The organism is Acinetobacter haemolyticus CIP 64.3 = MTCC 9819, from assembly GCF_000369065.1.
GTDB classification, from domain to species: Bacteria; Pseudomonadota; Gammaproteobacteria; order Pseudomonadales; family Moraxellaceae; genus Acinetobacter; species Acinetobacter haemolyticus.
In genome coordinates this window covers 388,044-611,672 of the sequence record NZ_KB849800.1, presented here as the reverse complement: position 1 = coordinate 611,672, position 223,629 = coordinate 388,044, and the positions used below count along the sequence as shown (strand labels likewise).

At 39.2% G+C, this 223,629-nt stretch carries 197 protein-coding genes, 4 tRNA genes, 1 other RNA gene, 3 pseudogenes and 1 CRISPR repeat array; of the genes and pseudogenes, 110 read left to right on the top strand and 95 right to left on the bottom strand.

Annotation, left to right across the window (positions count from 1 at the left end; translation table 11 throughout):
- Both F927_RS05575 and F927_RS05570 read left to right on the top strand, forming a co-directional pair.
- On the top strand, nt 1-288 hold a 288-nt coding region (locus F927_RS05575; protein ID WP_171066095.1), incomplete at its 5' end, for an FAD-dependent oxidoreductase.
- Nucleotides 289-445: 157 nt separating this feature from the next.
- Nucleotides 446-757, top strand: a complete 312-nt coding sequence (locus F927_RS05570; protein ID WP_005082153.1) for a hypothetical protein — start codon at nt 446-448, stop codon at nt 755-757.
- Nucleotides 758-821: 64 nt separating this feature from the next.
- Here the strand turns inward: F927_RS05570 and F927_RS05565 are convergent, their stop codons facing one another.
- A complete protein-coding gene (locus F927_RS05565; protein WP_005082151.1) occupies nt 822-1,433 on the bottom strand; it encodes a glutathione binding-like protein in 612 nt (203 codons plus the stop codon).
- A gap of 239 nt (nt 1,434-1,672) precedes the next feature.
- Nucleotides 1,673-4,138, bottom strand: a complete 2,466-nt coding sequence (locus F927_RS05560) for an ExeM/NucH family extracellular endonuclease (RefSeq protein WP_026057313.1) — start codon at nt 4,136-4,138, stop codon at nt 1,673-1,675.
- Between the two features lie 183 nt (nt 4,139-4,321).
- Here F927_RS05560 and trmB point away from each other — a divergent pair, with 183 nt between their 5' ends.
- Both trmB and F927_RS05550 read left to right on the top strand, forming a co-directional pair.
- The gene (gene trmB, locus F927_RS05555; protein WP_005082143.1) at nt 4,322-5,038 is read left to right on the top strand and encodes a tRNA (guanosine(46)-N7)-methyltransferase TrmB; all 717 of its coding nucleotides are present in this window, start codon (nt 4,322-4,324) and stop codon (nt 5,036-5,038) included.
- Nucleotides 5,039-5,399: 361 nt separating this feature from the next.
- Nucleotides 5,400-5,759, top strand: a complete 360-nt coding sequence (locus F927_RS05550) for a hypothetical protein (RefSeq protein WP_005082140.1) — start codon at nt 5,400-5,402, stop codon at nt 5,757-5,759.
- Between the two features lie 64 nt (nt 5,760-5,823).
- Here F927_RS05550 and F927_RS05545 read toward each other — a convergent pair whose 3' ends face one another.
- Both F927_RS05545 and F927_RS05540 read right to left on the bottom strand, forming a co-directional pair.
- The gene (locus F927_RS05545; RefSeq protein WP_005082138.1) at nt 5,824-6,186 is read right to left on the bottom strand and encodes a 5-carboxymethyl-2-hydroxymuconate Delta-isomerase; all 363 of its coding nucleotides are present in this window, start codon (nt 6,184-6,186) and stop codon (nt 5,824-5,826) included.
- Nucleotides 6,187-6,196: 10 nt separating this feature from the next.
- Nucleotides 6,197-7,912, bottom strand: a complete 1,716-nt coding sequence (locus tag F927_RS05540) for an AAA family ATPase (protein ID WP_005082137.1) — start codon at nt 7,910-7,912, stop codon at nt 6,197-6,199.
- A gap of 228 nt (nt 7,913-8,140) precedes the next feature.
- Here F927_RS05540 and F927_RS05535 point away from each other — a divergent pair, with 228 nt between their 5' ends.
- From F927_RS05535 to F927_RS05515, 5 genes are all read left to right on the top strand, one after another.
- Nucleotides 8,141-9,106 carry an alpha/beta hydrolase gene (locus tag F927_RS05535; RefSeq protein ID WP_005090955.1) on the top strand — a complete coding sequence of 322 codons (966 nt, stop codon included), beginning with the start codon at nt 8,141-8,143 and terminating at the stop codon, nt 9,104-9,106.
- 276 nt (nt 9,107-9,382) lie between these two features.
- Complete coding sequence (eat, locus tag F927_RS05530; protein WP_005082133.1) at nt 9,383-10,819, top strand: ethanolamine permease; 1,437 nt, start codon at nt 9,383-9,385, stop codon at nt 10,817-10,819.
- A gap of 17 nt (nt 10,820-10,836) precedes the next feature.
- Nucleotides 10,837-12,222: an ethanolamine ammonia-lyase subunit EutB gene (locus F927_RS05525; RefSeq protein WP_005082130.1), complete on the top strand. Its 1,386-nt coding sequence runs from the start codon at nt 10,837-10,839 to the stop codon at nt 12,220-12,222.
- 10 nt (nt 12,223-12,232) lie between these two features.
- Entirely contained in the window at nt 12,233-13,045 is an 813-nt protein-coding gene (gene eutC, locus F927_RS05520) for an ethanolamine ammonia-lyase subunit EutC (protein WP_005082128.1), read from the top strand.
- Between the two features lie 167 nt (nt 13,046-13,212).
- The gene (locus F927_RS05515; RefSeq protein ID WP_005082126.1) at nt 13,213-13,929 is read left to right on the top strand and encodes a glutamine amidotransferase; all 717 of its coding nucleotides are present in this window, start codon (nt 13,213-13,215) and stop codon (nt 13,927-13,929) included.
- Nucleotides 13,930-14,356: 427 nt separating this feature from the next.
- Here the strand turns inward: F927_RS05515 and F927_RS05510 are convergent, their stop codons facing one another.
- Nucleotides 14,357-16,084: a glutamine--tRNA ligase/YqeY domain fusion protein gene (locus F927_RS05510; protein WP_005082125.1), complete on the bottom strand. Its 1,728-nt coding sequence runs from the start codon at nt 16,082-16,084 to the stop codon at nt 14,357-14,359.
- 167 nt (nt 16,085-16,251) lie between these two features.
- On the opposite strand from F927_RS05510, the gene F927_RS05505 reads away from it, so the two are divergent.
- The 3 genes from F927_RS05505 to nfsB all read left to right on the top strand — a co-directional run bounded on the left by F927_RS05505 (nt 16,252) and on the right by nfsB (nt 18,359).
- Complete coding sequence (locus F927_RS05505; protein ID WP_004638567.1) at nt 16,252-16,761, top strand: peptidylprolyl isomerase; 510 nt, start codon at nt 16,252-16,254, stop codon at nt 16,759-16,761.
- Nucleotides 16,762-16,782: 21 nt separating this feature from the next.
- A complete protein-coding gene (locus F927_RS05500; protein WP_005082123.1) occupies nt 16,783-17,499 on the top strand; it encodes a UDP-2,3-diacylglucosamine diphosphatase in 717 nt (238 codons plus the stop codon).
- Between the two features lie 206 nt (nt 17,500-17,705).
- Complete coding sequence (nfsB, locus tag F927_RS05495) at nt 17,706-18,359, top strand: oxygen-insensitive NAD(P)H nitroreductase (RefSeq protein ID WP_005082121.1); 654 nt, start codon at nt 17,706-17,708, stop codon at nt 18,357-18,359.
- Between the two features lie 58 nt (nt 18,360-18,417).
- On the opposite strand, the gene F927_RS05490 is transcribed toward nfsB, so the two are convergent.
- The 7 genes from F927_RS05490 to tsaE all read right to left on the bottom strand — a co-directional run bounded on the left by F927_RS05490 (nt 18,418) and on the right by tsaE (nt 24,686).
- Nucleotides 18,418-19,041, bottom strand: coding sequence for an NAD(P)H-dependent oxidoreductase (locus F927_RS05490; RefSeq protein WP_005082119.1), 624 nt, complete (start codon nt 19,039-19,041; stop codon nt 18,418-18,420).
- Between the two features lie 69 nt (nt 19,042-19,110).
- Complete coding sequence (locus F927_RS05485) at nt 19,111-19,707, bottom strand: TetR/AcrR family transcriptional regulator (protein WP_005082117.1); 597 nt, start codon at nt 19,705-19,707, stop codon at nt 19,111-19,113.
- Between the two features lie 34 nt (nt 19,708-19,741).
- On the bottom strand, nt 19,742-20,599 hold the full coding sequence (locus F927_RS05480; protein ID WP_005082115.1) for a DMT family transporter: 858 nt from the start codon (nt 20,597-20,599) through the stop codon (nt 19,742-19,744).
- Nucleotides 20,600-20,677: 78 nt separating this feature from the next.
- Nucleotides 20,678-21,208 carry an RNA chaperone Hfq gene (gene hfq / locus F927_RS05475; protein WP_005082114.1) on the bottom strand — a complete coding sequence of 177 codons (531 nt, stop codon included), beginning with the start codon at nt 21,206-21,208 and terminating at the stop codon, nt 20,678-20,680.
- A gap of 90 nt (nt 21,209-21,298) precedes the next feature.
- Nucleotides 21,299-22,243, bottom strand: a complete 945-nt coding sequence (gene miaA / locus F927_RS05470) for a tRNA (adenosine(37)-N6)-dimethylallyltransferase MiaA (protein ID WP_005082112.1) — start codon at nt 22,241-22,243, stop codon at nt 21,299-21,301.
- A 6-nt stretch (nt 22,244-22,249) separates the two neighbouring features.
- On the bottom strand, nt 22,250-24,220 hold the full coding sequence (gene mutL / locus F927_RS05465; protein ID WP_005082109.1) for a DNA mismatch repair endonuclease MutL: 1,971 nt from the start codon (nt 24,218-24,220) through the stop codon (nt 22,250-22,252).
- Nucleotides 24,210-24,686 carry a tRNA (adenosine(37)-N6)-threonylcarbamoyltransferase complex ATPase subunit type 1 TsaE gene (tsaE, locus tag F927_RS05460; protein WP_005082107.1) on the bottom strand — a complete coding sequence of 159 codons (477 nt, stop codon included), beginning with the start codon at nt 24,684-24,686 and terminating at the stop codon, nt 24,210-24,212. Before tsaE ends, mutL begins: the two co-directional genes overlap by 11 nt.
- 126 nt (nt 24,687-24,812) lie before the next feature.
- Here tsaE and F927_RS05455 point away from each other — a divergent pair, with 126 nt between their 5' ends.
- From F927_RS05455 to F927_RS05445, 3 genes are all read left to right on the top strand, one after another.
- Nucleotides 24,813-25,712, top strand: a complete 900-nt coding sequence (locus tag F927_RS05455; protein ID WP_005082106.1) for a pseudouridine synthase — start codon at nt 24,813-24,815, stop codon at nt 25,710-25,712.
- 109 nt (nt 25,713-25,821) lie between these two features.
- Complete coding sequence (locus F927_RS05450) at nt 25,822-26,130, top strand: type II toxin-antitoxin system RelB/DinJ family antitoxin (RefSeq protein ID WP_004638556.1); 309 nt, start codon at nt 25,822-25,824, stop codon at nt 26,128-26,130.
- Nucleotides 26,131-26,228: 98 nt separating this feature from the next.
- The gene (locus F927_RS05445; RefSeq protein WP_005082104.1) at nt 26,229-26,672 is read left to right on the top strand and encodes a GNAT family N-acetyltransferase; all 444 of its coding nucleotides are present in this window, start codon (nt 26,229-26,231) and stop codon (nt 26,670-26,672) included.
- Nucleotides 26,673-26,709: 37 nt separating this feature from the next.
- Here F927_RS05445 and F927_RS05440 read toward each other — a convergent pair whose 3' ends face one another.
- The gene (locus tag F927_RS05440) at nt 26,710-27,426 is read right to left on the bottom strand and encodes a pseudouridine synthase (RefSeq protein ID WP_005082103.1); all 717 of its coding nucleotides are present in this window, start codon (nt 27,424-27,426) and stop codon (nt 26,710-26,712) included.
- Nucleotides 27,427-27,663: 237 nt separating this feature from the next.
- Between F927_RS05440 and F927_RS05435 the strand changes: the two genes are divergently transcribed.
- Nucleotides 27,664-28,161, top strand: a complete 498-nt coding sequence (locus tag F927_RS05435) for a glycine zipper 2TM domain-containing protein (protein ID WP_005082101.1) — start codon at nt 27,664-27,666, stop codon at nt 28,159-28,161.
- Between the two features lie 139 nt (nt 28,162-28,300).
- Nucleotides 28,301-29,302 carry an LLM class flavin-dependent oxidoreductase gene (locus tag F927_RS05430; RefSeq protein WP_005082099.1) on the top strand — a complete coding sequence of 334 codons (1,002 nt, stop codon included), beginning with the start codon at nt 28,301-28,303 and terminating at the stop codon, nt 29,300-29,302.
- 143 nt (nt 29,303-29,445) lie between these two features.
- On the opposite strand, the gene F927_RS05425 is transcribed toward F927_RS05430, so the two are convergent.
- On the bottom strand, nt 29,446-31,533 hold the full coding sequence (locus F927_RS05425) for a sensor domain-containing protein (protein ID WP_017394690.1): 2,088 nt from the start codon (nt 31,531-31,533) through the stop codon (nt 29,446-29,448).
- A 298-nt stretch (nt 31,534-31,831) separates the two neighbouring features.
- Nucleotides 31,832-32,668, bottom strand: coding sequence for a posphoenolpyruvate synthetase regulatory kinase/phosphorylase PpsR (ppsR, locus tag F927_RS05420; RefSeq protein ID WP_004638549.1), 837 nt, complete (start codon nt 32,666-32,668; stop codon nt 31,832-31,834).
- 158 nt (nt 32,669-32,826) lie between these two features.
- On the opposite strand from ppsR, the gene ppsA reads away from it, so the two are divergent.
- The 10 genes from ppsA (at nt 32,827) to rplI (ending at nt 42,517) form a co-directional block, all read left to right on the top strand.
- A complete protein-coding gene (gene ppsA / locus F927_RS05415; RefSeq protein WP_004638548.1) occupies nt 32,827-35,205 on the top strand; it encodes a phosphoenolpyruvate synthase in 2,379 nt (792 codons plus the stop codon).
- Between the two features lie 66 nt (nt 35,206-35,271).
- Complete coding sequence (locus F927_RS05410) at nt 35,272-36,051, top strand: RDD family protein (RefSeq protein ID WP_005082095.1); 780 nt, start codon at nt 35,272-35,274, stop codon at nt 36,049-36,051.
- Nucleotides 36,052-36,348: 297 nt separating this feature from the next.
- Nucleotides 36,349-37,419 (top strand): ubiquinol oxidase subunit II, encoded by a 1,071-nt coding sequence (cyoA, locus tag F927_RS05405; RefSeq protein ID WP_004638545.1) that lies wholly within the window; start codon nt 36,349-36,351, stop codon nt 37,417-37,419.
- Between the two features lie 3 nt (nt 37,420-37,422).
- Complete coding sequence (gene cyoB, locus F927_RS05400; RefSeq protein ID WP_004638544.1) at nt 37,423-39,405, top strand: cytochrome o ubiquinol oxidase subunit I; 1,983 nt, start codon at nt 37,423-37,425, stop codon at nt 39,403-39,405.
- 4 nt (nt 39,406-39,409) lie between these two features.
- A complete protein-coding gene (gene cyoC, locus F927_RS05395) occupies nt 39,410-40,030 on the top strand; it encodes a cytochrome o ubiquinol oxidase subunit III (RefSeq protein ID WP_004638543.1) in 621 nt (206 codons plus the stop codon).
- Nucleotides 40,030-40,359: a cytochrome o ubiquinol oxidase subunit IV gene (locus F927_RS05390; RefSeq protein WP_004638542.1), complete on the top strand. Its 330-nt coding sequence runs from the start codon at nt 40,030-40,032 to the stop codon at nt 40,357-40,359. Before cyoC ends, F927_RS05390 begins: the two co-directional genes overlap by 1 nt.
- 10 nt (nt 40,360-40,369) lie before the next feature.
- Entirely contained in the window at nt 40,370-41,248 is an 879-nt protein-coding gene (cyoE, locus tag F927_RS05385) for a heme o synthase (RefSeq protein ID WP_004638541.1), read from the top strand.
- Between the two features lie 187 nt (nt 41,249-41,435).
- Complete coding sequence (gene rpsF / locus F927_RS05380) at nt 41,436-41,819, top strand: 30S ribosomal protein S6 (RefSeq protein ID WP_004638540.1); 384 nt, start codon at nt 41,436-41,438, stop codon at nt 41,817-41,819.
- 11 nt (nt 41,820-41,830) lie between these two features.
- Entirely contained in the window at nt 41,831-42,058 is a 228-nt protein-coding gene (gene rpsR, locus F927_RS05375; protein WP_000090661.1) for a 30S ribosomal protein S18, read from the top strand.
- Nucleotides 42,059-42,070: 12 nt separating this feature from the next.
- On the top strand, nt 42,071-42,517 hold the full coding sequence (gene rplI / locus F927_RS05370; RefSeq protein WP_004638539.1) for a 50S ribosomal protein L9: 447 nt from the start codon (nt 42,071-42,073) through the stop codon (nt 42,515-42,517).
- 85 nt (nt 42,518-42,602) lie between these two features.
- Here rplI and F927_RS05365 read toward each other — a convergent pair whose 3' ends face one another.
- Nucleotides 42,603-43,157 carry an NAD(P)H-dependent oxidoreductase gene (locus F927_RS05365; RefSeq protein ID WP_004682496.1) on the bottom strand — a complete coding sequence of 185 codons (555 nt, stop codon included), beginning with the start codon at nt 43,155-43,157 and terminating at the stop codon, nt 42,603-42,605.
- A 134-nt stretch (nt 43,158-43,291) separates the two neighbouring features.
- On the opposite strand from F927_RS05365, the gene F927_RS05360 reads away from it, so the two are divergent.
- The 3 genes from F927_RS05360 to alr all read left to right on the top strand — a co-directional run bounded on the left by F927_RS05360 (nt 43,292) and on the right by alr (nt 46,327).
- Nucleotides 43,292-43,627, top strand: coding sequence for a winged helix-turn-helix transcriptional regulator (locus F927_RS05360; RefSeq protein WP_005082092.1), 336 nt, complete (start codon nt 43,292-43,294; stop codon nt 43,625-43,627).
- A gap of 119 nt (nt 43,628-43,746) precedes the next feature.
- The gene (gene dnaB / locus F927_RS05355; RefSeq protein ID WP_004638536.1) at nt 43,747-45,192 is read left to right on the top strand and encodes a replicative DNA helicase; all 1,446 of its coding nucleotides are present in this window, start codon (nt 43,747-43,749) and stop codon (nt 45,190-45,192) included.
- Between the two features lie 64 nt (nt 45,193-45,256).
- Nucleotides 45,257-46,327, top strand: coding sequence for an alanine racemase (gene alr, locus F927_RS05350; protein WP_005082089.1), 1,071 nt, complete (start codon nt 45,257-45,259; stop codon nt 46,325-46,327).
- Nucleotides 46,328-46,364: 37 nt separating this feature from the next.
- Here alr and F927_RS05345 read toward each other — a convergent pair whose 3' ends face one another.
- The 5 genes from F927_RS05345 to F927_RS05325 all read right to left on the bottom strand — a co-directional run bounded on the left by F927_RS05345 (nt 46,365) and on the right by F927_RS05325 (nt 50,589).
- On the bottom strand, nt 46,365-46,790 hold the full coding sequence (locus F927_RS05345; RefSeq protein ID WP_005082086.1) for a BLUF domain-containing protein: 426 nt from the start codon (nt 46,788-46,790) through the stop codon (nt 46,365-46,367).
- A gap of 46 nt (nt 46,791-46,836) precedes the next feature.
- Entirely contained in the window at nt 46,837-47,571 is a 735-nt protein-coding gene (locus F927_RS05340) for a proteasome-type protease (protein WP_004638533.1), read from the bottom strand.
- Nucleotides 47,572-47,587: 16 nt separating this feature from the next.
- Nucleotides 47,588-48,367: a transglutaminase family protein gene (locus F927_RS05335; protein WP_005082084.1), complete on the bottom strand. Its 780-nt coding sequence runs from the start codon at nt 48,365-48,367 to the stop codon at nt 47,588-47,590.
- Nucleotides 48,364-48,966 carry an alpha-E domain-containing protein gene (locus F927_RS05330; RefSeq protein ID WP_005082082.1) on the bottom strand — a complete coding sequence of 201 codons (603 nt, stop codon included), beginning with the start codon at nt 48,964-48,966 and terminating at the stop codon, nt 48,364-48,366. The genes F927_RS05335 and F927_RS05330 overlap by 4 nt, the downstream gene beginning before the upstream one ends.
- Nucleotides 48,967-49,038: 72 nt before the next feature.
- Complete coding sequence (locus tag F927_RS05325) at nt 49,039-50,589, bottom strand: circularly permuted type 2 ATP-grasp protein (protein ID WP_005082080.1); 1,551 nt, start codon at nt 50,587-50,589, stop codon at nt 49,039-49,041.
- A gap of 210 nt (nt 50,590-50,799) precedes the next feature.
- Between F927_RS05325 and F927_RS17280 the strand changes: the two genes are divergently transcribed.
- Both F927_RS17280 and F927_RS05315 read left to right on the top strand, forming a co-directional pair.
- Entirely contained in the window at nt 50,800-51,807 is a 1,008-nt protein-coding gene (locus F927_RS17280) for a helix-turn-helix transcriptional regulator (RefSeq protein WP_005082078.1), read from the top strand.
- Between the two features lie 104 nt (nt 51,808-51,911).
- On the top strand, nt 51,912-52,889 hold the full coding sequence (locus F927_RS05315; RefSeq protein ID WP_005082076.1) for a hypothetical protein: 978 nt from the start codon (nt 51,912-51,914) through the stop codon (nt 52,887-52,889).
- A gap of 376 nt (nt 52,890-53,265) precedes the next feature.
- Here the strand turns inward: F927_RS05315 and F927_RS05310 are convergent, their stop codons facing one another.
- The 5 genes from F927_RS05310 to F927_RS05290 all read right to left on the bottom strand — a co-directional run bounded on the left by F927_RS05310 (nt 53,266) and on the right by F927_RS05290 (nt 57,990).
- Nucleotides 53,266-54,585, bottom strand: a complete 1,320-nt coding sequence (locus tag F927_RS05310) for an adenylosuccinate synthase (protein ID WP_005082071.1) — start codon at nt 54,583-54,585, stop codon at nt 53,266-53,268.
- 60 nt (nt 54,586-54,645) lie between these two features.
- Complete coding sequence (locus F927_RS05305; RefSeq protein ID WP_005082069.1) at nt 54,646-55,812, bottom strand: ATP phosphoribosyltransferase regulatory subunit; 1,167 nt, start codon at nt 55,810-55,812, stop codon at nt 54,646-54,648.
- A 355-nt stretch (nt 55,813-56,167) separates the two neighbouring features.
- Nucleotides 56,168-56,536: a hypothetical protein gene (locus F927_RS05300; protein WP_005082067.1), complete on the bottom strand. Its 369-nt coding sequence runs from the start codon at nt 56,534-56,536 to the stop codon at nt 56,168-56,170.
- An 80-nt stretch (nt 56,537-56,616) separates the two neighbouring features.
- Complete coding sequence (locus F927_RS05295; RefSeq protein ID WP_005082064.1) at nt 56,617-56,931, bottom strand: hypothetical protein; 315 nt, start codon at nt 56,929-56,931, stop codon at nt 56,617-56,619.
- A 33-nt stretch (nt 56,932-56,964) separates the two neighbouring features.
- Nucleotides 56,965-57,990 (bottom strand): type I glyceraldehyde-3-phosphate dehydrogenase, encoded by a 1,026-nt coding sequence (locus F927_RS05290; protein ID WP_005082062.1) that lies wholly within the window; start codon nt 57,988-57,990, stop codon nt 56,965-56,967.
- A gap of 255 nt (nt 57,991-58,245) precedes the next feature.
- Between F927_RS05290 and alaS the strand changes: the two genes are divergently transcribed.
- From alaS to csrA, 3 genes are all read left to right on the top strand, one after another.
- Nucleotides 58,246-60,894, top strand: a complete 2,649-nt coding sequence (alaS, locus tag F927_RS05285; protein WP_171057157.1) for an alanine--tRNA ligase — start codon at nt 58,246-58,248, stop codon at nt 60,892-60,894.
- A 63-nt stretch (nt 60,895-60,957) separates the two neighbouring features.
- Nucleotides 60,958-62,238 (top strand): aspartate kinase, encoded by a 1,281-nt coding sequence (locus F927_RS05280; RefSeq protein WP_004638520.1) that lies wholly within the window; start codon nt 60,958-60,960, stop codon nt 62,236-62,238.
- 232 nt (nt 62,239-62,470) lie between these two features.
- Nucleotides 62,471-62,734, top strand: a complete 264-nt coding sequence (gene csrA, locus F927_RS05275) for a carbon storage regulator CsrA (protein ID WP_005082058.1) — start codon at nt 62,471-62,473, stop codon at nt 62,732-62,734.
- 51 nt (nt 62,735-62,785) lie between these two features.
- Here the strand turns inward: csrA and rnhB are convergent, their stop codons facing one another.
- Nucleotides 62,786-63,352 carry a ribonuclease HII gene (gene rnhB / locus F927_RS05270; protein ID WP_005082056.1) on the bottom strand — a complete coding sequence of 189 codons (567 nt, stop codon included), beginning with the start codon at nt 63,350-63,352 and terminating at the stop codon, nt 62,786-62,788.
- Nucleotides 63,353-63,391: 39 nt separating this feature from the next.
- Entirely contained in the window at nt 63,392-63,772 is a 381-nt protein-coding gene (locus F927_RS05265; protein WP_004642122.1) for a hypothetical protein, read from the bottom strand.
- A 216-nt stretch (nt 63,773-63,988) separates the two neighbouring features.
- On the opposite strand from F927_RS05265, the gene F927_RS05260 reads away from it, so the two are divergent.
- A complete protein-coding gene (locus F927_RS05260) occupies nt 63,989-64,543 on the top strand; it encodes a cytochrome b (protein ID WP_004638518.1) in 555 nt (184 codons plus the stop codon).
- A 43-nt stretch (nt 64,544-64,586) separates the two neighbouring features.
- On the opposite strand, the gene F927_RS05255 is transcribed toward F927_RS05260, so the two are convergent.
- The 4 genes from F927_RS05255 to F927_RS05240 all read right to left on the bottom strand — a co-directional run bounded on the left by F927_RS05255 (nt 64,587) and on the right by F927_RS05240 (nt 69,862).
- Complete coding sequence (locus F927_RS05255; protein WP_005082053.1) at nt 64,587-65,585, bottom strand: adenosine deaminase; 999 nt, start codon at nt 65,583-65,585, stop codon at nt 64,587-64,589.
- Between the two features lie 78 nt (nt 65,586-65,663).
- The gene (locus tag F927_RS05250; protein WP_004638516.1) at nt 65,664-66,983 is read right to left on the bottom strand and encodes an NCS2 family permease; all 1,320 of its coding nucleotides are present in this window, start codon (nt 66,981-66,983) and stop codon (nt 65,664-65,666) included.
- Between the two features lie 325 nt (nt 66,984-67,308).
- Nucleotides 67,309-67,494, bottom strand: a complete 186-nt coding sequence (locus tag F927_RS05245; RefSeq protein WP_005082051.1) for a hypothetical protein — start codon at nt 67,492-67,494, stop codon at nt 67,309-67,311.
- A gap of 187 nt (nt 67,495-67,681) precedes the next feature.
- Entirely contained in the window at nt 67,682-69,862 is a 2,181-nt protein-coding gene (locus F927_RS05240) for a TonB-dependent receptor (RefSeq protein ID WP_005082048.1), read from the bottom strand.
- Nucleotides 69,863-70,253: 391 nt separating this feature from the next.
- On the opposite strand from F927_RS05240, the gene F927_RS05230 reads away from it, so the two are divergent.
- The 5 genes from F927_RS05230 to F927_RS05210 all read left to right on the top strand — a co-directional run bounded on the left by F927_RS05230 (nt 70,254) and on the right by F927_RS05210 (nt 75,880).
- Nucleotides 70,254-71,419, top strand: a protein-coding gene (locus tag F927_RS05230) for an IS3 family transposase (protein ID WP_100223926.1) whose coding sequence is annotated in 2 segments (ribosomal slippage) — nt 70,254-70,512 and nt 70,512-71,419 — 1,167 coding nt in all. Because the reading frame shifts where the segments join, the coding sequence is not laid out codon by codon here.
- A gap of 174 nt (nt 71,420-71,593) precedes the next feature.
- Nucleotides 71,594-71,728, top strand: coding sequence for a hypothetical protein (locus F927_RS17400; protein WP_017394624.1), 135 nt, complete (start codon nt 71,594-71,596; stop codon nt 71,726-71,728).
- A gap of 233 nt (nt 71,729-71,961) precedes the next feature.
- Nucleotides 71,962-73,962: a TonB-dependent receptor plug domain-containing protein gene (locus F927_RS05220; RefSeq protein ID WP_008940963.1), complete on the top strand. Its 2,001-nt coding sequence runs from the start codon at nt 71,962-71,964 to the stop codon at nt 73,960-73,962.
- 197 nt (nt 73,963-74,159) lie between these two features.
- Nucleotides 74,160-75,161 carry an AraC family transcriptional regulator gene (locus F927_RS05215; protein ID WP_005082043.1) on the top strand — a complete coding sequence of 334 codons (1,002 nt, stop codon included), beginning with the start codon at nt 74,160-74,162 and terminating at the stop codon, nt 75,159-75,161.
- A gap of 95 nt (nt 75,162-75,256) precedes the next feature.
- On the top strand, nt 75,257-75,880 hold the full coding sequence (locus F927_RS05210; RefSeq protein ID WP_005082042.1) for a sterol desaturase family protein: 624 nt from the start codon (nt 75,257-75,259) through the stop codon (nt 75,878-75,880).
- Nucleotides 75,881-76,638: 758 nt separating this feature from the next.
- Here the strand turns inward: F927_RS05210 and F927_RS05200 are convergent.
- Nucleotides 76,639-76,971: a DMT family transporter gene (locus F927_RS05200; RefSeq protein ID WP_005082041.1), complete on the bottom strand. Its 333-nt coding sequence runs from the start codon at nt 76,969-76,971 to the stop codon at nt 76,639-76,641.
- Between the two features lie 101 nt (nt 76,972-77,072).
- A complete protein-coding gene (mnmG, locus tag F927_RS05195) occupies nt 77,073-78,953 on the bottom strand; it encodes a tRNA uridine-5-carboxymethylaminomethyl(34) synthesis enzyme MnmG (RefSeq protein WP_017394626.1) in 1,881 nt (626 codons plus the stop codon).
- A gap of 251 nt (nt 78,954-79,204) precedes the next feature.
- Between mnmG and F927_RS05190 the strand changes: the two genes are divergently transcribed.
- The 3 genes and pseudogenes from F927_RS05190 to F927_RS05180 all read left to right on the top strand — a co-directional run.
- Nucleotides 79,205-79,612, top strand: coding sequence for a hypothetical protein (locus F927_RS05190; RefSeq protein WP_005082038.1), 408 nt, complete (start codon nt 79,205-79,207; stop codon nt 79,610-79,612).
- A gap of 198 nt (nt 79,613-79,810) precedes the next feature.
- A complete protein-coding gene (gene prmA / locus F927_RS05185; RefSeq protein ID WP_005082037.1) occupies nt 79,811-80,713 on the top strand; it encodes a 50S ribosomal protein L11 methyltransferase in 903 nt (300 codons plus the stop codon).
- Between the two features lie 14 nt (nt 80,714-80,727).
- Nucleotides 80,728-81,081, top strand: a pseudogene (locus F927_RS05180) (MJ0042-type zinc finger domain-containing protein); the annotation flags it as partial.
- A gap of 59 nt (nt 81,082-81,140) precedes the next feature.
- Here F927_RS05180 and F927_RS05175 read toward each other — a convergent pair.
- Nucleotides 81,141-82,073, bottom strand: a complete 933-nt coding sequence (locus tag F927_RS05175) for an IS5-like element IS17 family transposase (RefSeq protein WP_020846310.1) — start codon at nt 82,071-82,073, stop codon at nt 81,141-81,143.
- Between the two features lie 50 nt (nt 82,074-82,123).
- On the opposite strand from F927_RS05175, the pseudogene F927_RS05170 reads away from it, so the two are divergent.
- The 7 genes and pseudogenes from F927_RS05170 to F927_RS05140 form a co-directional block, all read left to right on the top strand.
- Nucleotides 82,124-82,639 (top strand): annotated as a pseudogene (locus F927_RS05170) (DUF3426 domain-containing protein); the annotation flags it as partial.
- A 376-nt stretch (nt 82,640-83,015) separates the two neighbouring features.
- Entirely contained in the window at nt 83,016-83,285 is a 270-nt protein-coding gene (fis, locus tag F927_RS05165) for a DNA-binding transcriptional regulator Fis (protein WP_001086304.1), read from the top strand.
- A gap of 82 nt (nt 83,286-83,367) precedes the next feature.
- A complete protein-coding gene (gene purH / locus F927_RS05160) occupies nt 83,368-84,942 on the top strand; it encodes a bifunctional phosphoribosylaminoimidazolecarboxamide formyltransferase/IMP cyclohydrolase (protein WP_005082034.1) in 1,575 nt (524 codons plus the stop codon).
- Between the two features lie 105 nt (nt 84,943-85,047).
- A complete protein-coding gene (purD, locus tag F927_RS05155) occupies nt 85,048-86,334 on the top strand; it encodes a phosphoribosylamine--glycine ligase (RefSeq protein ID WP_004638502.1) in 1,287 nt (428 codons plus the stop codon).
- 603 nt (nt 86,335-86,937) lie between these two features.
- Complete coding sequence (locus F927_RS05150) at nt 86,938-87,810, top strand: MetQ/NlpA family ABC transporter substrate-binding protein (protein ID WP_005082033.1); 873 nt, start codon at nt 86,938-86,940, stop codon at nt 87,808-87,810.
- 68 nt (nt 87,811-87,878) lie between these two features.
- Nucleotides 87,879-88,904 (top strand): methionine ABC transporter ATP-binding protein, encoded by a 1,026-nt coding sequence (locus F927_RS05145; protein WP_005082032.1) that lies wholly within the window; start codon nt 87,879-87,881, stop codon nt 88,902-88,904.
- Nucleotides 88,901-89,596 (top strand): methionine ABC transporter permease, encoded by a 696-nt coding sequence (locus F927_RS05140; protein ID WP_004638497.1) that lies wholly within the window; start codon nt 88,901-88,903, stop codon nt 89,594-89,596. The genes F927_RS05145 and F927_RS05140 overlap by 4 nt, the downstream gene beginning before the upstream one ends.
- Before the next feature lie 49 nt (nt 89,597-89,645).
- Here F927_RS05140 and F927_RS05135 read toward each other — a convergent pair.
- Nucleotides 89,646-90,516: pseudogene (locus F927_RS05135) on the bottom strand (histone deacetylase).
- Nucleotides 90,510-91,496, bottom strand: coding sequence for a hypothetical protein (locus tag F927_RS05130; protein ID WP_005082029.1), 987 nt, complete (start codon nt 91,494-91,496; stop codon nt 90,510-90,512). Before F927_RS05130 ends, F927_RS05135 begins: the two are co-directional and overlap by 7 nt.
- Before the next feature lie 369 nt (nt 91,497-91,865).
- Here F927_RS05130 and gloB point away from each other — a divergent pair, with 369 nt between their 5' ends.
- The 8 genes from gloB (at nt 91,866) to F927_RS05090 (ending at nt 103,227) form a co-directional block, all read left to right on the top strand.
- Complete coding sequence (gloB, locus tag F927_RS05125) at nt 91,866-92,597, top strand: hydroxyacylglutathione hydrolase (protein WP_004638494.1); 732 nt, start codon at nt 91,866-91,868, stop codon at nt 92,595-92,597.
- Between the two features lie 298 nt (nt 92,598-92,895).
- Nucleotides 92,896-93,102 (top strand): hypothetical protein, encoded by a 207-nt coding sequence (locus tag F927_RS05120; protein ID WP_004638493.1) that lies wholly within the window; start codon nt 92,896-92,898, stop codon nt 93,100-93,102.
- 315 nt (nt 93,103-93,417) lie between these two features.
- Nucleotides 93,418-94,800, top strand: a complete 1,383-nt coding sequence (gene ahcY / locus F927_RS05115) for an adenosylhomocysteinase (RefSeq protein ID WP_004638491.1) — start codon at nt 93,418-93,420, stop codon at nt 94,798-94,800.
- Between the two features lie 74 nt (nt 94,801-94,874).
- The gene (gene metF / locus F927_RS05110) at nt 94,875-95,711 is read left to right on the top strand and encodes a methylenetetrahydrofolate reductase [NAD(P)H] (RefSeq protein WP_005082028.1); all 837 of its coding nucleotides are present in this window, start codon (nt 94,875-94,877) and stop codon (nt 95,709-95,711) included.
- A 22-nt stretch (nt 95,712-95,733) separates the two neighbouring features.
- The gene (locus F927_RS05105; protein ID WP_005082027.1) at nt 95,734-96,453 is read left to right on the top strand and encodes a 16S rRNA (uracil(1498)-N(3))-methyltransferase; all 720 of its coding nucleotides are present in this window, start codon (nt 95,734-95,736) and stop codon (nt 96,451-96,453) included.
- Nucleotides 96,454-96,565: 112 nt separating this feature from the next.
- A complete protein-coding gene (locus F927_RS05100; protein ID WP_005082026.1) occupies nt 96,566-99,415 on the top strand; it encodes a bifunctional diguanylate cyclase/phosphodiesterase in 2,850 nt (949 codons plus the stop codon).
- A gap of 218 nt (nt 99,416-99,633) precedes the next feature.
- On the top strand, nt 99,634-101,904 hold the full coding sequence (locus F927_RS05095) for an NADP-dependent malic enzyme (RefSeq protein WP_005082025.1): 2,271 nt from the start codon (nt 99,634-99,636) through the stop codon (nt 101,902-101,904).
- A 93-nt stretch (nt 101,905-101,997) separates the two neighbouring features.
- Nucleotides 101,998-103,227, top strand: coding sequence for a multifunctional CCA addition/repair protein (locus tag F927_RS05090; RefSeq protein WP_005082023.1), 1,230 nt, complete (start codon nt 101,998-102,000; stop codon nt 103,225-103,227).
- A 55-nt stretch (nt 103,228-103,282) separates the two neighbouring features.
- Here the strand turns inward: F927_RS05090 and tsf are convergent, their stop codons facing one another.
- Nucleotides 103,283-104,158 carry a translation elongation factor Ts gene (gene tsf, locus F927_RS05085; RefSeq protein ID WP_005082022.1) on the bottom strand — a complete coding sequence of 292 codons (876 nt, stop codon included), beginning with the start codon at nt 104,156-104,158 and terminating at the stop codon, nt 103,283-103,285.
- Between the two features lie 139 nt (nt 104,159-104,297).
- On the bottom strand, nt 104,298-105,050 hold the full coding sequence (gene rpsB / locus F927_RS05080) for a 30S ribosomal protein S2 (protein WP_005082020.1): 753 nt from the start codon (nt 105,048-105,050) through the stop codon (nt 104,298-104,300).
- Between the two features lie 500 nt (nt 105,051-105,550).
- Between rpsB and map the strand changes: the two genes are divergently transcribed.
- The 4 genes from map to F927_RS05060 all read left to right on the top strand — a co-directional run bounded on the left by map (nt 105,551) and on the right by F927_RS05060 (nt 110,657).
- Nucleotides 105,551-106,375 (top strand): type I methionyl aminopeptidase, encoded by an 825-nt coding sequence (gene map, locus F927_RS05075; protein WP_005082019.1) that lies wholly within the window; start codon nt 105,551-105,553, stop codon nt 106,373-106,375.
- A 192-nt stretch (nt 106,376-106,567) separates the two neighbouring features.
- Entirely contained in the window at nt 106,568-107,626 is a 1,059-nt protein-coding gene (locus F927_RS05070) for an OmpW/AlkL family protein (protein ID WP_004638481.1), read from the top strand.
- 390 nt (nt 107,627-108,016) lie between these two features.
- Nucleotides 108,017-109,363 (top strand): MFS transporter, encoded by a 1,347-nt coding sequence (locus F927_RS05065; RefSeq protein ID WP_005082017.1) that lies wholly within the window; start codon nt 108,017-108,019, stop codon nt 109,361-109,363.
- Nucleotides 109,364-109,445: 82 nt separating this feature from the next.
- Complete coding sequence (locus F927_RS05060; protein ID WP_017394374.1) at nt 109,446-110,657, top strand: alginate export family protein; 1,212 nt, start codon at nt 109,446-109,448, stop codon at nt 110,655-110,657.
- 194 nt (nt 110,658-110,851) lie between these two features.
- Here F927_RS05060 and F927_RS05055 read toward each other — a convergent pair whose 3' ends face one another.
- Nucleotides 110,852-112,033, bottom strand: a complete 1,182-nt coding sequence (locus tag F927_RS05055; protein ID WP_005082015.1) for a trypsin-like peptidase domain-containing protein — start codon at nt 112,031-112,033, stop codon at nt 110,852-110,854.
- A 194-nt stretch (nt 112,034-112,227) separates the two neighbouring features.
- Here F927_RS05055 and F927_RS05050 point away from each other — a divergent pair, with 194 nt between their 5' ends.
- The 7 genes from F927_RS05050 (at nt 112,228) to F927_RS05020 (ending at nt 115,734) form a co-directional block, all read left to right on the top strand.
- Nucleotides 112,228-112,986, top strand: coding sequence for a Nif3-like dinuclear metal center hexameric protein (locus F927_RS05050; RefSeq protein ID WP_005082014.1), 759 nt, complete (start codon nt 112,228-112,230; stop codon nt 112,984-112,986).
- Nucleotides 112,987-113,322: 336 nt separating this feature from the next.
- Nucleotides 113,323-113,946, top strand: coding sequence for a superoxide dismutase (locus F927_RS05045; RefSeq protein WP_005082013.1), 624 nt, complete (start codon nt 113,323-113,325; stop codon nt 113,944-113,946).
- A gap of 225 nt (nt 113,947-114,171) precedes the next feature.
- A complete protein-coding gene (locus F927_RS05040) occupies nt 114,172-114,798 on the top strand; it encodes a superoxide dismutase (protein ID WP_004638474.1) in 627 nt (208 codons plus the stop codon).
- A gap of 147 nt (nt 114,799-114,945) precedes the next feature.
- A tRNA-Asn gene (locus tag F927_RS05035) sits at nt 114,946-115,021 on the top strand.
- A gap of 6 nt (nt 115,022-115,027) precedes the next feature.
- A tRNA-Asn gene (locus tag F927_RS05030) sits at nt 115,028-115,103 on the top strand.
- Between the two features lie 59 nt (nt 115,104-115,162).
- Nucleotides 115,163-115,238, top strand: a tRNA-Asn gene (locus F927_RS05025).
- Between the two features lie 55 nt (nt 115,239-115,293).
- Nucleotides 115,294-115,734, top strand: coding sequence for a DUF2726 domain-containing protein (locus F927_RS05020; RefSeq protein WP_005082012.1), 441 nt, complete (start codon nt 115,294-115,296; stop codon nt 115,732-115,734).
- Nucleotides 115,735-115,751: 17 nt separating this feature from the next.
- Here the strand turns inward: F927_RS05020 and F927_RS05015 are convergent, their stop codons facing one another.
- The 5 genes from F927_RS05015 to glnA all read right to left on the bottom strand — a co-directional run bounded on the left by F927_RS05015 (nt 115,752) and on the right by glnA (nt 120,349).
- Entirely contained in the window at nt 115,752-115,964 is a 213-nt protein-coding gene (locus F927_RS05015) for a hypothetical protein (protein WP_005082011.1), read from the bottom strand.
- Between the two features lie 88 nt (nt 115,965-116,052).
- Nucleotides 116,053-117,312 (bottom strand): alpha/beta hydrolase family protein, encoded by a 1,260-nt coding sequence (locus F927_RS05010; RefSeq protein WP_005082010.1) that lies wholly within the window; start codon nt 117,310-117,312, stop codon nt 116,053-116,055.
- A 110-nt stretch (nt 117,313-117,422) separates the two neighbouring features.
- Nucleotides 117,423-118,304, bottom strand: coding sequence for a 4-hydroxybenzoate octaprenyltransferase (gene ubiA, locus F927_RS05005; protein WP_004638462.1), 882 nt, complete (start codon nt 118,302-118,304; stop codon nt 117,423-117,425).
- A gap of 14 nt (nt 118,305-118,318) precedes the next feature.
- The gene (locus tag F927_RS05000) at nt 118,319-118,810 is read right to left on the bottom strand and encodes a chorismate--pyruvate lyase family protein (protein WP_005082009.1); all 492 of its coding nucleotides are present in this window, start codon (nt 118,808-118,810) and stop codon (nt 118,319-118,321) included.
- Between the two features lie 123 nt (nt 118,811-118,933).
- Nucleotides 118,934-120,349: a type I glutamate--ammonia ligase gene (glnA, locus tag F927_RS04995; protein WP_171055742.1), complete on the bottom strand. Its 1,416-nt coding sequence runs from the start codon at nt 120,347-120,349 to the stop codon at nt 118,934-118,936.
- 619 nt (nt 120,350-120,968) lie between these two features.
- Between glnA and F927_RS04990 the strand changes: the two genes are divergently transcribed.
- A complete protein-coding gene (locus tag F927_RS04990; protein WP_005082008.1) occupies nt 120,969-121,553 on the top strand; it encodes an anthranilate synthase component II in 585 nt (194 codons plus the stop codon).
- 361 nt (nt 121,554-121,914) lie between these two features.
- Complete coding sequence (locus tag F927_RS04985) at nt 121,915-123,276, top strand: L-cystine transporter (protein WP_005082007.1); 1,362 nt, start codon at nt 121,915-121,917, stop codon at nt 123,274-123,276.
- A gap of 92 nt (nt 123,277-123,368) precedes the next feature.
- Here the strand turns inward: F927_RS04985 and F927_RS04980 are convergent, their stop codons facing one another.
- Nucleotides 123,369-124,163, bottom strand: a complete 795-nt coding sequence (locus tag F927_RS04980; protein ID WP_005082006.1) for an MOSC domain-containing protein — start codon at nt 124,161-124,163, stop codon at nt 123,369-123,371.
- Between the two features lie 281 nt (nt 124,164-124,444).
- Here F927_RS04980 and trpD point away from each other — a divergent pair, with 281 nt between their 5' ends.
- The 6 genes from trpD (at nt 124,445) to F927_RS04950 (ending at nt 128,845) form a co-directional block, all read left to right on the top strand.
- Nucleotides 124,445-125,494 carry an anthranilate phosphoribosyltransferase gene (trpD, locus tag F927_RS04975; protein WP_005082005.1) on the top strand — a complete coding sequence of 350 codons (1,050 nt, stop codon included), beginning with the start codon at nt 124,445-124,447 and terminating at the stop codon, nt 125,492-125,494.
- Nucleotides 125,495-125,503: 9 nt separating this feature from the next.
- On the top strand, nt 125,504-126,310 hold the full coding sequence (gene trpC, locus F927_RS04970; RefSeq protein ID WP_005082004.1) for an indole-3-glycerol phosphate synthase TrpC: 807 nt from the start codon (nt 125,504-125,506) through the stop codon (nt 126,308-126,310).
- A gap of 195 nt (nt 126,311-126,505) precedes the next feature.
- Nucleotides 126,506-126,979, top strand: a complete 474-nt coding sequence (locus F927_RS04965) for a GNAT family N-acetyltransferase (protein ID WP_005082003.1) — start codon at nt 126,506-126,508, stop codon at nt 126,977-126,979.
- Nucleotides 126,980-127,139: 160 nt separating this feature from the next.
- A complete protein-coding gene (locus F927_RS04960) occupies nt 127,140-127,829 on the top strand; it encodes a Smr/MutS family protein (protein WP_020846283.1) in 690 nt (229 codons plus the stop codon).
- A 90-nt stretch (nt 127,830-127,919) separates the two neighbouring features.
- Nucleotides 127,920-128,468, top strand: coding sequence for a GTP cyclohydrolase I FolE (folE, locus tag F927_RS04955; protein ID WP_017394508.1), 549 nt, complete (start codon nt 127,920-127,922; stop codon nt 128,466-128,468).
- Nucleotides 128,469-128,482: 14 nt separating this feature from the next.
- Nucleotides 128,483-128,845, top strand: a complete 363-nt coding sequence (locus F927_RS04950) for a cupin domain-containing protein (protein WP_004638451.1) — start codon at nt 128,483-128,485, stop codon at nt 128,843-128,845.
- A 35-nt stretch (nt 128,846-128,880) separates the two neighbouring features.
- Here the strand turns inward: F927_RS04950 and F927_RS04945 are convergent, their stop codons facing one another.
- From F927_RS04945 to hemE, 4 genes are all read right to left on the bottom strand, one after another.
- Nucleotides 128,881-130,761: an Lnb N-terminal periplasmic domain-containing protein gene (locus tag F927_RS04945; RefSeq protein ID WP_005082000.1), complete on the bottom strand. Its 1,881-nt coding sequence runs from the start codon at nt 130,759-130,761 to the stop codon at nt 128,881-128,883.
- 82 nt (nt 130,762-130,843) lie between these two features.
- A complete protein-coding gene (locus F927_RS04940) occupies nt 130,844-131,314 on the bottom strand; it encodes a DUF3015 family protein (protein WP_005081998.1) in 471 nt (156 codons plus the stop codon).
- A gap of 189 nt (nt 131,315-131,503) precedes the next feature.
- Nucleotides 131,504-132,268 (bottom strand): DUF817 family protein, encoded by a 765-nt coding sequence (locus tag F927_RS04935; RefSeq protein ID WP_017394509.1) that lies wholly within the window; start codon nt 132,266-132,268, stop codon nt 131,504-131,506.
- A gap of 85 nt (nt 132,269-132,353) precedes the next feature.
- A complete protein-coding gene (gene hemE / locus F927_RS04930; protein WP_004638447.1) occupies nt 132,354-133,427 on the bottom strand; it encodes a uroporphyrinogen decarboxylase in 1,074 nt (357 codons plus the stop codon).
- 197 nt (nt 133,428-133,624) lie between these two features.
- Between hemE and F927_RS04925 the strand changes: the two genes are divergently transcribed.
- Complete coding sequence (locus tag F927_RS04925; protein WP_004638446.1) at nt 133,625-134,863, top strand: L,D-transpeptidase family protein; 1,239 nt, start codon at nt 133,625-133,627, stop codon at nt 134,861-134,863.
- 55 nt (nt 134,864-134,918) lie between these two features.
- Here F927_RS04925 and F927_RS04920 read toward each other — a convergent pair whose 3' ends face one another.
- Entirely contained in the window at nt 134,919-136,196 is a 1,278-nt protein-coding gene (locus F927_RS04920; RefSeq protein ID WP_005081993.1) for a GGDEF domain-containing protein, read from the bottom strand.
- Nucleotides 136,197-136,358: 162 nt separating this feature from the next.
- Between F927_RS04920 and pyrC the strand changes: the two genes are divergently transcribed.
- The 3 genes from pyrC to F927_RS04905 all read left to right on the top strand — a co-directional run bounded on the left by pyrC (nt 136,359) and on the right by F927_RS04905 (nt 138,135).
- Nucleotides 136,359-137,393 carry a dihydroorotase gene (gene pyrC, locus F927_RS04915; protein WP_004638444.1) on the top strand — a complete coding sequence of 345 codons (1,035 nt, stop codon included), beginning with the start codon at nt 136,359-136,361 and terminating at the stop codon, nt 137,391-137,393.
- On the top strand, nt 137,378-138,040 hold the full coding sequence (rnt, locus tag F927_RS04910; protein ID WP_004638443.1) for a ribonuclease T: 663 nt from the start codon (nt 137,378-137,380) through the stop codon (nt 138,038-138,040). The genes pyrC and rnt overlap by 16 nt, the downstream gene beginning before the upstream one ends.
- Before the next feature lie 19 nt (nt 138,041-138,059).
- A tRNA-Glu gene (locus F927_RS04905) sits at nt 138,060-138,135 on the top strand.
- A gap of 83 nt (nt 138,136-138,218) precedes the next feature.
- Here the strand turns inward: F927_RS04905 and F927_RS04900 are convergent.
- From F927_RS04900 to F927_RS04875, 6 genes are all read right to left on the bottom strand, one after another.
- Nucleotides 138,219-139,463 carry an NADH:flavin oxidoreductase/NADH oxidase family protein gene (locus tag F927_RS04900; RefSeq protein ID WP_005081990.1) on the bottom strand — a complete coding sequence of 415 codons (1,245 nt, stop codon included), beginning with the start codon at nt 139,461-139,463 and terminating at the stop codon, nt 138,219-138,221.
- 114 nt (nt 139,464-139,577) lie between these two features.
- The gene (locus F927_RS04895) at nt 139,578-141,170 is read right to left on the bottom strand and encodes an ABC transporter ATP-binding protein (RefSeq protein ID WP_005081987.1); all 1,593 of its coding nucleotides are present in this window, start codon (nt 141,168-141,170) and stop codon (nt 139,578-139,580) included.
- Entirely contained in the window at nt 141,148-142,158 is a 1,011-nt protein-coding gene (locus F927_RS04890; RefSeq protein WP_005081984.1) for an ABC transporter permease, read from the bottom strand. The genes F927_RS04895 and F927_RS04890 overlap by 23 nt, the downstream gene beginning before the upstream one ends.
- Complete coding sequence (locus tag F927_RS04885) at nt 142,158-143,228, bottom strand: microcin C ABC transporter permease YejB (protein WP_005081982.1); 1,071 nt, start codon at nt 143,226-143,228, stop codon at nt 142,158-142,160. The genes F927_RS04890 and F927_RS04885 overlap by 1 nt, the downstream gene beginning before the upstream one ends.
- 27 nt (nt 143,229-143,255) lie before the next feature.
- Entirely contained in the window at nt 143,256-145,100 is a 1,845-nt protein-coding gene (locus tag F927_RS04880; protein WP_005081981.1) for an extracellular solute-binding protein, read from the bottom strand.
- A gap of 8 nt (nt 145,101-145,108) precedes the next feature.
- Entirely contained in the window at nt 145,109-148,171 is a 3,063-nt protein-coding gene (locus F927_RS04875) for a lytic transglycosylase (protein WP_005081979.1), read from the bottom strand.
- Between the two features lie 267 nt (nt 148,172-148,438).
- On the opposite strand from F927_RS04875, the gene dnaQ reads away from it, so the two are divergent.
- The 3 genes from dnaQ to nudC all read left to right on the top strand — a co-directional run bounded on the left by dnaQ (nt 148,439) and on the right by nudC (nt 152,322).
- Entirely contained in the window at nt 148,439-149,797 is a 1,359-nt protein-coding gene (dnaQ, locus tag F927_RS04870) for a DNA polymerase III subunit epsilon (protein ID WP_005081976.1), read from the top strand.
- Between the two features lie 126 nt (nt 149,798-149,923).
- Nucleotides 149,924-151,570 (top strand): hypothetical protein, encoded by a 1,647-nt coding sequence (locus F927_RS04865; protein WP_005081973.1) that lies wholly within the window; start codon nt 149,924-149,926, stop codon nt 151,568-151,570.
- Nucleotides 151,570-152,322 carry an NAD(+) diphosphatase gene (nudC, locus tag F927_RS04860; RefSeq protein WP_005081970.1) on the top strand — a complete coding sequence of 251 codons (753 nt, stop codon included), beginning with the start codon at nt 151,570-151,572 and terminating at the stop codon, nt 152,320-152,322. Before F927_RS04865 ends, nudC begins: the two co-directional genes overlap by 1 nt.
- Before the next feature lie 20 nt (nt 152,323-152,342).
- On the opposite strand, the gene F927_RS04855 is transcribed toward nudC, so the two are convergent.
- The 4 genes from F927_RS04855 to F927_RS04840 form a co-directional block, all read right to left on the bottom strand.
- Nucleotides 152,343-153,215, bottom strand: coding sequence for an alpha/beta hydrolase (locus F927_RS04855; RefSeq protein WP_004638432.1), 873 nt, complete (start codon nt 153,213-153,215; stop codon nt 152,343-152,345).
- 3 nt (nt 153,216-153,218) lie between these two features.
- Nucleotides 153,219-153,911 (bottom strand): BON domain-containing protein, encoded by a 693-nt coding sequence (locus tag F927_RS04850; RefSeq protein ID WP_004638431.1) that lies wholly within the window; start codon nt 153,909-153,911, stop codon nt 153,219-153,221.
- A 68-nt stretch (nt 153,912-153,979) separates the two neighbouring features.
- Nucleotides 153,980-154,384, bottom strand: a complete 405-nt coding sequence (locus F927_RS04845; protein WP_005081968.1) for a YraN family protein — start codon at nt 154,382-154,384, stop codon at nt 153,980-153,982.
- A gap of 12 nt (nt 154,385-154,396) precedes the next feature.
- A complete protein-coding gene (locus F927_RS04840) occupies nt 154,397-155,332 on the bottom strand; it encodes a penicillin-binding protein activator (protein ID WP_005081965.1) in 936 nt (311 codons plus the stop codon).
- Between the two features lie 16 nt (nt 155,333-155,348).
- Here F927_RS04840 and rsmI point away from each other — a divergent pair, with 16 nt between their 5' ends.
- The gene (gene rsmI / locus F927_RS04835; RefSeq protein WP_005081962.1) at nt 155,349-156,185 is read left to right on the top strand and encodes a 16S rRNA (cytidine(1402)-2'-O)-methyltransferase; all 837 of its coding nucleotides are present in this window, start codon (nt 155,349-155,351) and stop codon (nt 156,183-156,185) included.
- Nucleotides 156,186-156,252: 67 nt separating this feature from the next.
- Here the strand turns inward: rsmI and F927_RS04830 are convergent, their stop codons facing one another.
- The gene (locus F927_RS04830) at nt 156,253-157,143 is read right to left on the bottom strand and encodes a LysR family transcriptional regulator ArgP (protein WP_005081959.1); all 891 of its coding nucleotides are present in this window, start codon (nt 157,141-157,143) and stop codon (nt 156,253-156,255) included.
- Nucleotides 157,144-157,250: 107 nt separating this feature from the next.
- Between F927_RS04830 and F927_RS04825 the strand changes: the two genes are divergently transcribed.
- Complete coding sequence (locus F927_RS04825; protein WP_005081957.1) at nt 157,251-157,853, top strand: LysE/ArgO family amino acid transporter; 603 nt, start codon at nt 157,251-157,253, stop codon at nt 157,851-157,853.
- 58 nt (nt 157,854-157,911) lie between these two features.
- On the opposite strand, the gene F927_RS04820 is transcribed toward F927_RS04825, so the two are convergent.
- The 5 genes from F927_RS04820 to F927_RS04800 form a co-directional block, all read right to left on the bottom strand.
- Nucleotides 157,912-158,163, bottom strand: a complete 252-nt coding sequence (locus F927_RS04820; protein WP_004638425.1) for a hypothetical protein — start codon at nt 158,161-158,163, stop codon at nt 157,912-157,914.
- A gap of 173 nt (nt 158,164-158,336) precedes the next feature.
- Nucleotides 158,337-159,569 carry an FAD-dependent monooxygenase gene (locus F927_RS04815; protein ID WP_005081955.1) on the bottom strand — a complete coding sequence of 411 codons (1,233 nt, stop codon included), beginning with the start codon at nt 159,567-159,569 and terminating at the stop codon, nt 158,337-158,339.
- Nucleotides 159,566-160,777, bottom strand: coding sequence for a 2-octaprenyl-6-methoxyphenyl hydroxylase (gene ubiH, locus F927_RS04810; RefSeq protein WP_005081953.1), 1,212 nt, complete (start codon nt 160,775-160,777; stop codon nt 159,566-159,568). Before ubiH ends, F927_RS04815 begins: the two co-directional genes overlap by 4 nt.
- Before the next feature lie 455 nt (nt 160,778-161,232).
- The gene (gene pepP / locus F927_RS04805) at nt 161,233-162,552 is read right to left on the bottom strand and encodes a Xaa-Pro aminopeptidase (protein ID WP_005081952.1); all 1,320 of its coding nucleotides are present in this window, start codon (nt 162,550-162,552) and stop codon (nt 161,233-161,235) included.
- Between the two features lie 54 nt (nt 162,553-162,606).
- The gene (locus tag F927_RS04800) at nt 162,607-163,242 is read right to left on the bottom strand and encodes a UPF0149 family protein (RefSeq protein ID WP_005081949.1); all 636 of its coding nucleotides are present in this window, start codon (nt 163,240-163,242) and stop codon (nt 162,607-162,609) included.
- A gap of 66 nt (nt 163,243-163,308) precedes the next feature.
- Here F927_RS04800 and F927_RS04795 point away from each other — a divergent pair, with 66 nt between their 5' ends.
- From F927_RS04795 to ssrS, 3 genes are all read left to right on the top strand, one after another.
- Nucleotides 163,309-163,869: a hypothetical protein gene (locus tag F927_RS04795; protein ID WP_004638419.1), complete on the top strand. Its 561-nt coding sequence runs from the start codon at nt 163,309-163,311 to the stop codon at nt 163,867-163,869.
- Entirely contained in the window at nt 163,866-164,153 is a 288-nt protein-coding gene (locus F927_RS04790; protein WP_004638418.1) for a cell division protein ZapA, read from the top strand. Before F927_RS04795 ends, F927_RS04790 begins: the two co-directional genes overlap by 4 nt.
- Nucleotides 164,154-164,244: 91 nt before the next feature.
- A non-coding RNA gene (gene ssrS, locus F927_RS16775) (6S RNA) lies at nt 164,245-164,427 on the top strand.
- A 20-nt stretch (nt 164,428-164,447) separates the two neighbouring features.
- Here ssrS and F927_RS04785 read toward each other — a convergent pair.
- On the bottom strand, nt 164,448-165,698 hold the full coding sequence (locus F927_RS04785) for a putative solute-binding protein (protein ID WP_005081947.1): 1,251 nt from the start codon (nt 165,696-165,698) through the stop codon (nt 164,448-164,450).
- Nucleotides 165,699-165,876: 178 nt separating this feature from the next.
- Nucleotides 165,877-168,585: a heavy metal translocating P-type ATPase gene (locus F927_RS04780; RefSeq protein WP_005081944.1), complete on the bottom strand. Its 2,709-nt coding sequence runs from the start codon at nt 168,583-168,585 to the stop codon at nt 165,877-165,879.
- A gap of 96 nt (nt 168,586-168,681) precedes the next feature.
- On the opposite strand from F927_RS04780, the gene F927_RS04775 reads away from it, so the two are divergent.
- Entirely contained in the window at nt 168,682-169,068 is a 387-nt protein-coding gene (locus tag F927_RS04775) for a MerR family transcriptional regulator (protein WP_004638414.1), read from the top strand.
- Nucleotides 169,069-169,147: 79 nt separating this feature from the next.
- On the opposite strand, the gene F927_RS04770 is transcribed toward F927_RS04775, so the two are convergent.
- Nucleotides 169,148-169,348: a hypothetical protein gene (locus tag F927_RS04770; RefSeq protein ID WP_005081942.1), complete on the bottom strand. Its 201-nt coding sequence runs from the start codon at nt 169,346-169,348 to the stop codon at nt 169,148-169,150.
- A 527-nt stretch (nt 169,349-169,875) separates the two neighbouring features.
- On the opposite strand from F927_RS04770, the gene F927_RS04765 reads away from it, so the two are divergent.
- The 7 genes from F927_RS04765 to F927_RS04735 all read left to right on the top strand — a co-directional run bounded on the left by F927_RS04765 (nt 169,876) and on the right by F927_RS04735 (nt 178,100).
- Entirely contained in the window at nt 169,876-170,463 is a 588-nt protein-coding gene (locus tag F927_RS04765; protein ID WP_005081940.1) for a 5-formyltetrahydrofolate cyclo-ligase, read from the top strand.
- Nucleotides 170,464-170,607: 144 nt separating this feature from the next.
- Nucleotides 170,608-173,037 (top strand): endopeptidase La, encoded by a 2,430-nt coding sequence (gene lon / locus F927_RS04760; RefSeq protein WP_005081938.1) that lies wholly within the window; start codon nt 170,608-170,610, stop codon nt 173,035-173,037.
- A gap of 322 nt (nt 173,038-173,359) precedes the next feature.
- Nucleotides 173,360-173,839 (top strand): 23S rRNA (pseudouridine(1915)-N(3))-methyltransferase RlmH, encoded by a 480-nt coding sequence (gene rlmH, locus F927_RS04755; protein ID WP_005081935.1) that lies wholly within the window; start codon nt 173,360-173,362, stop codon nt 173,837-173,839.
- Between the two features lie 107 nt (nt 173,840-173,946).
- Nucleotides 173,947-174,720 (top strand): DODA-type extradiol aromatic ring-opening family dioxygenase, encoded by a 774-nt coding sequence (locus tag F927_RS04750; protein ID WP_005081933.1) that lies wholly within the window; start codon nt 173,947-173,949, stop codon nt 174,718-174,720.
- A gap of 261 nt (nt 174,721-174,981) precedes the next feature.
- Nucleotides 174,982-175,914, top strand: coding sequence for an IS5 family transposase (locus tag F927_RS04745; RefSeq protein ID WP_005081931.1), 933 nt, complete (start codon nt 174,982-174,984; stop codon nt 175,912-175,914).
- A gap of 22 nt (nt 175,915-175,936) precedes the next feature.
- Entirely contained in the window at nt 175,937-176,893 is a 957-nt protein-coding gene (locus tag F927_RS04740) for a formylglycine-generating enzyme family protein (protein ID WP_005081928.1), read from the top strand.
- Nucleotides 176,894-177,119: 226 nt separating this feature from the next.
- Nucleotides 177,120-178,100 (top strand): formylglycine-generating enzyme family protein, encoded by a 981-nt coding sequence (locus F927_RS04735; RefSeq protein WP_005081925.1) that lies wholly within the window; start codon nt 177,120-177,122, stop codon nt 178,098-178,100.
- Between the two features lie 27 nt (nt 178,101-178,127).
- Here F927_RS04735 and F927_RS04730 read toward each other — a convergent pair whose 3' ends face one another.
- A complete protein-coding gene (locus F927_RS04730) occupies nt 178,128-181,076 on the bottom strand; it encodes a DUF4200 domain-containing protein (RefSeq protein WP_005081923.1) in 2,949 nt (982 codons plus the stop codon).
- Nucleotides 181,077-181,091: 15 nt separating this feature from the next.
- The gene (locus tag F927_RS04725) at nt 181,092-183,857 is read right to left on the bottom strand and encodes a type VI secretion system Vgr family protein (RefSeq protein WP_005081921.1); all 2,766 of its coding nucleotides are present in this window, start codon (nt 183,855-183,857) and stop codon (nt 181,092-181,094) included.
- Nucleotides 183,858-184,029: 172 nt separating this feature from the next.
- Here F927_RS04725 and F927_RS04720 point away from each other — a divergent pair, with 172 nt between their 5' ends.
- Together F927_RS04720 and nth are read left to right on the top strand one after the other, a co-directional pair.
- Nucleotides 184,030-184,827 (top strand): RnfABCDGE type electron transport complex subunit B, encoded by a 798-nt coding sequence (locus F927_RS04720; RefSeq protein WP_005081919.1) that lies wholly within the window; start codon nt 184,030-184,032, stop codon nt 184,825-184,827.
- Between the two features lies 1 nt (nt 184,828).
- The gene (gene nth, locus F927_RS04715) at nt 184,829-185,515 is read left to right on the top strand and encodes an endonuclease III (RefSeq protein ID WP_005081917.1); all 687 of its coding nucleotides are present in this window, start codon (nt 184,829-184,831) and stop codon (nt 185,513-185,515) included.
- On the opposite strand, the gene F927_RS04710 is transcribed toward nth, so the two are convergent.
- From F927_RS04710 to F927_RS04695, 4 genes are all read right to left on the bottom strand, one after another.
- The gene (locus F927_RS04710) at nt 185,512-185,694 is read right to left on the bottom strand and encodes a hypothetical protein (protein ID WP_005081916.1); all 183 of its coding nucleotides are present in this window, start codon (nt 185,692-185,694) and stop codon (nt 185,512-185,514) included. The two genes, nth and F927_RS04710, sit on opposite strands and share 4 nt — an antisense overlap.
- 61 nt (nt 185,695-185,755) lie before the next feature.
- On the bottom strand, nt 185,756-186,409 hold the full coding sequence (gene adk / locus F927_RS04705) for an adenylate kinase (protein WP_005081914.1): 654 nt from the start codon (nt 186,407-186,409) through the stop codon (nt 185,756-185,758).
- Between the two features lie 82 nt (nt 186,410-186,491).
- Complete coding sequence (locus F927_RS04700) at nt 186,492-187,805, bottom strand: DUF445 domain-containing protein (RefSeq protein ID WP_004638396.1); 1,314 nt, start codon at nt 187,803-187,805, stop codon at nt 186,492-186,494.
- A 61-nt stretch (nt 187,806-187,866) separates the two neighbouring features.
- A complete protein-coding gene (locus F927_RS04695; RefSeq protein WP_005081912.1) occupies nt 187,867-188,385 on the bottom strand; it encodes a hypothetical protein in 519 nt (172 codons plus the stop codon).
- Between the two features lie 241 nt (nt 188,386-188,626).
- Here F927_RS04695 and mrdA point away from each other — a divergent pair, with 241 nt between their 5' ends.
- Both mrdA and rsmD read left to right on the top strand, forming a co-directional pair.
- Nucleotides 188,627-190,612 carry a penicillin-binding protein 2 gene (gene mrdA / locus F927_RS04690; RefSeq protein ID WP_004638394.1) on the top strand — a complete coding sequence of 662 codons (1,986 nt, stop codon included), beginning with the start codon at nt 188,627-188,629 and terminating at the stop codon, nt 190,610-190,612.
- Nucleotides 190,612-191,160, top strand: a complete 549-nt coding sequence (gene rsmD / locus F927_RS04685) for a 16S rRNA (guanine(966)-N(2))-methyltransferase RsmD (protein WP_005081910.1) — start codon at nt 190,612-190,614, stop codon at nt 191,158-191,160. Before mrdA ends, rsmD begins: the two co-directional genes overlap by 1 nt.
- Here rsmD and F927_RS04680 read toward each other — a convergent pair.
- Nucleotides 191,157-191,555 carry a hypothetical protein gene (locus tag F927_RS04680; RefSeq protein ID WP_005081908.1) on the bottom strand — a complete coding sequence of 133 codons (399 nt, stop codon included), beginning with the start codon at nt 191,553-191,555 and terminating at the stop codon, nt 191,157-191,159. The genes rsmD and F927_RS04680 overlap by 4 nt on opposite strands.
- A gap of 142 nt (nt 191,556-191,697) precedes the next feature.
- Between F927_RS04680 and F927_RS04675 the strand changes: the two genes are divergently transcribed.
- Together F927_RS04675 and F927_RS04670 are read left to right on the top strand one after the other, a co-directional pair.
- Nucleotides 191,698-192,048 carry a hypothetical protein gene (locus F927_RS04675; protein WP_004638391.1) on the top strand — a complete coding sequence of 117 codons (351 nt, stop codon included), beginning with the start codon at nt 191,698-191,700 and terminating at the stop codon, nt 192,046-192,048.
- Nucleotides 192,049-192,086: 38 nt separating this feature from the next.
- Entirely contained in the window at nt 192,087-192,734 is a 648-nt protein-coding gene (locus tag F927_RS04670; protein WP_004638390.1) for a DUF2238 domain-containing protein, read from the top strand.
- Nucleotides 192,735-192,763: 29 nt separating this feature from the next.
- Here the strand turns inward: F927_RS04670 and blp2 are convergent, their stop codons facing one another.
- The 6 genes from blp2 to F927_RS04640 form a co-directional block, all read right to left on the bottom strand.
- On the bottom strand, nt 192,764-194,950 hold the full coding sequence (blp2, locus tag F927_RS04665) for an Ig-like repeat protein Blp2 (RefSeq protein WP_005081903.1): 2,187 nt from the start codon (nt 194,948-194,950) through the stop codon (nt 192,764-192,766).
- Nucleotides 194,951-195,194: 244 nt separating this feature from the next.
- Nucleotides 195,195-196,157 carry a protease SohB gene (sohB, locus tag F927_RS04660; RefSeq protein WP_004638388.1) on the bottom strand — a complete coding sequence of 321 codons (963 nt, stop codon included), beginning with the start codon at nt 196,155-196,157 and terminating at the stop codon, nt 195,195-195,197.
- A 269-nt stretch (nt 196,158-196,426) separates the two neighbouring features.
- Nucleotides 196,427-197,338, bottom strand: a complete 912-nt coding sequence (pstB, locus tag F927_RS04655) for a phosphate ABC transporter ATP-binding protein PstB (protein WP_017394722.1) — start codon at nt 197,336-197,338, stop codon at nt 196,427-196,429.
- Nucleotides 197,339-197,352: 14 nt separating this feature from the next.
- Nucleotides 197,353-198,750: a phosphate ABC transporter permease PstA gene (pstA, locus tag F927_RS04650; protein ID WP_004638386.1), complete on the bottom strand. Its 1,398-nt coding sequence runs from the start codon at nt 198,748-198,750 to the stop codon at nt 197,353-197,355.
- Complete coding sequence (gene pstC, locus F927_RS04645) at nt 198,747-200,126, bottom strand: phosphate ABC transporter permease subunit PstC (protein ID WP_005081899.1); 1,380 nt, start codon at nt 200,124-200,126, stop codon at nt 198,747-198,749. Before pstC ends, pstA begins: the two co-directional genes overlap by 4 nt.
- A gap of 98 nt (nt 200,127-200,224) precedes the next feature.
- Nucleotides 200,225-201,256: a PstS family phosphate ABC transporter substrate-binding protein gene (locus tag F927_RS04640; protein WP_005081897.1), complete on the bottom strand. Its 1,032-nt coding sequence runs from the start codon at nt 201,254-201,256 to the stop codon at nt 200,225-200,227.
- Between the two features lie 551 nt (nt 201,257-201,807).
- Between F927_RS04640 and F927_RS04635 the strand changes: the two genes are divergently transcribed.
- Nucleotides 201,808-202,860: an aromatic ring-hydroxylating oxygenase subunit alpha gene (locus F927_RS04635; protein ID WP_005081894.1), complete on the top strand. Its 1,053-nt coding sequence runs from the start codon at nt 201,808-201,810 to the stop codon at nt 202,858-202,860.
- Nucleotides 202,861-202,934: 74 nt separating this feature from the next.
- Here F927_RS04635 and F927_RS04630 read toward each other — a convergent pair whose 3' ends face one another.
- Complete coding sequence (locus F927_RS04630) at nt 202,935-204,467, bottom strand: pyridoxal phosphate-dependent decarboxylase family protein (protein WP_005081893.1); 1,533 nt, start codon at nt 204,465-204,467, stop codon at nt 202,935-202,937.
- 3 nt (nt 204,468-204,470) lie between these two features.
- Nucleotides 204,471-205,841, bottom strand: coding sequence for a diaminobutyrate--2-oxoglutarate transaminase (locus tag F927_RS04625; protein ID WP_004638380.1), 1,371 nt, complete (start codon nt 205,839-205,841; stop codon nt 204,471-204,473).
- A gap of 467 nt (nt 205,842-206,308) precedes the next feature.
- Between F927_RS04625 and F927_RS04620 the strand changes: the two genes are divergently transcribed.
- Together F927_RS04620 and F927_RS04615 are read left to right on the top strand one after the other, a co-directional pair.
- Nucleotides 206,309-207,010, top strand: coding sequence for an SIMPL domain-containing protein (locus F927_RS04620; RefSeq protein ID WP_005081889.1), 702 nt, complete (start codon nt 206,309-206,311; stop codon nt 207,008-207,010).
- Between the two features lie 165 nt (nt 207,011-207,175).
- Entirely contained in the window at nt 207,176-209,386 is a 2,211-nt protein-coding gene (locus F927_RS04615; protein WP_005081887.1) for a TonB-dependent receptor family protein, read from the top strand.
- Nucleotides 209,387-209,432: 46 nt separating this feature from the next.
- Here F927_RS04615 and F927_RS04610 read toward each other — a convergent pair whose 3' ends face one another.
- Together F927_RS04610 and F927_RS04605 are read right to left on the bottom strand one after the other, a co-directional pair.
- A complete protein-coding gene (locus F927_RS04610) occupies nt 209,433-209,894 on the bottom strand; it encodes a GFA family protein (protein WP_005081885.1) in 462 nt (153 codons plus the stop codon).
- 102 nt (nt 209,895-209,996) lie between these two features.
- Nucleotides 209,997-210,629, bottom strand: a complete 633-nt coding sequence (locus F927_RS04605) for a TetR/AcrR family transcriptional regulator (RefSeq protein WP_005081883.1) — start codon at nt 210,627-210,629, stop codon at nt 209,997-209,999.
- Between the two features lie 114 nt (nt 210,630-210,743).
- Here F927_RS04605 and F927_RS04600 point away from each other — a divergent pair, with 114 nt between their 5' ends.
- Nucleotides 210,744-211,211, top strand: a complete 468-nt coding sequence (locus F927_RS04600) for a hotdog fold domain-containing protein (RefSeq protein WP_005081881.1) — start codon at nt 210,744-210,746, stop codon at nt 211,209-211,211.
- Nucleotides 211,212-211,257: 46 nt separating this feature from the next.
- On the opposite strand, the gene F927_RS04595 is transcribed toward F927_RS04600, so the two are convergent.
- Both F927_RS04595 and F927_RS04590 read right to left on the bottom strand, forming a co-directional pair.
- Complete coding sequence (locus tag F927_RS04595; protein ID WP_005081879.1) at nt 211,258-212,352, bottom strand: fatty acid desaturase family protein; 1,095 nt, start codon at nt 212,350-212,352, stop codon at nt 211,258-211,260.
- 14 nt (nt 212,353-212,366) lie between these two features.
- Nucleotides 212,367-213,434: a ferredoxin reductase gene (locus tag F927_RS04590; RefSeq protein WP_005081877.1), complete on the bottom strand. Its 1,068-nt coding sequence runs from the start codon at nt 213,432-213,434 to the stop codon at nt 212,367-212,369.
- 140 nt (nt 213,435-213,574) lie between these two features.
- Between F927_RS04590 and fabR the strand changes: the two genes are divergently transcribed.
- Nucleotides 213,575-214,270: an HTH-type transcriptional repressor FabR gene (gene fabR / locus F927_RS04585; protein WP_004638372.1), complete on the top strand. Its 696-nt coding sequence runs from the start codon at nt 213,575-213,577 to the stop codon at nt 214,268-214,270.
- Nucleotides 214,271-214,292: 22 nt separating this feature from the next.
- On the opposite strand, the gene F927_RS04580 is transcribed toward fabR, so the two are convergent.
- On the bottom strand, nt 214,293-215,381 hold the full coding sequence (locus tag F927_RS04580; protein ID WP_005081876.1) for a DUF389 domain-containing protein: 1,089 nt from the start codon (nt 215,379-215,381) through the stop codon (nt 214,293-214,295).
- A gap of 247 nt (nt 215,382-215,628) precedes the next feature.
- Between F927_RS04580 and dps the strand changes: the two genes are divergently transcribed.
- Nucleotides 215,629-216,123 carry a DNA starvation/stationary phase protection protein Dps gene (gene dps, locus F927_RS04575; RefSeq protein WP_004638370.1) on the top strand — a complete coding sequence of 165 codons (495 nt, stop codon included), beginning with the start codon at nt 215,629-215,631 and terminating at the stop codon, nt 216,121-216,123.
- Between the two features lie 55 nt (nt 216,124-216,178).
- Here dps and rapA read toward each other — a convergent pair whose 3' ends face one another.
- The 5 genes from rapA to thiE all read right to left on the bottom strand — a co-directional run bounded on the left by rapA (nt 216,179) and on the right by thiE (nt 222,741).
- Nucleotides 216,179-219,007 (bottom strand): RNA polymerase-associated protein RapA, encoded by a 2,829-nt coding sequence (rapA, locus tag F927_RS04570; RefSeq protein ID WP_005081874.1) that lies wholly within the window; start codon nt 219,005-219,007, stop codon nt 216,179-216,181.
- 186 nt (nt 219,008-219,193) lie between these two features.
- Nucleotides 219,194-219,838, bottom strand: coding sequence for an RluA family pseudouridine synthase (locus F927_RS04565; protein ID WP_020846352.1), 645 nt, complete (start codon nt 219,836-219,838; stop codon nt 219,194-219,196).
- A gap of 142 nt (nt 219,839-219,980) precedes the next feature.
- Nucleotides 219,981-220,397 carry a GlcG/HbpS family heme-binding protein gene (locus F927_RS04560; RefSeq protein WP_005081869.1) on the bottom strand — a complete coding sequence of 139 codons (417 nt, stop codon included), beginning with the start codon at nt 220,395-220,397 and terminating at the stop codon, nt 219,981-219,983.
- 349 nt (nt 220,398-220,746) lie between these two features.
- Entirely contained in the window at nt 220,747-222,045 is a 1,299-nt protein-coding gene (gene hemL / locus F927_RS04555) for a glutamate-1-semialdehyde 2,1-aminomutase (RefSeq protein WP_005081868.1), read from the bottom strand.
- 84 nt (nt 222,046-222,129) lie between these two features.
- Complete coding sequence (thiE, locus tag F927_RS04550; protein WP_005081866.1) at nt 222,130-222,741, bottom strand: thiamine phosphate synthase; 612 nt, start codon at nt 222,739-222,741, stop codon at nt 222,130-222,132.
- A gap of 91 nt (nt 222,742-222,832) precedes the next feature.
- A CRISPR array of direct repeats spans nt 222,833-223,580; the repeat unit is 28 nt; unit sequence TTTCTAAATGGCGTATGCCGCCATGAAC.
- Nucleotides 223,581-223,629 lie beyond the last annotated feature (49 nt).

Genomic DNA, 223,629 nt, shown 5'->3' with positions numbered 1-223,629 from the left:
TTGAAGTATAAAGATCGTGCTACAGATCAAGAACATGTGGTTGAGCTTGCAGGGATCTTTGTTCAAATTGGTTTATTACCGAATACAGATTTCTTGAAAGACAGCGCTGTTGAATTAAGTAATCGTGGTGAGATCATGGTGAATGATCGCAACGAAACCAATGTGAAAGGTGTCTTTGCTGCAGGTGACTGTACTACAGTGCCTTATAAGCAAATTATCATTGCCACAGGTGAAGGCGCGAAAGCTTCGCTCTCTGCTTTTGATTATATGATTCGTTCTGGCGTTTAAACTGCTTTAAAGAACATGTGCACGCATTTACATTTTCCAGTGTAAGTGCGTGTTTTTACAAGTTATCAACAAATTTTAAACTTTCTTATTCCTAAACTTTGTGTTTATATTTTTGTTATCCACTTTTTGGATGCCACAAAGAAAAGGAAATATGAAAATGAATAAATTACTTGTTGCTTTAGGTCTTGCTGCGACTGTTGCCCTTGTTGGATGTAGTAAAGAAAAAGCACCTGAAACAGGTGCAACAACTGGTGAACACTTAGAGCATGCTGCTGAACAAGCAGGTCATGATGTTGCAACTGCTGTCGATTCTGCTGCTGATCAAATCGATGCTGCTGCTGATCACACTGCAACTGCAACGGCTGAAGCTGCTGCAGAAACTGAAGCTGCTGCACGTGATGCTGCTGCAAATGTTGCAGGTGCGGTTGAATCTACTGCTGCTGATGTAAAAGAAAAAGCTCAGCAATAATCTGTTGAGACTAAAAAGCCTCTGTCATTTACTGATCAGAGGCTTTTTAATGCCATATGGATAATTAACCCAATAAACCTTCATCTCGCATTGCAATCTGAACGGATTGTCGCTCTGCAACTTTATTACGTAGCGCGATGATATTGATATAAGGTGTTAGATCATGCTCAATATGATTTGACCAATTTGTTAATACAAATAAATATGCATCTGCTGGGCCAAAATTATCATCAACTAAATAATCATACTCAGATTCAGCTAAATAATTATCAATATATTTGAGTAGACGATCAACCTCTGCATACGCTTTAGTTTTTTCATCATTGGTTAATTGACCACCAAAGAAAACAGCATAAGCGTCATGCAATTCTGAATTTAAATATCCTAGCCACTCAAGGACTTTCGCACGTCCCATACCTGATGGAGGAATTAAATCTTGCTTAGGATCATGCTGAGCCAAAAACGGTAAAATTGCCACATTTTCAGTTAACATTAAACCCGGATTAATTTCTAAAGCAGGTACATAACCTTTCGGGTTGATTTCATAATAATCCACACCTTTTTCGGTTTTATGTGTTTTTAAATCAACGCGTTCTAAATCAAAATCTACATTTATTTCATTTAAAATAATATGTGCTGCCAATGAGCAAGCACCAGGTGAATAATACAACTTCATGTTTGATCCTTGTTATCTAACTCTTATGTTCTAAAACGCTTGATCGAAATTTGCAAAGTATGTTTTCACAAATTTGTCAATAAACGTAAAATGCCTGTTCATCTGACTATTGGCGAATTTATGCGATTTTGCAAGTAGTCTTATGTCAACTTTTTATAGTGATCGTATACATCCTGTTCAAATAAACTTAATTGCTTAGAAGAGCAGATCATTTTCTACTCTTCTTAGTATTGAACCAATTAAACTTTCACTTTTCGAGAACGTAACGAATAACCCGTAAGCCCCAATAATCCTAATATCGACAACCATCCAAAACTTCCTGAAGAACTTTTTTGGGTAGATGGCTTATTCTCAGGATCTTGTAAATCAATATCCACAATCACAGGGTCATGATCGGAAGAGCGATAAGGGTCTTCTGCGAAGAATAAGGCCTTTTGCTCATCGGTTTTATATTCTTCGTTATAATCCAAAACTGTTGGCTCGTCCGCATTGATATGCCAAGCAAAAGCTTTTTTGACTTTACTGTAAAGATTAGAATCCGCAATAGCATGGTCTAAATTACCAGCACCACCATAACCTTCAGCATTACTGGATACACCAAACACATAGCTATAGGCCTGTTCACCTTGCCCAATCGTTTTGTCATTCAATAGCACTTTATAATTTGCTTTTTCTAGAGCCAAGATTGGGTCTTCTTTGGCATAACTATTCATATCACCTAATAACAAAATATTTGGCGTTTCAACTTGAGTTGGATTTTTTGCTGCCCATTGAATTAATTGCTCCACCGCCTTAACACGTGTTGGATTCCAACATCCCTGCCCATCTTTCTGATCTGCATCTAGTGATGCTGCATTTACTCCAGAACAGCTTTTAGATTTAAGATGATTCGGTATCACCGTCAACATTTGCTTTCCTGAAATAGGCTGGAAGGTTTGCGCAATTGTGGTTCTGTTTTTATCTCCCAAATCCAAAACCACAGGTTTATTTACAGGTTTGACACGCTTACTGTTATAAATAATTGCGACTGCAATCGCATCTGTACCCAAACGATCCATGTTTTCTGGTACCACATAACGCCAATCCGTACCTAAAGCACGTGTGAGATAAGCAATCGCACTGTCTTCGCCAAAACCATTGTTGGCAATCTCCATCAGACCATAAATATCAGCATCAATTGCTCGCATCGCACTGACAATCTTACGATGTTGTTTATCAAACTCAGCTTGTGAATTTGCGCCACGCTCAGTTGGAAAACCATTTTTACCGTTATCGTAATTCAGGACATTGAATGCTGCCGCACGAATTAATTTATCTTCTTTGGCAATTACAGTTGGCCGTTCTGGTGTAGGTTTAATAATCGTCGGAAGATTACCACCTTGAATTGGTTGAATACGCCAACCATTGAATCGGTATTCTAAGATACCTTCAACATTTTGTAGTTGATGCCCAACCCTGAGCGTATTGGTGGCACTAAAATTCTGAGGTAACCACGGCGTTCTGTTTTGATTGTTATAACCGTCATCTAGAATAATTTTTGATAATAAATTTTTCTGTGCTAACTCTTTTGCTTCGTTAGATAATGGTGCATGTAAGTTAGTTGGAATATACAAGCGCCCTAAGCTTAAAGATAATTCGCCAAAACGACCATAATTATAGTTTTCACTGATGGTTAAGCTTTGTGGAAGTTTAACCAACATGCCCTGATAACGTTGTGGAGAGTTTTCAGTCAATTCTGTCAAACTTTTAAATGGTAAATTCAAACTGATTGGTTGAATTTGGCCTAACATATTTGAATTACAAGTTTCAATGTCTTGCTGAATTTGATCGATTTGCAATTGATTTTGATAGGCGGTTAAGCGTCCTCGTAAGATCACTTCATCACCAACTTTCCCACCTTTAATCGTACTACTAGCTGGTATATAGACGAAAATGGCGTTACTGACATTCGCCTTGGCTTTGCTATCGGGTGTTTGTACATAAAAACCCGAGAAGCCATTGTTATAACGATAATCTGCGGTAATCACACCACGTACCGTATAATTCTGCCCCTGTGTTGCTTGCTGATTTAGATCAGCAATCGCAGTGTCTGAAGAACGTGAACAACTAATCGTCTCATCGGTAGGCGGCGGCGTTGTAGATCCTGTGAGATTGGAAAAATCATTTCGATCTGTCCAAGCTTTCCATGCGCTGTCCAAATCAAAACTTGTTGTTGGATCAATCTCAGTCACAGGGTTTGTGTTTTGCAGGCGGATAAAACTATTGCCTTTGCTAAACACGGTATTTCCCCAACCATTCACAGGCTGCTCACCGACTCGCCCAAAACGATCAACAACTTTGCCCTTATGTACCAGTACAATTGCATCATCCCCATTGAATGATAATGCTGCAACCTGATTGACCTGAGAGCCTAGTACTGCTTGTAATTCAGCACGACCAACTAGAAATTTGGCTTTACTCGCCAACGTACCTTGTAGCTGAAAAGCCCCAGTTTTTGTCAATTCACCATTATTAAACTGCTGAATTTCATATTCAGCCAAATTTGCAACTGTCGCATCTGGGTTATAAATTTCCAAGCCTTTTTTATTACTACTACCATCCACATATTGGCTAAACATCAGTTGAGCATATGCTTGTGAAAAAGCTGAACAAGCGCCAAGAAGACCAAGGCAAACAGTGACTGTACGCAATTTAAATGTTTTCATCATATTTTACTTTATGTTCAAATCGCCATTAGCCTATTCAATCTTTATGACATCTGGATGAAGAATTGCTTGCATGTCTTCAGTAATTTTAAAAATGATTGAGCAAATAAAATCATTTAAAGATTTGACTTGACCCCGTGAACACTTAAAATACGCCTTTTCTATCTTTATATCTCCAGAATCATGTCAACCGATCAGTTAGAAACGCAAATTACCGAACTCGACAATTTGCCAGAGCACCGTGAAATTGTGACATTTATGCGTCGTTCAGCACCGCTCAACACTTCACAACGCACTGCTTTAGAAAATTATCGTGATTTAATTTTGGAATATCCTGTTGGCGATCTACGTCAGCATTTTGAACATCCTGAACGCCCTCTAACCGTCGAAATTGGTTTTGGTATGGGACGTTCTTTGGTTTTGATGGCAAAAGCGAATCCTGAGCGTAACTTTGTCGGGATCGAAGTCCATGTCCCTGGTATCGCACAATGTGTTTATGAAGCGGGCATGGCCGAGCTAAAAAACTTACGTGTACTGGATGCTGATGCGATTCAAGTACTTCGTGAGATGCCTGATAATAGTATCGACTGTGTACAACTATATTTCCCTGATCCATGGCAAAAGAAGCGTCATTTTAAACGTCGTTTTGTGATCCATGAACGCATGCAATTGGTTGAACAGAAACTCGCGTTAGGTGGAACATTCCACGCTGCGACCGATTGGGAACCATATGCAGAGTGGATGCTTGATGTTTTAGACAATCGCCCAAATTTGGAGAACTTGGCAGGTAAAGGCAATAGCTACCCTCGCCCAGACTGGCGTCCTGTGACAAAATTCGAGCGTCGTGGTATCGAATCTGGTCACAAAATCAATGATTTTATTTTTAAGAAAATAAACTAAAAATCTAAGCTATTTCTGCCCTATTACAAATTTATAGCATTAAATATCAAATATTTAATGCTATTTTTATATCTAATTTGAAATATTTACTCTCAGTATAGTTTCTATACTTATTCTTTTTTACATTAGCCTCTCGATGGATAGATAAAGAGTGACCATTTTTGCTGATAAGAGACTCATTTAAATACAAGTGTTTACACGATCTATAAATATCTATGTCAATGTTCAGCTAAAATCAAAGTTGACAAGTTGTATGGCTCACGGATCAATTAGGCAAAAACATGGAATAGGATGTTTTACCTATCACCCTCGTAAATACGTACAACCACGTCAATTAATGATGAAAGATAGGATAACTTTTATGGAAAAAACACTGCAATGTCCAAAATGTGGCTCTACAGAAATTGAAACACGTGATCATGACAAATTACTGAAAACCACTGGCAGTGTTTTAATGACTGCTGCTGGCACAACAGCAGGTACTGTAGGCGGAGCAGCGACGGGAGCATCCGTAGGTGCAGCGATTGGTACCGTAGCGGGTCCATTAGGAATCATTGTCGGTGGTACAGTAGGAACATTTGTTGGTGCAATCAGTGTGGGAATCACTGGCGGTGTGGTGGGTAATATTTTTGGAAAAAAAGCAGGTGTCATAATCGACAAAAATATTTTTCAGGACTATCGCTGCTTAAAATGTAACTACCGCTTTAAATTAAAAAATTAATATGACAGGAAAAACAAAAAATCTGGCATCTAAGCCAGATTTTTTTATAACCTGTTTTGCTCAGCTAAGCAATTGCCTTAAAGTAGTTTTCTTTTGGCACATCAATCACTTCAATGCAAAGCTGTATCGGAAACTCAAACTCGGATTTCAAATATATTTTATGCTCAAGCGTCCTTAGCAAACTCTGTCCTAAAATTTGCTTTTGTGCTGCAGACCGTCCACTGAGCAGATAAAGTTTCAGATGAATATAAGCATCTTGTACATCACCCAGACCAATCAAAAACATTTCATCTTTGAAAATACGAGATTTAATATCATTTGCATCAAATAGCGCTGTTGCAATTAATGATGTGTTAATTTCTTGAAGCAACTTCTGTTGATCTAAATCAATCAGTTGTGCTGAGTAATTCACCGTGATATGTGGCAATGTATTCCCCTTACTCAACAAATAACAAAGCTAATCGAACTTGGTCATAAGACATTCTAGGACTCGTTGCCTCTACAATTGGGCGTAACTTGATCGCACCATCATCGGTAAAATGCTCGGGATTCTTACGTTTATGCAAACGTTTATAAATCTTGCGCACTTCTTCCACCACTTCATCGCCGGGATGTGCAACAGAAATATCCAAAGCTTGTTCTTTATGCAAACGCGCCAAATGATTAATAATCGTCGCAGGGGTTAATCCACGCTCATGTGCAATGTCTTCGATCTCATAGCCACCCTCAAACAAAGCTCTCGTTTCATCTAAAGTCGCGGTTGCATAATTTTGCTTCGTACCACTTTTGGACAATTTCTTTTCATTGCGTGCAATTTCGGTTGTATTTAAGGTACCGCCACAATGACGAATAAATGCATTATGCTGCGTTGTTAAATCGACATTTTCAAAATTTGCTTCGGCTTCCGTGGATAACTCCTGAAAACGGCGGTCTGCTTTTATCGCCAAACTATCCAACTCTAACGCCTGCTGATTAAATCCAAGTAATCTAAGTCCACTTAGCGATTTTAATCGAGACAGTGCCACATAGCCCTGACCTTTCTCAAAAGTATGCGTTAAATTGATTTCAGCAGCTTCAAGCGTCATACCTTGACTTTTATGAATGGTAATCGCCCAAGCCAAACGCAAAGGAATTTGTTGAAAGCTTGCGATTGCTTTACCTGCTTCGTTTTCAATAGACCACGTTTCAGGTTCCACCAACAAAGTTGTCCCATCCGTTAACTTGACTTTAGGGAGCAACCCTTGTTGATCATCTTCCTCAAAACCAATGACCTCACCTAAACTGCCATTGATATATCCCATATCAAAATTGTTTTTAACAAACATAACTTTGGCGTTTTTTTTCAAGCTCAGCTCTTCAGGTGCACGCACAGAGGATTTTAAGGTTTCGATGAGCTTCTCATTGCCATCTAGCACAGCATTGAATTGATGGCTTTCAGTGTCTATCTCATTTAAATGTTGATAATTGATATTATCTACATCCATATTATGGGTATATAACCGAGTAAAGGTATCCCCGATATCTTGATCACGAGATTGTTGTAAAGCCTGAATATGATCCGCCTGAATATTTTGAGCGCGAATCGCATTTAAGATCTGATTCAGTATTTCATCGTCTTGACGATGCTGTTCAGTGAGATAACAAACTCTAAATTTCGCCTCAACCCAAGCATCAGACATAAAACAAAACTTATCGCGGTTGGCTTCACCATTACGCCCTACAGGCGGCAACTGAAAGAAATCGCCAGCCACAATAACCTGAATTCCACCAAAAGCCTCATCGCTTTCTTTGAAATATTTCAATACTTGATTGACCAGATTAAGCTGCTTGGCATGCAGCATGGAAATTTCATCAATAATCAGAACTTGGGCATTTTCTAAATGCTCTTTTAAATATTTACGTTCTTTCATTCGCTTGAGATCATCATCACTCAAACTATCTTTAATTCCAATCCCCGCCCATGTATGAATCGTCATTCCATTCATATGAGTTGCTGCAATCCCTGTAGATGCCGTAATTGCAACGGGAACTTTTCGCACTTTTAGATAATGAATATATTGATTAAGCGTATAGGTTTTTCCTGCACCTGCTGAACCTGTCAAAAAAACATTTTCCCCAGCTTTTAAAAGTTTCAGTGCAGTCTCTTGTTTCATAATTTCATCAGTCAAAAACAACAGCACATAGCTTAACGATTTTTTTCCAAAAATAAAAACTCAAACAAGAAAACTTGGCTTGGGTATTTTAAAATTTTTGATCGACTAATACTTTCTGTCATCTAAGTGTCAACTGATGGCTATGAACCCTTTGGATCTTATATTTTCATTGACATATTGGTCTTTTCATTTATGGTGGTTATAAATAAATTCGGGCTGAATATAAAAATGAATAGCTTAAATCTACATACTTATCAACCAGATATACTCGGTGATGATTACCAACAACTGACTTTAAATTTTGCTGATGATTATGATGGAAAAGTAGTTGCAACATTGGTACGTAAAAAAGCCAATCAAGCTACAAAAAAAGCAGTGTTATATATTCATGGTTTCGCCGATTATTTTTTTCAAACTGAAATGGCTGAACAGTTTAACCAACAAGGTTATGACTTCTATGCGCTTGATCTAAGAAAATACGGACGTTCAAAACTTCCACATCAAAAACTGTATTACGTTTTAGATCTGCGTGAATATGATGCAGAAATCAGCAAAGCACTCGAAATCATTGGTCAAGAAAATCACAATCAGGTACTACTTGCAGGTCACTCGACAGGTGGACTAATTACAACGCTCTACGCAGCGCATTACCCTGATCATCGTCTAATCAAAGCAGTCTGGGCAAACAGTCCATTTTATGATTTTTATAAAAGTACTATTGAAAAAAAGGTTGGTATACCTTTACTCAGTAAAGTTGGAAAACGCTTACCCAATGCCAAGTTCCCAAGTGGTCTAAATCAGTGGTATACACCGAGCCTCCACAAAGCATTTTATGGTGAATGGGACTTTAATTTAAACTGGAAACCAAAATCTGTTCCGTTTGTCCGATTATGCTTCGTTCATGCGATTCATGAAGCGCAAAAAGAAATTCACCATGGTATCCACCTCAACGTTCCAACCCTGATTATGCACTCGCACCAATCTAAATACCCAAAAAAATGGGGTGTAGATGCGCAACAAAGTGATGTCATTCTGGATATAAAAGATATGACACATAATGCAAAAAAAATGAAAGGTGACGTACAAACTCTCGCTATTCAAAATGGTTTGCATGATTTGGTACTGTCTGCACCAACAGTCCGAACAGAGGTTTATCAACAACTCTTCCAATGGTTGGATCAAAAGATCAACTGATACCATCAATCATCAAGGAACTTCATATGTGTCTTGAAGTTCCTTTTTTCCAGCTGTTCCGCACCATTTTAGAACAACATAAAATATAATTTATTTAGTGCATCTATTTTTAAGCAAATTCCACGATTCATAACGATTATAAACTCAGCTATAAAAAGTCAAAAACATCTGTTTTTACCATTTGGAATAAAAATATTTTAAAAAAATCTGCATTTCTAAATTTAGGCATTACTTTTGCACTGTTAGATACATGTTCACTCTGAGGAGTAAGATTGTATGGACCATGCAAACACTGTATCAACCACATCAACAAGTGCAGATATTTCATCGACTGAGTATTTTTCTCAGCGTCAACTCAAACAAGGTACAGTTGGTTGGCTTCTCCTCATTGGTTTAGGTGTTGCCTATGTTATTTCGGGTGATTTTGCGGGCTGGAATTTTGGCATAGCCCAAGGTGGCTGGGGTGGCCTATTTGTTGCGACAATTCTAGTCGCAATCATGTATCTGTGTTTATGTCTATCTATGTCGGAAATGTCGACCATGATGCCGACTGCAGGTGGAGGTTACAGTTTTGCACGAGCAGCTTTCGGTCCATTCGGTGGTTATCTGACAGGTACAGCTATTTTAATTGAATATTCGATTGCTCCAGCTGCGATTGCTGTTTTTATTGGTGGTTACTGTGAGTCACTGTTTGGTCTGAATGGTTGGATGGTGTATTTGAGCTGTTATTTGATCTTTATGGGCATTCATTTAAAAGGCGCAGGTGAAGCGCTAAAAATCATGTTTGTTATTACCTCAGTAGCAGTCATCGCCCTTTTGGTTTTTGTTGCTGCAATGGCGCCACACTTTAAAGCACAAAATTTATTTGATATTCCAGCTGGCGTGGCGACAGGTGCAAGTGCTTTTCTCCCACACGGCTATTTAGGTATTTGGGCAGCTGTTCCTTTTGCAATTTGGTTTTTTCTTGCTGTTGAGGGGGTTCCACTCGCAGCAGAAGAAGCAAAAGATCCAGCAAAATCATTACCTCGAGGACTCATTGGCGCGATGTTAATTTTAACAACCTTCGCAATCTTGATCTTAGTCTTAGGTGCTGGAGCTGCTGGTGCAAGCACATTACAAAACTCAGATGCACCTTTAGTTGATGCACTAACGAAAGTATATGGAACAGGAACATGGCTTGCGACTTTTGTAAACTTCGTTGGCTTGGCGGGATTAATAGCAAGCTTTTTCTCGATTATCTATGCTTATTCGCGTCAAATTTTTGCGCTCTCCCGTGCTGGATATTTGCCAACCTCACTATCCCTTACGAATAAAAATAAAGCACCTTATTTGGCTATTATTATTCCGGGCATTATTGGCTTTTTTCTTTCACTTAGCCGTGAAGGTGACTCACTCATTTTAATTGCGGTGTTTGGTGCGACCATTTCCTATGTACTGATGCTTTTGGCACATATCAAATTACGTTTATCAAAACCTCATATGCCGCGCCCCTACAAAACACCTGGTGGTATTTTTACTTCAAGCATCGCCTTACTTCTAGCAATTGGGGCAGTAGTTGCTGGTTTCCTTGTTAATCCTAAAATTTGGTTTATCGCTGCGGCAATCTATGCCTGCTTTGTTGCTTACTTTTTATTCTACAGCCGTTATCATTTAATTAAAGGTACGCCAGAAGAAGAGTTTGCCAATATCAAAGCAGCAGAAGAACAAACCTAATAAAATAAGGAATCACAATGAGCTATCGAATTATGGTTGCCAATCAGCAATACCACTTTGCTGATTTGAAGACGCTCATGGCAAAAGCAACACCTTTACGCTCTGGCGATGAGTTAGCAGGAATTGCTGCACTGGATGCAACTGAACGCGTTGCTGCACAAATGGCTTTGGCTGATGTACCACTTAAAACATTTCTCAATGAAACTGTGGTCGATTACGACATAGACGAGATTACACGATTAATCATTGATGAACACAATCAGAATGCTTTTGCTCCAATTTCACATTTCACAGTCGGTGACTTTAGAAATTGGTTACTTGGCGAACACGCGACCACTGAAACATTATCCAATCTTTCTTCTGGACTTACACCAGAAATGGTGGCTGCTGTAAGCAAAATCATGCGCAATCAAGATTTGATTTATGTAGCCAGCAAATGTGAAGTCATCACCCAGTTCCGCAATACCATTGGACTCAAAGGACACCTCTCTACCCGCTTACAACCCAACCATCCCACTGATGATGTACTGGGCATTTCAGCCAGTATTCTAGATGGTTTAATGTACGGTAATGGTGATGCAGTAATTGGAATTAATCCTGCTACAGACAATTTGCATAATCTAGCAGAGTTATTAAAACTCATCGATCATGTTATTCAAGAATATCAAATTCCAACCCAATCCTGCGTACTTACACATATCAGCTCAGGTATTCAACTGGCTGAGAAAAATGTGCCGATTGATTTGATGTTTCAATCAATTGCAGGAACACAACGTGCCAACGAAGGGTTTGGTATTTCACTGGAACTATTACAAGAAGGTTATGAAGCAACATTAGCACTAAATCGAGGTACTTTAGGACAAAATGTCATGTACTTTGAAACAGGACAAGGCAGTGCTTTATCTAGTAATGCTCATCATGGTGTCGATCAACAAACACTCGAAACACGTGCTTATGCCGTTGCACGAAAATATAACCCCCTTCTTGTAAATACCGTCGTTGGTTTTATTGGTCCTGAATATCTCTACAACGGCAAACAAATTATCCGAGCAGGCTTAGAAGATCATTTTTGTGGAAAATTACTCGGCTTACCGATGGGTTGTGATATTTGCTACACCAACCATGCTGATGCAGATCAAAATGATATGGATGTATTACTCACTTTGTTTGGAGCAGCAGGACTTAATTTCATAATGGGGATCCCCGGCTCTGATGATGTCATGCTGAATTATCAAACTACTTCATTTCACGATGCTTTGTATTTAAGGCAATTATTAGGTTTAAAACCTGCCCCTGAGTTTGCTGCATGGTTAGAACAACAAGGTATTTTTAAACAACAACATGCAAAAATTCACTGGTCTGATCATATGCCAGAGAAATTTTCACGTTTACTCATGCATTAGGAGAATATCGATGAAACTTAATCGTGACGTACATTATCCTACGCATTTACACCAAGATCAGTGGGAAAAACTTAAACAATTTACGGATGCGCGAATCGCACTTGGTCGTGCAGGTTGTAGCATACCGACACAAGCATTACTGGAATTTCAGCTATCACATGCTCAAGCACAAGATGCAGTCTATCAGAGCTTAGATACAACCTATTTATCTGAACAATTACAAAACAACTCACTTCAAAGCATTCATGTAAGTAGCAATGCTCAAAATAAAGAAATTTATCTAAAACGACCGGATCTCGGTCGACAACTGTGTGAGCGTTCCAAACAACAGCTCATGGCACAATTCAAAGATGCACAACCTTATGATGTATGCATCGTTGTAGGTGATGGACTTTCTGCACGTGCAATTGAAGCAAATGCGGTCCCTTTTATTTTGTCTCTAAACAAATATATTCAGCAACAAGATTGGCGACTTGCGCCAATTATTCTAGCAACAGGTAGCCGAGTTGCCTTGGGCGATGATGTTGCTCAAATCTTTAAAGCTTCGATGTTGGTCATGCTAATTGGAGAACGTCCAGGTCTTAGTTCACCTGATAGCATGGGGATTTACTACACATGGCATGCTCATACAGGATGCCTCGATTCACAACGTAATTGTATTTCGAATGTTCGCCCAGCAGGTTTGAGTATTCCAGTTGCCACACAACGTCTGATGAACTTAATGAAAGAATCAAAACGACTTGGTTTATCAGGCGTTGACTTAAAAGATGAACATCAAGTACCAGAAGTTCAAACAATGAGTCCAACGAGACTTCTTTTTTAATAACATTTAATCAAACGCGCTATTTATTATTGAAAGGTAGTTTTTTGGTCAAATCAATTTCATGATTTGCTACACTATGGCTTACTTCAGTCTGACTGGAAAGATAACTCAGACTGATTGCCTTGAAAAATAGCCCCAAAACCTATCTATCCGAAGAAATAATATCCATGAGCTTTGAGACAACACTGCCTAAAACAATTTATGCCATTCAACATCTCGCTTTTGAAGATTTAGGTTCACTAGAAGATCTGTTTTACCGACTCGGTTTTCGTGTCCGTTATTTTGAAGCGGGTGTTGATGACCTTACACCCGCACTTAATTATGAAGGTTTAACCATTGTTTTAGGTGGACCAATTGGGGTTTATGAAACTGAAGACTACCCTTTTCTTATTGATGAAATAGCAGGTTTAAAACAACGCTTAAAAGCCAACAAACCAACGCTCGGTATCTGCTTAGGCGCACAACTGATTGCACATGCGCTGGGTGCAAAAGTTTATGCAGGCCATCAAAAAGAAATTGGTTGGAGTCCGTTAGAAATCAAACCAAGTGCAGACAATCCCTTAGCTACACTTGAAAAGATTGAAGTTTTACACTGGCACGGCGATACTTTTGATTTACCTGACAATAGCACCCTGCTTGCCAGTTCTGCTATCTATCCAAATCAAGCCTTTTCAATTGGAAATAATATTTTAGCACTTCAGTTTCATATAGAAATTACAGAAGAAAGTTTTGAAAAGTGGTTGATTGGCCATACCTGTGAAATTCGCCAAGCAGGTTTATCAATTCCTAAACTTAGAGCAGAAAATCTCAATTACGCTTTGCAATTAGAACATAAGGCACAACACGTCATTCAAAAATTTCTTAGTCAGATCACTGTGATGTAATATTCTCGGCTTGAGCAAGTTAACTTTGATGAACTTGCTCAATTTTAAATAAAATCTATAAAACCAATCATAAAAATTAATACTGTTGGAAAAAACCTTAAAATATTACATTTGTTAAGCTTAGATTACATAACATACACATGAAACACATCAAGCACCCACAAGATAATTTGAAAAAATTTTATAATAAACAATAGAATATAAACATTATATGTTTTTGCATTTTGTTTATTTGCGTAGGTGGGTGATAGTTATGCTGAAGTTTCTCAAGAGTTTTCATACGATTAATACATATTTAATCGCATCAACAGTGCTACTTATTTTTCTTGTGATCTACTTTTATCTAAATCCCTAAAATGCAAAAAGCCCAATTACAAATTGGGCTTTTTATTAGATAACGAAGTCTCGCTCCAAAATAAATTTAAGCTTATTTTTTCTCAACTTTAAAACTATCTTTTAAATCAAGAATACGGTTAAAGACTGGCTTCTCAGCCTGATGATCATATTGATCTGCAACAAAGTAACCCTCACGTTCAAACTGGAAACGATCTTCAGGTTTTGCTTGTGCCAAAGCTGGTTCAATCACCGCTTGTACCACTTTCAATGATTCAGGATTTAGATTTGCCAGGAAATCATCGTCTGCATCTGGCGCAGCTTCAGTAAATAAACGATCATAAATACGAACCTCAGCAGGAACGCCTTTTGTCGCAGATACCCAATGGATCACACCTTTTACTTTACGACCTTCAGGATTTTTACCCAATGTATCAGGATCAATTGAACATTTCAGTTCAATGACTTCACCATTTGCATCTTTGATGACTTCATCGCATTTGATCACATAAGCATGACGTAAACGAACCTCACCCTCAGGAATCAAACGTTTAAATCCTTTTGGTGGAACTTCTTCAAAATCTTTACGATCAATATAAAGCTCACGAGTTAAAGGAATCACACGCTCACCCATATCGACATTCGGATGACGTTTATGTGTTAAATCTAATTCTTCAGGTAAATTGGTTAACGTCACTTTCAATGGATCAAGTACCGCCATACCACGCGCAGCAGTATTTTCTAGAGACTGACGTATGCAGAATTCAAGCATTGCCACATCGACAATCCCATCAGTTTTAGAAACACCAACACGCTTACAGAAATCACGTAAACCTTCTGCTGTAAAACCACGGCGACGCATACCCACAACAGTAGGCATACGTGGGTCATCCCAGCCATTTACATAACCACCTTCGACCAATTTACGTAATTTACGTTTTGAGGTAATAGTATAATCAATATTTAAACGCGAAGATTCATACTGACGTGGAACAGCTTTTGAGTGAACTTTCTCAACAATCCAGTCATAAAATGGGCGATGATCTTGGAACTCCAAAGTACAGAGTGAATGGGTAATTCCTTCAATTGCATCAGACAATGGATGAGCATAGTCATACATTGGGTATATTTTCCACTTATCACCTGTTTGGTGATGTTCGGAATGCAATACACGATACAAAATTGGATCACGCATATGGACATTTGGACTTGCCATATCGATTTTGGCACGCAATACAGCACCGCCCTCTTGGATTTCACCATTACGCATTTGTTCAAAACGCGCTAAGTTCTCCTCAACGGTTGCATCACGATACGGCGAATTTTTTCCAGGCTCAACGAAATTACCACGATTCAGCTTAATTTCTTCAGGAGATTGCAAATCCACATAAGCATCACCTTGTTCAATTAGTTGAACAGCCCATGCATAAAGTTGATCAAAATATCCTGAAGCGTAGCGAGGTTCACCATTCCAGTTAAAACCTAACCATTTCACATCATTGGCAATACCATCAACGTATTCTTGTTCTTCGGCATCAGGATTTGTATCATCAAAACGTAGATTACATAAACCGTCAAATTCTTCAGCGACGCCAAAGTTAAGACAAATTGCTTTCACATGACCAATATGCAAATAACCATTTGGCTCAGGGGGGAAACGCGTCACAACTTTTTGAGTACGTCCTTCTTTTAGGTCATCGGTGATTACCTGACGTACAAAATCTAAGCCTGCCTGTTGTTCTTGCTGCGCGTTATCGACAGAGGCATGCGTATTCGGTGTCGGGTTCTTTGGCAGTTCTGAAACAACATCATTTGGCTTCATAGGGTGTAAATCACTTCTTACAGTTAAAAATAGGGAATAAAAACGCAATCTTTACTTTTTCTGAAAGATTTTAACGTTTTTTACTTGCCTTGTAGTTTACAGTTTGCTTATGCTTCTCTCAACCAAAAACCCATGGTCAATTTGCCCATGTTTAGGAGATTAATGTAATGAGTTTTCCTCAAGTCGAATTAAATACCAACAAAGGTCGTATTGTTCTTGAGCTTAACGCTGAAAAAGCACCAAAAACGGTTGCAAATTTCTTAGAATATGTACGTGACGGTTTCTATGACGGCGTAATTTTCCACCGTGTGATTGATGGTTTTATGATCCAAGGCGGTGGCATGGACGAAAACTTCAAAGAAAAAGCAACACGTGACTCGATCGAAAACGAAGCTGATAATGGCTTAAGCAACGATGAAGGCACAATTGCAATGGCGCGTACTCAAGCTCCGCACTCTGCATCTGCTCAATTCTTCATCAATGTAAAAAACAACTCTTTCTTAAACCACACAGGTAAAACAGCACAAGGTTGGGGTTATGCTGTATTTGGTAAAGTGGTTGAAGGTATGGACGTTGTAGCTGCAATTAAAGGTGTGCGTACTGGTAACCGTGGTTATCATGCTGATGTTCCTTTAGAGAATGTAGTTATCGAATCTGCTAAAATTATCTCTGAATAATTTTATCCAACAGGATTCTTTGTGACTTATCTGTTTATTTCAGATTTACATTTGTCACCTGATCACCCTCGACTTGTTCGAGGGTTTTTAGCTTTACTCAAAGAATATCAAACTAAAAACACCCAGCTCTATATCCTCGGTGATTGGTTTAATGCTTGGATTGGTGATGATTACACCGCCCCATGGTTAGATGAAATTATCAATGCATTACAGAAATTTTCATCTGCTGGCAATCAAGTTTACTTCCAAGTGGGCAATCGTGATTTCGCTTTAGGTCAAAAATTCTTAGATCAATTCGACGGAATTTTGCTACCTGATGTCTATAACCTCGAAATCAACCACATGAAAATTCGTCTCGAACATGGCGATGCCCTGTGTACTGACGATATTGCATACCAACGTTTCCGCAAAGTGATTCGTAATCCTGTGCTATTGGGTTTAATAAAAAGAACGCCACTCAGTTTTAGACAAAAACTGGCCAATGGTTTCCGTAAAAAAAGTAGTGAAACCAAACAACTGAAAAGCTATGACATCATGGATGTGAATGCTCAAGCAGTACAATCTGCGATCGAACAAGTTGATTATTTAATTCATGGTCATACCCATCGTCCTGAAATTCATCAAATACAAAATAAACAAAGAATTGTATTGGGCGATTGGCGCACTGATTCCGCTTGGATTCTTGAATTGAATGAACAAAAAAATTATAAAATTGATTTTAAGAAATGGTCATATTGACCCTTTACAATGTGTGATATCAACCTTGCAAAATTAAAATGTGAGGGCATTTGATTAAAAAAAACTCTTATAAAAAGTTATAAGCTTGGCTATTTCAAATCACTGACATACGATTTTAATCTATATGAAAATTCACATTTAGCTACTTTCAGAAAAATAGATATCAAGTAGAATAAATTAAATTTTTAATAGAGTAGATATGGCGAATGGATACACTCGTTACAGCAAAAACACGATATGCAACAAAAGCTTATGATGCTGAAAAGAAAATACCAAAACAACAATTTGAAAAACTTTTAGAAGTATTACGCTTTAGTCCTTCTTCTGTAAATATCCAACCATGGCATTTTATTGTCGCTGAAACAGATGCTGCAAAACAAAGAATCGCAGCAGGTTTAACAGGCAACTATATCTATAACGCGGCAAAAGTATTGAACTCTTCTCACACCATCATTTTTTGCACTCGTACTGATATTTCAACTGAATATTTGGAACAACTCCTTCAACAAGATGAGTTGAGTGGTCGCTTTAAAGATGAAACAGCAAAACAAGGTCAGCGTGACACACGCCAAGGCTATGTTGAGTTTTATCGCAATGAATTGAAAAACCTTCCAGCTTGGATGGAAAATCAAACCTATCTCGCATTAGGACAGCTACTTTTTGCAGCTGGGCTTGAGGGGATTGATGCAACCCCAATGGAAGGCTTTGACCGTAATACAATTAATCAAGAATTTGGGTTAGCCGAAAAAGGACTCAAAGCATCCGTGATTGTATCGCTAGGTTATCGCAGTGAAGCGGACTTTAATGCAAAACTTCCTAAATCACGCTTAGCAGATGAGGTTATCTTTACACGTTTATAAATTTTAGACCAATGGCTGTGATCTAAGCAAAATATTAGAAGATCATAGCCATATTCCATCAACACGAACTGGGCTGTTTTATAGCTAAAATATCTTGATCTAATTGATTGAAAAAATCCTGTAAACCATCTGCTTGTATAAAATCGGCTCCATAAAGTATAGATGTTTGCACATCGTGAAGCCCGCAAAAACCAAATATACCTTCCACGATTTGTGTTTGTATCGCTTGAGTATAACCATGTTTATCGTAGCCAGCCTTATCCCCTGTTCCCGTTGCTATCAGTTTGACTGGGATATTTTTCAATTCACCTGTTAAGCGGCCTTGATCATCTATTTTATATGCCCAACCAAGTGTAAATACACGATCAAACCAACCTTTTAACATCGCAGGTACTGACCACCAATAAATCGGAAAAACAAAATAAACGATATCTGCCCGATCAAAGCGTGCCTGTTCAGACACGATATCAGGACCTACGACTTGCTGACCACGATAGGCCCCAAGATCAGCAATGGTAATCGCTGATTTAAAGTCTTCTTTATGTAAATCAGCAACTTCAACACTCATTCCTTGATGGGTTAAATGTTTGGCAATATGGTTCGCAATTTGATGTGATAAAGATGTAGAGTCAGGATGTGTAATGACAATCAAAGCATTTTTATATTGTTTAGAAATTGGCATGAGATTTTTTCCAAGCGTTATTACAACCCATAAGTTACCATTAGTAACTTATGTAAGCAATACACTTGGTCATTTTTGTCTGGTATTTAAATAATCATTTAATATTAGTAAAGTTGATTTCCCCATAACACGCTGGGCTATTTCTGCATCAATCACGCCATTACTTGCAGCAACACAAATTGTTTCCATCAATCCTGTTATCGCAATGATGATGGCTTCACCTTCTTGACCTTCAAGAAAAACAAAAGGAAGAATACCCTGCTTAAAAATTCCGATAAACTCCTGCTGACATTGCACCAAATAGTTTTGCAATATATCCGTACCAGAGAGAGCAGCAACCACCAAACCAACTTCAGGACCTGTTGCAATATGAAATTTCAAACACGCGCTACAAAAAAAATGAATTGTCTGATCTAGGCTCTTTGCATGTTGCGCTAATGCATCAGATAAATCCTGTTTCTGCTTGTCACTAAACTCCTTATAAATCGCAATTAATAAACCTTCTTTATCAATAAAATGCCGATAAGCGATTGGTTTGGTTATCCCCGCTTGTTGCGCCAAATATCCGAGTGTAAGCGCTTCCACGCCTTCTGTACGGATAATCAAACGTGCGACTTGTAACAACTGCTGCCTACGCTGTTCTTTGGTCAGCCTTTTTTCAACCATATTTCATCTCATTAAAGAACAATTCATACTGAAGTTACATCATTGCTCTGGCTAAACAAAGAACCGCCACGATACCAGAGACCAATCCAAGCCATGTATATCCTTTTAAACGTTCTTTGAATAAAACCACGCCACTCAATACACCTAGAATAACCACTAGAATATTCATGCCAGCAAAGACAATGGCAGGTGTTTCTTTAAATACCATGTGCGCTTTCACATACAAAGCAATGTTGGCAAAGTTAAGCCCACCTAAAATCAGACCCATAAAGATATTTTTAGGCTGCCAATGTGGTTGGGTTACTGCAAGATAGATAATTGATAAAACAAAAGCAGCTATAAAAGTTAAATTGAGTGTGACTGCAAACTGTAAGCCTAAGCTACTGCTGTATTTAAGTAATACATCAATAATCGCATAACCTGCCCAAACACTAAATAAGAACAAAGCAGATTTTAAGTTGATTGATTTATTAGAATGTTCCGTTGCTTGTCCAAAAATGATTGCTAAAATTGCAACAATACCTAGAACCACACCAATTAATTTCAAATGGCTAAATTGTTCGCCAAAAATAAAATAAGCTGCTAACAAAGATAGGATTACAGCCAACCGTTGTGCGATTTCTGTTTTTAGAATTCCCGCATATTGCAATGATTTAGCCAAACACAAAAAGATACTCGGCAATAGAACAGCTAAAATAAAAATTAACCACCAAGGTGTCTGGCTGAGTGATACATGGGTAATATCAGTTTTAAACCAATAGAAACATAAAATGCTTGCACTTAAATAGTTCCATGCAATCATTTGAAAAACATCAAATCCTTTAGTTTTGAAATATTTCAATAAAATCGAAACAATGACACTACAACAGGCTGCGGCAGCAATAAGTTCCATAATATCTATTCTAGCTTTTCAATAAACAAAAAAATGCCAGTCTACGTAGAGACTGGCATCTTAAAGATCATCAATCTATTAACGATTGTTTTCGTCGTCTTGACCATCTTCAAATTTAGTTTCGCTGTCAAAACCACCTTGACTGCCAAAACCGCCTTGACCACCAAAACCGCCTTGTTGACCACCGAAGCCACCTTGACCACCGAAGCCACCTTGACCACCGAAGCCACCTTGACCACCGAAGCCACCTTGACCACCGAAGCCGCCGCCTTGACCACCGAAGCCACCTTGACCACCGAAGCCGCCGCCTTGACCACCGAAGCCACCAGCAGCACCTTGACCACCGAAGCCACCTGTAGCGCCTTGTGCTGGGAATCCACCAGCACCTTGAGCACCAGCTGGACGTGGATTACGTGCAGGAACGACAGTAGAAATAGCATGTTTGTAAACCATTTGGCTTACAGTGTTTTTAAGCAATACAACATATTGGTCAAAAGACTCAATATGACCTTGTAGCTTGATACCGTTCACAAGGAAAATAGAAACTGGAATACGTTCTTTACGGAGAGAATTTAAGAACGGATCTTGTAAAGTTTGACCTTTAGACATTTTTAACTCCAAAAATTTTTAAATCAGCGCAAAAAAACTATCTTTATTTTTCAACTAAAAATTATAAAAAGACAGCCTGCGAATTTTGCTTTATCCCAAGAAGTTTCGCAAGTCTTCTTTCGCCTGCTTTATCGTCACGTAAGTTTTAAAATCGTGTATTTCTTGCAAAGAACGTAACCAAGTGTATTGACGTTTGGCAAGTTGCCGTGTCGCAAATAACGCTTTGTTCTCCATTTCTACTTTATTTTTGAGACTTAAGTCACTTTTTAATAAAAAATCTAAAGCTTGGCGATAACCCACAGAACGCATGGAGGGTAAACTATCATTTAAATCGTATTTTTTAATCAATTCCTCAACTTCATTTAAAAAACCAATGCTCCACATTTTGCTCAATCTTTGCTCAATGCGTTGATGTAATTCTACCCGATCAGGCATCAGTGCGTAGTTATGAAATGTGTAACGATACGGTTGATTTTTAGGCTGTTCAGCTTGTAGTTTTGTTATTGGCTCACCTGTGATTCGATAAACCTCAAGCGCACGAATAATCCGCTGTTTATCTGAAACTTTAAATTTCTCACCAGCAACTGGATCCACTTCAACCAATTCGTCATAAACAGATTGCCAACCTTCTGCTTCTGCTTTTGCCACAATTGCATCACGAATCACTTGATCCGCATTCGGTAAATTATCAGCAAGTCCCTCAAGCAAAGCTTTAAAATACAGCATCGTTCCACCGACTAAAATCGGTGTTTTACCACGGGCATGCATATCGTCAATGAGGGGGCAAACATCTTCAACAAATTGAGCAGCTGAATACACCTCCAATGGTGTAATAATATCAATCAGATGATGAGGATATTGCGCTTGTTCTTCTTGAGTCGGCTTTGCAGTACCAATATCCATATCTTTATAAACTAAAGCTGAGTCAACAGAAATAAGTTCATAATGACCACGCTCATAGAGTTCACATGCCAATGCAGTTTTACCACTTGCGGTAGGCCCCATTAAATTGATGACGGGCAATTGATTCGACATGTAAAACTACTCTCCTCGAGCAAATAATTTATCTAATTGGTGAAGTGGAAATGCGCGCCAAGTCGGACGGCCATGATTACATTGACTTGCAAATTCAGTTTGCTCCATTTGACGTAATAGAGCATTCATTTCAGACAAACTTAATTGACGATGAGCACGTACCGCCCCATGACATGCCATACCTGCCAAGAGCTCATCCCGTTTTTGTAATAAGCCACGTGCTTCATCATTTGGATCCAAATCATTAAGCAATTCTGGAATCAAATTTGAAAAATCAGCTTTATGCAAAATCGCAGGAACACCTCGTACAATCACTTGCTCATCGCCATACTGATCTATTTCAAGCCCCAAACGTTGTAACTGTGGCTGTAACTCTTCTATGCGTGTTGCTTGCATACGAGTAATTGATACCACTTTAGGAATCAGCAATTGCTGAGACACCCAAAATTCGGGTTTATCCCATGCGGCTTTCATTTGTTGCAATAAGATCCTTTCATGCGCGGCATGCATATCAACAATAATCAAACCTTCTGTATTTTGCGCCAAGATATAAATGCCATGTAATTGTGCAATTGCAATACCGAGCGGAAACTCATCTACTCGTGACTGTGCTACATCACGATCAACTGTATCATTGCCACTATCAAAAGCTATCGGAACGTCCGACTCTCTTAAAGGCGCTAAATAAGTTTTAAGTGCGTTATTGAGTTGACCTGAACCATTATATCGAGGCTGCTGTGATTGACCTGAATTGTAATGAACCGCTTGAGGGCGACTTTGATTAAATTCAGTGAACAGCTCAGTTGATATATCTGTTTGTTGATCTGATAACGGCTCGGTTACAACAGCTTTGTGTAAATTAAATTGTTCTTGGTATTTCGGCTGCGGTTGGTATTGTGCCGCTTGATGATCAGTTTCATCAACTTTCATCGCTTGAGCTAAATCAGCACTAGCCGTTTGAAATTGTGATAACGTCGCTTTGGCGTAATGACGTACGAACTCATGTACTTCACGTTGATTCAAAAAGCGAATCTCGTGCTTCGTTGGATGTACATTCACATCAATATTTTCAGGATCAACTTCTAAAAACAACAAATAAGAAGAATGCTGATGTCCATGCAAGATACCCTCATAGGCCATACGCAAGGCATGTGAAATGGTTTTATCTTTGACAATACGACCATTGACATAAACATATTGCAAATCTGCTTGAGCACGTGCATCAGATGGATGACCCAACCATCCAGACAAGCGCATATTGATACTTTCAGCATCAATCCAATACGCATTTTGAATAAACTGTTGGCCTAATAACTGCTGAACACGTTGATAACGTAACTCACCACTATCAGCAACTGGCAGATTTAACCGAATGTTGTCGTTATGCTCGAGTACGAAACGAATCTCAAAATGAGTCAAAGCCAAACGGCGTACAATTTCTTCTATATGACCAAACTCAGTACTCGGCTTTTTTAAGAATTTACGTCGAGCAGGTACATTAAAAAATAAATCCTGTACGCGGATGTGAGTGCCTTTTTGTGCGGCCACAGCTTGAATTTGTTGATGATCAAATGCTGTACCATTCACCTCGACTTGATAACCAACACCTTGTTCATCTTGGCTACTGGTTAAAGTCAGACGAGAAACGGCAGCAATAGAAGCGAGAGCTTCCCCACGGAATCCCAAACTGACAATTGCATGCAAATCATCTGCGGTTTGAATTTTACTCGTTGCATGACGCATTACCGCCAAAGGTAAATCTTCAGGATGAATACCATTCCCATTGTCGATAATCTCAATCAATGTGGCACCACCTTGCGCAACACGAATAATCAGCTCTGTTGCACCAGCATCAATTGAGTTTTCCAATAACTCTTTCACCACAGATGAAGGGCGTTCGATCACCTCACCTGCGGCAATTTGGTTAGCTAAAGCAGCATCAAGGGTATGAATACGACGAGTTGCATCATGCGCCATGCAATTGTTCCTGCAGCGTTTGGTATAAAGATTCAGAGTTCACAGTAATCGTCACAAATCGAGTCAGTTCATCATCTGATTTTTGGATATCAATCACAACATCCGGCTTAGGAATTTCATTGCCACCTTTTGATGGCCATTCAAATAAAAATAACGCATCTAGTGTTTCCAAATAGTCACGAATTCCCATTAACTCGAGTTCATAAGGATTATCTAAGCGATATAGATCAAAGTGAAAAATTTCTTTGCCTTGTATGGTATAAGGCTCTACCAAAGTATACGTTGGACTCTTTACCGAGCCTTGGTGTCCAAGACTTTGTAAGAAATAACGGGTGAACGTGGTTTTACCTGCTCCCAAATCACCAATTAAATAAATAATGCCTGAATGCACCAGCTGAGAAAGTATCTGTGCAAAACGTTGAGTGTCTTGTTCATGATTTAAAGTAAATTTCACTGAATACAACATGGCAATCAAAACAAAATTGGAATGACGGCTATGATAACATTGCCATGAATTAAAGCCTAATCAACTATATTGAAACTGGCTTATTTTACTCCGCTTAGATTAGGTTAATTTTGTTGTATGAAGTCCATGTTTGAATTTACTCCTCCTTTAATTGACGGTGTCAGTGCGAGTAAAGTCTTTTTACCGCACGGTATCACCATAAGCACAATTTTCGAATATCTATGCCAACATTTTGAGCACATTAAAATCGAAGAATGGCAACAACGCTTTGATGATGGATTAATATATTCAGCCGATGGTAAAAAATTAAAATCAGATAGCCCCTATACCGCCAATACACATATTTTTTACTACCGCTTTCTTGCTCACGAAGTACATGTGCCATTTCAATATGAAATCTTATTTGAAAATGAAGATTTACTCGTTGTCGATAAACCACACTTTCTCACCATGAGTCCTACAGGACAATACGTACAAGAAACACTACTCGTGCGCTTAAAAAAACAGACAGGTTATAAAGAGCTGACCCCAATCCACCGACTTGATCGTGAAACAGCAGGTGTAGTTTTATTCTGTAAAAAAGCAAGTGCAAGAGGAATTTATCAGCAGCTTTTTGCTGAAAGAAAAGTGCAAAAAATCTACCATGCAATTGCAGTGTATCGCCCTGAATTACATTTCCCACAAACGGTAAAGCTACATTTAGAAAAAGGCTTGCCTTTTTACACCATGCAAGTCAATTTAGAAAAACCAAGTAATACTGAAACTTTGATTGAGCTGTTAGAGCACAATAAATCCCACGCAAAATACTTACTTAAGCCCCAAACAGGTAAGCAACATCAATTACGAGTCCACCTGAACTATTTAGGTATCCCCATTCTAAATGATGAGTTTTATCCAGTTATCGCGCACAAATCGAGTGATGATTTCTCTAACCCTTTACAGCTACTTGCAAAGGAAATCTTTTTCAATGATCCAGTCTCAAAACAAGAAATGCACTTCAACTCCAAGCTTGAATTGACATTGTAGATACATCGTAATGACAAAAATTCTATATTTTCACTTCAAAAATATTGAAATTACATTGTGATCGTTTAAAATACATGACGATAACTAAAAATATTTGGTCTTATTCTTCATGCGAAAAACAGAAGTTTATCAGGTTCGACTTGATTCACAGGAAAAGAAGCAAGCTTTTGCTGTCTTTAAACAACTTGGCATATCCCCTGCCCAAGCAGTGCGTCTTTTTTTCAAACAGGTTGTTCTTACAAAATCGATTCCCTTTGCAATCGAAAACCAAAATATAAACATGGAACAACTACTTAAATTGCGTAAATCGAAGGCTGCAGCCTCAAATGAGAATCAACCAAGCATAGATGTTGAAGATGATCACGAGGATTTATTTGAAGAGTTGAATGCGCTTTTAGGGGAAAGTGACAAAACTTAACAATGTTGCATTTATACACAAGTTTTTATTTTTTAAGCTGATTCTTTTTCGCTATTCTGTCATTCCGAATAAAACTATAAACTCAAGGATGGATAGGAATGATCGTAAAGAGAGCGGCGAAAGAAGATCTTCATCAACTTGCAGTTTTATTTGATGAATATCGCCAATTCTACGGTGCCTCATCAAATGTTGCGCAATCTTATCAATTTTTAAATCATCGCTTTGAAAACAAAGACAGCGTTATTTTCATTCATGTAAAAGATGAAATTTTTACAGGATTTGTTCTTCTTTACCAAGCTTTCTCATCAGTATCTTGCGAAACCTACTATATATTAGATGATGTCTATGTCACGCCAAGCTTTAGAAAGCAAGGCTCTGCCAAACAACTGATTGACACTGCAATTTTATTTGCACGGCATGAAAATGCTCAACGTATTAGTTTGGAAACCCAACGTAATAACTACCAGTCGCATCAACTTTATGAAAAAATGGGTTTTATTCATGACGATGAGTTTAAGACTTTCCATTGTTTTTTGAAATAAAAATGCTCTAAACGAAACGTTACTGTTAATACAAAATTCATTCTGTCTCAAGCGGAATATTTTGACTTAGTTGCTTTTGTTGTGGCGTTAAATAATCCCAATGCCCTTCCTCTAAATTTGGTAACTCAAGCAAGCCAATCTGTTGCCGATGTAAACGTTCAACTTTATTTCCTACTGCTGCAATCATCCTCTTGACTTGATGATAAACACCTTGATGAATCGTCATTGCAAGTTGGCGCTCTGAAATCAGCTTAATATCTGTAGCTGCGTAAATACCCTTTTCATTGCGTAATTCTACCCCCAGCTCTAATTGTTGCTTTTGTTCAGTTGTCACTGGGTCAGCCGTGGAAACACAATAGACCTTCGGAACGTGTTTCTTTGGATGAGTCAATGCCTGTAAATATTGACCATCATCAGTCAAAAGTAGAAGTCCTGTCGTATCCTGATCCAATCGCCCTACACACTGCACACCACGATGAATGAAAATCTCAGGGAGTAAACTAAATACGCTTCTATGATGGGTTGCTTGATGCGAACATTCATAACCTTGGGGTTTATGAAGAACGATATAAATATGTTCTCGATATTGATATCGTTCACCAAAAACTTGGAAACTCAAATCCTCTGTACTAAAGTTCTGTTTAGGATGATCACAAGTCTGATTATCTATGCTAACAGCCCCATTTTTTATCAGCTGCTGACAATACTTACGCGAACCAAAGCCTTGTGATTGCAGAATTTTTTCCAGCAACATAATAGAATCCAAATCAAACTTGTAGTTATTGTACTTGATTCTTTTTCCTTCCGTTGCTTAGTTTCTGTTCATCAACATTTATTCATAATTGATCCATTTGTAAAACAACGCATACAAAACCCTCAACAAACGCCATCAATCTAATGAAACTGCTCCATACTTTCTGACAAGAGTCTTGTTAAATTTATCTCAAGTTAAAAGAATATTGTCCATGCAATGAGGACAAGGAGCTTCAGAATGAAATCAAATATTTGGTTATGTAGTATTTTTTTTGCAGCAACATCGATGGTGACTGTTGCGCATGCAGATAATACAACGCGTGTCGCGGCCACATCTGCTCTAGGAAGCGTTGTTGGTACAGCAGTCGGCAAAGAGCTCGGTGGTCATACAGGCGCAATGATTGGTTCAGCGATTGGTGGTGCTGGTGGTGCTGCTGCTTCTAGCAATAAACGTAATCGGACTGAGGCAGCCATCGGTGGGGGCTTAGGTGGAGTTGGCGGCTACACTGTGGGTAATAACATGGGTGGTACTAACGGTGGATATATTGGTGCAGCTGTTGGTGCGGCAGGTGGTGCTGCGTTAGGTAATAAAGTTGCTCAAGATCGAGATGCCGATCGTCGCTATGACCGCCGCTACGACAATCGCCGTTCATATGATAATCGTCGCCATTATAAATCGAACAAAAAATATCGTCACGATAATGGATTACATCGTGGTTGGTATAAAAATCGATAAATCTATTTTTAATACCTCCTTAGCACCTTCGGGTGCTTTTTTTGATTTTAACAATAGATACAAATAAATCGATAAAATCCGATATACAAACCCCATCTATATATCGTATTATCTCGATATATAAGATTGAGTATCTAAAATGAAATCATTAAAAGAGATCAAATTCTCTATTTTAGAATTAGCTCCCGTACGAGATAATCAAAGTATTGAATTTTCCTTACGTCATGCAATGGAATTGGCACAGCATGCTGAAAAGCTGGGCTATGAACGTTTTTGGCTTGCTGAGCATCATAATATGGATGGGATTGCCAGTTCCGCAACTGCTGTCTTATTGGGTTTCATTGCAGCACACACTCAGAAAATCCGACTAGGATCAGGTGGCATCATGCTCCCAAATCATGCCCCACTAGTCGTCGCAGAACAATTTGGCACTTTAGCAACACTCTACCCAAATCGCTTTGAACTTGGCTTAGGTCGTGCTCCTGGTACCGACCCTGTTACGATGCGTGCATTGCGCCGCGGCCGTCAAGAAACTGAAGATCAGTTCCCTCAAGACGTCCTTGAAATTCTACAATATTTTAAACAACCCACACCCAATCAGAAAATTGTTGCGACCCCAGGACAAAATACACACGTCCCAGTATGGTTATTGGGTTCAAGCTTATTTAGTGCACAACTTGCTGCAAAACTCGGTCTTCCCTATTCTTTTGCCTCACATTTCGCACCTAGAATGCTCGCTCAAGCAATCGACATCTATCGTGAGAATTTCCAAGCCTCAGAATATTTGGATCGACCTTATGTGTCTATGGGAATACCAACTGTTGTGGCGAGAACAGATGATGAGGCAAAATTTTTAGCCACCAGCTCATATCAAAGAATATTAAATCTAATTCGAGGTCACAGCCTTAAACTTAAAGCTCCAGTTGAATCTACGGATGGCCTTGCGAGTAGTGCTGAGCAATTAGCAATTCAGAACTTTTATGCAATGGCCCAAATTGGTTCTCAAGACACTGTCAAAGCTGGGCTCAATGAAATTGCCACTCAATATGACGTAGATGAATTTATTTTTACATGTGACATTTACGACACACAAAAACGCTTAGATAATTTTAGTTTATTGATGGATCTAAAAAATCAGTAATACTCAAGATAAAACCATTAAGGCTTATTTTATATAAGTCTTAATGATCCATAAGCCCAAGAGCACCAAAGGTCTATGAATATTTCAATCATGGCTTGCATATAGACAGAAATGGCTTAAGGAAATGTAGTTAATCGCAATCCTTAATAAAGACGCACCCCACGTTTCATCATATGGGTTGCCTGTTGAGCATTCACAGCACGACTAAATAAATAACCTTGTCCTATTGAACATCCAAACTGCTTTAGTAGTTCTAATTGGTCTGAGTTCTCAATACCTTCTGCAACGATATCCAACGCTAACTTTGGTCCCAACGCAATAATGGCTTGAACAATAGCTAAAATCGCCTCATCCCCATTCATTTGACGAATAAATTCACAATCAATTTTTAAACAATCAACTGGATAGTCTCTCAATCGCGTTAGTGAAGAATGCCCTGTTCCAAAGTCATCCAGTGCAATCTTAACACCTTGTTGTTTGAGCAAGTTTAAAGCCCTGATTACATAGTCTGAACCACGGTCATCCAGAATATGTTCTGTGATTTCTATTTCAACCAAATGATGCGGGATCTTGTAGAGGTTCAAACGTTGCAATAGACGTTCAGCATAATTATCCTTGAGAAATTCAACAGGTGCGGCATTAATCGAAATTGGAACTACCGCCAATCCTTGCTCAAGCCACATAGCAATATTTTTAAAAACTTTATTTTGGATTGCATCGCTAATTCTTGTCGCTAATACATAATCTTGAAAAGCTTGTTCAATATGACAAGGCGAATGGATGTGCTTGTCATCTGTTTGCCAACGCAATAGGGCTTCAAATCCGACAACTTTTCCGTCTGATAAACGTACCTTAGGTTGATAGAATGGAACCATCAAATCATCACGAATGATATGACGCGCTTGGTTGAGTTGTACTGCAATGTTTTGCGCTGCAATCTCCATCTGTTGATTAAACATACGGAAACCGCCTCTTCCTGTCGCTTTTAAATCATTCAAGGCAGTATCCGCACATTTCATTAAGTTTGAGGAGTCTTTTGCATCTCTCGGATATATCGCGCAACCAATGCTCATACTGCCATTGATTAAGTTTCCAGCATAAGTAATCGGCGCATCGAGTTGCCGACTGACATCTATTGCTATTTTTTCAAGCTCTTGTTCATGCTCTATTCCATTCACTAGAATTGCAAACTCATCACCACCTAAACGCGCTACAAAGGTATTTTCTGGCAAAGTGTTTTCTATTCTCTTTGATAAAATACGCAGTAAATGATCCCCAGCTGCATGTCCAAGTGTATCGTTGACATGCTTAAAATAATCTAAGTCTAATAAGATCAAGCCCAGAAATTTTTCACTCTTTTTATGTCTTTGCAATGCGCGTTTAAGTTGTAGCTTAAAGAAACGACGATTATAAAGTCCTGTTAACTCATCAAGCTCACTGGAGATACGCAATTGAATTTCAGTTTGTCTTTGCGCTGTCACATCACGTGACATACACAAGATCTGCACGATTTGACCTTTATCATTTAATATCGGCGTAAGTAAATTATCCCAGTATTGCTTATTTTCCCCTTCACCACTCATGCCTCGAAAACGTGCTGTTTTACCTTTAAGTACCATTTTCAAAGCATAATTAGCTTTAGAGCGGATTTCAGGTGCTAATAGCTCAGTCCATTTCATACCAAAGCGATGATTGTTCTCAGGAATATTAAGCGCGATACATCCCGTTCTATTGACATGTAATAGATAGCCATCTAAATCTAATAACTTGATACAGTCCACACTATTATCAAGCATATTGGTCTGTGCATTTATACACTGCACTAAATTATGTTGGTATTGTTTTGTTTCATGAATATCGACACTATTGATGAACCAATGCGCTTGCCCACTCTGATCAGCCTCTACAAATTTTGCTGATAATAAAAACCAGCGATAAGCACCAGACTGATGTCGCAAGCGACACTCAACCTGAAAAGGCGCTTTAGTAGCAAATGCCTGTCGCCATTCTTTTTGAAAGACAGCAATATCTTCAAAATGAAGCAAGTCCATCCAATTATTTTGGAATTTTTGAAATTCATTTATCCCGATATACTCTTGACTGACCTTATTAAAAAAATAAGCATCACCTTGGTCTGAGAGCAACCAAACTAGACTCGGTATATGATTAAAAACGTTTTGCTGGACTTCGTTCATTTGATGGTTTGATTGAAAAGTTAAAGCCGAATTCACATGCTTCTTAAGTAACTTTACTGGTTTTGCATCTAAACAGGATTCTTTACTTAAAGATGCTCAGTTGCAACAAAAACCATATACCACCAATAGCAAAAGTGAGATTTGTATCACAATATTTTAACACAAATGTGCATAAACTTACATAGCAAAGCGTATTTTATGTTAACTGGGTTTTGTTATTCAACATCAATTATTTAATTTTAATTCGCTATCTATTTCAAATTTAACTGCATAAATCACAACAAAAAAAATATAAAAGGCTACTTCCTTTAGATCAGTCAGTAGCCATAATCAACTAACCAATACGACGTTTCAGACCTGTCATCTGTAAAACTCGTGTAGAGATCTCTTCAATTGACATCTCAGTAACATTTAAATATTTGATCCCTTCAGAAATATAAATCCCTTCTATCGCACGTAACTCCATTTGACACTGGCTAAAACTTGCATAGCGACTATTCGCTTTCCGTTCATTGCGGATGGCCACTAAACGCTCCGCATCAATCATCAGTCCAAACAACTTATTCTTGTGTTCTCTTAGAATTTTCGGCAAGCGGTTGTCATCCAAATCCTCTTCAGTGAGTGGATAGTTTGCTACTCGTATCCCAAATTGTAATGATAGATAAATTGATGTTGGCGTTTTTCCTGAACGAGAAACACCAATTAAAATAATATCTGCTTTGTCATAATGGCGTGTACGCGCCCCATCATCATTGTCTAATGCGAAATGTACTGCATCAATGCGTGCTTTATAATACTCTGAATCTGTTACCGCATGCGTTTGTCCAACCAATGTTGTTGGTGGTGTACCTAACTCCTGTTCAAGCTTGCTAATTAGCCCTTCAAAAACATCCAAATTTACGGCTTTGGCAGTATTAATAATTTCACGAACATGAGGATCAACCAAAGTATCAAAAACCAGAGGTAATGAACCATCACGACTTTGACAAGCGTTGATCTCCACAGCAACATTCATTGCAGCTTCTTCAGTCGTGATATACGGCATAATATGAATATCAAAATCGACATTTGGAAATTGTGCAAGTAGTGAATGTCCAAGGGTTTCTGCAGTAATCGCGGTGCCATCTGAAATAAAAAATACGCTCCGTTTAATTTGTTTACTTTCGGGCATCAAAATTCTCCTTAAACATTTGTCTTAGTGCTCTATAATCTTTATAGTAAACTCATCTAACATGACTGTCGCTTAGTAAAACGCTAAATCTAAGCACATTCGTATAATTTCATACCAATGATGGTCATTCATACTGCAAAAAAAGTGGAGTAAATACTTTGGAAGCGCGCGTAATCGGTCTGGAAAAATTAGGAAAACACGATGTCGAACTCGTAGGTGGGAAAAACTCATCTTTGGGTGAAATGATCAGCCATTTATCCAATGCTGGTGTATCGGTACCTGGTGGTTTTGCTACAACTGCAGCTGCCTATCGTGAGTTCTTGGATCAAAGCGGCTTAAATGCTCGAATTCAGGCTGAACTTGCACAACTTAATGTTGATGATGTTATCGCGCTTGCTGAAACAGGTGCAAAAATCCGCAAATGGATTGTTGATACACCACTTACAGAAACATTAGAACAAGAAATTCGTGAAGCATTTACAGCACTTTCAAACGGTAATCCAGACATCGCTGTTGCTGTACGTTCTTCTGCAACCGCAGAAGATTTACCTGACGCGTCTTTTGCAGGCCAACAAGAAACTTTCTTAAACATTCGCGGTATTGATAATATTCTGATTGCAATTAAAGAGGTTTTTGCTTCTTTATACAATGACCGTGCAATCGCTTATCGTGTACACCAAGGTTTTGAACATAGTGTTGTAGCCCTTTCTGCTGGCGTCCAACGTATGGTTCGTTCTGAAACTGGCGCTGCGGGTGTTATGTTCACACTTGATACAGAATCAGGTTTCCGTGATGTGGTATTCATTACCGCATCTTACGGTTTGGGTGAAATGGTTGTACAAGGTGCAGTAAACCCTGACGAATTCTATTTATCAAAACCGCTTTTAAATGCTGGTAAGCACTCTGTTCTACGCCGTAATCTTGGTTCAAAACACCAGAAAATGATTTACGGTGAAGAAGGTTCTGCTGGTAAATCAGTTGTTGTTGTCGATGTTGAAAAACCTGAGCGCCAACAATTTGCATTAAATGATCATGAATTACACGAGCTTGCAAAACAAGCCTTAATCATCGAACAACATTACGGTGCTCCAATGGACATCGAATGGGCAAAAGATGGTGATGATGGTCAAATCTATATCGTTCAAGCACGTCCTGAGACTGTAAAAAGCCGTCAGAATGTGGGCACAATGGAACGTTACCTATTAAAACAACGTGGTACAGTAGTTTGTGAAGGTCGTTCAATTGGACAACGTATTGGTTCGGGTAAAGTACGTGTTGTAACCTCAATCAAAGAAATGGATAAGGTACAAGACGGTGACGTACTTGTGTCGGACATGACTGACCCAGATTGGGAACCAGTAATGAAACGTGCAGCAGCCATTGTGACTAACCGTGGTGGTCGTACATGCCACGCAGCAATTATTGCACGTGAGCTTGGTGTGCCTGCGATTGTCGGTTGTGGCAACGCAACAGAAGTACTCACTGACGGACAAGAGGTGACTGTATCTTGTGCTGAAGGAGATACAGGTTTTATTTATGAAGGTTCGTTAGACTTTGAAGTGCAACGCAATTCAATTCACTCTATGCCATCATTACCGTTCAAAATTATGATGAACGTGGGTAACCCTGACCGTGCATTTGACTTTGCTCAAATTCCAAATGAAGGGATCGGACTTGCACGTCTTGAGTTCATTATTAACCGTATGATTGGTGTACACCCGAAAGCATTGTTAAACATCGAGAGCCTTCCTCGTGAAACACGTGCAGCGGTTATGACACGCACTGCTGGCTATTCATCTCCTATCGAATTTTATGTAGAAAAGTTAGTTGAAGGTATTTCAACTCTCGCTGCGGCATTTGCAGAAAAGCCTGTGATTGTTCGTATGTCTGACTTCAAATCGAATGAATATGCCAATTTAATTGGTGGTAAATTATACGAACCAGAAGAAGAAAACCCAATGTTGGGTTTCCGTGGTGCAAGCCGTTACGTATCTGACAATTTCCGTGACTGTTTTGAACTTGAATGCCGTGCGTTGAAAAAAGTTCGTGATGAAATGGGCTTAACCAACGTTCAAATTATGATCCCTTTTGTTCGTACCGTTTCTGAAGCAAAACGTGTTATCGAACTCCTTGCTCAAAACGGTTTAAAACGTGGTGAGAACGGCTTAAAAGTGATCATGATGTGTGAGTTGCCAACCAATGCGTTATTGGCAGAACAATTCCTTGAACACTTCGATGGCTTCTCAATTGGTTCAAACGATTTAACACAGCTTACACTTGGTTTAGACCGCGATTCTGGTATCGTTTCTCACTTATTTGACGAACGTGATCCTGCTGTGAAAGCTTTGTTATCGATGGCAATTCATGCTTGTCGTAAAGCAGGAAAATATGTAGGTATCTGTGGTCAAGGCCCTTCTGATCACCCTGATCTTGCAAAATGGCTCATGGAACAAGGTATTGAGTCTGTGTCACTTAACCCTGACTCAGTTCTAGATACTTGGTTCTTCTTGGCTGAAGAAAAAATCAAGCAAGCTTAACTATTATTTTAAAAGACCCCCTAGGTGGGGTCTTTTTTCATCATTTGTGATAGAGATTTAGAACATATGCAAATTTACTTGGCACGTAATAATCAACAAGCTGGTCCATACACACTAGAACAAGTCAATCAAATGCTTGCAAGCCAACAAGTTCTACTTACTGATCTTGCTTGGCATGAAGGTATGAGTGAATGGAAAACGCTCGGTGAGTTAACCCAAGGAAAACTTGTGTATGAACCAATCGGTCATACATCAACTCCATTTCCATCACCACAGCCTACCGAGACTGTATCTGCTACACAACAATACCAAGCAAAAACCTCAGCAGAGGAAACAAAAACTGTCGAGCTTGCATCAATTGGCTCACGAGCTTTTGCTAAAGCAATTGACTTTATGTTGTGGCTTCCAATTGCAATAATTCCATCATTTTATTTTACTGAAGAACAGCACGGACAGCTTGCTGATATTCAAAAACAAATGCAGGCGGCTGAATTTGCTTCTGCCAAAGCGGCTGAATTACAACAACAAATCTTTCAGCTTATCCCTCCTGAAGCATGGCAAAGCATGATGATTTACATAGTCGTTATGCTCATGGTTCAAGCATATTTCATTGCTAAATCTGGTCAGAGTATCGGCAAAAAATTAACTCGTATCAAAATTGTGGATGTAGAAAATAATAATCAAGTTAGCCTCATTCGTGCTTTTTGGCTTCGTAGTGTTGTTTTTATTATCCTAAATTTGCTGCTAGTTCCAATCATTACCATCATTGATTATGCATTTGCAATCAGCTCAAACCGACAAACTTTGCACGATAAGTTCGCAAAAACCAAAGTGATTAAGCAATAATTACAAATCGATAAAGAAAAGAGGATTTATTCCTCTTTTCTTTATATTAAGCTGATATTTATAGAAAAAGCATATAGCCAAATAACAATCCTTACAAAATAAATCGGGTTTTAAAACAAGCATTTCAGACCACTTTATCAGTAGCTTAGTTTTTCAATATGAGGCATAATGCCCAACAACGTAGCGGTGTCGCATGATTGCTAAGCATTTCACAAAAAATTCTTATCATTCATGCGACACTTTAATCGCTATCCCATAATTTAATTAGGGAATGGGACTCTTCACCGAGGTTGTAAAATGAGACAAACGATTTTAGCTGTATTGTCTTTATCAACGCTTGCTGTGCTCTTAACCGGGTGCGGTGGTGATATGGTACTTCTAAACAATAAAGGTCCAGTTGGTCAAGGTCAAAGTAGCCTAATGATGACTGCGATCTATCTCATGCTATTGGTGGTTATTCCATCAATTGTTATGGCATTGTGGTTTGGTTGGAAATATCGCGCGTCGAATAAAGATGCAGACTATAAACCTACATGGGCACACTCTACAGCAATTGAAATTGTTGTTTGGGGTATTCCTGTCATTATTATTGGTATTTTAGCTTGGTTAACTTGGTGGGGTTCCCACAAGTACGACCCTTACCGTCCGTTAGAGTCTGATAAAGCTCCATTAACGATTCAAGTTATTGCTGAACAGTTTAAATGGATCTTTATCTATCCTGAGCAAAACATTGCAACGGTAAATGAAGTACGCTTCCCAGAACAAACGCCTGTAAGCTTTAAGATTACATCTAACTTCACAATGAATTCATTCTTCATTCCACAGTTAGGTGGTCAAATCTATGCCATGGCAGGTATGCAAACTCACCTCCATCTATTGGCAGATGAACCTGGTGTATTCCGTGGTATCTCAGCAAACTATTCAGGCTACGGTTTCTCTCAAATGCGCTTTAAAGCACATAGTGTAACTGATGCTGAATTTGCACAATGGGTAGAAGCTGTTAAATCGGGTCAAGGTAATACCGTTGTAGTTGACGAAAATGGCACTACAGCTATTCAAAAAGGTACGCTTGATCAAGCTGAATTAGCAACGCTTAAAGATGGCAATCGTTCTAAACATCAGATCGACGCACTTGTAGCAAGAGCAAAGACTCCAGAAGAAAAGAAAGCGGCTGAAGAAATGAAGCCTTATCCAACTGAGCCACATGCTGTGACTTATTATTCTTCAGTTGAGCCTAAATTGTTCGAATCTGTTATCAATCATTATATGAGCAACTATCATGGTGCAGACCACTCAGCGTCAACTGAGCATGCAACTGAAGCGACTCATACTAATGATGAACATGCCACAGCTTCTGCAGAGGAATAAGACATGTTTGGAAAGTTAGGACTTGATGCAATTCCGCACGATCCAATCGTGTTGGTTACTGTTGCAATGATGATTCTAGGTGGTATCGCTCTTGTTGGTGGTATTACTTATTTCAAAAAATGGGGCTACCTGTGGAACGAATGGTTCACATCAGTAGACCATAAAAAAATTGGTATCATGTATATCATCGTTTCTGTCATCATGCTTTTGCGTGGTTTCGCAGATGCGATCATGATGCGTTTGCAACTTTTCCTTGCGAAAGGTGGCGGCGAAGGCTATTTACACCCTGAACACTACGACCAGATTTTCACCGCACACGGTGTAATCATGATCTTCTTCGTAGCAATGGGTCTAGTCGTAGGTATGATGAACATCTCGGTGCCATTGCAAATTGGTGCGCGTGACGTTGCATTCCCATTATTGAACTCACTTAGCTTCTGGTTATTTGCCGGTGCTGCGGGTCTCATGATGGTTTCTCTCGCACTAGGTGAGTTCGCTGCAACAGGTTGGATGGCATATCCTCCTCTGTCAGGAATCGAATATTCTCCTGGTGTTGGTGTAGATTACTATATTTGGGCACTACAGGTTTCTGGTCTAGGTACGCTTTTAACAGGTGTTAACTTCTTCGTTACCATCATCAAAATGCGTGCGCCTGGCATGAAACTTATGGACATGCCAATCTTCACTTGGACTTCACTTTGTACGGCTGTCTTGATCATTGCATCGTTCCCTGTTTTAACAGGTACACTTGCGATGTTAACGTTAGACCGTTATTTCGGTTTCCATTTCTTCACAAATGAGCTTGGCGGTAGTCCAATGCTTTATGTGAACTTGATTTGGACATGGGGCCACCCTGAAGTATATATCTTGGTATTACCAGCATTTGGTCTATACTCAGAAATCGTTTCAACCTTCTCTCGCAAGACGTTGTTCGGTTACAAATCAATGGTGTATGCAACAATCGCAATTACTGTACTTGCATTCGTTGTATGGCTTCACCACTTCTTTACCATGGGTGCTGGTGCGAACGTAAATGCGTTCTTCGGTATCATGACCATGGTTATTGCGATTCCGACTGGTGTAAAAATCTTCTCTTGGTTGTTCACCATGTACAAAGGTCGCATTACCTATACGACTCCAATGTTATGGACGCTTGGCTTCCTTGTAACATTCGGTATCGGTGGTTTGACTGGTGTACTTATGGCTGTTCCACCTGCGGACTTCCTAGTACATAACTCACTCTTCTTGATTGCTCACTTCCATAACGTAATTATCGGTGGTGTGGTGTTTGGTATGTTTGCCGGCATCATTTTCTACTGGCCGAAAATGTTTGGTTGGAAGCTCAATGAAGCATGGGGTAAAGCTGCGTTCTGGTTCTGGTTCATTGGTTTCTATTTTGCATTCATGCCGCTTTATATCCTTGGTTTCATGGGTATGACTCGTCGTTTGAATACATATGACAACCCTGAATGGGATCCGTACTTAGCGATCGCGTTATTTGGTGCTGTTCTTATTGCAATCGGTATTGCATGTTTCTTAATGCAAATCATCGTTGGCTTCTTACAACGTAAGGACAATATGGACTACACAGGTGACCCATGGGATGGCCGTACGCTTGAATGGGCAACATCTTCTCCTGCTCCGTTCTATAACTTTGCGCATGTTCCTGCTGCTGATGGTATTGATCGCTTCTGGACTGACAAAGAAAATGGTGTTGCCTACGCTCGCAATACAAAGTATGAAGATATCCACATGCCGACAAATCGTGCTGCTGGTTTCGTCATTGCGATGTTCATTACCATTCTTGGTTTCGCGCTCATCTGGCATATTTGGTGGCTTGTAGCGGTTTCTTTCGTTGCTGCGATCATCAGCTTCATCGTAAGCTCATTCACTAAGAATGTTGACTACTATGTTCCAGCTGCTGAAGTTGAACGTATTGAAAATGAACGCTATGCGTTACTTGAAAAACACTTGAAGAAGGACTAAGGATATGGCTGAAGTACTTCATCACGATAACCACGGACACGACGGTCATCACGAACATGATGATACAGACTTAACGGTCTTTGGTTTCTGGACATATTTGATGAGTGACTTGATCCTTTTCGGATCACTCTTCATCGCATTTGCTGTATTAAGCAGTCATATTCCACCGGGTACACCTAGTGCTTACGACTTATTCCATGATTCTTTGGGATTCGTTTTAGCTGAAACCTTTGCACTCCTAATTTCCTCTGTGACATTTGGTTTTGCAGTACTTGCATCATACAAAAAGAATGTTAACCAAGTTCTTTTATGGTTAATCGTTACTTTTATTTTTGGTGCAACGTTCATTGGGATGGAAATCTATGAGTTCCATCACCTTGTTCATGAAGGTTATGGACCAACGAAGAGTGCGTTCTTATCTGCGTTCTTTACTTTGGTTGGTACGCACGGTATCCACGTAACTTCTGGTCTAGTGTGGATGGCTGTTTTGATGTATCAAATCAAACAGAACGGTTTGACACTACCGAATACACGTCGTCTTGCTTGCTTAAGCTTGTTCTGGCACTTCCTTGACATCGTTTGGATCTGTGTATTCAGCGTCGTTTACTTACTGGGAGTTCTCTAATGAGTAGTCATGACCATAATGCTGCAGGTGCATCGCACGGTAATGTAAAACAATACACAGTAGGCTTTATTCTTTCTGTCATTCTTACCATCATCCCTTTTGGGATGGTGATGGCAGGTGGTTTTAGTCGTGGCATTTTAGTTACTGTCATTGCAATTACTGCAGTTGCTCAGGTACTTGTACAGCTTGTGTACTTCCTACACATGAATACATCATCTGATCAGCGTTGGAATCTTATTGCATTTATCTACACGATTTTATGTATTGCCGTACTTTTAGTTGGCTCTGTGTGGATTATGAATTACCTACACTACAACATGATGATCTAAACTGATTGTCATGTGGAAAAAGTACTTATTCCTGACTAAGCCAGGAATTCTCTTCGGTAATTTTATTACCACCTTGGGCGGCTTCTTTTTAGCCGCCCAAGGCTCTATTGACTACCTCTTATTATTACTTACACTTATCGGAACAACGCTCGTCGTTGCATCAGGATGTGTTGTAAATAATGTAATTGACCAAGACATCGATCAAAAAATGCAACGTACTATGAATCGTGCGCTTGTCAAGAAAACCATTTCCCCTACTGTCGCAATGTGTTATGCCCTTGTGTTAGGTGTAATGGGGTTCAGCATCCTTTGGTTCTTTATCAACGCGTATGCTTTTTTATTTGCTGTAATTGGTTTTGTGGTTTATGTCGGTTTTTATAGTTTGTGGACAAAACGCACCACAATCCATCAAACCGTTATTGGTAGTATTTCTGGAGCGAGTCCACCTGTCATAGGTTATACGGCTGTGAGTCATCAATTTGATATGGCGGCTTTATTGCTCTTTGTTGCATACGCTTTATGGCAAATGCCACATTCATGGGCAATTGCCATCTATCGTTTTGATGATTACAAAAATGCAGGAGTTCCAATTTTACCAGTCGCTCGTTCAATCATACGAACCAAAATTGAATCACTGATCTATGTGGTTTTATTTACATTGGCGATGAACGCATTGTTTATTTATGGATACACCAATATTTTGTTTTTGGTGATCTGTAATGTACTTTGTGTTTACTGGCTTTATATTGGTATCTTAGGATTTAAAGCAGAAAATGATCAGCTTTGGGCAAAGCGCTTTTTCTTATTCTCTGTGATTTTAATTACAGTAATTAGTTTAAGTTTTAGCTTTACCTTTAAAACCCCTGCACCACTCTTTCCAATTTTTTAAAAAAGATAGAGAACCTCTCTATCTTTTTCTCATCGCAAACATCTTGCATTTCTTCGAAGTTTTCCTTGTTATTTGATTGAAAACCACCTAAAATTCACGCTTCGCAATTTGCGACATAACTTTTTAGTTATGACTCCTTGCTTCTAATTTATACATTAGGGGCTGTTTAAACCGTAAGGAGCTGACAATGCGTCACTACGAAATCGTACTTTTGGTACATCCAGACCAAAGCGATCAAGTTGTAGGTATGGTTGAACGCTATATCTCTCAGATCAAAGAAGCTGAAGGTCAAATTCACCGTTTAGAAGATTGGGGCCGCCGCCAATTGGCTTACCCGATTAACAAGATTCACAAAGCACACTACATTCTTATGAATGTTGAATGTGGTCAAACGACTCTTGATGAATTAGAAGAATTGTTCCGTTATAACGACGCAATTATTCGTAACATCATCATCCGTCGTGAACACGCAATTACTGAAGAATCTTTACTTGCTAAGAGTGCTGAAGAAAAACGTGCGCGTAAAGCTCAACGTGAAGAAGCACAACAAGCAGTACAAGAAGCTGAATAAGGAGAACATCAATGGCACGTTTTTACCGTCGTCGCAAGTTCTGCCGCTTTACAGCTGAGAATGTTGCGTACATCGACTACAAAGATATCGACACTTTAAAACAGTACATCACTGAAAACGGCAAGATTGTTCCTAGCCGTATTACAGGTACTAAAGCTCGTTATCAACGTCAATTAGCGTTAGCTATTAAACAAGCTCGCTATTTGTCTTTGATTCCGTACACTGACAACCATAAGTAAGTGAGGTGAGCTGTGGACGTTATCTTATTACAACGCATTAAGAACCTTGGTAAATTAGGCGACAAAGTATCAGTTAAAGCTGGTTACGGTCGTAACTTCTTGATCCCTCAAGGTAAAGCTGTAGCTGCAACTGAAGCAAACACTGCTGCTTTTGAAGCTCGTCGTGCTGAACTTGAAAAACAAGAAGCTGATATTTTAGCTGCTGCAAATGCACGTGCTGAACAATTGAACGAAGTAAATATCGTAATCACAGCTAAAGCTGGTGATGAAGGTAAATTGTTCGGTTCTATCGGTACTCGTGATATTGCTGACGCTTTAACGAACGCTGGTCTTGTTGTTGACCGTGCAGAAGTTCGTTTACCAAATGGTGCGCTTCGTCACACTGGTGAATTCAACATCGCAATCCAATTGCATCATGATGTTGTTGCTGAAGTTCTCGTTACTATCGTATCTGAGTAATTTCTGCAAAGAAAAAGAGCATGTTTTACATGCTCTTTTTTTATGTCTGCTGATTTGTAAATTATCCTATTTATTGAACATACAGCTAACCTATCTGCAATAAATATTTCACATAATCCACCGCACTCTGATTGATTTCATTCCTCGTAGGTTGAGTCTCTCCTTCTTCAGGATTTGTATCCATTCCATAAAAAACATACATTGGTTGATAATCGGCTTTTACATATCGCGCAGTTAATTCAAAAGGTAAACACAACTCTTTTAGAGAAAATTGATAGCGACCATCTGCTGCATAATCTTTTTCTTTAATGCCAGCAGAAACTGCTAGCGTTATTTTCTTATCTTTTAACTGATTTCCTGCTGAACCATAGGCCCAACCATAAGTCAGTACATCATCAAGCCACTGTTTCAATAATGGCGGACAGTTAAACCAATAAATCGGAAACTGAAGAACCAAATTTTGGTGTGATTCAACCAATGCTTGTTCTTTTGCCACATCAATATGCCCATCAGGATACTGTTGATAAAGTTGATGCACAGTAAATTCATCTGAATATTGACTTAACTCCTCAATCCATCGTTTATTTATGACAGAGTTTTCAATATCTGGATGAGCAACAATCACGAGTGTTTTCTTCATTTCAAACCATCACAACAGACATTTAAGTCTTTCACTAACAAGTATGAAATTAATTATAAAAGCATGCTACAAATTATATAAGTACGGTCATTATGGTTATATACTAAACCAAAAGTTAGTGTCAGAAGATAACAATGGAAACCTGCGCACCACCACATATTGACTTAGGACAAACTGATTTTGGATATACGCTTTCCTTAATCAATGGTAAGTACAAAATGATTATTATATATTGGCTTTATCAACATAAATCTATTATGCGATTCAATGAGTTAAAACGCTCAATTCGTAATATTTCATTCAAAACCTTAAGTCTAACCTTGAAAGAAATGGAAAAAGATCAACTGATTATTCGTAAGGAATATCCACAAATCCCCCCTAAAGTTGAATATTGCTTATCAGAACGAGGACTATCCTTGATTCCTCTATTAGATATGATGTGCCAATGGGGGGCAGCCAATCGGCTCTGAACTCACCCACACTTTTTCACCACTTACACAATTTTCAATGAATTAAATTGTCGCGTTGACCTCCATTTGGATTAAGATAGTCACTCGGTTATGTTTCATCTTTTTTATTAGGTCTTGTTATGTCACAGGCGAATGCCAATTTTACAAAAAATTCTCCAAACACAGAGAGTAAAGTGAGTGACTCAGGTCAGCTAAAGGAGTTTCGTACCCCTCCCCACAATCTTGCGATTGAACAAGCAGTTCTTGCTGCGCTGATGACAGTTGCTGAGTCTTTTGAACAAGTAAGTGATCTACTCAAAGAAAATGATTTTTATGCGACACGTCATAAATATATTTATCGCGCCATCGAAAAACTGGCACAGGAAAACTCACCGTATGATGCCGTTTTGGTCAATGACTGGTTACTCAAACAAAACCTGTTAGATGCAATTGGTGGTGAAGAATACTTGATGCAATTGATGGCTGACTCACCTTCAAGCTTCTATAATCTTGAAACTTATGCCAATAAAATCAAAGAGTTCTCAACACTACGTACCATGATCAAAGTCAGCAGTGATATTTTACAAAATGCGTATGACACCAAAGGTCGACCTGTCAGTGAAATTCTAGATTTAGCAGAAACTCAAATTTTCTCTTTAGCAGAACAACACAATAATAATAAGAAAGATTCGGGCCCCAAATCGATTAGTTCAGTTACCGCGGATGTCATCACTAAATTAGATGAATTATCAAAACTTGATGGAAACATTACAGGTTTAACTACAGGGTTTGTGGAACTTGATAATAAAACCTCAGGGATGCAAGCCGGTGACTTGATTATTGTTGCGGCTCGTCCATCTATGGGAAAAACCACTTTTGCCATGAATTTGGTTGAAAGTGTATTGCAATACAACAGATTACCAGCGTTAGTGTTTTCTATGGAAATGCCAGCAGACTCTATCGCCATGCGTTTGATTTCTGCAATGGGTAAAGTTCATCAGGGACATTTGCGCTCAGGTAATCTTGATGCCGATGAGTGGACCAAGGTTACAGGTACGATTTTGCAGCTGCAAGAGATGCACCTATATATTGATGATTCTTCTGCTCTACCTCCAACAGAACTTCGTGCCCGTGCACGACGAATTGCCAAAATGCATGATGGCAAAATCGGTTGTATTATGGTCGATTACTTACAATTGATGAAAGTCCCTGGTATGGGTGATAACCGTGTTGGCGAGATTTCAGAAATCTCTCGTAGCTTAAAAGCCTTAGCCAAAGAAATGAACTGTCCAGTGATTGCACTTTCACAGCTTAACCGTAGTTTGGAGAACCGACCAAACAAACGTCCTGTAATGTCTGACTTACGTGAATCCGGTGCTATCGAACAGGATGCTGACTTAATCATGTTCATTTATCGTGATGAAGTCTATAACAAAGAATCAAAAGAAGCAGGTACAGCCGAAATCATTATTGGTAAACAGCGTAATGGTCCGATCGGTAGTGTTCGCCTTGCCTTTGAAGGTCAATACACTCGTTTTAGTAATCTCTCACCTGAGTTCTACGCTCAATATGATGATGAAGAATAATTCCTATATTATTGATTAAAATTGCTTTTTATATTATCCGAGTCGTCCCAAAGGAGAAATCAGGGTGCGCCAAGCAACAGTTTATATTGATAGTACAGCACTGCAATATAATTTAAACCGTGTTAAACAACTTGCACCAAATTCAAAAATTGTCAGTATGGTCAAAGCCAATGCCTACGGACATGGAATTAAAGACTGTTTAACAGCCTTAGCGGCCACGGATGCTTTTGGTGTCGCCTGTTTAGAAGAAGCCCTAGAAATCAGGCGGCTTGGATATTTACAGCCAATCACCCTAATTGAAGGTGTATTTTCAGCAGATGAGATGATTCATGTTATTGAACAGAAACTAGAATGTGTCGTTCATCATGCTCAACAACTTGAATGGCTGCTTGCTCATAAAGATCAATATCAAGCTTTGGATTTAAAAGTTTGGGTAAAACTTAATAGTGGGATGAATCGTTTAGGTTTCAAAGTTTCTGAAATCATTACTGTGATCCAACGTTTAAAAGCAGAAGGTTTTAACTGCGTTTTAACAATGCATTTTGCCAATGCTGATACGGATCATCCACTAAATGAACAACAAAAAATGCAGTTTTTACAAGTGAAACAAGCATGTGAACCTATTCTTGCTTCATGTTGTAATTCTGCTGCCATTTATAGATATCCAGAATTGCATTTCGATTTTGTACGGCCAGGAATCATGCTCTACGGCGCATCACCGTTTGCAGACAAGAATGTTGAAGCCCTTGATCTAAAGCCAGTTATGACCTTCAGCGCAGAAATCATTGCCCTAAATCAAATTCAGCAAGGTGAATATGTTGGTTATGGTTCAACCTATGTCGCTACACAAGATATGACGATCGCTATCGTTTCGATCGGCTATGGAGATGGCTATCCTCGTGCATATATAAAACCTAACTTTGTGGCAATTTATGATCAACTTATACCCGTCATAGGACGTGTAAGCATGGATATGATTGCGATTGATATCAGTAATTTAAATGCAGAAATCGGAACTAAAGTCGAGCTTTGGGGTAATACTCGACTGGTCGATGACGTTGCAGAGGCAAATGGAACCATTGGCTATGAACTACTCTGTAGGCTGAGCCAACGACCTCAACGCAGACTTAACTAAAAAGATAATGCTAAGTTCAAAACTGTTTTGAACTTAGTTAACTTACTTGATCCATTTCAATTTCAGCCAACAAGGGAATAAATGCACAAATTGAATCCTTATTTAAAAGATAAGGATTAAAACTTTCCTGTCCAAGTTGTTGAAAGAAAATCGAAATAGCGCTATTTTTCCGTACAAACTTCATAGACCAATCTTGGAATAGCCCCTGCTCCACATTTCGTGCAGGAAATGCATAAACTTGTTCATGCCGCCTATCTTTTTTAATTTTTTCAAATAATTGCATAATGGTGGTTTGATCCCCTTCCAAGCATTGGAAAAAATAACCATCCGCGAAATAAAGCACACCGTAAATATGATTTAAATAATTAAAATGATGTGCTTCATTTAAAATATCTCTCAAATCAGACAATAGGCTCTGTGGATCTGATAAAGCTTTACTGGCATAACAAAATTGAAAAAGCATTCTTATAACTCTTATAGGTTCAACTTGATTATGCCCAAGTTTTTGATTAAACCCAATAATCTTCAGTCGGTTTCGGTAATTCTTGTAACCCGCGCCTTAACGTTTCAGACCATTGTTTACTTATTTGGGTAAAATAAGGATCTTCTTCCCCGATTCTCTTTCCTTTAGGAATAATAAAACTATCTTTATAATAAACCAAAGCGTCTAAAGGTAAGCCAACAGAAACATTGGAGCGTAAAGTTGAATCAAAAGAAATTAATGTACAACGTAAAGCATCATCCAAAGGCATATCATAATGTAAAGCACGATCAAGAATGGGCTTACCGTACTTACTTTCACCAATTTGAAAATAAGGAGTATCTGTAGTGGCCGAAATAAAGTTTCCTTGAGGATAAACATTATATAATTGCATTTCCTCCCCTTTAATTTGACCAGCCACCAAAATACTTCCAGAATAATTCATCTGTTCTTGAGTATTCGAAGTAATATCTTCCAATACAGTTTTTAATGTTTTGCCAACCAGTTCCGCCACTTCAAACATATTATTTGCACTGTACAAGTTTGGCTCGTGATTAAAATTCAGCGCGTTTTGCAAATGACTAATCACAGCTTGCGTTGTTGCCAAATTCCCTGCTGTTTGAATTGCGATAAAACGTTCACCAACCACACCAAAAGTATGCAATTTACGAAATACAGAAATATGATCGACCCCTGCATTGGTGCGCGTATCACTAATCAACACCAAACCCTGTTCTAATCTCAATGCACAACAATAGGTCATCTTTTTCTCTTTACACTTAACACGCCAAAACCTGAACACTAGACATCATGCTTTCAACTCCTCCTTGCTCACGCACACCACGAACAGGTGCGACATCGAGATAATCACGTCCGATTGCAACATAAATATGATTTTGTGGAGCAAATATCTGATTACTAATATCGAAACAATACCACTGATTCTCTACAAATGCTTCCGCCCATGCGTGACTGGCAAGGTGCGGTTGGTTTTGATCATACAAATAACCAGAAACATATCGTGCAGGTATCTGCAAAGCACGGCACATAGCGACAAAGACATGTGCATGATCTTGACATACTCCTTGTCCCGCATAAAATGCATCTATGGCGGACGTTGTCACTGACGTACTTTGCGGTTGATAAGGCATACGTTCTAGGATTGCTTCTGACAAATCAATCAAATGCTGACGATTTAAACGTAGAACAATAGATTTCGCAAAGTCTAGCATCATTGAATCATAACAAGACATCGTCGTGCGCTGTAAAAACAACATCGGAGAATTATGACTTTCAAAATGGCCTAACTCAGTCTCATGTAAATCAATAACTCCCTGCGCCATAATCGTTAAATAGCGATAATCATGCCTTTGTGTTGCTGTCATCCAAAGATTATTAAATGCATCTCTTTTACAGTTTGACTCTCCTGGCACACTAATATGCCAAGTTTCAACGGTTTGATGTTGAGAACTTTGAGGCATCATTTTTATCGACTGCACGCTATTACGTGCAGTCTGCGTATAACGATAATGTGTTTGATGATTCACCATAAGTTTCATGCATACACCTCAAATTGATTCTCCAACCGATAAGTAAATGCATAAAACTGGTTAATATAAGGTTCAGATTTAAAAATCTCCCAACTAGGTTGTAATTCATCCCAGCCTAAATCAAACAACTGATGAATCGTTAATTCTGTTACATCCATAACCTTATGAATATTTTGATAAAACCTAAAATAAGTATCTATCTGCTCTATACATTGACCTATTCTAAAAAATAAAGAAATATCCTCTTGCTCTGCTGTTAAAAGCTCACAACATCTATTCACTATGCGTTGAATATCTAAAGCATTTGCTTCCACATTTTTGATCAAGAAATTCAGCTCAGCGTAAGCCTGTGCGCTCAATAATCCTCTTAGTTCATGAATATTGTCACGAGCAATCTCTAACTGATTTAACAGCGAAAATGGCTGTTGTTTGTCTAACATAAATTGATTTAAGTTATCGGCACTATCTATCTGCAAACAAAGAGCGTATGCAAAATCCGCAGCCTGCCGGTCATCCGTAAAGGGTAACTGATTAGTAACATATTGTATTCTATATAAATAACGACCTAACCAATATACATGTTGTGCACTAGAGCGAAGTAAAATCATCCAATTTCTCCTTAAATTCATTTCTAAAATCACAATAGTTTTATAAAAATCCCTCACGATTTAAGAATGATTTTAAGAACGTAATGTTTCTACAACCCAAGTATCTTTGATCCCTCCGCCTTGAGATGAATTGACAACTAAAGATCCAGCTTGCATCGCAACACGAGTCAAACCACCAGGAACAATCTCTGTACGATATGGTGAACTTAATATAAATGGACGCAAATCGATATGTCTTTCAGCCACACCTTGATCTGTAAGTGTTGGTGCAACTGATAATGCCAAAGTGGGTTGTGCTATATACAAATGTGGGTTTGCCATGAGCTTTTGTCTAAAGCATTCGATTTGATGTTGATCTGATTGCGGGCCTATTAACATCCCATAGCCACCAGAGCCTTGAGCCTCTTTAACAACTAACTTTTCTAAATTACTTAATACATAATCTAATTGATCAACATCTCTACATTGATAGGTTGGCACATTATTTAAAATCGGTGCTTCACCCAAATAGAATTGAATCATCTGATCCACATAAGGATAAATTGACTTGTCATCAGCCACACCAGTTCCTGGCGCATTTGCAATTACAACATTGTTTTGAAGATAAGCAGACATTAGTCCTGCAACACCCAATGTACTATCAGGTCTAAAGATTAAAGGATCTAAGAAATCATCATCTAAACGACGGTAAATCACATCCACTTGCTGACGACCACGAATCGTTTTGACAAAAACTTTATCATCATCTACAAAAAGATCACGACTCGTAACAAGGGGAACATCCATTTCTCTAGCTAAAAATGCATGTTCATAGTAAGCACTATTAAACCGACCTGGTGTCAGCACTACAATCAATGGATTATCGACATACGCATTCTCCTCAAGAATCGCTCGAAGTAAAGTTGGATACTGTTCAATGCTTTGTAAATTATTACTCGTACATAAATCAGGCATTAACTTTTGACTAATCTTTCGACTCTCAAGCATATAAGAAACACCAGAAGGTGTTCTTAAATTATCCTCCAGTACATAAAATTCACCATTGCCATCTCGAATAATATCAATACCACTAATCTGCGAATAAATTTTCCCTTTTAAATGATGCTTTAGCATATGAGGCTGAAATGCTTCATGTGTCATGACTTGATGCTCTGGAATTAAGCCCTCTTTGAGAATGTGTTGCCCATGATAAATATCATCTAAAAAATAATTGAGTGCTTTTACTCGTTGTGTACAACCGGCAGCTATTTTTTCCCATTGCTTTTTTTCTATCACTCGAGGGATCAGATCAAAAGGGATCGTTCGCTCTAATCCCTCTTCTTCGCCATACACATTAAATGTAATGCCCTGATACAAGAAATGCTGTTTTGCTTGTGACTCTAAATGATTCAATTCATCCAAACTACGCAGACTCAACCATTGTTCAATCTTCTTAGATGCCTCACCATTAAAGCTATGATCATCTAACATTTCATTAAAGAATTGGGATTTTAGTTGTTCAAATAGATTTACCTTTGCTTGAAGCTGCTGGATAAATGTAGACGACTGCAATGAAACCGCCGCTGTTTGATCTGCGGTGTAATATTCTGAAGTGATATTTAGGTTGTGTTCTTGTTCTGACATAGAAACCTCGTCTCATCATTTATACATAAATCAAATAAGCAATTTCAGTGCCACTAATAACTCGTTTATTTTTTAATCAGACTTAAGATATTCGAGCAAATCCCAATGCTTTTCAGTCGTAAAAGCGTAATCTAAATGTGATGGACTTGATAAATAGAGATAGATTTTTTATTGTGTCTGCTTTAGACCACTTAATTACGTATTACGCTTATGTCTTCCACACAAGAAAAAGAAACATCGAACAGCTTATATCGCCAATGGCAAATCCTATCACGCCTATCAACTGGAAAATGGATGGGTACACGTGAATTACAAGAAATATTAGAACGTGAAGGTATTGAGATCAGTCTACGTACCATTCAACGTGATTTAAATCAAATCGCGCAACGCTTTCCGATTGAAAGTAATAAAACCGTACCCCAAGGCTGGCGTTGGCGCTCAGATGCACCGATTCAAAGTTTGCCTCATATGACTAGCTCCCAAGCAGTCACTTTTATGATGGTTGAAGAACACCTAAGACATTTACTTCCACCAAGCTTGCTAGAAGAAATGACACCTTGGTTTGACCTCGCTAAACGAAGTCTTTCAACTCAGAATAATGTAAGACAGTGGATTAACCGTGTTCGGATTGTACCTGCTAACCAACCTCTCATCCCTCCTGTTGTCGATAAACAAGCTCAACAAGCCATTTATGAAGGCTTATTACAAGACAAACAAATTGAATGTGTTTATCGTGCTAGAACCAATCAAGGTGAAGATAAAACCTATATCCTCAATCCGCTTGCTTTGGTTCAAAAAGGTGCTGTAATTTATTTAATTTGTACTCGAAATGACAAAACTGAAGTACAAACCTTTGCCTTGCACCGTTTTAAAGCAGCCACGGTACTTGATAATCGTGCTTTACACCCCGTTAATTTCGATATCGATGGTTATATTGACTCTGGTGCACTTGGTTTTAGAGTTGATTATAGTAAGCCAACAGAACAAATTTTGTTGAAGCTTACCATGACTGAAAATACGGCCCAAAGCTTCTATGAAAGTCAATTAAGTAAAGACCAGACGATTATCTCTATCGAAGAGAATATTGTTGAGGTATCTGCGACAGTTCCCTTCACCTCACAATTGGTATGGTGGCTCAGAAGTTTTGGCAAGAAACTGCTCAATATCGAACCTGCTGCTGTATATAATGCGGTGAAGGAAATTAATGAAGAATCATAAATAGTTGCTCATCTAGACATAACATTCTATATAATACTGTTGGGAAAATTATCAATAATCAAACACAGATAATTTATTAAAATATTTCAATTGGAAGAATTCAAATGCATAACCCCAATAAATGTATAACTTTTCTGGGTCTCCTCACTACGATTTCATTGTTATCTGCCTGTGGTGGCAGCTCTACAAGTTCGGATAGTAGTTACACCTCATCTAAAGTAATGAGTGAAGTTAAAACTGATTTAAAGTTCTTAAATACATCTCTACCTTCTGCTCAATCAACAAATGTAGATACTCCTGTCTATCGCTATACTCAAATCTTTAACAAAGAAAATGATCAATTCAAAACAAGCTATCGATTAGAGTTTGATTTTGACATGGATGCAAATACGTTTTATCGCTTAGAAGCGGATTATGATACGTTAATTAATGCCACGCCAAACTCAGTCAAATTAAAGGAATTTGAAAAAAGTGGTCAGAGCATATCTTTAAAAAAAGAATTTCAATGCTCACAAAATAACAATCCGTGCGCTAACATTATAAATTCAATCAATATGAAAACAGGCCAAGCTAAGCTTGATTTTAATAATCAATTGTTAACTAAATCATCTTGGGCAGATGGTCAGATCAATACCATTACGCTTGCAGGCTCTGTTGAAGGGTTTCTAGCTGAAGCACCTAGTAAAGTTCAATTACCAACGAGTCAACCTCATGAGCTCCATTGGACACTTACGCCATCAAGTGTATCAGAGTCAACCTCCTCTTCTTTACCAACTCAATATGAACAGCTTATTTTCACTAATCACAATAATGTTTCTATTTATACAAGTTATAATAAAGGCCCTCTGGAAAACCTTGTGATAGGATCAACATCAATTTACATTCTCAATAATAAAGTAAATAGTGTTTATATTAACTTTCCTAACACCCCTATTTACTATTATGCTGCTTGCGGTATAGCAACTTTATCTTGCGAAGGCACTACTTATAACCCTGTGAACTATCAAGTCACTTTTAGGAATACTAAAATAGTTCACACTCTACTTGGTATAGGTTACCTTAACGGATCAACTGGTTTATAAATAAAAAAGAGAACCATCTGGCTCTCTTAGATTTATTATAAATTTTCGATCAAATTTTAATAGGTTGTTTTTATTTTATTTAAAATAATCAAACCAATTCTTTCCCCCACGTGATCAGAATTGGTTTGTGCCATTTCCATTACTGAAACATGAATTAACATCGGCATGCTAGCTCATATCCATTGTAGCGAATCGTTTTTTTCGTCATGATTAAACCCTCTTTGTTTGAACGTAAAACAAATATAACGAGAATTTTTCAGTCTGTGAAATAACAAAGATCGCAATAAAAATCTAATTATCAGCTAGAGATTTTAAATATATAAATCTATAAAAATAAAAAGCCCCCATATGGGAGCTTTTCAATCATCACATCAGCTTATGCTGAAAATGGATGACGTAATACAATTGTTTCTGCACGATCAGGACCAGTTGAAATAATATCAATTGGACATTCAATCAACTGCTCAAGACGTTTAACATATGCCAAAGCATTCGCAGGAAGTTGATCAACTTGAGTTAAACCTACTGTTGACTCGCTCCAACCAGGCATTGTTTCATAGATCGGCTTTAAGCTTTCAAATGAAATCGCGTCAGAAGAACCTGCACAGCCTGAATCTACATCTTCATAACCTACACAGATTTTGATTTCTTCTAAACCATCTAATACATCGAGCTTAGTTAAGCAAATACCCGATAAAGAGTTCACTTCAACTGAACGACGTAAGATTTCAGCATCAAACCAACCACAACGACGTTGACGACCAGTAGAAGCACCAAATTCATGACCTACTGTGCCTAAATGACGACCAATCGCATCACCTGTATCCGTCGAAGCATCATAATGCAATTCTGTTGGGAATGGGCCTGCGCCTACGCGTGTCGTATATGCTTTGGTAATACCGAGTACATAGTCTAAATGTAATGGTCCCATACCAGAACCAGAGCTTACGCCACCAGCAGTTGTATTTGAACTTGTTACGTAAGGATAAGTACCGTGATCGATGTCAAGTAATGAACCTTGTGCGCCTTCGAACATGATTGCCTTACCTTCTTTACGGTAATCATGTAACACTTTAGTTACATCAATCACGAGTGGTGCAAGCACTTCACGCCATTCATTACAAAGCGCAAGAACGTCTTCAAACTTCACTTCTTCAACGCCATAGAATTGAGAAAGTTGGAAGTTATGAAGCTCAAGCATTTCCTGAAGTTTTTCTTCAAGCAATGCACCACCACGAATCAAATCAGCTACGCGGACCGCACGACGAGCAACTTTATCTTCATAAGCTGGACCAATACCACGACCTGTTGTACCAATTTTGGCATTACCACGTTTTTTTTCACGTGCTTGGTCAAGCGCAATATGGTTTGGCAAAATCAATGGACAGTTTGGAGAAATACGCAAACGTTCTTTAACAGGTACGCCTTCCTCTTCCAAAATCGCCATTTCTTTGATTAATGCTTCAGGAGAAAGCACTACACCATTGCCAATTAAGCACAATACGTTTTCACGTAAAATACCTGATGGAATGAGGTGTAAGACAGTCTTCTTACCACCGACCACAAGAGTATGACCTGCGTTGTGTCCACCTTGATAGCGAACTACCGCAGCCGCTTGATCTGTGAGCAGGTCGACGATTTTACCTTTTCCTTCGTCGCCCCATTGGGTACCAAGTACCACAACATTTTTGCCCATAATAGCCTCATTACATCATGCTGTTAAAATTGGAAACTAAGTTTTCAAACAACTTAGCGATTAAATTTTTTCAATAACCCACTGTCCATTTTGAGACACCATTTGATGGGTCGCATATGGGACAGAGCTTAAATCATCATTACCTAACAATTGCACCACACGTAAACCTTGACTACGAGCAGCTACAATTGCATTCAATAAATCTTGATCATTACCTTTTGGAGCAACAACAGTCTCAATATCTACAAACTGTGTTGCACCTAAAGCATATAAATCACAACTAAATCCTGTCGCTGGACGCGCGCGTCCAAAATGTTCACCGATACCATCATATCGACCACCTTGTGCAAGTGGTGCCGCACGGTTTGGTGCATAAATGGCATACATCAGACCAGTATGATAGTGGTAGCTACGTAATTCGATGACATCAATGCCAATGTTTAAATTCGGCCAGCGTGATTGAATTTGTGCGAATGTTGATTTCAATGCATCAAAAGCATTTTTAAAATCTTCATCCTTTAGAATATCTTGGCTTAAGTGACTTTCTAACGCATCTAGATCACTTGCATAACGACCTAATGCATAAAAATCAGCGCCCATAGCTAAATCTTTAGTAAATTCTTCAAGCTCAGGTAATGCTTTACGCTGATATAAATCAGAGAGTTCACTTTCAGTATTTTTATTTAATCCAGCACGTTTTACTAAACTACGGAATAAACCAACGTGTCCCAAATCTAGATGAACACCCTCTAAACGACCCGTATGTTTAAGTAGGGCCAACATCACATCAATCATTTCAACATCAGCTTCAATGCTGTCATGACCATATAACTCAGCACCCAACTGTAAGGGCGCACGAGTTGAATTAAAGTTCTGAGGTTTAGTATGTAATACTGTGCCCGCATAACAATAACGAGCTACACCTTCAATTGGTCGAACATGAGCATCAATACGTGCAACTTGTGGTGTCATATCCGCACGAACACCAAGCAAACGACCAGATAGTTGATCAATCACTTTGAAAGTAACTAAATCTAAATCTTGATTGGATTCTGAAAGTGAAGACAACGATTCGATGTATTCAATAAATGGCGTATAAACCAACTGATAACCTCGAACGGCGAGGAAATCTAAAGCTTCTCGGCGCAATGTTTCAACGACTTGCGCTTGTTCGGGCAATACATCTGCTACCCCGTCAGGGAGCAACCATGTCTGTGAAATGGTCATGTTCCAAACCTAAAATCTGTTCAACGTGGAGGCATCCACATAAAAAGCAACCACATAAAAAAATCGGGTGAATGCCCGATTCAGCGTAGTGTAGCATGAAGATTTACATGATGCACCTGAGAATTTGCATAAAAACTGCTTATTCCACCCAATAAAAAACAAACAGTTTTTATTTAATTAATCATTACTTTCAATAAATTACCATTATTGATTAGGTTCAAAAACCCAAGTTCGCTGTCCAAAGAACTGCCCAATAGCTGTGCGACCAATTCACAAAAAGACGAGCCAAAGAAAATAAATAAGACTTATATTTAAATACGTTCAATGATTATTTTGGAAAAAACAGCTCATAAACTTAGCTAATCAAAGATTTAGGTCCACCAAGATAGCCCGCAGCATCATACCCATCTCGAATTTGGTTTAATACATTTTGTATTTGACACTCAAGGTCATCTTGATTGCAGTAATACTCATTTATTTTCCCAAACTCAGTAAAAGATGAACGATTAAAACCATCTTCAACATCATTAAACCAGATAACTGTATTACCAATAATAGCGACCACCCAAAAACCATGACCAATATCACCATACGGTTCTTGACTCCACTTTTGGGGATATAGTTTTATTGCTTCCCAAAGCCTTCGCTGCTCTAGAGTCATTCGACAATAAGATTCATTAATAGTCTCTAGCATTTCGGCTTCTTCGATAGATGTCCAATTCATCACTATGCTCTTTTCTAACATTTTGGTGATAACTTAATCTCTTTTATATTCAAATTATTCGATTAATAAGTAAATTAATATCAAGAATTCTTATTCCCTGTTTTAATCATCATTTCTAAAACACTAACTAACTCAGCATTCTGTTTTTCCAAAGCAGCAACATTCGCAATGGTTTTATCTAAAACTTCTTGTTGCACATGCATTTTTTTGGCCATATCTTGCATAATTTCTAAGCCTTTTTTTAAATGTAATTCCAAATGCAAAACTTTTTCTTCAACTTGTAATACCTGAGCATCATACGTTGCTTCTGACTTCGTTTTAAATTGAAACCAAAATAAAAATACAACCGCCAATAATAAAATAGCAATAAATCCCCACATCAACATGAATGTCATTTAAATCTCCAAATTATTTTTTAGTTATAAAATTTATGAGTCAAACGACTCACACAAATCGAGTAAACGATTTGCGTATCCCCATTCATTATCATACCACGCAAAAACTTTGGCTTGATGACCGACAACCATGGTCTGAGTCAAATCCACAATTAAGGAATATGGCGAATGATTAAAATCGCTAGAGACCAGATCTTCATCGGTCACTTGCATAATCTGTGCATAATCAGACTGTGCAGCCTTGACTAATATTTCATTTACTTTATGCACCGTAATTGGTGAATGCGATACAAAGGTTAAATCAATTGCTGCAACATTAATCGTTGGCACTCGGATGGAATAACCATCTATTCGATTTTCCATTTTCGGCATAACACGTTTCAATGCGCCTAAAGCACTTGACGTCGTTGGAATAATATTCTGACCTGAAGCCCGTGCTCGGCGTAAATCACGATGCGCATGATCCAAAACAGATTGATCAGCAGTCACTGCATGAATTTCTGTCATTAAAGCAGTATCAATACCAAAAGCATCATCAATAATCTTTACTAAAGGGACTAAAGCTTGCGTGGTACATGAAACGCCAGAGATGATTTGATCAGTTGCTTTTACATCGGCATGGTTTACACCATAAACAATTGCAGCATCCACACTATCAAATGGTGCCGCACCAATAATAACGCGTTTCGCCCCTGCCTCAATATGACGAGTTGCATCCGCTCGCGAACGGAATAACCCCGTACACTCCAGCACCACATCGATCTCTAAATCTTTCCAAGGAAGCAACTCAGGCTGCTCTTGTTTAAATACCTGCAGTTTAAGCTGACGCTGATGGGACTGAATATTTAAAAAAATATGTTGGTTTTCAATCTGAATTTCAACTTGTCCAGCAAAGCGCCCATGTGTTGTGTCGTATTTAAATAGATGTACCAATGTTTGTACGTCAGCTACGTCATTAATTGCAACAATCTCAAATTGGAACTGTTTAGGATTTTCAAACCATGCACGTAATACATTCCGGCCAATTCGACCAAATCCATTGATAGCGATACGTTGCATGCAGAGCCCTTGTTCATCAAAACATCATCATTTATATGCTATATGGTAAAACATGAAGCGCGCTGTTGAATATAGATTTTTAGCTTAAACACAGTTTTATATGATATTGCTTGTAAAATCGTTGGTCGGATAGGTATTTTCCGTTATAATTTAGCACTTTTAAAATCCATGCCATGCGATAGGCTCGATTGTAGAACCTTTAACAATCACCTTAATTGCATATAGCCAAATTCAAAATTATGGAGTGTCTTGGTTGTGAGTACTCGTTTTATGACATCAGCTGAAATTCGTGAAGCATTTTTGCGTTACTTTGAATCGCAAGGGCATACACGTGTCGCTTCGAGCTCACTCGTTCCCGCCAACGACCCAACTTTGCTGTTTACCAATGCTGGTATGAACCAGTTTAAAGATTGTTTCTTAGGTTTAGAAAAGCGCGACTATGTCCGTGCTGTTTCATCACAAAAATGTGTCCGTGCTGGCGGTAAGCACAACGACCTCGACAACGTAGGTTATACAGCACGCCATCACACTTTCTTTGAAATGTTGGGCAACTTCTCTTTTGGTGATTATTTCAAACAAAATGCCTTGAAATTTGCTTGGGAATTTTTAACTAGCGAACAGTGGTTAGGCTTACCGAAAGATCGTTTATATGTCACGGTTTATCATACTGATGACGAAGCATTTGATATCTGGAATAAAGAAATCGGTGTAGATGCTGAACGTATCATCCGTATTGGCGACAATAAAGGTGGTCAATATGCTTCGGATAACTTCTGGGCAATGGGTGATACAGGTCCTTGTGGTCCTTGCTCAGAAATTTTCTACGATCATGGCGACCACATTTGGGGTGGTTTACCGGGTACGCCAGAAGAAGATGGCGATCGTTTCATTGAAATCTGGAATAACGTTTTCATGCAGTTCAACCGTACTGCGGATGGCGTGATGCACCCTCTTCCAGCACCTTCTGTTGATACAGGGATGGGCTTAGAACGTATTTCTGCTGTACTTCAACATGTCAACTCAAACTATGAAATTGACCTATTCCAACACTTATTAAAAGCGGCAGCCAACATCATCGGTATCGAGGATGAAGGTCAACCATCACTCCGTGTAGTTGCTGATCATGCACGTTCTTGCTGCTTCTTAATTGCCGATGGCGTAAACCCTTCAAATGAAGGTCGTGGTTATGTATTACGTCGTATTATTCGTCGTGCAGTACGCCATGGTAACAAGCTTGGGGCTACTGGTACATTCTTCTACAAAATGTTGCAACCTTTAATTGAGGTTATGGGCGAAGCATATCCTGAACTTGCTGCTCGCAAAGATGTCATCGAAGCAACGTTAATCCGTGAAGAAGAACAGTTTGCTAAAACACTTGAACAAGGTTTGAAATTACTTGAGGGTGAACTCGCACAACTCAAAGGTAATGTGATTGCAGGTGAAACGGTATTTAAACTTTATGATACTTATGGTTTCCCAACAGATTTAACCGCAGATATTGCACGTGAACGTGATCTAACAATTGATGAAGCTGGTTTTGAAGTTGAAATGGCTGCTCAACGTCAACGTGCACGTGATGCAGGAAAATTCGCAGTAGACTACAACAGCATTGTTAAAGTTGAAGGTGAAACTCAATTTGATGGTTATGACGCAACTCACGGTCAAGGACAAATTGTTGCGATCTATAAAGATGGTATTCAGGTTGACGAGATCAATGAAGGTGATGAAGCCCTAATTGTGTTGAATCAAACACCTTTCTACGCAGAAAGCGGTGGTCAAATCGGTGACACAGGTATCTTCAAAAACGATACAGGTATCTTCGAAGTACAAGATACCAAGAAATCTGGTGGCGCTTTTGTTCACCAAGGTATCGTAACCGTGGGTAGCCTAAAAGCGACTCAAAGTGTTGAAGCAACCGTCAAAGCAGACATTCGTGCAGCAACTGCACGTAATCACTCTGCAACACACCTATTACATGCAGCTTTACGTCAAATTTTAGGTGATCATGTTCAGCAAAAAGGTTCTCTCGTTGCTAGCGACATTTTACGTTTTGACTTTGCAAATGACCAACCTGTGACATTTGATCAGCTGCAACAAATCGAACGTTTGGTTAACGCTGAAGTTCTTGCAAATACACCAGTTACCACTGAACTACTTGATATCGAAACAGCCAAAGCCAAAGGTGCAATGATGTTGTTCGGTGAAAAGTACGGTGACGAAGTACGTGTGTTATCTATGGGTTCAGTGATTGAAGACAAGAACTTCTCTATTGAGCTATGTGGTGGTATTCACGTGAAGCGTACTGGTGATATTGGTTTATTCAAAATCACTTCTGAAGGTGGTGTTGCTGCTGGCGTACGCCGTATTGAAGCAGTTACTGGTACTCAAGCACTTGAAGTCGTTCAAAAAGCAGATACTGACATTCAAACGATCAACGGTTTGTTGAAAGCTCAAAAAGATCAAACGGTTGAAAAAGTTGAAGCGGTTGTTGAAACAGCTTCTAGTTTGCAAAAGCAAATCGAACAACTGAATCAGAAATTGGCAAGTTTCCAAGCGGCTGAATTACTGGATCAAGTGAAAGAAATTGCGGGACGTCAAACACTCATTACCACAGTCAAAGGTTTAGATGCCAAATCATTACGCAATTTACATGACAGCGTAAAATCAAAATTGGAAGATGCAGTCATTATTTTAGCTGGCGTTGAAGGCGATAAAGTGAGTTTAATCGCATCTGTCGCTAAACAATATACTGCAAATCTAAAGGCAGGTGACATCATCAAACACTTAGCTCAAGAACTCGGTGGTAAAGGTGGTGGTAAACCTGACTTAGCACAAGGTGGCGCGCCACTAAACGAGAAGTTCGATCAAGTCTTTGCAGCACTCCCTGCTTGGCTTGAGCAATAAGAACTTCACTTTTGTGTAACTGACCCTGATGCCTCTCAGGGTCATGGCTTATATGGAACAACTATGGCATTAATCGTTCAAAAATATGGCGGTACCTCTATGGGTACTCCTGAGCGCATTTTAAATGTTGCTCGTCGTGTCAAGCGTTGGCATGATCATGGTCACAAGGTGGTCGTGGTCGTGTCTGCTATGAGTGGTGAAACCAACCGCTTACTTGCGCTTGCTAAAGCCATTACCAGCACCCCTGACCCACGGGAACTTGATCAAATGGTGTCAACGGGTGAACAAGTAACGATTTCCATGTTAGCTATGGCACTTAATTCTATTGGTGTAGAAGCTAAATCATATACTGGTCGTCAAGTTGGTATCAAAACTGACAGTGCTTTTACCAAAGCACGTATAGAGTCTATTGATACCGATGTGATGACCAAAGATTTAGATGCAGGTCGTGTTCTCGTGGTTGCTGGTTTCCAAGGCTTTGATGCTGATGGCAATACAACAACTTTAGGTCGTGGTGGTTCTGATACATCTGGTGTAGCCATCGCAGCTGCATTGAAAGCAGATGAATGTCAGATTTACACTGATGTTGATGGCGTTTACACCACTGACCCTCGTGTTGCTCCCAAAGCAAAGAAAGTTGATCGTATTTCTTTCGAAGAGATGCTAGAAATGGCATCTTTGGGTTCAAAAGTTTTACAAATTCGCTCTGTTGAGTTCGCTGGTAAATACCAAGTCCCATTACGCGTATTATCTAGTTTCGATAATGACAATGACGGCGCATTTGACGAAGAATTTAAACAAAATGTAGGCACACTAATTACCACTGAGGCGGAAGACGATATGGAACAACCAATCATCGCAGGTATTGCATTTAACCGTGACGAAGCAAAATTAACGATTCTAGGCGTGCCTGATGAGCCTGGTATTGCATCAAAAATCTTGTCGCCGATTAGTAATGCCAACATCGAAGTGGATATGATTATCCAAAATGTAGAAGAAGATGGTACAACTGATTTTACTTTTACAGTAAATCGTACTGATCTTGCTAAAGCAAAAGCAATTTTAGAGCAAACAGCGAGTAGCATTGAAGGATGTGAAGTTGTTACGCGTGATGATATTGTAAAAGTCTCTATCGTTGGTGTAGGCATGCGCTCACACGCTGGCGTTGCTAGTAAAATGTTCACAGCTTTAGCTGAAGAAAGCATTAATATTCTCATGATTTCTACATCAGAAATTAAAATTTCTGTGTTAATCGAAGAAAACTATTTAGAATTAGCAGTTCGTTGTTTACACACAGCTTTTGGTCTAGACCGCGAGCATGGTGAAAGCAGCGCGCGTGCTTAATTTGTAGCTAGTTAAATATTTACTTTCAAGTAAATAATAAAAAAAACAGAGCCACTATAGTTTTTTTAATAGTGGCTCTGTTATATTAGCGCAGAGGTTTTAAGAAAGTTCTCACAAAATTTACGAAAAAAAATTTTTTACATAATTTTGTTAGAATTTTCTGTATATTAGGCTGTGCTTTCGAACAATGAATTCCCTGTCGCAAGTTTGAGCGTTTAGCAAGGAGATAAACATGCTGATTCTGACCCGTCGTGTCGGAGAAACATTAATGATTGGGGATCAAGTCAGTGTTACTGTGCTTGGCGTAAAAGGCAATCAGGTGCGTATTGGTGTAAATGCTCCAAAAGAAGTTTCTGTGCATCGTGAGGAAATTTACCAACGTATCCAACATGAACGTGCCATGCATGAGCATTTACAACATCTTGATCAAGATTATCAACATACGTATGAAGAAGAGAGTAATGATTTCTCTCAACATAATAACTTTAATCGTTAATATACCAAATTCTTCAATAATTAAAGCGACTACAATAGTCGCTTTAATTGCTTATAAGCCTAGTGCTTTCTTGACTGGTCCATAACTACGTCGATGCTCATCAATTACCCCATGTATTGCTATCGCCTCAAAATGAGCCTTAGTAGGATAACCTTTGTGCTTAGCAAAACCATAATTCGGATATTCCAAATCTAAAGCTTTCATTTGGCGATCACGGGTGACTTTCGCTAAAATACTCGCGGCACTGATTTCAGCATGACTCGCATCTCCACCCACGATGGCCTCACATGGAATCGTGATTCCTTTCGGAATTTGGTTACCATCCACAATCACTTTTGCTGGTTGAGTTGCTAATGCTTCAACTGCTCGACGCATCGCAAGGAAAGTAGCTTGTAATATATTAAATTCATCGATTTCCACGTGGCTTGCTTCAGCAATAGACCAAGCGAGTGCTTTTTCTTGAATCTCTGCAAATAATTTTTCACGTTTCTTTTCGGTCAACTTTTTTGAGTCATTTAGGCCTTCAATTGGATTATTTGGGTCCAAAATTACTGCCGCAGCAACCACAGAACCTACTAAAGGCCCTCTCCCTGCCTCATCGACACCAGCAATCGTCATATTACATCTCTCAACAAGAGGCTGATACAGCCTCATTTACTACTTCGCTTTGTTTAACGCTTCATTCACACAGGTATTTACAGTTTCCGTAACTACCTTGTTTACAATCATAGCGCGTGCAGCTGGATCAACTGCTGCCGTTGCAAGATCAAAGGCAGTCACACTTTCAGGTGCTTTATCACTGACACAACCACACACATTGGTTTGAATCTCGTTTCTTTGCTCTGTGCTCATAAGACGTGTAGCAGTTTTCCATGCTGGAATATTATTGATTTCATTTAAGCACTTTGCATTTACGGCAACTTTTAAAGCAGCCATACCCAATTGCTGTGAGGTTGCTGTAGGGTTATTTGTATCTGTCGCAGCACATCCTGCAACCGCTAAAACCAATGGAGCAACAGTCAATACTAATTTTTTCATATTTTTTTACCTACCTAAATTTTGGCAGGCGTATTGTGCCTAAACGCGAGCATTTATGATATGACCTAAATTCAATTTTACAGAATATAACAATTTGAATTATTACATTCTAATTAAACGTCCTAAGGATAAAACGCTCTGTTACATATACATAGTATGAGACGTTTATTTCCATATTTAGAATCAAATGACTCATATCACAGCTAGGATGTTGCGATGTCAACCTCAGCACAATACTACACCCGTACAGCACAAGTATTGCATTGGCTCATGGCAGCGATTTTTATTGTTGCATGGCTTATTGGTTTTTATAGTGGAAATTTTCTAAGCTACGAAGTTGATGGTAGCTTCAAAGGCAGTGTCATTACCTTACATAAGAATATTGCAACGACGATTATTTTCTTGGTCCTTATTCGAATATTTTGGCGTTATACCCATCCCGCTCCCAAACTTCCCGACACAATGTCACCAATGATGAAAACCTTGGCGCATGTTGGACATTTCCTACTTTATTTAATGCTCTTGGCATTACCAATCACTGGTTGTTTATTTAGTTGGAGTGCTGGTCATCCTGCGCCTGTGTTATATCTTTTCGAAATTCCAAGATTAGTTCAAGATAATCCAGAGCTTCTAGCAATTGTAAAACCACTTCATATTTATTTGTCATGGTTTGCAGGGTTACTGATCGTTGGACATGCTTTAGCGGCAGTTAAACATCATTTTATCGATAAAGATAATGTCTTACGAAGCATGTTAAAACAACCTAAATAAACCCTTGAATATAAAAAAACCGCATCATGCGGTTTTTTTTCGTTTAAATTTTCTTTACTTCATCAATCCACTTTTGTTTTTCTTCATCTGATATAAATGACGCTTCAAATGAATTAATCGCAAGTTGTTTTAGCTCATCATTGGATAAATCTAAGGCCTGCTGAATCGCAGCAAAATTATCATTCATATAACCACCGAAATATGAAGGATCATCAGAGTTTACTGTGACATGGACACCTTTTTGCAGTAAACGACGGATATTATGCTCAGCCATATCATTTACTACACATAACTTTAGATTACTTAAAGGACACACAGTTAATGGCATCTTTTCTGCAATCAAGCGCGCCATAAGTTGTTCATCTTCTTCTGAACGAACACCATGATCAATACGATTGACTTTGAGTAAGTCCAGAGCTTCCCAAATATATGCTGGAGGGCCTTCTTCACCTGCATGTGCAACGATTAAGAAACCTGCTTCACGCGCTTTGGCAAAAACACGTTCAAATTTCGATGGTGGATGCCCCACCTCACTTGAATCTAAACCAACAGCAATAATATCATCTTTAAATGGTAAAGCTTGCTCAAGTGTTTCAAATGCTTTCTCTTCACTCAAATGACGTAAGAAACACATAATCAGCTGAGAACTGATGCCCAACTTTTCTTTTGCATCTGCACACGCACGTTTTAAACCGTTTAAGACCGTAACAAATTCAACCCCACGCTCAGTATGCGTTTGCGGGTCAAAAAACATTTCTGTATGCACGACACGATCTTCTGCACATTTTTCAAAATATGCCCAAGCAAGATCATAAAAATCTTGTTCATGCACCAGCACATTTGCGCCTGCATAGTAAATATCTAAAAAAGATTGAAGATTATGGAAGTTATACGCTTGCTTCACTTCTTCGACAGATTGGTAAGGAATCTGAATCTGATTACGCTGTGCAATTGCAAACATCAGTTCTGGTTCAAAAGTACCCTCAATATGCACATGCAACTCGGCTTTGGGTAAAGCACGAATCAGCTCGACTTGATTCATATTAACTCCGCGTCTAAATAAAAAAGGGTGTTGCCTAATCAGGTACACCCTTTAAAAGGTTTCTAATTTTTAAGCGACTTAACCGCCAAATGCAACAAACTTAAATACCCACAGTGCTGCAATGATCCAGACCATATAAGGTACTGTCTTTGCTTTGCCCGTAAGTAGTTTAACCAATGCATAGCTAATAAAGCCCATTGCGATACCATCCGCAATCGAATAGGTAAATGGCATGAATACGATCGTTAAAAAGGCAGGTACTGCTTCAGTGATATCATCCCAATCAATATGGGTGATTCCTTGAATCATCAATACTCCAATAAACAACAATGCAGGTGCTGTAGCAAAACCTGGTACAGATTGAGCAAGTGGTGCTAAAAATAAACAGCCAACAAATAACACAGCAACTACTACCGCCGTTAAACCTGTACGTCCACCTGCAGCAACCCCAGAAGCCGATTCAATGTACGGAGTTGTTGATGATGTACCTAATGCAGCACCTGCAACGATTGCTGATGAATCAGCAAACAATGCCTTTTTCAGGCGCGGTAATTTACCATCTTTCAACAAACCCGCACGGTGTGAAACACCAACCAAGGTTCCTGTACTGTCAAATAAATCAACAATGAAGAATACGAAGATAACGCCGATCATGCTGGCAGTGAATAGACCCTCAAAGTCCATTTTCATAAATGTTGGAGCAATTGATGGAATATGACCAACTACACCCTTAAACTCATTTAAACCTAAAGCTGTTGCAATTGCGGTAATCACTAAAATACTAATAATGATTGCACCACGTATTTTGAACTGATGCAAAACCACGATCATTAAAAAGCCAAATAAAGCGAGTAACACTGTTGGTTGTTTGATATCCCCTAAACCGACTAAAGTTGCTGGATTATCAACAATAATCCCAGCATTTTTTAATGCAATCAAAGCAAGAAATAATCCAATACCACCACCAATCGCCAGTTTCAACGACATCGGAATAGCATTGACAATCGCTTCACGAATCTTCATAAAGCTAATCGCAAGGAAAACCAAACCAGAAATAAATACTGCTGCTAAAGCGGTTTCCCAAGGCACTCCCATACCCAAGCATACTGAGTATGTAAAGTAAGCATTCAAGCCCATACCTGGGGCTAAAGCAATTGGATAATTCGCAATTAACCCCATCACCAAACAGCCAATCGCCGCAGCTAAGCAGGTTGCTACAAATACAGCACCATGATCCATTCCTGTTTCTGAAAGAATCAATGGATTTACAATAATGATGTAACACATGGTCAAAAATGTAGTTACACCTGCAAGAACTTCTGTTCTAAAACTCGTTTTGTTATCGCTTAATTTAAATAAGCGTTCTAACAAACCTGCCGAAGCATTAGGCGTTGCCATAATAGCACCTGTCAAAATCTAAGATCGTAGGAGATAAAATCTATACCTTTGTGTTTCAAACTTTTTTGAATTTTTCACCAAAAGGTATACAAAGCTGAAAGCAATCTATATGCCAGCTCGATACGCGTCACATCAAAACATGTATAAATCTAATTCCGCTATCAAAATATAAAAAGCCGCATAACAATATGCAGCTTTTTATTTAATGGTAAATATTTTAGCAGATTCTAATAGGAACTTGCGTACCTTCAATCAAAAAAAGATGACTTACTGATCGCGACAAATGCATCAAATTAGCTCAAAATCTTATAGCAGATGTTGTTACCTATTTAGTTTGTTTTAGACTGCTCAAATGTGTATGTGGGTTATGTTGAATTTCATTCAAACTATGCTCAGCGTCATGAACAACTTTCATAAGTTCTTGACGTTTTTTCGTCTGTGCATCTTCATAACTGGTATAACCCAAAACGAGAATAGAAAATAAGAATAGGAGTACAAGTGCGATCTTCATTATTATTATCTCTTTGTTAGTGTTTTCTCTGATTCTAACAAATTTTGTGACTTTGTAGTTATTTTTCTAAATTAATTCCTTTCTGACAGCATTTTATAGTTTGCGTATGGCGTCCTACGTTTATAAGAAAGAAAAAAGCACTTTTGTTGATCAAAAGTGCTTTTTTATATGTGACTTGTTCAAGCCATTAGAATTGATAGTTTAAACGTACCAAGAAATTACGTGGTGTGCCTGGCATCGAGTCTGAACGCCAATATTCTTTATTGGTCAAGTTATTGACAGCAATCGTCAGGTTCCAAGGGGCAGCGCTATAACCAATCGCAGCATCGAGACGTGTAAACCCCTTAAAATCGGTCGGTTCTCTATCTAAATTACCATTTAGATATACCTTCGCATCTCCTACATAAGTTGCACCAATTTCTCCATAGATTTTATCTGTAGGTAGATAACGAACAAATAAATTACCGATATGTTTTGGTACATTATTCAGTTCTTTTCCAACATTTTTTGGTTTTTCTTTATCTTTAGTAACTTCTGCATCTATATAGCTGTATCCACCTCGTACAAAAACATTATCGAGTGCACGACCAATAAAGCTAAACTCCATTCCTCGAGAACGATGCTGTCCGCCAACTGCCCATTCTTCTGGTTTATTCTCAGGATCTGGTTTATAGCGGATATTATTCTTACGAATATCGAAAACAGAAAATTGAGTATTCAAACGATCATTTAACCAATCACTTTTTACACCAACTTCGTATTGCTCGTTGTATTGAGGATCGGCATCAAACGCATTAACATTTGTATCCGCAGATACGACACTCACTCCCACTCGACCACCAAATGGAGCAAAACTTTTACTATAAGAAGCATAGAAACTTTGACTTTCTACAGGCTGCCAAATAAAACCGATGTTTGGACTAAAGCTTTCTCCATCAATACTACGTTGGTAATCCTTCTCTTCACTTGTCTTCAAACGATTAGTTGTTTGCGAGTGGAAGTAATCATAGCGCCCACCCAACATCATTTTGAAATAGTCATTAAAACTAATCAGGTCTTGAATGAATACACCATAGCCTTCCCCTTGGTTATAGTTATGTGTTCGTATTTTTAGAGCACCTGTACCTCTTGAATGACTACGTTCCCCAGTTAACGGATTTACATAACCATAAATAGCCGTACCATTTTCATTTTGATTTGCAAGCAAAGGTTCGCGTTGTTCATAGGTCCAATCAGCACCCAGCAATAAATTATGTTTTATGCTTCCAGTATTGAACTCACCCTGAATATCAAAGGTATTACTTGTAGTTTTGTTACTTGTTTGCTGCCAATAGTAGAGCTGTGAAATATCACCGACATGTCCATTACAAGCTCCTACATCTGTTAAACAAAGACTACCCAAGTAAAAATGATCAAAATTCTGCTCAGTTTCTCGATAGCTAACAGCCCAATGAAAGTTCCAATTTGGTGCAAACTCATAATTCAGGTCAGATCGTGCAACTTGTAAAATATCATTTACATAGTCACCCTCTTGTGCAAAACCTGTTTTGATTGATGTACCTTTAGGTAGAGCAGTAAATGAAGGGCCACGATCTGGAACACGATGTAATTTATCGTAGGTATACTGCATTGTCCAAGTTAAGCCATCATCATTTTTATATGTAAAACTTGGGGAAAGCATCTCGATTTTGTTTTCGATACCTGAACGGAAACTGTTCGACTCGCCATATTCTCCTGTCAAACGGACAGCAAAGTTATCATTTAGAACTTGGTTGAAGTCCACCGTTGTTCCATAGTTATCATATGATCCACCATAAATCCCTACCGAACTTTTAGAGTCAAAATTGGCAAATTTACTCACCATATTGATCACACCGCCACCTGAACTACGACCATAAAGTACAGATGCTGGACCTTTTAAAATTTCGATACGTTCAACATTTGCTGTACTCCGACGTATTTGACCACTTTCACGAATACCATCTCGATAAATATCACCAGTATCAGCATTAAAACCCCGTATGCTGATACCATCACCACGCATATCATAACTCGTTGATACGCCTGGCGTACCTTGCAACATCACACTTAAATCATTTGAGCCATAAATTTTATATTTCTGCACATCAATCGTATCAATGGTTTGGGGAATGTCTTTTTTCTTTAAACCATTACGCGTCACACTCGCCTGATCATAATCAATATAACTTTTGATCGGATCAAGCTCACTCATCGCCTCAATTTTAATTGTAGGCATGACAGCGGTTTGTTCATTTGCGATTGCATACTGAGCTTGCAACAACATCAAACTCAATACACTAAATTTAAAAATAGGCTGTTCGAACAACCCTAACGCAGCAGACTTCATAAAAATTCCAAAAAAACTCAGACTAAATTTCAAAAAATAAAATAATAAAATGCGTTACAATTTTAATAAAAATAATTCTCATTTTCACCAACTTTCGTATTAATTTTCAATCTTCGGGTTGTTTTTCATCCATTAAAGATTAAAAATCTCATGAACACTAATAAGGCTAAACTTTGTATTTTTATGTTTATTGATGTTTTCTAGTTCAAAAAATTTGCTAAAGTATTTTGGTATATTCACTCCATTACTTATTTTAATAAAAGACATGTGATAAGACTTTAATAACATAAAACATCTATTTTTAAGGAATTATAAAATGACCAATTGATGTGTGCTTAAAAAACAGGAGGGTTTAACTTGGTAAACTATACATACTCATTAGGAGTTTACCATGAGCAAGAAACAGAAGACTTACACCGCAGAATTTAAAGCTGAAGCCATAAAAGCCATTGAAGAGAACCAAGGTAATGTATCGGAATCCGCTAGACAACTTGGCATTTCAATGCAAACCCTTTCGAACTGGAATAACAAAGCAAAGGCTGGAACTTTAGCAGGCACAAAACAGTATTCGCCCGATCTAAACGCCTTACTCGAAGAAAATAAGAAGCTTAAACAACAGCTCAAAACAGCTGAAATGGAACGTGAATTTTTAAAAAAGGCAGCAGCGTACTTTGCCAAAGAAAGTCAGTGAGGTACGCCTATATGAAATCGCAAAGCCACTTATTTCCGATTATTTTAATGGCTCGATTACTTCGTGTATCCGTTTCTCGCTTTTATGATTGGCTAAAGCGAGGCATGAGTAAAAGATCAATTCAGCGAAATCAGCAGACAATTTTGGTCAAAATAGCCCATGAAGAAACCAAACAAAGCTATGGCTATGTTCGATTAACCAAGCATTTACAAGCGCAAAGTATCAAAATAAGTATGTATGCTGTGCGCCAAATAAAAAAATCAAATCAGTTGTATTGTAAGCGCCATAAGCGTTTCAAAAGAACCACGGACAGTGATCACAACCGTTCTATTTATGACAATTTACTCAAGCAACAGTTTTCAATGACGAAGCCTAATCTTGCGTGGTCGAGTGACATTACCTACATTTGGACGGCTGAGGGCTGGTTGTACTTGGCAGCTGTCAAAGATCTTTACACGAAACAGGTTGTTGGCTATAGCTTAAATGAGCGCATGACAGCCAAGCTTGTTTGTGATGCATTGAATATGGCTATTCGCAATCAGAAACCTGCTAAAGATCTCATTGTACATTCAGACAGAGGCAGCCAATATTGCAGTAATGAATATCGAAACTTACTTGAGAAATTTGATTTTCAGGGTTCAATGAGCAAAAAAGGCGACTGCTTCGATAATGCACCGATAGAGAGTTTCTGGGGCATACTCAAAAATGAACTAGTCCATCATCGCAACTACAAAACAAGGGAAGAAGCCAAAGCGGATATTACAAAATATATAGAGTTATTTTATAATCAGCGAAGAATTCAAAAAGGCTTGGATTTTAAGACACCAAATCAAATGGCAGAAGACTTTTATCGGTTAGCTGCCTAGAATCTCCCAAGTGAAAGTCTCCTGCTAATTCAGCACACATCAAATAATCAAAATGATCAATCCGAATCAAATGAAGATCTACAAGCCTCAGATCAGGCTGAAGCCTTTGAAGGCAACATCCATTTCGGTAGATGGGGTGAGTTTAATCCCCCTCCAAAACTTAGTGAAGAAGAATTGAAAAATATTAAAGAAAAGCATTTATTAGAAGAACATACACCCACACCTCCACCACAAACTCCACTCGAACAACTTGGACACTTAGGAAAAGAGATTTTATCTGGAGGACGTGATCTTACAGATGATGATTAAAACTTAACTATTTATTTCTAATTAAGCTTAGTTGGGGCACATTTAGATGTACTCCAACTTTTTTATGCATGTAAAATGATGAATTCAAATGTTTATCCATCCAATATTCCATTTTTCTACACAATTTTACATTAGGCTACACACAAAATAATTTGATATTTTTTGGGGTAACTATAATGAAACCATCACTCTATCATGGGAAGTTGAGTCTGCTCAGCTCTGCCCTATTCACAATGAGTAGCTTCGTTTTTGCTGAAGATTATAATTCTTACTCCCCGCAAGTAGACACTGCCACTCAAGTGCTTCCTACATTGACATTTAATGCGTCCGCTGAACCCCAAAAGCAACAAGATGATGATATCAGCGCGGTACCCAAGACGATTATTAGCCGTGAAGAAATGCTTGAATATGGCGATCAATCTGTAATGGATGCTTTACGCCGCGCAGCAGGTTTTCAATTACCTAGCTTTGGTCAAGGACCACGCGGAGGTGCTTCAGGTATGCGTTTTCGCGGTGGTGGTGCGCCGACTTTTTTGATTAATGGTGAACCAATACAAGGTGGTCCGCGTGGTGGTATGTCAATTATTGACACCATCACTCCAGAGATGATTGAACGTATAGAAGTCATTAAACAACCGAGTGTGGCACAATCTTCAGTTGCTTCATCAGCGGTCATTAATATTATTTTAAAAGAACCAATCAACACCCGCATAAATGGCACAGTTAAGTTAGGTTATGGCTTACGTGAAAGCGGGCAACAAGAAATGGAAAGAAAGCAGATCAATGTCCAAGCAGATGGTCGTGAAAATCAATGGTCTTATAGTCTATCCGCCAATCAAATGTGGATCGATACTACCTCAGTTTCAAAAACTGAATCTGAGACAGGTACACGTGAAAATGTTCGTACTGTAAATCGAAACATGCAAATGTTTTCTCCACGTCTACAATACGATCTGGATGATCAGCAAAAACTCATTGCAGAGTTGTTTTACCGCAACATAAAAATGGAGGGTCACTCAGCCAATCAAATACAAGATGATAAAAATGACAGTATCCGATTAAACACACGCTATGAACGAAAAGACAAAAATCTCAGTGATAAAATTCGTTTTTTAATTGAACGACAGACTGAAAGCCAACTAACTCGCTCACCAGAGCAACGGATCTACACAGATGAAACCATCAATGAATATGGTTTGGCTTATGATGGAACGAGAAAGTTGGATTCAAATCGTCAACTTAAATTTGGTCTAGACAGTCGTTTTAATAAGCTCGATAGTAATGTTAGCAAAAGCCTAAATGAACAACGCTATGCAATGTACGGAGAAGGAAGTTGGCGTTTTACCGATCGCCAAACAATGACATTAGGTGCACGTCAAGAGTGGATCAATCGTTCTGGCTTGGTTGACTACCAAGATCAACATCTCAGTCCAGTACTTGCTTACCGTTTTAACATCACTGATCAATGGTCATTGCAAACTAATTTAAGCCAAGCCTTTCGTAGCCCTAAATCAGATCGTTTAATTCCTACCGTCACCGTTTCAACAGATAATGATGCTGGCTCATTAAACAATCCAGATCGTGGTGGCAATCCAAATCTGAAAGCTGAAAAAATTCATGCAATTGAGTCAACGCTTGCTTATGACTCAGCGAGTGGAGGTATCAACTTGACTGCCTATCATCGAGAAATTAAAGATTACATCGAAAAAGTCGTCAGTTTGGAAGGAAATCGTTATGTTGAACGTCCACAAAACCAAGATGAGGCAACCACTTATGGAGTCGAAATTTCTGGTCGTTATGCTTTAAAACAAACTGAAGCAGGTCATGCCTTTATGCTTAATGGACAAATATCTACTGTGCGTGCAACCATTAAAAATCAGCAACAACATGAACGTCTTGTCAGCGATGTTGCACCATACAATATCAGTACAGGTCTATCTTATAGTTATAAGCCGTGGCAGCTTTCCAACAGCATAAACATGAGCTATACCCCAGAATTTAAACGTGCGTTGGATGGTCAACCTTATGACCGTACAACCAATGAACGTTTTAGCTTAAATTTAAGTACAACCAAACGTTTTGCAGATGGTTGGGCTGCAAGCTTGAACTTAAACAATATCCTCAGCACCGATTATAAAGAGCGCCTGACTTATCAATCTGATGGTCGTTTGTATCAAGCACGAAGCAATGAAAGTATTCCTAACTTTCAATTTACACTCGAAAAGAAGTTTTAATCTTCAAAAAAGCCAGTTATGACAACTGGCTTTTTATTCCTGTTGATGGCTATTTCTTTGATTGTATGACAGAGAAATTTTCTAAATGAGGTATAAATATTATTTAATGAAGTCTGTAATAAGCTTCTAACAAACATTTCATTTCTATGATAAAAAAACATAGTATATTGTTTTAAAAGTTTATTTAACCTTCAAACATGGTCACAAATAAAGCAAGCGATGCTGGCATTTTTTTATGGATGGTGTATCAAACCATGCACAAGATGAACCTTGATGCGGCCGCTATCTTTGCAAGTGTTCATTTACCGGATCAACCTCCTGACAAGTCTGTGCGAAGAAATAATTCTACACAAAGACGTTTCTGGGATGCGGCTGAGAAAATTAGTGTAGATTCAGATGTCGGACTTCATGTTGGAGGAAATGTACCTCCATTTCGTGGACAAGTGATTGAATATCTTTTTCTCAGTAGTCCAACCTTTGGTGAAGGATTACAACGCACTATTCGTTATCAAGCATTACTCACAGATGCCATGTCTTTTAAACTCGAACATCATGATAATAAGGTTGCGATCATTTCTGGTCTCAATCATCCCGTAAGACATTACTTAGAATGTGCGATAGGAATTTTGCTTAATTTCTTCAAATATATAAGTGAAGATGCTTTTACACCCTCTGAAATTTGGCTTCCTTACGATAAAGGCACCAAGCAGGATGAATATAAAAAGATATGGGGGTGTCATGTCAGACTTGGACAAACTGAAGGTCGTCTTTTCTTTGATGCGAAATTATTAGACCATCCTTCGCCTGCTTATGAACCTGAGTTATTAAAAGTCCATGAACACCATGCCGCCTCACAACTTGAGCTTTTACATAAACATCAACTTATTCATGAGATAGAAAAGATCTTGGCGAGCGGATTATTGGAATCGAGTGAGTTTGATCAGAATATTGTTGCTAGTCGATTAGATCGTAGTGCCCGCAGTTTAAGAGCGGATTTGCAACTTCTGAATACCAGCTATGAAAAAGTAATTGCACAATATCGTGAACGGCTTGCTCGGCGCTTACTCTCTCAAACCCAAGAATCAATTGATCAAATCGTCTATCTTACTGGTTTCTCTGAACCATCTGCATTCTCAAGGGCTTTTAAACGTTGGACAGGTGAAACACCAACAGCCTATCGACAACGAAAACAACAATAATTTGATTTGATCGGCAAATCAAACCTGCCAGTTCAGTCAAAAACTTTCACCATTAAGTTTCTACAATCTGATCATATTTTATGAGGTTAACGAATATGATCGGTTTTCCAGTAGGTATCTTTGTCGCAAATGGGATGGAATGGTATTTTCATAAGATATGGTTACATGAATTTCCAAGTAAAAATAGAAATAGCCCCTTCTTTACTCATATCGCCCATCATAAACGTGCTCGTTTAAATGATTTTCATGATGAAGGTTATGCAGAGTCAATGTTTAAAAACTCTGAAATGTACAATGAAAAAACAGCATTAATTGGTTTAGCCGCTGTCTCTACAGTTTTTCTACCCGTTGCACCATTTTTTACAGCAGGTTTATATTATGGGATTTGGAACTACTGGAAAGTTCATGCCAAATCTCATCTAGATCCCGAATATGCAAAAAAACGTATTCCTTGGCACTATGATCACCACATGACCAGTAATCAAAATGCCAACTGGTGTGTCACGCGACCTTGGTTTGATTACATCATGGGAACTCGCGTGATGACCGATGCTTCGACCACTGAAACCAACCCTCTCGCCATGAAAATGCCTATTTGGTTAGAGAAAAGGGTGAATAAAGCAGCTCGTCGTTTACTGCCTAAAGCTTTTGCAAAAATTGATGAAAATTCTAAACTTGACCAATTAAATTTACGTCAGGGAATTGAGGTGGTTTTATAGAGATTTTTTGTTTTAAGTCTAAAATAATTAGGTAATTTTCGTTAGTGCTAAAAGGGAATAGATATACTATTCCCTTTTTCAATACTGTAAAAAACTAATACTATTGTGAAATGAAAAAATTATAGCCGTTTTACTTACCCTTGCTCCCACATACCTATTCGTCTCGATAAGGACTACTATCAATTAAACGACGTGGTGTGTTTGGAGGAAGTAAAAACCAATTACTGACGAGCGAATAATTGGCACAAACTATATTTTAAAATTTTTACACGTTATTTTGACTTTTCGGCTCCCCGCAACAGACACAAGTCTTCCTAATTAAAAAATCAAGACCATTAAAATTCTTTCCAATAAAAAAACTTTGACCACACCATGGGCATATATCTTTTGCTAGAAAATAAAATATAGAAATATATCCAATTGGAATTAAAGCTATTGGTAGTGAAATCAAAATGTAATGTTCTTCAACCCTAAGCAACATACTAATTAAAATTACAACAGATGGAAATACAAAAATAATCCCTATGAGTCTTCTGCGTAATTTCAGTAGTTCTAGATATTTCGATTGCTGATTATTTTCCATAATTATTAACTTTTTTATAAAGTCACAACTAGTTACTGATCTAGTATAATCTAACTAAGAAGTAAAAGGAGCTTTTGTACTGCACATATACACTTTAAATAATTGTTCAACGAACATTTGCAGCAATCATGAAAACAACATTTTATCTAAAACATAGAGAACTTTTTAAAATGAATTAATGCCCACTCGTTTTGGACAATAAGTTTAAAATCAATACACCACTCATAATCAGTGCAATTCCCACAATTCCCCACAAATCTAGTTTTTGACCAAACATGAACCAAGCAACAGTGGTAATTAAAACAATACCAACGCCAGACCATATCGCATAAGCAATCCCTACAGGAATTGCTTTTAAAGTTAAAGATAAAAAATAAAATGCAATGACATAACCCACAACCACCACAAATGAAGCGATTGGCTTAGTAAAACCCTCACTACTTTTTAAAGCAGAGGTAGCAATCACTTCAGCAACTATAGCTATGAATAAAAACATCCAATTTTTCATTAAGTTTTATACCTTATCGAATGCATTTAAAAGTACATACAAAACAAACAGAAAAAAACACCCTTTAAAAGAGTGTTTTTATCATTTTCTGTTAATCAGACTTATGCTGATTTTTTTGCCATATGACTTTTACGAATCGTAATCATAAGCAATTGTACTGCCGCTGGAGTTACTCCCGGAATACGACTAGCTTGAGCCAATGTTTCTGGTCGAACTGTTTTCAACTTCAATGTAATTTCACGAGATAAACCAGAAATACCATCAAACTCAAAATCGGCAGGAATCTTAGTTTCTTCAAGACGCTTTAACTGAGCAACGTCTTCATGCTGACGGTTAATATAACCTTCGTATTTCACTGCAATTTCGATTTGCTCACCGACTTGTTGCGAAACTTCTGAACCTGTTAATTCAGCAATTTGAGCAAAATTAATATTTGGACGTTTCAACAAATCAATTGCGCTACACTCTTTGCTTAGATCTGCACCTGTCATTTCAACGAACTTTTTGCCCATTGGGTTATTCGGCGCAGCCCATAAATGTTGCAAACGAGAAGTTTCACGCTCAACTGCTTCCATTTTCTCACTATAAGCCGCCCAACGTTCATCATCAACCAAACCAAGTTCACGACCAATCTCTGTCAAACGTTGATCCGCATTATCTTCACGCAACATCAAACGATATTCCGCACGAGAGGTAAACATTCGATATGGTTCTTTAGTTCCCAATGTAATCAAGTCGTCTACAAGTACACCCATATAGGCTTGATCACGTTTTGGTGTCCATTCTTCTTGTTCCCATGCACGGCGTGCAGCATTCAAACCAGCAAGTAAACCTTGAGCACCTGCTTCTTCATAACCAGTGGTACCATTAATCTGGCCAGCAAAATACAAGTTCTGAATCGCTTTGGTTTCAAGGGTAAATTTCAATGCTTGCGGATTGAAATAGTCATATTCGATTGCGTAACCTGGACGCAGAATATGAGCATTTTCCATACCGCGAATCGAACGAACTAGATTGAACTGGACATCAAATGGCAAAGAGGTTGAGATACCATTCGGATAAAGTTCATGTGTATCTAAGCCTTCAGGCTCAAGGAATACTTGGTGCGAATCTTTATCCGCAAAACGATGAATTTTGTCTTCAATCGAAGGACAGTAACGAGGTCCCACCCCTTCAATCACACCGGTATACATTGGTGAACGATCTAAACCACCACGAATAATCTCATGGGTTTTTTCACTGGTATGAGTAATGTAGCAATTCACCTGTTCAGGGTGCATCGATGCATCGCCCATAAATGACATCACTGGAGATGGGAAATCACCCGGCTGAGGTGTCATCACAGAGAAATCAACGGTACGCGCATCAATACGCGGTGGCGTACCTGTTTTTAAACGTCCGACAGGGAGTTTTAACTCACGTAAACGATGCGCCAAAGCAATTGAAGGAGGATCACCGGCACGACCACCGCTTGAATTTTGTAAACCAATATGGATAACTCCACCTAAAAAGGTACCTGTCGTCAATACCACTGTTTTAGTATCAAAACGAATACCCATTTGGGTAACAACACCCTTTACAGTATCCCCTTCAACAATTAAATCATCAGCAGCTTGTTGGAAAATATCCAAGTTTGCTTGGTTTTCTAGGGTATGACGAATCGCGGCTTTAAAACGCACACGATCAGCTTGCGCGCGCGTTGCACGTACAGCAGCGCCTTTACGGGAATTGAGGATACGGAATTGAATACCGCCTTTATCCGCAGCAAGTGCCATTGCACCGCCGAGCGCATCAATCTCACGAACTAAATGTGATTTACCAATACCACCAATCGCTGGGTTACAGCTCATCTGGCCCAAAGTCTCAATATTATGCGTCAACAATAATGTTTGTCTTCCCATACGTGCAGCTGCAAGTGCCGCTTCCGTACCAGCGTGACCGCCACCAATTACGATAACGTCGTAAACTTTAGGATAGTGCATAGTGGTAAATGTGTATTCAAAAAATGACAGAGCATTATACAGGAATTTTGCCATAGTATGAAAAAAACCAATCAAAATCTCACACTGAGCAAAAGACTGATTCAATTAGAAATGACACAAAAAGAAACTTTATGTTGCACTTTTCATGTATTTTTAACAAAGTGCCCTAGAATCGTTAACTTGAACAACACTGTTTTTCTGAAAAAATTTCCTATCCTAATACATGCATAACAAATACTTAGGAAAATGATATGAACTCGAAGCTTTTATTATCATCACTGATCTGTGGATTATGTTTTACTGTGACAGCTCAAGCAAATGCAAAAACTGCCGCAGATCAACTCACTCAGAAATATCAACAGGTCTGTAAAGGTAAAAAACAAGGCGATGCAGTTTCATTTGCCTATAAAGGTGTTGTTTATAATGGCGCTTGTCAAAATGATGAAAATGATAAACTCATTTTCCAACCGCCAATGCCTACATCTGACACACCGCCAGAGACTCAAAGCAGAATTTCTGAAACTCAATCAGAACCTCGTCCAGTTAGTGGTGCTCCAGTTGAATCTGCACCACCCCAAATTCAATCACCTAATGAATTAGCGGCGCCAATTGAAAATACTGAACAACCAATGATGCAAAATGAACAAGCAGCACCTTAAGTTGTCCAAGTATTTTTAATTCCTTATAAATAACCTATAAAGGATATAGTTATGAACTATATCCTTTATTTATTTCAGCATATTGAAAGTAAACCGCGAAATAATTCATCTTAAAATTGTAAACTACTCATTATAGACTCCCTTTATACAACACGAATCCTTTACAATAACCACAAATTTATTTACTTAGGTTGTCCTGTGAACTGGCTACAAATTCATATTACTGTTGATCAAAATCAAGTTGAACTGTGTGAAACCCTACTTTTATCTCTGGGTGCAGTCAGCGTAACTTTAGATGATGCTGAAGATCAGGCCTTACTCGAACCACTTCCTGGTGAAACACCACTTTGGAATAAAGTTATCGTTACAGGTATTTACCAACAAGAAGAAGATGATCCAATTGATGTTGATCGCTTAGAAGCTTTTTTAAAGGCTCAACTCCCTGATGTACCTATGCGCCATGAAACTTTAGAAAACCAAGTTTGGGAACGTGCATGGATGGATTATTATGAACCCATTCAAATTGGTGAAAAATATTGGATCGTTCCAGAATGGTTGGAACCGCCTGAAGCAGATGCAACCAATATTAAACTAGATCCTGGTCTTGCTTTTGGCACAGGTAATCATGCTAGTACTTTTTTGTGCTTACAATGGTTAGGTAAAACCGACGTAAAAGATAAAATTGTGATTGATTATGGTTGTGGTTCAGGCATTTTAGGTGTTGCTGCATTGTTATTGGGTGCAAAAAAAGTCTATGCCACTGATATTGACCCACAAGCTGTATTAGCAACCAAGCAAAACGCTGAATTAAATGGCGTACTTGATCGTCTGTTTGTTGGCTTACCTGAAGAGTTCGATCAAGAATTCAATTCACAACAAGCTGACGTGTTGGTTGCAAATATTTTAGCTGGCCCGTTAATGGCACTCGCGCCCGAATTCTCAACTTTAATCAAAAATGAGGGCGAGTTCGCACTTGCAGGTGTAATTGAAGAGCAAGTTGCTGATGTTTCTAGTGTTTACGCTGAGTTTTTTGATATATTAGAGATCGAAAAGCGTGAAGAAAACTGGTGCCGCATTTCAGGAAAACGAAAAACAATTTGAGATCGCTATAACTTATGAGTGAAAAACAAACCCGCTGCCCCAAATGCTCAACCGTGTATAAAGTGACCCTTTCACAACTCAGTGTTGCACAGGGCATGGTTTGTTGTCCAAAATGTGTCATTAACTTTAATGCATTGACCAATTTATTGGAGTCTCAGACAAGCGAAACCATTCCGACGTCCACAAATCGCTCTTTATTTTCTTCAATCCAACCCGATAGCACGTTTGCTGAAAAGCAAATGCAAATATTAAGCATTTTTGATCAAAAAATTGAAAATTCAAATATTGATCTACTCACCTATCTCAATAACTTAAATTATTTTAATACTGAACCTGTTACGGCATTGCCCAATCTAAATCTTTCAGAAGATACACGGTTTTGTTGCACAAAGATTTGAAATGCAAAGCGCCCCTAATTGAGCCAAATTTAAGGCGTAACTTGGGTAAGTGGTCGACCTAATTCCGTAAACCTGTTGAGGACTGCTACACGTGCATGAATTTCATTCACCTGACTAGGAAAGCTTCTTGCCATTAATTTATCGCCTAATAATTTAATGCAATGCATCTTGGTTTCCACCAAACTTCGTCGATGATAGCCTGACCATTTTTTCCATAGTCTCCTGCCTAAACGTTTAACTGTTCGAAGTAATTCATTTCGTTCTAGCGAGCTGATCTTTGTATCTTTCCATGGTTTCGCATTTTTTCTAGGTGGAATCACCGCATGCGCTTGCCGATCTGCAATGACCTGACGGCATTGCTTGGTGTCATAAGCTCCATCGGTATAAACAGAGTCAATCTGCTCATCTTGTGGAATCTGATCGAGTAAATCACCAAGCACTTGTGAATCACTGACATTATTTGTAGTGAGTTGAATAGCGCGTATTTGAAGGGTTTCAGCATCTATACCAATATGTAGTTTACGCCATTGGCGACGATATTCAGGTCCATGTTTCTTGCGTTTCCATTCGCCCTCACCTAGAAACTTCATGCCTGTAGAGTCTATGAGTAGATGCAGCCCATCGCTACTTTTTTGGTAGCTGATTGCAATATCAATATGCTTTTGTCTTCTACAAAGCGTACTGTAATCTGGTGCGGTCCAATTTAATCCACAAAGTTTAATCAGACTTTGCACAAAGCCAGTGACCATACGTAAAGATAGACGGAATAAGGATTTAATCATTAAGCAGCATTGGATAGCTGCGTCGGAGTAGGTTTGATTTCGCCCTTGTTTGCCTTTTGATGGAGCATACCATTGCGTAGCAGGATCAAACCAAATGGCAATATTTCCGCGACTCATGAGTGCTCGGTTATATGCGGGCCAATTGGTTGTGCGGTAGATTTTGTGTGTAGGCTTCTTCATTTGAAAATTATATCGCTGAAAAAGCTTTTACAGATAGGTTTGTGCAACAAAGCCAAGATACACTATTAATAGATGAAGAGACTGCAGATAAACAGCATGGTTGGCTCTATTACACCCTTTGGGGTATCGGCAATATCACCTTAATTTTGGTATTTGCCTTCCAAATTTTGTGGTTCAATCCGAAGCTGATGCATGACAGCCCCGCATTAAACAGAACTTTTAATACAGCCTGTTCTGTGATTACTTGTAAAGCAAGAGATGGTCAGTATAAATATTTAAACTTTGAAAAAGTCAATCTGAGACGTGCCGAACAGGATAGTACGCGTTTTTCAGGTATTATTACTAATCATAATAAGCATAGTATCTTGCTCCCCTCTATACAGGTTGTGCTAAAGGATAATGATGTTGTGATTTCAAGCATCACACTAAAACCAGAAGACTACCTCGTGGATAGCTTAAAAACCATTCAACGCATTCCCTCAAATAGCCCATTTAAATTCGATTTTACGGTCCCAAAAAGCAGAAATAGTTTTACAAATTATAGTTTAGAAATTGTACAACCCTAAAAATTAAAAAAAATGACAAAAAAATATAAAAAAAGTGCAGTTAATTTGCTCACTTTTTCGCAGACAGTGGTATGATACGCGCCACGAAAGCTTTAACCCACTTACTCCTCGTATTTCACAGACAAAAAATCGTTAAACGAACTGTGCTTCTACCTTATAAGCGCATAGTTGGTTTTTTTGTTTTTGAAAGTAGGTCGTAACAAATATTTAACTATTGTTACGCTTATTTTTTACACAATTCGAGGATTTGTGGCAAGCTAATAGTTCCTTTGTTTTAGAGTCACTGTTTTAGGATCTAAAACAGGGCTCAATAATTTTAGACCACATTTATATATCACTTTACCCAAGTGATATTTGATTTTTCGGATTAACACGCATGAATAGCAAATCTCCTATTTTTACGGCTCAATCTGATGTCGCTCTTCGCATCCACGTTGATCGCGCAGTTCGTCATTATTTTGCACAATTGCAAGGTGAGCAACCATCTCAAGTGTATGACATGGTTCTAGCAGAAATGGAGAAACCTCTTTTGTCTGTGGTCTTAGAATATACTCGTGGCAACCAAACGCGTGCTGCTGAGATTCTAGGTCTTAACCGTGGAACTTTACGTAAAAAGTTAAAAGCTCACGGTTTAATGAGTGAATAATTGATAAAATGCTCACGTTCTCGTGGGCATTTTTTATGCCTATTTGTTTTAATCTGTAGACTTCAAACTGTTGACTTAAATCATGACTATCAAACGTGCGTTAATCTCTGTTTCAGACAAAACTGGAATCGTTGAATTTGCTCAAAATCTTGCAGCTCTCGGGGTAGAAATTTTATCTACAGGCGGTACTTATAAGTTGCTTAAAGACAACAATATCGCTGTCGTAGAAGTTTCTGAACATACAGGTTTTCCTGAAATGATGGATGGTCGTGTAAAAACACTTCATCCAAAAATTCATGGTGGCATCTTAGCTCGTCGTGGTCTGGACGAAGCTGTTATGCAAGAACACAATATTGATCCAATTGATCTGGTGATTGTGAACCTTTATCCATTTGCTGAAACTGTAGCGAAGCCAAATTGCTCTCTTGCTGATGCGATTGAAAATATCGATATCGGTGGCCCAACCATGGTTCGTGCAGCAGCAAAAAACCATGCTTCTGTGGGTATTATTGTCAATGCATCTGACTATGACACTGTTGTTGCTGAATTAAAGCAAAATGGTTCACTCTCTTACGAGACTCGTTTCGATTTAGCAGTAAAAGCATTTGAACACACTGCTCAGTATGATGGCATGATCGCTTCTTATTTAGGTGCACGTGTAGGTAAAACTGAGGGCGAAGCAGATTTATTCCCTCGTACATTCAATACGCAGTTAAATAAAGCACAAGATTTACGTTACGGTGAAAACCCACACCAAAATGCTGCATTTTATGTAGAAGCAAATGCTAAAGAAGCGTCAGTTTCTACTGCGAAACAATTACAAGGTAAAGAGCTTTCTTATAACAATATCGCCGATACTGATGCTGCACTTGAGTGTGTTAAATCATTTGCAAAACCTGCATGCGTTATCGTTAAACATGCGAACCCTTGTGGTGTTGCCGTTTCTTTAGATGGTATCAAAGTGGCTTATGATCTTGCTTATGCAACTGATCCAGAGTCTGCATTTGGTGGCATCATTGCATTTAACCGTGAGTTAGATGTAGAAACTGCTCAAGCAATTGTCGATCGTCAATTCGTTGAAGTAATCATTGCACCAAGCATTGCTAATGGTGTACTTGAAGTTACAGGCGCAAAGAAAAATGTACGCGTCATGGTGTGCGGTGAATTACCTGCAATTGATGCACGTGCTCCACAACTTGACTATAAACGCGTTAACGGCGGCCTACTTGTTCAAGATCAAGATTTGGGCATGATCACTAAAGATGACCTAAAGGTTGTGACCAAGCGTGCACCAACTGAACAAGAAATTGATGACATGATCTTTGCTTGGAAAGTTGCAAAATACGTAAAATCAAATGCGATTGTGTATGCAAAAAACCGTCAAACCATTGGTGTAGGCGCAGGTCAGATGAGTCGTGTAAACTCTGCTCGTATTGCGGCGATCAAAGCTGAACATGCTGGTTTAGTCGTTGAAGGTGCAGTGATGGCATCTGATGCGTTCTTCCCATTCCGTGATGGTATTGATAACGCTGCTAAAGCTGGTATCAAATGTATCATTCAACCGGGTGGTTCTATGCGCGACGAAGAAACAATTGCAGCAGCGGATGAAGCTGGTATTGCAATGGTCTTCACGGGTATGCGTCATTTCCGTCACTAATAGATTTTAAAAATCCCTCTTGCGATGTTTTAGTTGCATCTCAAGGGGGAATTTTCTATTTTTAGTGGATGTACTAGAGATACTTAAAAAGGAAATAACTTAATAATGAATATTTTAGTATTAGGTAGCGGTGGCCGTGAACATGCACTTGCATGGAAAATCGCACAAGATGAAAAAGTTGCTAAAGTCTTTGTCGCACCAGGCAATGCGGGTACAGCAACTGAAGACAAATGTGAAAATATTGACCTCGATATTTTAGACAACCCTGCAATTATTGCATTTGCAAAAGCAAATGATGTTGCGCTTGTTATCGTTGGGCCAGAAGCACCATTGGTCAATGGTGTCGTTGATGCTGCACGTGAAGCAGGTCTAAAAATCTGGGGACCAACTCAATATGCGGCTCAACTTGAAGGCTCAAAAGCATTCGCTAAGCATTTCTTAAAACGCCATAACATTCCTACAGCTTTCTATGACGTATTTACTGAAGTTGATGCTGCAAAAGCTTATGTTGAGAAAAATGGCGCTCCGATTGTAATTAAAGCTGACGGCTTAGCAGCGGGTAAAGGCGTTATCGTTGCGATGACCAACCAAGAAGCTTTTGATGCGATTGATGACATGTTGGCGGGCAACAAGTTCGGTGACGCTGGGTCTCGTGTTGTGATTGAGCAATTCTTAGCTGGCGAAGAAGCAAGCTTTATTTGCATGATTGATGGTAAAAATATTTTACCAATGGCAACTTCTCAAGACCACAAACGCATCTTTGAGGGCGACCAAGGACCGAATACTGGCGGTATGGGTGCTTACTCTCCTGCTCCCGTCGTTACAGCAGAAGTTTTTGAACGTGTCATGAATGAAGTGATGCGCCCGACAGTTGATGGTATGGCAGCAGATGGTCATGTCTACACGGGCTTCTTATATGCTGGTTTGATGATTGATGATCAAGGTCAACCACGTGTGATCGAATTCAACTGTCGTTTTGGTGATCCAGAAACACAGCCTATTATGATGCGTTTGAAATCATCTCTAGTTGATCTGGTTGAGGCTGGTATTGAAGGTAACTTACCAAGCGAAGCTGAATGGGATGACCGCAAATCTATTGGTATCGTTCTTGCTGCCGAAGGCTATCCTGAAACTGTTCGTAAAGGTGATGTCATTTCGGGTATCGGTCAATCGCCTGAAGACACCAAAATCTTTCATGCTGGCACAGCTATGACTGATGATGGTCATATTGTTACTGCTGGTGGCCGCGTCCTTTGCGTAACAGCCTTAGGTGACACTGTACTGGAAGCTCAGATCAATGCATTAGAAGTATGTGGCCAAGTGACATTTACAGGTATGCAATATCGTAGTGATATTGGTTATCGTGCAATTGCTCGCGAAAAAGCTGAATAATTTTATTGTGAATAAGGCCTTCTTCGGAAGGCTTTTTTATTCCTGAAACGCTATCAATTTACATTCTTTATTCAATTTGCATATATAGAGTTCAGAAAAATATATATTATTTATTTCACCAAAATCACCAATCAAACATTTGCAAAAATCTATAAAACTATCATTAATTTACATTTACTATGCACATAATTCCTTTAGATAATCAGATGCTTATACTCTTGAGTATCATGCAGACCACTATAACCCTTACCAAAATATTGCTATGATTGGCACAATTTTAGATGTTGTTTTTATGTTAAAGGAATATGCTTTTTCATGATTATCAAATGATTAAGCTATTTTATCCAATCAACAGAAAACCAACAGCTAGACCAATATTTGGTTTGAAAAGATGTGAATGGATGTCTGCATTATTTATTGGTTCCAAATAAGCACATGAATGTTCACTTATTTTTCTTAAAATCATGGAATCATAATGGCAAATACCCAAGAAATAATTCATGTGATTATTTTTTGTATAAAGCCAATTTGCATCCTCAAAGCGATTACATCAATGCGAGAATAACATTACTTTCTCAGCATTATTTTGGTTAGGATTTCCACATGAAAAAGCTGATTAGCCTTTTTTTAAGTGTATCAGTGTTGTTGCTTGCGGCATGCAGCAAACAGCCAGATAACACTGCTGAACAGAACAAAGATGCAGGTGCATTACAAACTGTCGTTATTGCTTCTACAGGTTCTGATGCTGATATTTGGCGTCACATTGCAAGCTTGCCTGAAACCCAAGCTGCTGGACTAAAACTTCAAATTAAAAATTTTACTGACTATGTTGCAATGAATACTGCTGTTGCAAATAAAGAAGTCGATTTGAATGCATTTCAATCCTATGCATATCTCGTTGCATTCAATGCAGCAAATAAAGACAAAATTGCGCCAGTCTCTACAACTTATTTAGAACCAATGGGAATCTACTCAAGCAAGGTAAAAAAAGTTGAAGAGTTTGCCAATGGTGCAACGATTGCAATCCCTAACGATGGGGCAAATGAATCTCGTGCTTTATTACTTTTACAAAGCGCGGGTTTAATTAAATTAAAAGCTGACTTTGATCCTGTAAAAGGAACACCAGCTGATGTGATTGAAAATCCGAAGAACATTGTGATCAAACCAATTCAAATGGCAACAGCTGTACGTGTTAAAGATGAGGTTGATGCGATTTTATTGGGTAATACCCTTGCAATGGAAGGTGGTCTAAACGTTCTTAAAGATGCAATCTTCTATGAACCAATTGATCAAAGCACCAAGTTAAACGTCAATGTTCTAGCAACGGCTGAATCTCGCAAAGATGATCCTGTTTTACAAAAAGTCGGTGCGCTTTATCACACTGATGCAGTAAAACAATATGTACAAGATCATTTTGCTGGTACAAAAGTTGATGTAAATAAGCCAATCAGCTATCTCACTGAAGAGAATCCGTAATATACTTTTCTCAACAAAACAGGCAAAGTGATTTTGCCTGTTTTTCTTTTCTGCTTAGTATTGACGATATGATCCAATTTAAAAATATTTCCAAACACTATCAGCTCAAAGGTCAAACGATCACTGCGCTGGATCAAATCAACTTAGAGATCCCTGATGGCAGCATTTTTGGCATTATCGGTTATAGTGGTGCAGGTAAAAGTACCTTAATCCGTTTGATTAATTTACTGGAGCGTCCGACCCACGGACAAGTGATGATTAATCAAAAAGACTTTACTGCAATGGATGCGCGTACACTTCGTCGAGAACGTGCAAATATTGGCATGATTTTTCAGCACTTTAACTTATTGCAAACCAAAACAGTGGCTGAAAATATTGAAATGCCACTTAAACTGTTAGGTCATAGCAAAGTCGAACGTGAAAAACGTCTTGCAGAGTTGCTAGATTTTATTGACCTTAAACATAAAAAAGATGCTTATCCAGATGAGCTTTCAGGCGGTCAAAAGCAACGTGTAGGTATTGCGCGTGCGCTTGCGAATCATCCTAAGATTTTGCTATGTGATGAGGCAACGTCTGCACTGGACCCTCAAACCACACAATCCGTTTTAGCATTATTAAAGAAAATTAATCAAGAACAGAACATCACCATTGTGATGGTTACTCATGAAATGGATGTGATTGAATCTATCTGTGACTATGTCGCAGTCATGGAAGCTGGCAAAGTCATTGAGACAGGTCGCACCTTAGATATATTCAGTCAACCACAACACCCAACAACCAAGACATTTATCCAAACAGTATTGCAGCAACAATTGCCGATCAATATCTTGAATAATCTTGAACACAAACATCATAACAGTATCTATAATCTGCAATTCTTAGGAACATCAGCCCAAGAAACCGTTATTCAATCCGTGATTAAGCAATTTGATATTAGTTTAAATATTTTATTTGCCAACATGACTGAGATTAATGGCACTGTGATCGGTCAAATGTTTATCCAACTTTTAGGCGACCCAACGATTATTCAGGAAGCGATTCAATTCTTAGAAAGTCAGGGTGTCAAAGTTGAACAGTCAGGAGTAAGCCAATGAGAGATTTAATTGTACAATGGCTGACTGAAATCACAGCTCCATTTTGGCAAAGTTCATTATCCATTGATCAATTTGTAACGGCACTGGAAGAAACCTTACAGATGGTATTCTTTGCATTGCTATTTGGATGCATTTGGGGATTTATTCAAGGTATTACTTTGGTAGTCACACGTAATGGCGGGATTTTACAAAACCGTGCGATTTACTATGCACTCAATCCAATCGTGAATGCCCTACGTTCAATCCCATTTATCATTTTATTAATCGCCGTCATTCCATTTACAAAGTTTTTGGTTGGTACATCAATCGGAACATGGGCTGCTATCGTACCATTAACCATTTATGTCGGTCCTTATCTTGGTCGACTCATCGAAACTTCTTTACTTGAAGTAAATGAAGGCATTATTGAGTCTGCACAAGCGATGGGTGCTAGTCCTTGGCAAATTGTATTCAAATTTATCGTGCCCGAAGCACGTAGCTCTCTCATTCTCAATCTCACCACAGGTACCATTTCATTGATTGGTGCAACAGCGATGGCAGGTGCTGTGGGTGCAGGTGGAATCGGTGATCTTGCTATTTCCTATGGCTATCAGCGTTTCGATAGTAGTGTGGTCATCCTGACCGTTATCGTACTTTTATTATTGGTTCAGTTTGTACAGTCATTTGGAGAATGGTTAGCAAAATTACGCTAAACGCCCAATTCAATGCTCTCCTCGCGAGAGCATTTTTTCTATAGCTAGGCTAAACCTCAGCAAAATAAATTTGATGCGCTGCTTTGAATGTATTGACATGCAAAGGAACCAAATCCTCCAAAGGTTGATAGCCACCAGCCAAAACGAAAAGCAAAGGAATTTTCATTTTCTTCGCCATCTCAAACACAATCCGATCACGCTCAAACAAGAGTGCTGTAGTAAACCATTTTGATCCATATTTATCATGTTGATGACAATCCATGCCCGCTTGATAAACGATAAGATCAGCGTCCCAACGTGATGCATATTGAAAAGCTTCTAAAATCGCTTCTCGATACAAATCAAAATTACCTTGCTTTGGATGAATAACGAGTCAAACTACGCTCTCCCGCCTTACAACCAAAGCGGATACCAAAAATGCCAAAATTAATCAAATTCGGCATACGATTGGTGAAAATCGCAGTACCATCCCCACCATGCTGATCACAATCTAAAATAAAAATTCGTTTGTCCGGAAATTGTTTTGCAATTAATGCCAAACCATTAAAGGTACAGTAAGCGGCCCCAGAATCATAACTCGCATGGTGAAAACCTTGTGCAATATTGGCAGCAATTCCTTCTTTCAATGCGATCTCAGCACCGACCAATTGCCCAGCCTGTACCGACAAAATGGCATCACGTAGTTGTGGATTCCAAGGTTTAAATCCTTGTACAGTCGCGAAACTTGAATCACCTGCAAAAAAGGCATCTACATATTGCGGGTTATGTAGTTTTTTCAAGATATCAATGTCTATAAGTCCAGGATCTATCAATTCAACCCACTGTTGCTGCTGTAGCACTTCAGCAACTGCAGTCAGTTTCTCCATACTATTGGTATGCGTTTGCGCATAATAGCGTGGCGAGTAGCAAGCTTTTAGCATGGATTTCCTACATAGATTTGATCTTGAGCAATTTCCATCAATTGACTCAATTCAGTCGTATCGGGTCGAAATAATCCATTATCAACTTGTTGTTTAAAATGATATCCGAATGCACGCGCTCGATTTTCAGGAGAAACCGCCAGTGTCGTCAGTCGTAGAAACCAAAAACCTTTCATTGAAGAAATGGGGATCACATAACCTTTATATTGTTTGTTTTTATTCTTTTCTAGCGGCTCAATCTCATAGTTTGTAGAGAAAAGGCTCCCCGCTGGTAAGCGCACACCATTCATAAGTAAAGGAACCAGACTAATACAAGAGTGATTATCCCCCATATTCATCTTTTCCATCATGACTGGCTGATCATGCTCATCGACGAAAATATTAATTTCACCTTGTCTCAATAGACGATGATGTGCAATTCTCAAGAAGAATTTTTCTGCCATCGGACACGAGCCAACCTTAGGTTTTTCCTCTAAAGCTTGGCATTCAATTATTTCAATATGTTGAACATCTTGAGGAAGGATAATATCTGCAAGTAACTGACAAATGAGTCTACTTTCTTCTCGCTCAGCATATTGATAAAGTGTTCTAAGTTTGGCTTGAAAATCAACTTCCTGCTGTAAGTTCTGCGTATAGCCATCATCTGGATTTAAACGTTTTAGGCTTTGCTGAACATCAACATGAATATCAAGATTCCGCCATGTTGTTAACTCAAGCCCGTATGAGGCTGCTTGACTTAAAATATTTCTTAATCCTTTCGTATCGTAATCATCAAAAATACGTAAATCCTGAAACCCCAACGCATCACGCGGCTGTGATACAAACTCAGCGATTACCCGTGTTGCCTGCGTATATCCACAACCTCGACGTTCAGTTTGATGGCTAAAATGTTCATTCAACATTTCGGTGAGTTTGGCAGATAGCGGATATAAATATTGCTTAAAAATACTGACCACTTCATGGTCTTTTAAATCCGACATAGCACCCCCTCGCTTGTTCTTTATGATTTATAAACTCATCGTCCTTTAATCAATCCTATGTATTTATATTGTTAAATCTAATCACGAAAATCATTTAGCATTTTTAAATAAAATATAAATCTAAAGATGAATATAAATCATTAACTTATAAAACTTTTATTTCATATTTATCGAAAACCGCCCCCTTGTCAATCATAAAGATTTTCACTTATTCTTGTCGTCACTATCTGTCCAAAACAGTCATCATCCATACCCTCTTCGATGCTCACTTTGCATGATAAGAAATTTACACTTACACTAGCAAAAGTTGATGACGCTCTATCATCTTACTGGCAATAACCACATGAAACAATGATTTAGGAATTGGCTATGCATTATAAAATCCATGCGATTGACGTACAAAATGCCTTAAAAAACTATATATGGTTATTGGAAGATACAACGACAAAACAAGTTGTGGCGATTGATCCAACAGAAGCAAGTTTAGTCAAAGATTTTTGTGAACAACATCATTTGCAGCTACAACAAATTTGGCTCACGCATTGGCACCCCGATCATACGGGTGGAGTAGAGGATTTATCCGCTAATGAAAATATTGCAGTGTATGGCCCTAGAGATGAGCTGAGCAAAATTTCTTTTATCTCCAACCCACTGCAACAAGATGATCATTTTCACTTTAATGATTTAAAAGTTGAAATCATTGCAACGCCTGGCCATACATTGGGGCATATCGTTTACTTCATTGAAGCCATTGATGCACTTTTTTGTGGTGATACATTGTTTGCAATGGGATGTGGACGTCTGTTTGAAGGTACGGCTGAACAAATGTACCATTCATTAAATAGGTTAGCAGCCCTGCCTATCCAAACTAAAGTATACTGTACACATGAATACACGCTTGCCAATGCTGAATTTGCGATCACTATAGAACCGCATAACGTCGCATTACAAGAAAGGATGAAACAAGTTAGGGCATTACGAGAAACCAATCAAATTACGCTCCCGAGTACCATAGAATTAGAACTCGCAACGAATCCCTTCTTGAGGACAGAAAGCGCTGAAGAGTTTGCACGAATCCGTCATCTAAAAGACCAGTTCTAAAGATCTCACCAAATCACATAGATTTCACTTTTTACGATATAACCAAAGTGGAAAGTGAAATCTTTTTTTACATTTAAAGATAAAATTTTTATTAATTTAATATTCAAAAAATCTAAAAAAAATATTTATTTTTCTCTAAATTTACAGTAACTTATAAAAATTATAGATGAATTCCTGCAGGTGGAAATTACTCTATTTTTACATTACTTACACGCGGAAAAATAAATCTATCTAATGCCCCTTTAAAAATTTTTAACCTACCCTTATTAATAATTACAGGTTCACAAGGAGTTCTCGTATGAAAAACAGAGTTGTTAAAGCAAAAAATTTATTGGCGTTTCGTATTTGGTTAGAAAAATTAGGATATTCAGTTAAAAATCTGACAGATAATCGTGGTTTTACCTTTAGCTTTAAAAAAGAATATGGCTTAGTCACTGGCGATCTATCTGGCAATGCTTTAGCAATGCAACTCGGTGAAGAATTTGAAGACCACCTAAAAGCATAATGACTTATTTACAGCTTTATAACGATCTTAGGATTTCAAAGGGATTTGGAATCCTTGATTGATGTATATAAAAATAATTTACAACTTCAATAAGACCCAAGATCAAAGCTTCATTTTCTAGCCATCTCCTAAAAAATATCATTGGAACAAAACTATTTTCCAAGTATTATAATGTCCTAGTCGAGGGATGCTGCGACATTTGATTTGTATTATAAATCAACTTGCCAGGCTCGACGATCGGTTGAACATTCGTTTTAACCAACAACGGCATCCGCGAACAGAACGATCCATACTATTTTTTTCTAGGAGATCCTGATGAACGCGGTGAATGCTTCATTTACAGATTATAAAGTTGCTGATATTTCCCTTGCTGACTACGGTCGTAAAGAAATCAAACTCGCTGAAGCAGAAATGCCAGCTTTGATGGGTTTACGTAAGCGTTATGCAGCAGCTAAACCTCTTGCTGGCGCAAAAATTTTGGGTTGTATTCACATGACAATCCAAACAGCTGTTCTTATTGAGACGTTGATTGAACTCGGTGCTGAAGTTCGTTGGACTTCATGCAATATTTTCTCTACACAAGATCATGCTGCAGCGGCAATTGCTGCTCGTGGTATTCCAGTATTCGCTTGGAAAGGCGAAACTGAAGAAGAATACGTATGGTGCTTAGAACAACAAATCAATGTAAATGGCAAGCCTTGGGATGCCAACATGATTTTGGACGATGGTGGTGACTTAACAGCACTTGTTCATGACAAATACCCTGCTCTTTTAGAACGTATTCACGGCATTACTGAAGAGACCACAACAGGCGTACAACGCCTATTAGAAATGTGGAAAGACGGTTCACTTAAAGTTCCTGCAATTAACGTGAACGATTCAATTACCAAATCGAAGAATGATAACAAATACGGTTGCCGTCACTCATTAAATGATGCAATCAAACGTGCAACTGACATGCTACTTTCTGGTCGTCGTGCACTTGTGATTGGTTACGGTGATGTCGGTAAAGGTTCTGCACAATCTTTACGTCAAGAAGGCATGATCGTTCGTGTAACTGAAGTTGATCCAATTTGTGCAATGCAAGCTTGTATGGATGGTTACGAAGTTGTTTCTCCATACAAAAATGGCGTACAAACTGGTAAGAAAGAAGACATCAACCATGATCTACTAGGTAATACTGATCTTGTTGTGACAACAACTGGTAACTACCATGTATGTGATGCTGCAATGTTAGATAGCTTAAAAGCTGGTGCAGTAGTTTGTAACATCGGTCACTTTGATACTGAAATCGACACAGCTTATTTACGTGGTTACAAATGGGTTGAAGTGAAGCCACAAGTACACCAAGTTTATCGTTCAGAAGATGAAAGCAATTACTTAATTCTTCTTTCAGAAGGTCGTTTAGTCAATCTTGGTAATGCAACTGGTCACCCTTCACGTGTGATGGATGGTTCTTTCGCTAACCAAGTATTGGGTCAAATGCATTTATTTGCTGAAAAATTTGCTGATCTTCCTGCTGATCAAAAGCAAGCTGCAATCCGTGTAGAAGTACTTCCTAAGAAACTAGACGAAGAAGTTGCTGCGGCAATGGTTGTTGGCTTTGGTGGTGTGTTGACACAATTAACTCAAGTACAAGCTGATTACCTCGGTGTGCCTGTTGAAGGTCCATTCAAATCTGACGCTTACAAATACTAAGAATCTTAGGGCAGACGTTATACGGACTGCCCTTTTTTCTAAAAATTTCCAAGCGATTTTAAAAAGGATTTGAAATGACGAAACGTGTTCCTATTTCTTTTGAGTTTTTCCCACCAAAAACTGATGCTGGTGCAGAAAAATTAAAAGTTGTTCATCAAGAACTTCAACTGCTAAATCCAGAGTTCTTTTCCATTACTTATGGTGCTGGTGGTTCTACCCGTGAACGTACTTTAGCTGCGATTGATGATTTTAATGGCAAAGGTACGCCTGTTGCACCTCACCTTTCGTGTATCGGTGATGACAAAGTGCGTATTGCTGAACTATTAGATTTATACAAATCTCAAGGTATTGATCGCATCGTAGCACTACGTGGTGACTTACCTTCAGGTCAGGTGGGTTTAGGCGAGTTGCCTTATGCACAGGACTTGGTTCGCTTTATTCGTGAACATTCAGGTGATCACTTCCATATTGAAGTTGCAGCTTATCCCGAAATGCATCCACAAGCGGACAGCTTCGACGCTGATATCAAGCGTTTTATAGAGAAAGTTCAAGCTGGTGCAAATGCAGGAATCACTCAATTCTTCTTTAATCCAGATGCTTATTTCTATTTCATTGAACGTCTTGAGAAAGCTGGGGTAAATATCCCAATTGCACCAGGGATCATGCCCATTACCAATGCAAGTAACTTAATTCGTTTTGCTGATGGTACAGGCGCTGAAATCCCGCGCTGGATTCGTAAACAGCTTTCTGCTTACGGCGATGACAGTGCAAGCATTAAAGCTTTTGGTCATGAAGTGATTTTGAAACTTTGTGAACGTTTAATTGCTGGCGGCGCACCAACTCTTCACTTCTATTCAATGAACCAAACCGAACCAACCCGACAACTCGTTGTCGATCTTGGTCTCAACTAATTTGTAAGAGCTCTACCCAAGCATGAATCGTTTTTATATCGAAACTGAATTAAATACTGGCAACACCATCGAACTAACAGAATCAGTGTTTCATCATTGGGTACGTGTGCTTCGCGCAAAAGAACAAGAACAAGCCATCTTCTTCAACGGGAAAGGTGGCGAGTATCTTGTCACTCTGACAGTAATCAACAAAAAAAATGCTTTGGTGTCGATTGATCAATTTAATAAATTAGATCGTACTGCGCCTTTTAATGTTGTTTTGGGTCAAGTGATGAGTAAAGGTGATCGTATGGATTATGCGATTCAAAAAGCCACCGAACTGGGCGTGACCACAATTCAATTATTAACCAGCGATCGCTGTGAAATGCGATTAAAGTACGATCGTGACCAAAAAAAACTGGATCATTGGCGATCTGTTGCAATCGCTGCCTGTGAACAATGCGGAATGAACCGTGTGCCTGAAATTCTAGCGCCTATTTCTCTTAATGACTGGGTTAAATCTGAATTACCGACATCTCGTTTTGTACTTGCCCCCAATAAAGATCAAACAAATATACTACTGAATAGTACGCCTGATATTGCATTATTAATTGGTCCAGAAGGTGGACTTAGTGAAACAGAAATCGAAACAGCAAACCAATACCAATTTAAAAACTGGTGTATCGGTGATCGCGTTTTGAGAACGGAAACAGCCCCCGTTGTTGCTCTATCTATTTTAAACTATCACTTTTCAAGCAAATGATGCATTTACATTGCTTTTCAATGGGTTTAACGTTAATTTAAATAAACTCAACGCTATAGTTTACAAAGAATAAAGACTGTAGGTACTGATAAAAGAAAAGGATTATTCTTGTATGTCTGGGGTTCAGAAACAAGGTTTAGCGCCATTTATCTATACGGATCAAATTAATTACTCTAGCCATATCAGATCCTTTGTTCTTAGCGTATTGGGTATATGTGTTTTAGACTATGCATTATTTGGTCTTTTCTATTCTTTTACTCCAAATATCTTTACCGCTTGGATTAGCATCACTGCCGTTTTTCTTCTAATTTTCTTTTTTTTGTGCCGTTTTTCCTTGAAGTGTTATTCATCTCCAGCCTTTATTAAAAGAAGTCATGTTTTATTCCAAATTGTTTGTTTTAGCACTGGTTTGTTGCTCGGTATCAACTCCATCATTATTACGTATTACCTGATACATGAGGTTCCACAACTAACTGGATCACATATTCTGACATTAACTGCGCTATTATTAACAACCTCACATATCATCGCGCTAACATTTCTTACTCAGCATATTCGTTATTTCTTTCTGTTTTTTCTTCCAAGCGTTCTGCCCTTGATTATTTCACATTTGTTATCTCGGGATCATCAACACACCTTGTTTTACCTCGCATATTACTTCACCTTTTTTGCAACTTTATTATGCGCACATGCCACTTTCAAGATTCATAAGCATCTATCTCAAGTGCTTGAGAAAAATAAGCAATTAGTCGATGTTGCAGAGCAGCACAATCAATGGACTGAGGAGCTGTGTCAACAGTTACAACATGAAGTAAATAAATCCAAGGACATCGAAGCTCAACTACAATTCAATAACCATTTGTTAGAACAAAAAGTACGTGATCGTACTTATGATCTCACTCAAATGAATGAAAGTTTAGAAGAACATCGTCAAAACTTAGCTTTTGCACATGAGACAGCCGGTATCCGCCCTTGGGAATGGAACTTAGAAAACCAAACTGTTGGTGTCACCAATACCCATAGCCAAGCAGTCAAAAGAGATTCTGAAAATCACTACACGCTACTGCATAAGATTGTTCATCCTGATGATATCGAACGCGTAAAAAATGCCTTATACCATCATATATGTGGTGAAACCTTACGCTATGAAGAAACTTACCGTATTAAACGTCCAAATGGTGAATGGTCTTGGATTCACGATGTAGGACAAGTGATCCAACGTCATCCTGAAGATCAAACACCTTTACGAATGGTTGGCATTCATCGAGATATTAACCAAGAGCGTAAAGACCAAGAACGACTTAAACTTTCTGCAAGCGTATTTGAACAAGCTTCTGAAGGAATTTTCATACTCGATGAAAATTTTAATTACATTGAGGTGAACCCTAAATATGAACAAATTACCGAACTTGATAAACAAGTCATTTTAGGCAAGCAACTTTTTGAAATTACAAAGCAAAATAAGCTGCACCACCAAAACTTCCAACTTTCGATTTTAGACACTTTAGCTCATGAACACGAATATGAGGGAGAGTTCCAAGAAACCTATCATTCAGAAAAATCATGTTTCTTGTGGATGCATATTAATGCAGTTAAAGATGAACAAGATCGAGTAATCAATTATATCGGTATCGTTTCTGATCAAACTGAACGAAAGCATCAGGAACAAAGATTATCTTATCTTACCAACTACGACACACTAACGGACTTGCCAAATCGGTTCTATTATCAGCAGCAACTGCATCAATATCTAGTGAATGAAGCAGCCATACAACATCTCGCTGTCATTCGTTTGAACATAGATCGCTTTCGGACACTCAATGAACTGGTCAGTAATCAAGCTGGCAATGAATTGCTTAAACAAGTCGCGCAGCGATTACGTATTAGCAATATCGATGCATTATTGGTTGCGCATTTAAGTGCTGATGATTTTGCGATTATTTATGAAATGTCCCCTTTACACCCACCTATTCATCAATTGTGTAACAATATTGTCGAGAACTTCAGCCAACCATTTTATATTGCTGACCAAGAGTACTTTGTGAGTGTTTCCATCGGTGTAGCGATGTTTCCTGAGCATGGTCGTCAAGTCGATAATTTAAATACTCATGCAGAACAGGCATTGAATGAGGCTAAGCGTTTAGGCGGCAACACTATTCGTTACTATTCAAATGAAAGAGCTAACTTAGCGGCACAGTATTCTGATTTAGAACTTGATCTAAGAAAAGCAATCCAAAACAATGAGCTTGTCGTTTACTATCAACCCAAAATGACTACACACGATAATCTGGTGAATGGTTTCGAAGCACTTATACGCTGGGAGCACCCAAGTAAAGGGCTGATCATGCCTGATATCTTTATTCCATTGGCAGAAAGCACCAGCTTAATTTCTGATATCGGACAATTTGTATTACATCAGGCAGCAAAACAATTACAGAGATGGATTGAGCTGGGTTATCCCCAAGTCCATATTGCAGTCAACATCGTTGTACAACAAGTTCTCCGTGGGCAATTATTACATGATGTGGATACGATTTTATCGCAATATAAAATCTCTGGTCATAATCTAGAATTAGAAATCACAGAGTCTGCATTCTTAGAGAATACTGAAACGGTGAAAACGGTATTAGAAGCATTAAAAGATCGCCATATCTCAATCGCATTAGATGATTTTGGAACTGGATATTCATCCCTCGCCTATTTAACTGAATATCCTATTGATACATTAAAAATTGACCGAGCTTTTATTTCTAAGATTGGTAACTCTAAACAAGATGCGATCGTAAATGCCATGATCGCCATGGGCAAAACCATTGGCTTAAAAGTTGTAGCGGAAGGTGTGGAAACTGAAGCGCAAAGAGACTACTTGCAAAAACAAAATTGTGACATCTTGCAGGGTTATCTATTTGCCAAGCCATTGACCGCTTTAGACGCAACCAAATTTCTACAGCAGCATAGCTAACTGTCAACCGCAAGATCTTACATTTACAGCGATAATTTACGACTTTAACCCTTCATTTTTAGTTGAAAATAATTTGTCAATAAGTCGTATCATTCAGTGAAAATAAGCTATTTTGACTGGGCGAAAGCATGAACTAGTGCTATATTCTTGTGCACTTATCTTAATATAATAATCAGTCATATATATGCATGATTATTATCGGAACAATCGAGACTCAGATGGACGATCAATCTTTAAAACAAGCCGCTTTGTATTACCATGAATTTCCTACTCCTGGAAAAATCAGTGTGACACCTAGCAAGCAGCTCGTTAACCAACGAGATTTAGCGCTTGCATATTCCCCTGGTGTTGCAGCTCCATGTTTAGAAATCGAACGTGACCCTTCTGCCGCTGCGAAATATACAGCGCGTGGTAACTTGGTTGCCGTCGTGAGTAATGGTACAGCAGTTCTTGGTTTAGGGAACATTGGTCCTTTAGCATCCAAGCCTGTTATGGAAGGTAAAGGCGTACTTTTCAAAAAATTTGCAGGCGTTGATGTCTTTGATATTGAAATCGCGGAAAATGATCCAGATAAAATCGTTGATATCGTTGCTGCATTAGAACCAACTTTTGGTGGTATTAACCTTGAAGATATTAAGGCACCAGAATGTTTCTATATCGAGAAAAAACTACGCGAACGCATGAAAATTCCTGTGTTCCATGATGATCAACATGGCACAAGTATTATCGTAGGTTCAGCATTACTCAACGCGCTCCAAATCGTAAATAAGAAAATCGATGAAATCAAAATCGTCGCTTCAGGTGCAGGTGCTGCTGCACTGTCATGCCTAGATTTGTTGTGTGCTCTAGGTGTAAACAAAGAAAATATCATTGTTGCTGACTCTCGCGGCCTCCTTACCACTTCACGTGATGGATTGGATGATTCGAAAAAGCGCTATGTTCAAGACATTAAAGCAACGCAATTAAATGAAGTAATTGCTGGCGCAGACATGTTCTTAGGTCTTTCTGCGGCAGGCATTTTAACCAAAGAAATGGTTAAAGAAATGGCTGAGAATCCGATCATTTTTGCGCTTGCGAACCCTGATCCTGAGATTCTACCTGAACATGCACATGAAGTACGTCCAGATGTCATTATGGCAACAGGTCGTTCAGATTATCCAAACCAAGTAAATAATGCACTTTGCTTCCCATATATTTTCCGTGGCGCGTTAGATGTGGGTGCAACCACCATTAACGAAGAAATGAAAATTGCCTGTGTACATGCTATCGCGCGTATGGCACATGTAGAAGCAGATGCGGCTACCTATGGTGAAAAGTCAGCCTCATTTGGTCGTGATTACTTAATCCCACGCCCGCTTGATCAACGTTTAATTTTAGAAATTGCACCAGCAGTTGCAAAAGCGGCAATGGATTCTGGTGTTGCTACTCGCCCGATCGAAGATTTCTCCGCATACCGTCAACGACTTTCTGAGTTTGTTTATAACTCAGCATTCTTGATGAAACCAATTTTTGCTCAAGCAAAAACTGATCCTAAACGTATTGCATATGCTGAAGGCGAAGATGAACGTGTATTACGTGCAGTTCAAATCGCAGTAGATGAAGGCTTGGCAAAACCAATTTTAGTTGGTCGTACAACTGTAATCGAGGCAAATATCAAAAAATTAGGCTTACGCTTACAGCATGGCTTAAATATTGAAATCGTTGATCAAGAACAAAATCCGTTGTACGAAGAGTTTTGGAAAGATTACTACCAAACGATGCAACGTAAAGGTGTAACGGTTGAATATGCGCAACGTGAAACTCGTCGTCGCTCAACATTGATTGCAGCGTTACTTGTGAAATTTGGTAAAGCAGACGGTATGCTTTGTGGTACTTATAGTAGCTATGATATCCATTTAGATTTTGTCCGTAATGTGATTGGTCTAAAAGAAGGTCGCAGTACATTCTTTACCCTGAATGCATTGATGCTTGAAGATCGCAATCTTTTCATCGCAGATACTTACGTCAATACCAATCCAACAGCCGCTCAATTGGCAGAGATGACCATTTTGGCTGCAGAAGAAGTGCGCCGCTTTGGTATTACACCACGTGTAGCTCTACTCTCTCACTCAAGTTTTGGTAGTGATCAACAAGACGCAAGCGCCCAGAAAATGCGTGAAGTCTATCGTTTACTTACAGAACAAGCGCCTGATTTAGAGGTTGAAGGTGAGATGCACGGTGATGCAGCACTTGACGAAAATATCCGTCATTTTGCATTTCCAAATTCGCGCTACAAAGGCTCAGCAAACTTGTTAATTATGCCGAATCTAGATGCAGCAAACATTTCATTTAATTTGTTAAAAGCAACTTCTGGCAATAATGTAACTATTGGGCCAATTTTGTTAGGTGCTGCTAAACCAGTTCATATTTTGACACCAACGGCAACAACACGTCGTTTGATCAATATGACAGCGTTAACTGTTGCAGAGATCCAACAAAGTCAAAACTAAAGTTTAGAACGAGCTTGCCTAGAAAAGCTCCTCATGAGACTTGAGAAAACCTCTGTTCTGTAGCATGATTGTGTGAAGAATAGAGGTTTTTTCATGCAAGTTTATTTAGTAGGCGGTGCTGTTCGAGATCAGTTACTTGGGCATCCCTATCACGAAAAAGATTATGTTGTGGTCGGTGCAACACCCGATCAATTGCTCGCTGAGGGTTATCAGCCCGTTGGCAAAGACTTCCCTGTATTTCTACATCCTAAAACAAAAGAAGAATATGCGCTTGCCCGTACAGAAAGAAAATCAGGCGTTGGTTATCATGGCTTTCAATTTTTCACAGATGCAGATGTGAGCTTAGAAGAGGATCTCATCCGAAGAGATCTAACCATTAATGCCATGGCAATGGATGCCAACGGTCAAGTCTATGACCCATATGGTGGTCAAAAAGACTTAGAGCAAAAAATCCTTCGCCATGTCTCTCATGCATTTACCGAAGATCCATTGCGTGTACTACGTGTTGCCCGATTTGCTGCACGGTATGAATCTTACGGATTCAAAATTGCAGATGAAACATTACACTTGATGCGGGAAATTGCTGAGTCTGGTGAGTTAAATGAATTAACACCTGAGCGTGTGTGGAAAGAAACAGCACGAGCATTGATGGAAGATCATGCTGATGTATATTTCAAAATTCTTAGAGAATGTCATGCTCTAAAAATTTTATTTCCAGAAGTTGATGCACTTTTTGGCGTTCCGCAACGACCTGAATACCACCCAGAAATCGATTGTGGTATCCATACATTAATGGCGCTTCAGCAAGCCTGTAAAGCAGACTATGCCTTAGATGTAAGATTTGCGGTCTTAGTACATGACTTAGGTAAAGCACTCACACCTATCGAGGAACTCCCAAGACATGTGATGCATGAAGAACGCGGTATACAACCTGTCACAGTATTATGCGATCGCTTAAAAGTTCCCACACACCTCAAAAATCTAGCTTTGACAGTATGTAAAGAACATTTAAAGTGCCATCAAGTACAAATCTTAAAGCCAGGCACGCTTTGGCGTTTTCTACAACGTTTAGATGTATTACGTCGCCCTGAAAAAGTTAGAGCATTTGTGCAAGCGTGTGAATGTGATGCACGAGGGCGTTTAGGTATGGAAGACCGACCATATCCTCAAGCACAATTTATACTCAATGCCATGGATATAGTGAGAAATATCCGTGCTCAAGACCTACCAGAACACGTTAAAGGTCCTGAAATCGGTGAAATGTTAATTCAATATAGAATTGAAGCTTTAGCAGATTTCAAAGCACAACTTGAGAAACAATAAACTTAAGCTATAAAAAAACCCAGTCATAATGACTGGGTTTTTTAGAAGATACGAATTACTTCGCAGCAGCTTGTGCAGCAGCAACTTCTTCAGCAAAGCTCATTTCAGCTTTCTTCTCAATACCTTCACCTACTTCAAAGCGAGTGAATTGAGCAACAACTGTACCAGTCGCTTTTAATACATCAGCAACTTTCTTATCGTTGTCGATAACATACATTTGACGATCAAGCGCAACTTCGTTCAAGTATTTCTCAACTGAACCAGTAACCATTTTCTCAACGATGTTTGCAGGCTTACCAGATTCTAAAGCTTTTGCTTCAGCAATTTCTTTCTCTTTAGCGATCAAGTCAGCTGGAACAGCTTCAGCATTTACTGCAACTGGGTTGAACGCAGCAACGTGCATTGCAATACCTTTACCAGTATCAGCATCACCAGTGTAAGAAACAACAACACCGATTTTTAAACCGTGCTTGTAAATAGCCAAGTTTTCGCCTTCAACGATTTGAGCACGACGTACTTGGATGTTTTCACCGATTTTTTGAACAAGTGCAACACGCGCTTCTTCAACAGTAGAACCATCTTCAAGTTTAAGTTCAGCAATTTTCGCAGCATCAGTTTCATTTGCAGCAAGTGCAGCTGTCGCTACTTTATCAGAGAAGTTTTTGAAGTTTTCGTCTTTAGCAACGAAGTCAGTTTGACAGTTAACTTCAACAAGAATCGCTTTATTACCGTTTTGAACGATCGTGATCGCACCATCAGCAGCAATGTTGCCTGCTTTTTTAGCAGCTTTTGCTTGACCTGATTTACGAAGGTTATCAATCGCAAGTTCGATGTCACCGCCTGCTTCTGTTAATGCTTTTTTGCATTCCATCATTGCAAGACCAGTACGGTCACGTAATTCTTTTACCATGCTTGCAGTAATTGCAGTCATGTTGATCTCCTAAAATCGGTAGAATATAAATCTGTTCAACAAAAACGGCCCAAAGGTTTCTCTGGGCCGTTTTGCTTTCTCGACGCTCAATTTGTCATCATTTTAAATCACAAAAATGACAAGCTTGCGTCAAAACGCATTAAGCCTCAGGAGCTTCTTTAGCAGCTTCTTCGCCTTTCGCTTGTGCATTCGCTTGTGATTGAGCGTATTCTTTACCAGCAAGAATCGCATCAGCCATAGCTGAAGCATACAAAGTAACTGCACGGATCGCATCGTCGTTACCAGGAATAACGTAATCTACGTTATCTGGGTTAGAGTTTGTATCAACGATACCGATTACAGGAATACCTAAGTTTTTAGCTTCTTTAATTGCAATCGCTTCGTGATCAACGTCGATTACAAATAATGCGTCAGGTAAACCACCCATGTTTTTAACGCCGCCTAAAGCACGTTCAAGTTTTTCCATCTCACGAGTACGCTCTAAAGCTTCACGTTTAGTAAGCTTAGCAAAAGTACCGTCTTGAGATTGAGTTTGAAGATCTTTTAAACGGTTGATAGATTGGCGAAGTGTTTTCCAGTTCGTCAACATACCACCTAACCAACGGTGATCTACATATGGTTGACCAGCACGTTGAGCTTGTTCACGGATGATGTTAGAAGCAGCTCGTTTTGTACCAACGAATAATACTTTGTTCTTTTTGCTCGCCAAGTTGTTAACAAAGTTCAAAGCATCATTTAACGCAGGAACAGTGTGCTCAAGGTTGATGATGTGAATTTTGTTACGCGCGCCAAAAATGTATTGACGCATTTTTGGGTTCCAGAAACGAGTTTGGTGACCAAAGTGTGCGCCTGCTTGAAGAAGGTCGCGCATGCTTACGTTGTAATCTGCCATTTTCTTTACCTTAAAGTTTGGGTTAGGCCTCCATATATCCGCATTCTCCACCCAAGGGATTGCTGTTACTTTATCAGTGGTTGCGACAGAGGACGCTTTTTAGACAATACAAGGCATGAATAGTGAAATTTAGCACTCTAAATGAACTATTCATAACGCCGTAGTGTCAAAAAACGACCCTGTCCCATAGGGTTGTGGCTAAAATCCCCTCATACTTCGTTATGAAACTTGATAAGGGAATACCATTACCAGCGTTTCATGCCTCGCATGCAGAAATTTTAGCCTACAACGCAACTCACATATAAAGTGACAACAATCCCTAGAAGCACCCAGAGTAATGTGACGATATATGTGCGGATTTTTTACGACTATTTATTATCAAACAATTCCGCAAAAGCCTCCAATAAAAATAAAGAAGATTTGTCACGAAAAGCATTTGATAAAATAGGCGGCTATTTATACCATAGACACTTGCAAATTACCAAAAGTTTTTAGAGATCATGAATACAACTTATACAGCTCCTCGTCGATTAATTAAAACACCTGAAGAAATTGAAAAGATGCGTGTTGCAGGGAAATTGGCTGCTGAAGTTTTAGACATGATTAAACCGCATATTAAAGCGGGTGTGAGTACACTAGAACTCGATACAATCTGTCGCAATCATATTGAAAATGTACAAGATGCTATTCCCGCTTGTGTTGGGTACGGTGCAGCACCAGGTCGACCTGCTTTCCAACACTCGATTTGTACTTCTGTTAACCATGTTGTTTGTCATGGTATTCCATCTGAGAATAAAATTTTAAAACCCGGCGACATTCTAAATATTGATGTCACTGTCATTAAAGATGGTTATCACGGCGATACCAATATGATGTACATCGTTGGTGGCGAGACTTCTATTTTAGCAAATCGCCTGTGCTCAGTCGCACAAGAAGCAATGTATCGTGGAATGGCGACCGTGAAAGATGGTTCATATCTTGGTGATGTTGGGCACGCCATTCAACAATATGTTGAGTCTGAACGCTTCAGTGTAGTACGTGAATACTGCGGTCATGGAATTGGTAATGTTTTCCATGATGAGCCTCAAGTTTTACACTATGGGCAAAAAGGCACAGGAATGCGTCTTGAAGCAGGAATGACCTTTACTATTGAACCAATGGTCAATGCAGGTGTATGGCAAACTAAACTTTTGGGTGACAAATGGACAGTTGTCACCAAAGACCATAAGTTGTCAGCTCAATATGAACACACGATCTTAGTGACAAAAACAGGAATTGAGGTATTAACCGCCCGTCCAGAAGAAGATCTTTCACGTTTTCAATAATTCGTTTTTGAGGGTGAGTACTTATGTACTCGCCCTTTTTTAGATTGAAAATCACCCAATTTTAATTCAATTACTACATTTTTTTTCATAGTTATAACAATTATAAATTCTATCTAAACAAAGTCTGCATAAAAAAGCGTTATGGTGAGCGCTAGAAAAATCCTTACAAACTTTAGGACATGGAGTCCCAAGATGATGAAGAAATCATTTGCATGCATGATTGCGACAGGTTTATGTGCCCTTCCTACACTTTCTTTTGCAGATTCACCATATTTTAGCCTCAAAGATGGAGATGGATTTAAGCGCTTCTCTGTTTCAGCAGGTTGGTTACATGCTATGCCGCAAGGGTCGGCAAATCCAATTAATATCAATACCAGTGTTACTGAAGGGACTAAATCCAAAGTTGGATCAGTGTCTAAAGAAGCTGTACTCGCTGCTGCAGATCGTGATTCGAATAAAACACTGTATGATACAATCAAAATACAACCACTTGATCCTGTGCCAGGTGCATTAACTGGCACTGCTACCATACAAGGTTTATCTAATTGGCAAAGCCAAGGAACAGGTTTAGAAGCAGATAATGTAGATACTGTTGGCTTGATGATAAATTATAATTTCACCGATAACTTTTCATTAGAAGTGAAAGCAGGTATTCCTCCCAAAGTAGATATCAAAGGCAAGGGTGATATTTATGCACCTTTAACAGGTAAAGCTGAGACAATTTTAGGAACAATTGGTCTAAAGCAAGACATTCATATTACCGACCTCTCCCAAGGCGATAAAGCTGCATCTGCGCGTGCCTGGCTACCAGCTGTAGAACTTCATTACCAATTTGGCAAGTCAGGTGTCAATAAATTTCGCCCCTATGTCGGGGCTGGTGTTATGTATGCATACTTTAACTCATTAAAAATCAATCCTGCGATTGAATCAGATCTTATTGCAGCAGGTCATATGATCCAGAATATCCATGATGATAAAGCTGGCGCTGCCTTAGATGGTAAAACTTCATCAGCAGATCCCGTTGTTAAACTGAAAGCGACGGATACCTTTGCCCCGATTGTAACTGTAGGTGCAACTTATGATTTCAAACCGAATTGGTTTGCTGTTGGCTCCGTTTCTTATTCAAAAATGAATAATGAGGCAAAAATTTATGTTACTGACCGAAATACAGGTAAAGAGTTGATTCGTGCAAATACTAAAATCGACATTGATCCACTCATCACTTATGTTGGTATCGGCTACCGCTTCTAGTCTTTGCTTTTTATCAAAGCAGCTTCGGCTGCTTTTTTTGTGATCGCTATGTTTTTAATTAAACCGTATAAAAATGATGCACCATTTAAAAACAACTCATTCAATATTGCCTTACAGTTGCTATCACATTTCCTGTTTTTAAATTTAAGAAACTACCCACTCGGAATCTATAACAATAGAATAATTAATTTTCGCGATTTAAATTAGAATTTTAAATTGTTCTTTTGGTTAAATATTTTTATTGGCACAACCCTTGCATACTTCATAACATACAGAATCAATGTCGATTCAAAAAAATTTGTTGGCGGCCAATGATGTCCGTTCTGTTCGGTTTGTAAGCATAAACGTTTGGCTTACAGAGTAATATTTCGTTCAGTTCAGGGGAAGGCTATGTCTTCAAAAACGAGTCTAGATGCAAAGAAAGCAACTGAAATAAAATTATTTAGCTTCGCAACACCTGCAATGCGTGCATTCCATATGACATGGTTGGCATTCTTTGTTTGTTTTTTCGCATGGTTTGCCTGCGCTCCGCTAATGCCTGTAATTGCGGGTGAATTTAATTTAACCAAAGCCCAAATTGCAAACATCAATATTGCAGCTGTTGCAATCACCATCGTTATCCGCCTCATTGTCGGTCCGCTCTGTGACAAATATGGACCACGCAAGACCTATACCGCCCTATTGATTCTCGGCAGTATTCCTGTGTTTGGTGTTGCTGCTGCCAATACCTATGAATCCTTTTTATTTTTCCGTCTTTTAATTGGGGCGATTGGGGCAAGTTTCGTAATTACCCAATACCATACCAGCGTCATGTTCGCACCAAATGTTGTTGGTACTGCCAATGCCGCTGCGGCAGGTTGGGGAAATGCTGGTGGCGGTGCAACGCAAGCGATCATGCCACTCATTCTAGGTGCCATCATCATGTTTGGTGTTGAGCAAGCAATGGGCTGGCGTATCGCACTACTTGTTCCAGGAATCATGATGGTAGTCGTGGGTATACTTTACTGGAAACTGACACAAGATAGTCCTCAAGGCAACTTCAAAGAATTAAGAGAACAAGGTATAGAAGCTGGCAATATTAAAAAAGGTGGTACAGCTATTTTAATGCAGGCCGCTCGTAATTACCGTGTTTGGGTTTTATTTACCGCTTATGCAGCATGTTTTGGCATCGAGATCTTCATTCATAATATTGCCGCAATGTACTATGTTGACCATTTTAATATGGGCTTGAAAGAAGCTGGACTTACTGCTGGAATTTTCGGCCTACTCGCACTATTTGCTCGCGCATTGGGTGGTATCGTTTCTGATAAAGTAGCTGCCAATAAAGGGTTGGATGGACGTACGCGGATATTATTCTTACTGATCTTGGGTGAAGGGTTATTCCTCATCATTTTCTCCCAAATGAATACTGTCATACTTGCTGTACTTGCCATGACCGTTTTTGCACTATTTACTCATATGGCATGTGGTGCGACTTATGCACTCGTACCATTTATTGATCGTGACGCGCTTGGAGGTGTGGCTGGCATTATTGGTGCAGGCGGTAATGTTGGTGCTGTCGCCGCAGGATTCCTTCTCAAAGGTTTACTTGACATCCAAACTTGTCTCATGATCTTAGGCTGTCTCGTCACTGTTGCCGCATTCAGTGTCATTCTGATTCGCTTCTCAGTCGAACATAAAGAAAAAGAACAACAACTGTTTGAGCAAGCTTTGCTTGAACGTAACTCAACTGCTTAATTTAACGCTGCTCTAAGGGATGTGCTTATTCACACATCCCTCCTAGCCACTTATATCTAATTTTAACTCTAGGGGAAATATGATGAAAATCATTTCAATTTCTTTGATCGCACTCGGCTGTATTTCTACAACACATCTACTTGCTAATAGCGATTTTTTGACAAACACCAAGCTTTCACTCGATAGCCGCTTACGTTTCGAAATGGTTGATCAAGACAACCCATTAAAGAAAGCTGAAGCTGCTACTTTGCGGATACGCCCTGCACTGCAAACGGGTACATGGCAAGGCTTGAGTATATATGCACAGGGCGAGGCAAACATCGAACTCAATGATCGCTTTAATAGCACTCGAAACAATGAAACCACCTATAGCACCGTTCCTGATCCCAAAAACTTAGATCTTAATCAGTTATATTTAAATTATAACAGTTCCAAGTTTGATGCTCGATTAGGTCGGCAAGTTATCAATCTAGATAATCAACGTTTTATTGGCTCCGTTGGTTGGCGTCAAAATGAACAAAGTTACGATGCAATTAGCTTCAATTTTAAAGCTGATCCAAAACTCCAGCTCTACTATGCTTATATTGAACAGGTAAACACAATTTTTGGTAGTGAAACAGCTAAACCCATTGCATTAAAAGCCCAAGACGGCAAACAGGATAGTCAAATCCATTTAGCACAAATTAAATACAGTTATAGCCCTCAGCTTAATGCTGTAGTTTATGGCTATTTTCTTGACTTTGAAGACCTCAATGCTTGGTCAAATCAAAGCTATGGTCTTCGTTTAACAGGGAAGCACAAAAACTTTCGTTATAGTGCTGAATATGCAAAACAACAGGACTATGCAGATCAACCATTAACTTACGATACGGATTATTATGCATTAGAACTTGGCTACCAAGTTTCTGGACAAGCACCTCTTGGTGAAGTTGCAATTGGTTACGAAGTTCTAGGTAGTGATAACGGTAAAATTGCTTTTCAAACTCCACTTGCAACTAAACATCGCTTCAATGGTTGGAGTGATCTGTTTTTAAATACACCAGCCAATGGTCTACGTGATCTTTATATAAGCTCAAGTTTTAATATATTCAGTAAAGGTAAATTAACAACAGAGCTACATCATTACCAAAGTGATATAAAAGGATTAAACTATGGCCAAGAATTTTCTCTTTCCTATGGTCAAGCATTACCAATCAAGGGCTTGTCTGGATTAGCAAAATTTTCAAGTTATCAGGCTGAAGATTTTGGTGTCGATACCGAAAAGCTTTGGTTACAGTTGGATTATAAATTTTAAAAAAATTTTTATTCCTGATTCAATGGATTGAATTGGATTACATCAAAACTTTGACAGTTGTCATCAAATTATCAAATTTGGATGATTTAATAAAAAATAAAAAGCCTATAAAAGCGCAAAAAGCCTGTTGATCGATAAGATCAACAGGCTTTTTTCTTAAGGATGAATTAATCAACCAGTCCTAATTTAAAGCGCTACTGCCCTTTCGGTAGCGGAATATATTGAGATTGAGTATTTTGTTGAACTTTTCGTTCCCCAACCTTCACTTCTAACTTCTGTTGCTTGCCGTCGCGCTCAACAACAACATCAATCATGCTCTCAGGTGCTTGCAATGCAACATAATTAATTAAATGAGAAGCTGACGAAATCTGCTCATCATTGACTTGAACAATGGTATCACCACGTTTGACACCGGCTTGATCAGCTGGACCACCACGTAAGACATCTGCAACCAAAACACCAATCGGTTTTGCAGTGAGTACATTTTCATCTAAATTGTTTGGAATTAGACTAATTCCCAACCAACCACGGACAACACGCCCATCTTTTAGGATAGAGTTTAAAACTTGCTGACAAACCTTCGCAGGGATAGCAAAACCAATTCCAAGTGAACCGCCAGACTGTGAGAAAATCGCAGTATTTACGCCAATTAAATTACCTGCAACATCAATCAACGCCCCACCCGAATTACCTGGATTTATGGCAGCATCCGTTTGAATAAAATCTTCATAGGTGTTAATACCTAAATCTGATCGTCCTGTTGCAGAAATAATCCCTTGCGTAACAGTTTGCCCTACACCAAATGGATTACCAATCGCTAATACAACATCACCAACCTCATTACCACTAAGTTTAAACGGTAATACAGGAAGTTTATCCAACTCAATTTTGATCACAGCTAAATCTGTATCTGGATCTGTACCAATGACTTTCGCTTCTGCGCGACGGCCATCATATAACGCGACAACAATTTGCTCTGCTTGTGCAATCACATGGTTATTTGTCAAAATATAACCATCTGCACGCACGATTACACCTGAACCTAAACTGTTTTCATTTTTGGGTTGCTGCGGAATCTGATTACCAAAAAATTCACGGAATACGGGATCATTTAAAAGCGGATGATTTGGTTGTTTGATTTTTTGAGTGGTAAAAATATTGACCACGGCAGGTGCTGCCACTTTAACCGCGGCATTGTAAGAAACTACCCCACCCATGCGATTTGTATCGACTAAGGGCTCGACCTTTTCTGCTGGCATTTTCACACCATCAGACGCTATTGTTGGTTTCGGCTGATGTGATTTTTGCCAAGCGAGAAAGCTGAATATAACGACAATGAGTAATACCCAAGGTAACCATGTAAATGCACGGCGCACGTTTATTATCCTCTAGGCGAAATTATGTTATGAACAAATTATTAAATCTGTTTTAAGAACAGGAAATTTCCATCATTGTAATGTAAATTACTTAAAAACAATGCAAAAGTTAAAAAAGTTTTGTCTAGCTTTAGTTACATTAAAAAGTATGTTTTTATTGACAGCTATAAAATGTAAATCATTTGAGGAATTCTATGGCAAATTTGCATGACATAGTGCAATGGTGTAATCAAACTTTAAAGTCGAATGAATTTAAAGACTACGCACCAAATGGCTTACAAATCGAAGGCAAGCCCGAAGTCAATAAAATTGTATGTGCTGTGACTGCATCCGAAGATGCTATTGATGCTGCAATTGCACTACAAGCCGATGCTTTATTGGTTCATCATGGCTATTTTTGGAAAGGTGAGCCCTATCCAATCACAGGAATGCGTGGTAATCGTATCAAAAAACTCATTCAAAACAATATTTCACTGATTGCCTATCATCTACCTTTAGACGCTCACCCGACCTTAGGGAATAATGCAGCAATTGCCGATTTAATTGGTTTACAAAACATAGAAGCTTTAGATCCAACAGAAAGACATCCAATCGGAAATATTGGTTATTTAGAACATGCGATAAGTCCTGAACAGTTCAAAGAAAAGCTACAAACAATTTTTGACTTTTCTATTCTTCATCTGCCTTGTAGTAAATCTGCTATCCAAAAAGTAGGTTTCTGTACAGGCGGGGCTCAAGACTTTATCGAAAAAGCTGCTTTGGAAAATTGTGATGCTTATATCTCAGGCGAAGTAAGTGAGCGTACTTTTTATCAAGCTAAAGAGTTAGGTGTGCATTATTTTGCATGCGGACACCATGCAACCGAGCGTTATGGTGTGCAGCGTTTAGCTGAAGCGATTGCAAATCAATTTTCGATTAAAACTGAGTATTTTGAACTCAACAACCCGATTTAACCCAATCCATCTTCTGAGTGGAGTGAAACGCGTTTCACTCCTTTCCCTCGTCTTCTTATAACCGTATCTATTCATGTTGAGTTATTGAAGTCATAAGGACTTCTATTGGCAACCCTTCTAGCTCTTTCATATACGCTAAGAATCGAATACGTCTTCACTTTGCTACACCAACTTAATCCTCAATATAACCAATCATAAATAAAATTTATTTTTTATCTCTTCATCTATAGATAAAAGCAAATTAAAAGATATTGATTCTCATTTGCTTTTAAATGAATAATGAAAGCGCTTCACTTTATACCAATAAAATCATTTTGATTAAAAGGAATCAAACATATGGCTTATTCTCTACCAGCACTACCTTATGCTTACGATGCACTTGAACCCAATATTGATACCAAAACAATGGAAATTCACCACAGTAAACATCATCAGACCTACATCAATAATATTAATGGTGCAATTGAAGGTACAGAATGGGAACAACTCCCAGTAGAAGAATTGGTTGCAAAAGTGAATGATGTCCCTGCCAATCTTAAAAACATGGTAATCAACAATGCAGGAGGCCATGCCAATCACTCACTATTTTGGACTGTCATGAGTCCAGAAGGTGGCGGCAAACCCACTGGGCCTGTTGCAGACGCAATTGATCAACAACTTAGAGGTTTTGATGCTTTTAAAGATGCTTTTACCAAGGCTGCAATTAGTCGTTTTGGTAGTGGTTGGGCATGGCTCAGCGTTACCCCTGAGCATAAACTGATTGTAGAAAGTAGCGCGAATCAAGACTCACCATTGATGTATGGCAATACGCCTATTCTGGGCTTAGATGTATGGGAACATGCATATTATTTAAAATACCAAAACCGCCGTCCTGAATATATTGCTGCGTTTTACAATGTTGTAGATTGGGATGAAGTGAATCGTCGTTATCATGATGCATTACAAACTAAAGCTCAGTAATTTTCTTGGTCAATTAACTGAAATCTACACCTCTAAAAAACGGGTTAGAGCCTTTTAGAACGTTCACTAAACGAACTAAAGACTCTAATCATTGTTGTATCGTATATGTCTCATAAAGAAATTTTTTGCATATTTTGTGTATTAAAAGACTGCCCTATTGTCCATAGAATCATTTACAATAAAGGCACTTGATGTAAAACCCAGCAAATTTGCAAGGAATGAAACATGACAACCATTACTTTACCTGCACTTCCATATGGCTATGATGATTTAGCGCCACACATCACTCGCGAAACTTTAGAATATCATCACGATAAGCATCATAATACATATGTTGTTAACTTGAACAACTTAATCAAAGGTACTGACCTTGAAGGTAAAACTTTAGAGGAAATCATCAAAGCGTCTGCTGGTGATGCTTCTAAAGCTGGTATCTTCAATAACGCGGCTCAAGTATGGAACCACACGTTCTACTGGAACAGCATGAAGCCAAATGGTGGTGGTAAACCAACTGGCGCGATTGCAGCTAAAATCGATGAAGCTTTTGGTAGCTACGAAAAATTTGCAGAAGAATTTACTGCTGCTGCAACAACTCAATTTGGTTCAGGTTGGGCTTGGTTAGTAGCTGATGAAGTAAATGGTAAATTATCAATTACTAAAACTGCCAATGCAGACACACCACTTGCTCATGGTCAAATTGCAGTATTGACGATTGATGTTTGGGAACATGCTTACTACATCGATTTCCGTAACTTACGTCCTAAATACATCGCAACTTTCTTAGAAAGCTTAGTGAACTGGGACTATGCAAATGCAAAACTTGCAGGTCAACCAGCAGGCGTTGAGAAATAATCTTTTATTTCTTGCATAAAAACTGCCCACCTCGGGCAGTTTTTTTATAAATAAAATCCTAAAAGAATATTTATCAAGCAAACGATTCATTTTATTTACTATTCTTGTTGACGCATGAATATTTCATGCCTAAAATGCGCATCAGATTCTCCAATAGCTCAGTCGGTAGAGCGACGGACTGTTAATCCGCAGGTCCCTGGTTCGAGCCCAGGTTGGAGAGCCAAGCTAATCTCCCATAGCTCAGTCGGTAGAGCGACGGACTGTTAATCCGCAGGTCCCTGGTTCGAGCCCAGGTGGGAGAGCCAAATTCTTAAATGAATAGCTTGACCGTTAAAAGTGACATGCATAAAATGCATATCCAGATTCTCCCATAGCTCAGTCGGTAGAGCGACGGACTGTTAATCCGCAGGTCCCTGGTTCGAGCCCAGGTGGGAGAGCCAAGATTCTAAAAACCCACTCCTTTCGAGTGGGTTTTTTATTGACACCTAATCTAAAATGTTTGAATCCAGTCAGCTCATATTTTTAATTATTGGAAGTATTAGTGCCCTACTATTATTGGTCAGTTGCTTACGCCCATACTTTTTTAAACAACAGTTTTTTGCTCGCCCTGTCATCACCAACTTTGAATCACAAATGTTTTTAAGGTTGCAGCAGGCTTTTCCACAACATCATATTTTGGCGCAGGTTGCATTTAGTGCATTAATTACTAGTGATCATTACAAGATTCGAAGCCGCTTTAATCGTAAAGTCACAGACTTTGTAATTTTAGACAAAGATATGCAAGTGATTGCAATTATAGAGTTAGATGATCCTAGCCATATAGGTAAAGAATTAGAAGACAAAAAGCGTGATCACATGTTGCAACAAGCAGGTTATTTAGTACAACGTTATACGCAAATTCCATCTATAAAGCAGTTACAGATGGATATTCGCTAAACTAAACTGATTGAGAATTATTTTTCCAAAATCGCAGCTTCTTGCTCTGCATTTTTTTGTTGCTCAAATCTTTTTGCTATTTCAGCACGTTGCTGCTCATATTCTCTTTTAGTTTTAGCATCACTTTTCGCCGCTAGAAAAGCCATGCCAACGATAAAAATTGGAATCAACAACCCCAACCCCATCAAAACCCATGGTACAGATCTTTTTTCAACAGCATTTTGACTCATAGCCGATTCCAAAAAGTAATATTTCAAACGAGGCGACACTATAACAAAAAAGAGCCTCAATAAAGAGGCCCTTTTACTAATCAATGAGCTATTGGGCTGGCATATTTTGCTTAATAAACTGTACTAGCTCCCCACTCTCGTTTGCTGCAAGAATTGCTCCAGTATGTGATCCATTCACAACAGGATTAGCAGGACTTGGTACAATATCAACAGCCTTTAAAGCCACATCTGTTCCAGAATTATACATTGCTTTGTATAGTGCTTCTGTAATTACATATGGAACGTTGGTATCGTATACACCTTGGATAATATAAATAGGCTTATCCAATTTCTTGGTTGTTGGCTGACTATAGTCAGTTAAAAATTTTTGAATCGTAGCATCTTTCTGAAATGCTTCAGCATTTATACCCGGATACTCCGTTACCTTAGCTGTTGGATTTTCTTCAATATAAGCTTGAATATCTTCTTTATAAACCCCCACCAGTTCAGATAAACATTCTTGCTTTGCTAAACCAGCGATTTCTTTAGCCTTATCACTACCAAACATTGTTTGATAATTGAATGAAGGCTCGTAAGCCGTAATCCCCACGCCAGCCAAAGCAGCATAAGACAACAAAGTTGCATACGTCTCAATCGCAGCAGACTGCGGCAATAAGTTAATTGCTGTTGGAGCCACTTCCAAAATTATTTTACCCAAACTTGATGCTGGTGCTCCTGCAATTGCCCCTTTATAAGTCACATCATTATTTGCATATTCAGCTATTCCCAAGGATGCTTGCCCGCCTTGTGATTGCCCTACAGACATCCATGAGCCTTGTAATTGATTACCATAGTGCTCTTTAGCTGCTTTAACCGCATATAATGCTGAACGTGCTTGGCTTGGAATGTTCAGATAAGGATGCTCACCCTCTCCGCCTAAACCTTCATAATCTGGCGCAACAATTACATATCCCTGCTCTAACAAATTCTTTGCTGTATAGTTTTTAAAATTAGCATTTAATGGTGTATTGGTTGGTGCACATTTATCTGCAACCCCCAAAGTTCCATGAGCCCACACTACAACTCGATAACCATCTTTAGGTTTTGCGATTTTTGGAAACAATACCAAAGCAGAAGTTTCAACCGTCTTCCCCAATACATTTGGCATCTTATAGTTCATTACTTTGATTGAACTAGCCGCACTTAAATCAACCAAGCCTTCCGACTCATAGGTGTAAGATGCTTCAGAAACAAATGATTTACTATTCTGATCAACTTTTGAGTTTGAATCTTTATCATCATTACATGCTGATAAAAATAATGCTGAAATAGAGAATGTTACCGCCAAAGCAATATTAGACCGTTTCATAAAATATCCTTTTAGTCTTTGTCATTTTTTTGTGCATGAAACTACATGCGGTTCTATTAAGGCATAAAAAAAGTGCCCTGCATAGGACACTTTTCAACTAATAAGTCATTTTAAAATATGAAGCTTAAAAAAATTCCAATAAAAATTATCATTCCAACCCAACGATTGTGACGGAATGCCCAAAAACAAATCTGAGGGTCACGATCTTTAGTTTTTAATGCTTGATACACAAAATCTATTGCGACAACAAACAATGCAAGCAGACCAAAAGGTATAAGTAGGTTTTCTAAATATAGCGCTGCGCCTATCAAAACCAAGCTTAGGGCCTGAAGTAAACCAATGATTTGGATATCATAACGACCGAATAAAATTGCGGTAGATTTCACACCAATTTTCAAATCATATTCACGATCAGTTATGGCATATTGCGTGTCATATGCAACCGTCCATGCCAAATTACCAAAATATAATAACCAACATATTAAATCCGGTGTTTGTCCGACAGCCGTATAAGCCATGGGAATAGACCACGAGAAAGCAGCACCTAAAAACACTTGAGGCAAGTGAGTATAGCGTTTCATAAAAGGATAGATGAAAGCGAGAAATAACGCTCCAAATGACCAATAAAACGTTTCAATTGGTAAGAAAAATAACAAACAGGCGCTAGCGGCAACTAAAGCTAAAAAAACAAATACAGCCTCTCTCGCTCGAATCACACCTGTCGCTAGCGGTCGAGTTTTTGTACGCTCAACATGAGCATCCACTTTACGGTCTGCAAAGTCATTAATCGCACAACCTGCAGCCCGCATAAACAAAACCCCTAGCGACATCACGAGCAGTATTTTTAAATCAGGAATTCCTTTGGATGCAACCCACAAGGCCCACATCGTTGGCCAAAACACTAATTCTGTACCAATGGGTTTATCAAAACGACATAAATAATAATAGGCTTCTAAACGCTGTCGCCATGTAGTTTGTTGCACCGTATCCATGCGAATCCTTAGAGTCAATGCTGTTCAATAAACTGTTCAAATCTAGGCAGGAAAGTTTCCTGTACAATAAATTTACATCCATGCCAAGTATAACAACTTTGCCGCGCCCAACCCTCTTCAGTATAAATAATTCGTCTTTCACAGGCAGGATTCGTACGTTGAAATAGAAACCAACCAATTGGCTTATTTCGGATGTATTTAAATATTCTGGCTTTTTTTTGTAGGCTGAGAATCGGAAAAATACTCTTTGCTTTCACCCAAGCTTGTGACTCAGAGCCATAAAGATATGTTTCTCTCACCCATGCAATATGATGTGCAGGCATATTCATCCATTTACTATCAGCAAATGCTAAACGCTGATAATGCTCTCTAATACGCTCAACATGAAACTCACCACCACCGAGATCTGTAAGTTGCTGAGTAAGGGAGCCTGATGCGTACAACCATTTTTTTAATGCAGTAGGAATATCTTTTCCTTTTATTCTACTAGGTTGTAAATTTCGCATGCTTAACTCACTAAAAACATCGCGACTAGTTTACATGAATTTTTTCGTAATAATGTATGAAATTCAACTTCTATCAACAGCATAAAAAAACTCGCCGAAGCGAGTTTTTTTATTTGGGATGTATTACAAGCTGTAGTACATATCAAATTCAACTGGGTGAGTAGTCGTGTTAAGACGACGTACATCTTCAGTTTTAAGTTCGATATATGCATCAAGCATTTCTTTAGTGAACACACCGCCTTTCAACAAGAACTCGTGATCAGCTTTAAGCGCTTCAAGAGCCATATCTAAGCTATGAGCAACTGTTGGGATTTTTGCTTCTTCTTCAGGAGGAAGATCATATAAATTCTTATCAGCAGCTTCACCTGGGTGGATCTTGTTTTGGATACCATCAAGACCAGCCATCAACAATGCCGCAAAACCTAAGTATGGGTTCATCATTGGATCTGGGAAACGAGCTTCGATACGCTTACCTTTAGGGCTTGAAACGTATGGAATACGGATAGATGCAGAACGGTTACGTGCTGAGTAAGCAAGCATGATTGGTGCTTCGTAGTGAGGAACCAAACGCTTATAAGAGTTTGTAGATGGGTTAGTAATCGCATTCAATGCACGCGCGTGCTTGATTACACCACCAATGAAGAACAATGCCATTTCAGATAAACCAGCATATTCATCACCAGCAAACAAGTTCTTGCCATCTTTAGAGATAGACATGTGAACGTGCATACCAGAACCGTTATCACCTACCATTGGCTTAGGCATGAAAGTTGCTGTTTTGCCATATTGGTGAGCAACGTTCCAAACAGCATATTTGAACTGTTGAACTTCGTCTGCTTTACGAACCATTGTATTGAAGCTCACACCAATTTCTAATTGGCAAGATGCAACTTCGTGGTGATGTACTTCTACACGACCAGGTCCCATGATGTCTTCGATACGTGCACACATTTCAGCACGCATGTCTTGATGAGAATCAACTGGAGGAACTGGGAAGTAACCACCCTTAACACGAGGACGGTGACCTGAGTTACCAGCTTCGAAATCTTTGCCAGTAGACCAAGCTGCTTCTTCAGCGATCAGCGTATGACGAGCGCCAGACATGTCGATGTCCCACTTCACTTCGTCAAAAACAAAGAATTCTGGTTCTGGACCAAAGAATGCAGTATCACCGATACCAGTAGATTTTAAGTATTCTTCTGCACGACGAGCAATCGAACGTGGGTCACGCTCGTAACCTTGGCCAGTAGATGGCTCAATTACGTCACAAGTCACAACAACTGTAGGCTCAGCAAAGAACGGGTCAAGGAAACCTGTTTCAGCATCTGGACGTAAGATCATGTCCGAAGCTTCAATGCCTTTCCAACCAGAGATTGAAGAACCATCAAACATTTTACCGTCTTCAAATGTATCTTCATCAATTGTATCTGCTGGGTAAGTTACATGTTGCTCTTTACCCTTAGTATCAGTAAAGCGAAAATCGACCCATTTTGCGCCACTTTCTTTGATGAGTTGAAGGACCTTGTTCGCCATGCTCATTTGCTCCAATGAAATTTATATGCACTTGTTAAGTGCGTGTTAGCTGTTGGTTTATAATAAGCAATTACCATACCAACAATTTTAAAGCATACTTAAAACATTGAAATTCTTTGTAGAAAAAATATTTTAAGCTCCATATCCTATGTCTATTCGCATGTCTGCAATCGCAAATGCACCATATTCACACATTTATATTTTAAGCCGTCCCTAAAAAAGGCTTATTGAGCCAAAATAGTGCAATACATGTAACAAAGAACTATTGTAGTGCTATTTATGCCACGTATCGTTTGCATAAAATTGACTTTTTATATCATTCTTTTCAACATCAATCCAATCAATTCATTTAGACTTTTGATTCACTTGTTGCTTATTTTGACAAAGTATTCAATTTGAAATAATTCTTGTGTTTTTTTTAAGAGTTTTTTTTAATTAATTAATTTTTTGATTTTCCTATCTGCCTGAAATATTCAGCATTGACCATCGGTTTTTGGTATGATGATTTCCCACTATCTTGATCACCCTCCATATTTAGACATTGTTGGTGGCTGAACATTGATACCGAGATTATTTTTTAGAATTCAATCGCACAAAAGTGCTTATTTTCAAAAAGGTTATAATCATGCTTCTAATGATTGACAACTATGACAGCTTTACTTACAACATCGTTCAATACTTTGGTGAATTGAATCAAGAAGTAAAAGTTGTTCGTAATGATCAAGTCACATTAGAGGATATTGAGCGATGGCAGCCGAAATACCTCGTTATTGGTCCTGGTCCATGCTCACCAAGTGAAGCAGGAATTTCAATTCCTGCAATCAACCACTTTGCAGGAAAAATACCTTTACTCGGTGTATGTTTAGGTCATCAAGCGATTGGTCAAGCATTTGGCGGCAACATCATACGAGCCAAAACAGTGATGCATGGTCGTTTGTCTGATATGCACCATAGTGATAAAGGAATTTTTAGCCACCTTCCTTCTCCATTTGCAGCAACGCGTTATCACTCTCTTGTGATCGAACAAGAAAGCTTACCAGAATGCCTAGAAGTGACGTGTTGGACCAACCAAGCCGATGGCACGATTGAAGAGATTATGGGTGTTAAGCACAAAACCCTCCCTGTTGAAGGTGTTCAGTTCCATCCTGAATCTATCTTGAGCCAACACGGGCATCAAATTTTCAAAAATTTCTTAGATATCTATGCTTAAAACTGTAAAAGAATTTCGTGCATAAGTCTGACAGCCTATTCATCTTGAATAGGCTGTTTTAATTTTAAACATCTAAAAACAATAAATAACTACTCTCTATCAAGAATTTTTTATATTTTAAAATTAACATACTGCCTATATTAACTTAGAACAAATCATTCTATTTCAATAATTAATGTATTTTTCACATTAAAAAAGAAAATTAATTAAAGCCATCACCAAGCGTCTAAAAAGTGCTTTTTAATTTTTTCGATTAACTATAGTCATAGGAATGATTAAGCTTTCAGGGTAACACGATGCTAAAATTAAAATCATTATTTATAGCTTCTGGCTCCCTGAATCATCTATCAGGACACCTCTTGTGAACACACTCATTTTATTGAATATTCTTGTTTTTATCTTGCTTTTGGCTGGATTATTTTTTACCAATCGCCATGACTGGAGTCTAGCCAAAAAAGTATTGATCGGAATGCTGATTGGTATCATTTTCGGTTTAGGTCTCAAAACCATTTACGGTGAAGGCACTGTACTCGATCAATCGGTGGCATGGTTCAACATCGTTGGTAATGGTTATGTACAACTGTTACAAATGGTGGTTATGCCACTTATTTTCATCTCGATTTTAAGTGCTGTTGTTAAACTACATCAGACCACCTCATTGGGAAAAATCAGCATTTTAGTGATTGGTATTTTACTCTTCACCACAGCGATCGCTGCCTTTGTAGGAATCAGCGTTACCAATCTCTTTGGTTTAACAGCAGAAGGTTTGGTCCAAGGCGTTCGTGAAACAGAACGTTTAGCGGCGATTGAAAGCCAGTATATTGGACAAGTTGCCAATCTCGATATTCCGAAGCTGCTGCTTTCATTATTTCCGCAGAATCCATTTGCGGATTTAACAGGTGTTCGCCCTACCGCAATCATTAGTGTGGTTATTTTTTCTGCGTTCTTAGGTGTTGCAGCCTTAAAGCTCATGGAGAAAGACAAAATTAATGGGGAGCGAATTCGACACGGGATCGAGGCATTACAAGCATTAATTATCAGTCTAGTTCGCTTAGTTATGCAATTCACGCCTTATGGTGTACTTGCATTGATGACCAAAATGGTGGTAACGGCAAACCTCGCCGACATCATCAAACTCGGTGAATTTGTAATCGCCTCTTATTTGGGGCTGATCATCATGCTTCTGGTACATGCACTGATTCTATTGTTTGTACGCGTTAACCCAATCGACTTTTTCAAAAAAGCATTCCCTGTTTTAAGCTTTGCATTTATCAGCCGTTCTAGTGCAGCGAGTATTCCCTTAAATATAGAAACACAAACAAAGCAACTTGGTGTACCTGAAGGTATTGCCAGTTTTTCAGCTTCGTTTGGTGCGACCATTGGGCAAAATGGTTGTGCAGGCTTATATCCAGCGATGTTGGCGGTAATGGTTGCTCCCACTGTCGGTATTAACCCACTCGACCCCTTATGGATTGCACAATTGGTGATTATTGTGACACTCAGTTCTATTGGCGTAGCTGGTGTGGGTGGCGGTGCAACATTTGCAGCACTGATTGTTCTACCGATTATGGGACTTCCAGTTACACTGGTTGCCCTGCTCATTTCGATTGAACCACTGATTGATATGGGGCGTACTGCATTAAATGTAAACGGTTCAATGACTGCTGGTACCGCTACCAGTCAACTGCTTGGCGTGAGAGAACCAGTAGACGATCAGCAATAACGTCATGAACTCTAATTCTAGTAAAAATGCCAATCGACATCGATTGGCATTTTTCATTTTGAAGATCAATAAAAGATAGGTTTAAGATATTATTATTTTAAAATTTGAATTTCTTGTCCAAGTGAAATCAATCCGATCCCTCGATGCAATGCATTTTGTCCCATCATGACTTTATTACCTTGCTTCCGATACGCCAGCATGGCTTGCATAACTTCAGGTTGTTTTTGGCTGGTTTTTAAATCAATCGTAGGAATAACACAACGAGAACATGGCTTAACCAAATCAAATTTAATCTCACCAATCTGAATCTGTTTCCAATGATCCTCAGCAAATGCTTCACAACCTGAAATCACAATATTAGGTCTAAACCGTTGCACATCTAATGGAAATCCAACTTTTTCAGCAAGAAATTCTACCGACGCCTCACCAATAATTAGAAAAGGAAAACCATCAGCAAAACCAACGCGATCACCTTGCTGTGCATATTCCAAATCGACTTGTCGCAAGGTTCTCTGCGGCATAAAGACCAAACACGCTTCCCGCCCTAATATCTGACTGAACCATTGATTTACAGGATGATCTATACGGTTGCCTTGCAATTGATCTTGCCATACTGTGATCAGACGATCATCAACCTGTCCTTGTGCTTCCTCAAGACTTAAAGTTACCTCATCGCCTTGGAATTCAAAACGTACTGTCTCAGCAAATACCTTGACACTGATCTGTCCCATAATCGCGCACTGACGCTGAGTGATAAAACGTCCTTCATGATCCACTAGCATCCACCTACGATCCCATTTTGGTCCGAAAGAATCGATTTCCATCTCAGTTAGTGCGTTACCACGTAATGACTTGACTGGATAATGAAAAAGTTGACTGACATGCACGATGAAATACCTTTAAGAACAGTTGGAATAATTAAAAAAACAATGAAGCAGGGTTATGACAAATATCTTTTTATAATGATTCAAAATTATAACAACTAAACTAAAGTTTAGCAGCCATGCCGTTTTATGTCTGAACAAGTAAGTGAAATATCAACCTACCCTATAAAATCTAAACTATTTTCTGATAACATAACGCCTGACGTATGTAAGTCAGTAGTCATGAATACCGTCGTCCACCTCATTCCTTCAAAACATTAGAGCATGAATGCTATATCCAAATTATGAATATTCAACAGGCACTTAATCACATTACAAAAAATATCCATTTGACTCAAACACAAATGGAAGATGTCATGCGAAGTATCATGCAAGGCGAAGCAACCGATGCTCAGATTGGCGCATTGATGATGGGCCTACGTATGAAAGGTGAAAGCATTGATGAGATCACCGCAGCAGCACGGATCATGCGAGAGTTTGCAATCAAGATTGATGTGAGTGATATCCCCCATCTTGTGGATATTGTGGGAACAGGTGGAGACGGACAAAATTTATTTAATGTTTCTACAGCCTCAAGCTTTGTGATTGCCGCCGCTGGCGCAACGATTGCAAAGCATGGTAATCGTGGTGTTTCAAGTAAATCTGGATCATCGGATGTACTTGAAAAAATGGGCATTCAACTTGATTTAGACATGCAACAAACTGAACGCTGCATTCGTGAAATGGGTGTGGGTTTTCTGTTTGCACCGAATCACCATAAAGCCATGAAGTATGCTGTTGCACCACGTCGTGAGCTTGGGATTCGAAGCATTTTCAATTTACTCGGTCCGTTAACCAACCCTGCAGGCGTGAATCGATTCGTGATTGGCGTATTTTCAGATGAGCTTTGTCGCCCTATTGCGGAAGTTCTGAAACAACTCGGTGCTGTCCATGTATTGGTTGTACATTCAAGAGATGGCCTAGATGAAATCAGTCTCGCTGCGCCTACAGCCGTAGCTGAATTAAAAGATGGCGAAATCACAGAGTGGACACTCACCCCTGATGATGTTGGCATTCCATCACAAACACTGACAGGTTTAGTCGTCAGCAGTTCTGAAGAAAGCTTAAAATTGATTAAAGATGCTTTGGGTCGTGATAAATCTGAAATCGGTGAAAAAGCTGCAAATATGATCGCGCTGAATGCAGCCGCAGGCATATATGTTGCTGGTCTTACCAACACCTACAAACAAGCAGTTGAACTGGCTCAAGATATTCTTTACGGCGGTCAAGCCCTAGAAAAAATGAGTATTTTGGCTGAATTTACCAAAACATTGAAACAATATCAGGCAGACTAAGGATTTCTCATGATCGATATTCAAAATACCATTCTCGGTAAAATTGTTGACCGCAAACATGAGGAACTTGCTGCACGTTTAAAACAACGTAGCTTGCATGATGTTGAACAATGGGCAAAAGAAGCAACACCTGTTCGTGGTTTTGCCAAGGCTTTGCAGCATAAACGTCCTGCTGTGATTGCTGAAATTAAAAAAGCCTCTCCATCTAAAGGCATCATTCGTGCAGACTTTAATCCTGCTGAAATTGCTCAACAATATGAACAAGCAGGTGCAGCATGTCTCTCTGTTCTGACCGATGTAGATTTCTTCCAAGGTGCAGATGAAAATATTGCGATTGCACGCAACCACTGTGCCCTGCCTGCATTACGTAAAGATTTCTTGATTGATCCCTATAATGTCGTTGAAGCAAGAGCTTTACATGCCGATTGTATTTTATTAATCGTGGCATGTTTATCGGATCAACAGCTTGAGGAAATGTCAAAAACTGCATTTGAACATCAACTAGATGTATTGGTTGAAGTGCATGATGAAGCTGAACTCGAACGTGCGTTAAAGCTTTCTGATCAATGTATTTTGGGTGTGAATAACCGTAATTTAAAAACTTTTGATGTGGATTTAAATACATCATTACGTTTGAAGAAATTACTACCTACTTCTCGTGTTTTGGTCACTGAAAGTGGAATTGCCACGCCTACTGATGTTGAAATGATGCAAGCTCACGATATTCACACTTTCTTAGTTGGTGAAAGCTTTATGAAACAGCCTCGTCCTGATGTGGCATTTGGTGAATTGTTTGGTAAGCCTGAGCAAATCTAAACATATTGAGGATCAAGGTAAAGATTTTGCCCTGATCCTTAAACACTACACAACACAATGAATAGCAGTAAAGATCAACACTCATAATAAATAATATTTAACATTAAGTGATGATCCAAATAAATAATAAGAAGCTATCTTTTATTTCTAACACCTCATAATATCTTTTAAATTTAATATCTATAGGAGAAAATTTTGAGTATCCATTTTGAACGTTTAAGCCATATTGACATTAAAGATATTATTGAAATAAATACGAATGAACGTGTGCTTGAACAAATGCCTTTAGCACAAGATATTGTTTTCGACCACCAACAATGCATTGCTTGGGTGAAGGCTAAAGAAAAGCATTGGGATGAATACGGTTATGGTATTTGGGCATTCTTGCTTGGCGATAATTTTGTTGGTTGGGGAGGACTACAGTTTGAAAATGGTGATCCAGATTTAGCTTTAGTTCTGCATCCACGATATTGGGGGCTTGGTAAGAAAATTTTCAAGCAAATTGTTAATATAGCCTTTAATGAATATAAATTTAATTCCATCACGATTTTGCTCCCACCTTCAAGAAATAAACTAAAAGCGATTTATTTATTAGGGTTCAAATTTGATGGTGAAGTCACAATAGATAATCAACTTTTTATCCGATATAGATTATATAAACCCAACTGAATAAAGTAGACTATATACAATTAAGTCAATATTTTAACTTAGATTTTTGATTTTCTCTCAAATGTAATATTAACCTCCATGAATGTATTTAGTTCAAATTCCAGTAGATTCGGACTATAATTTTACACCTCTCTCGTATCTTGCATATTTCCATAAAATTATGAGTAAACATGATTCATCGCTTTCTAAAGATCAGTTTAATTTACTGAAAGCCTTTAAAAAGCAGATCGCAAATCCTCAATCCAGCAAACTTAGTCAACAAGCTGAGTCAAAAAAAGCTCAGGCGGTTGAAGAAGAATTGGAAGATACCGAGCTTTTTAAAAAAGCACTGTCGGGTGTAAAACCGATTGATAATGGCAATATCGCACAGCTTCGGACTAAACCTTCAAAGAAAGTAGATGCCCAAATTTTGGCAAAGCGCGCAGCAGCAGAAGGTTGTGCTGAGCAAGAACTTACTGAGATTTCGGATACTCAAGCGATTTTAAATCCTGTGGCAAGCCAAGCTGCTCTTAGTTATCGCATTGCGACACTACAGCACAAAGTATTTGAAGATTTAAAAGCAGGTAAAATTCGCTGGTTTGAAGCGGTGGATTTACACGGTTGTACCGTTGAACAAGCACGCGCAGCAGTTTTGCAAATCATTCAGATGGCCAAAGACGAAAATCAAAATGTCATCAAAATCGTACATGGAAAAGGCCCAGAAGCGATTTTAAAAACCTATGTAAACGGTTGGCTCAGACAACACCGTGATGTACTGGCATTTGTCAGCGCCCCTGAAAACCAAGGTGGTACTGGCGCAGTTTTAGTACTATTAAAACGTGCAGAAAAGAACCCAAAGTACAAACAATAATCGGTACTTAGATCAAAGTTAATTTTTCTAGCGGTTTTCTGATACAATTCCCGTTTTGTTCAACCCACCTAAGTGAACATTGTTATGTCTATGCAGCAATCGTACGCAAATATCTTAACTGCCGTTGGTGAAGATCTTACTCGCCCAGGTCTACAAGATACACCTATGCGTGCGGCTAAAGCTTTCTCATTTTTAACTTCTGGCTATAGCAAAACGCTTGCTGAAGTAACAAATAGTGCTGTCTTTCCATCCGATAACCATGAAATGGTATTGGTTAAAAATATCGAATTTTATTCACTTTGTGAGCATCACCTGCTTCCATTTTATGGGCGTGTGCATATTGCCTACTTGCCTGAAGGTCAGGTTCTCGGATTATCAAAATTTGCACGTATTACTGAAATGTTTGCACGTCGTTTACAGATTCAGGAGAATTTGACTCAGCAAATCGCAGAAGCGGTTGCAGAAGTCACTCAAGCGCGTGGTGTAGCTGTAGTGATCGACTCAGCGCATATGTGCATGATGATGCGTGGTGTTGGCAAACAAGAGTCAACTACACGTACCGTTTCTTTTGTGGGTGATTTTAAAACAGACAAAGATGCACGTCGTGAGTTTTTAAGTGCCGTTCCAGAAAGTTATTAAACTGAGCATTAACCATGTCATCTCTTCACTTAGCAGGTTTTGGTGAATTATCTCAACCTGAAGCGAGTATTGATTACCCACGTCCCGATCGTCTGGTCACGGGAAATCCAAAACGCCTGACTTATAGTCTATATGAGCATCCTCATATGGACTGTGGAATTTGGCAGTGTGAGGTGGGAGCTTGGAATATCCAATTTGCGGACAATAAACAAGAGTTCTTTCAAGTCATTGAAGGTGTCGTGCGAATCCACGATGCCAAAACAGCTTCATTTGTTGAAGTGACAGCTGGAAATGCAGGCATTATTCCTCCTGCATTTGTAGGTACATTTGAAGTGGTTGAAACAGTTAAAAAATACTATGTAATTGTTGAAGTGTAAGCATCCCTAAGGATCACACTTCAACAATTATCTTTTTAAAAGAAACGAATAAAAGCCAAACCCAATTTATTCCAGTCTTTATGATCTTGTTGTTCATATTTCCAATTTAAGCGGATGGCGTTATTGGCATTTAAACTATACTGAACTTGTGTTCCTACCCTCAGTCCCCATTGATTTTGATCTTCCCAGTACGGTAGCTCGACTTGCAATAGGCTATTGACTTGATTGGTCCACTGATTCATACACCCAAGTGTTGGCCCTACCCCTATCCGCCAACCTTTTTCAAGTGCTTTACCACCCTGTAAATGCCCTTGTACTTGTGCATAACACAAGTGTTTACGATCATCATCCGCTAAACTGTAGCCCACTTGCATATTTAAATTCATGACGCCATGTTGGGATTGATCTGTAAAATCACCTTGCTCAATCGCCTCTTGTTTCCAACCTAAATTAAAACCCCAAGTTAAAGGCGCTTTAAAGGGTTGAATTGGGTTATATGAATTAACAGCGAGCAAATCTAAATGCTCAAGTTTAAGTTTATCCTCTCGATATTGCAGCGCACCATTTAGAAAAAGTAATTGAGTCCCTAAACGATAACCACCCGATGGATCAATTAAGTCATGATAAGCTTGACGATGACCGAGCTCAATAAAGGTTTTGCCCTGCACCTCTCCAACGTTCACAGAAATATTTCGAGCATGATGTCCTTCAACAGGCTGGATCGAAGGTCTTTGTGGTTCTTGACGTTGTTTATCTATCTGAATCTGACTACGCTTTGCGAGTAACTGGCGCAAATGTATAGGTGCAAAATCAGCATCGGCTTTATGACTAATATATTTTAGATATAAATCATCATAAGCCATTTCAAGAATTTTGGCTTGATCGCGCATTTCATAAGGTTGCAAAATTTCAGACACTTGCTCTATCGGTGTGAATGCAACTTTGTGAGCAACTTTTGCCAAACTGCTTCCATGTTGTTTTGCTTGAGATAGTAACTGTGTTTCTAATGCTGGACGATAAACAACTTCTTTTACTAATTTCTGCTGATCGACCGCTTTGAGTGTCTCAATTGGAATCGCTGCATAATTAAATTGAGCCTTTAGATTGAGATTTGGACGAACTAAATCAATTAACCCGAGTAAACGATATGCACAGTTATCGCTCACAAAATAGTAAGGGAAACTTACATGTTGCATTTCCCAAATATGCTCAACTAAGAATCGTGTTTCTTCTGATGTCAAATTGAGCTCATATTCCCATAAATCACGACTTTCAAAATCACCATATTCTTTTACTTTACGGTAATATGGCATCAAAGAATATTCGCCAGGATATTGGCCAGTTAAACCCTTCCATGCATAAGACCAATTGTCTTGATTATTTACCGTTGCCGCATAATTAATTGCATAAGAGACTAAGTTTAATTGTTGTTGATCTTTGGGATCTAAACGCAATAAGGTGTGTCCAAACATAGAGCTCGGATTCCCCATAAAATCAGTTGCATAGATCAAGGTTGCTTTATGAGGATTAATTTGATTGATCCATTCATCGAATTCAGGACAATTCACCGCTGGAAGCTGTTTTGAGTCGATGTTTAACTGTTGTATCAACCAACGACTTCGTGCAGGAAATTTACAACGAATGGATTGATTATCATCAGATGCTATAAATAAGGCCTGAATATCTGCTTTTAACTCATTGAGTAAGTTTATTTGCCCATCATTGGCATAAAAATATCCTGTATATGTGACTTCGCTTTTTTTGGCCTGCTCAGCATACATTAAACGCTGCCACGTAATATGTTGGTCTAATTTTTTCTGTTCAGCAAGTTGCTGGTAATTATTGATATTTGGCTCAATCGCGGCATGTGCAATATGAGATAAAAAAACAGTAATCGCAAAAGTTAAAAATTTCATTCAGCAACAAATATTTTAAATATAATTCAGATTAGGTATAAGAAAACCCTGTCACAGGGACAGGGTTTTTAAATGCGATAGATTAAACGTAAGCTTTTAATACATCATCATTTGACATTACGTTTTGTAAAGAATCCAAAACTTGGATTGTGTTTTGGTTTTTGCTTGAATAAATCTCAGCAAAGTTTGCTTTAGAAACTGCAAAGAAACGTGCTTTGTCTTCAGATTTAATTTGCATAAGTTCAGCAAGGACATTTAAGCTTTCGCCTTGACCAACTGCCATATCACGCGCCAAAGATTCAGAGTTTTCATTGGTGAACTGAACCACTTGTGCAGTCACTGTTCCACCTTGACGGCAGCCCAATGTACCAAAAGTAATACCGAGTAATTGGTTAGTAAAAATACCGTTGGTCGTTGCAGCAAGGATTTTAGGACCCACACCTTTTTTACCTGCCCATACTTGTGTACCAACACCACAACCTACATCATTATCAGCCATTGCGACAGTTGAACCAGCAGCGAGTAATGCAGCTAATGCAATTTTTTTTAACATCGGAAAAGTCTCCAGTATCAATTATTCTTTAGTATTTGTTATTACTAATGTGCTGTGACATCTCACAGACACAGATTAAAATAGCGAGGTTCAGGTTTTTTAGCAAATAAAATTTTTAATATTACTGAAATATTAATAAATCACCGTTTGAATATCTATATTATCCATTATACAAACTGAAAAAATGTATTAATGTAATTTCCAAACTCCTTTTCGATCACGAACACCTAATATTTTAAGTACAAGTACTAAACTCAATAACAATAATAGATACCAAGAGCCTAATTTACCCCATCCAACCATATGCCAAGCATCGACTTGACTTGGATATAGCCAAATTTTGTAAAAGGTACTGATATTTTCAGCAACCCAAATGATAAATGCGAGCAATAATAAAATTGGCAACATCGGGACATTGAAACGGTGTTGCTTTAGTTGGAAATATATTTTCGTTTTCCAAAAAATCATCACACTCCAAATAAACAATCCTATACGAATATCTGGAATGAAAAATTTTGTCATAAAGTTGAGATAAGACAATACTGCCAATAACAACATATTGCTAAAAGTGGGCAGGTTTTCAAAAGAAACTTGATAAAGTCGTAAAGAACGTGCAAAGAAACTTCCCACGGCTGAATACATAAAGCCAGCAAATAAAGGAACTGTCAGTAATTTAAATACCGCAGGCTGTGGATACTGCCAAGAAGCAATTGCAGGGTGCGTAAGAAATATTTCCATCCCCATTGCAAGGATGTGGAATAAAGCAATCACTTTTGCTTCTGCCCATGATTCCAACTTTAAATAGATCAAACAAACTTGGATAATCAATGCATAAAATAACAAATAGTCATAACGAAAAAAGCCATAATATTCATGGCTTCCCATCGGTGCTGTGACTGCGAAAGCAATTAAAAGCAATATACCAAATAAGGCAGCAGAAGCTGCCTTAGTCATGAAATCGAGTGAGATTAAAAATAACGGCACAAAATAAACCTTTCAAAAATGATTAGGATTTGATGGCATTTCAGCCTCTAATCATTTAACCCAAATATTTCGCACTGTATTCATGCACTGTATCAACAAAAATCTTGGGTTGAGCAGGATCAACCCACTGTGTGATTCCATGACCTAGATTTGCAATATAGCCTGTCTTTTCACCATTTTGATATGCATCATCAAGCATCGCTTTAACAGATTTCTCAATAGAAGCAGCAGAACCATAAAGTACAGCTGGATCTAAGTTCCCTTGTAGCGCAGCACGACCAGCAACAACATCACGTGCCGTATATAACGGTGTTGTCCAATCAAGACCAAAAGCATCCGCACCCGTCGTCAACATGGTTTCTAACCACTGCCCACCACCTTTGGTGAAAACAATAATCGGGATACGCTTTCCGTCTTTTTCACGTTGAAGCCCAGCAATGATCTTGGTCATATAATTCAATGAAAATTCAACATACTCACGATGCGCAAGTGCGCCACCCCAACTATCAAAAATTTGGATTGCCTGAGCACCCGCATCAATTTGTGCATTTAAATAATCAATGACTGAATCCGCAAGGTGATCAAGCAATGCATGTAGCACTTCAGGTTGTGCGTACATCATTTGCTTGGTAAAACGAAATTCTTTACTCGATCCGCCTTCAATCATGTAGGTTGCCAAAGTCCATGGACTACCAGAAAAACCAATCAATGGTACTTGTCCATTTAAAGCAGATCGAATTGTTGAAACAGCATTCATTACATAAGCAAGATCAGATTTTGCATTTAACTTAGGTAGATTTGCGACATCTTGTTCGGTACGGACTGTTTTATGGAACTTTGGTCCTTCTCCGGTTTCAAAGTACAATCCTAGACCGAGCGCGTCTGGCACAGTTAAAATATCTGAAAATAAAATTGCGGCATCAAGTGCATAACGACGTAAAGGCTGCAATGTCACTTCACAAGCAAAATCCGTATTTTTACATAAAGAAAGAAAATCCCCTGCCTCTGCACGAGTTTCTCGATATTCTGGCAAATAACGCCCTGCTTGACGCATCATCCATACTGGCGTGGTGTCTACAGGTTCACGTAGCAAAGCTCGTAAGAAACGATCATTTTTCAACGTTGTCATTACCAATCTCTATAATCTTTCATGTGGAAAGCATCATAACAAAAATCACCTAAGATATATAACCACGTATACCGTTGATCCATTTTGATGACGAAAAAATTGTCTGGTCACAAAATTGCTACTGCAAGCTTGAGTATTTTCTGTAATACTTGCAAAGTCTTATATCTCAATATGAATAATTCTTAAGGTTGAATTACATGTTTGTTCGCTCATTACTCGCTATGAGTTTAAGTTGTATTCTTGCTAATGTTGCTTTTGCTGCGCCAACAACTGAGCAACCATTAAAACCGCAAAAAATTTCCGCAGTCCAAGATCCGATTGATCCTTTGGCAATTGATTATACCGCATCAAGCAGTAGTGCTGTTTCTTCTGCTGCATCTGAGCCACAGCTTAGCCCAAATCCAGCAGCCAATGTTGCTCAAACAATAGAAAACACGCCTGAAGTACCTGTAACAGCTGCACCAGCACGCGAAGCTACGCTAGACACAGCGACAACAGCGACTAAAACACCATCTCAAGCACCTGAAGTTCCTGCATCTTGGACTATGGATGCAATTAATTCGGCTGAATGGTATGAAGACATGCCTAGACGCCAGTTACCTGTGTATGCGCGTGCTCATGTTATGTTGAATAACGCACATGCTTCACCTGGTGCAATCGATGGTTCTAATGGTCAAAACACGTTAAAAGCAATTGCATCATTTCAACAGATGAATGGTTTAACGCCTACAGGACAACTCACCAAAGAAACATGGGATGCCTTAGTAGCGAAACAAACTAAACCTGCTTATGTTGAATATACAATTACAGAAGCGGACCTCAAAGGTCCCTATGCTGAATCAATTCCAACAGACTATGCTTTACAAGCAAAAATGAAAGGATTGTATTACACCCGCGTAACTGAAATGTTAGGTGAAAAGTTCCATATGGATGAGCGTTTTCTAAGACAGCTTAATCCTAGAGCAAACTTTAACAAGGTGGGTGAAAAAATTGTTGTAGCCAATGTCCGTAATGATTTACCTGAAGATATTCATTTAATCGTTGCACACAAAGGTGCAAAACAACTGTATTTATTTAACAGTCGCAATCAAATGATCGCTTCGTTTCCTGCAACAATTGGCAGTACAAGCACGCCTTCTCCAACAGGTACTTACAAAGTAACTGGTGTTGCTAAAAACCCATGGTATAGCTACTCACCATCTAACTTTGTCCAAGGTAAAAACCTTAAACCATTGTCACTGCCACCGGGTCCAAATGGCCCTGTAGGTAACATTTGGATTGGTCTGAGCAAAAAATCATTCGGCATCCACGGTACTCCAAATCCATCAATGATCTCTAAAAATGCTTCACATGGTTGTATTCGTCTAACCAACTGGGACGCAAATGATCTTGGTAATAAAGTACGTGCTGGTGTAACAGTTCGCTTCTTAGAATAATTTGTATCATCCCAAAATATTAAAAAACCGAATATCAACACTGATATTCGGTTTTTTATTTTTGTAGATGCTCTTGAAGATTAGGTAAAGGCTGATAATAAATCTGATTACGTCCCAATTGCTTTGCTCTATAGAGTGCTTTATCTGCCGTATCAATGAGCAGCTCTTGGCTAATCGCTCGATTACCGTTGAATACGGTGATACCTAAACTGATCGTCACATGATTAGATACCAAGGACTTTGCATGTGGAATCATCAACCGATCAATTGCACGATAAATATTTGTAGCTACAGCATATGCACCTTGTGCAGGTGTTTCAGGTAAAAGTACCACAAACTCCTCTCCACCATAACGTGCAATAAAATCCATATGTCGAATGGAACCTTTGATTGTCTTGGCGATCTCAGAGATCGCATGATCGCCCATTTGATGTCCATAAAAATCGTTATAGTTTTTAAAATAATCAATATCAATAAATAACACAGCCAGTGGTTTTTGTTCTTGGCATGCTAAGTCATAATAATATGTACACATCTCTTCAAAAGTACGGCGATTGGAAACATTGGTTAGATCGTCGTGTTGGCTTAAATGTAAAAGTTCTGAAGCCTGCAAGCGTAATATTTTCTCATCAATCTCAGAAATTTTTGATTTTATAAAAATCCGACGCTCTTTCGAAGTCAACATCACGCTAATCGAAAACCCCAACAAAATACTGCCAATAAAGGTTCGACCAATCATCAATAAATCATAAGAAACATCAAATAAATAGAGGAAAAATAGAATAACTATTGCCGCACAAGTTCCTATGATCAGCATATGTAATGGTTTAATACCGCTAAGAATAAAACCAAGCATATACAGAAAAGCAATCAACACCATTGCCTGATTTTGAAGTACGACATTGGATACACTCATCATCAAAATAGATGTAAAAACAATTGTACAAAAAACCAGTGTGCAGACTGCTGGATAAAATAGACGGCTAAACTTTCTGAATCGAGCGAATGCCCAAAATAGAAATAAAGCCAAACCAACGACAATCAAACTGAGTATGCTATATACAAAGTCTGAAAGAAAATCTTCAGTGCCTTGGATGACGATATAGTTAGACGGTAAAATCAGCAGAACAAAAATCGTATAAGTAATTACGCCCTGACCAAAAAACTGAATGGCGTTGATACGTGTCCGCTCAAGATTAAACTTCCAAAAATCATGTTCTAATTTTGGAGGTAAAGCATGATGTGTCCGTCCTGATTTAAAATGCTGAGCAACAAGCTGTTCAAGTGCTTCTTTGGACCTCCTTAACTGCTCAAGATCATATTGATTTTCCATCCTTTTTACTCTTCTTATAATTCGGCATCCTTATGCCGCATAAAAATAACACAAATTCTCATTTTGTCATGAACTTTACTTAACCACTTATCCGTAATTGTAGTTACCATTTTCACACTTTATGCATTATTATTTGTATTATTTTTAAGTTTGAAGTGCACCTTGAATACACTTACTCTTTTACAACCCGATGATTGGCACGCACACCTGCGTGATGGTTTAGCTTTAAAACGTACAGTTCCTGATTTAGCAAAACAATTTGCCCGCGTAATTTGTATGCCAAATTTGGTTCCACCTGTCAAAACTGTGGATGAAGCTTTAGCATATCGTGAGCGTATTCTTGCCCATGTTCCAGAAGGCCTTCATTTTGATCCACGTATGGTGCTGTATTTTACTGATCACACCTCTCCTGATGAAGTTCGAAAAATCAAAGCATCTGATCATGTCAATGCCATCAAACTTTATCCTGCTGGGGCAACAACAAACTCCGATAGTGGTGTAAGTGACATTCGCAAAGTTTATGCGGTGATTGAACAGCTTGAAGAGCATCAAGTTCCATTGTTATTACATGGTGAAGTAACTCACAACCATGTTGATATCTTTGATCGTGAAAAAAGATTTTTAGACGAAATTCTCTCACCACTACTCAAACAATTTCCAAAACTTAAAATCGTACTTGAACATATCACAACCAGCGATGCAGCAAATTTTGTTCTTGAACAAGATCGTAATGTTGCCGCAACGATTACTCCCCAACATCTATTGTTTAACCGTAATGATATGTTGGTAGGAGGCGTGAAACCGCATTTTTATTGCTTACCAATTTTAAAACGTCAAACACACCAAACAACTTTATTGGAAGTGGCAACGAGCGGCAGTCCGAAATTCTTCTTAGGTACAGATAGTGCTCCACATGCACAAAATGCTAAAGAGAATGCATGTGGCTGTGCAGGTTGCTATAGCGCGCCAAATGCGATTGAACTATATGCTCAAGCTTTTGATCAAGTAGGCAAGTTAGAACGTTTAGAAGGTTTCGCCAGCATATTCGGTGCTGACTTCTACGGTTTACCACGTAATACGTCAACTATTACCTTGGTCAAAGAAGAACATACCGTCGCTGAGTCTTTTGATTACCTAGAAGACCAAAAAATTATTCCACTTCATGCAGGCAAAACACTGCAATGGAGAAAAGTGTGACAGAAGAAAACAAAGCTCCCGTAATTGGTCAGCGTTTTCGTGGTTTTTTACCTGTTGTTGTTGATGTAGAAACAGCAGGTTTCAACTGCCAAACTGATGCCCTACTTGAAATCGCCTGTATTCCAATTGTCTATGATGAACATGGACAATTTGTACCGGGTCCCTCATTTCAGGCGCATATCAACCCTTTTGAAGGGGCTAATCTAGACCGTCGCTCACTCGACTTTATTGGTATTGACCCATTTAACCCTATGCGCGTTGCAATGGCTGAAGATGAGCGTTCAGCATTACGCCGTATTTTCAAATCACTCAATGAAATACGAAAAGCGCAACATTGCACACATGCGGTATTGGTTGGTCATAATGCTCACTTTGATCTTGGTTTCCTACAAGCCGCGATTGCGCGTTCTGGCACTAAAAATCAGAATCCATTTCATAGCTTTTCAGTCTTTGATACGGTGACACTGAGTGCGGTCATGTTTGGTCAAACAGTTTTAGCAAGAGCATGTATCCAAGCGGGTATTGAGTTTGATGGTAAAGAAGCACACTCTGCTTTGTACGATACTCAAAAGACGGCTGAACTGTTTTGCTATATTTTGAACAAACTGTCTCCTCACCTTCTTGACAGTTTGGTGACAGAACCCTAATATACACCCACCTCAAGAAGTCCCTATCGTCTAGAGGCCTAGGACATCGCCCTTTCACGGCGGTAACCGGGGTTCGAATCCCCGTAGGGACGCCAAATTCAAAAAAGCCACTGCATCATACCGACAGTGGCTTTTTTATTTATAAAAAATTAAAAAGGACTCCGAAGAGTCCCAAATACTATGCTGATTTTCGAGAGTTTACGCGTCCTTTGACCACCGCTTTGATATTCCCTTTCGCATAATTTAAGAATACCAGTAATGGTGATAATTTAGGATTTGGTTTTTTGCCCTGTCCAATCGCTTTGAACTGTGCTGCATACCAAATGATTTCCATAATTGCCATTTTATCGACAAAAGGAATACCTGTTTTAATTTGATTTACGGCGTAGCGCACGTCATGCCCTGCGATCAAACGATCTGTTAAATCTGTTTCAACAGCCAATGGACGAGCAATACCAATAAAGTCACATGCACCGCTTTCAAGCGCAGCATTCATCCCTTCTACCGTGCGGAAGCCACCTGTAACCATCAACTTACAAGACACGTGCTGACGTATTTTCTCAGCAAACTCCAAGAAATAAGCTTCACGAGCAATCGTGCTTGCTTTACGTTTCTCTGCTTTCGCACCTGCCATCGCTGGTGCTTCATAAGTACCACCTGAAATTTCAATGATATCAATGCCAGCGGCATCAATCGTTTTAAATACATTGATCACATCTTCTTCGGTGATTCCTCCACGCTGGAAATCGGCAGAGTTGAGTTTTACAGAAATAATAAAATCATCAGATGTCGCTGCACGAACAGCTTTATAAATCTCTAACAAGAAACGCATACGATTCTCGATAGAACCACCCCACTCGTCAGTACGCTTGTTGGTCAGTGGTGATAAAAATTGACTGATCAAATAGCCATGAGCACCATGTAACTGCACGCCTTCAAAACCAGCTTTCTCACAGATTGCAGCAGCTGTTGCAAAGCGTTGAATAATATCTAAGATTTCGTCATGTCTGAGTTCACGAGGCGTACCAAACATTGTGGCTAACATTGGACTAAAAGGAACAGCTGAAGGTGCGACAGTTTCTTTATTTAATCCCTTAGGACATTGACGACCTGGATGTGACAATTGGATCAATTGCACCATACCGTATTTTTTACCTACCGCAGCCCATTGCTGTAATTTAGCCAAATCGCGTTCGGTTTCAATAGCAACAACACCAGGTTCATTCTTTGCAGCAATGTTGACCATGACATTGCCCGTAATCGCACAACCCAAACCACCTTTCGCCCATGCCTCGTACAAACCAATATGCAACTCATTCGGCTGTCCATCATGGTTGGCTAATGCTTCACTCATCGCCCCTTTGATGATGCGATTTTTAAATGTCGTATTACGAATCTTAATACTGTCTGCGATCTGACTCATGGTCATCCTCTGCTATCCCAATTAGGGCTTATACCCTAACTTCATCTAATTATTCATGTGGTCAAATAACCTTCCTATAATTTGACAATACCATATGTCAATTTAATTACAAGACTAGTACTGACTTGCGGCAATCAACTGACGGGTATATTCAGTTTGAGGTTGTGAAAAAAGTAGCTCAGTCGTTTGATATTCCAAAAGTTTTGCGTGTCTTAGCACCATCACCTTTTGGCAAATCGCTTTAATGACTTGTAAGTCATGACTGATAAAAATATAACTAATTTGCTCTTGTTGTTGCAGTCGTCTCAACAACTTTACAATCGCCCGCTGTGTCGTGCGATCCAATGCTGAAGTCGGCTCATCCAAGATCATCAATTTCGGCTGTAAAACTAGAGCGCGTGCCAAAGCAACGCGTTGCCGTTGCCCTCCAGAAAGCTCATGTGGATATCGACTTTTAAAGTCTATCGGCAATTCCACTTTTTCCAACGTCTTTTCAATCTGTTGATCTACCAGTGCTTGATCCAATACTTTCAGTGCCAATCCTTCACCAATAATCTGCCCGATCGTCATACGTGGGTTCAAACTGCTAAATGGATCTTGAAACACAATCTGAAAATCTGCTCGCAAAGGGCGCAATCTTTTTTCATTCAGTTGATTCAAATCCTGCCCCAAGAAAACAATTTGCCCATCACTTTCAATCAAACGGGTAATTGCTAAGGCCAAAGTCGATTTCCCTGATCCACTTTCTCCTACAACGCCTAGAGACTCTCCTTGCTCTAACCTCAAACTCAATGGCTCAACTGCGGTAAAATAATCTTTTACGCGATTCAGCAGCCCTTGTTTAATTGGAAATCTTACGGCTAATTGTTCTAATTGAAGAATAACCTGTCCCTCTACATATGGGATGGCTTGGCCAAAATCATGATCCAATAAATGTTGTGTATAACTCGCTTGAGGTCGGGTAAAAATTTCCGTGATCGCACCCTGCTCTTCTACTTTTCCCTTATTCATGACAATGACATGATCTGCATAGCGCTTAACAAGATTCAAGTCGTGACTGATCAGAATCATCGCCATATTACGTTGTTGCTGTAACTGTTTAAGCAAGTTTAAGATCTGTGTTTGTAAAGTTACATCCAGTGCTGTTGTTGGCTCATCTGCGATCAGAATGTCTGGCTCAAGTGCCAATGCCATAGCAATCATAACGCGCTGTCTTTGCCCACCAGACAACTCATGGGGATAACGACGTAATTTTTGTTCAGGTTCGGGTATGCCCACATCATTTAATAAGGCAATGACCTTTTCTCTTACTTTTGTTTTTGGCCAACCCTGTAACAATAATGTTTCACCAATGATTTTCTCAACACGATGTAAAGGATTTAAAGCAGTCATTGGTTCTTGGAAAATCATGGCAATTTTTTGCCCACGAATTTGACGTAATGCGATTGCATCTAAAGCCAATAAGTCCTGATCGTTCAGACATGCTTGACCCTGAATATTTAAATGGCTCGGTAACAATCCGAGCAAGGCCAAACTGCTAACTGATTTCCCTGAACCACTCTCACCAACGATTGCGACTGTTTCACCCGCAGCTAAATCGAAACTCAATTGATCAACTAAAACTTGGCCTGTCTCTGTCGTAACAGTTAATTGTTTAACATTGAGTACATGATCTTTTTTTAAATCATTGTCTTGGATCGAATGCATCACGTGTTGCCTCCCCAATATAAATCAATAATGACAACACAATTGCGAGGGTAAAAAAGCCCGACAATGCCAACCAAGGTGCATTTAAATTATTTTTCCCTTGTAGTAATAATTCACCAAGTGAAGCTGCATCTGGTGGTAAACCATAACCTAAAAAATCCAGTGCAGTTAATGCCGTAATATTTGCTGTCAACATAAATGGTAATTGCGACAGGCTTGAACTCATGGCATTCGGTAAAATATGTCGAAAAATAATTGTACGATCCCTAACGCCCAACGCTCGAGCAGCACGCACATAATCAAAATTTCGCGCGCGTAAAAACTCTGCACGAACCAACCCAACCAAAGCTGTCCAGCCGAATAACAGCATAATCAGAAACAGCCAATATACATTGGGTGTAAACATACTCACGAGGATCATCACCATAAATAACATTGGCAATCCACCCCACACCTCAAGAATACGCTGTCCAAGCAAGTCGACCCAACCACCATAATAGCCCTGAACCGCTCCCACAATGATGCCTAAAACTGCGGCACAAATTGTCAAAGCAAAACCAAATAACAACGACACCCTCAAACCATACAGCACTCGCGCCAACACATCGCGCCCTTGATCATCCGTACCCAACCAGTTTTGTGCTGTGGGTTTAGAAGGCACAGGAACGGTTAATTCCAAATTTGGGGTCTGATATGAAAATGGAACAATCGGTGAAATCATCCAGCCATGTGCAGAGATTAACTCACGTACAGCAGGGTCTTGATAATCCGTTGCAGTCTCAAACACACCACCATAAGTCGTTTCTGGATAGTCTTTGAAAACAGGGAAATAAAAGCTATCTTGATATTTCACCAATAACGGCTTGTCATTGGCAATAAACTCTGCAGCCAGAGATAATATAAAAACAATGGTAAAAAGAATAAAACATTGGAAACCCAATTTATTTTTTTTAAAACGCGCTAAACGGCTTTTCATCACTGGTGACATTATTTTACTCCTCGCGAATCAAAGTTAATTCGAGGATCAATCACTTGATACAACACATCACTAATCAAACGTAAAATTAAACCAAGCAAGGTAAACAGAAATAAAGTACCAAAAATCACAGGATAATCACGCTGGACAATAGCCTCAAACCCCAATAGACCAAGCCCATCCAAGTTAAAAATAATCTCGATGAATAAATTACCCACGAAGAATATTCCAACCAATGCTTCAGGCAATCCTGCAATTACAATCAGCATGGCATTACGGAACACATGCCCATATAACACACGATTTTCAGTTAACCCTTTTGAACGTGCTGCCAGTACGTATTGCTTATTTAATTCTTCCATAAAGGAATATTTTGTAAGGTAGGTTAAACCTGCGAATCCACCTAATACGATACTCAATAGCGGCAAGCTCATGTGCCAGAAGTAATCTTTAATTTTATCGAGCATGCTCAGTTGAGCGAAGTTTTCAGATACCAGCCCTTGTAGCGGGAACCATTGAAAATAACTCCCTCCCGCAAAGAATACAATCAGCAATACCGCAAAGACAAAAGATGGAACAGCATAACCCACTGCCAATAACAACGAGGTCGATTTATCAAAGATTAAGCCATGCTGCTTGGCCTTGCGTATGCCAAGAGGTATAGACACTAGATAAATTAACAGCGTACTCCATAAACCCAACGAAATCGTCACGGGCATTTTTTCATAGAGCAATTGAGTAACAGGTTTATCTTTAAAGAAACTTGTCCCAAAATCAAAAGAAAGATAGCCCTTAAGCATCAACCAAAAGCGTTCTGGTGCAGACTTATCAAAACCATACTGAGCTTTAATCTGCTCAACCATTTCTGCACTTAAGCCACGCGCACCTTGATATTGTGTCTGAGAACTTTGTTGTGCAGTTTCCCCTCCAGATAAACCAACGCCTTGAAAACTTTGTGCCTGTTGAATTGCTTGTTCAACAGGCCCACCGGGTGCAATTTGGATCACTGCAAAATTAATCAACAAAATAAAAAACAAAGTTGGAATAATCAGTAATAGCCGTTTTAATATATATGTTCTCATCAATCTTATCCTTATTGTCCAGACTGATTATTTCCTACGTAAATATTGATCTACTTTCTTCGCTTTTTCAGCGTCTACCCACCAATAATCTAAACCAACAGATAATTTTGGTTTTTGCTTCGGTTGTTGGTACATATCCCAATATGCCAACCATATTTCAGGCTTACCATAAGTTGGAATATGATAATAACCAGCCCGTAATAAGCGATCCAATACCCGTGTATGTAAAACGACCTGCTCTCGACTTTCAGCGGCAATAATTTTTTGAATCACTTGATCAATGGCAGGATTTTTAATGCCTGCAAAATTATAATTCCCTTCTTCGTCCGCAGCCTTACTCCCCCAAAACTGAGCTTGTTCTTTGCCTGGTGTAATGGTTTGCGGCAAACGCATCGTGGTCATATCAAAATCACCACGGCGCATTCTTTCTATATACTGAGGCACATCAACATGCCGAATATTTACCGTTATACCTAAACGCTTCAAATTGCGAACAAAAGGCATCAAAGTACGTTGTAAACCATCTTGATGAATTAGCAGTTCTATTTCAATGGGTTTACCCTGACGATCAAGTAAACGACCATTGCGAACCGAATACCCCGCATCGTGTAGGATTTGGCGAGCTGATAATAGATTCTTCCGGTTGAAACCACTAGCATCTGATGCAGGAAATTTCCAATCAGCCAAAAAACCCTTTTGCATCAATGGGTTTAATTTTGATAAATAAGGATCAATGACAGAAAGTTCAGCGGATGATGGTCGTCCAACTGCGGCTAATTCACTATTTGCAAAATAACTCTGTAAACGTTGGTATTGACCATAAAACAAAGCCTTATTTTGCCACTCAAAATCGTAGGCATAACTCAAAGCTTTACGCAAATAGATATCATCTAAGGGTTTTCGCCTTGTATTAAATACAAAGCTCTGAAAATCTAGGGGCTTGGCTAAATTTGCATTATATTTTTTGATAAGTCCCGCCTGGACAGCAGGAAATTTATATTCGGTTACCCAGCGACGAGACGTATTCTCTTCATGCAGTGTGAACTGTCCAGATTTAAACCCCTCAAAGGTTACATCTAAATTACGATAGTACACATATCTAAGGCGATCAAAATTATAACGTCCACGATTGACAGGAAGGTCTTTACCCCAATAATTTGGATTTCGTTTATAGGTGATACTCCGCCCAGCATCAATCCGATCAATCAAATAAGGACCTGACCCTAAAATTGGTTGCATCGTTACACGGGTAAAATCTTTATTCTGCCAGTCTTTTTTGGAGTAAATCGGTAAACTTGCCACGATGAGTGGCATTTCTGCATTATCATCAGATCGAAAAGTAAATTTGACTTGATACTTAGATAAAACTTCTGTTTTTTCCAAATCAGACAAATACATCTTTAGTCCAGGATTGGCTTTTTGCTGATAGGTATCAAAAGTAAATTTAACATCTTCAGCAGTCAGCACATCACCGTTACTAAACCGAGCCTTAGGATTCAGATAGAAAATAACAAATTTAGGCTTATGTGGATCGTAGGTTGCCTTTTCTGCCAGCAATGGATACATGACATTCGGCTCGTCTAACGAAGAATCCATCAAGGTATCAAATAGATAATTGACTCCATCCGTTGAACTGCCTTTGCCATTCATACTATTCAGGTTATCAAAGGTTCCATTACTTGATTGGCTTAAGATTCCGCCTTTAGGTGCATCAACATTTGCATAAGGCATCACTTTTAAATGGGTGTACTGAGGCGTTGCATGTACTGCCAAAAAAGGCGTCGTTTGTTGAGCAGCCAAACTAAATTGACTACCCAACCCTAGACCAAATAAAAGGATGAGAGTTTGTGCTCTTCCATGAGACAAGTGCATATATATCCTTATAGATTTGGAACTTTAATCACGTCACCAATACGTAACTGTGTATTCGGAGCCAAGTCATTCATTTCAGCCAATGCTGTGGTTTGCATCCCATAGCGACTTGCCAACCCAATTAAAGTATCACCACGTTTAACACGATATTCAGTTACTGTTTTCGGGATCAAGATGGTTTGACCGCGCTGTAAACCTGTATTGGCACGCAGCTGGTTTAAGTCAGCAAGTTCACGGCCTGTCATTCCCAAACGGTTCGCAATACTATTTAAAGACTCACCTGCTTTCACGGTATATTGCTCAGTATTTGTATTGCGACTGCTTGTAGCAGCAGAATTATTTCTCGTTGGCTCCGCAGGTGCTGGCGCTTCAACACTTGCGACTTCACCTGTTAATTTCAGACGCTGTCCAATACGCACACCTGAAGTCGGTTTTAAACCATTCAAGTCAGCCAAGTAACTTACTTGTAAATTATATCGGCTGGCAATCGCATTCAAGCTATCTCCTGACTGAACCACATACTGATCTGGCACCGTTGAGCCAGCAGGAATCTTCAAACTTTGTCCAAGGCGAATACCACTATTGGCTTTTAAATTGTTTAACTCCGCCAACTCATTCAGTGTGATCTTTGATCGAGTAGCAATACTCGACAAGGTATCACCACGCTGCACCGTATAATTTTCTGTCTTGTAACTGGTTGATGCCGTAACATTTTCATGTTTTACAGTATTCTTGGTATTGGTTGTTTCTTCGGTCTGCCCCACTTCTTGTAATGGGACATTGATTCGCTGTCCAACCATCAAGCTACTTGTTGCCGACAATCCTTCAGTCAAATCTGCCAGTTCTTGATTTGACAACGCATAACGATCTGCAATGAGTTTCAAATACTCACCACGTTTAACCGTATATGATTTAGTCGCAACTTTTTGTGAGGTCGCAGCTTTTGCTTCAGTTGCACGAGCAGTTTGCTGTGATGTACGGGGATTATTCTTTGGTTCTTTTAAGGTTAATCGTTGACCGACCAACAATCCATCCGTAATAGATAAATTATTATAGTCCGCCAACTGTTTGATCGTTAAATCAAAACGACTGGCTAAACTAGTGAGACTATCACCAGACTGTACCACATAACTTTCTGGTTTAGTTTCTGTCGCTTTTGTAGTCTCAGCTTGTGGCTTTGCATCATATAAATATAAGCTCGTACCCACAAATAAAGTACCAGCAGGATCAATTTGATTCCACTTTGCGATATCACGCCAGTTCACACTATTTTTTTGGGCAATAACAGCCAACGTGTCACCTGGTTGTACCACATAAGTACTGCGCTTACCTTTTGGTGCGACGACAACTACTTCTGTATCTGTACTAATATAAGGTTTGCCTTGGTTACGTTTTGCATCTTCGCTATTGGCAGTAACTTTATCTTCAACTAGATTTCTTGGATAAGCAAAGCCTTTGCTTACTTCTTGTCCTTTTTCATCTGCTACAGATTGGCTAGTCTGAATCGCTGTTAACTTAATTTTTCCATCAAACGGATCGACGATCTCGGTACCCTTTGGTGCAATTGCCTTGATTTCAGCAACGACCTGATCTTTTTCAGCTTGTGTGGCTTGCGGCTCTAAAACTTGAGTAACTGATTTCTGCTGGCCTTCGGCTTTCATGGCTGCAAGAATTTGCTCACGTTCTTTGCCCGAAATCGGTGGCTCGGTGCTTACTGGTTTTACATTGGCTGCTGGTGTAACCGCTACTGGAATACGTGGTGCGCTTGGAACATCTGCCGCTGCTGCAAAAGAAGCCAATGCATCAGACCCTCTTGGTGTAGAGATTCTAGTATTCGTCGTCGTTGAACTTGGACGAGTAGTGGTACTACTCGCCGTCATCGTTGGTGTTGTTTTTACTGTGGTGTTACTTGATGGTGCAGTCGTACTTGTCGTTGTACGAACTGTTGTACTTGTATTTGATGAAGTATTCATCGCTGGTGGTGGCGTTTTACTCGCCCAGAAACCACCAGATGATTTGTTTGAACGAAGTCGAGCATCGATAGATGGGCTTAAATCTGCTGGGATCAAAATACGCATCGGGCTCGTTGGGTCCATCACTTCACCACGATGTGCAGGGTTCAATGCATATAACTCAGCACGACTTAGACCCGTGATTGTAGAAATTTCACTCAATGCCATAGGTCCAGATAATGACACCTCACGAAAGTGTGGACGATTTGCAATTGGAGGCAATGACACCCCGTACGCACTTGGATTTTTAATAATTTGTGCAACTGCCAAGAAACGTGGCACATAGTTCATGGTTTCTTGTGGTAATTTTAATGACCAATAATCAGTCGGCAGACCTGCAGCACGATTTCGATTAATCGCTTGTTGTACACGACCAGGACCAGCGTTATAAGCAGCTAAAGCTAACTCCCAAGAACCAAACTGGTTGTATAAACTCCCAAGGAACTCGTAGGCAGCGCGTGTAGACTCCACCACATCACGGCGGCCATCATAAAGACTCGTTTGCTGTAAACCATAAATACGTCCCGTACTCGGGATAAACTGCCATAGACCTGCCGCAGCCGCACTACTTGTTGCCGCTGGATCATAAGAGCTTTCAATGACAGGTAACAAAGCTAATTCAGTTGGCATGCCACGACGTTCAGCTTCTTTAACAGTATGGTACAAATAGCGACTAGCACGTGCACTCAATCGATCCAAATACGGTTGTCGCGAAATAAACCAACCACGCTGAGCTTCAATACGCGAGTCCCAACGATTCAAATCCATTTTGAAACCCACAGTCATGCGCTTCCACACATCACCATGTTTCAACACGAGTAGACGATCACCTTCTACTGCACGCATATCTGTGGCAGATAACAGATCTTCAAGCGAGTCTAAGCTACTCGCATCTAAATAACCCGATCCAAGTTGCTTAGAAGATGAGGTTTTTGCAGAATAAGGTGTCGAAGAACAGCCCGTTGTAATTCCCAGCGCAGCTAAAGCAGAAGTGAGTACAGTGATTTTGAATAATGATGTTGCAGATGTACGCGACACCAATGTGCTCGATTTAGACATAAAATCTTCCAGTCAACTTACGCTAGTTTATTACTTTGATAGCCATTGTAGTAAAGCCTGCTACATAGACAAGGCAATAATTTAACGTGATTTGCATGGAAATGTTACAAGAAATTAAAAAACATGAGTTTTGTAACTCACAACATCTGATTTTAGCTTTACAATGCATGATATTCGAGGGAGTGCTAATATTCTCTTCGGCTATTTTTGCTGACTTTATTGCAAAATAGATCAAGTTTTTTACTCATATATTGTTCAGGTTCAAATATGTCACAAACAATCACTCTTTATGTTGATGGCGCATGTAAAGGCAATCCAGGCTTAGGTGGTTGGGGTGCATATATCATTACAGAACAAGAAGAACATAAACTGTTCGGTGGTGAAGCAGAAACAACCAACAACCGTATGGAGCTACAAGCTGCAATTGAAGGTATTTCTTTTTGCCCAATCGATGCACACCTTATCATTTGGACAGATTCTAATTATGTAAAACAAGGGATTACCGAATGGATTCATGGATGGAAGAAGAAAAACTGGAAGGATGTAAAAAACCCAGATCTTTGGAAAAAATTAGATGCTGTTTGCGCCAATCGTGATATCGAATGGAATTGGATCAAAGGTCATGCTGGTCATGCCGGCAATGAAATGGCGGATCAACTCGCAAACTTAGGGGCTGAACAAACTGCTCAACAACTCAAAGCATCAACACAGGCTAACGCTGATATAAAAAAGTCTGAAGCCGATTGGCTTTTGAATGATCCTTTGGGTTTAGACCTCGATACAGATGAAATGAATGATGAGTTAGATACTGAAAATGAGTCAGTGACTCTGCTAGATGAAGCTGAAGCACAAAATCCAGTTCAAACTATGGAATCAGTGGTAACGAATCAACATCCACACATTGTTGTGACCGAAGCTAAATTAAAGTTGCAAGGCCCACGCCAACTAATCCTCGATACTGAAACCACGGGTTTCTATTATCAAGATGGTGATCGTATCATTGAGGTCGGAGCGATTGAGATGATCAATCGTAAACTCACGGGTAGTTCGATTCATATTTATATTAATCCAGAAAAACCTGTAGGCGACTCGGTTGATGTGCACGGTATCACTGATGAATTTCTACAAGACAAACCAAAGTATGCTGAAATTGCAGATGCCCTGTTTGCTTATTTAAAAGGTGCTGAAATCATTGCGCATAACGCAACATTCGATATGAACTTCCTCGATATGGAGTTTAAACGTGTTGGTTTACCTTTACTTTCAGAGGTCTGTGAAGTTACAGATACCTTAGCACTCGCAAAGAATAAGCATCCTGGACAAAAAAATTCTTTGGATGCATTGGTTAGACGCTATGAGATCCCAGCACGAGATCGTACCTTCCATGGCGCATTACTCGATGCTGAAATTTTAGCCGATGTTTACCTTGCGATGACAGGTGGACAGGTTTCATTTGACATTGATGCATTATCTCAACATGAACAAAATCAAAATAAAACCACACGTCAACGTGTCCAAATTGACTTAGCTGTGATTCGTCCATCTGAACATGAGTTAAATGAACATGAGACGTGGGTCAAACAATTTAAAGAAAAACACGGAGAACCTTGCCTTTTCGCAAAATAAATTTTTGAATCAATGTCGCTTTTTATATTTCAAGCCTTCAAAGTTAAGTTATATTAACTGTAAGTGATTTAGACCTCCTCAAAAGGAGGTCCATGGATATAACAACTCAGGAAAGGTGTAGGTCATATGTCTTACCAAACCTCGATTCATTTCGACCCAACGGCATTATTAATAATAAAAAATGAAATCGACAATTCGATTAAATTGGTAGAAACAGCGGTCAATACCCTTGCCGAAGAACAAGCTTTACCCTTCGGAATAGATGATGCACTCAATCAGTTTGAGCAATGCACTCAGGTACTTGCACTGATTGATATGCCACATTTATCGCAAATTACCCAATACTCAAGTGAACTTATGCGTAAGATCATGGCCCAACCTCAACAAATTAAAACCAGTGATGTGGTTGCGTTGAGTGAAGGTACGACGATGCTGAAACGCTATATTGAGTTTATTTGTTTACGCGAAGTTAAAGTTCCTCAGTTCTTACTCGATACCTTGAATCGTTTAGAGCTAGCTTTAGGCAAACCATTAACGAAAGAAGGTCAAACAATTCAGCCTCTACTAAGTCTGATTAGTCCTCGTTTTAATCTGCCACTTGCTCCAACACTAGAGAAATCTCAATACATTCACCAGCTTTATAAGTTATGTTTGCATAAACTGATTAAACAGACAGAAACTCCTCTTGATTTACAAGGCATCAAACTTGTTGGTGTTTATCTAGCTGGATTATCTACCGATCTACCAAGCCAACAATATTGGCAATTAGTCAACGTTGCTTTAGGTTTAATTGATGAGCTTTCTATTACCGAAGCTAGGTTACGAACGCTTATTCAAATCGAAACCAATATTGCTAAGTTTTTAAACCAGCCATCTACATATGCAGCTGAACTCAGTGATCTTGCGGATGTATTATCGATTTGTATCAGCCAAGAAAACAATATTTCGCATCACATTCGTGATCAACTCAATATTGGTGACGAGTTACTGAGTGACACCCAGCTTCAAGTATTGAGTCGTCATCTTTATGGTCCAGACTATGAAACCATTCATACCGTTAGCCGATTGATGACGGATGAAATGGCCCAAATTCGTAATGAAATTGAGTACAACTACCAAAACATGTCCACCGAGAAAACTCAAGAGATTCAGCAAAAGCTCAATCAACTTGTCAATGTTTTCAAAGTTCTCAATTTAAATGAAGCTGCAAAAGAGATCACACAACAAGCTGAAAAACTAAGCCATTCTGACTTCCTAACCGATGCTAATTCAGTTCAACAATTAATGAATGGTATTTTAGCTTCAATGAATTCAATTGGTATTTTAGAGCGCAATTATACCTCTAGCCGTCTACAGCTTCGTGTGAATAATCTACAAATCTCACTTGATCGTTTAGATGAAGCACATAAAGCTTTATTGACTGAAACGAAAACATTAATCGAGACGCTTACGCAGACTCTCAGCTTATATGCCCAAGATCCGACCTCACATAGCATTGAAGCTTTGCCTGACTATCTCAAAGAACTGTCAGGTGCAGCCCAATTCTTAGGTAGTACCGCACAACAAACTGCATTATTAGGTGCAGCAGATTTTGCTCAACACCGTCTTGCGCAGAACCAAGCATTAGATGCTGAACAAATCAATTGTCTACTCAATGTCGTAGCAGGTTTAGATTTGTTGGTGGATAACTTAAGGAATAAACAACCTGTATTGCAATCTATGTTTGATGTGGCATTATCAAATAGTCAGCAATTACAAACGATAGCAGCCTAATGTCTCAACGATCACTTGCTTATATTTTCCAACACCAAAAACTGTTAGTCGATGAAAATTTTCAACTGCCTAAAGTTGAAAAGTTAGCAAGTGATCTTCCCATACATCCAAATGATCATGTCATTGCACGTGACCTGTTAGAAGGCGAAATCATCCCTGAAGGCTTTCAACTTGTTCCTATCCGTGATTTGATTCAGACTTGGTCAACATCAGATTTCCTACAGGCCAGCCGTGCGGTACAACTGCTTGAATGGCGTCGTAATCATAAGTTCTGTAGTCACTGTGGTCATCGTACTGAAATTCATGCCAAAGAATATGCCATGATTTGTCCAGCTTGTGGTTATCATCAATATCCACGTGTTCAGCCTTGTATAATCACGATTATCACACGCGGTAGCAATGAAGTATTACTTGCTAAATCCGCCCATAACAAAGGCAATATGTATGGTTTGATCGCTGGTTTTGTAGAGGTTGGTGAAACTTTAGAAGAAGCAGTACAACGTGAAACAATGGAAGAAGTTGGCCTAAAGCTTAAAAATATAAGTTATATGTCTAGCCAACCGTGGCCATTCCCGAGCAATTTAATGATCGCTTTTCATGCTGAATATGAGTCTGGAGAGATCCAATTACAACTTGAAGAGATCAGTGATGCTCAGTTTTTTAAATTCGATCAGTTACCACAGATCCCATTTAAAGGAAGTATTGCTCATAGCATGATTATGCAGATGACCGAAAAAAGAAAAGCATCCTAATCGATGCTTTTATTATGACTTCATGGATTCAATGCTTCGTCCAAAAAATGTAAAATAGTCCGTTTCGTCTTGAAATAATGGCTCATCAAACTTGCCAATGTGGCAACAATGGTAATATGCCCAGTCTTGGGAATAATCGAAATATGGCTATGATTACCCTTTTCCCTGAGTGCAATATCCAAATCAAGCGTATTTCTTCTTTCTACCAATTGATCTTGTTCGGCTATTAACAAGTAATGCTTAATTTGATTAGGCTCAATAAAATAATATGGCATAACTTGTTGATAAGAAATATTCAGATCAAAGGCATGTTCTGCAAGTGGATCACCTTTATAATCAAAATGATAAGGACCAGCCAATCCAACAATCGCTTTGATTTGATCTTTATATTTAAAGTTCTTCGCTTGAGCAGAATAAACAACAGACATCACATTAAATGCACCAGCGGAATGCCCCATCAAAATCAGATTTTCTGTTGATATCTTTAACTTCGTTTGATTCTGATTCAGATAATGGATAGCTTGTGCAATATCATCAATAAAAGCAGGAAAAATATGCTCAGGTGCAAGATGATAATTGATCACAGCGACATCATAGCCTTCACGGGCAAATGTTTCACCGATAAACAAATAATCTCGCTTATTGCCATGCTGCCATGATCCCCCATGCACAAAGACAATCAGCGGTTTTTGCGGCTTGGCATTTTTACTTCGATATAGATCTAAACGTTGGCGTGCTTTTAATCCATAAGCAAGGTGTTCTTCCTTTTCGAAAGTATCTTTAGGCGTTAAATAGTTAATCGAATAACTTGCAAAATCATACAGACGAAATTCTTTATAAAAGTCTTTCGCCCGTATAACATTTTCTTGAACTTGTTGAATAAGTTGTTTCATAAATTAGGGATTAGTTGGGGTAATAGTCACAGGCTCAGCTTGATCAGGATCAATCGCTACAGGTGTTTCAACCAGAGACTGTGTTGTTGCTGTCCCTACTCGAGCCGTTGAAGTCCCTGCTGTTTGGTCGATATTATCAACCAAAGTCACAATTCTACTCACATTGCCGACTTTTTGTAAGACATCATCTAAATCTCTAATCTCAGCCGTATTTAAACGCCCCATCACATACAACACGCCATTTTCAGTATGAACTAAAACCTTACTGTCCGATACGACAGGTGCTCTCATCAACAAGCCACGTGTATTTGCAGTGACCGTACCATCTTGCATGATCGTGCTATAACCAACTTTATCGCCTACTGTAATATAGTTATGTACCGCTTTGACATCACTCATTGCACGTACATTATCCTCAGCAAGTTGCTTTAAATATGGATCAGGCACTTGACCTGTCAAAAGCACGTTGCTGTGAAAACTTTCAATATTGATGCGGGACTGTCTAAAACGATGATCTAATTTGTATAAATTAACATTTGCAGTACGTTTGATTGAAGAATCAATAAAAACTTGTCCTAGACTACGATCACCACTATTTGTGCCAACAGGTGCAGTCCCTGTTCCGCCAGAAATAAAGCTCGCACAACCCGATAAACTTGCAGCGCAAAGTAACGTGATCGATAAACGTTTTAACACTTGGCAAGACTCCCTATTCACACATTTGCTCAATCTTCCACACCTACTTTTAGATCATATTGCCAGAATTAGTCTAAAGTAAATGCATGTTCAATCCATTGCTGATCATACTTCAATTTTGAAAAATCTGGTTGTACTGTTTTTGCAATTTTCTGTGGAAAATCAAAACAAATCACATCAAAACGACAATCAAAGTCATAATAACTAGGATAACGTTGTAAAAAGAATTTGGCTGTTTTAATAATTTTACGCTTTTGCGCTTGGGTAATCACCTCATAAGCATGAGCATAACTCCCAGAGGATCTGGCTTTTACTTCAACAAAAACAAGTTCTTGACCACGCCTAACGATTAAATCAATTTCACCAAAACGTGAATGATAATTTTGACTGATACATTGATACCCATGAGAATGGAGCAATGTCTTTGCTGCTTCCTCAGCCCATTGCCCCATAGAATTTGTTTGCTGTTCCATGCGTGAGATATCTTATTTTAAAATTTGGATGTGTTTTTTCTGCTGTTCAAAGCAATAAGGCTGTCGATTGATTTTGCCCGCATTCACCTCAATAGCCCCCGTTCGTCCAACAAAAGAAAATTGTTTGTTATCAGCACCGACTAGGAACTGTTGGCTAAGCGTCCATGCATCACCACCAAATGCCAACAAGCGTTGAAATGCCATATTCTCTGGTTGTTCTTTGTAAGCCTCAATTAGGTCTGCCCATTGTCCATTATATAAAGCGGGTGTATCACAGAAACGTAATCCGATGGGAATAGATTTCCCTTCTTCGATACTCATCGGAGTTGCATAAATATTCTGTTTTGGTAATGAACCAAGCTCCATCATCCACTCATGATCCCCTAATAGTAACAATCCTGTTTTTTTAGGTAGTTTTTTAGGTAATTCATGAATCACTTCAATCGCAGCATGTGACTGAGACATGAGTGACATCATAAATAGTTCTGTCGCAGACTCAGTCCCAGCTTCACGCAATACCAATAAAGTTTGGATTTGATCCTTGATGAGTAATTTATTTAAAGCTTCAGCGTCATGCTGTTTAGCCAAACTAAATTGCCATACATTTTCAGTTTGTGTATTCACATCGTTTAGTGCTAACACAGGAACTTTCGGTTTTAGTTTAATCACCGCCTCAATATCAGATCGGCCTAATGGCCCAACAACCAATTTCGTATTTTTATTAACCCTAGTTTTAAAAATTTGATTTACGTTACTTTTTGCAGAATCCACGAAAATAATTTTTTCTTTACTTCCCGATGCTGTATAAGCACTCATGAAACCGCGTTTAATACTTTCACCAGCTCGCGCCATAGGGCCTGATTCAGGTAGAATGACCAACACGTCCGCATAAGCTGGACTAATCAATGCTGCCAAACTCAGTAGCAGCCAATATTTTTTTGAATACATTATGGAGTTACCTTTTATGAGTGCTCAATTATTTGTTGTAGCAACCCCGATTGGGCACTTGGATGACATGACGTTTCGTGCAATCGATATTTTAAAATCAGTCTCGGTGGTTGCAGCAGAAGATACTAGACAATCTGCTCAATTATTCAAACACTATAATATCTCAACTCCGCTCACTGCGTGCCATGATCACAACGAAAGTAACAAAATTGATCAACTTCTCCAAAGAATGTTAAATGGAGAAACAGTTGCCTTAATCAGCGATGCTGGAACACCATTAATTAGTGATCCAGGGTTTAAACTTGTTCGTGCAGCCCAAGAACATGGGATTCGTGTGATTCCAGTGCCGGGTGCATGTGCAGCAATTGCCGCATTAAGTGCAGTTGGTTTACCGAGTGATCGCTTTAGTTTTGAAGGTTTTTTACCATCAAAGGCGTCTCAACGAATTAGCCAACTTGAGAAACTCAAAGATGAAACACAAACACTCATTTTTTATGAAGCTCCACATCGTATTTTGGCGTGTATTCAAGATATGGTCCAAGTTTTTGGTGAAGATCGTCCAGTAGGTTTTGCCCGTGAAATCACCAAAACCTTTGAAACCATCAAGAAAATGACTTTAAAAGAGTTACTTAATTTCATTCAAAATGATCACAACCAAGAGAAAGGCGAAATTGTCCTCGTTGTTGGTGGTGCAACCACTGAAAAAGATATGGCACAAGATAAATTGGATGAGCTATTAAAACGTTTACTGCAAGATTTATCCGTAAAAGCGGCATCTCAACTTGCAGCAGACCTAACTGGAATTAAAAAGAAAGTAGCATATCAACGAGCTTTAGAGTTGACTCAAGCTTAGTTCTAAACATGGATGCAAGGTAATTATCAGAAGATATTGCCTTGCTCCATTATCAAAAAAATTTCCATCATGTCAACGCTTGCTTAGCCGCTTGAACAATACATTCTGTCAATACATTCAGTTGTTCAGACTGCCGTTTCCAATGATGCCAATATAATGGAATAGCAAGTTGGGCATCAGGCATAATATCAACAAGTGTTCCATTTTCGAGTAGTGGTTGAACCTGCAACTCGGGCACCATGCCATAGCCCAAACCTAATTGAATTGCTTTGACGAAAGCATCTGTTGCTGGAATAAAACTATAGGGATAACTTTGCATCGGTAAGCCATACCCCTTTAATAAAATCTCTGAATGCATTAAGTCTTTATGATTAAAAATAACTGCTGGTGTTTTTCTTAAACTTTCTCTATTTACACCCTTCCTAAACCAATGAGCTGCGAAGTCGGCAGAAGCCAGCATTTTATAACGCATTTTGCCTAGGGGTTGTGCTAAACAACCTGACATAACCTGCTCTTCGGCAGTGATACAGGCATTCACTTGTCCTGTTTCTAATAATGTATGGGTATGTGATTGATCATCAATTTTAAGCTCTAACACAATTTTTTCTCTAAACAATGTTGGCTGAATACTCGGCAACAACCATGTTGCCAATGAATCCGCATTGGATGCCAAAGCAATCTTATAAAATTCCGATTCAGAAGATTTTCCCATCAAACCTTGTAAAAGATTTTGTTCCATTAACCGAGTATGACGCAAATGCTGCAACAAGGTTTGCCCAGCCTGAGTAAGCACACATGGTCGTCCGCGAATAATTAAAACTTGTCCTAAATACTTTTCTAAAGCTTGTACACGTAACGATACTGCAGAAGGTGTAATGTATAAATGTTCTCCTGCCGCATCAAAACTTCCTGCTTCAGCTACAGCAAGAAATGCTTCACATTGTTTACTATCTAACACTCACCCACCTAAATTATTTTTAGCTAAACCTAATTATTCTTAATATTACTTATTTTACCTTTAAAAGTCAGATAATTCTCACATCTAGATTTTCCGTTTTATTTGTTATGTTCTCTCTTAGCGTCTTTATGAAAGGTTTTGGTATTGGTAGCGGTCTTATTGTCGCTATTGGTGCTCAAAATGCTTTCGTTCTCAAACAAGGTTTAAAGCAACAATATGTATTTTGGCTATGCTTATTGTGCGCACTTTCCGACTCCATCTTAATTGCACTAGGTGTGTTAGGTTTTGCTGAAATCATGGCCACATCACCACTGCTAATAACGATTGCTAAATATTTAGGTGCAACATTTTTACTGGTCTATGGCGCTAAAGCATTTCATGCAGCTTTAAAAAAAACTCAAAGCATAGAACTTGTGAGCCATCAAAAGCAGACTTTAACTCAAGTGCTTTTAACAGGTCTTGCTTTCACTTGGTTGAATCCACATGTCTATGTAGACACAATTGTTTTAATTGGATCTGTAGCAACACAGTTTGAGGACAAGATCAGTTTTGCCCTCGGTAGTATTGTTGCATCATGGATTTTCTTTTTTAGTCTGGGATATGGCTCTAGACTGTTAAAACCATTCTTTACTAACCCAAAGGCATGGAAGGTCTTAGATTTTATGATTGGTTGTATGATGTGGAGCATCGCAATTTCATTGCTCCTCTAGTTATTTTTCAAGACTTAACAAAAAACACCACAATCGTGGTGTTTTTTTAATCTTTTATTTATTCGTGGGTTTCGCCTGGTGGAACTTCAGTAATACGTCCGCCACGCGCTAGAAACGCAGCAACTTCATCTTCTAAAGCTTGGCGTTGTTTCTGTTTAGCAGTCACAGTTAGGCTTTCAGCTTCTGCGAGATCAGCATCATTTGCAATGGATTCTTCGCTACTGTCTGCACCACTTTCGGCAGCTTTCGCCTCCTCATCATCTACAGCAGCATCTTCGGTGTTTTCGTCGTAATCATTCATTTCCGTCATATTACTCTCCCCACAATGACTAAATCTTCATCATCGTTATTTGGTCATCAGAACTTGATGAAATTTAACAAGCTCTTCTCATTTATCAAAGCAAAATATTTATCAATTTGTGCTTTTTTTAACCAAATTCACTCTGATTTATAAATGATTGTCTAAAAAATATCTACTGTTTTTTAGCATGCATAACGTGTCTCTTTCAACGCCCCCAAACCATTGGCTTGTTGCATGAAACCATCTTTGAGCCAATCCAGTTGTTCGACCTGTTTCAGACCGAAATTTCTCGCCCAAACAAAAGGAAATAACTCTGAACTTTCTAACCAACCTATCGCTGACATGCTGTGCATCATGGCATCGTTCTGCCCTTTACGTTGGTGTTCGTAACGTAACAAAGTCTGCTCATTTGCCCATACACCACGTTTTAGATCGTGCAGCAAAACATCACAAAGCACCGCTGCATCTAAGCAACCAATATTGACACCTTGTCCAGCTAAAGGATGAATCACATGTGCTGCATCCCCAATCAATGCTAGACCTGATTTGATATACCGTTGCGCAGCGCGAGCTTTCAATGGGAACTGTGCTCTTGAACGTACTTCAACCACTTCACCAAGCATTTTCAAACTTTCTTGGGTCAGCAATTGCATAAATTCCTGATCACTGAGTGCTGAATATTCATCAGCATAATCATCTGGTAATGTCCACACAATCGATTGCCAATAACCATTGTCTTGCGCGTCCAAACTCGCCATTGGTAAATAAGCCAATGGTCCTGTTGGTAGGAAAATTTGGCGTGCCACATATTGATTCGGTTGAGTGGTTTTAATCGCACAACTGATTGCAGCTTGTTTGTAATCTAAGACATCCAAATCAATATAAGCTTGTTCACGTACAAACGAGTTTGCCCCATCAGCACCGATCAACAGTTTGGTTTTCAACGTTGTACCATCTGCTAGCTGAATCGACCAACCTTGTGGAATTTGCTCGATACGAATCACTTTCACCTGAGTGCGGTAATCTTTAAGCTGCTGCAACATTTTTTGTTGAATCGCAACATTCAGGACACTTGGCTCCACCATTGAACCCAATGCTTGATCTGCATGTGGTGGTCGCTCCGATGCATGTCCAAAATTGATTTCTCCATAGCCATTTTTATTCCAGACCTGCATGCCTGAATATGGCATCTGACGGGCTAAATCATCCCAAACATCCACAGTCTTTAATATATGAATGGTTGCCTGACTGAGGGCCAACACGCGTGGATTCATCACCGCAAGTGTTTTTTCTTGATCTAGTACAGGGGCAGCGTCCAATACTGTTGCTTGCACATTACCTTGTGCCAATAGCAAGGCGGTTAAGCCACCAACCAAGCCACCTCCTACAATGACCACATCTAACATTTCACTCATGCTTTCAGCCCCATTGCGTAATTGGCAACCAACGGCTTAATTCCCGGAATCACGTCAAAGGCAACCAATCCTGTATTACGTATTAATTTTAAAATTGGATTTTGATTACTAAAGCCACGAACGACTGAATCACAGAACTTGATCACGCGTTGTTGGTCCTTCAAACGTGCTTGCTCATAAGCCAACAAATTGTCTGGGTGACCAATATCATCTGACTTCACTAATTGTTCCATCAAGAAACGAACCAGCACATCAGCATCACGTAAGCACAGATTAAAACCTTGTCCTGCAACAGGGTGAATGGTGTGTGCTGCATTGCCCATCAACACTACGCGCCCAACGGCTTGTTTATGTGCCAAGACTTGAGACAATGGATAACTAAAACGTTTGCCTGTTTTTTCAAATTTACCCGCACGATCGCCATAGGTTTCCTGTAGGGCTTCAAGGAAGTGCTGATCGTTTTCTTCACCTAACCATTCAGTTTCCGTACCCTTCTTCACAGGCCAAACCACTGAACGGCGGTATTCACCCGGTAACGGTAAAAGTGCCAACGGTCCTAAAGCGCTAAAACGTTCAAAGCCAACTTGTTGATGCGGTTTAGAAGTTTGCACAGTGGTGACTATCGCCACTTGGTCATAATCATGTTCATCTACACCCACGCCAATCGCCTGACGACAGAACGAATCACGACCATCTGCTGCGATCACCAACTTGGACTTGAGCGAATGAATATATTCTCCATTGCGCATCGCTTCGATGTGAACCTCATCTGCATCTTGTGTCAGTGAGGTCACTTGTACACCATCAATCAGCTCAATCAACGGCTGTTGACGTACTTGGGTCAGTAATACACGTCCTAGCCATGCATTCTCAATTACTTGTCCAAAGCTTTCTACTTTCTCTTGTTCTGCGACTAGTCGTGCTTTACCAAAGCTACCTTGCTCTGTGATATGCACTTGTAAAATTGGGGTCGCATGCTGTTGTAATGCATCCCACAATCCTAACTTTTGATAAATTTGCACACTACGGCGTGACAATGCGGTATTTCTTGCATCAAAACTAGAATGATAAGGCGCAAGGTTTTCATCATCATAATTTGGATATTTCACAGCTTCTAATAGCTTTACGGCAATATTAGATTTTGCCAACATTAAAGCAAGGCTGAGTCCAACCATACCCCCACCGACAATGATGACTTGTTGCTGCATAATATTATTCCTTATCAGTTTTTCATGACTTAAGTTTCGGGACTATCTTACTCTAACTCAAATCAGGAAGGGAATTTGTACTTTGTTTGGTCTGTGTTTTTAAAATATCTTCAAAAGTTATTTTGAGCATCAAACTAAATAATTTGAGCTCGACAATAATATGATACTCGGAAATGTCATCCGCAACTGTTTGAGACAGGACTCCATTAATAAGGTATTGTTTCTGCGACTCATTAAATTAGCTGACGGCAATCAACGAGTTTTGCGGATGACAATGGTTTTGCCTACTTTTGCCGAAACAAAAGTAGGTCCAGCTGACGGCTTATCCTAAAATTGGATAATTTCTCAAGAAGATTCCACAAAGATATTTTTTCAATCAGTTAGAAAAAATTTAAGTAAAACCGAGGGTAAATAAAAAGGCCTATCAATCGATAAGCCTTTTTCTCAATCTCTACTTAATGACTTGCCATCAAGCTTTCAATCTCTTCAACGGTTTTCACCACATTCTTGGTTAACACCAACGGTCCATTTTCAGTCACGACAATATCATCTTCGATACGAATCCCGATACCGCGCCATTTTGCATCTACCGTTTCATCGTCTGGTGCAACATATAAACCTGGCTCAACGGTAACCACCATGCCAGCTTCATAAGCACGCCAGTCTTCGCCATGCTTATAAGAACCGACATCATGCACATCCATACCTAACCAATGACCTGTACCATGCATAAAGAATTGACGGAATGCTTCACTCTCTATCAGCTCATCTACATCACCTCGCAGCAAACCAAGATCAACCAAACCCTGAGTTAAAATCTTTACAGCAACTTCATGCGGATATTTATAATTATTGCCAATACGCGTGGCGTCGATCGCAGCAAGCTGAGCATCTAAAACAATACTGTAAAGTGCTTTTTGTTCTGGACTAAATTTACCATTTACAGGGAATGTACGGGTGATGTCTGAGGCATAGCATTCATACTCACAAGCCGCATCAATTAAAACCAAATCACCATCTTTTAGCGGCTTATTATTTTCAACGTAATGCAAAATACAGGCATTTTCACCACCGCCTACAATACTATTGTAAGCAGGCACACAACCATTTTTACCGAAGATATAATTGAGTTCTGCTTCAAGTGCATACTCCATCATATCTGGTTTTACAGTTTGCATCGCACGCGTATGTGCTTCTGCACTGATATTGGATGCGATCTGCATCAGTTCAATTTCTTGCGCCGATTTTTTCAAACGCATTTCATCAATAATCGAATCAATTTGAATAATTTGCTGAGGTGCATCGCCACCCTGACGTTGCATTGCTTTTGCTTTGTGTAACCACCCACCCACTTCAGCATCAAATTTTTTCGTTTGTCCTAGTCGAACAAAGAGTTTCGATTTATTTAAAAGTAAAGGAACAATTTTCTGATCCAACTCATGGATGGTAAATGATTGATCTGCTTGATATTGTTCGACTGCACCTTCTAGTCCTGCTCGGTAACCATTCCAAATTTCCATTTCACGGTTACGTTCACGACAAAATAGCGTATAACGATATGCCTCACCCTGAGCAAAAGTCTCGATCACTGCAACAGCTTCAGGTTCAGCAAATCCAGTAAGATAATAAAAACTACTGTCTGCACGATATTTATAATCTGCATCACGATTACGGTACATTTCCGCTCGTGTCGCAATTACCGCAATACTATTACTGCCCATTTGTTCCGCAAGGCGATCTCGACGTTGTTTAAAATCTGCTTGAGTTAGTTTCATATTATCCTACGACTAAAAAGTCCCTCCGAAGAGGGATCTATAAAATTAATGCAATTAACTTGGGCGATGTGGCGTAAACATTTCAACGATCGTTTGTGGATCTGAAACCGTCTCATCTTGATTACGGCTTTTTGCATGGAAGTTTCTCAATAATGAACTTTCAGCAACAGGAACTTTTGTTCGTCCAATCGAAAGACTAACAGGAATTAAGCGTACGAACTCATACAACTCCTGATAACTTTCTTCGCCTTCTTCATCATTGTCTGAATCTTCAAATTCAACAGCTGCAACATCTTGTAAATGTTCAATCAGTTCTTGCTCTTCGCCTCGAATATGCCCCGAAGCTAAACCAAAACCAAGTACAACTCCTGCACACCAATCTGCCAATGCTTGAACTCGATCAGCCAATACATGACTGTCATCTGGCAACATTGGTAAATAATCTAATTCATCATCGGATAAAGCATGTGCTACATCTTCGGCCTCATCAGTCAAACTTCTGAGGGCTTCGGGTGAAAGTGGAGGTACATTGAGGGTGTTTAAGATTTGTGACCATTCATCTGAAGTTGGTGCTTGTGTCACACAAACTATACCTGTTAGCAAACCATGTAACTCACTTGGACTTGAAATTTCTTCAATCCCCTCAAAATGAGCATTCCATTCGTTCCAACCTGAAATATCGTCTTGCATTCGTTTATCCAATCTCTATACTGCTGTATATATTACCTTTGATTGCAACTCTGTGCGACCTTCGTTATGTTAGAACAATTACAGCGTCTACAAGCGCATATTGGTGTTTTAAAAACACGCTTAAGTCATTTAGAGCGAGAAAATAACTCGCTTTCTGAAGCTAAACAATTAGCTGCAACTGATCACCATGCACAAATTGTGCAAAAAAATAGCATCATCACGCAAAAACAGGATGAAGTTGATAACTTAACTGAACAACTCACTCAGTTACAAGATCAATTCAAACAACTGAATAATGATGCAACAACTTTAGCCGAGCGCTATAGTCGTTTGGAAAAAAGTACCACTGATCTGAAAAATCGTTTCCAAGAAATCTTGGCTGAGCGAAATGATTTACGCGTAATCAAAGAAAAGTTACAAGCCCAACAGCGTAACAACATGCAAGAGATTCAGGATCTACAACAAGATCGTGATCGACTATTGCAGAAGAATGAACTGGCTAAATCGAAAGTTGAAGCCATTATTCAGCGTCTAGCGATTCTTGGTACAGCCCAAGATCAAAATGCACAAGAAATCCAACAGCTCGCCCACCCTATTGCTGAACCTCAAGAGGAGTCACAATCATGAGTGAAACTATTGTCGTTGAACTCCGTTTAATTGAGCAGACTTTTCGCCTCAATACGACTGAGGATAAACGTGAAGAGTTAGAGCGTGCAGCGGAACTATTGAATCAGAAATTTCATGATATGCGTCGTAGTGCTCCGAGAGTCGAACATAATAAATTGGTGATTATGGTGGCTCTACAAATGGCACAGGAAGTTTTTAGTTTAAACAAGTCTTTACAGCAATATGCGCACTGCGAACGTTTGCTGCAAACTATTTTAGAAGATGTTGAACAAACTGTTGAGTAAAATTGCACAAAGTCCCATCAATTAGTAAGTATCGTTACAGATATGTGATCCACAAGGATTGTCATCGTATAAAGATCAGTTATACTTAATACTGTCTCTAGGGTGTTCGCCAGTACGTCTAGTCCCCTGCCGATACTTAAATTTATGGATGTGTTCTGTATATTTTGAGTGTATGCCTACCTCCGAGTAGGAAACCCATTAAATATGCGTCACCTCCACCTTGAACTCATCGGGTTCAGGGTAACGACCATGCAGCGGCATCTCTGGAGCATTTTATTTTTGCATCATTTCAAATCACTCATCATTCAAAGAACATTCAAAATGAGTCGGTTGCTGTGAACAACGAACTTGTTTAAGTAGTCTCATCATTTCTTTATTGTAATACCCCTCTTTGGTCATTTGAATACGCGCTTCACGCATTAATCGCATATAACCAGGCTTATCGCTTTCGTGGATATCCATCCAGTATTTTTCAGGAATATCTTTTTCAATTTTGTCTACAAAATCAAAGGCAGGTTGTAATTGTTTAGAGATAATCTCGCGTGCAATCGGTCCCATTCCCGCAGGAAACTTATTTCGATGCATGATTAAGGTTCCTGTTACCTGAACCACAGGAAAACGAATGATTCCTCCAGCCACTTTACCTGATTTATCGGTCATGCCCTTATGCAATTCCAAAGGATCAAATAAAATTGCTGGACCAGCAATAATCTCAACTTCTTTGTTATTAAATTTAGGGCCAACTGTCGCCAAATCTACTGATACAGGCTGTGCACCGACATTTTGTGCTAATTTTTTCTGTGTAGGATCAAAGGAAAACACCGCAACTTTTCGCCCAGCAGCCTTTGCCAACGTATTGATATTTCGGTCACTGACCATAATATACGCTGCGCCAAGCGGTACAATTCCGACCACCTCATAATCTTTATTTACCATTTTTTCATCAAATTTTGGATCTGCTAACAACTGAATTACTGAAGTTAATTGCTTATAGTTTTGCAGTGCTCCAATCGCATCAATACTTCCAACAAAAGAGTTGAACTGGCGCGCCCTTAAATTACTAATCCCTGCTCCATCACAACGCTTGCTACGAAAATCCTCAGTTAATACGCCTTCGTTGGTATACACTTTGAGCGTCACCACCGTCGAAGCAGTTTGCTTTAATTTAGGATAATCAATATCAATTTTAAGTTGTAAATTAGAAGGTCGAGTGATGTTCATATTGACCCCATACTGTTTTGCAATTCGCACAATACGTGGTAATTCACTCATATAACTGGTGGCTTGTTGGAATGCCTCACCATGCTCACCATTGGGTGAGTAAACACATAAGGTCACTTGTTTTGGAATTTGCTGCCAAATTTTTGGATCATTTAACAACGTTTTAATTTTATTTTGAGAGTGTTGGGATAGTGTGAGATCTAACTTCTCGGCTGGTGCTGCCTGAACAGTCGTAGTCAATAATAGCGGCGTTAGCAAAGAAGCTGTAAGGGATATAGATTTGAATAAATGTCCCAATTTAAATTGTTTTTGTTGTTTAAACATTATTATCACTCCTGTGAATTATTCTTACACTAAGTAAATCCCTCGCAAATAAAATTGACCTGAGTTGCTTTGATTCCGTCAAAATAGTCAAAACAACGTATAGAAAAGCTGTCGATCACCATCACGACAGCTTTTCCTATCTCTAAAAATTAGAGTTTATTTACATTTTAGCTTTGCATTATGAGCGATTTAATCTCAAAGCATTCACAACAACCGATAAGGAACTTAACGACATCGCAACAGCAGCAAACATCGGTGTGAGCAATAAGCCTGTTAATGGGTAGAATAATCCTGCTGCAACAGGTACTCCCAACCCATTATATACAAATGAGAAAGCAAGGTTTTGCTTCATATTTTTCACGCCTAGTTTTGCCATATGAACCGCATGTCCAACGCCTTGAATATCCCCTTTTACCAATGTCACTTGAGCAGTTTGCTTGGCAATATCGGTTCCTGTTCCCATCGCAATACCCACGTTAGCTTGTGCAAGTGCTGGTGCATCATTGATACCATCACCTGCCATCACGACAACTTTCCCTTGGGCTTGCACCTGTTTCACAATCTCAAGTTTTTGCTTTGGATCACAATTTCCATAGACCTGATTAATCCCAAGTTGTTCTGCTACCATCTGCGCATTTTTCTCATGATCGCCTGTTGCCATAATGACATCAATACCATCTGCATGGAGTTGGTCAATCACTGCTTTCGCATTTTGTTTAATTGCATCATGGATCGATACATAAGCAATCACTTCTTGTTCAGACATCAGAAAACTAATCACATCACCTTGTGATCTCATCTGATCAAGTTGCTTAGTTAGACTCTCACTAAAGGTTAAACCCAGTTGATCCACAAGTTTTTGGCTACCAATATACAAGGTCTTACCATCGATCTGCCCTCTTACTCCAAACCCCGTAACATCCTCAAAATCAATAACATTTAATAATTGCGTAGGTTCAACCAATTTGGTTAAGGTCTGCGCAATCGGATGTGTTGAATATTGTTCAATGGATGCGATCCACAATTCAATTTGTGCTTGAGTATATGTCTTAGACAATGGCTGAATTTTCTTTAAGCTTGGCTTTCCTTCAGTTAATGTCCCTGTTTTATCAATAATTAGGGTATTTACCTTACTCAAAGCTTCAATCGCTTCAGCATCTTTAAATAAAACACCTTTCTGTGCGGCTCGACCTGTTGTTGCCATCACAGACATCGGTGTTGCCAAACCTAAAGCACAAGGACATGCGATAATTAAAACTGCTACCGCACACATTAACGCCAAATCAAATTGCGCTTTACCAAACACCATCCATGCAATAAATGTCAAAACACTGATTGCGAGAACCACCATCACAAAATATTTTGCGACTACATCAGCAATCCGTTGTAATGGTGCTTTGGAACGCTGTGCATCAGCGACGGTTTGGATCATTTTTGCCAGAGTTGTATTGGTACCTACAGCCGTCGTTTGGATACGAATTGAACCTTGTTGATTAATGGTTCCACCGATCACTTGATCATCCTTTTCCTTTTTCACAGGTACGGGCTCACCTGTCATCATGGATTCATCAATGTAGGTTTTCCCCTCAATCACCACACCATCCAAAGGAATTTGCTCACCCGAAGCTATTTGTAATACATCGCCTTGTTTGATCATGGCAATATCAACATCAACCACCTGATCAGCTTGAACTAATTTCGCTTTACTCGGTTGTAAACGTAATAAAGCTTTTAGTGAATTCGCTGTTTGCGAACGCGCTTTCAGTTCTAAAACTTGCCCCAATAAACTCAGTGAAACAATCATACAGGCAGCTTCATAATATACGGCAACACCATGCCCTGTTTTTGCTTCCACTGGAATCAATGATGGGAAAATCGTTGCCACGACACTGTAAATAAATGCAGCAAGTACACCAACACCGATCAAACTCCACATATTCAGATGTCTTGTTTTATATGACACCCAACAGCGTTGTAAAATCGGATAACCTGCCCAGAGTACAACAGGTAAGCTTAAAATTAATTCAATCCAAGGCTGAATATGGGGAGAAATAAAAGCATGAATATGAGAACCCATTGCCAAAACAACAACCAATAAACTCAAAGGTAAAGTTGCCCAAAAACGCTTGCTAAAATCAACTAACTCAGGATTTGGACCTTCATCCAAAGTCGGTTGCATTGGTTCTAATGCCATACCACAAATCGGACAGGTTCCCGGTCCTTTTTGTACAATTTCGGGATCCATCGGACAAGTATAATCCATATCCATAGCCCCTTCAGGCAGAGGACGCTGATCGACAGGGATCAAATAAAATTCTGGATCATTTTTAAATTTTTCTAAGCAAGAAGGATTACAGAAGTAATATGTTTTGCCTTGGTAATCTGTTTTTAAATCGGTTGTTGTCTTCACTGACATACCGCAAACAGGATCAATCTCTGTTTCTCCATCGGTAACTTGATGTGCGTGTCCACCACCGCAACACGCAGATTTATTCACTTCTGGTTTAGTTGGCTGTGGTTGAGTTTCATGATCACAACATGTACTTGCCTTAGATGCATCAGGTTTTGGAGCACAACAAGAAGAAGTTTCTGTAACTGTGAGTTCTTCTTTCTGAGTATCGCAGCAACTTGACTGCTTTTGCTGCTTTTCTTCAGAGCAGCAAGATGATGCATTTTGCTCAGCTTTATCCACGTTTAAGTAGTTTTCTGGGTGCACTCTAAATTTCTGCTGGCAGCCAACCGAACAAAATAAATATCGAATATCTTGATAGTCAAAATAATGCTCGGATGTTTCGGCAACCTGCATCCCACATACAGGGTCAATATATTCATAAATAATTTTTGAGTTGTTACCTGAACAACATGATGGAGATTGTTGATGCGCCATTGCTACACCTATCTTTTATTTTCTGATAGGTTTAGGATAAAGTCTGTACCTAGGTACAGAGTCAAGCAATTTTATCACTTTCCTGAGGAACAGTGAATGAACCTCACTATTGGTAAACTGGCAAAAGCATGCCAAATAAATGTTGAAACGATCCGATACTATCAACGGATTGGCTTAATGCGTATACCTGAAAGTACGCAAAGCTATCGCTACTATCATCAACAAGATATAGAAACCTTGAGTTTTATTCAAAAAGCTAAAGATGCTGGCTTACAACTCAACGAAATTAAAGAGTTACTTACCTTAAATTTAGAGGATCGTGTAAAAGTACGCCACGTTATAGAACAACGTTTGAATAAGATCGATGAGCGTATAAAAGAATTACAAGGGCTTAAACAACGTCTTTCAACATGGCTGGATGAGTGTAAAACTACAGAAAATGAGTGTTGCCCTATCTTATTAGAACTGAAAAAATCTATTTGATGTCTTAAATAGGATAAGCATCCAAACATCACAAGGATAAGATGCTTATCTTATAATTTGAACCGGTAAGCTTAACTTTTTACACAAAAGACCAAATCACATTTTCATCTTGCTGTTTTAATACAAAGCTAATCTGTTGATCATCTTCCACAACAATATGTTGATTTGAGATCATTTTGACTTTTAGTAATGTGTCATTTTCATATACTAAATCATTTTTGCCCTCTTTCGTTAAGATAAGCGTTTGATCTAGCACAATAAGATTTCTTGATTCCAACATAGCTTTCCCCTTCAAAACAGTTGTGCAAATTTTGTGTATGTCTTTCAAGTCAATCACAACTAGATAACATTCATAAAATTGACATCTAAAGATGTTAAATCTGCTGGGCATTTTAGATCATTTCTCGATCAATTATACATTTTTTGTAGGACAGTTCTCATTAATTTTATTTTATGCATTAATTTACACAATTTAATCGAGTTGCATGAAATTCTCAGCATTTAGCAGTATCGGAAAATTGCCATCCAACTTTTTTAGGCTACAAAGATTAACCATTTCTGATATGAATCCAGTATGTAATTATGAAGTTTTAAAGCGGACTAGTTGTAATTTTCAATCAATGTATTTATAAGGACGACTAATATCTCAGCCGTTGCTTGCGTTGTAGTTAGAACCACTCAAAAAAGATAGAAAACAAATAATGGTAGCCTCCAGTGCATTTCAATACCCAAAGAGGAAAATATTGATAAACAATTGAGATTCCAAATCAGTTATGATTTATCCATCAAAACGACTTTCTATACAGCATGAGTCATCAACTAAATACACTAAGAAAACAGCTTCGCTTAAAAAGAAGACAACTCTCTCAGTTTCAACAAAAACAAGCCGAGCAACAGATTTTAAACCAGCTTCGGCAATTCAGTACATTTCAATCCGCAGCAAAAATTGGTTTGTACTTACATGCATTTGGTGAAATTCACACACATAAAATCTTAGAATTCTGTTTCAGGAACAAAAAACAAGTTTATCTCCCGATGATTTGTAATATGAATCAAAAGTTGGTTTGGGTAAAAATCAGCGCCAACCAATATAAAAACAAACGTTTTTCCCATCATCCTCTTGGGATGAAAGAACCCATGGCTGGACGAGGTCAATCGGTTTCAAATTTAGATTTACTCATCATGCCATTACTTGCTTGTGATCATCTCGGTACAAGAATCGGCATGGGAGGTGGCTATTATGATCGAACTTTAGCTACAGCCCCACGGCGACCTTTTCGTCTAGGGTTAGCGCATACATTCCAATATTTAGACTTTCCTTTAGTCCGTCAAAAATGGGATCAACCACTGGATGCTTTATTTACCCCAACACAAAAATATTTTTTCAAACGCTAAATACATCTTCTTTATAAAATTTCGCCCAAATCCCAACCAATTTAGTCTTTTTTTTATATTTTCTAACTAAAAACCCTTGTAATTTTTGAAATGCACATCACTATAAAAACATGGCAACACCGTTGTCACTCATTAGGAGTGCCCATGTCTGAATATATTATGAATAATGAAACTAACTTAGAGCCGCAGGTTCCAAGTGTATTACCACTATTGGCGTTACGTGATGTTGTGGTCTATCCACACATGCAAATTGCGCTCTTCGTGGGTCGTGAAAAATCGATCAATGCAGTGGATGTGGCTCGTAACAGTGACAATTTAGTATTTGTAGTTGCGCAAAAAGATTCGCTTACAGAAGAAATTGATCACGATAATCTCTATCAATATGGAACCGTGGCTAAGATCGTACAAGTTGTGAATCATGAGAATGATGAAAACTGTATTAAAGTGCTGATTGAAGGCTTACATCGTTCAAAATTAGAACGCATTATTGACGGGGAAGAATATTTAACTGCTGAGCATCACCTCAGTCCAATGACGGTAGCATTGGATCAAGAAGCTCAAGAAACTCGCTTGAATGAATTACGTACTCTGTTTGCTCAATATGCTGAAGCAAAATTACGTAATGCGCGTGAATTGGTTGCTGCAGCAAATAAAATCGAAGACTTATTACAACTCATGTTCTTCGTTGCAACTCGTGTACCTTTAAATATTGAAGTGAAACAAAAGTTTTTAGAGCACGATGAGTTTGAAGCGCATTTGCAAGAGTTAATGAGCTATTTGATGAATCAATCTGCTGAACAGCAAATTGAGCAAACGCTGCATGACAGCGTAAAACGTCAAATGGAAAAGAATCAGCGTGAATACTTTCTCAACGAGAAGATGAAAGTCATTCAGCGTGAACTCTCGGATATGAATGGCGGCGCTGAAGATGACGTTGCTGAAATTGAGAAACGTCTCGCTGAAGCAGATTTACCTGAGCATGTCCGCAAAAAAGCGGAAGCTGAGTTTCGCAAACTGAAAGCGATGCAACCAGCTTCAAGCGAAGCGGCTGTAGTACGTAATTATCTCGAAGTGATTTTAGATACACCGTGGAATAAGGCGAGCAAAGTCAGTATTAATCTGGCAAAAGCACAAGAAATTCTCGATGCTGATCATTACGGTTTAGATGACGTCAAAGATCGTATCGTAGAGTATCTTGCCGTTCAGTCTCGCGTGAAAAAACTCAAAGGTCCGATTCTATGTCTAGTGGGTCCTCCAGGTGTAGGTAAAACCTCGCTGGGTGAGTCCGTGGCTAAGGCGACAGGTCGTGAGTTTGTGCGCATGGCACTCGGTGGTGTTCGTGACGAAGCAGAAATTCGTGGTCACCGTCGTACTTACATCGGTGCGATGCCAGGTAAAATTGTACAGTCTTTAACAAAAGTTGGTGTGAAGAACCCATTGTTCTTACTCGACGAAATCGACAAGATGGCACAAGATTATCGTGGTGATCCAGCTTCTGCATTGCTTGAAGTTCTTGATCCATCACAAAACAGTAAATTCAACGATCACTATTTAGATCTTGATCTTGATCTTTCAGAAGTAATGTTTATCTGTACAGCTAACAGTATGAATATTCCTGAAGCCCTACTGGATCGTATGGAAGTAATTCGTCTACCGGGTTATACCGAAGATGAGAAAGTAAATATTGCTGAGCGCTACCTTGTTCCAAAAGCAATCAAGAACAATGGTTTACGTGCCAAAGAGTTAACTATACACGAAGAAGCGATTCGTGACATCGTGCAACGTTACACACGTGAAGCAGGTGTACGTAGTTTAGAACGTGAAGTCTCTAAAATTGCACGTAAAGTGGTTAAAGAAGCGGTCAGCAAAAAATCTAAGAACTTACAGCTTGACGTAACATCGGCCAATCTTCCTGAATACTTAGGTCCACATAAGTTTGACTTTGGTATGGCAGAAGAAGAAGCCCAAGTCGGTCGCGTGAATGGCTTGGCTTGGACTTCGGTTGGTGGTGAGTTATTGACGATTGAAGTTGCGGCAGTAAAAGGTAAAGGTAAATTCATTACGACGGGTTCACTCGGTGATGTAATGAAAGAATCTATTACAACTGCGATGACTTTAGTACGTACTCGGGCAGATGAATTAGGTATCGAATCTTCTCGTTTTGAAGAAACCGATGTGCATGTTCACTTACCTGAAGGCGCAACACCGAAAGATGGTCCATCTGCTGGTTTAGCTCTGACCACTGCCCTTGTATCAGCATTTACAGGTATTGCAATTCGTCCTGACATTGCCATGACAGGTGAAACCAGTCTAGGTGGACGTGCAATGCGAATTGGTGGGTTAAAAGAAAAACTTCTTGCCGCGCATCGTGGTGGCATTAAGTTAGTATTTATTCCACAAGATAATGTTCGTGACTTGGACGAGATTCCAGACAATGTCAAAGAAGGCTTAGAAATCAAAGCGGTGAAAAGCATCGATGAAATCTTACCTCTTGCATTGACGGACACACCAAAGCCTTTGCCGAAAACACCGATTGTAAAACCAGTGGAAGATGCAAAAGCCGCACGTCACTAATCATTTATCGACCAAAAAGAGAGCTTCGGCTCTCTTTTTTTGTTACATAATTTGGTTGAAAAATAACCTGCTTATTGCATAATAAAATAGAGTCCATAAAAACAAAGGCTAAGCTTGGCTCGTGTGCAACTCATTTTTTAGTATCATCTGAACTCCAGACGGATGATACTTTGATCGCAGCTCATACGCGTTTTGAGCTGCGTTTTTTATGAACAAGATAACCCAATAATTTGTCTTTTTTATGACAAGATAAATGGCTATATCCACCATGACATAGCTTCAAGCTTTATAATACATTTAATTCTATAAATGAAACGAAGCTATGAAAATTCGTATTCTGACGATTGGTCAAAAAATGCCTGCATGGGTTATTACTGGTTTTGAAGATTATTTCAAACGAATTCAACCTTTTGTACAAACGCAAGTCGTTGAATTACCAATGGCGAAGCGAGGTAAAAATGATTCTGAAGCGGATATTTTAAAATACTGTCAAATTGAAGGAGACAGTATTTTAAATGCGATGAAACCCAATGAAATCTTGATCGCGCTAGAAGTGGGTGGACGTGAATTAAGCACTGAAAAACTTGCAGATACCATGAAACAATGGATGCTTGAAGGAAATGATGTCGTGCTAGCCATAGGTGGCCCCGATGGACATTCTGATGCTGTACGCAAAGCAGCAGCTTGGCATTGGTCGCTATCAAAACTCACTATGCCCCACCCAATGGTACGTATTTTACTGATTGAACAATTGTATCGAGCAATGACTATCAATCACAATCATCCCTATCATCGAGCGTAATCTAAAACAGTGTTCTGGTTTTAGAACAATCTGTTGAACCCAATCAACTTTTAAATTGTGCTTATCTTTGTCACCATAAGCATGTATTTCTATTCAGGTGCTTGATTATGAATCTGCAAACATTACCGGGGTTATTTATTTCTCATGGTTCACCAATGCTTGCACTTGATCCTGAGCAAGTCGGACCAGCTTTACATCGTTTGAGTCATAATCTTCCGAAACCTGAAGCGATCATTGTCATGTCTGCACACTGGGAAAGTCAGGCTCTCGAAGTCAGCACATCAACGCGACCACAAACTTGGCATGACTTTAGAGGTTTCCCTCCAGAGCTATATCAAATCCGTTACCCTGCTGCTGGTGCACCTGACTTAGCAGAAAAAATACTAGCACTATTTGCAGAAGCCGGCATATCTGCACATGCAAATAGTACACGACCACGAGATCATGGTGTCTGGATGCCTTTATTACATATGTATCCCAATGCAGATATTCCTGTGATTGAGATTTCACTTCCAATCTCAATGAGTTCCGATGATATTTATAAAATCGGAAAAGTCCTTGCCCCATTACGAGAACAGCAAATTTTACTAATTGGTTCGGGTAGTATTACCCACAACTTAGCTGAACTTTCATGGCAAGCCGATGCAGATGTACCACTATGGGCAAGTACTTTCCGCAATACTGTTGTCCATAAACTCTCTCATCAAAATTATGATGCAGTTCTTGACTGGCCTTCACTCCCTTATGTACAGCGTAACCATCCAACACTCGAGCATTTTGCACCACTCTTTTTTGCGATGGGAACAGGTAACCGTTTTAATATCGTCCATAGTAGTTTCTCCATGGGTTCCCTAGGAATGGATATTTATCGTTTTGATTAACCCATTAACTAGGCGAATTACTTGCCTCCATTTTTGAACAATTACTCTATAAAAATGGATTTTCACACACGTTAATCCACTAAAACTTCTATATTTTTATTATATTTTACAAATTGACACATTTAACGAACTTAATGCATAAAGTGCCGTCATGCGCTTCTTTTAAGAATACTTTAAGCTATTAGCTGCTATTTTTTATGTGTTGTTGGCTTTGTTGCACAAAGCTATTCTTGAAGGCTTCTTCAGCAATATAATTTCCAAATGAAGAAACCTGCCCCTAAAATCTACCGTACAACTAATTGGTCCTCGTATAACCAAGCTTTAATCAAGCGAGGAAATATTTCAATCTGGTTTGATCCCAAGACCCAATGGTATGCACAGCCACAAGGCAAGCATGGACGAAATCAAACTTATTCCGATACAGCGATTCAATGCTGTTTAATGATCAAATCTCTATTCCGTCTTTCTTTACGTATGGTCACTGGCTTTGCTCAAAGCCTGATTAAACTCTGTGGTTTGAATTGGACAGCACCAGATTACTCTACCCTCTGTAGACGACAAAAGCATATTGATATTGTGATAAGCTATCAGAAAAGTCGTGAAGGACTACATCTATTGGTAGACTCAACTGGCTTAAAATTTTTAGGTGAAGGCGAATGGAAGCGTAAGAAACATCAGCCTGAATATCATCGGCAATGGCGTAAACTGCATATTGGTATAGATGCTAAAACCTTGCAAATACGAGCTGTGCAGCTCACAACAAATAATATCAGTGATTCACAAGTTCTTGGAGATTTACTTAATCAAATCCCATTGGATGAGCAGATTGATTCAGTCTATACAGACGGGGCTTATGACACAAAACAATGCCGTCAAGTTATTGCAGATCGGCAAGCACACGCAGTGATTCCACCTAGAAAAAATGCCAAGCCTTGGAAAGATAAAAAAGCTCATTCGCTAGAGCGAAATGAATTACTTCGCACTGTTAAACGTTTAGGCAGGACACTATGGAAAAAATGGTCGGGCTACCATCAGCGAAGTCTGGTTGAAACCAAGATGCATTGCATCAAATTATTAGGCGATAAACTCAGTGCCAGGAACTTTCAAAGCCAAGTCAACGAGGTACATGCCCGTATAGCCATTTTAAATAAATTTACAGAATTAGGCCGACCTCATACCCAAGTTGTCACTTGAATTTAGCTCAATTAGAGTAGCATTGTCTTTCAAACCTTTGTGCAACAAAGCCACTGCATGTGCAAAACCTTCTGAAAAAAATAATAAAAACTCGCAACTCTCACCTGAATTACAGAAAAAGATTCAGCAACTGGTCGAAAAAACTAAAAAGAATATGATCTTTGTCGAAGGCGGTTCTTTTATGATGGGTGACTTTGGTCCAATCACCCGTAAGGATAAATTACCGATCACTGGACTCTATGCAGCGATGCCAGTACATAAAGTCACTCTCGATAGTTTTAGCCTAAATGCCTATAAAACCACCTTTGATGATTTTGATCTTTATACTGAAGCAACAGGTCAACCTAAAGTCGGAATGCAGGAAGTATCAATAAAAAGACGTGTACCAAATGCACCTGCGGGAATTAGCTGGCAACAAGCTCATGATTATTGTCAGTGGCTAGGTGAACAAGTGGGAATTCCGATGAATCTCCCAACTGAAGCACAATGGGAATATGCAGCACGGAATCGCGGTGAATATGTCATCTATCCAACCGATAATGGCGAGTATGAACTAGGACGAAATGTTTGGAGTGATGAGCAAAGACGTGAAGTTAATAAGCCATTAAACACTGGTATGAAAATCTCCATTTTAGGTCGTTTCCCCCCGACACCATTAGGATTCTATGATATGGCAACTGATGGCTATGAATGGATGTCTGATTGGTTTGATCCAAATTACTATAAAAACTCACCTGAACAGAATCCACAGGGTCCAACAACAGGCACATTAAAATCTATTCGTAGTACCCATCAAGTTGGCGCTGCTCAAAGTCTACAAACCGGTGGAAGTGTCACCACCATCTACCGAGAAGGTAAAGAACCTAACCCACAATTTGATAAGGATGATCAAGAGAATCCTCAATATATTAATATAAATGGTGCAACTTCAGTACGTTGTGCGTCCAACCATCAACAACCATTTCTCAATAAAAAATAAATGCTACACTAAAACATGGATAGCACTTACACTATCCATGTTTTAGTATCTGTTTCGGTATATCGGGTTATATCCAGCTTTTCGATTGGCTGTGGAGCTTACTCTATAAATATCTCAGTTTTTCTAATTATTTTCGGATAAACTCAACTTATAATTAATCATTAACACAACGTTTCTTTTCAATCCCGATAAACTCACTTAAAATCTAAGCAATATCTGCAACCTAATGATTTTAAAAAAGATGATTAAACAAAACCTTGCCATCATTTTACTTTCTAGCATTGCTTTAACTGCATGTGCAAAACCTGCTGAAAAAAATAATAGAAACTCGCAACCCTCACCTGAACTACAGCAAAAGATTCAACAACTGGTCGAAAAAACTAAAAAGAATATGATCTTTGTCGAAGGCGGTTCTTTTATGATGGGAGACTTTGGTCCAATCACCCGTAAGGATAAATTACCGATCACTGGACTCTATGCAGCGATGCCAGTACATAAAGTCACTCTCGATAGTTTTAGCCTAAATGCCTATAAAACCACCTTTGAAGACTTTGATCTTTATACTGAAGCAACAGGTCAACCTAAAGTCGGAATGCAGGAAGTATCAATAAAAAGACGTGTACCAAATGCACCTGCGGGAATTAGCTGGCAACAAGCTCATGATTATTGTCAGTGGCTAGGTAAACAAGTGGGAATTCCGATGAATCTCCCAACTGAAGCACAATGGGAATATGCAGCACGGAATCGCGGTGAATATGTCATCTATCCAACCGATAATGGCGAGTATGAACTAGGACGAAATGTTTGGAGTGATGAGCAAAGACGTGAAGTTAATAAGCCATTAAACACTGGTATGAAAATCTCCATTTTAGGTCGTTTCCCCCCGACACCATTAGGATTCTATGATATGGCAACTGATGGCTATGAATGGATGTCTGACTGGTTTGATCCAAATTATTATAAAAATTCGCCTGAAAAGAATCCACAAGGCCCTGCAACAGGTACACTAAAATCCGTTCGTAGTACCCATCAAGTTGGTGCTGCCCAAAGTCTACAAATCGGTGGAGGTGTCACTACAATTTATCGGAGTGGTGAAGAGCCTAATCCACAACTTGATGAAGATGATCTTAAATATATCAATCCGAATACAGCTACTTCAGTACGTTGCGCATCTAATTCACCAAAACCATTTATCGAACAGAAATAAATCACCCTTACTTAACATGGATAGCCACTAGGCAATCCATGTTTTAGTATCAGTTTCGGTATATCTTGTTATATCAAGTTCTTCAATTGGTTGTGGCGCTTGTGCTATAAAGATTTCAGGTTTTTCTAAATGCTGCGCCAATTGTATTTGTTTAAATTCCTGCGTCCCAAAGTTAGCAATCTGATAGTCCTTTGGATATGCCAAGATTCGTTGCCCGCGCATTTTCAGATATTCATCAATATATTTATTTCCTGAGCTATAATTTTCAGGGAAATTATGATCCTGATTAATCCTTTCTTTAATTTTCTTTAAATCAGCAAGCGGTAAGATCCCCTGCATACGACGACCCAAATTTAAAAAATCCAGTAATTCACTTTCATTTTCCGCAATACTTTTCGTTGATCGTTCACCATCTGGACTCATGTGTTGCAAGGTATTGGTCCAGTGATTCACTACAGTAACACTTCTAAATAGATTTAATACTGCCTCTTTGTGCTCAGGAAAATCATATTCTTTATCTGTTCCAATAATTCTCCAACCTTCAGTTTCGGTACGATCATGCCAACGAGTGAGTAAACCATGTCGAGTAATATGATAAAGGAAGCAACCCCGACTCTCTGGGCTTAAATATTTCAGCCATTGTCCCTTTTCATTGATTTTCCGACACATGGCTATTCTTTGCTCTGCTTTTTGCATTTTTAATTTAAATTTGTCAAATTTATCATCAATTAACTGCATACTCCGAATAAAAGCACCATCTTCCTCAAAAGGCAGCATCATACTGATTTTATGCAATAGGATAAAATCATCATGTAACATATACACCAATTTTTTAAAGGTCACATAGGTAAGTTGATATGCAACAAAGCGCACCAACTGGTAAATATTTTTAAAATCAACCATAAACTCCAAAGCCCCTTTACCACCTACCCCATAACAGGCGGCGATACTGGCCTTAAAGCGAAATGCACCTTTCGCATAGTACAATTGGAAATCAGCACTTCCTCCAATACCTGCGCTTAAACCCAGTGTTGGAGAGATTTTGGCAAGATCACTAAAGTCTCTTGGGTTTTCAGGGTCAAGCCACTGAAGTCCTCCAAAAGGACTAATACTTGCTTGAATCCCAGCAAAGGCATTGATTCCCGCATTAAATTGGTTATCAGGTGAAACTGTGTCGTCCATCTTCCCTTTTTTCATTGCTAGTACACTACGACCTGACGAATTCAATCGTTTGGAAAGTGAATCGTTCGGGTCTTTTGCGATACTGGTTAACATTTGTTTACTACCATCATTGCTGACAGTCACAGCAAAAGCAGTTGATGCGGCAAACACTGCCCCAGAAAAACCGTAGATTTCAGCACCACAAATAAAGCGGATTGCTCCCATCGGAACGCCATCCGCCTCCATAATCCAACCTTTCAAACTTGGATATGCCCATAACCATTTTTTCTTACCTTCGAGCAAAACCATTTTTGCTTGGGCATACGCTGAGCCTTGCGCCTGAAATCCCTTAGTCCCCCACTTTACCGTACCGTCATAACCAGCACCTGCAATCAACCGTAACCATTGTGCTTGTACGTCCACCGTAGAGGATTCACTAGTTTGATAGCTTTCAACTAATTCTGTCGCATTGATGCCAAAAATATTTGGATCAGGAACATAAGTAACCGATGTCCCACCTTTAACTTTTATCAATTCAACATTGATATCCTTCATGGTTTGAACCAAATTTTCTTTAAATTGACTACCATCAATTGTCATCAATGTTCCATCTTTATGTCCCGTTTTTGCCGTGTCGGATGCATTTTTCCAAGGGACTTGGTAGGTCAATTGATATTGAAACTTATTCAAACGATTGTTTTTGTTTTTAATATGTTGGCTCTCATTGGTATATTTCCGAACCGCATTTAACTTTTGTTTACCATCCGATGTGGTAAACATCTCGAATGCAATCACCTCTCGAATATCGGCTTGGTTCTTTAATCGCTGGTTCAATGCCTTAATCGCATCATCCTGTGCAATTCCAAGACTCTTTTCAGCCTCTCGAATTTGTTCTGGCGTTTTGGCTTCCAACGCCATGAGTGTATTTACGTTCTCACGTCGTTCATGCACATTTTTCATTGCACTAGTTAAGCTTCCAGAAATTTCTAAGAAATCTTTGAAATCTTGAGGACTCAGTACATAAATCTCATTGGTTTTAGGGTCAACTATGACGGGAATATCCTGTTTGCCTGCCAGTCGCGTTGTATTGTCAATTTTGGGTGCAGTAATCGCTGGGGCAGTCTTCACATATTGTGTTTTCAGAACATCCTGATGGGTGAAAAACGGTGAGACAACCTCCGTGGTCACTTTGACACTTCCCAAATCCCCACCATAAAATCTCAATCGTACTGGATGTTCAACAAAATGTATTTGTGTTAGCCCTGCTCTTTCAGTACGTAAACCTTTGAGTTCTCTATTATTTTGTTTTATTATTGTGCCACTTTGATCTAATACATCATAATTTAAGCGCGTATTAAATGCTCTTTTTAAATGATCTCTCAATTCTACAATAACGTAAGATTTTAATCTTAACTGCACCGTTTGTATTGTAGGCTGAGGCTGCATCATTAAAGGTGTTTGAGTCGTATTCTGTGTATTCCGTTGCAATACATTAGACATGCTTATTGGTCTATTTTGGACCTGACTAATCTGATCCAAGACCCTATTATTTAATAAAATTGCCGCAGCATTTCTATCATGTAAAGAAGGATTCAGATATCCACCTTTACCACGATTCATTTTAGCGTTAAATATTTGAATATTTACAGACGTTGAACCTGTAAGCTCAAATACATCTGTTTCTCCAGTCCCCGTCGTTTTTCCTTTCGCTAAAATCTTACCATTTGCCAATATGCTATAACCAACATTTGCCGCGGGTCTATTGCCCGTTGAACCCAGCGTTAATTTAAATTTGTATTGTGCCTTATTTGTCATTTTATTCTCTCAAAATTAGTTTAATTGACTGATTTGATAACCCTTGTGATCATCATCTTCAATCAACACATTGACCTTCTGAGGACCTGCTGTTTCAACTTTCTCTGTTTCACCTTTAGCATTTGTTCTACCGCGCTTAATCGTTCCATCAGCTAAATACATGACGTAATTTTTATTCTTTAAAGGTTGACCTGTACTGTCTGTTACCTGATAGGTTAAATAACATGGTGAGCTGTTAAACTTACGTTCTGCAACTTCAACAGAAGATCCTCCCATAAACAAATGCTGCCCTGCCTTTGCCTCAAACTTTCCACCTGTCGTTGGGAAAATTCCACCACCATTGATTTCAAGTTGCGAACCTCCCGCCAAGATCACAATTTTCTTTTTCGCCGTAATTTCAATGCGTCCCTCTGTTGAAGTCACTTGCAAAGCATTCCGAGCAATCAAATCAGCGCCATCCCCTTGTGCCTGTATCTCAACCTTACCTTTGCCTGCAACTTGTTTAATTCCACCTTGTGCGGCAAATAAACTGATCTTTTGGCTGGCTTGGGCGATCAGATTCTTTTGCGTGGTCAGGTTAATACTATCCCCTGCAAATTGGTTCAGTTGTCCATCCGCGGAAAGGTGTATGTCTTCTGAAGTACTCAGTCCAATCCCATTCGGGGAGCTGAGTAATAGTAAGGCTTTGTTGAATTTGGCAATGTCCTGTTGGATGTCTTCTGCAAATGCTTTGAGTTGTTCTAAAGCTTCGAGTTCATCCGTTTGTTGGTTCTTCGCCACTTCACTCAAGGCTTTAGCATTGTTTTGGTTGCCTTCCAGTTGTTGTTTGGCTGTTTGTGCTTCGAGATGATCGCCTTCGGCTTGCGCTTGTGCATAGGTGGTGATCAGTAAGCCTTCACCTGCTCGAATCGCACCCCATTGGTCTGTGCGTAGTTCAAAGCCTTCGCCTCGGTCTTCGCTTTCTGCTTGGGCTTTGGGATGGCTCAGTTTGCCGAGATTGAGTTGGCTGGCTGCATGGCTGCTTTGTAGTTGGGCACTGATCTGTCCAGTAGTGTCGTCAAAGCGTAGTTGGTTGTAGCCTGAGCCTTGGACTTCTTTGGATTTGATCCCTGCCAGTTTTTTGGTATCTGGTAATTTGCCTTGGTCATCAAATTTTGTTGGACTGCGTTGTGCTTCGTGGAGTCGTCCGGTGACAAATGGACGGTCGATGTTGCCGTCAAAGAAGTCGATGACGACGATTTCACCAATGCGGGGTAGGAAGCGTGCGCCATAGCCTTCGCCTGCCCATGGGGTCAGTACATCCACCCAAGCTGAGTCAGTATCGTTGTTGTTGCTGCCTGCGCCACCATCGTGGCTATGGTCGTCATTGCGGGTAAACAGGAAGCGGACTTTGATTCGCCCCCATTCATCCACATGGATTTCTTCGTCTTCGGGTCCCACCACTCTTGCACGTTGTGGGTGAGCAGTTGGACGGTGTTGCAGTGGATGGTATTCGGGTACGGTTTTGATGTTGCGGCGTTGTAGCGTCAGTTGGTTGGCTTGGCGTTCTTCTGGGTTTGTGTTTTGGTGATCTTGCCATTGGCTTTGATCGATCAAGCTTTGGATTTGTTGGTTTAAGTCTTTGGGTAGGTTGTTTTGGTTGTAGTAGCTTTTGGCGGTGATTAGAAATTCTTGGTCAGATCCGCTGTGTTGGTCGATCTCTGGGTGTTCGTTGAGTTTAAACCAGTAGCCCACTTGGGTGTCTCGTACGGTAGTACTGGCAATAAATTGTTTGGCTTGGGCATCGTGGTAGTGACTGAGGTGTTGGTTCAGTTTTTCGATTTGGGTGTTGCCTGAAGCGGTTGCACCATCTTCACCATTCAGGTCTTGCATCCATGCGGGGGTGAAGTGCCATGCGTCTTCGAGTCCTAAGCTGGCGTTGTCGTGTTGTTGACTATGTTGGTGTTTGCTTTGAACGCTACCTGCCCCATCTTCTTGTTCTAGAGCATCGGCTTGCCAGCGTTGGATATGGACTGCAGTCGGTTGTAGCGCACGTTCTGCAATGAGGCTGGTCATGCTGTCGTATTGTTCGGTGGCACTGCTACGGTGGTAGCGAATCGTTCTTCGATTTAAGGCTTGGTATTGGCTGTTGTCATCGATCAAGCGGAGTTTTTGGGCTTGGATTGGACTGTTGCTGTTGGCAACGTTCAGTTGTGCTTCATCGATCAGCCAGTTAATGCCTTCGCTTCGGAGCAGTCGGGTAATGAAGTCGTAGTCGCTTTCATTGGCTTGCATCACAAAAGGACGGATGTCGTAGTCTTGTTTGATCCCACCAAGGTCGAGTGTAAGACTTGATGCAAATAGTGGGCTGCGTCGTTGCCATTCTGTGAATAGGGTTTGTACGATGTCGAGTACATTTTTATTCATAAACACACGGCTGTTTCGGCGTTTATGCCACAGCGCGGTTGCATCTTGGAGTTTGAGTTTATACAGCGTAAGGCTACCGTCAGATTGTCCTTGTACGGCTTCTGTGATAATCCCTGTGGTTCTAAACAGTGTACCTGTATCGGTGACTTGGTCGATTGCTGCCTGACAGCCGATGAATTGTTTTAATGGGATGTGGGCGTTAGTGGATAGGCAGATCAGTTCTGCAGTCATGCCCTGATTAATGGCATGCTGACCTTGAATTTTTTGGAGGAAGACTTGTTGATTTAAGCTCGGATTGGCAAATTGTATGTGTATCGCACGTTTTTGTGCGGTAAGACCTAATTGGTCAAGCGCTTTGAATATATTGTTCAACATTTGTTATAAAATATCGCCTAAAATCTCGAGCATTCTATAAGAAACATACAAGTTCGTCTATGTATTTAATGTTATAGATCTGGCTCAAAAGTCAACGTCTCCTCCAAGGTGACTCGTCGTAGACAGTGATTATTGCTATACTATCGATCCTGTTTTTGCTGTTCCCATGTTCATGTCATCATCTGTGCAACATTCGCTTATTGTTCAAATAGACCAACACCTACCCCAAACACAATGCGGATTGTGTGGGCATCGTGACGGATGTTTGCCTTATGCTAAAGCCATTGCAGAAGGTGAAGATGCCAACAAATGTGTACCAGGCGGACAACCAGTTGCAGATGCTTTAGCAACACTCCTGCAACGTCCTCGATTGGTTGCTGAACCAAGTGTTTGGGAGATTCAGGCCGATGGTCGTCCACAACGTATGAAAGCAATCATTCGTGAGGATGAATGTATTGGCTGCACCAAATGCATTAGTGCTTGCCCTGTTGATGCCATTATTGGAAGTGGCAAATTAATGCATAGTGTTTTGACCGACTTGTGTACAGGTTGTGAATTATGCATTCCTCCTTGTCCGGTTGACTGCATTGATTTGATCCCAGATACCAAACCATTGCCAACTGAAGTACAACGCACAACAGAACAAGACGATTTAAGACATCGTTACTACGCACATATCCAACGTGAAGAAAAAAGGCGTATTCATCGCAAAGGTCCAATTGTACGTGCAGAAATTGATGTCGAGTTTTTTGCCCAATTTTCTCAGACAGTGAACAATGTCCCTGTCATTACACTCGCTGAACAACCAAAAGAAAAGCCATCACTAGATGCAAAAACCACGATTGAACTTGCCAAGATCCGTACTCAAATCAAGAAATTAGAAAAGCAACTCAGTGTACGTGCGGATGAACAAAAACAAACACAACTCATTGCTCTCCAACAACGTTTAAATGAATTGCAAGGAATCTAAAATGCCTGTCAAAAATATGACCAAAAAGCAAATTCAGATTTTCTTTGAACGTCTACGAGAGCAACGTCCAAATCCTCAAACTGAGCTCAACTATAATTCACCATTTGAACTGCTGATTGCAGTTATGCTTTCTGCACAAGCCACAGATGTCAGCGTCAATAAAGCGACCGATAAGCTTTATCCAATTGCAAATACGGCACAAGCCATTTTAAATCTCGGTGTTCATGGCTTAAAAGAATATATTAAGACGATCGGTCTCTATAATGCCAAAGCAGAAAATGTGATTAAGACCTGTCAGATTCTGGTCAACCAATATCAAGGACAAGTCCCTGAAACACGCAAAGAACTTGAAGCCCTACCTGGTGTAGGACGCAAAACAGCCAATGTTGTTTTGAATACCGCATTTGGTCAACCTACGATGGCGGTGGACACACACATTTTCAGAGTAGGGAATCGTACAGGCCTAGCGATTGGAAAAAATGTGCTCGAAGTTGAAGATCGACTGATTAAAGTCATTCCGAAAGAATTTATCATCGATGCACACCATTGGTTAATCTTGCATGGGCGCTATTGTTGTATCGCACGCAAACCCAAATGTGGCGAATGTATTGTTTCAGATGTATGTCACTGGCCTGACCGTTTTGAGTTTGGGGCAAACAAAGTAATTACAGTTAAAAATCTCAATTAATCTTGAGATTTTTTTTGCTGTTGTAATTTAGGGTGAAGCTGGCGCGCTTTACCATTTTTTTTATTTTCCAAAGCTTGTTGCTGTTGTACATGGCGCAGCATTTTTTGGCTTTGATACAATAAAAAAAGCAATAATGCAAAACTCAAAACCACGACAATAATCAAGATAAACTTCAGCATTATTTTCTCCCAAATAAAAAGAGCTCTATATTCAGAGCTCTTTTATCATCAACAATTTAGATTACTTGTCTAAAATCGCGAACAAATCTTTTTGAACGTCTTCAATTGCACGTAAACCATCCAACTTATTGTAAGTTGGTGCATTTTCGCCTGAAGCAGCACGTCCTTGGTAGAAACCAACCAATTGCTCAGTTTCGCTGTGGTATGAACCTAGACGCTTACGAATGGTTTCCTCTTGATCATCTGGACGCTGTACCAAGTCTTCGCCAGTCTCATCATCTTTACCTTCCACTTTTGGTGGATTGTAAACAATATGATATACACGACCAGAAGCTGGATGTTGACGACGACCAGAAAGACGTTGAACAATCTCTTCGTCTGGTACATCAATCTCAATCACATGATCAATGCTAATACCAGCCACTTCTAATGCTTCAGCTTGTGGAATGGTACGTGGGAAACCGTCAAAAATACAACCGTTTTCACAGTCAGGCTGAGCAATACGTTCTTTAACTAAGCCAATAATTAGCTCGTCAGAAACCAAACCACCTGACTCCATAACGCTTTTCGCTTTTAAGCCAAGTTCAGTACCTTCACGAATTGCAGCACGGAGCATATCACCGGTTGAAATTTGTGGGATATTGTAGCGCTTACAGATCAACTGAGCTTGGGTACCTTTGCCTGCCCCAGGTGGTCCGAGTAAAATAATGCGCATAAAGAACATCCTCATCTAAAAACAATAAATCTTAAATTGAGCAATATCATACAGATTTATCGCTCAACCAACATCAAATTAATTATAAGAAAGCAACAAATAAGTGAATTAAACCAGCGAAGAAACCAGTTACACCACCCAGTACAATTAAAATCCATTCATCCTCTTGGAATGCAGGGCGTAATAAGTTCTGGAATTCTTTCGGCGTCAGTTCACGAATTCGATCTCTAAACATTTGAAAGATTTTCTGTGCACGGCTTGCATTCAAGGCTGGATCACATACTGGACCCATGGTAATTTCAATCGAACGATCAATCAAGTCGGTCTTTAGTCTAGCATACTCTCTTGGCCCTAAAGATAATTGCAATGATGTTCGCACCAAAGGTGTTTCCATAATTTCATTGATATGACGTTTAACGATACGGCGCGTTTTATCTTTTTTACTACCATACATCATTTCAGTCATAATCGACTTCAATGTAATCAAATCTTCTGTTACGACACTGGCAAATACATCCGAAACCTCTTCTTGACGTTTCATAAATGCACCCTGCACATTGTAAGTACCAATCTTAAGTACAGGCACAATCCAAGGGAATTTACGGTCTTTAGTTAAACGGAAAATCTGAGGATAACGAATCGGATGTGGTTCAATCGGATTGAATACCATCCAGATCGCGATCCAGTTGGTCAAGAAGCCCCAAATCGCCGCCCAAAATGGAACTGTCCAATGCCAAGGCACGATGAACCAAACAATCATTTGGAAAATACCAAAGAACATCCCGATCAATGCACTGATATGCCAAATAAAGTTAATTTCTTTTTGGCCAACTTTAAGGAACATACGCACCATTAAACGGCGATCACCTTCCATTTGGCTCACGACCATTTCACGCATATCGACCAATGACTCAACGTTCATGGTCAGTTCAGTCACCAATTCTTTCAGTGTATTTGGTAACTGTTTATGTGCTTGGGCATAGATACGACGTTTAATCGAATACGGTAGGTTTTCCCATAGCACCGCATTTCGATCAATCATGACCTCATCAATCAAGTGCTCAAGTTCAAATCCAACTTGCTCACCAATGATCATTGCCATGTCTTCAGGATCCATCGCCTCCAAAAATTCACGCAATGAACCCAATTTTGATAGTGTATTGTCAGTAATAATGCCTGAAATACGCCCTGCTTTACGTGGCACGATGCCCTGCCATCCTACGGGCAATGGCCCTAAGTGAAATCCCCAAAATTTAATTGGGTAGAACACCATTTTTAAAGCCATCCACACATGCGCCCATGTCACAAAAGCAGTGACGGGGATAATGCTGAGGACTGCCCAAAAATCTGGACGAGCTAAAAAAATCTGCCACAATTCATTGACGTAATCAAACATGCATGACTCTCAGAATTATTGATACATTATGACTCATCGGCGTTAAACAATTTGTTCACACTTATAAGCCAAAACTTAAGGTATAAGAGAATTGAATTGTAGGTTCTGTTTTCTCTATGAGATCACCATTCGCATTTTTCATACGCTCACCTGCTCCAATTCCCACACTAAAGGTACTGATACGTTCCGAATTTAACCACACGAACGCAAGATCGACACCCGCGCCTAAGCGCGCTTTTTCTTCATTATCTATTTGCTTACTTTCAATATGGCCAACATACGCTCCGATGTAATAACCATTTTTATCTGTACCTGTTAGGTGGTACGGATAGCGAAATCCAAGTTGTCCACCCGCAGGATTGTCATCATTCATGAATGCACCTGCTTTGGCATAGGCGATTCCATAAGGGTTTACCCACTCCAAATTGGCGTGTAATAGTTTTTTAGTGAAACCTGCCCCAACATTCCATGTTGAAACCTTTGCATCTGTCAATTTCGCTTCAGGAAGAAATGAGTTTCCTTCAGCATGTGCCAAACCACTAACTGCCGTAACCGCGAGTAAAAGATAAATTTTTCTCATTATTTTCTCCATTTTCCCTAAGAGTGTGTATTGGTATGTCCTATCTCAAGCCGTTTGTGACTTTAACAGAATTATTTTGCTTCTAATATACAAGACCGTACAATTTTAATGTCTGCAAAGTCAAAAACGGTCAATCAAACATTTGCATGATTCGTTGAAAATTCTACAGTAAGATCATGCAACTTACGTTAAAATATTCAGTCTTTGTATTCTCTCAATCTTGTAATTAAGTCGATCCCCTATGAAACAGCACTTTCCTTTAAAAAACATGCAACAAGAAAAGCGCATTTATAAGGGTCGAATTTTCTTTGCAATGTTTGTTGTCGCAACTTTTTTATTGTTGCTGATCTGTCGTTATGCATATTTACAGATTGTTCATTACGATGATTTTACAACAGCATCAGATAAGAACAGGATTCGTTTGCAACCACTACCACCTGCGCGTGGTTATATTTATGACCGTAATGGCATTTTATTGGCAGATAACTATCCTGTATTTACTGCCACGCTTAGCCGTACAGATGTCAGTGATATTGATGATACATTGGAACGTCTCATTCCCGTATTAAGCCTGACACAAGAAGACGTGGATCGTTTTAAAAGTCGTGTCAAAACTGCCCGAAAAACTGAACGTATTGCGATCAAACTCAATTTAAATGAAGCCGATATTGCTAAATTTAGTGAGGTCAAATATGCATTTCCCGGCGTAAAAATTGAAACACAAATGACACGCTACTATCCATTTGGCGAATTATTTGCACACGTCATAGGCTATGTTGGACGTATTAATGACCGAGAATTAAGGGCGATTGATAAAGACTTATATGCAGGAACAAACCTAATCGGGAAAATCGGTGTAGAAAAAAGCTACGAAGAATTACTACATGGACATCCAGGTTATGAATCTGTTGAAGCCGATGCACACGGTAATGTGCTTCGTAAGCTAGGACGCAAAGATCCAACGCGTGGCAATGATTTATATTTATCCTTGGATTATGGTTTACAAACTATTGCATCGGAACAATTGGCTGGACGACGTGGCGCAATTGTCGCGATGGATCCACGTACAGGTGAAATTTTAGCATTGGTCTCTAGTCCAAGCTTTAACCCAAATCTATTCGTTACTGGCATTAGTTACAACGATTACGGTTCATTACGGGATAACCCCGATCAACCATTATTTAACCGTGCAGTGCAAGGTGTATACCCTCCGGGTTCAACGATTAAGCCGATGTTTGGCTTAGGCGGAATTCATTATGGTTTAGTGGATTGGAACACAGCGATTTCCGACCCTGGTTATTTCTCACTACCTGGAGATAGCCACCGCTTCCGTGACCATAAGAAAAGCGGTCATGGACTGGTCAATATGCACAAAGCTCAAATCGTTTCTTGTGATACCTATTTCTATGTCTTGTCTTATCGTATGGGCATTGAAAAAATGAATGAGTGGATGCGCCAATTCGGTTTTGGTGAGAAAACAGGAATTGATTTACCTAGTGAAAGTACTGGCCTATATCCAAGTCCTGAATGGAAAATGAGAACCCGTAATGCCAAATGGTTAAAGGGTGAAACCATTTCTGTGAGTATTGGACAAGGTGCTTTTACAGCGACACCACTTCAATTGGCAATGGCAACAGCGATTACAGCCAATCAAGGTGCACATGTAACCCCTCATGTTTTACGTGAAACCAAAGGTACAAAGAAACATGATGTTCACAACGCACCTGATGGACAAATTCAATTTAATGGCACACTCGATGACTGGGTAAAAATGCGTGAAGCAATGGTTGATGTCATTCAATCAGGGACTGGCCGAGGAATCAAAAGCGGTTTGCAATATTCGATTGCTGGTAAAACAGGTACCGCTCAAGTGAAAAGTATTGCACAGGGCAAGCGTTATAACGAAGCTGCACTCTCTGAACGTCAGCGCGATCATGGTCTATTTGTAGGTTTTGCCCCTGCTGAAAATCCAGAAATTGCCATTGCAGTCGTTTGGGAAAATGGTCGAAGTGGTGGTGCTGCAACACAAATTGCACGCCCAATTTTTGACTATTGGCTAGTTAAACGTAAAACAGAACCACTAAGACCAGCCAATCACCAAATCAGCGGTGGTCTAATGACCGCAGGTATCAAACCAGGTGAGTTACCGAGTGGAAATGTATCAACAACTACGCCTGCACCTCCAACTGACCAACCAGCTCAACCTGCCGATGGAATTTCAGAATAATGAAGAACCAGCTACGTATTATTGGTGGAGAATGGAAACGACGTGTTTTACCATTTGCCAGTATCGAGGGTTTACGCCCTACCCCAGATCGCGTGCGGGAAACCTTATTTAATTGGTTAATGTGGGATATCCAAAATGCACAGGTTTTAGATCTGTGCAGTGGTTCAGGTGCACTTGGCTTTGAAGCACTATCACGTGGTGCAGCACAAGTGGTCATGATCGAACCGAATACCACACAAGCACGTTATTTAAAAGACAACCTTCAGCTACTCAAAGCTCAAAACTGTCGCCTCATTATCAGCACAGCTCAACAAGCATTAAACAAATTAACTGAACAATTTGATGTTGTATTTCTCGATCCACCTTATAGCCTCGATTTATGGCAAGAGTTATCAACGTTGGCTGATCGATTGATTAAAGATAACGCTTATATCTATGTTGAAGCAGACCGCGAATTATCCCAAATCCAATTACCTGCATCATGGCAAAAAATAAAAGAAACCAAAGCTGGACAAGTTCGAGCAGCGTTATACCAAAAGAAAATTTAAAATAGGCGTAACCAGAAAAAACGAATTAATTGCCCACGATCAAATGGGAAACTGGACAGATACTCATAGCCGATTCGATTGCTCGAGTTAAACTGATACACAATGCTATAGCCCAATGAAATGGAAAAATCATCTAAGGAGAGGCTCTGTGTCTCTCCTGTCAACATCTTATGGTTGAATTGATTGGTTTGATAAGCGGTGTAATTGTAGATACGCCAACGCTCATCCTGAAAAAACATATTATGCAAAATGGAATAATCAGTTTTGCTTTGTTGAGGATAAGCAGAATCAAATAGCTCCTCTGAATCATCTTTGATTTCTGCAAAAAAATTATAATCCTCTGCATAGGTATAACTGGATAGAAGCAACAGTAGCCCACAGATAAAAATTTGCATCATTAATTCAAAATATTTGGGATCAAGGATAGAGATAGCATAACGCCTAAAATAAATTTTACTATGTTAGACATAAATTATTATTTTATAAAATAAATGTTATATACCATAATACCGTCTTTAGAATTTCACCTTAAATAACATGAAACTTTTTTTCTTACTTGTTGCTATGCTAACTTTAACTGGCTGTCTGTTTGGGAAATCAAATGAAGTACAACGCGCAGAAAAAATCTTTCAACATTTTGAATGCAGTAATATTGAAACCAATCAACTGGCATCATCATCTATTTCTAGCTTCCACCAACAATCTCTTGCGGTAAATAAAGAAAAAGCCAGTTCTTATATTGAACAGTATAAAAATGGTGAAGATCTCTTTGACATCCCCTTAGATGAAGTTGTACAACAAAAATATCAATTATATAAACAAGCGTGTCAGGCACTTGGCGGTATCTCTTCAGCGAAACAAACCATCCGCATAGATGATGCTGAATAAGATCCAAACTCGGTGTTAGACCTCATTTGAGATATGGCATGATCGAAAAAAATTTTAGTTTAAAACATTATATTGCCCTTGCAATGGTGCTGCTTTTTATCATCATCGCTAGTATCAATCCATTAGAATTTGAGTCTTATCTATTACACCAAGCAGGCACCATCATCATGCTGATTGCTCTCATCGTTACGATGAAGAAAATCGGCATCGATTTTTTTAGCTTTTGTTTATATTTAGCTTTCCTATTTATTCACATCATTGGAGCACATTATTTATATTCTTATGTTCCATATAATCAGTGGCTTCTAGATCTCTTTGCTTTTGATTTAAATCAAAGTATGGGATGGTCACGTAACATGTATGATCGATTAGTTCATTTTGCTTATGGTGTATTGCTTTACCCATTTTTTTATCGTTGTTTTCAAGTTTGGATTCCATCAGCAAAACCCTTCACCCTATTTTTATTGGTTCTCCAATTTGTTATGGCATCCAGTATGATTTACGAGCTACTTGAATGGGGGCTATCCATAGGTCTATCCCCCGAAGATGCTGAAAATTATAATGGGCAACAAGGCGATATGTGGGATGCACATAAAGATATGTTTTTGGCAACCATCGGTGCATTACTTATGGGCATCGGGTATTATTATCAAACATCAAATACCCATGCAAAAACATCAACATAAATACCTTTTTGTCGAATACACCCAATGATTTAAATCACTGGGTGCTGAACCGTATCGAATAATGCAAAAGGATCAGATTTAATCGTCTGTGAAAAATCTGTATACACGGTACTCAGTCCAGTATCTGATACACTTGTATCTGATGGAACTAGAGTTTGCTCTAGAACGAGTTGATCCAGCACATCATCCAATTGATTAGAATGTTGATCCGATGAAATCATGACCTCATCTAGCGCAATCGTTTCAAGTTGATTGAAAGAAAGTGCACTTGCCTCAGTATTAGCAAGTAATTTTTCCAAATCAACTGAATCCGCAAGTGAGATTTCAGCGTGCTGTGTTTCAAATGATTCTGTTTGAGCCAAGGTGTTAGTTGTTACAGGAGGAACTACTGTAAAATTAAATGCATCACTCACTTCACTGGTATTTCCCGCCGCATCTGTTTGGGTTAGGGTGATTTTATGAGATCCCAAGGCTAAATCTTGAGTAATTTCAAAACTCCACTTTCCATCATTACCAACAGTAACGGTCCCAATCGGCTGCCCATTGTCATAAATGGTTAATACAGCTTTGGCTTCCCCTCTTCCTGATAATGTTGGTCTTGCATCATCCGTACTTCCCCCTGTACTAATCGGGCCTTTTACCGCCCCAACATCATCCACGACTTTTTCTAAAATAGGTTTGGTTGGCGCTATAGTATCTTTATTCCCAATAACATTTGCTTCAACTGAACGGTTACCAGCCGCATCAATTACATAAACCTTCCCACTGTTTTTATCTGTTAAAGCTGGTGAAATACTCACCGTAAATTTGCCATCAGCGCCGACTGTACCAGAACCAATCACTTTTCCGTCAGCACTTCTAATTTCAATTTTCGCATTGGCTTCAGCCGTACCTGTTATGGTGTCTCCAGCCGCATTAATTTGCACAGTTGCCTGATCAGGTGCAATTGTATCTTTACCTGCATTAATTTCGACAGGTTTAGACTGATTACCTGCTGCATCTTCAATAATAATCGTGCCTTTTTTCCCATCAGTTAAAGCTGGGGAAATATTTACTTCAAATTTACCTTGAGCATCAACTGTACCACTCCCTATTATATTCCCATCGGCATCTTTAATTAATACTTTTGCATTGGCCTCAGCCTTCCCTTGAATAATTGAACCTTCTTTGTTCACTTCGACTAAAGGTTTTTCTGGTGCAACCGTATCTTTACCTGCAACCACCTTAGATGCTTCAGACTTATTACCAGCAGCATCTTCGGCGATCACAGTTCCGCCTTTTTCATCAGTCAGTGGTGGAGTAACCTGTATTGAGTACAAGCCTTCTTTATTTGCTTTAACTGTCCCTAAGAGTTTGCCATCAGAATCAAAAATGGATACTTTGGCATTTGCTTCCGTTTTACCGGTTACGATCGTACCGTCTGCATTTAGCTGAGCAGTTGGTGCATCAGGTGCAATCGTATCTTTCGTACCTGTCACAGAGGTACCCTGTGAAATATTTCCCGCACGATCTACAGCAACAACACTCACTTTATTACCATCAGTCAACGCCTGATCAAGTTTTATCGTATAGTTTCCTTGATCATCGGCCTGCCCACTTGCAATCACCTTACCCGTCGCATCACGAATTAATATCTTAGCTTTTGCCTCGGTTTTACCTGAGATCGTTAATGCATCGCTTGCTAAAGCCGCTGTAGGCGTCGCTGGTGGTGTAGTGTCTTTAGGTGAGTTATCACTCTTTTTATTGTCATCATCATCCTTTACTGCCCATAGGTAAATTCCTTCTGCAGCAAGCGCAACCAACCCAGCTTTCATCAGTTGTGACTTTGTAACACCAAAATCATCTGATCCATCTTGGTTCATTGGCGTTTGCGTTGGTGACTGAGTGTACGCAAATTGAGACAACTGGGTCGCAGGCACATAACGGATAAACTCACCAGACTGATCAAACTGTGCAACCTCATACGTTCCGTCAGCTTTTACAAGTGCTAAACTATGTTCACTGGTACCATTCTCATTGTAAAAGTCACTGATTACAATCTTTTCTCCATTCTTCAATGTAATGACAAGATCATTACCTTGCTTTGTAATTGACTTTACATCTGCTTGAGTTATACCAATTTGTACAATAGAAGGCTGATTTAAAATCACTTCTTTCATTTGCGCATCTTGTAAAGTCATTAAATTTTTCTTTGAAGAAACGACAACGTTCGTCATTATTATGCTCACTGATCCATTATAATTTTTAAGACTTATCGATTAATGAATAATTAAGTTATTAATCTAGCAATTAAAGTATCAAATGATCACTATAAGAACAATCATCTCAAAGCAAGTTTTGTCGCTTTTATTTAGCTGACCATTTGTTAAAATCTTTAAAGTTTTATTTTTGAAAATAATTATATTTCTTTATAAAAAAACCAGCCTTATTTAAGACTGGTTTCCAATACAATCCATCCAATTAGAATTTCGGATCACGCATTTGTACCAAACTGCTATTTGCTTTAGCTAAACTATCGGCCAACTTGCCCATGACAGTTGGAATAAGATTTTCAGCCATTTGTGCTGCTTGTAATCCAAGCTTTTCACCAAACGTTGGACGCTTGCGCGTATTGATGACATAGACATCATGTTGCGACAACAAACCAAGTAAATATTCATCTGAGGTCTGAAGCTTATCCACTAAGTTTAACTGACGTGCATCTTCGCCATACCAATGCTCACCTGTTGCAACTTTTTCAACATCTAATTGAGGACGATATTTTTCGATGAAGTGTTTGAAGAGAACATGTGTCTGTTGTAATTCTTCTTCAAATTTAGCTTTGCCTTCAGGCGTATTTTCACCAAACATGGTGACTGTACGTTTATATTGACCAGCCGTGTATAGATCAAAATCTACATGATGTTGTTTGAGTAAGCGATTGAAATTAGGTACTTGTGCCACCACACCAATTGATCCAACGACTGCAAATGGCGCTGAAATAATTTCACTTGCGATACATGCCATCATGTAGCCACCGCTAGCAGCTACTTTATCCACACAAATCGTCACATGAAAGCCCGCATCACGTAAACGAACCAATTGTGCAGCAGCAAGACCATAACCGTGAACCATACCGCCAGGACTCTCTAAACGCACTACAACACGATCATGTCCTGCTTTTGCCGTCGCTAGAATCAGAGTAATTTCTTCACGAATCGTATCGACTGCGGAAGCCTGCATATCCCCTTTAAAATCTAAGACATATATTTTCTTATCATTCTTTTTACGTACTTTTGCTTCTTTTGCAAGTTGTTGAACAAGTTGCAATAATTCCAAACGAGAAGCTGTAGTCTGCGCAATCTTTTTTCTTTGTTCATTTACACGCGCGTTTAAATGGCTAATACGAATTTCAGCAGGAAATTTAGGTAAATGGAATAACATAAAATATGTGCTCTTTAGTTCGGCTTTATTGCACTAAGATGCGGTCTGTTCAATAAAAATTCAATAGCGAATTTGCAAAATAGATTCATTTTCATCTATATACACGCTGAATTCGGAGAAACTTTCTTCAAGTGTACTGACTAAAATTTCATATTGATCTACGACATCAACATGATTCTATCTCAACCAAAACAGGTTATATTTAAACAATAGAATCTCTGAATCAATAAAAAAGAGCCCGCAGGCTCTTTTATAAATACAGTTCGATATTAACCGAAACGCCCCGTAATATAGGCTTCTGTAAGTTGATGATCAGGCTGGGTAAACACTTTTTCAGTTGAGTTTACTTCGATCAAATCACCCAAGTGAAAATACGCTGTACGATCAGAAACACGTGCTGCTTGCTGCATCGAGTGAGTTACGATTGCAATGGTATATTGCTCAGAAAGTTCAGAAATTAACTCTTCAATCTTTGCAGTCGCAATTGGATCAAGTGCTGAACATGGTTCATCCATCAAAATGACTTCTGGGCTGACCGCAATCGTACGTGCAATACATAAACGCTGTTGTTGACCGCCAGATAAACCTGTACCAGGTTGATTCAAACGATCTTTAACCTCATCCCATAGACCCGCTTTACGTAAGCTATTTTCGACGATCTCTTCTAGATCATATTTATTACGAGCCAATCCATGTAATTTTGGACCATAAGCAACATTGTCAAAAATTGACTTTGGGAATGGGTTTGGTTTTTGGAATACCATACCCACTTGTGCACGCAATAATACAACATCTAAGTTTGGATCATAGATATCTTGGCTATCCAAAGTCACCTTGCCTGTGACACGACAAATGTCAATCGTGTCATTCATACGGTTCAAGGTACGAAGAAAGGTTGATTTACCACACCCTGATGGACCAATAAATGCAATGACTTCATTTTGGTAAATATCTAAATCGATGCCTTTAATCGCTTCAGTCTCACCATAGTACACATGCACATCTTGAGTACTGATCTTCACATCACCATGCGACGGATTTTTTGCTTTGGCAGAAGTTTCAAACTGTGCAACAAACGCTGTTTCCTGCTGAGCTGGTGTTTCCGACGATGTAAATTGAGTTTGCTGTGGATTCACTGATTTATCCTTTTCTAAGGAGTTCGTGGTATCAATAGTATTCATCATGTTATCTCCGATTACCAACGTACTTCAAATTTCTTACGTAACCAAATTGCAAGACTGTTTAAACCAATCATCAGGGCAAGCAGCACAATAATCGCCGCTGCGGTACGTCCTTCGAAGAAGTTACGTAGCTCATTGCCCTGCCATAAGAAAATTTGTACAGGTAATGCTGTAGATTGATCCAATGGCGAAGCTGGCACACTCGCAACGAAAGCACTCATACCAATTAACAAGAGTGGTGCTGTCTCACCTAGTGCCTGTGCAACACCAATAATTGCTCCCGTCAAAATACCTGGCAAAGCCAACGGTAAAACATGATGGAAAACGGTTTGAACTCTTGATGCGCCTAAACCTAGAGCAGCTTGACGAATCGAAGGAGGAACGGCTTTTAGTGATGCGCGTGTTGTAATAATCACTGTTGGAAGTGTCATTAAACTTAATACCAAACCACCCACTAATGGTGCTGAGATTGGTAAATGCATCCAGCCAATAAAGATTGCTGCACCTAATAAACCGAATACAATCGAAGGTACTGCTGCCAAGTTGTTGATGTTGACTTCAATAATATCAGTCATCACATTCTTTGGTGCAAACTCTTCTAAGTAAACCGCACTTGCAACACCAATTGGAATCGAAATCAAGATCACGATGAGCATCATAAACAACGAGCCCATGAATGCACCCGCTAAACCACTGGTTGCAGGAGAACTACGCGAATCAGGATTTACAAAAAAGTCAGTATTAAAAGTATTTTTGATCACGCCATCTGCTTTTAACTGATCAGCTAGCTGACGTAATTCAGGACTTAATTGTTGCTGTTCATCTGGGAGAGAGCGATCAATATTACCTGCCAACCAGACATCAATATTGGCATCTGCTAAGATCTTAATATCTTGAGTTTTACCAATCAATGATGGATTAGCAAATACCATATCACGTAATCGATAAGATTCTGAACTAGTATAAATCCCAATCAACTCATCACGCTGTGGCGCAACCGCAGGATCTTTTTTAACAATCGCATTCGTGATTAAAGCATCCCAGTCTGCCATTCCCATTTGCGTTTGCCACTCAACATATCTTTCTTGGAAACGAGCAGGTGTTTCCCCTGCTTGACGCTTTGGTGGCGCTCCCGCATCAATAATTGCAGGGTCAAAATATACAGGAATAGTGATTGTGTTTTGCCAGAATGCAGGTAGACCTTTCGATAAAATACTTACAAAGAGCAATGCAACAAATGCTAAACCAAGCATCACTGCTGAAAACCCTAAGAAACGAAATGTCTTTTCTTTACGATGACGTTTTGCAAGTGACTTTTGAATTCTTGCTCTACGCTCTGCACGTAATTCTTGCGCTGCTTGCGGATCAAATGCAGGACTCTGATCCACAGGAGATGTATTGGATGAAGTCATTCGTATTGCTCACGATATTTACGTACAATGTACAGTGCAATAATGTTGAGACCCAATGTAATTACAAATAAGGTCAAACCAAGTGCAAATGCCACAAGTGCTTGCGGGCTTGCAAAGTCAGAATCCCCGGTTAACTGCGTCACAATCGTCATCGTAACCGTAGCAACAGCTTCGAATGGATTCGCATGTAAAACTGGGCTATTACCTGCAGCTAACACCACGATCATGGTTTCACCAATCGCACGCGAAGCAGCCAGTAAGAATGCACCAACAATCCCTGGTAGCGCAGCGGGCATTACCACTCGACGAATCGTTTCTGATTTAGTCGCACCTAAGCCCAAAGAACCATCACGCAATGATCTCGGCACTTGTGTAATGATGTCATCCGATAAAGAAGACACAAATGGGATAATCATAATCCCCATAACAAAGCCAGCAGTCAGAGCACTCGTTGCATTGATGTTTAACCCAATCGCATCCCCAAACATTTTAAAGAATGGACCGATGATCATTAACGCAAATACACCATACACAATCGTTGGGATACCTGCCAAAACCTCAATCGTTGGTTTCGCCCATGCACGTAATCGCGGTGGAGCATATTCAGCCAAATAAATCGCAATCATTAATCCAACAGGCACCGCAACCAAAAGAGCGACCCCACTGACCATTAACGTGCCCCAAAGCAATGGGAGTAAACCGTAACTGCCAGTTGCCTCACCAACCTGACTGAATCCAGGCTGCCACACAGTACCAAAAAAGAAATCGAATGGACTAACAAAATTAAAGAAGCGTAAAGCTTCACTGAACATCGACAATACGATTCCAATCGTGGTTAAAATCGCCACACTGGAACATAAGATTAGACCGACATTAATCGCACGTTCAACTTGATTACGCGCTCGGTATTGTTGACTGATTGTTTTCTTTGCCCAAGCTAGACCCGCCAATGCAGCACTAATCACCACTGCAACTTTAGCAAAAGTACCAACACTCTGAAATTTAGCCAACTCTTTAGCTGCGGCAAGCTCATAAGCTGCAGCTTGATCAGTTACCCCAAAACCTGAAGCAATCGCTTGTACACGACTAAATAAAACTGAACGACTACTTTCATCTAGGTTCGCATTCACTGCGGCAGGAATATGATTAAATACAATTTGTTTTAATATAGTTGGTTCAACCATGTTCCAAATTAACAGAATTAAAAAGGCTGGAATACCACACCATAACGCAACCATAGCACCATAATAGCCCGGACGCGAATGCAATAAAGCCGAGTTATTCCCCTTACCTGCCAGATTACGACTTTTACGTAACCCAATTTGATATGCGATTGCCACTAGAGCCAACAACACACCGATAATTAGCAGATTCATGCGATCTCCACTGTTTTCTCGATTGTTTTCATCTGAAAAAACTTAGCCTGATAAAAAAGGCTGATGATATGAATATCACCAGCCCGATTTACTCGATATTATTTAAACACTTTACCTGCTTTAAAATCAGCAAGGATTTTTGCGCGCTCTGAATCAGATAGTGGGATTAAACCAGCACGCTCTAACTTAGAACCTTTACCTGAAGTTCTTTTATTCAAGAAGAACTCAACGTATTGCGGTAAACCTTTAATTGAGTTTAAGTGTTCGCCTTTTACATAGAAGTATAAAGGACGAGATACTGGGTATTTACCACTTAAAATCGTTGCTTCTGATGGCACAACATTGTTTACAGTTGCCACACGAAGCTTGTCACGGTTTTGATCATAGAAGCTCAAACCAAACACACCTACAGCACTTGGAGTTGTTCTTAAACGTGCAAGTGTTTCTGTATAGTCACCCGCAATTTCAATAACTCGACCACCTTGACGGAATGTCGTACATGCTTTCTTTTGAGCATCTTTATCTAAGTTTTTGATGTATTCATAAGCTTCACAGCCTGCATCTACCATTTTCTCTTGGAAAACTTCACGCGTACCGTGGTTTGAACCAGGAATAACTAAAGTAATTGGCTCATTTGGAAGTGATTTATCAATTTGGTTCCAATGTGTATATGGGTTTGGAACCATCTTACCATTTGATGGTAATTCAGCAGCAATCGCTGTAAATACATGGTAAGGTTTTAATTTATATGCTGCTTTATTAATGTTTGACGCGAAAACAATACCGTCATAACCAATTTTGATTTCTTGAATCTTATTTACACCTGCTTTTGCACATGTAGGTACTTCGCTACTACGCATTGGGCGTGAAGAGTTCGCGATATCAATCGTGTTATCACCTACACCTTGACAGAACTGTTTCAAACCACCTGAAGAACCACCAGAACCAACTACAGGTGTTTTAAATTGTGGGAAAGTGTTACCAAACTCTTCCGCTACAATACTTGCAAAAGGCAAGACAGTTGAAGAACCAGCAATTTGGATCGTATCACGAGCTGCGTTTGCAGTCGTTGCTACAGTTGCCCCAGTTACAGCTAATGCAATTGCGAGATTACGTGGATTTAAGCGCATATTGTTTTCTCTCATTTATACAATTTGATTTACAACTCTTTTAAATTCAAGTGTTGTACTTTGGTTAACTGCATTTTGATTAGATAATATGACAAATAAGTTACAACTTTGTGACGCTTTGATGATAATTGATGTATTGCATCAAATTTAATTAAATATTATTAAATATCAACAACTAAAAGAACTAAAAATATCCTTACAACCTAAACAGGTATCATTAAAATTGTAATATTTAATTCATTTAATGCAACTTATATTTAATTTTTTAGAACAAAATTATCTTTGATTGTAAAAAAGCTATGCTGAGTAAAATTTCAAGCATTTTGCCGATTCAATCATGTGACAGACTGATTAAACATCGACACCTTACCATAGCCCTTGCTCTTAAACTTAGACATCATAATAGCTTAGAGTGAACTATGATCATCCAAATGGATTCATCTAAATCTAAGTCGTGTTCTAAAAGTATCAACACATCATTCAGTTTATTGAAATTTATTCGAACAGTGTATTGATCTATATTCAATCTAAACGAATAGAACGAAGAGATCATGAATACTAAAGCCATCGCGACCTTCAATCCTGATTTACCCATTCACATGACATTTTCAGAGCATGATTGGCATTTACTTGCCCAACATTGGTATCCAATTGCTTTAGCACGTGAAATTAGCGAACAACCCACAGCCGCTACATTACTGGATATGCCATTGGTGATTTACAAAATGTCTGATCAGCTTATAGTTGCCAAAGATGCCTGTCCACACCGTGGTGTTCCCTTGAGTTTAGGCCGTAATGATGGTCTTGGTGTCGTCTGTCGCTATCACGGTTTACGTTTTGGTGAAAATGGAAAATGTAATCGGATTCCCGCCCACCCAGAACACAAAATATCTGAACGCTTTCATTTAAAGACATATGCTGCTATCGAGAAATATGGGTTGATCTGGTGCAATCTCACGGCAAATAAAGATGCGTTACCCACCATTCCACAAATGCCTTATTGGGATCATTCTGACTTTCAACAATTGGTGTGCCCCTCTGTAGAACTCAATTGTTTTGCAGGAAGACAGCTTGAAGGTTTTATTGATGTGGCTCATTTTGCTTGGGTACATCCTGATACTTTTGGAGACCCAGATAATGTTGAAGTACCAGATTACACGACGACAGAGACAACCTACGGTTTTGATGCCGATTATATCAGTAGTGTTGGTCGTTACCCGATTGGTATGGATCAGCGTGGACAAGAAGGCTTTCAGTGGTTAAGGCATTTTGAAATCAGCCTCCCCTTTACTGCAACACTGACGATCCACTTTCCGAATGATAGCAAGCAAGTGATTATGAATGCTGCTAGTCCTGTGTCTGCGCGTCAAACGCGTTTATTTGCACCGATCTGTCGTAACTATGATAAAGACTTACCTGTCGAAGAGGCTTATAAATTCAATTTAGAAATTTTTGAAGAAGATCGCCTCATTGTTGAAACACAAAAACCTGAATATCTACCACTAGACCTATCTATGGAAGCACATTTCCCAGCAGATCGTAGTTCTAGCATGTACCGTAAACTGCTCCGAAAAATGGGATTTAGTCCAATTTTTGCTGCCTGACTTTATTTTCGAACATTCATAAATAAAAACGAGGTCATTAAAGACCTCGTTTTTATTAGTAAACCAAACTGCAACTATACAATTGGTGGTACATAAGTACCTTCAACAATTGAGTCTTTGATTCGATCAGCTTCTGCAAGCACAAGTGCAAGCAAGTTCTGTACGTTTTCAAGCGTTGCAACAGGACTTAATGTAGTCATCTTCAAAGATTGAACATTACCCACTTTGGTCACACCAATATTCGCCTCACCACGTGCAAACAATTCATCTGCAACGTTTTGATTCAAGCTATCAACAGACTCAGCAGGATAACCTTCTGGCACGACACGGAACAGCACTGACGCAAACTGCGGTTCAACTAACAGCTCAAGACCATCTGTTGATTTGATATAGTCTGCAACTTCACGTGTTAATTTCACGCCGTGATCGATCATTGAACCATAAAGCTCTTCACCTAATGCTTCAACCGTCATCCACAATTTCAATGCATCAAAACGACGAGTCGTTTGTAAAGATTTAGACACAAGGTTAGGTACACCATGTTCTTCATCATAAGCAGAGTTTAAATACTCCGCTTCATAATGCATAAAGCGATAGTTTGCTTCGTCTTTCAACAGGAAAGCGCCACAGCTAATGCTTTGGAAATAGTGCTTATGGAAATCAAGCGTGATTGAGTCTGATAATTCAATTCCATCAAGCATTGCACGATGGTCATTTGAAAGAATCAGTGCACCACCCCAAGCAGCATCAATATGCATCCATGAACCAAATTTATTGGTAATTTCACGGATTTTCTTGAGTGGATCAATCGCACCAGCATCTGTTGTACCTGCTGTTGCAACTACACAAGCGACGATTTTGCCTTCTGATTGAAGATGTGCCATGGTTTTTTCTAGCGCATCAACATCCATCTGTGCATTTTCATTCACAGGAACAGTGACAACTGATTGGAAACCCATGCCCATCATTGCCATGTTCTTTTGCACAGAAAAATGTGCATTTTCAGAACAAATCACTTTGACGTTTTTCATCGCCTCGGCTGGGATACCATCACGCTGAACAGACCACGGTTTACCGTTTTCGTCTTTCCAGTTTTTCGAAATGCACCAGTCGCGCGCAAGCAATACACCCATCAAGTTAGACTGTGTTCCACCTGAAGTAAACACACCTGCTTGACCTGCACCATAACCCACTTTTTGGCGTAGCCAATCAATCAACTGAACTTCCATCAATGAACCTGCTGGGCTTTGGTCCCATGAGTCCATTGATTGGTTAGTCGCATTGATTAACACTTCCGCGATTTGGCTCATCACCATCGTTGGGCAATGCAAATGTGCCAGTGAATGCGGATGATGTACTTTTAAGCTTTTGTTGAGAAATAACTCAACCATACGCTGCAAAGACTGCTGTACGCCTAAACCTTCTTTCGATGGATTAAAAGATATTGCTGCACGCAAATCTTTAATGCTACCACCTGTATACATTTTATCGTTTTGCAACCATGCTGAAACGGCTTGTACCGCCTCGCCCATTGCTGACTGATAGTCAGCAATAGATTGAGCATCATTGCAGAGTAACGCTTTACGATGTTCTGCAAAATCAACCATGGTTTAGCCTCGTACTGCTTTGAGTGCTTCCGCAACTGCCTTTTTGAAACGTGCAATCACTTCAACACATTCATCTTGGTTGATAATCAACGGGCAAAGTAAACGAATAACTGTACCGTTGCGACCACCTTTTTCCAACAATAGCTTATTGTTGAAACATGCAGTTTGAATTGCCGCAGCTAATTGTGCATCAGCAGGAAGCGAACCCATATGGTCTGCTGGTTTACGCTCATCGACGATTTCAACACCGATCATTAGGCCACGACCACGCACATTACCAATACATGGGAATTCTTGTGCAAGTTTCTTAAACTCTGCTTGTAAGAAATCACCACGCTCTTGTGCATTTTGCGCAAGATTTTGCTCTTTAATGGTTTTCAAAACCATTAGGCCTGTGCCCATCGCCAATTGGTTACCACGGAAAGTACCCGTGTGACCTGCTGGCTGCCAAGCATCAAACTTACGCTTAATACCAAGCACAGCTAATGGAAGACCACCACCAACAGCTTTTGACATCACCACAACATCAGGCTCAATCCCAGCATGTTCAAAGGCAAACATTTTTCCTGAACGTGCGAAACCAGCTTGAACTTCGTCCAAAATTAAAACGATATTGTGCTTTTCAGTCACTTCACGAATTTTTTGTAGCCATTTCGCTGGCGCAGTTACCACACCACCCTCACCCTGAATTGCTTCTAGAATGACAGCAGCTGGCTTTGTTACACCGCTTTCAACATCTTCAATGAAGTTTTCAAAGAAATACGTTAATGCATCAACACCAGCCTCACCACCTAAACCAAGTGGGCAACGGTATTCATGCGGATATGGCATGAATTGAACACCAGGCATTAAACCATTCACAGCATTTTTAGCAGACAAATTACCTGTCATTGCTAATGAGCCGTGAGTCATACCATGATAACCGCCAGAGAAGCTGATCACTGAACTGCGACCAGTAAAAGTTTTTGCAAGTTTAATTGCTGCCTCAGTCGCATCTGCACCAGAAGGACCACAGAACTGTAGGCAATATTCTTCTTTACCACCCGGCAAGTGTGCCAAAAGTGCTTCTGTAAACGCATCTTTTAAAGGAGTCGTTAAGTCTAAAGTATGCAATGGCAAACCGCTTGCCAATGTATCTTGAATACTTTGAATCACCGCAGGATGATTATGACCTAAAGCCAATGTTCCTGCCCCAGCTAAACAATCAAGGTACTCTGTACCTTCAACATCAGTAACCCAGCAGCCTTGTGCTTTTGCAATTGCCAACGGTAGTTTACGAGGATAACTACGAACATTCGATTCCATTTGACTTTGGCGAGTCAAATAATATTCGTTGGTTGCATTAGCGGCAGGATTTACGGAAGTAACGCTCATATCGAATTACCATCTCTGATATGGGTAAAAGAAATAAGTCTGGTGACTTTTGGTCCTTTGACTCGGTGCTTGTTTGAATCTAGCGCAGACACAAAATTTTATATCTTTCAACTAGGAGCGAGATGATACCTAATTTTCAAAGAAAATAAACAATTTTATGTCTTAGATTCATCTAATATTATTGAAAAAAAAATTCTTTCAATTAAGTATGATGGATTATCATCATACTATGTGACAAGAGAAAGAAAGTAAGCTTTTTTTAATATGAAATTTATTTTTAGATAAATGGTCAAATTACACAAGATATACAACTGATTTTTAAATATTTTTTATTTTATTTCTCAGTTGCAAGATCACACTAAGTTATTACAAATCCACCACAAAATATGCTGATGTTACTCACGACTTCTTTTTAATATCAAAGTTGAAAAAATAAATCTTCAGTACCAAATTCTAAGGAATTTTTTATGCGCACTCTAGCTCTCTCAACCATGATACTTGGAGCAACATTGAGTCCTACACTTTTTGCCCATGAAACAGAAAAACTAAACTACAACATCGTTAACATTCAAGCAGATGCTTCGCGACAAGTTACAAATGATGAAATGCGCGCCGTGCTTTATATTGAAAAAAGCCACAAGCAGCCTGCTGAACTCTCTAATCAAATCAATCAATTGATGAATCAAGCACAAGCAATTGCTCGCAAATACACTCAAGTTAAAGTTGAAACTGGCGCTCAAAGTACCTACCCAATCTACGACAATGACAGTAGAAAATTGAAAGAATGGCGTGCTCGTGCTGAGATCCAACTGGAGAGCAAAGATTTTAAAGCAGCAAGCCAGCTCATTAGTGAGTTACAACAAAATTTCCAAACTCAATCCATTAACTTTACTGTTTCAGATGAACAGCGTAAAAAAGTTGAAAATGAGTTGATGATTGAAGCATCTAAAAATTTCCAACAACGAGCACAAGCCATTACTCAAGCATGGAACAAAGCTCAATATAATTTGGTCAGTTTAAACTTGAATACCAGCAACTATTTCCCTCAACCTGTGATGCGTGGTGGGATGGCTAAATTTGCGATGGCAGAAGCTGCCCCTGCTCAAGATATGGCAGCAGGTGAATCAAAAATTACGGTCAATGCGAATGGGAGTATTCAGTTTAAATAAGTATTGCTTCAGTCCAAAACCGCGCCAATGCGCGGTTTTTTCAGATAAACCATGTAAAAAACAATTAAGTTAGGATAAACGATAGTTATAATTGATAATAATTCTTATTTAAATTTTGCGAATCAACCAGTAAGATGCGAGAAATTTAAACCATTTTATCGTTTTATGAAATCTATATCCCACACAACAATCTTTAAGTTAAAATTTCAACCGAAGTTTCTAAGTTTTGCAATCACCTCGATATTGAGTGGAATTGCTCAAATCTCTTTTGCAAATGAAATATCATCTATTGAAACTCAACAGCTACCTACAATTACACTACAAGCTCAAGGTAATTGGCTAGAAAATGCCAATGCTGAAAAAGTACAACACCATGCTGGTGCACGTACAATTGTCGACCGAAACCGACTCGATGAAATCGCAACAACCTCTATTCGTGATGCTTTAAAACAAATTCCTGGCGTCCAAGTTCAAGACAGCAATGGTACTGGAGGAAGTGATGTTTCATTAAATATTGGTGTTCGTGGTTTAACCTCACGTCTATCACCTCGCTCAACTGTATTAATGGATGGTGTTCCACTTGCAGTCGCTCCTTACGGTCAACCACAATTATCTTTAGCCCCAGTATCAATGGGTAATATTGAATCTGTAGATGTGGTTCGTGGTGCAGGTTCTGTTCGTTTTGGGCCACAAAACGTGGGTGGAATCATAAACTTTACAACGCGCAGCATTCCACAAGAGTTTTCAGGCTCGATTGGCCTAACCACAGAGTTTGCAACAGGGACTGATCAACTTAAATACACACCTCACATATTTATTGGTGGTACTTTAGATAATGGCTTAGGCTTAGCCCTGCTCTATTCAGGTACAAAAGGTGACGGTTATCGAGAAGCCAATAATAAAATTGACATTGATGATGTTATGTTGAAAACAGCTTATCAATGGACTGACCAAGATCAAATTGCCATTAACTTACATCACTATGAAGGGCACGGAGAAATGCCTGAAGGGTTAAGTGCCGAAAAGTTTGTAGAAAATCCTTATCAATCTAATCAAAGTCGCAATTATTTCGCAGGTCGACGGTCAGATATTTCTGTGAAATATAGCCATAAAGATGAACTGAACAACTTTGAACTTTTGGGCTATTACGTTGATTCATTTCGTACTAGTGATTTAGAATCAATTGGCAATAAAGGCATAAGCACACTCAGCAGTTCACCGCGTGATTACAAATACTTTGGTATTGAGCCACGTTACTCACGTGCTTATCAATGGGCAAGTATGGATAACGAAGTGACCGTGGGTTATCGTTATTTGCAAGAAGAAAGCTCTGAATTTTCAGGACGAGCGCAATATGACACAGTTACAGGATCTCCTGGTAAATCTATCGCAAACACAACCAGTGAAGGCGGTACCAAAGCACATGCAATTTATATTGATAACCGCTTTGGTATCGGCAATTGGGTGATCACCCCAGGCATTCGATTTGAATCAATTGACACACATAATAACTTCACCGCATATAACAACGGCATACCAACCAACACAATCTATCCAAAAATCAAATCAGAAGAGTTTTTACCAAGTCTTTCAGTACTTTATAAAGCCAATGAAAACTGGAATATCTTTGCCAATGCCGGTATTTCATTTGGACCACAACAATACAATCAACTAGTCACGACGAAAACCGTTGATGGTAAAAATACAGCATTCTCGACACTTGATGGCTTACATCCAGAGAAGTCGAAAAACTATGAAATCGGCACCAAATATTTAGGTAATGGCTTAAGTGCTGAGCTCACCTTATTCTACTTGGACTTTGATAAAGAACTTTTCTTGGAACGTCCAGACAATATCGGTACAGGGATTTGGACAGATTTAGGCGCCACTAGTCATAAAGGGATAGAAACTGGGCTTAGTTATGATTTTGGTCAACTCGCAGATGCTTTAGAGGGGCTGAAAGTTTACGGAAACTATACCTTTACCAAAGCAACCTCAGAAGCAGGCAAGTTTGAAGGTAAAGATTTACCCTATTATTCACGACACTTAGGTAACCTCGGTTTAGCGTATCAAGTTGATCAGTGGTCAATTAATGCAGACATGTTCGCACAATCAAAACAACATGCTCCAGGTTCTGGTAATGTTTATCAAACACAAGAAACCGCAGATGGTCGTATTGGCGACATCCCAGGTTATTCAACATTTGCAGTAAGAGCAGGCTATGATTTTAGCCATCAGCTAAAAGGTTTAAAAGTTGCTGGAGGTGTGAAGAATGTATTCGATAAGCAATACTTTACTCGTTCATCTGATTCAACGGGTGGTAAATATGTTGGACAGCCGCGTACTTTCTTCTTGCAAACATCTTTTGACTTCTAAATAAGTACTTATATTAAGAAAAGCAGAAACCATGTTTTCTGCTTTTTTATTGATTTAATTCAAAATAGTGTTGCAACTCCATACGATTTGGTAACTCGTCAAATAAAACTAATGGCACATCAGAAGTTGTCCAGCTGGCTTTTGATTTCATACAAAAATTTAGTACTTGCTCAGGCACAAAGTCCTCCTGAATCAGCCCCAAAGGAATCCAAACAATGTTCGGATTGTGAGCCAATACATTTGGAACAGGTGAACCACATTGACGACAAAAGCAATTCGTAAATCCTGTCTTCTTACTAAAGGTCTGAATCAATTGCTGTCCACATCGCCAATGAAAAGAAGAAGCTTGCACAAAGGTTGCCGCATTGACTCCTGCTCCAGATTGCTTACGACATAAACTACAAAAACAATGATAAATCATTTTTATTTTTTCTAAATGGAATTCAAAACCGACTTCCCCACACAAACAAGCACCTGTAAATAGTTTATTTTGATTCATTAATGTCATCTTTTTTATCCTCATGGTTTAGGTGTATCAACATATTATTAGAATGTATGACTTTTCTTAATCCACACTAGAATTCACAACTAAAACAATCCCATCTTTGGTTTATGCATCTTTAGCAAGATTCTGCAAAGAATCCCACGCAGCTCTTGCTAGCACTTCCCGATACATTTTGGGATCAGCAACCACTTTTTTAGATAACCAAGCGCGGCAATAACTTTCTGATGCACCAATCACCAATGACATCATCAATTCAATCGGTATTTTTTTTAATGATTCAAAATCAGCGTGTCGTGAAACATGAGCCATAATATTTTGATTTCTTGTTTTATTTTTATCGCTTAATGCCTGTTTATATTCACTTTGCATAACACTGAAATGCGCTAATAATAAAAACTTTGCGAATTTTGGTTGATCAGATACCCAATCAACGTAGCTATAAATCAGTGCAAAAATTACATCTTGTAGTGATTGTGCCTCATCTAAATATCGATCTCGTAAGCAAGCTTGATCTTCTAAAGCGGCAAAAACCAGTGCTGCAATCACACCCTCTTTATTTTTAAAATGATGATAAATCGCACCTACACTACTTTCAGACTTTTCTCGAATCATCTCAATACTGGTTGCATCTAATCCATAGTCAAGAAAACAGGACAATGCATCCAACAATATCTGTCTTTTTAATAAAGATCTCCGCTGAGGATACAATCTTTCCAATAATTGCTGAGCCGTTTCCATATTCAATTTAAGTTCGCCGATCGTCGGAACTATTGTGTATGACTTGACCACAACTTGTAAACAGAATTATATTCTTTAAAAGAATTAAATTTTGTTTGATTAGGATAATATCAAATGGCTTCAACTTTAGACTTATGGAATAAAGCTTCTGCTTTTCCTGCTGGCAAATGGACATTTACACGCATGCTTTGTCTTAAAGCACCCTATTTCAGTAGTATTGCTCCATTATTTGAAGAACTAAAACCGAATTACTGTAAAATATCGATTAAGAAAAAACGTTCGGTACTCAATCATATTGGTACTGTGCATGCGATTGCGATGTGCAACATGGCTGAATTAGCAGGCGGAACGATGACAGAAGTTACGGTACCTTCTAGCCACCGTTGGATACCAAAAGGCATGACTGTTGAATATTTGAAAAAAGCAGAAACTGATTTGATCGCAATTGCCTCACCTGTTGAGGAAAACTATGATTGGGACAAAGCGGGCGAATATCTTGTGAATGTTGACGTATTTGATACAGCCAATGAAAAAGTGTTCCATGCAAAGATCACAATGTGGATTTCTAAAAAGAAAAAATAAAAAAAGCCCCGAACTCTACAAGTGCGGGGCTTTTCACATTTAAAGATTATTTTTTAAATGGCAATGCATATTTAAAAATACGCCCCACCACTTCACCGAATTGTTTTACAAAACTCGCATTGTTGTAATTTAGGCCATATTTTTTACATACAGCTTCCACTTTAGGTGCGACTTCACGATAACGACGTGCAGGGATATCTGGGAATAGGTGATGCTCAATCTGGTGACTGAGATGTCCTGTTAAAATATGAAATGCCTCTGATCCCGTGAGATTTGATGACCCACGAATTTGGCGCATATACCAATGACCACGACTTTCATTTTGTAAAACTGTTTTCGGGAAAACTTCTGCATCTTTGGTAAAGTGACCACAGAAAATAATACTAAATGTCCAAACATTACGTATGCCATTGGCAACCAAATTTCCTGCAAATACAGGAATTGCCGACGGCCCCGCAATCAATGGGAAAAATACATAATCTTTAAATAATTGTTTGCCTATTTTCTTTTTAACAGGTCGCCATTCCTGCTTAAACTCATCCATAGTTTTACGCTTATACAGCAGCTTGCCCAATTCAAGATTTTGAATTGCAACCCCCCATTGGAATAACAAACTAAAAGGCAAAATATATAATGGCTGAATCACAGAGAACTTTGTCCACCGCTGCTCTGGAAATAAGCGAAATACGCCATAGCCAACATCATCATCCATACCTTTGATGTTGGTATAAGTATGATGCTTATAATTATGTGTTTGTCTCCAATTATCTGAAGTTCCCACCGTATCCCATTCATAGGTTTGACCATTGAATTTAGGATCGTTCATCCAGTCATACTGGCCATGCATGACATTGTGTCCCAACTCCATGTTTTCCATGATCTTGGCAAAACCTAATAAACCTGTTCCCAATAACCATGCTGGCGGAAACCAACCTGCAAATAACAGTGCACGTCCTAAAAAGCTACTATAGCGAATGGTTGAATAAACACGACGAATATATTTCGCATCTTTTTCGCCCAAATCATTTAACACATCTTGTTTGATTTGATCCAATTCGCGTGCAAAAGCTTCTAACTCTGCGGCAGTTAAATCACGATTTTTAGGGTTTTTAAAATATTGAATTTTAACAGGCATGTTCATAATCATTTTCTCGCTTATAGATCAATCACAAGATCAGATTGAGCAGAATTTACACAAATTTTTAATAGCTGAGATGGTTCATGATTGGCTGAACCATTAAGTAGATTTTTTGTCGCACCTTGCGCCTTATTACAAGCACACTTATTACAAATTCCCATACGACAACCGTGGTTTGGCTTGATGCCTTGCTGTTCTAAACTGGCTAAGATCGATTGACCTTTGGGAATTGCCACAGTCTTATTAGACTGAGTTAATGTGACATTAATAAAACCCGTATCTGTCGCATCATGTTCAAATTGACTTAAGCTAAATGCTTCGGTTTGGATGAATGCAGCATTTACGAATAATGTCTCTGCGGTTGCCACAAAGCCAGAAGGACCACATGCATAAACTGTGGTTTGATTCAACTTGGTTAATTGATCAACATGATTTTGATTTAAACGCTGGTCTTGTTCTTGGGTATAAAGAATTTGATAACTAAAATTTGTAAAATTTTCTGAAACTTCTTTTAAATACTCAGCGTATGCCGCATCTTCATAGGTTTTAACCCAGTACATTAACTGAACATTGACCGTATTCAATTGCTTAGATTGGCATAGTGCTTCAATCAAACTCAACATCGGTGTGATGCCACTGCCTGCTGCAAGTAACAATAAATTTGGACTTTGAATATGCTGTTGCATATCGCCATAAGGCTGCCCTAAGCGAACGATATCGCCTATTCGAGATTTCTCAACAAGCCATGAACTAACAAGACCTTGATCAACTTTTTTCACCGTCAAGCAAAGATGTTCTGCATCCACTTGCATCAAACTATAAGTACGCTCGTAATGACGTCCAGCAATTTCAACCGTAATCGGATGATGTTGTCCTGCCATCCCGCGCTGAACATGACGATTGCATTTTAAAATTAGACTGACCGTATCTTTTGCCACTATTTGTTTTTTTACGATTTGGGCTAAAGGTTGATTTACAGACCACAATGGATTGATTTTCTGTAACCAAAAATTGGCATCATGGCTGTTCATTACGCTGTTTGCCAATGAATTGAATAGAGAATTTCTCTTTTCGATTGCATACATGAGCAGGTACTCTGGTTGTTTTGTAGTTATTATACACATGTATATTTATTTGTATATATACATGTGTATAATAATTTATGTTTCACAAGTTCAAATACAACCGCTATACTCTGAATTAGCTTACTTATATTTTGAAAACAATGGTTCATTCTTCTTTTTCACAGCTCAACACTGACACATTAAATGACCAAGATGTCATTCCAATGAAAGCTCCTGTGCGTTCAGTAGGCAGAAAAGCAACAATTACAAGAGAAGAGTTATTCCAAGCAACTTTGAATCTGATCGGTCCACAAAAAAGCATTGCTTCATTGAGTTTGCGAGAGATCGCACGTGAGGCAGGTATTGCACCTAATAGCTTCTATCGCCATTTTAAAGATATTGACGAGCTTGCGATTGCATTAATTGATCGTGCAGGTTTGGTTCTGCGTAAAATTATTCGTGAAGCTCGATTAAAAGCAGTTTTACAACAAAGTATTATCCGAAGTTCTGTCGAGGTCTTCATTCAGCAATTAGATGCAGATGAAGGAAATCTCAGTCTATTGCTACGTGAAAGTTATACTGGCTCAACCTCGTATAAAGCTGCGGTTGATCGTCAACTCAATTTCTTTCAACAAGAATTACAAGAAGATTTGATTCGTTTAGAACAAATGAATAATAGTAAAATGAGTCATGCCGACATTGCAGCCAAAGCGATCACTCAATTGGTATTTAATATGGGTGCTAAAGTACTCGACCTCCCTGTTGAACAACGAACCGAGGTTGCAGAACAGACTATGATCATGATTCGAATGATCTTAGAAGGTGCTCGACATTTGGATGAAGCCAGTATTCGTTAATCGATGTCTATCACAATTTACATTATTGTTGATCACCCGCTTGAATAATCCGTACTGGTATAAATCTTATTTGTACTAGTGTAGGCATATTTTTTAAGTCCCGTGGTAAAATAGCGTTTAATTTCTCTATTTCTGCAGTATTTGGCAATGTGTCTCCTTCAACGACAACACGGACTAACGTGTATTGAGTCTGATTAGCAAATTGTATTTTGTCGATAATATTATTATTTTTATTTAAAGCTTCGGTAATAGCTGTACGGGCTTTTGTTTCGTACATCTGTTTTTTGATCATATGTAAAAAATTTGCAGTCAGATAAACACTCAGTACCAACAAGCACAGTAAACTCACCATATTCCGTTTTATAAACTCCAATACATTACTCTGTACTTGCTCATCAGAACCTCTTCTAAAACCTGCAATCCACAATACCAATGAAGAACTGATCTGTATTGCCACAATATTGGTAAATGCCAATAAAAAGGCGTTGGCGGAATGGCGAAAATCCAAATGTGCCAATAAAATCCCACTTGCAACTAATGGCGGAACTAAAGCCGTTGCAACCGCAACACCAACGACAGCCACGGAGAGTCGAGGTGAAACAGCTGCAAATGCTCCAGCAGCCCCACCTGCCAACGCAATCATTAAATCAATCACATTGGGTTGAGTTCTAGATAATATTTCATGGGTGAGCGCCATATTAAAATTGATCAGTCCTAATATCACACCAATCCCAAAAATCATGACCACACCTAGAACCAACGTTTTAAGTGCCGTAATAAACAAGATCCATCGATTATCAATCAGAGACAATGCAATTGCTGAAATTGGCCCAAGCATCATTGCGACAAGCATAGCCCCAATTACAACTGCCGAAGAATCAGCCAACAAACCATAGCCTGCAATGACTGCAGCTAATGCATTCATAATAAAGAATGTTTTCGTAGGTAAAGCATCTGCCTGAATATTTAAACGCACTAATTTATGGTCAATCTTTTTAGAATTCTCTCGCAAGGCTTGCTTATAACGTAGTTTTTCTTTTAAAACTTCAATTCGCTTATGTTCAGGATGATCACTAATGACAATGGTTGGCTTATCTTTTTCATTTTCCATTTGTTATGTCTCTTTATTAAAAGAATAAAATCACTACGCTCAGCACAGCAGAACCAAGGCTTTATTTCAATCGAATCATTTTACTTTAAGACACTGTAATTTATTCAAAAAAATATTAAAACTCACCATTAATTACAAAAGGTTTAAAAACTAAAACACTCTCAAAAGATCTTGAAGCGTACTCTAAATAAGGAATCAACGGTTTTAATTTACTGTTTTTCATTAATGATAATTGAATGAGGTAACTATGAATTCTTCAGCGGCTAAAACTTTAAAAGTATATACACGTAATAATTTAGATGATTCAATCAAAGAAGCGACGGTTAAAATCTTGAATCAAATTCTTGCAAATTTGATCGATTTATCATTATTAACAAAGCAAGCACATTGGAACATGCGTGGTAGCAATTTTATTGCAGTTCATGAAATGTTAGATATGTTCCGTACATCTATTATTACGCATTTAGATAATGTTGCTGAACGTGCGGTACAAATTGGTGGTACGGCGCTAGGAACTACCCAAACAGTTGCAGAAAGCTCTCATCTAAAACCTTATCCAGTTGCGATCCATGCTGTACAAGACCATTTAAAAGAACTAGCTGATCGTTATGGCGTAGTGGCTAACCATCTACGCGATACAATTGACGAAATTCAAGATCCTATTTCGGAAGATATTATTCATGCAGCTTTAGAAGACTTAGACCAATATCTATGGTTCTTAGAAGCCAATATTGATCACTAAATTTAAATGCATAAAAAAGAGGACTTTATCGTCCTCTTTTTTATTGGTATTACAATTATGGTTTAACGACGACCAACACCTGAATCGCCTCAGGCGTAACAGATAAACCATCAAGTAAGCCTAAGCCTTCTTGTTGGAATTTTTGCAAACGCTCAATTTCATCTTGGCGAATACTTGGGTTAAATTGCTTGAGATAAGTTAAACGGTCAATCTCATATTGCCATTTACCACTATAGTGTTCTTTAGCCTGTTTCATTAATTCAGGCAATGACGATTTAGCAATATCCAACGCTTGTGCATAACGTGTTTCAATCACTTCGCGACGTGCTTTCACCACTTGACGGCAACTATTACCATCTAAATGGTGCAGGTACGGACGTAAAATGCTTGGATCAATCTTTGCAGACAAGTCCTGACCATTTTCACTCAGTAATACACGAATCAACTGCTTCGGCAAACTAGACGGTAAGTTTAATGCTTTTGGTGCAACTACATCGACCTTAAACCAAACCTCAAGTAACACTGAACCTTGTTTTAAGGCATTAGATTTTAACAACGCAACATTGGTACTACCAAAAGATTGTGTACGGATCATTTCCATCACACTTTCAATAAATGGGTGTTCCAACGTTAAGTACTGCGCGTCTTCACGAATCTGTGCCTGATCACGATAGAAAGTTGCTGTCATACCTTCTTCGTCCAAGGTCAAACCTTGAACTTGCATTTGATCAGTAGGCTTGATGATCACGGTACCGTTACTTTGCTCATCAAAATCAATGTTGGTTGATGACATAAAACGCTTCACAAACATCGGTAAAGTCGTATTGTCATCATAATCTTCAAGTGCTTGTACAATGCCTTGTGCAACCACTGGACGACATGAATTGTACTCAAGCAAACGGTCACGCCCTGCTTGTAATTCAGCTTCCAATGCTTGACGTTGTACATTCACTTCTTCAAGTAAATCTTCAAAGGTCTGACCTTGATCCGCAAGCAAACAATCTTTCAATTCAACAATAAAGTTCTCTTGTAACGTCTGCGCTGTCGGAGAAATATTACTGAAAATATTGAGTGCTTCGTTGTACCAACGGAACATACGCTCTTGCGCTGTCCCCATTAAATAAGGCACGTGGATTTGAATACGGTTTTCTTGACCGATACGATCTAAACGACCAATACGTTGCTCAAGTACATCAGGGTTTGCCGGTAAATCAAATAGGATCAGATCGCTAGCAAACTGAAAGTTACGCCCTTCTGAACCAATCTCAGAACACAACAGGATTTGAGCACCATAACTGTCTTCTGCAAAGTATGCCGCCGCTTGGTCACGCTCTAATAAACTCATACCTTCATGGAACATCGCTGTGCGAATGCCTGCATGTAAGCGTAATGCATTTTCCAAGGCCTCAACCACAGGCCCACTGCGTGCAATCAACAATACCTTTTTATGTTTTAAATCCTTGCGGAGAACTTCCATTAACCAAGGCACACGCGGATCTGTTTCCATCCAAGCGCCATCAATTTGCCCCTCTTCAGGCCACATCTGCTCACGCATTTTGCCATCCATAGACCAATCTTCTGGTGCTGGTAATGGCGCTGGCTGACAATCACGACCAGGGAAACCTTGGATCGCTTCACGGGTGTTACGGAATAGGATACGACCTGTGCCGTGACGATCCAAAAGTTCATGAATCGCACGCATACGCTGTTCAGGCTGATCATCAATCCGATGACCCAATAAGCCTTCTAGTGCTGCCAAATGCGCTTCAGTCAATGCTTCGTCAGACATTAATACTTCGGCAACTTTCGCCGTTTGTTGATATTGTTCTTCTTCATCAAGGAAACGGTCGAGGCTGCTAAAACGTTGCGGATCGAGTAAACGTAAACGTGCAAAATGACTTTCTACACCTAACTGTTCAGGTGTAGCTGTAAGTAATAAAACACCCGCTGTTTGCTCTACCAATTCTTCTACCAGATCATAACGATCATTACCGCCGTCTTCTTCGCTCCACATCAAGTGATGTGCTTCATCCACCACCAGTAAATCAAAGCCCGCTTCAACCGCCTGCTCACGCAAGTCTTCATGGTCAACCATCAAATCGACACTGGCGATAATACATTGTTCCGTTAGGAAGGGATTAAGATCAGGATCATGTTCTTTGATCGAAGCAGTACGGGTTAAATCGAAAAGCGAGAATTGCAAATTGAAACGGCGACGCATTTCAATCATCCACTGATATTGCAGTGAATCAGGCACCAAAATCAGGATACGTTCTGAACGTCCTGTTTTGAGTTGCTGATGGATGATTAAGCCTGCCTCAATGGTTTTACCCAAACCTACTTCATCGGCCAATAAAACACGTGGTGCAAAACGCTTACCGACTTCATGCGCAATATAAAGCTGATGTGGAATCAAACCGACACGCGCACCGAGAAAACCACGTAAAGGACTGGTATGCATTTGCGCTTGCAACAACATCGCTTCGATACGAAGGTCATACCACTCTTTATAATCGACTTGACTCGCCAATAGACGCTCTAAAGGCTTTGACAGCTGAATTTGCGCACCAATACGGGTTTCATTGAGAGACTTACGCTCTTCTTCACCATTTTCCAGTGTGCGAACCACGTCATAACGCAATACACCATGACGGTCTTCAATGGATTCAACAATCCACTTGATTCCTTCTTGGTCTTGCACTTCATCTTTAACATTAAAAATGATCCGTGATAAGGGTGCATTGTTACGTGCATAAACACGAGTTTCATCACTTTTGGGGAATAAAATACTAATAGAACGTTCATCTACATCAATAAGAACACCTAAACCGAGTTCAGTTTCTGTATCTGATAACCAACGTTGACCAATAGCAAACGGCTGCAATTTATTCCACCTTTTCTCATGTTAGCCCACATATTGTATGCCTTAAACTGATGAAAGTTTAAGCTACTTTATGTAGTTTTAAATTTGGTTTTCACGGAAAATGATTCACGCAAACAACCCTAATATTTTGACATAAAGCTGACTGAAATAGCGCACTTTAAGTCTCTTTAGATTAAAAAAATACGGTTAAAACGGCACAGGACAATCAAAATCAAGCTGTGTGCCTGTTTTAGGATGAGCAAAGCTCAGTTGCGTCGCATGTAAACACAAACGCTCATAAAGCTGTTGCTGTTCTGGTGTGGCATATAAGGTATCGCCAAGAATCGGATGACCTAAATATTGCATGTGTACCCGAAGTTGATGTGAACGCCCTGTAATCGGGATCAACTTGACCCGTGTGACTGCCTGCCCTTGAATATCTAAGTGCTCAATCGCTTGCCACTCTGTTAAAGCGGGTTTGTGATGAGTTGCATCAACGATGTGTAATGGAGGACGGCTTGGATCATAAATCACAGGAATATCAACCGTTCCCTGTCCTTCTAAATGACCGGCAACCAAGGCTTGATAGATTTTTGAAGTTTGGCGATCTTGGAATTGACGCGAAATAGTACTTTGCCCAAATTTAGATAATCCAAAAACCAAAATACCGGAGGTATCACGATCTAAACGATGGATGAGTAAAGTTTTGGGTTCTAATTTTAATAATCGATTGATCAGACAATCTTGTAAATCGGGTGTTTTCCCTGGTACTGTCAGAAGCCCAGCAGGTTTATGGATGACCATAAAATCTTCATCACGATGAATCAAATGTTCACTTAGAAAATCACTCAAGGTAGCCTTCCAACGACTGGATGAAAACAAGCCGGCAATCATAAAAAGCTTGGCGCTGAATTACAATGCATGACACGTATTTTTACTGATTTTTTTCGTGTTTCTCTCTATTTTTCATCCAGATTCAAATTTAAATGATGATTTAGGTCTGTTGCTCTAGAAATTGTTGAATCGCATGCTGGGCAATTTCTGCATCTTGAAAAGATTGTACCCCTGAAACACCAACAGCTCCCACAACCTGCTCTTGATAAACAATCGGCTCACCGCCCTCTAACATGCCGTTGGCTGCATTTATCGTTAAAAAGCCAATTTTACCATCACGGATCATATCTTCGGATGCCTTGGTCGCTCTGCGACTGACTGCGGCAGAATGGGCTTTTTCTTGGCAAATTTGTGTTGATAATACTGGTGCGCCATCCATACGCTTCATCATTAATAAGGTTCCACTGTCATCGACCACGGCAATACTGACATTAAAACTATGTGCTGTCGCATAGTCCAATGCTGCATCAACCAAAATGTCTACATCCGCCGCCGTTAAATAATGTTTGGTTTTCATTGTTACTCCATTCCTATGAGTTTTTTATCAAAAGCTTATTTAAAATATGATCCATAGAAGCGCCATCTATAGCTTGCGCAAGCCAAAATGTTAAGGCTTTTGGGAAGCTAAAGATCAGCGCAAATATAGTTTACTATTCAAGCATTATTTTACATTATGGTACAGTAAAGATTATTTATTTTTTGCTTTTTGAAGTTGAAACTTGTTATACAAATTATTGTTAAATCAAAAATATAATTAAGAGCATTAATTATTTTAAATCAATTAAGGGCTATTTTATTCTGATCAATCTAAATCTATTCCATTAAAAAAAGCCCGAACGAATCGGGCTTATGTAGGCATCACAGCGTTATTTCATTTCAGCAAAGGTTTCTTTTGCTGCCTGAATCGTATCGGCAATATCCTGATCTGAATGCATCGATGAAATAAATCCTGCTTCAAATGCAGATGGTGCAAGATAAACACCACGCTTTAACATACCATGGAAGAATTTCTTAAATGCTTCAACATCACAAGCCAACATTGAATCAAAGCTGGTAATGTCCTCTTGATCGGTAAAATATAAACCAAACATACCGCCGACTTGCTGGGTCTTAAATGGAATACCCGCTTCATCTGCCGCTGCTTGTAAACCCGCAAGTAACTTTGCTAATTGTGCCGCTAACTTGTCATAGAAACCCGGTTCACGCAGATGCTTGAACATTGCAATACCCGCTCGCATTGCCAATGGATTGCCCGACAATGTTCCAGCTTGGTATACCCCACCTAAAGGTGCGATGCATTCCATGATTTCACGTTTACCGCCGAAAGCACCGACTGGTAAGCCTGCACCAATAATTTTACCCAAAGTAGTCAAATCTGGTTTTACGTTATAGATCGATTGCGCACCACCTAAAGCGACACGGAAACCTGTCATCACTTCATCAATGATAAATACTGATTTGTATTCATCACAAACATCACGAATTGCTTGTAAGAAACCATCAATTGGCGTTACCAGATTCATATTACCTGCAACAGGCTCAATGATCACCCCCGCGATCTCATGACCAAATTTGCTAAAGCATTCTTTCAATGCTTCAATATTGTTATACGGCAACGTTAATGTATGTTTAGCAAAATCGGCAGGTACACCTTTTGACGTTGGCTCACCTTCTCCTAAAGTCAATAAACCAGAACCCGCCTTCACCAATAACGAATCTGAATGACCATGGTAACAGCCTTCAAACTTCACAATTTTGTCACGACCTGTATAACCACGTGCTAAGCGTATCGCAGTCATCGTCGCTTCTGTCCCTGAACTGGTCATACGAACCAACTCAATTGAAGGCATAATTTCGCAAATCGTGTCTGCCAAAGTGGTTTCGTGTACCGTTGGTGCACCAAAACTTAAACCATCTTCCGCTGCTGTTTGTACTGCTTGGATAATATCTGGATGTGCATGACCCAAAATCATCGGTCCCCATGAACCAACGTAGTCTACATAACGCTTACCATCAACATCCCACAAGTACGCCCCTTTTGCCTTTTCGATAAAGACAGGCGTACCGCCAACACCGTTAAATGCACGTACAGGCGAATTGACACCACCCGGAATATGTTTATTTGCTTGTTTAAATAACTGTTCTTGCTTTGGAGATAAACTCATAAAAGACTCAACCTAGAATCGAGGACAAGGAACGTTGTCGTTCCGAGAAACGATGAAAGTTCCGCAAAACGGATTACATCTAATTTAGTCAAATAACGTTGCCCATGCATTTACACGAGCAGGAATTTCGGCTGTTGATCGTCCTAATATATCACTAATTACGGCACAAAGGCTTGCCCCAGCCTCAATCACCACTTGAGAATTTTCAACGGTCAAACCACCAATCGCACAAACGGGTACAGTAAACTTTTGTTTAGCCTGCTTGATTACTTCGATGCCAACATTACCTGCTTCAGGTTTAGTTGAGGTGGCATAGACTGCACCAAAAGCAACATAAGTCGCCCCATCAGCAATTGCTTTTTCAGCTAATTCGAGTGAATTTAAGCATGTACGACCAATAATCACACCTTGCGGCAAACGTGCAGCAGCATCGCTTATTTCCCCATCAGACTGCCCCAAATGGACACCTAATCCAAATTGTTCAGCTAAAGCCAAATCATCATTGATGACAAAAGGTACTTGGTACTTTTCACACAATGTTTTGATCTGTTCAACTTCACGTGGTTGATCTGCCTTTGCCACTTTCTTACGGCGATATTGCAAAATCGCAACCTTTCTCGTCGCTAAAGCAACTTCTAATTTTTCAAGTAATAATTGGATGGGATCATCATTGGTGATGAGATAAAGACCGCGCATGAAAAATTCACTAAAAATATATTAGGTTCAGGGTATATTTTCTTATTTAAAAATTAAAGTGCCTGAATGTATTAGGAATAACCATTTACACTATTTAAATGGCGTATGTCACCATGAACCTCGCCGTGACTCGCCTTCTGTCATTATGATGTTTATAAATGGCGTATGCCGCCATGAACATCACATGAAAGATTTCTATTTGTCGTTCAAATTTCTAAATGGCGTATGCCGCCATGAACTCGGCAACGGCACTGGTGGCAGTGATGGTAATTTTCTAAATGGCGTATGCCGCCATGAACTAGGTGGCTGCCATGACTGAACGTGTAGTTAATTTCTAAATGGCGTATGCCGCCATGAAATCTTGTTTTAGTTGCTGATCTAATAAATTAACTTTCTAAATGGCGTATGCCGCCATGAACAGCAAACTTTTTCAAAGTTGGTGCGTATCTGTTTTCTAAATGGCGTATGCCGCCATGAACTATTAGCCATTTTAAAATCTCCTATTGATGATTTTCTAAATGGCGTATGCCGCCATGAACCCGCTAAACTGGCAAGAGACCCGCATTAAACATTTCTAAATGGCGTATGCCGCCATGAACTCGGCCAGCTTCATCGCGGTTAATAAACTCGCTTTCTAAATGGCGTATGCCGCCATGAACATCCAGAAATTAATTCGCGATTTCTTTCTGTCTTTCTAAATGGCGTATGCCGCCATGAACTTTAAGAAATTTAACTTCTAACTCCGTCGAAATTTCTAAATGGCGTATGCCGCCATGAACCGAAAGATTGTGACTGGAGACAGACTCCTCAATTTCTAAATGGCGTATGCCGCCATGAACGTAGCTTTTGACCCGATATTAGATCGAATGAATTTCTAAATGGCGTATG

Excerpts from the sequence above, each read along its gene's own strand:
- F927_RS05315 (WP_005082076.1), top strand. The coding sequence starts at position 51,912 with ATGCATAACCCCAATAAATGTATAACTTTTCTGGGTCTCCTCACTACG.
- F927_RS04730 (WP_005081923.1), bottom strand. The coding sequence starts at position 181,076 with ATGACAAATAAGGCACAATACAAATTTAAATTAACGCTGGGTTCAACG.
- F927_RS05490 (WP_005082119.1), bottom strand. The coding sequence starts at position 19,041 with ATGCCAATTTCTAAACAATATAAAAATGCTTTGATTGTCATTACACAT.
- F927_RS05310 (WP_005082071.1), bottom strand. The coding sequence starts at position 54,585 with ATGGGCAAAAATGTTGTGGTACTTGGTACCCAATGGGGCGACGAAGGA.
- F927_RS05510 (WP_005082125.1), bottom strand. The coding sequence starts at position 16,084 with ATGAAGCCAAATGATGTTGTTTCAGAACTGCCAAAGAACCCGACACCG.
- F927_RS04820 (WP_004638425.1), bottom strand. The coding sequence starts at position 158,163 with ATGACGGAAATGAATGATTACGACGAAAACACCGAAGATGCTGCTGTA.
- F927_RS05550 (WP_005082140.1), top strand. The coding sequence starts at position 5,400 with ATGGAAAAAACACTGCAATGTCCAAAATGTGGCTCTACAGAAATTGAA.
- F927_RS05390 (WP_004638542.1), top strand. The coding sequence starts at position 40,030 with ATGAGTAGTCATGACCATAATGCTGCAGGTGCATCGCACGGTAATGTA.
- metF (WP_005082028.1), top strand. The coding sequence starts at position 94,875 with ATGACGAAACGTGTTCCTATTTCTTTTGAGTTTTTCCCACCAAAAACT.
- trmB (WP_005082143.1), top strand. The coding sequence starts at position 4,322 with ATGTCAACCGATCAGTTAGAAACGCAAATTACCGAACTCGACAATTTG.
- F927_RS05265 (WP_004642122.1), bottom strand. The coding sequence starts at position 63,772 with ATGAAAAAATTAGTATTGACTGTTGCTCCATTGGTTTTAGCGGTTGCA.
- F927_RS05525 (WP_005082130.1), top strand. The coding sequence starts at position 10,837 with ATGAGCTATCGAATTATGGTTGCCAATCAGCAATACCACTTTGCTGAT.
- F927_RS17280 (WP_005082078.1), top strand. The coding sequence starts at position 50,800 with ATGTCTTCCACACAAGAAAAAGAAACATCGAACAGCTTATATCGCCAA.
- F927_RS04580 (WP_005081876.1), bottom strand. The coding sequence starts at position 215,381 with ATGGAAAATGAAAAAGATAAGCCAACCATTGTCATTAGTGATCATCCT.
- ppsR (WP_004638549.1), bottom strand. The coding sequence starts at position 32,668 with ATGCCCGAAAGTAAACAAATTAAACGGAGCGTATTTTTTATTTCAGAT.
- mrdA (WP_004638394.1), top strand. The coding sequence starts at position 188,627 with ATGAAACAGCACTTTCCTTTAAAAAACATGCAACAAGAAAAGCGCATT.
- F927_RS04605 (WP_005081883.1), bottom strand. The coding sequence starts at position 210,629 with ATGGAAACGGCTCAGCAATTATTGGAAAGATTGTATCCTCAGCGGAGA.
- F927_RS05430 (WP_005082099.1), top strand. The coding sequence starts at position 28,301 with ATGAAATCATTAAAAGAGATCAAATTCTCTATTTTAGAATTAGCTCCC.
- F927_RS04845 (WP_005081968.1), bottom strand. The coding sequence starts at position 154,384 with ATGGAACAGCAAACAAATTCTATGGGGCAATGGGCTGAGGAAGCAGCA.
- rnt (WP_004638443.1), top strand. The coding sequence starts at position 137,378 with ATGGAGAAAAGTGTGACAGAAGAAAACAAAGCTCCCGTAATTGGTCAG.
- fabR (WP_004638372.1), top strand. The coding sequence starts at position 213,575 with ATGGTTCATTCTTCTTTTTCACAGCTCAACACTGACACATTAAATGAC.
- rsmI (WP_005081962.1), top strand. The coding sequence starts at position 155,349 with ATGAGTGCTCAATTATTTGTTGTAGCAACCCCGATTGGGCACTTGGAT.
- F927_RS05250 (WP_004638516.1), bottom strand. The coding sequence starts at position 66,983 with ATGGCAACGCCTAATGCTTCGGCAGGTTTGTTAGAACGCTTATTTAAA.
- blp2 (WP_005081903.1), bottom strand. The coding sequence starts at position 194,950 with ATGACGAACGTTGTCGTTTCTTCAAAGAAAAATTTAATGACTTTACAA.
- F927_RS05020 (WP_005082012.1), top strand. The coding sequence starts at position 115,294 with ATGTTTGAATCCAGTCAGCTCATATTTTTAATTATTGGAAGTATTAGT.
- F927_RS04825 (WP_005081957.1), top strand. The coding sequence starts at position 157,251 with ATGTTCTCTCTTAGCGTCTTTATGAAAGGTTTTGGTATTGGTAGCGGT.
- rpsB (WP_005082020.1), bottom strand. The coding sequence starts at position 105,050 with ATGGCAGATTACAACGTAAGCATGCGCGACCTTCTTCAAGCAGGCGCA.
- fis (WP_001086304.1), top strand. The coding sequence starts at position 83,016 with ATGAATAGCAAATCTCCTATTTTTACGGCTCAATCTGATGTCGCTCTT.
- F927_RS05210 (WP_005082042.1), top strand. The coding sequence starts at position 75,257 with ATGATCGGTTTTCCAGTAGGTATCTTTGTCGCAAATGGGATGGAATGG.
- F927_RS04640 (WP_005081897.1), bottom strand. The coding sequence starts at position 201,256 with ATGCGCTTAAATCCACGTAATCTCGCAATTGCATTAGCTGTAACTGGG.
- ahcY (WP_004638491.1), top strand. The coding sequence starts at position 93,418 with ATGAACGCGGTGAATGCTTCATTTACAGATTATAAAGTTGCTGATATT.
- cyoC (WP_004638543.1), top strand. The coding sequence starts at position 39,410 with ATGGCTGAAGTACTTCATCACGATAACCACGGACACGACGGTCATCAC.
- F927_RS04885 (WP_005081982.1), bottom strand. The coding sequence starts at position 143,228 with ATGAGAACATATATATTAAAACGGCTATTACTGATTATTCCAACTTTG.
- F927_RS05015 (WP_005082011.1), bottom strand. The coding sequence starts at position 115,964 with ATGAGTCAAAATGCTGTTGAAAAAAGATCTGTACCATGGGTTTTGATG.
- csrA (WP_005082058.1), top strand. The coding sequence starts at position 62,471 with ATGCTGATTCTGACCCGTCGTGTCGGAGAAACATTAATGATTGGGGAT.
- F927_RS04625 (WP_004638380.1), bottom strand. The coding sequence starts at position 205,841 with ATGAGCGTTACTTCCGTAAATCCTGCCGCTAATGCAACCAACGAATAT.
- miaA (WP_005082112.1), bottom strand. The coding sequence starts at position 22,243 with ATGTCGAATCAATTGCCCGTCATCAATTTAATGGGGCCTACCGCAAGT.
- F927_RS04920 (WP_005081993.1), bottom strand. The coding sequence starts at position 136,196 with ATGGAAAATCAATATGATCTTGAGCAGTTAAGGAGGTCCAAAGAAGCA.
- F927_RS04960 (WP_020846283.1), top strand. The coding sequence starts at position 127,140 with ATGAGTAAACATGATTCATCGCTTTCTAAAGATCAGTTTAATTTACTG.
- F927_RS04765 (WP_005081940.1), top strand. The coding sequence starts at position 169,876 with ATGAGTCATCAACTAAATACACTAAGAAAACAGCTTCGCTTAAAAAGA.
- glnA (WP_171055742.1), bottom strand. The coding sequence starts at position 120,349 with ATGAGCATGGCGAACAAGGTCCTTCAACTCATCAAAGAAAGTGGCGCA.
- F927_RS04590 (WP_005081877.1), bottom strand. The coding sequence starts at position 213,434 with ATGTATGCAATCGAAAAGAGAAATTCTCTATTCAATTCATTGGCAAAC.
- hemE (WP_004638447.1), bottom strand. The coding sequence starts at position 133,427 with ATGACAACGTTGAAAAATGATCGTTTCTTACGAGCTTTGCTACGTGAA.
- F927_RS05325 (WP_005082080.1), bottom strand. The coding sequence starts at position 50,589 with ATGTCAGAACAAGAACACAACCTAAATATCACTTCAGAATATTACACC.
- F927_RS04670 (WP_004638390.1), top strand. The coding sequence starts at position 192,087 with ATGATCGAAAAAAATTTTAGTTTAAAACATTATATTGCCCTTGCAATG.
- F927_RS04950 (WP_004638451.1), top strand. The coding sequence starts at position 128,483 with ATGTCATCTCTTCACTTAGCAGGTTTTGGTGAATTATCTCAACCTGAA.
- F927_RS05535 (WP_005090955.1), top strand. The coding sequence starts at position 8,141 with ATGAATAGCTTAAATCTACATACTTATCAACCAGATATACTCGGTGAT.
- F927_RS04620 (WP_005081889.1), top strand. The coding sequence starts at position 206,309 with ATGCGCACTCTAGCTCTCTCAACCATGATACTTGGAGCAACATTGAGT.
- F927_RS05175 (WP_020846310.1), bottom strand. The coding sequence starts at position 82,073 with ATGAAGAAGCCTACACACAAAATCTACCGCACAACCAATTGGCCCGCA.
- gloB (WP_004638494.1), top strand. The coding sequence starts at position 91,866 with ATGCATTATAAAATCCATGCGATTGACGTACAAAATGCCTTAAAAAAC.
- F927_RS04630 (WP_005081893.1), bottom strand. The coding sequence starts at position 204,467 with ATGGTTGATTTTGCAGAACATCGTAAAGCGTTACTCTGCAATGATGCT.
- rnhB (WP_005082056.1), bottom strand. The coding sequence starts at position 63,352 with ATGACGATTGCTGGTGTCGATGAGGCAGGGAGAGGGCCTTTAGTAGGT.
- eat (WP_005082133.1), top strand. The coding sequence starts at position 9,383 with ATGGACCATGCAAACACTGTATCAACCACATCAACAAGTGCAGATATT.
- trpD (WP_005082005.1), top strand. The coding sequence starts at position 124,445 with ATGAATATTCAACAGGCACTTAATCACATTACAAAAAATATCCATTTG.
- F927_RS04560 (WP_005081869.1), bottom strand. The coding sequence starts at position 220,397 with ATGAAAACCAAACATTATTTAACGGCGGCGGATGTAGACATTTTGGTT.
- F927_RS05260 (WP_004638518.1), top strand. The coding sequence starts at position 63,989 with ATGTCAACCTCAGCACAATACTACACCCGTACAGCACAAGTATTGCAT.
- purD (WP_004638502.1), top strand. The coding sequence starts at position 85,048 with ATGAATATTTTAGTATTAGGTAGCGGTGGCCGTGAACATGCACTTGCA.
- dps (WP_004638370.1), top strand. The coding sequence starts at position 215,629 with ATGAATTCTTCAGCGGCTAAAACTTTAAAAGTATATACACGTAATAAT.
- F927_RS05130 (WP_005082029.1), bottom strand. The coding sequence starts at position 91,496 with ATGTCGGATTTAAAAGACCATGAAGTGGTCAGTATTTTTAAGCAATAT.
- cyoA (WP_004638545.1), top strand. The coding sequence starts at position 36,349 with ATGAGACAAACGATTTTAGCTGTATTGTCTTTATCAACGCTTGCTGTG.
- F927_RS04880 (WP_005081981.1), bottom strand. The coding sequence starts at position 145,100 with ATGCACTTGTCTCATGGAAGAGCACAAACTCTCATCCTTTTATTTGGT.
- F927_RS05480 (WP_005082115.1), bottom strand. The coding sequence starts at position 20,599 with ATGGAACTTATTGCTGCCGCAGCCTGTTGTAGTGTCATTGTTTCGATT.
- F927_RS05435 (WP_005082101.1), top strand. The coding sequence starts at position 27,664 with ATGAAATCAAATATTTGGTTATGTAGTATTTTTTTTGCAGCAACATCG.
- rpsF (WP_004638540.1), top strand. The coding sequence starts at position 41,436 with ATGCGTCACTACGAAATCGTACTTTTGGTACATCCAGACCAAAGCGAT.
- F927_RS04785 (WP_005081947.1), bottom strand. The coding sequence starts at position 165,698 with ATGTTTAAACAACAAAAACAATTTAAATTGGGACATTTATTCAAATCT.
- F927_RS04925 (WP_004638446.1), top strand. The coding sequence starts at position 133,625 with ATGTTTGTTCGCTCATTACTCGCTATGAGTTTAAGTTGTATTCTTGCT.
- F927_RS04745 (WP_005081931.1), top strand. The coding sequence starts at position 174,982 with ATGAAGAAACCTGCCCCTAAAATCTACCGTACAACTAATTGGTCCTCG.
- F927_RS04990 (WP_005082008.1), top strand. The coding sequence starts at position 120,969 with ATGCTTCTAATGATTGACAACTATGACAGCTTTACTTACAACATCGTT.
- adk (WP_005081914.1), bottom strand. The coding sequence starts at position 186,409 with ATGCGCATTATTTTACTCGGACCACCTGGGGCAGGCAAAGGTACCCAA.
- F927_RS04895 (WP_005081987.1), bottom strand. The coding sequence starts at position 141,170 with ATGCATTCGATCCAAGACAATGATTTAAAAAAAGATCATGTACTCAAT.
- F927_RS05290 (WP_005082062.1), bottom strand. The coding sequence starts at position 57,990 with ATGCAACGTATCGCTATCAATGGATTTGGTCGAATTGGCCGGAATGTA.
- F927_RS05045 (WP_005082013.1), top strand. The coding sequence starts at position 113,323 with ATGGCTTATTCTCTACCAGCACTACCTTATGCTTACGATGCACTTGAA.
- hemL (WP_005081868.1), bottom strand. The coding sequence starts at position 222,045 with ATGAGTTTATCTCCAAAGCAAGAACAGTTATTTAAACAAGCAAATAAA.
- F927_RS04615 (WP_005081887.1), top strand. The coding sequence starts at position 207,176 with ATGAAATCTATATCCCACACAACAATCTTTAAGTTAAAATTTCAACCG.
- ubiA (WP_004638462.1), bottom strand. The coding sequence starts at position 118,304 with ATGGATACGGTGCAACAAACTACATGGCGACAGCGTTTAGAAGCCTAT.
- F927_RS05120 (WP_004638493.1), top strand. The coding sequence starts at position 92,896 with ATGAAAAACAGAGTTGTTAAAGCAAAAAATTTATTGGCGTTTCGTATT.
- F927_RS05485 (WP_005082117.1), bottom strand. The coding sequence starts at position 19,707 with ATGGTTGAAAAAAGGCTGACCAAAGAACAGCGTAGGCAGCAGTTGTTA.
- F927_RS04800 (WP_005081949.1), bottom strand. The coding sequence starts at position 163,242 with ATGCAAGACGATATTTCAGGTTGGAACGAATGGAATGCTCATTTTGAG.
- F927_RS04935 (WP_017394509.1), bottom strand. The coding sequence starts at position 132,268 with ATGACTAAGGCAGCTTCTGCTGCCTTATTTGGTATATTGCTTTTAATT.
- F927_RS05140 (WP_004638497.1), top strand. The coding sequence starts at position 88,901 with ATGAGAGATTTAATTGTACAATGGCTGACTGAAATCACAGCTCCATTT.
- mutL (WP_005082109.1), bottom strand. The coding sequence starts at position 24,220 with ATGGCGCATGATGCAACTCGTCGTATTCATACCCTTGATGCTGCTTTA.
- rlmH (WP_005081935.1), top strand. The coding sequence starts at position 173,360 with ATGAAAATTCGTATTCTGACGATTGGTCAAAAAATGCCTGCATGGGTT.
- nudC (WP_005081970.1), top strand. The coding sequence starts at position 151,570 with ATGTCTCAACGATCACTTGCTTATATTTTCCAACACCAAAAACTGTTA.
- F927_RS04595 (WP_005081879.1), bottom strand. The coding sequence starts at position 212,352 with ATGAACATGCCTGTTAAAATTCAATATTTTAAAAACCCTAAAAATCGT.
- F927_RS05245 (WP_005082051.1), bottom strand. The coding sequence starts at position 67,494 with ATGAAGATCGCACTTGTACTCCTATTCTTATTTTCTATTCTCGTTTTG.
- F927_RS04890 (WP_005081984.1), bottom strand. The coding sequence starts at position 142,158 with ATGTCACCAGTGATGAAAAGCCGTTTAGCGCGTTTTAAAAAAAATAAA.
- F927_RS04635 (WP_005081894.1), top strand. The coding sequence starts at position 201,808 with ATGAATACTAAAGCCATCGCGACCTTCAATCCTGATTTACCCATTCAC.
- pstB (WP_017394722.1), bottom strand. The coding sequence starts at position 197,338 with ATGAATACTATTGATACCACGAACTCCTTAGAAAAGGATAAATCAGTG.
- F927_RS04720 (WP_005081919.1), top strand. The coding sequence starts at position 184,030 with ATGTCATCATCTGTGCAACATTCGCTTATTGTTCAAATAGACCAACAC.
- lon (WP_005081938.1), top strand. The coding sequence starts at position 170,608 with ATGTCTGAATATATTATGAATAATGAAACTAACTTAGAGCCGCAGGTT.
- cyoB (WP_004638544.1), top strand. The coding sequence starts at position 37,423 with ATGTTTGGAAAGTTAGGACTTGATGCAATTCCGCACGATCCAATCGTG.
- F927_RS05060 (WP_017394374.1), top strand. The coding sequence starts at position 109,446 with ATGAAAATCATTTCAATTTCTTTGATCGCACTCGGCTGTATTTCTACA.
- F927_RS04775 (WP_004638414.1), top strand. The coding sequence starts at position 168,682 with ATGAACCTCACTATTGGTAAACTGGCAAAAGCATGCCAAATAAATGTT.
- F927_RS05280 (WP_004638520.1), top strand. The coding sequence starts at position 60,958 with ATGGCATTAATCGTTCAAAAATATGGCGGTACCTCTATGGGTACTCCT.
- thiE (WP_005081866.1), bottom strand. The coding sequence starts at position 222,741 with ATGCGCGGTCTTTATCTCATCACCAATGATGATCCCATCCAATTATTA.
- folE (WP_017394508.1), top strand. The coding sequence starts at position 127,920 with ATGCAGCAATCGTACGCAAATATCTTAACTGCCGTTGGTGAAGATCTT.
- F927_RS05505 (WP_004638567.1), top strand. The coding sequence starts at position 16,252 with ATGAGTTTTCCTCAAGTCGAATTAAATACCAACAAAGGTCGTATTGTT.
- rpsR (WP_000090661.1), top strand. The coding sequence starts at position 41,831 with ATGGCACGTTTTTACCGTCGTCGCAAGTTCTGCCGCTTTACAGCTGAG.
- F927_RS05090 (WP_005082023.1), top strand. The coding sequence starts at position 101,998 with ATGCAAGTTTATTTAGTAGGCGGTGCTGTTCGAGATCAGTTACTTGGG.
- purH (WP_005082034.1), top strand. The coding sequence starts at position 83,368 with ATGACTATCAAACGTGCGTTAATCTCTGTTTCAGACAAAACTGGAATC.
- F927_RS04735 (WP_005081925.1), top strand. The coding sequence starts at position 177,120 with ATGATTTTAAAAAAGATGATTAAACAAAACCTTGCCATCATTTTACTT.
- F927_RS04750 (WP_005081933.1), top strand. The coding sequence starts at position 173,947 with ATGAATCTGCAAACATTACCGGGGTTATTTATTTCTCATGGTTCACCA.
- F927_RS05565 (WP_005082151.1), bottom strand. The coding sequence starts at position 1,433 with ATGAAGTTGTATTATTCACCTGGTGCTTGCTCATTGGCAGCACATATT.
- F927_RS04795 (WP_004638419.1), top strand. The coding sequence starts at position 163,309 with ATGTTAGAACAATTACAGCGTCTACAAGCGCATATTGGTGTTTTAAAA.
- F927_RS05330 (WP_005082082.1), bottom strand. The coding sequence starts at position 48,966 with ATGATTTTACTTCGCTCTAGTGCACAACATGTATATTGGTTAGGTCGT.
- pepP (WP_005081952.1), bottom strand. The coding sequence starts at position 162,552 with ATGAAACTAACTCAAGCAGATTTTAAACAACGTCGAGATCGCCTTGCG.
- dnaQ (WP_005081976.1), top strand. The coding sequence starts at position 148,439 with ATGTCACAAACAATCACTCTTTATGTTGATGGCGCATGTAAAGGCAAT.
- F927_RS05300 (WP_005082067.1), bottom strand. The coding sequence starts at position 56,536 with ATGAATTGGACATCTATCGAAGAAGCCGAAATGCTAGAGACTATTAAT.
- F927_RS05540 (WP_005082137.1), bottom strand. The coding sequence starts at position 7,912 with ATGAAACAAGAGACTGCACTGAAACTTTTAAAAGCTGGGGAAAATGTT.
- F927_RS04725 (WP_005081921.1), bottom strand. The coding sequence starts at position 183,857 with ATGTTGAACAATATATTCAAAGCGCTTGACCAATTAGGTCTTACCGCA.
- F927_RS05105 (WP_005082027.1), top strand. The coding sequence starts at position 95,734 with ATGAATCGTTTTTATATCGAAACTGAATTAAATACTGGCAACACCATC.
- F927_RS05340 (WP_004638533.1), bottom strand. The coding sequence starts at position 47,571 with ATGACCTATTGTTGTGCATTGAGATTAGAACAGGGTTTGGTGTTGATT.
- F927_RS05215 (WP_005082043.1), top strand. The coding sequence starts at position 74,160 with ATGGTCACAAATAAAGCAAGCGATGCTGGCATTTTTTTATGGATGGTG.
- eutC (WP_005082128.1), top strand. The coding sequence starts at position 12,233 with ATGAAACTTAATCGTGACGTACATTATCCTACGCATTTACACCAAGAT.
- F927_RS04610 (WP_005081885.1), bottom strand. The coding sequence starts at position 209,894 with ATGACATTAATGAATCAAAATAAACTATTTACAGGTGCTTGTTTGTGT.
- F927_RS04790 (WP_004638418.1), top strand. The coding sequence starts at position 163,866 with ATGAGTGAAACTATTGTCGTTGAACTCCGTTTAATTGAGCAGACTTTT.
- F927_RS05000 (WP_005082009.1), bottom strand. The coding sequence starts at position 118,810 with ATGCGAAATTTACAACCTAGTAGAATAAAAGGAAAAGATATTCCTACT.
- trpC (WP_005082004.1), top strand. The coding sequence starts at position 125,504 with ATGATCGATATTCAAAATACCATTCTCGGTAAAATTGTTGACCGCAAA.
- F927_RS05240 (WP_005082048.1), bottom strand. The coding sequence starts at position 69,862 with ATGAAGTCTGCTGCGTTAGGGTTGTTCGAACAGCCTATTTTTAAATTT.
- F927_RS04865 (WP_005081973.1), top strand. The coding sequence starts at position 149,924 with ATGTCTTACCAAACCTCGATTCATTTCGACCCAACGGCATTATTAATA.
- ubiH (WP_005081953.1), bottom strand. The coding sequence starts at position 160,777 with ATGCAGCAACAAGTCATCATTGTCGGTGGGGGTATGGTTGGACTCAGC.
- F927_RS05220 (WP_008940963.1), top strand. The coding sequence starts at position 71,962 with ATGAGTAGCTTCGTTTTTGCTGAAGATTATAATTCTTACTCCCCGCAA.
- F927_RS04855 (WP_004638432.1), bottom strand. The coding sequence starts at position 153,215 with ATGAAACAACTTATTCAACAAGTTCAAGAAAATGTTATACGGGCGAAA.
- F927_RS05345 (WP_005082086.1), bottom strand. The coding sequence starts at position 46,790 with ATGCTTTTTCAATTTTGTTATGCCAGTAAAGCTTTATCAGATCCACAG.
- F927_RS05410 (WP_005082095.1), top strand. The coding sequence starts at position 35,272 with ATGCAAATTTACTTGGCACGTAATAATCAACAAGCTGGTCCATACACA.
- pstA (WP_004638386.1), bottom strand. The coding sequence starts at position 198,750 with ATGACTTCATCCAATACATCTCCTGTGGATCAGAGTCCTGCATTTGAT.
- F927_RS05095 (WP_005082025.1), top strand. The coding sequence starts at position 99,634 with ATGGACGATCAATCTTTAAAACAAGCCGCTTTGTATTACCATGAATTT.
- pstC (WP_005081899.1), bottom strand. The coding sequence starts at position 200,126 with ATGAATCTGCTAATTATCGGTGTGTTGTTGGCTCTAGTGGCAATCGCA.
- sohB (WP_004638388.1), bottom strand. The coding sequence starts at position 196,157 with ATGTTATTCCATTTACCTAAATTTCCTGCTGAAATTCGTATTAGCCAT.
- tsf (WP_005082022.1), bottom strand. The coding sequence starts at position 104,158 with ATGACTGCAATTACTGCAAGCATGGTAAAAGAATTACGTGACCGTACT.
- F927_RS05150 (WP_005082033.1), top strand. The coding sequence starts at position 86,938 with ATGAAAAAGCTGATTAGCCTTTTTTTAAGTGTATCAGTGTTGTTGCTT.
- rsmD (WP_005081910.1), top strand. The coding sequence starts at position 190,612 with ATGAAGAACCAGCTACGTATTATTGGTGGAGAATGGAAACGACGTGTT.
- F927_RS05365 (WP_004682496.1), bottom strand. The coding sequence starts at position 43,157 with ATGAAGAAAACACTCGTGATTGTTGCTCATCCAGATATTGAAAACTCT.
- F927_RS04840 (WP_005081965.1), bottom strand. The coding sequence starts at position 155,332 with ATGTATTCAAAAAAATATTGGCTGCTACTGAGTTTGGCAGCATTGATT.
- F927_RS05295 (WP_005082064.1), bottom strand. The coding sequence starts at position 56,931 with ATGACATTCATGTTGATGTGGGGATTTATTGCTATTTTATTATTGGCG.
- F927_RS05445 (WP_005082104.1), top strand. The coding sequence starts at position 26,229 with ATGATCGTAAAGAGAGCGGCGAAAGAAGATCTTCATCAACTTGCAGTT.
- F927_RS04675 (WP_004638391.1), top strand. The coding sequence starts at position 191,698 with ATGAAACTTTTTTTCTTACTTGTTGCTATGCTAACTTTAACTGGCTGT.
- F927_RS05515 (WP_005082126.1), top strand. The coding sequence starts at position 13,213 with ATGAGCTTTGAGACAACACTGCCTAAAACAATTTATGCCATTCAACAT.
- F927_RS05570 (WP_005082153.1), top strand. The coding sequence starts at position 446 with ATGAATAAATTACTTGTTGCTTTAGGTCTTGCTGCGACTGTTGCCCTT.
- F927_RS05200 (WP_005082041.1), bottom strand. The coding sequence starts at position 76,971 with ATGAAAAATTGGATGTTTTTATTCATAGCTATAGTTGCTGAAGTGATT.
- F927_RS04940 (WP_005081998.1), bottom strand. The coding sequence starts at position 131,314 with ATGTTAAAAAAAATTGCATTAGCTGCATTACTCGCTGCTGGTTCAACT.
- F927_RS04875 (WP_005081979.1), bottom strand. The coding sequence starts at position 148,171 with ATGTCTAAATCGAGCACATTGGTGTCGCGTACATCTGCAACATCATTA.
- F927_RS04945 (WP_005082000.1), bottom strand. The coding sequence starts at position 130,761 with ATGAAATTTTTAACTTTTGCGATTACTGTTTTTTTATCTCATATTGCA.
- F927_RS05560 (WP_026057313.1), bottom strand. The coding sequence starts at position 4,138 with ATGAAAACATTTAAATTGCGTACAGTCACTGTTTGCCTTGGTCTTCTT.
- F927_RS04815 (WP_005081955.1), bottom strand. The coding sequence starts at position 159,569 with ATGAGTGAAATGTTAGATGTGGTCATTGTAGGAGGTGGCTTGGTTGGT.
- F927_RS05065 (WP_005082017.1), top strand. The coding sequence starts at position 108,017 with ATGTCTTCAAAAACGAGTCTAGATGCAAAGAAAGCAACTGAAATAAAA.
- F927_RS04710 (WP_005081916.1), bottom strand. The coding sequence starts at position 185,694 with ATGCTGAAGTTTATCTTGATTATTGTCGTGGTTTTGAGTTTTGCATTA.
- F927_RS04700 (WP_004638396.1), bottom strand. The coding sequence starts at position 187,805 with ATGTTTGATTACGTCAATGAATTGTGGCAGATTTTTTTAGCTCGTCCA.
- F927_RS05100 (WP_005082026.1), top strand. The coding sequence starts at position 96,566 with ATGTCTGGGGTTCAGAAACAAGGTTTAGCGCCATTTATCTATACGGAT.
- F927_RS05305 (WP_005082069.1), bottom strand. The coding sequence starts at position 55,812 with ATGACCATTTCACAGACATGGTTGCTCCCTGACGGGGTAGCAGATGTA.
- F927_RS05450 (WP_004638556.1), top strand. The coding sequence starts at position 25,822 with ATGCGAAAAACAGAAGTTTATCAGGTTCGACTTGATTCACAGGAAAAG.
- map (WP_005082019.1), top strand. The coding sequence starts at position 105,551 with ATGAATACAACTTATACAGCTCCTCGTCGATTAATTAAAACACCTGAA.
- F927_RS05335 (WP_005082084.1), bottom strand. The coding sequence starts at position 48,367 with ATGAAACTTATGGTGAATCATCAAACACATTATCGTTATACGCAGACT.
- dnaB (WP_004638536.1), top strand. The coding sequence starts at position 43,747 with ATGTCACAGGCGAATGCCAATTTTACAAAAAATTCTCCAAACACAGAG.
- F927_RS05050 (WP_005082014.1), top strand. The coding sequence starts at position 112,228 with ATGGCAAATTTGCATGACATAGTGCAATGGTGTAATCAAACTTTAAAG.
- F927_RS04770 (WP_005081942.1), bottom strand. The coding sequence starts at position 169,348 with ATGTTGGAATCAAGAAATCTTATTGTGCTAGATCAAACGCTTATCTTA.
- F927_RS05010 (WP_005082010.1), bottom strand. The coding sequence starts at position 117,312 with ATGAAACGGTCTAATATTGCTTTGGCGGTAACATTCTCTATTTCAGCA.
- tsaE (WP_005082107.1), bottom strand. The coding sequence starts at position 24,686 with ATGTTGTATTCAGTGAAATTTACTTTAAATCATGAACAAGACACTCAA.
- F927_RS05255 (WP_005082053.1), bottom strand. The coding sequence starts at position 65,585 with ATGAATCAAGTCGAGCTGATTCGTGCTTTACCCAAAGCCGAGTTGCAT.
- F927_RS05455 (WP_005082106.1), top strand. The coding sequence starts at position 24,813 with ATGTTTGAATTTACTCCTCCTTTAATTGACGGTGTCAGTGCGAGTAAA.
- F927_RS05070 (WP_004638481.1), top strand. The coding sequence starts at position 106,568 with ATGATGAAGAAATCATTTGCATGCATGATTGCGACAGGTTTATGTGCC.
- F927_RS05360 (WP_005082092.1), top strand. The coding sequence starts at position 43,292 with ATGGAAACCTGCGCACCACCACATATTGACTTAGGACAAACTGATTTT.
- F927_RS05190 (WP_005082038.1), top strand. The coding sequence starts at position 79,205 with ATGAACTCGAAGCTTTTATTATCATCACTGATCTGTGGATTATGTTTT.
- F927_RS05145 (WP_005082032.1), top strand. The coding sequence starts at position 87,879 with ATGATCCAATTTAAAAATATTTCCAAACACTATCAGCTCAAAGGTCAA.
- F927_RS04900 (WP_005081990.1), bottom strand. The coding sequence starts at position 139,463 with ATGAGTCAGATCGCAGACAGTATTAAGATTCGTAATACGACATTTAAA.
- hfq (WP_005082114.1), bottom strand. The coding sequence starts at position 21,208 with ATGTCTAAAGGTCAAACTTTACAAGATCCGTTCTTAAATTCTCTCCGT.
- F927_RS04695 (WP_005081912.1), bottom strand. The coding sequence starts at position 188,385 with ATGAGAAAAATTTATCTTTTACTCGCGGTTACGGCAGTTAGTGGTTTG.
- F927_RS05440 (WP_005082103.1), bottom strand. The coding sequence starts at position 27,426 with ATGTTGCTGGAAAAAATTCTGCAATCACAAGGCTTTGGTTCGCGTAAG.
- nfsB (WP_005082121.1), top strand. The coding sequence starts at position 17,706 with ATGGATACACTCGTTACAGCAAAAACACGATATGCAACAAAAGCTTAT.
- F927_RS04680 (WP_005081908.1), bottom strand. The coding sequence starts at position 191,555 with ATGCAAATTTTTATCTGTGGGCTACTGTTGCTTCTATCCAGTTATACC.
- nth (WP_005081917.1), top strand. The coding sequence starts at position 184,829 with ATGCCTGTCAAAAATATGACCAAAAAGCAAATTCAGATTTTCTTTGAA.
- cyoE (WP_004638541.1), top strand. The coding sequence starts at position 40,370 with ATGTGGAAAAAGTACTTATTCCTGACTAAGCCAGGAATTCTCTTCGGT.
- F927_RS04600 (WP_005081881.1), top strand. The coding sequence starts at position 210,744 with ATGGCTTCAACTTTAGACTTATGGAATAAAGCTTCTGCTTTTCCTGCT.
- mnmG (WP_017394626.1), bottom strand. The coding sequence starts at position 78,953 with ATGCACTATCCTAAAGTTTACGACGTTATCGTAATTGGTGGCGGTCAC.
- F927_RS05040 (WP_004638474.1), top strand. The coding sequence starts at position 114,172 with ATGACAACCATTACTTTACCTGCACTTCCATATGGCTATGATGATTTA.
- F927_RS04780 (WP_005081944.1), bottom strand. The coding sequence starts at position 168,585 with ATGGCGCATCAACAATCTCCATCATGTTGTTCAGGTAACAACTCAAAA.